The sequence below is a fragment of the Pseudomonas sp. GW822-FHT07A10 genome, from assembly GCF_058798795.1.
Genome location: NZ_JBXAKV010000011.1, coordinates 1 through 230,016 on the forward strand (window position 1 = coordinate 1; position 230,016 = coordinate 230,016).

Consider the following 230,016-nt stretch of genomic DNA (forward strand, 5'->3'; position numbering starts at 1 on the left):
GTGAGGCTCCAGCTTTGTGGGCCGGTGCCGGTCGGGTTGGTGCTGCCTTCCTGGCTCAAACGGAACAGGCCGTTCTGTCCGGAGGGCAGGCTGAAGCCGGGCAGACTCACCGGGTTAACCTGCTGTTGCGCCAGGTCCGGTGGTAGTTGTTGGTTCAGGGTGATGCGCGTGGAGAACTGGCTGCCCGAAGCACTGGTGCCCGTGCGGGGGCCACTGCCCACGTAGGTGTAGCCAGGGCGAACGACGCTGTTGTCGATGTTGTTCTGGGCGTTGATATTGACCGCACCGGCGGCCTGGATAATGGCGGCATAGCTCTGATCGCCGGTGGCCAACTGGGTGACCTGGCGGAACTCGGGCATCTCGACTTCGGTGGCGCCGATGAAGTGGGCCATTGCCGCTTCCAGGCCGGTGAGGTGGTTGGCGTCATAACCGCTGCTGGCAAACCAGTACTGATCGGTGAAGGCGCTGGCGGCATCAACCAAGCCGCCGGCGTCGTCGGTCCGTTCGCTGCGGTACACCCGCACCGTTTCGGTATCGTTGGTCTCTACGCCGGTGTTGGTCAGGTTGTTCAGCGTAGCGGTGAGGTTGCCGCTGGTGGCGATGGTGCTGCTCTGGTTAAACAGCTCGCCGCCGTTGATGTTCAGATTACCGCCAGCGGTGATGCTGGACGCCGCACTGGCGGCGGTCACTTCCAGTTTTTCACGCTGGGTGATTTCCCAGGTATGAGTTACCACGGGACCGCCGCAGTCATTGTTGTAATGCGGCCGGTTGCACGCACCCTCATCAATCCTGGCGGTGTAGATACCGCCATTACTGATGGTCAACAGCGCACGGATGTTTTGTATCGTGCTCGCCGCCAGGCTCATGCTGCCGTCGCTTTGAATCGACGCAGAACTGTTGACGATGCTGTCGGCCTGGGCGCCTTGTCCGTTACGGTCAATCGTGAGGTTGCCCAGGCTGTAGATGTTGGCGTAGCTGTTGTTCAGCGCATTGACCCGCAGGCCCATGTTGCCGCCGCTGAAGATCAGCCCGCGATCATTGACCAGCGAGCCGGTGGTGGCGGTCAGTTGTTGAGCGCTGGCCAGCGTCCCGAAGTTGTTGATCCCGCCGGCGTTCACGGTCAGGTTGGCAGCCGACGTCAAGCGCCCGGCATTGTTCAGTTGGCCACCCACCGACACGGTGGTGTCCCCTCCACCGGCAATGCTGGCGGCCGCGTTGAGGTTCAGTTGTGCGGCGCTCAGGCCGAGCGTTCCCCGGCTGCTGAGCCGACCGCTTCCCGAATAAGTACCGCCAAGGTCGATCTTCAAGTTGCCGTCACTGGCGATCAGGCCATCGTTGTTCCAGTTGCCGCCGCTGCCAGTCAGTTGGCTGACAGCCAAGAGCTGACCATTGGCAGTCTGGTTGAGGCTATTGATATTGACGGTCAGGCGATCGGCCTGGATTACGCTGTTGTTGGTCCATCCGTCAGCGGTCAGGGTCAGGCCACCGCGGGTGACGAAGCTGCCGCCGGCACCACCCAGTTGTCCGGTGGCAATGTCGAAGAGGCCAGTGCCGACGTGCAGCACGTTGCCGCCGACGTTCAGCAAACCACCGGCACCGAGGCTCAGGTCGTTGTTGGCGGATTCCACGGTGCCGTTGCGGTTGTCGAACACGCCACCGATGGTGAAGGCGGTTTTGCCAGTGCCGCCCAATGCACGCAGTTGTCCGGTCTGGTTATCGACGCTCGCCGCCGTGATGGCCAGGGTGCTTTCACTTTCGATGATGCCCAGGCGATTGTTCAATGCGCCGCGCAAGCTCAGGTCGATCTGCTGCCCGCCGATCTGCCCGTCGTTGTCACCGCTGTTGTCGAAGTTATTGCCGGTGACGCTGACCCGGCCCTTGGCGTAGAGGCCGCCATTGCGGTTGTCGAAGTTGCCGTTGGTGCCGGTGTCGACGATGGCGTCACCGGTTTGCGCGGTGATCCGCCCGCCATAGTTGTCGAGGCCGGCCAGTGCCTTGAGGTCCAGACTCTGGGCCTGAATGATCCCGCCCTGACGATTGTTGTTCAGGTCATAGCCGTTACGCAGTACGCCAGTGATATGGCTGCTGAAGGCGCCTTGCAGGCTGGAGAGCACACCGCCGCGGCTGTCGAGGCTGGCGGCGGTGATGTCGAGGTTGCCGCTCTTGGCGACGATGCGCCCGCTCTGGTTATCGATGGCGCCGCGAGTTTTCACCGTCAAGTCGCCCTGGCTTTGCAGGGTGCCCTTGGCGTTATCGAGGTTGACGGCGTTTAGCGTCAGGCCGGCGTTGCTGCTGAAGATCTGACCGTTGGCGCTGTTCTGTACGACGCCACTGGCCGTGAGCGTCAACCCATCATTGGCCGCGACAGTGCCGCCATTGCGGTTATCGAGGCCACCGGTCAACAGGCTCAGCAAACCCTGGCTTGCAAGCTGGCCGCCCTGGTTGTCGACCTGCTGCGCGCGCTGAATCACCAGCGGGCCGTTGCTCGCCAGTTTGCCGCTGGTATTGGTCAGGGTGCCGAGCAAATCGAGGGTGATCGCGCCCTTGCCCGCCAAGGTACCGGCGCTGTTGTTCAGATCGGTGCCGGTGAAGCTGATGTCCCGCTGGGCATTGATGGTTGCATTGGCGTTGCTGAGGGTTTGGGCCTGGATATCCAGAGCGGCGCCGCTGTCGATCAAACCGCCCTGGGCGTTATTCAGTGTTCCGGCAATGACGAAAGTTTGCGCACCGGCACTGGAAAGAATGCCGTTGTCGCTGTTGTCGAGGCTGGCCGCCGTGACCTTCAACGTGCCGTTACTGACCAGAGCGCCGGCGTTGCTGTTACGCACGGCACTGGTGAGGTCCACCAGCACGTCACCGTCGCGGCTCGACAAGGTGCCCTGATTGCGGTTGTCGAGGCTACCACCCAGAAGGCTCAGGCTTTGCCAGCCGGAAATCAGACCATTGAGGTTCGTGGTGACATCGGCGGTGAGGTCCAGTTGCTGACGACTGATGAGTTTGCCGTCGCTGTTGTCCAGGTTACGGCCCGTCAGCGTGTAGCTTTGGCTGCTGGAGAGTTCACCACCACGGTTGTTCAAGTCCCGCAGGTTGCGGATGCTCAGTTGACCGGTGGTGGTGATCAGGCCGTTGGCGTTGTTCAGGTCGCCCATGGCGCCGCTGAAGTCGATGGCAATGGCGCTGCCGAGCAACGAGCCGCCGTTCTGGTTGTTCAAGCTCGCCGCGTTGATGTTCAGGTTTTGGCTGGCGTTGATCAGTCCTTGGTCCTGATTGTCGAGCTGGCCGGTAACCCGAAGTTCGAGACCGGTGCGACTGGTCAGGGTGCCGCCGTTGTTGTTCAGGCTACCGGCCTGCACATCGACGTTGGCCGCCGCGATCAAGCCTTTGACGTTGGTCAGCGCCTGCTGCACGCGCAGGGTCACGGCCTGATTGCCGAGCAGTTTGCCGTCGCTGTTGTCGAGGCTGTCGGCCGCCAGCGTGAACGCCTGGGCACTGGATATTTCGCCGTTGCGGTTGTTCACCTGGGCGAGGTTTTTCAGCACCAGTGCCGGGGCATTGATCAAACCGTTCTGGTTATTCAGCTCACCGTGATTCAGGTCCAGGGTCAGCGACGTGTTACTGGTGAGCTGCCCGCCATCGTGTTGGTCGAGGCTGCTGACACTGACCGTCAGGGCCTTGTTGCTGGCGATCCGGCCTTTGCTGCTGTTATCGACCTGACCGGCGTTGAGGCTCAGGCTGTCGAGGCTGGTCAGTTTGCCGCCCTGGTTGTTCACCGCCCCCGTGGCGGTGATGCTCAAGGCCTGACCGGCGTTCACCAGCCCCGCCACGTTATCCAGCGTGGCCATGCGCAGCGTCGCGGTGGCCAGGCTCGAGAGCTCGCCAGTGCGGTTGTTCAGGTGACCGAGGGTGGCGTCGAGATGACCGGTACTGGTGATCAGACCGTTGCTGTTGAGGACCTGATTGGCCGTGAGGTTGAGATTGCCGCTGCTCAGCACCCGGCCGTTGTTCTGGTTGTCCAAAGTCCCGACGGTGATGTTGGCGGTTTGCCCGGCGCTCAACGTGCCGCCCTGATTGTTCAGGGTCTGGCTGGTGTTAACCGTCAGATTGCGGCTGGCCACCACGCTCTTGCCAGTGTTGGTGAAATTCTGCGCATTCAGGTTCACATCACCGCTGGCATTGCGGCTGGTATCGGCGTTGACCCCGGCTTCGATGATGCCGTTGTTGGTCAATACACCACCGGCCGTCAGCGCGATGCTGTCCCGGGCGGCGAGGGTTTGCTGGTTGGTCAGGTTGCCTTGGGTTTGCACGTTGACGGCGGTGCCGGCGTAGACCGGGCCACGCGCATCGAGACTGGCGGCTTTGACATTGACGGCGCCTGCGGCCGAGGTTTGCGCCAGGCTGAGATGGCCGTTGGCGTCGAGCTGGATATCACCACCGCTGGCGGCCAGGTTGCCATCGAGTTTCACCCCGACCCCGGCCTCGGTACCCACCAGTTTGATCGCCCCGGCGTACATGCCACCCAACGCCGAGGAGTCGATCGCCAGTTGTGGTTTGGCACTGCCGTCATCGGCGCGGGCGGTGGCGTTGAGGCTGTCGGCGTTGACGTCGTTGCGACCGGCGACGATGGTCAGGTTCTTCGCCTGAATCTCGGCGTTGATCTTCGCGCTGCGGGTGATGATTTCAAACTGGTCGACGTTGTTGGCGTTCAGCCCGGCGCCGTCGATGGAGACGCTGCCCTGATCGACCTGGAAGCGATCCAGACGACCACTACCGTCCAGCACCGGTTTGCCGGTGGTCAGGGTCACGCGCGGGGTGTTGATGAAGCCGCAGCCGTTGCAACTGATGCCGTAGGGGTTGGCCACGATGACCCGTGCCGACTGCCCCGCCACTTCGGTGTAACCGCGCAACTGGCTGGGGCTGCCGCCGACCACTTCGTTGAGGATGGTTTGCGCGGCGACCCCGTTGGTCAGGTTGGGGTTGCCGATGATGATCCCGCCCAGTTGCGTCGCGCCGGTCTGGTTGGCGACGTTGTTGAGGATGACGCCCTGGGTGCCGACGTTGTAATCGTGAAACTGGTTATGCGACAGCCCCGTGCCGTTGGGCGTGGCGATCTGGATAATCGGCACCCCGTTGCCCGCCTGCCCGAGGCTGGTGCCGGGCGTAGCCACCACGATCCCGTCGGCCTGGGCCCATATCGGCTGCCAGAACATGACGTTGGCCAACAGGAACGCCAACCTGCGCTTGGGCATGCCCCAGAAGTGCTCACGGTTTTTGACCGCAGCCGAGGGCTGGCCAGCGAGGAAGGCGTAGTGGCGAACGTCCATGTCAGTGTTCTCGAAGAGGCGTAATTAGAGAAAAAAATCCACGCGGAAGTAGATCGGCGCTTCGCGTTCGGTCAGCACGTCAGGGCGTTCCAGGGAATGGGCAAAAGTCACGCTGGCGGCCACATGCTGACCCCGGGCGAACAGCTCCACGGAGTCGCTGGACATGCGCCCGTGCTGATCGCCGTTGTAGCGGTCGCCACGGATCACGCCCTGGTCGTAACCCAGGCTGGTGCCGTATTCAGCGAACACCGGGCGCAGCCACTCCAGCGTCACCGGACGACTCCAGCGCAGGTCGTTGCGCCAGTAGCCGCCGCTGTCGCCGGACAACGACTGGTCCTTGTAACCGCGAATCGACGACTGCCCGCCAAGGCTGGTGCGCTGCGGGCTGAACAGCACGTCTTCACTGCGCTGGCCGGTCATCAGGCTGCTGAAACTGAAGGACTCGCCCCACAGCTTGAACGGCTGCAGATAGCTCGCGGTGGCGGTGTATTTGCGGTAACGCGCGTTCGGCTCGCCGGGGCCCGGATCACCGTTACCCTGGGCGTCGAACGCGCCGATGCCTTGTTGCATGCCCAGGTCGAGGTTGACGAAGGCACTGCCGACCCGCCGACCGTGGTTGATACCGAACTGCGCTTCGCTGATGCGGTTGCTGCTCAGCTTGAGCTTGCTGTCTTCGATGAAGTTGTTGGTGCGCAGGTACGAGAGACCGGTGCTGAGGGAGGTCTTGCTCAGGGCGTCGCGATGGATCACCCGCTCGGCGCGCAGCTGATGGTTTTCGCTGTCGCCAGTCTGCTTGAAATTGAAACCGTTGGCCTGGGCTTGCGAGCGGTACTCGCTCTGGCTGTAGGTGTAACTGAAGTTCCACCAGCCCCACGGCACGCTGTAATTGAGCATCGCGTTGTTGGAGGTGTGCTGGTGATCGCTCATCGCATCGTGACCACCACGCAGCATCAACTGATCGGCCAGGCCCAGCGGGCTGTCCCAATCGAACGTCGTGCCCCACTGCTGCTCGCCGGTGCTGCGCTGGCCGTCGTTACTGCGCGACAACCCGGCACGCCACGGCTTCTGCGGCGTGTTCTTGACCAGCACTTCACTGCCACCGACGTTCTTGCCCGGCGACAACTCCATCTGCGCCTGATTCGACGGCAAGCGGTTGAGCTGATCCACCATCTGCTCGATTTCCCGCAGATTGACCAGCTCCCCGCTCTTGCCGGGAAAAGCCATGGCCAGTTCACGGTCCGACAGCTGGCTGCCCTCCGCGCCCTTCAACCCTTCGAGCCGGCCCTCGACCACCAGCACCTTCAAATGCCCACCGGACAAATCCTGCTGCGGCAAGTAGGCACGGCTGGTGACCAGACCCTTCTCGATGTACAGATCGGTGATGACTTTCAGCAACTCGTTGAGCTGCGTAACGCCCAGGCACTGGCCGATGTAAGGCTTGAGCAGGCGATTTTTCTCGCCGTCCGAAAGACTGTCGGCGCCTTTGAGCTCGATGTCCTTGATGGGGAAACAACGGGCGTCGGCCGGGGCTGTCGGAGGCGCGGGTTTGGTTGCCTTGCCGGGTAATTCCTTGAGCTCCTCAAGACGCCGACGCTGCTCGTCGAGCAAGCGATCCTGACGTTCGCGGATCAGATCGGTTTCACCGGGGGTGGGGGCGGCGTGAGCAAGATTCAGCGGAGAAAGGCACAGCAAAGCCAGGCACAACCTCGCCACGAGGGCGGGTGGGTACATGTTCGATCCCTCGAATGGAGAGTAATGGCACAATGGTGGCGCGATATTAGATGGCCATTATTCTGGCGTCAATGAATGGATCCATTCGATGGAGGTTAAGGGACAACTTGTAATGGCTAAATCGGGCGCTTCCGACGAGAGCGCAGGACATTTCCTGATGTGGTGTAGAAAAATGCTCGCAACGCCAAGGCGCTGTAGTCCGCAGAGAAAAAGCCGAGTGCCAAACGGCAGGATCTTTTTTTAAGCAATAAAAAACCCGGACTCTGTCCGGGTTTCATTGATAGCGACCATGAACGGCTGCTATCGACTGCTACAGGTTTAATGTCTGCTTTAGGTATCAGAAGTTAGCCGGGGTGTTGGCGCTGATGATTTCTGCCTCATCCGCCCCAATATTGCGAAACCGATGCGGCAGCGTCGTCGGGAAGTAATACCCATCCCCGGCATTCAACACACTAATCTGCCCATCCACCGTCAACTCAACCGTGCCGCGAGTTACGAGCCCACACTCCTCCCCCTCAGCATGCACGATTGGCTCTTCCCCAGAGCTCGCCCCAGGCGCGTATTGCTCGCGCAACAGCCGCATCTGCCGACTCGGCACCGAAGCCCCGATCAACAACAACCGCAACCCATGACGCCCGAGATCCGGCTGTTCATTGGCGCGAAACACGTACTGATGCTCGCGCGGCGGTTGGTCGAAGGTGAAGAAGTCCGCCAAGGACATGGGGATGCCTTCGAGCAGTTTTTTAAGGGAGCTGACGGAGGGACTGACGCGATTCTGTTCGATCAGGGAGATGGTGGCATTGGTGACGCCGCTACGCCGGGCCAGCTCGCGCTGGGACAGTTTATAGCTTTCGCGTACTAATTTGAGTCGTGAGCCCGTGTCCATGACAGCCTTATGTGAGAACTACTTAAGGGGTAATGGGGGTGGGTGGCGGGCGACTGGTGGCCGCGGATTACGCCGTTTCCCGTCCCGGAACCGTGGAAGGCGGGTATTAAATCACGTTTGTCGGTGCAGCTCAGCAGGTTCGATAAACGGCTGGCAAAAAAGCTGTCGGCTTCTGATGTCAGTCAGTTCTGGTTTAGAAACTGTGGCGAGGGGGCTTGCCCCCGTCGGGTCGCGAAGCGGCCCAAAAACCTGCCCACGCGGCGTATCAGGTACACCGAATGGGCTGATTTTACGACTGCTTCGCAGCCGAACGGGGGCAAGCCCCCTCGCCACAGGATTGATGCGTAGGCTTGGCCGGCGGAGACCGCCGGCAGGTTCAACCTAGATGCCGAAGCGGTCTCGCAAGGCGTAATACGCCGCGCCCATGGCGGTGAGTGGGGCCTGGAAGGTGCGGCCGCCGAGCATCGGCATGTGTGGCAGGGAGGCGAAGGCGTCGAAGCGTTCGGCGTCGCCGCGGATCATTTCCGAGATCAGTTTGCCGGCCAGGTGCGAGCAAGTGACGCCGTGGCCACTGTAGCCTTGCATGTAATAGGCGTTTTTCTCGATGCGGCCGAATTGCGGCATGCGCGACATGGTCAGCAGGAAGTTGCCGGTCCAGCGGTAGTCGATTTTCACGTCCTTGAGTTGCGGGAAGGTCTCGAGGATCTTCGGGCGGATCAGTTGTTCGATGTCGTCCGGCTCGCGGGCGCCGTAGACCACGCCGCCGCCGTACAGCAGGCGGTTGTCGGCGGTGAGGCGGTAGTAGTCGAGCAGGTAATTGCAGTCTTCGACGCAGTAGTTATTGGTGATCAGGCTGCGGGCGACCTTCTCCGACAACGGCTCGGTGACGACGATTTGCGAACCGCAGGGCATGCTTTTGCGGGTCACGCGGTTGTCGAGGTCTTGCGGCAGGTAGGCGTTGCCGGCGATCAGCAGGTACTTGGCCCGCACCACGCCTTTGGCGGTGCGCACAGTAATCGGCTCGCCGTAGGAGATGTCTACGGCGGCGGATTGTTCGTAGATTTTGCCGCCCAGGCGAATGATCGCAGCGGCTTCGCCCAGGGCCAGGTTCAGCGGGTGGATGTGACCACCCTGCATGTCCAGCAGGCCGCCGACGTAGTTGTCGCAACCGACTTCGCGCTGGATGTCCGAGGCGTCGAGCATTTTCAGGTTGTTGTTGCCGTAGCGTTCCCAGTTACGCTTCTGCTCGGCCAGGCCATTGAGCTGCTTCTTGTTCAGCGCTGCGAAGATGCCACCGGGGCGGTAGTCGCATTTGATGTCGTATTCCTTGATGCGCGAACGGATGATGTCGGCGCCTTCGAAGATCATGCTGCCAAGGACTTCGGCGGTCTTGTCGCCGTAGCGCTCTTCGATTACATCGACGTCGCGGCTGTAGGAGTTGACCAACTGACCGCCGTTGCGACCGCTGGCGCCGAAGCCGACTTTGGCTGCTTCCAGTACCGTTACGCTATAGCCCGCTTCGCTGAGGAACAGCGCCGAGGACAGCCCGGTGTAGCCGGCGCCGATCACGCAGACATCGCATTCCACCAGTTCTTCAAGCACCGGGTAATCGCCGGTCTGGTTGCGGGTTGCGGCGTAATAGCTGTTTACATGATTTTGTGTAGAGCTGTGTTTCATACATTTCTCCGAGGGCCGCCGGCCTATGCCGGCGACCGCCGCTGTAAAAGTGTTAGAGCTTGATCCAGGTCGCTTTGAGTTCGGTGTACTTGTCGAACGCGTGCAGCGATTTGTCCCGACCGTTACCCGACTGCTTGAACCCGCCGAACGGCGCGGTCATGTCGCCGCCGTCGTACTGGTTGACCCAGACGCTGCCGGCGCGCAAGCCGCGAGCGAAGGTGTGGGCCTTGCTGAGATTGCTGGTCCACACACCAGCGGCGAGGCCGAAGATGCTGTCGTTGGCGATCTGCAGGGCTTCTTCAGCGGTGTCAAAGGTGATCAACGACAGCACCGGGCCGAAGATTTCTTCCCGGGCGATGGTCATGGCATTGGTCACGCCGTCGAAAATCGCTGGCTCCACGTACAGGCCACCGGTGCCTTCGAGGGCACGATTGCCGCCAGCAATCAGTTGCGCGCCCTGGTCTTTGCCGACCTGGATGTAGCGCAGCACATTGTCCAATTGGCGCTGGTCGACGACGGCGCCGACGGTGGTTTCAGGGTCGAGCGCATGCCCCGGTTTCCAGGCTTGCAGCGCCTCCACCAGCAACGGAATGAACTGCTCGCGGATCGAGCGCTCCACCAGCAGGCGCGAGCCGGCGGTGCAGACTTCGCCCTGGTTGAAGGCAATCGCACTGGCCGCTGCCCGAGCCGCTGCGCGCAAGTCCGGCGCATCGGCGAACACCACGTTCGGGCTCTTGCCGCCCGCCTCCAGCCACACCCGTTTCATGTTGCTTTGCCCGGCGTAGATCATCAGTTGCTTGGCAATCGCGGTGGAGCCAGTGAAGGCCAGCACGTCGACGTCCATGTGCAACGCCAGCGCCTTGCCGACGGTGTGACCGAAGCCCGGCAACACGTTGAACACGCCTTTGGGGATGCCGGCGTCGAGGGCCAGTTGCGCGATGCGGATCGCCGTCAGCGGTGATTTTTCCGAAGGCTTGAGGATGAACGAGTTGCCTGCCGCCAAGGCTGGGGCGAACTTCCAGCTGGCCATGATCAGCGGGAAGTTCCACGGCACGATCGCGGCGACCACGCCTGCCGGCTCACGAGTGACGAGGCCCAATTGGTCGTGCGGGGTGGCGGCGACTTCGTCATAGATCTTGTCGATGGCTTCGGCGTTCCAGCGGATCGCGTTGGCGGCCGCTGGAATGTCGATGCTCATGGAATCGCTGATCGGTTTACCCATGTCGAGGGTTTCCAGCAGCGCCAGTTCTTCCTGGTTGGCCAGAATCAAGTCCGCGAAGCGAATCAAGATGCGCTTGCGTTCTGCGGGCGCCAACCGCGCCCAGATGCCGGATTCAAATGCACGGCGCGCGACGGCGACTGCCGCATTGGCGTCGGCTTCGTCGGTGCTGGCGATGTTCGCCAGAAAGCGGCCGTCGACCGGGCTGATGCATTCGAAGGTGTCGCCACTGAGTGCCGGGCAGTATTGGCCGTCGATGAATGCGCGGCCTTCCAGTGTCAAGGACTGGAAGCGTTGCTCCCAGTCGCTGCGAGTGTTTGTCATGGTTGTGACTCGACGCAGAGGAATAGTTGATCGTTCTATTGGTGCCGGCGAATGTCGCGTGTCAGGTGATTTCGATGGTGGCTGTGCTGGTGCCTTCGCGGGCAAGCCTCGCTCCTACAAGGGACGCATCATCCCTGTAGGAGCGAGGCTTGCCCGCGAAGGGGGCCTCACATTCGACATCAATGGCATTGACCCACCGTTCAGGCCCATCAAACCGTGTGCAGGTACCAGTTGTACTCAAGGTCTGAAATGGAGTTCTCGAACTCGGCCAGCTCGCTTTCCTTGCACGCCACGAACACGTCGATGTACAGCGGGTCGATGTAGCGCGCCATGACTTCGCTGTCGTCCAGTTCGCGCAATGCATCGCGCAGGTTGTTCGGCAGGCTTTGCTCGTTCTGCTCGTAGCTATTGCCTTCCACCGGGGCGCCCGGCTCGATTTCGTTGGTCAGGCCGTGGTGAATACCGGCCAGTACCGAAGCCATCAGCAGGTACGGGTTGGCATCGGCGCCGGCGACACGATGCTCGATGCGTACGGCATCCGCCGAACCGGTGGGTACGCGCACCGCCACGGTACGGTTGTCGATGCCCCAGCTTGGCGAGTTCGGTACGTAGAACTGCGCGCCGAAACGACGGTAGGAGTTGACGTTCGGGCAGAGGAACGCCATCTGCGCCGGCAGGGTCTCGAGCACACCGCCGATCGCATGTCGCAGCGCGGCGTTCTGCTCGGGATCCTCGCTGGCGAAGATGTTGTTGCCTTGTTTGTCGAGAATCGAAATGTGCACGTGCAGACCGTTGCCCGCCTGACCCGGATATGGCTTGGCCATAAACGTGGTGTCCATCTCGTGGTCGTAGGCGATGTTCTTCACCAGACGCTTGAGCAGCACCGCGTAGTCGCAGGCCTTTATAGGGTCGGAGACGTGATGCAGGTTGACTTCGAATTGCGCCGGGGCGCTTTCCTTGACGATGGCGTCAGCCGGGATGCCCTGCTCTTTCGCACCTTCGAGGATGTCTTGCAGGCAGTCGACGTATTCATCCAGATCGTCGATCAGGTACACCTGCGTCGAGTGCGGACGCTTGCCCGACACCGGCGAGCGTGGCGACTGCGGACGACCGTTCACGTTGTCCTGGTCGATCAGGTAGAACTCCAGTTCGAACGCCGCGCAAATGGTCAGGCCCATGTCATCGAACTTGCTCACCACCTGACGCAGCACTTCGCGCGGGTCAGCAAAGAACGGCTGGCCTTCGAGCTCATGCATGGTCATCAGCAATTGCGCGGTCGGGCGCTTCTGCCAGGGTTCGATGCTGAGGGTATCGGGGATGGGATAGCAGATGCGATCCGAGTCGCCGATGTCCAGACCCAGGCCGGTGCTTTCCACCGTGGAACCGTTGATGTCCAGGGCAAACAGTGACGCCGGCAGGTTGATGCCTTTTTCGTAGACCTTGTGAAGACTGGTGCGCTCGATGCGCTTGCCGCGCACCACACCGTTCATATCCGCAATCAGAAGGTCGACGTACAAAACCTCAGGATGTTGCTTAAGGAATGCGTTTGCTTCGTTGAGTTGAACGGCACGCAGAGGGACCGACATGATGCACCTATTAGCTGTTAATTATTATGTTCACTTCACCTGCGAGAGCCAGTCAACCCGAACGGCAAAGTGAAGTCAATAGCGAACACATGGCCTTTCAGCCTTTATTTTCTGGCCTTTTTTGGGCACCAGAGTGCCATATCAGGCTTGAACACCGCGTAGACCCTCAGCATCGGACGTTCGGCGTTTAGAATTTTTTACATGAGAGTTGTTAATTAAAATCAACAAGGCTAAGCTCCGGAAAAGCTCGTTCAAGTGTGAAACTTCGAGGTGATAAAAATGGCATTCAAGCCATTGATCGGCGTTACTGCGTGCGTCAAACAGATTGGCCTGCACCCCTACCACGTCAGCGGCGACAAGTACTTGCGTGCTGTCAGCGTCGCGGCATTGGGGCTGCCAGTGGTCATTCCTTCCTTAGGCGACCTGACCGAAACCGATGCGCTGCTCGCGCAGCTCGACGGTCTGTTGCTGACCGGCTCGCCGTCGAATGTGGAGCCTTTCCACTATCAAGGCCCGGCCAGCGCTCCCGGTACGGATCACGATCCGCAACGGGACGCCACCACCCTGCCCTTATTGCGCGCAGCCATCGCCGCCGGTGTTCCGGTGCTCGGCATCTGCCGGGGCTTTCAGGAAATGAACGTGGCGTTCGGCGGCAGCCTGCATCAGAAGGTGCACGAACTGCCCGGCATGCTCGATCACCGGGAAGCGGACAGTCCCGATCTGGCCGTGCAGTACGCCGCGGCCCATGCGGTGACTGTGCAACCGGGCGGTGTGTTCGAAGCACTGGACCTGCCGCAGGTATTCCAGGTCAATTCGATTCACAGCCAGGGCATCGACCGACTCGCACCCGGCCTTCGCGCTGAGGCGATCGCGCCGGATGGTTTGATCGAGGCGATCTCCGTCGAGCACAGCAAAACCTTCGCCGTCGGCGTGCAGTGGCACCCGGAATGGCAGGTGCTTTCGAATCCCCCTTATTTGAGTATTTTCCAGGCGTTTGGCGAGGCGTGCCGACAACGGGCGGCGCTGCGTAATACGCGCTGACTTCAAACATTTCTAATCGATTGACTGCCCCCGTGAGTCTGGCGGGCGTGCCTTTGCGCGCCGGTGGCTCACGTAATAGATGAACCGCAATAACAACAAGTACGACCAGGCAGCCAGGACGGCGGTGCCGAATAAGCCCGAGCGGTAAGCGTTGAATTCAATGGCATCGCCAGGCCCGGGTTTGCAATCCACTCTTAAGTCAGGCCGTGTTGGCCCGACGACTGAAACCTGTTGGGAGTTTCATATGGCAAACGCCTCCAGCATCTACAGGAAGGCTCTTGATGGTCACCAGGCACCGAAAAAGGTGCTGGTGAAAGTCGACCGCGTCACCAAGAAATTCGACGAAACCACCGCCGTGGACGATGTGTCCCTGGAGATCCATCAAGGCGAAATCTTCGCCTTGCTCGGTGGTTCCGGCTCGGGCAAATCGACGCTGCTGCGCATGCTCGCCGGCTTCGAGCGCCCGACCGAAGGGCGGATTCTGCTCGACGGTGTCGACATCACTGACATGCCGCCCTACGAACGGCCGATCAACATGATGTTCCAGTCCTATGCGCTGTTCCCGCACATGACGGTGGCGCAGAACATCGCCTTCGGCCTCAAGCAGGACCGTTTGCCCGCCAGCGAAATCGATGCCCGTGTCGAAGAAATGCTGCGCCTGGTGCACATGACCCAATACGCCAAACGCAAACCGCATCAGTTGTCCGGCGGTCAGCGTCAGCGTGTGGCGTTGGCGCGTTCGTTGGCCAAGCGCCCGAAGCTGTTGCTGCTCGATGAACCGATGGGCGCACTGGATAAAAAGCTGCGTTCGCAGATGCAACTGGAGCTGGTGGAAATCATCGAACGCGTCGGCGTGACCTGCGTGATGGTGACCCACGACCAGGAAGAAGCCATGACCATGGCCGAGCGCATCGCGATCATGCACCTGGGCTGGATCGCCCAGATCGGCAGCCCGGTCGACATTTATGAAGCGCCGGTCAGCCGCATGGTCTGCGAGTTCATCGGCAACGTGAACGCCTTCGACGGCACCGTTGTGGAAGACCTGGAAGGTCACGCGATCATCCACAGCCCGGACCTTGCGCAGAAGATTTACGTCGGCCACGGCGTGAGTACCTCGGTGCAGGACAAGTCGATCACCTACGCCATCCGCCCGGAAAAAATGCTGGTCAGCACCCTCAAGCCCGAGACCCGCTACAACTGGTCCGAAGGCAAGGTGCATGACATCGCCTACCTCGGTGGCCACTCGGTGTTTTATGTGGAGTTGCCTGGCGGCAAGATCGTCCAGTCGTTCATGGCCAACGCCGAACGCCGTGGCGCACGCCCGACCTGGGACGATCAGGTCTACGTGTGGTGGGAAGACGACAGCGGCGTGGTACTGCGCTCATGAGAACCTTCAATCAGCAGTTCCTGCGCCTGGTGCCCAGTGGCCGCAAAATGGTCATCGGCATTCCATTCCTGTGGCTGTGCCTGTTTTTCCTGTTGCCGTTCTTCCTGGTAATGAAGATCAGCTTCTCGGAAGCAGCCCTGGCCATTCCGCCCTACTCCGAGATTTACACCTTCGCCGAACAGAAATTTCAGCTGCTGCTGAACCTCGGCAACTACTCGCTGCTGACCGAAGATGAGTTGTACATCTCGGCTTACTTTGGCTCGTTGAAGGTCGCATTCTTAAGCACGCTGATGTGCCTGGTGATCGGTTTCCCGATGGCTTATGCGATCACCAAGGCCAGCAAGGAAGCGCAAAACGTCTTGCTGCTGTTGATCATGATGCCGACCTGGACCGCGATCTTGATCCGCGTGTATGCGTGGATGGGCATCCTCAGCAACAACGGATTGCTCAATGCGTTTTTGATGTGGACCGGGCTCACGTCGCAGCCGATCGAGATCCTCAACACCAACACCGCCGTGTACATCGGGGTGGTTTACGCCTACCTGCCGTTCATGGTCCTGCCGCTGTACGCCAACCTGGTGAAGCACGATGGCAGCCTACTGGAAGCCGCATCGGACCTGGGCTCGAGCAACTTCAACAACTTCTGGAAAATCACGGTGCCGCTGGCCAAGAACGGGATCATCGCAGGCTGCATGCTGGTGTTCATTCCGGTGGTCGGTGAGTTCGTGATTCCGGAACTGTTGGGTGGCCCAGAAACCCTGATGATCGGCCGCGTGCTGTGGCAGGAGTTCTTCAACAACCGCGACTGGCCGGTGGCGTCCGCCCTGGCGGTGGTGATGCTGGCGATCCTGATTGTGCCGATTCTGCTGTTCAACCGTAGCCAGGCCAAAGAGATGGAGGGACGGGGATGAACCGTTTCGGATTTTCACGATTGATGCTGGTGCTCGGCCTGTCGTTTATCTACCTGCCGATGCTGATTCTGGTGATCTACTCCTTCAACGCCTCGAAGTTGGTGACGGTGTGGGGCGGCTGGTCGGTGAAGTGGTACGTCGGCCTGCTCGACAACACGCAACTGATGGGCTCAGTGGTGCGCTCGCTGGAAATCGCCTGCTATACGGCGATTGCCGCGGTGGCGCTCGGCACATTGGCGGCGTTTGTGCTGACCCGCGTGACGCGCTTCAAGGGCCGTACGCTGTTCGGTGGTTTGGTGACGGCGCCGCTGGTAATGCCGGAAGTGATCACCGGTCTGTCGCTGTTGCTGCTGTTCGTGGCCATGGCGCAGATGATCGGCTGGCCGCAGGAACGCGGCATCGTCACCATCTGGATCGCTCACACCACATTCTGTGCAGCCTATGTGGCGGTGGTGGTATCGGCGCGCTTGCGTGAGCTGGATTTGTCCATCGAAGAAGCCGCCATGGACCTCGGTGCACGGCCGCTCAAGGTATTCTTCCTGATCACCATTCCAATGATCGCGCCATCACTGGCGGCGGGCGGCATGATGTCGTTTGCCTTGTCGCTGGATGATTTGGTGTTGGCGAGCTTTGTGTCGGGGCCAGGCTCGACGACCCTGCCGATGGAAGTGTTCTCGGCGGTGCGTCTGGGCGTGAAGCCTGAGATCAATGCCGTGGCCAGTCTGATTCTGCTGGCGGTGTCGATCGTCACGTTCATGGTCTGGTATTTCAGCCGCAGGGCCGAAGCCACCCGCAAACGGGCGATTCAGGAAGCGATGGACCAGACTGCCAGCGAGTCCTGGCAACAACCGAAAAAGCAATTGGTAGAAGCGACGGCCTAGGCCGTCGCGTTTCACAGCGTTGCGTTTTTGAAAAACAAGAAATGGAGTTGTACCGATGAAAATGTTTGGCAGGACTCTGCTGACACTGTCCTTATTGGGCGCAATCACCGCTGGCGCCCAGGCCAATGACAAGGTTCTGCGCGTCTACAACTGGTCGGATTACATTGCCCCGGACACCGTCAAGAAGTTCGAAGACGAGACCGGCATCCGCGTGACCTACGATGTGTTCGACAGTAACGAAACCCTTGAGGCACGGCTGCTGGCGGGAAAATCGGGCTATGACATCGTGGTGCCGTCCAACAGTTTCCTGGCCAAGCAGATCAAGGCCGGGGTCTATCAGGAACTGGACAAATCGAAGCTGCCAAACTGGAAAAACCTCAACCCGGTGCTGCTGAAAAACGCCTCGGCCAGCGACCCGGATAACGGCCACGCCTTCCCGTACATGTGGGGTTCGATCGGCATCGGTTACAACCCGGTCAAGGTCAAGGAAGTGCTCGGCACTAATGCGCCGGTGAATTCCTGGGACTTGCTGTTCAAACCGGAAAACGCCGCCAAGCTCAAAGCCTGCGGCATCAGCTTTCTGGATTCGCCGACGGAAATGCTTCCGGCTGCCCTGCACTATCTGGGCTACCCGGTGAACTCCCGGGACAAGGCGCAAATCGCCGAAGCCGAAGCGCTGTTCATGAAGATCCGGCCATCGGTGGCCTACTTTCATTCGTCGAAATACATCTCCGACCTTGCCAACGGCAACATCTGCGTCGCCGTCGGTTACTCCGGCGATGTGCTGCAAGCCAAGGCCCGCGCCCAGGAAGCCGGCGACAAGGTCAAGATCGAGTACAGCATCCCGAAAGAAGGCGCCGGTAGCTTTTACGACATGGTCGCCATCCCACGGGACGCCGCCAACGTCGACAACGCCTACCTGTTCATGAACTTCCTGATGCGCCCGGACATCATTGCCGAAGTCACCAACAGCATCGGCTACAGCAATGCCAACGCGGCGGCCACGCCGTTGGTGGATGAAGCGATTCGCGACGACCCGGGGTCGTATCCGCCGCAAGCGGTGATGGCGACGTTGTATGCCATTCCTGACATGCCAATCGCCACCCAGCGGATCATGACCCGGGGCTGGACGCGGGTGAAGCTCGGTAAGTAACCCCCCACTGGCACTGATCATTCCCACGCTCCGCGTGGGAACGATCATCGCTTTCCCTTTTTCCGTTCACGCAGCGCCTTACCACCGCTGCACTCCTCTCTGATGAACGGCCTCACCTGGCTTCCTCGGTTAAGGTGAGTTTCGGGCGCCCTCGGGCGCCTTTTTTTGTGGGCTTATGAAGCGACCAGCGGCCACTCGGCCAGCGCTATGTACCGGCCTTTATGAGACTCGAACAGGCTGAAGCGATCGGCGCGCAGGTAAAACTCCGGCGGCGTCGCGGATTCGGGGACCGGCGCCCGGTAGTCGCGCATCAGGGTCAAATGCGGGCGGAATTCCCGATGGGTGTCTTCAAAACCGAACGGCAGCATGGCCTGCTCCAGCGCATACACCAGGCGCAGCAGCTCCGGTGCCGCCTGCGCGGGCGCCAGCAGCAACACCCCGGAGCGACGCCAGACGTCCAGCCGATCCAGCACCACCGTCAACGGCACGCCGGACGTGCGGATATTGGCGGCGGCCTTGCAGACACCCGCTATTTGCGCCATGCCCACCGTGCCGAGAAACAGCAGGGTCAGATGAAAGTTTTCCGCCGGCACCGGGCGCCCGATGTTGAGCCCCAGTGCGGCGCGCCATTGGGCAATGGCCCGGCGTTGTTCGGGGGCGCAGTTCAGGGCGAAGAACAGCCGTTTGAACGGCTCGCGGGTTTCATCGCTCATGTCTGGCACCTCAACGCTCGGGGACCCTTTGATTTTACAAAGGGATACCACGCCAGCAAGCCCATTTCTGGCACCTGTCGGCATGCGCGTTATAGTTGAAGCAACCGAATAGACGGGAGGACGCCATGCGTCAGGTCATCAGCAAAGAGCCATGGTGGGCCGTGCCACCGAAGCCCGGCCAGGATGAGTCCGAGCTGGAATGGGGCTGGCTGGTTCATTACAACGAAGGCGAGCCGCGCTTCGAGTTCATCAAGGAGCGGCCGTCGGACAGCGAGATTCGCAATCGCAAAAGCTGCAGGATCACCCCGACTCCGGAGTGATCCTGCCGCCTCTTCAGGCTTTGACGAGCATTTCGAAACCTCCAAAAATCGCCCGCTGGCCGTCGAACGGCATCGGATTGACGTCCGGTTGCATCCGCGGATCGCTCATCAGTTTCGCCATGCCGGCGTCACGGGCGGCCTTGTCCGGCCAGACGATCCAGGAAAACACCACGGTCTCGTCTTCCTTGAGTTTGACCGCCATGGGAAACGACGTCACTTTGCCATCAGGCACGTCGTCGCCCCAGCATTCAGCGAGGCTGAGCGCGCCGTTCTCCTTGAAAATCGCCGCGGCGGACTCCGCGTGTTTCTTGAACTTTTCGCGGTTGGCCTTGGGCACCGCTGCGACGAAGCCATCAACGTAAGCCATGATCATTCTCCTCGGGTTATGGGTTGATCTGCTGGGTAGTCGATCCAGCGTGGCTCCAATCGACAGTTCCCGCACCCAAGCCGACCGACGGTTCGACGGGCTGAGCGACAGGTTGTGCAACAGGCTGGGCCAGGGGCTGGGCCAAGCCGCCTTCGATTTGCCCGGCCATGTACAGCGTTCCGGCCATGACACCGGTGGTAGGGTTTTGCACCAGCTTCAGCCACGCCTTGTCGAATGAGTCGCCCAGGCTGCTGCGGATCAGCGCCTCGCTATCAGGTCGGTCGTTGGCTTGAATAACCGCACGCACCCCCGCCACTCCCAGGGAAATCAACGCCCCGGCCAGTTTCCCCGCCGCTGCCGCCACGGCACCGGCCGCGCCTCGTGGGGCCATTTCGGCTTCCATCCGCTTACTTGCGCGTTTGGCCACCGGCGTCATGCCGGCGTCCGTCGAGGCAATACCCTTCTCACCGCCTGCCGCGTGGATCTTGTCGATCAACGCCGCGTAGGCCGGCAACTTAGTCAGCGGTTCACTGTGCACCACCTGATACAGCGACGCGTCACGGGCGGGCGGCGGCCCCAGCGAAATCGCCGGAATTTTCTGGATACGCTCGTTGAGCTGCGCCATCGGTACGCCGTGACGCTGGGAGATGACCTGAAGTTGCTGGCCGAGAGCTTGCACGTAAAACGCCGTCGCCTGCCCGAGTATCTCGTCGGGATCGATCTCCACCGCTACCGGGTTCAGCACTTTCTGGTGATATTGTTCCAACAGATAGGCCGCCAGGCGTTTAGCCGAGGCATCCTGCTCGCCCCCGGCACTGATGGTGTACCAGCTGACCTTCATTGACAGCCATTCCTGGGTCCAGTAGCTACTGAACCACGGAATGAAGACTTCTTCAGTCTGTTCGTAAACCCGCGTGCGCCAATGTTCCATGGACCCGCGGGCGTATACCCTGGCCTGTTCGGTGGCCTGCTGCGAAGCCGCGACAATTTCCTGGTCCACCTGCTGCCAGGTGCTCTGGGAAACCACTACCGGCGCCACCGCTACCGGGGCACGCGCGGGTGTGACGCATCCCGCCAGTACCACCAACACAGCGGCGATCAGCGAACGCAGGTTCAAGATCGCGGTGTCCTACAGTCTGCGTCGAACGGAGTGTTTGACGCGCAAAAGCATGTTGATTTGAGTATAGGTCGGGGCCGGGGGCCGTCCGTCAGGAAGTGTGGTAGCGCCTTCAAAAATGCCTGCGCGAGCAGGCCCGCAAGTCCATCGAGGAACGCCACCATCATCCACGTCGATATTCACCATCGCCGCGAATGCCTTCCGCAAAAAAAACGCTGGGCGCAGGATCAACTTATCGCCACTTAAACCCCGCATCGGAGGGGCACACCATGTTGATCCATCTCCTGACCTGCCTTGCCCTGACGGCCATCACCCTGACCCTGTTTTCCCGCTTGGTGCTGGAAATCGGTCAAACCGAGGAGCCGACATCATGATTTATTCCGTCAGCCTTACCGTGAGTTTCCCGGTGTTCGGCAGCAACTACTATTCCCAGCAGGTGATCTCTCGCAAAGCGGTCGCGCTGGTGTTCGATAAGCAATTCGAAACCTTGCTGATACCGGCAGCCACCAACCACTTCAGTAACGAAGTGGTCGGGCTCAACGATCAGTTCCGTTTTTTGAATGATGTGCTGGTTGAGCATCTGCTGGAAACCGAGATGACTCAGCGTTCGTCACGCTCGGCGCAAGCGTTCACCTTTTGACACGCTGAGTGAAGCTGCTCAGCGTGGTCCGCCACCGGGCCCACCCCCAAAACCTCCATGATGGCCACCACCACCACCACCACCACCACCACCACCACCACCACCACCACCACCTGGTGGGAAGAACATCCAGCAGCCCGACAGGGACGACAACAAGGCGAAGACCACCGCCGCTTTTACAACTTTGTTCAACTTCATTACGTCACTCTCTGTTTAGGCGAGAAAAACAACCTTTCTCGCCCTTTCAGACAGTGTTTGCGGGGGTTTGAGCACCGTTCCAATGTAAAGAATGGGTAATGGTTGTATCGTAAATGACTCATATTCCACAGATTTTTCAGGGAGCGGACCAATCGGCTATTTCCAAGTTCCCCCATAGGGCACGGTCCCAAAGGCGGCAGTCACACTCGCCGCCTCTGCAAGCGCTCTGATACAAAGCCGTTTTATAGTCGCAGCCTGTCATTCAGGCCGGCGCACGGCCCTTACCTTCCCGCTGTTGCCACCGCCGCAGAAAAACCGGTCGTGGCCATCGAACTCCAGCCCCGACACGCCGACACCAGCCGGCATCTGGACACTCTCCAACACCTCGCCCGTAGCCGGATCGACTCGTCGCAGCTCGCTCTCGTCACCTTCCCAGGTGCCGTGCCACAGATCGCCCTCGACCCAGGTCACTCCGGTGACGAAGCGATTGGATTCCAGGGTGCGCAGCACCGCTCCGGTCTGGGGGTCGACCTGATGGATCTTGCGCTCGCGATACTCACCGACCCAGAGCGTGCCTTCGGCCCACGCCAGCCCTGAGTCACCACCGCCACCGGGCGCGGGGATGGTGGAGATCACACGGCCGGTCTGCGGGTCGATCTTCTGGATGCGATCCTCGGCGATCTGAAACAGGTGCTGGCCGTCGAAGGCTGTGCCGGCGTGGGCGGCGACATCGATCGATTTCAGGGTTTTGCCGCTGGCCGGGTCCAGGGCGTTGAGTTTGTCGCCGGAGGCAAACCAGACACGCTGACCGTCATGGGTGACGCCATGCACATGGTCTATGCCTGGAAAAGGCCCGTATTCGCGGATGATTTCAGCCGTTGAATGTTTCATGTCTTGCTCCTCGTTTACTGACTGCGTTCACTGGGGTAGTGAAGAGGATGCTAATCACCGGGCAGCAACGCCGTGAGTAACAATCCCGTCGCGAATCCAGGTACCGGCGGGAACATCCAGCGACGAGCCCGACCATGACCGAATGACTGCACCTTGCCGGTCGCCGCCAGCGTGTCGAGGGCTCGTTGCACGGTGCGCTGACTGGCGCCGAGCGCCAACGCCAGGGCCGAACTCGACCACGACTCACCGTCAGCGAGAAAAGCGAGCAGCGTCGCATGCTGCTCTTCGACAGGCCGCGCCAGCACCACGACGTCAGGCGCAACCCGTGGCACCAGCGCAAACCCTCGCGGGGTCGCAACCACGTCGGCGATCAGGTGCAGCGCCCCGCGCAGCCGCCCGAGTTCGACGCGCAACCGTGCGCGATGGGACTCATCCGCGTGCTTCATCCGAAAGGCTCGCGCAATCAGCGTTTCCCTTGGCACGTCGGCGGGCCACGCTTCGCCCAGCGCCCGAGCGAGCGCAAACAGCACCGGACGCCGGGCGAGCGAAACCGACGAGCCTGCGTCGCGCACGACGTACCGGCAGGCGTCCACCACCAGCGTGGGGGACGCCAATAACGTTTCAATCTCATCGAGTAGCAGCGGCCGTTCCTGCCCATCGATAATCAGCCGCGCCGCTGGCGTATCGAGGATATGCGAGGCGCTTTCGACCTCGGCGGTGAGCGCCGCAATGCCCGCGTGCTGCGCGGCATGCTCGGCCCGAACAAGTGCAGCACGCGCCGCTTTCGTTTGCAGACGACGCATCGCGATGCCCGCCAGAACCAGTTCGTAAGCGGCCCTCGACGCAGGCAGTAATGGCGTCGGGTCGAGTTCGGCGAGACGTTGCTCGGCCTCGTCGAGATGCCCGATCAGCAGCAAGCGGCGAATCTCGAGATAGCGCGCATGGGCGGCGTTGACCCAATCGCCGTGTGCCTGAAGCGTCGCCCGCGCGGCGTCGAGCGCCTTCACCGGCCAGTTCAGGTCACGCGAGGCGAGCGCGATCTCGGCTTCGGCGACGACACACCGCGCGCGGGCCAAGGCCTCCTTCGCACCGAACGCCCGCGCGGCACTTCGCACCAGCGCCTTCGCTCGCACAAGGTCACCCAGTTGCGCCATCGCGATGCCACGAAGGGCAAGTGCAGGTGCGTCGTTGCGCAGGGCGATGCGGTTCAGCGCGCCGAGCGGATCACCCGCCGCGAGCGCACGCGCTGCTGCGGTGATCAGCGAATCCATGTGAACTGCGCCACTTGTGCCCCCCACCGTCCGATGTCCGCTGATCAGTCTATCTCACGACTGCTCAGCCGCACGCCGATCTGCCAGGGGCACCCGTGACTCAGTAATCGACCCACACCCCACCCAGGTCCGCGGAATGGACGCAGCGCTCGACCCAACGCACGCCTTCGACACCGGCATTGATGTCTGGATAACGCAGCGTTGCCAGTTGTTCATGATCACCACGGTTGGCGGCGTCCATGGCCAAGGCGAAACGGTAATAGAGGTTGGCCCAGGCATCGAACAGCCCTTCCGGGTGCCCGGCACCGATCCGGTCATCAAGCAACGCATGGGGATGCAGATAGCCCATCCCGCGCTCCAGCACCTGGGCAGGTTTACCCTGGACTTCGAATGACAACTGGTTTGGCCGCTCATCCCACCATTCAAGGCTGGCCCTGGAGCCGATCACGCGAATCTTCTGGCCATGCATGGAGCCGGCGTTCACCGCGCTCGACCACACACTGCCCATGGCCCCGCCTTCGTATTCCATCAGTGTGTAGGCGTTGTCCTCGAGTGGTGCGCGGCTTTTGACAAAGCTCTGGCGGGTGCACAACAGCCGTTTGATCTTGAGCTCGGGCAGCATGACTTCCGACAGGTACAGCGGATGAGTGCCAACGTCTCCCAGCACATAACTGGGGCCGGCGAGGCGCGGATCGACCCGCCATTTGGTCGCCTCGCTCTGCGCCTCGACCGCCTCACAGTGGAAGCCATGGGCAAACTGCATGTGCACCATGCGCACCTCACCCAACTCACCCTGGGCGATCATTTCCCGCGCCTGCTCGATCAACTGGTGCCCGGCGTAGCCGTAGGTCACCCCCACCACCCGGTTTCGCGACAACGCGATTTCGCGCAGGGTTTGCGCCTCCTCAAGGGTGAAGCACAGCGGCTTTTCACAGACCACATGCAGCCCCGCTTCCAGAGCGGCCTTGGTGATTTCAAAGTGAGTGCCATTGGGCGTCGCCACGGAAATAGCCTGGATACCATCCGCCCGCCCGGCTTCGCCCTCAATCAGGCTGCGATAGTCGGCGTAGCAACGCTCGGGGTCGACCCCCAGTTGCACACCAAAGTCGCGACCGCGTTGCGGGTCCAAGTCGAAGGCACCGGCCACCAGTGCAAACGACTGGTCACGCAGGGCCGCCGAACGATGGATGTAGCCGATCTGACTGTCACGCCCGCCGCCCACCATCGCCCAGCGGATTGGTTGAGGAATTCGCTTGCTGCCATTGATCATCGAAATGTCCTTCGCATGAGAGAAATCAGAAACCCGCCCGGGACAGGTAGTCACGGCTGGCAGCCACGTCGCGCAGGCTGCCATGGGCGTTACGTGGATCACGCTCTTGCTCGACCGTGATGTAACCCTGGTAACCGATCTCGGTGATCAGCTCGCGCAAGGCGCCGTAGTCGATGACACCCTGGCCGATCGGGCACATCACGCCTCTTGCGCACGCGGCGAAGAAGGTGATGTGTTCGCCCAGCACTTGATCGAACACGGCCTGATCGATGTCTTTGAAATGCAGGTAATCCACGCGGTCCGCGTACTGGCGCAGGGTCTGCACCGGGTCCATGCCGGCGTAGTACAGATGGCCGGTGTCCAGGCACAGGCCGGCCACTTCGTAGGGGATGTCTTCGACCAGTCGGGCCAACTCGTCGGCGAACTCGATGTAGCCCCCGGCGTGCGGATGAATCACCGTGCGCACACCGAATTCCGTCCACGCCAACTCGGCGATGGCGCGGATGTGGGCCATCATGCCCCGCCAGGCATCGGGCGCCAGGCGCGGCGCGCGGTCAGAGTGGCCAGCGGCGTAGTCACGCTCCTCATGCCCCCAATCGATGACCACCAGACACGGCATGGCGAAACGTTGCCCCGGCTCCAGTGGGATCGCCGGCAACTGCTTGAGCAATGCGCAGATATTACGGGTTTGATGCAGCAGGCTGGGTAGATTGGCGGGGTCGACCAGATTGTCGAATACCGTGCCAGCCACCACATGCAGGCCGTGTTCGACCAGCACCGAGCCCACCGCGTCGGCGTCCAGTGGCAGGTAACCGTATGGCCCCAATTCGATGCCGCGATACCCCGCTTGCGCCGCTTCGCCAAGAACCTGTTGCCACGCCGGCAGATGAGGATTATTGACGTCGTCGACGCCCCAGCAACAAGGCGCGGTGGAGATGTGGAGGGTCATGTCAGGCTCCGGTGATTATTGTTATGAGTGGCGTTGTTTCGCTGGGAGAAATCCTAAGGCGGGCAGGTCCATGGCTGCTATAGTCGGTCGGCGATACCTGTCAAAACCCGTCAAAAGTTTCAGATAGGCTTTCATTTCATGTCAGAGCATTCTTCGTCAAAAGCCGTCAACCCGATCGGTCGTCGTTCAACCATGGAAGACGTGGCCCTGGCCGCCGGGGTGAGCCTGTCCACCGTGGACCGGGTGATGAACCTGCGGGCCAACGTGCGCGCCGATACCGCGCAACGCATTGCCGAGGCTGCCGCCCGACTGGGCTTCTACGGGCGTAATGTGATCGAGCAACGAGTGCTGCAGCAGCGCCCGACCGTGCGTTTGGGGTTTCTGCTGCAAAAGCGTGGCGTGGCGTTTTATCAGGGGCTGGCAAAGGCCTTGGCTGAGGCGGCGACGGCCAGCGTGCGGGCCCAGGTTCGGGTGCTGATCCACTACATCGACGACCTGGCCCCGGCCGCCACCGCAGAACGCATCCTCAAGTTGCAAGGCGAAGTCGATGCCTTGGGCGTGGTGGCCGCCGACCATCCGGCTGTTCGCGAGGCCATGGCGCAATTGCGAGCGGCCGGCATTCCCGTGGTCGCCCTGGTGTCCGAGCTGAGCGCCTCGGCCGGGGCCGGTTATGTCGGCGTCGACAACCGTGCCATGGGCCGCACCGCCGGCTGGTTCATCAAGCACCTGGCAGCGCAACTGGGGCCAGTGGCCGTGATGGTCGGCACCCAGCGCTTTCAGTGCCAGGAACTGTGTGAAATGAGTTTTCGCTCCTTCCTGTCGGAACAACCCCAGGACTGGGAATTGCTGGCTACGCGCCTGACCCTGGAGGACGAGGAATTCGCCTATGCCGGCACGCTCGACCTGCTCACCAGCCAGCCCGACCTGGTCGGCCTGTATGTGGCAGGTGGCGGTATCGAAGGGGTCATCAACGCCTTGCGCGAACTGAAAGCCCAGCACATCGCGCTACCCGTCGTGGTGTGCCACGACCTGACCCCCATCACCGGGACCGCCCTGCGTGACGGCATCGTTCAAGCCGTGCTGTCACATCCGATCGAGGCGCTGGCGCAAACGGCGGTCAGGGCCATGGTGGATGCCGCGATAGACCCAGCGTCGGACAGCGCAGCGAAGTGCATGCTTTCGTTGCAGATTGATGTGGCTGAAAGTGTTTAGCAGGTGATACACAACAGAACGAACGGCCCGACGATGAGGCTGTAAACTGGCCGCGCAAAAAAGGCGTCGCACCATTGAATGCCCCAGCCCCCCTCCACCCCCACAAACAAGAGATCCCCATGGCAAACCACGACATCACTTTCCTCCCCGACCCTGATGCGGAATCCATCTCTTCCGACGTTGCCGGTTTCGGCGGCCTGCTGGTCTCCACTCAGATCCCTACCCGCGCCGACGGCAGCCTGGAGCTGGGCGACATCACCCTGCAAAGCGAGTGCACTCTGCAGGCGCTCAAGGTCGCGCTGGAGAACGCCGGCAGTTCCATGGACCGGGTGCTGCATCTGACCATCTACCTCACCGACATGGCCGATCGCGCCGCGTTCAACGAGGTCTACCAGCGCTTCTTCGCCAAGCCCTGGCCGGTTCGCGCCGCCGTGGGCGTGGCCGCGTTGGCGGTCGAAGGCATGCGCGTGGAAGTCACCGCGATGGCGGCCAAGGGCTAAATCCGCGAACGTGCCCGGTGGGAGTGGCCCCCGCCGGGCACGTTGGCGAGTGGATATCTGCGCGAAGCCGATTATGCTTCAAGAAACCATGCAGCAATGCGAGGCCGTCAGCCCTGTTTCCATTATTCGCGTAATTGGTAATCCGACGACATCAGCCCTAGGGCCTGGGTGCGGCAAAAGTGATGAGGTACTCCGGCCTTCAACAAGAGCAAGACGGAGAAGACTCATGGCCACGATTGACACTACAGCCACGGGCAGCATGCCCAACCGAGGGATTACCAAGGAGGAACGCAAGGTCATTTTCGCCTCGTCCCTGGGCACGGTTTTCGAGTGGTACGACTTCTATCTTTACGGCTCCCTCGCGGCGATCATCGCCAAGCACTTCTTCGCGGGCGTCAATGAAACAACCTCCTTCATCTTTGCGCTGCTCGCGTTCGCTGCGGGTTTCGCCGTGCGGCCCTTCGGCGCCATCGTGTTCGGCCGACTGGGCGACATGATCGGGCGCAAGCACACGTTCCTCATTACCATTGTGATCATGGGTGTTTCCACCGCCGTCGTGGGTTTTCTGCCTGGCTACGCGACCATCGGCGTGGCGGCGCCGATCATCCTGATCACCCTGCGTCTGCTGCAAGGCCTGGCCCTAGGGGGTGAGTACGGCGGCGCGGCGACTTACGTGGCCGAGCATGCGCCCAAAGGCAAGCGCGGCTACTTCACTTCGTGGATCCAGACCACCGCGACCCTCGGCCTGTTTCTGTCGTTGCTGGTGATTCTCGCCTGCCGCACCCTGCTCGGCACCGAAGCCTTCGAGGCCTGGGGCTGGCGGATTCCCTTCCTGCTGTCGATCCTGCTGCTGATCGTCTCGGTCTACATTCGCTTGCAACTCGCCGAGTCGCCGGTATTCAAGAAGATGAAAGAAGAAGGCAAGTCTTCCAAGGCACCGCTGACCGAATCCTTCGCCCGCTGGGACAACCTCAAGATTGTGATCATGGCCTTGCTCGGCGGCACGGCCGGCCAGGCGGTGGTCTGGTACACCGGGCAGTTCTATGCGCTGTTCTTCCTGCTGCAAACACTGAAAATCGACCCGCAGACCGCCAACTATTTGATTGCCGGCTCGCTGCTGATCGGCACGCCGTTCTTCATCCTGTTCGGCAGCCTGTCCGACCGCATCGGCCGCAAGGGCATCGTCATGGCCGGGTGCATCCTCGCAGCCGTGACCTACTTCCCGATCTTCCATGCGTTGACCGAGTTCGGTAACCCCGACGTGTTTGCCGCGCAGGCGAAGAATCCGGTCACGGTGGTCGCCGATCCCGGCCAGTGCTCGTTCCAGTTCGACCCGGTGGGCAAGGCCAAATTCACCAGTTCCTGTGACCTCGCCAAGACTGTGCTGGCGAAGAAGGCCATCCCCTACAAAAACGAGAAAGCCGCGCCTGGCGCCGTCGCGCAGGTGCGTATCGGTGACAAGGTGATCCCGAGTTTCGAAGGCACCGGCATGCCCGCCGCTGACTTCAAGACTCGCAATGACGCCTTCGTCGCCACCCTCGGCACCGCGCTCAAGGACGCCGGTTACCCCGAGAAGGCCGACCCGGCCAAGACCAACTATCCGATGGTGTTGCTGCTCCTGACCATCCTGGTGATCTACGTGACCATGGTCTACGGCCCGATCGCCGCCTGGCTGGTGGAGCTCTTCCCGGCGCGCATCCGCTACACCTCGATGTCGCTGCCCTACCATATCGGCAATGGCTGGTTCGGCGGCTTCCTGCCCACTGTGGCATTCGCCATGGTCGCGGCCACGGGTGATATCTACTACGGGCTGTGGTACCCGATCGTGATCGCGGTGATGACGGCCATCCTTGGTACTTTCTTCCTGCCGGAAACCAAGGATCGGGAGATTCATCACACGTAAGAGCAGCGATAGATTTGCACCCTACGCAATAAAAACGCCCCGTCAGTCTGTTACTGACGGGGCGAATCACCACATACACCCACGGTGTTAAAAAAACTCCACGAAGCCGCCGAGCGCGCCCTCGACCACTACCTCAACCCGGCCGCCCAGATCATGGCCTCCACCCACGAACCCGAGCCCATGTACCTCGCCAACCCGAAGTACAACACCGAAGCCCTGCTGGCCAACGCCAGCGAAACGCTCGGCTCGGCCACCCTCATGCTCAACAATTTCGCAGCATTGCTGGAAACCTCACATCGCAAGACCCTGCTGGGCATTGCGCAAGTGGTCATGCTCGGTGAACTGGCGGTGAACCAGGCGCTGGATCACGTCGAACCGAAGGAATAACTAACGCAACCGGTGGCGAGGGGATTTGCTCCTCGCCACACCAGATTGGGGAAACGAACGTCCACAGCAGTGGAGCTAACCGCCACCAAGCAGACCAATGCTGCGATCTGTAGCAGCTGGCGAAGCCTGCGTTCGGCTGCGCAGCAGTCGTGAATCCGGCTGACGCGGTCTGCCTGACGTACCGCAACGTCTGGTTTGACGACTGCTTCGCAGCCGAACGCAGCCTCGCAAGCTCGACAGCTGCTACAGCCAAGCGCAGCTTTCGGCAGCTGCTACAAAGAACGCGTCGCGACTGAAATTGCCTAAGTGAACAGCATTGAATCATCAAGCCCCGCTCACCGAAACGTGCGCCTAGCAACAGTAGGCTAAGCTTTCAACAGCTTATTGCTCACGATGCTCGCGTCTGCAGGTTTTGGTTTTTTCTGGAGAGCGTCTGCAACAGCTATTTCAGACAGGTCCAGATCATTCACGCAGGACTGACGCGATGACCGAGCCCCTTCTCAGTTTCGAAGCACTTAAACGCGCCGCTGCCGCCGGCGAAATCGATACCGTGCTGGTGTGCATGGTCGATATGCAGGGGCGACTGGTCGGCAAGCGATTCCAGGTCGAGTTTTTCATCGACAGCGGCCACGAAGAAACCCACTGCTGCAATTACCTGCTGGCCGACGACATCGACATGGAACCGGTGCCGGGATACGCCGCTGCCAGTTGGAGCAAAGGCTATGGAGACTTTGTGCTCAAACCCGACATGTCTACGTTGCGGCGCGTGCCGTGGCTGGAATGCACGGCGCTGGTGCTCTGTGATGTGCTCGATCATCACCATAGAAAAGACCTGCCCCACAGCCCGCGAGCGATCCTGAAAAAACAGGTCGAGCGCCTGCGCGAGCGCGGCTATACCGGCATGTTCGCCTCTGAGCTGGAGTTCTATCTGTTCGATGAGAGCTATGAGGCGATCCACGAGCGCAACTACCACCAGCCGAAGACCGCCGGCCATTACATCGAGGACTACAACATCCTGCAGACCACCCGCGAGGAACCGGTGTTGCGGGCGATTCGCAAGCACCTGCAGGCATCCGGCATTCCCGTGGAAAACTCCAAGGGCGAATGGGGGCCGGGGCAGGAAGAAATCAACATCCGATATGCCGATGCCATGACCATGGCCGACCACCACGTCATCATCAAGCACGCCTGCAAAGAGATCGCGCAACTGCAAGGCAAGGCGATCACCTTCATGGCCAAGTGGCGCTATGACGCCGCCGGTTCCAGCAGCCACATCCACAATTCGCTGTGGGACAAGAACGGCAAAAAGTCACTGTTCTTCGACTCCAAGGCCGAGTTCGGCATGTCGAAGCTGATGCGCTCGTGGGTCGCCGGGCAGCTCAAATACGCCAATGACGTCACCTGCTTTCTTGCGCCCTACATCAATTCGTACAAGCGCTTTCAGGCCGGCACCTTCGCGCCAACGCGGGCGGTCTGGAGCCGGGACAATCGCACCGCCGGCTTTCGTTTGTGCGCCGAGGGCAGCAAATCCATCCGCATCGAATGTCGCATCGGCGGTGCCGACCTCAACCCCTATCTGGCCTTCGCCGCGTTGATCGCAGCAGGCCTGGCCGGGATCGACGAGAAACTCGAACTCGCGGCGCCGTTCGAGGGCGATGCCTACGTCGATGAGCATTTGCCTGAAGTGTCGAAAACCCTGCGCGAGGCCTGCGCCGCGCTCAAGGCGTCGAGCATGTTGCGCGAGGCGTTCGGTGATGAAGTGATCGACCACTACGTGCACACCGCCGACTGGGAACAGAAAGAGTACGACCGACGGATAACCGACTGGGAACTGCAGCGCGGCTTCGAGCGCTATTGAGCACGCCATGACTGAGACCGTTCAACTCATCTCCCCGGTCGACGGCCGGGTCTATGCCGAACGCCGCCGTGCCGATGCGGCGCAGATCGAGCAAGCCCTGATCGCCGCCGAAACCGCCCAGGCGCAATGGAAGCGCCGGCCACTGAGCGAACGCGCCGCCTTTTGCAGCGCTGCCGTGGACGCGATGCTGGCGATGAAGGACGAGATCGTGCCGGAGCTGGCCTGGCAAATGGGCCGCCCGATACGCTTCGGCGCTGGCGAACTGCGCGGTTTCGAAGAACGTGCCCGGCATATGATCGCCATTGCACCCGAAGCGTTGGCAGCGATTGAGCCCGCGCCTATTGCGGGTTTTCAGCGCTATATCAAACGCGAGCCGCTGGGTACGGTGCTGGTCGTCGCTCCGTGGAATTACCCCTATCTGACGGCGGTGAATACGATCATTCCGGCGCTGATGGCGGGCAACAGCGTGATCCTCAAACACGCCACGCAAACGCTGCTGGTCGGGGAGCGTTTCGCCGAAGCCTTTCGTCGCGCCCATCTGCCCGAAGGCCTGTTCCATAACCTGCTGCTCAGTCATGTCTATGCGGCGGCGATCATTACCTCCGGACGGGTGCAGCAGGTGAACTTCACCGGTTCTGTCAGCGGTGGCGAGGCCATGGAACACGCGGCCGTTGGAGGTTTCCTCGGCGTGGGCCTGGAGCTTGGCGGCAAAGACCCGGCCTACGTCCGGGCAGACGCCAACCTCGATCATGCGGTGGAAAACCTGGTAGACGGCAGCTTCTTCAATTCCGGGCAGAGCTGCTGCGCCGTCGAACGGATTTATGTCGATGAGAAAATCTACCCGGCCTTTGTCGAGCGCTTCGCTGCCCTGACCCGCCAATACGTGCTGGGCAACCCGCTGGACGAAGCCACCACCCTCGGGCCAATGGTCACACCGGGCGCCGCTGAGTTCGTTCGCAAGCAGATCGCCGATGCACTGGCACAAGGGGCCAGGGCGTTGATCGATCCAAAGGACTTTGCCGCCGACACGCCGGGCAGCGCCTACCTCGCGCCGCAGGTGTTGGTGGACGTCACCCATCAAATGGCGGTGATGCGCGAGGAAAGCTTCGGCCCGGTGGTGGGCATCATGCCGGTGGCCAGCGACGACGAAGCCATCGCCTTGATGAACGACAGCGAGTTCGGGCTCAGCGCCTCGATCTGGACGCAAGACCTGGCCGCCGCCGAACGCATCGGCAACGAAGTCGCCACCGGCACCGTGTTCATGAACCGCTGCGATTACCTGGACCCGGCCCTGGCCTGGACCGGGGTGAAGAACAGCGGGCGCGGCGTAACGCTGTCGCGCCTGGGCTATGAGCATCTGACCCGAGCCAAATCCTTCCATCTGCGCCACGAGATCTGAGCCATGAGCCTGACCGCGAACTGGAACTACCCCACGAGCATCCGCTTCGGTGTCGGCCGCATCGCCGAACTGGCGGAAGTCTGCCGCAGCCAAGGGATCCAGCGACCGTTGCTGGTCACCGACAGTGGCCTGGCGCGTGCGCCGATCACCACGGCGGCGCTGGAATCCTTGCGCGCCGCCGGCCTCGGTGTCGCGTTGTTCTGCGACCTCAAGCCCAATCCGGTTGAGGCCAATCTGGCGGGTGGGCTCGACGCCTGGCGCGACGGCAACCATGACGGCGTGGTGGCGTTCGGCGGTGGCAGCGGCCTGGACATGGGCAAGCTCATCGCGTTCATGAGCGGCCAGACCCGACCGGTGTGGGATTTTGAAGACATCGGCGACTACTGGACACGCGCCGACGAAAGCCGCATCGCCCCGGTCATCGCGGTGCCAACCACTGCGGGCACCGGTTCCGAGGTCGGCCGTGCGGCGGTGATCATCGACGAGCGCACGCACACCAAACGCATCATTTTCCACCCGAAGATGATGCCGCGGGTGGTCATCAGCGACCCCGCCCTTACCGTCGGCATGCCCGCCAAGGTCACCGCCGGCACCGGCATGGACGCGTTTTCCCATTGCCTGGAATCCTACTGCGCTCCCGGTTTTCATCCCATGGCCGAAGGCATCGCGGTGGAAGGCATGCGCCTGGTGGCCAATGCCCTGGTGCGGGCGGTGCACACCCCTTCCGACCTCGACGCGCGCGCACAAATGCTGGCGGCGGCGGCGATGGGCGCCACTGCGTTCCAGAAAGGCCTGGGAGGAATGCACGCGCTCTCGCATCCGGTGGGCGCCCTGTATGACACCCACCACGGCATGACCAATGCCACGTTCATGCCCTATGTGCTGAAGTTCAATCGCCCGGCCATTGAGGAGCGCATCACCCGTCTGGCGGCGTATCTGCGCCTGCCCTCCCCGGGCTTCGACAGCTTTATGGCCTTCGTCCTCAAGCTGCGCAAGGACATCGGCGTGCCGCATACGCTGGTGGAGCTGGGGGTGGATGATCAGCAGGCCGACCTGATCGCCGACATGGCGATTGTCGATCCCTGCGCCGGCGGTAATCCGCTGCCATTGACACGAAATGGCGCGGCAGAAATTTTCGAAGCGGCTTATCACGGCCGTCTTTAGAACGGCCACAACATGGATGGGTTTTATCCATTAGACGCAGGAGCAGTAAGACAGGGGGTTGAAGACAGTCCCATCCGGCAACGCACAACGCGGATGGATGTGTATCAAACCTGACAAGGCACACATTATGAGTCCTGTAAGCCAACCCGGCGCCACCGCGCCACAAGACGACGACATCAAGGTGTTGCACAGCATGGGCTATGCCCAGCAACTCTCGCGACGCATGGGTGTTTTCTCCAACTTCGCCATTTCCTTTTCGATCATCTGCATCCTCTCCGGTGGCATCAACTCGCTGGCACAGGGCACTTCGGGTGCAGGCGGTGCGGCCATCGGCATCGGCTGGCCACTGGGCTGCCTGATCTCCGGGGTTTTCGCCTTGGCCATGGCGCAGATTTCCTCGGCCTACCCCACCGCCGGTGGCCTCTATCACTGGGGCTCGATTCTCGGTAACCGCTTCACCGGCTGGTTGACGGCCTGGTTCAACCTGCTGGGGCTGATCACGGTGCTCGGCGCGATCAACGTCGGCACTTATTACTTCTTTTTCGGAGCCTTCGGACCGGCCCTGGGCATGCAAGACACAATCACCACACGGATCGTTTTCCTGGCGATCCTGACCGGCATCCAGGCCTTGTGTAACCACTTCGGCATCGGCCTGACCGCCAAGCTCACCGACTTCTCGGGCTATCTGATCTTCGCCACGGCCACCGCGCTGACCATCGTCTGCCTGATCGCCGCGCCCAGCTATGAATTCGTCCGCCTGGTGACCTTCAGCAACTACTCCGGCGCGGCGGGCGGCAACGTCTGGCCACAAGTGTCGAACGGCTGGGTGTTCATGCTCGGCCTGCTCCTGCCGATCTACACCATCACCGGCTATGACGCCTCCGCGCATACGTCTGAAGAGACCCACAAGGCTGCCGTGTCGGTGCCGATCGGCATGGTCACGTCGGTGGCCTGGTCGTTGATGTTCGGCTGGGTCATGCTCTGCTCGTTTGTACTGATGTTGCCGAACATGGATGAAGCGGCGAAGCAGGGTTGGAATGTGTTCTTCTGGGCGATGGACACCCAGGTGAACCCGGCGATCAAAATGGCGCTTTACGTGGCGATTTTCATCTCGCAGTTCCTCTGCGGGCTGGCGACCGTGACCTCGGTCTCGCGCATGATCTTCGCGTTCTCCCGTGACGGAGGCCTACCCTTCTCGAAGGCGCTGGCCACGGTTTCGCCAAGCCATCGCAGCCCGGTGGCAGCGATCTGGACCGGTTCCATCCTCGCGGTGCTGTTCGTGTGGGGATCGTCGCTGGTGTCGATCGGCGAAACGCCGGTGTACACGATTGTGGTTTCCTGCACGGTGATCTTCCTGTTCTTCTCGTTCATCATCCCCATCGTGCTGGGCCTGTTCACCTACGGAACCTCGAAGTGGCCGACCATGGGACCGTGGAACATGGGGCGAGCGTTTTACTCGTTGTTCGCCATCCTCTCGGTCCTCTCGATGGTGCTGATCTTCGCTATCGGTATCCAGCCGCCGAACGATTGGGCGCTGTACATCACCATCGGCTTTCTGATTCTGACGGCCATCATCTGGTTCAGCTTCGAAAAACGACGCTTCCAGGGCCCGCCCGTGGGCGACATGATCATCAAGCGGCAGGCAGAAATCGCGGCTGTCGAAGAGGAGTTGAATAAACAGGCTGGGTCGTAATGCGGTCTGTAGCAGCTGCCGAGCTTGCGAGGCTGCGTTCGGCTGCGCAGCAGTCGTGAATCCGACTGACGCGGTTTGCCTGATGCACCGCAAGGTCTGGTTTGACGACTGCGGCGCCGCCGAACGCGGCCTCGCAGGCTCGGCAGCTGCTACGGCACGCGCGCATCAAGGCCCCTCTGTGCTCCCGCCTCGATATGATGTCGCCGCCAGACTTGCCTGGAACAGAACATTGGCCTGGTTTCGGGAAAAACCTCGAACTCACCCCCTATCGCTGAATCCAATGGGTAAGCCAATGGAGGTAAGCGAAATGAACAACGATGACAGTGTTAAAAGCACCGAATCAGAAACCACCTCGAACACTCCGCCCACCGATACACCTGATAAACCGGTCGATGTGGACAGCGACCTCGACGGTGAAGATCAGGCCACTACGACTCAAACCCAAGAGCAGGAGGCTGAAAAGCTCCGTCGAAAAATAGCCGAGATAGAACGCAAGGTGGCGGATGGCAATTAGGTCAATACCCTTCACGCCGTCTTATCAGTTCAAAGCGTTCGGCGAATGACAGAGGGCCATAAGTTCTCCGATACTGTCGCGCAATGCAGTGCAACGAGAACCGATATGAAACCCCATTTTGAGAAAAATGATGTCTCTGAGCCCAAAATCCAGCGCAATGGAAACATCCACCGCGCCCCCCATCAACAGCCGGTGGTAACAGCATGATCGAGGTCACCGAAGTTTCCATCGCCGAGCTGCGTGCCGCGCTCGAATCCGGCCGGACCACGGCGGTTGAGCTTGTGCAGGCCTATCTCGCCCGGATCGACGCCTACGACGGCGCCGACACGCCCACCGCCCTCAACGCGGTGGTGGTGCGCAACCCCGATGCGCTCAAGGAAGCGCAGGCGTCCGATGCTCGTCGGGCCAAGGGCGAGACGCTGGGGCCGCTCGATGGCATCCCCTACACGGCCAAGGACAGTTATCTGGTGAAGGGGCTGACCGCCGCCTCTGGAAGTCCCGCCTTCGCCAACCTGATCGCTCATCGCGATGCGTTCACCATCGAACGGCTTCGCGCCGCCGGGGCGATCTGCCTGGGCAAGACCAATATGCCGCCGATGGCCAACGGCGGCATGCAGCGCGGGGTGTATGGCCGTGCGGAGAGTCCGTACAACGCCGACTACCTCACCGCCCCTTTTGCCTCGGGTTCATCGAACGGCGCAGGCACCGCAACCGCCGCCAGTTTCGCGGCCTTCGGTCTGGCGGAAGAAACCTGGTCGAGCGGACGTGGCCCTGCTTCGAACAACGGTTTGTGTGCTTATACGCCTTCGCGTGGGGTGATCTCGGTGCGCGGCAACTGGCCGTTGACGCCGACGATGGACGTGGTCGTGCCGTTTGCCCGGACGATGGCGGACCTGCTCGAGGTGCTCGATGTGGTGGTGGCCGATGATCCCGACACACGCGGTGATCTGTGGCGGATGCAACCTTGGGTGCCAATTCCAAGTGTCGCTTCGGTGCGCCCCGCTTCCTACGGATCGCTGGCCGCGAAAAGCGATGCGCTCAAAGGAAAGCGCTTCGGCGCGCCTCGCATGTACATCAACGCCGATCCCGACGCGGGCACCAGCGATGCGCCTGGCATCGGTGGGCCGACGGGCCAGCGCATCAACACCCGCCCTTCCGTGATCGGGCTCTGGGAGCAGGCGCGCAAGGCACTCGAAGCGGCCGGCGCTGAAGTGCTCGAGGTCGATTTCCCGCTGGTTTCCAATTGCGAGGGTGATCGTCCTGGCGCACCGACTGTGTTTAATCGGGGCCTGGTGTCCAAAGAGTTCCTACACCATGAGTTGTGGGATCTGACGGCTTGGGCGTTCGATGATTTTCTGCGAGCCAACGGCGATCCAAAACTCAATCGCCTGATCGACGTGAACGGGCCGCTGATTTTCCCCCACGACCCGGGGACGCTGCCCAACCGCGAAGGCGATCTTGCCGCGGGCATGGACGAGTATGTGCGGATGGCCGAACGCGGCATTACGCCGTGGGATCAGATCGACACGCTGCCGGATGGACTGCGTGCACTGGAGCTGACCCGTCGAATCGATCTGGAGGAATGGATGGATCGGCTGGGGCTCGACGCGGTGATTTTCCCTACGGTAGCCGACGTTGGGCCGGCGAATGCCGATGTCGATCCGAAGTCTGCGGACATCGCGTGGAGTAACGGGGTATGGGTTGCCAACGGCAATCTCGCCATCCGCCACCTGGGCGTTCCAACGGTCACGGTGCCGATGGGCGTCATGCCGGACATCGGCATGCCCGTCGGGCTGACATTTGCCGGTCGCGCCTATGACGACTCGACGCTGCTTCGCCTGGCTTCGGCGTTCGAGTCGACGGGGACGAAACGCTTGATACCGCCTCGCACCCCGCCCTTGTCGGGTAGCCAAAAATAGAAAGATCGCAGGCTCCTGCAGAGGTTGAGTACCCCCGTACCCATGCCCTGTAGGAGCCTGCGATCTTTGGGCCATTCATGCGAAAACCGGCAACAGTGTTTGTCCAGTCGGCCGCTATTTGAAAGAAGTTCAAACACCTAACATCGTCTCTACCCAGTGAGCAAATGGAGTAAGTATCCACTCGCTCACGAGGTAGCAACTCGCAAATCCGATATGACCTTTACGATCATCTCGGACGCAGAGTCAACCTAGGACGATACGGTGAATAAAATGAAAACTTTAAAAATTGCGGTTCTTCTGGCGCTTGCCGGTATAGGCGCACACGCCATTGCAGACGATGGCCATTCAACTAACGCGACCAGCAAAACACCTGTTGAGATCTACACGTACGAAACGAAGCTCGACATTAAGAAAGTCATTAACATCACAGAGATTCCGGACGAGTGCAAACCGGTCCCGGTGCAAATGACGTATGAAGACTCCCACGATCAACAGCATGTCATGCAGTATCAAGTCATGGGCACTGGATGTTCAAACGGTTGAGTGCTGTGCGGACGATGGAGGGTCGACACTCCATGCCTGCGGTGCAACTCACTCAAAAACTGATGTTTTTCCTGAGCCTACGATTTTTTCATCGGATGCCAACATGCCCGGGATGTGATGTTTAAGAAACTCCACCCAAGTCTTTGTCTTCGCATCCACGAATTTTCGTGATGGGTAGATTGCAAATAGATTCAACTCTTCAAGCCGATACTCCGGCAACACGCGCACTAACGTCCCGGCCCTGAGGCCATTGACCGCAGAAGCAATCGGCTGAATACCGATGCCCATCCCGTTTGTTATAGCGACGGTCATTCCATCAGCGGTGTTGATGTGAAAGGGAGACAAGGGGACGTTGATTGACTCCACGCCTTCAGGCCCCTCAAATGCCCAGTGTTCAACCGGCATTACCGTATTAACAATCCTCAAGCAATCATGTGCACCAAGAGAACCTGGAGAGTCCGGGATTCCGCGTTTCTTCAGATAAGCAGGCGAAGCGCAGAGGATGCTGTAAGTGATGCCAAGCCGCTGAGCGACAAACCCCGAATCGGGTAGATCCCGCGCTAAAACAATCGACATGTCATACCCCTCCTCGAGCAAGTCAGGTAGCCGATTGGTCAGCGTCAAATCAAACATGACCGAGGGATGAGTCTCTCTGTATTTGGCAATGGCATCGATCACGTAGTGATTACCGATGGCTGACATGGCATGAATTTTCAGCCTGCCCATGGGCCGGGTGTGAGCGGTACCGGCTTCCTCATCGGCTTCACGTACCTCGTCAAGAATCCTCTCGCATCGTTGCAAATAGCGTGCACCCGCTTCGGTCAACGCCAGGCGTCGGGTGGTGCGGTTAATCAGGCGGGTTTGAAGCCTGGTCTCCAGACTGGAAACGGCTTTGGAAACGTTGGTTGTCGTGGTGTCCAATAGCTCGGCTGCCGCCGTAAAACTGCCGCTCTGGGCAACAGCCATGAAAAACCGCATGGTTTGGAAAACGTCCATCGTTTTCACCTCAAGGGCGTGGATAACAGAGGGCGGCCTTACAGAAGACCGCCCTCCTCGTCATGTGTCACTTCTTCCGTGGAATAAATCCAGGCACACCGGTTTCCACGACCGAGTTGAATCGTATCCTGGTCGTAATATCTTCCTTGATCTCAAGCATCGCCCTATGCGGCAGGGTGGAAATATCCAGGTTTTCCTTGATATGACTTGGTGTAGCGGACGTGGTCAAAAAAGCAACGCCCCGCTGTACAGACCAGGCCAACGCCACTTGAGCCGGAGTCTTCTGCAAGCGCTTGGCGATCTCCATAATCACCGAATCTTCCAACACTTTCGGCTCCATGCCATGGCCCAGTGGCGCGAACGCCAGGAGGACGATTCCATGCTGTTTGCAGAACTCGAGCAGTTCCCATTCCGGCAGATAAGGATGGGATTCAACCTGCACCACGGCAGGTTTGATCCGGGCCACTGCCACAATCTCTTTTAACGTTTCCAGCGTGATATCAGACAAGCCGATCGACTTGCAGCGGCCTTCATCCACCAGGCGTTCAAGTGCTCTCCAGGTCTCGATCAGTGTCACGCCGGAGTCGTAGATGACGCGACCCTGTTCGTCTCTCGGGTCCTGATTCTCACCGGGTTGAAAGGCAAACGGCGTATGGATCAGGTAGCAGTCGATAGCGTCCACTTGGAGGCGGCGGCAGCTGGCCTCGAAAGCAGGTTTGACTCGCTCGGGACGATGGTTGGTGTTCCACAGTTTAGTGGTGATGAACACGTCCTCCCGGCGGATCTTGCCCGCCTCCAGCACCTCTTTTATCGCAGCGCCGACACGCTCCTCATTGCGATAGCGCTCTGCACAGTCGAAATGGCGAAAGCCCGCTTCAAGCGCGTCCTTGACCGCTTGTGTGGTGACGCTGAGATCACTGAACAGCGTGCCAAACCCAACGGCCGGCATTTCACCAGAGCCGTGGTTCAGCGCAAATCGGGTTTCGCGAAGTGCATCGTGAAAAGCTTCGTAAGACATCTCTTGACTCCAATGTTCGGGGCCGTAGCCGTTATTGATACGAAGGGTTCTGTGCTTCGCGACTGGCAATCCGTTGCTCAAACGCGCCGACGGAATTACCGCCGAGGGCTACATACAGTTGCACCGTGTCGAGATACTGCGCGGTCTTCACCCGGATTTGCCCCAGCAACGCTTGCTCGTAGGCTCGTTCCGCTTCCAGCACCTGGAGAATGCTGTTCTCGCCTTGCGCGTAGGCTTGCTGGTTCAACCGAAAACTGGTTTCTGCAGCGCGTAACGCGTCTTCCTGTGCCTGGTTTTGCTCGGCGTCATGGTTGATTGCCTGCAACGAGTCCGCGACCTGACCGAACGACTGAATGACCGTCTGCTGATAACCGGCGAGCGTCGCCTTGTAGCCGTCGACGGCAGCCTGACGTTCAGCCTTGAGCGTTCCGCCGTCGAAGATCGGCCCCGCCAACCCTGCAGCCAAACCCCAGAGCGCGGCACCGCCATTGCCGGAAGCCGCCTGTATCAGCGAGGCGGACAGCGTTACATGGGGATAGAGGTTCGCAGTCGCGACACCGACTGCCGCGCTGGCCATGTGCAGCTCGGCCTCTGCTTGCAGGACGTCCGGTCGGCCGTGGGCCATTTCCGAAGGCACACTCACCGGCACGTTGGCCGGCAATACGAACTCGGCAAAATCGAAGTCCGGCGCGATCCAGTCGCCGGGGCCTTTGCCCGTGAGAATCGACAGCGCATGGCGCGCGGCATCACGCTGCTGAGCGAGGGGCGGCAACAGTGTGCGGTCCTGGGCGAGCCGGGTCTCAGCCAGCGAAACGTCGATCTGCGTGGTGACGCCGCTGGCATGTGCCCTGCGCACCAAGTCGAGGTTCTTGGCGTCATTGGCGAGCAGCTTTTCGACGGCTGCCATCTGCGCATTGGCAGACGCCACCAACAATGCCTGGCTGGCGACATTCCCCGTCAGGGTCAGGTACGCCGCTTCGTATCGATGTTTCTGAAGATCGGTAAACGCTTGCTGCTGCTCGACCCGCCGCTTGTTACCGCCGAACGCATCAAGGTCAAAACCGACCCGCGGCCCGATCGCGTAGAAATTGGAGATCGAAGGCTCTTTTGCGTTGTGTACCCGCTGACGCCCCGCCTGGGCGCCAAAGTCGACCTGCGGATAAAGCGCACCCTCCGCCGCCGCGACGGACGACGCCGCTTGCCGGATCGTTGCATCCGCCGCCACGAGCTCAAGATTGCCCTCGATGGCGCGACGCGCAACCTGGTCGAGCTTCGGCGAATGGAAGGCCGTCCACCACTCACCGCTGACCTTTTGGCCAAGGTTGATGTGTTGCCCGCCAGGCTGGTTGCCGCCCTGGCCGAGACGCTGCTCGGCCTGTTGGTCGTAATGCTGCGACAGGCTCGGTGGCTGCATTTGATAGTCGGGGCCGACGGTGCAGGCTGTCAGGAACGCAAGAACCGACACCGCACCGAACGTGGTTTTGAACGTCTGTCTGTTGATGAAGCGCGCATTGGATTTCATTGGGCAAACTCCACGAAAACTAGTTGGTCGGAACGGGCTTGCGAAGAAAGACAACCAGTGGACTGACCACCAGCATCGCCACCATCAACAGCTTGAATTGGTCGATCACCGCGATAAAAGCCGCCTGGCCGGTGATCATTTCGTTGAGCCCCGCCAGTGCTTGCAGGGATATTGGCGCGGCATGCGCAGCGGCGCGATAAGGCGTCAGATGGCTGACCAGTGCCAGGTGCATCGCTTGCGTATTGTTGAAGAAGAAAATCTGCACGATCGCAACGCCGAGGGTGCTCCCGTAAACACGCGACAGATTGAAAAAACCGGTGCCTTCAGGGCGTAACTTGGGATCGAGCGTGCTGAACGCGATCTTGGTGAGCGACGGCATCAAGATGCCGATGCCAATCCCCTGGATCGCCCCGGCAATCGCCACCGGCGACCAGTCCATCAACGGCGAATAACCGAGCATCAGCCAGTTGGCGTAAATCACCACGGCCACGCCAATCGCCACGAACAACCGACGGTCGAAACGCTCGGGAACACGGCCCATCAGCAGGAAAGCCCCTACCAGCCCCACACCGCGCGGTATCGTCAGCGAACCTGTCGTATCAGGCGGATAGCCGAGGATCTCGTCCAGCATCGGCGACGTCAGTGCCATGGTCGACAACAGCACGAAACCCACGGCGAAAAAGATAATCGTCGACAGTACGAAGTTGCGGTCCTTGAACAGACGCTTGTTGAGGAAATGCACCTTCTTGCTCAACAGATGCACGGCGAACAGGTACAGCCCCAACGCGCAGCCCGCCGCCTCCAGCCAGATTTCGGTCGAGGCAAACCAGTCCAGGCGTTCGCCGCGGTCGAGCAACATTTGCAGGCTGATCAACGCCAGCGTGAAGCTGCCGAAGCCGAAGAAATCGAACGACGGACGTTGCTCGGCCTTCTTCTCGGCAAGCAAAAGCGCCATCACCAGGAAGATGAATGCCGACAACGGAAGGCTGATGTAGAAGATCGGGCGCCAGCCAAAATGCTCGCTGACCCAACCACCGATGCTCGGGCCGCTGACGATGCCCAAGAGCACGATTGCCGTCCACGTCGCGCCAAATTTCGCACGCTTCTCCAGAGGCAACGTCTCCATTGAAATCGCCATCGACAGCGGCGCCAGCACGCCACTCGCCAGGCCTTGAATAATTCGCGCACCGACGAACTCCAGCGGAGTCGTCGCAACCGTGGCGAGCAGCAAGCCAAGAACGAAGAAGGCTAACGCGGCCTGATAAACCCGCTTCAAGCCATAACGCCCGGCCAGCCACTGCGCAACCGGCATAGTGATGGCGCTCGCCGCGAGGTATGAGGTGAATACCCAGCCTGCCTGGTCGTCAGTCATCGACAGACTGCCTTGGATAAACCTGAGTACCGCATTCGGCAACGGCAGGTTCGCCGACTGCATATAGGTCGCGAGCAGCGCGGCGAACCTCAATGTTCCCGCACCTTGAGGTCTGGCAAGGTTGGCGTTCATCAGAAGTTACCTGCGGTCAACAGCGCCTTGAGCGGATGCCACCATGGCGTGTGATACCCGGTATCGACCTTGACCGTGGCGCTGGTGCCCGAAAAAAGCGGAAACGCAGGGTCGGCCTCGTCGAGTTCAAGGCGCACCGGTACCCGCTGGACAACCTTGACCCAGTTGCCGGTCGCATTTTCAGGCGGCAGCAAGGCGAAGTCCGATCCGGCACCGGGGCTCATGCTGGTCACGTGGGCTTTGAAAACGTGATCGGGATAGGTGTCGATGCTGATGGTTGCTTCCTGGCCTGGACGCATGTGGGTCACCTGCGTTTCGCGGAAGTTGGCCTCGACCCAAATCTGCCGATCGGAAAGCAGCGCAAAAGCCGGTGCACCGTTGCTGACATAGTTGCCAACCTGCAGATCGTCGACTTTGGCCACGATGCCATCGTCCGGCGCATATACCGTCGTATATGAGAGGTAGAGCTGCGCCTCATCCAGCTGCGCCCTCGCCTCACGAACCGTCGGGTGGTTATCGGCTTCGATGTCCGGATTACCGTTCAACGCGACAACCGTGCTGGCGATCTGTTGCTCGATCGACGCGATGCGTTGCCGGGCCACTTTAAGGTCGGTGTCGGCGCGCTCGTAAATCGCCCGCGAGACGAACTCGGTAGCGACCAGCGCTTTTTTGCGGGCAAACTCGCGCTGATCGAAATCGGCCGACTCTTTGGCCGATTGCAGTTCAGCCTGCTGCTGCCGGTAACCGGCCTTGAGCCCATCGATGCGCAGCCGCGCCACGCTCAGCTGCGCTTGCGCACGGTCAACCGCGATCTGAAACGGTTTCGGGTCGATCCGAAACAGCATCTGGCCTTTGTGAACCGGTTGGTTGTCCTCGACGGCGATTTCGACGACTTGTCCGGAAATACGCGCGTTGATCGACGCCTTCGCCACTCGGGCGTAGGCGTTATCGGTCGAAATGAACGCCTCGCCTGCTTGATAGCGGGCATAGCCCAGCGCTGCGAAGAGCACCGGCAAACCCACGATCAGCAATGGCCGCAATTTCTGCTTGAACGGTTTTTTGATGGGCGCGTCAGGCCTTGCGTGCTCGAAGGTCTGCGTAGCCGGGATGTCGAACTGTTTAGTCATGATCGAATACACCTTTAACCGGGAAATCGGGCCAGCACCTGCGAGAATCGCCTGCGGCCCTGATGGCAAAAATTGCTGTGAGAAAGCAAACCCGTGCACGGTCAGGGAGGATCGCTCCACCGCACCGGTTTCGTCGCCGCAACACCCAGTTCGAGCTCAGCTACAACAAACCTGACGTTCAGGAACTTCTGGTTCCTTAATTTTGTGCGATGGTGTAAGAATATAGAGCAGCTCATCCCCACACAAGGATTTTGTACGACATGGCACAAAAAAAGATTACAGAGGGCAAAGGCCGAGGCCGCCCCCGCGCATATGACCCGCAGACAGCGCTGCAACAAGCACTTGGGGTTTTCTGGAGCACTGGATATTCCGGCGCTTCCCTGGACAGCATCGCCATTGCGGCCGGCATGAATCGCCCAAGCCTCTATGCGGCATTCGGTGACAAGCACGCGCTCTACATCAAGGCGCTCGAGCAGTATTGGGAGTCTGCCTCCGCTGCCATGCAGGAGGCGCTTACGGACAAAGACCTGACCTTGGAGCAGGCACTGATGGGCTTCTATGAGGGACAGTTGTCAATCTACTTCTCGGGAGAGGGGCAACCGCGTGGCTGCTTTGCGATCGGCACGGCGACGACCGAAGCCGTCGAGGATTCTGCAATACGAGAGGTTCTTGCGGACCGGCTCAGCCGGCTCGATGCCGATCTGGAAACACGTCTGCGCGCGGCAGTCAGCGCCGGTGAGTTGAAAGACGATGTCGACCCAGCCGCCCTCGCCGTACTCGCGTCATCCCTGTTGCATAGCATTTCGATACGGGCGCGGGCGGGCAAATCCCGCGCGGAATTGACGGAGCTTGCCCGCAATGCGGTCAACGTGATTTGCGGTGTGTGAGGTGTAGGGTGAGTGAAGGACTCGAAGACATTCTCACCGAACGGCTTGCGGTGATTTTTTGCGGCATTAATCCGGGCGTGACTGCCGCCGCCCTGGGCCATCATTTTGCGGGTCGAGGCAATCGCTTCTGGCGCACACTCCATCTAGCCGGTTTTACGCCTACAGAGGTGCACCCGGAAAACGACCGGACGATCTTGCAATATCAATGTGGATTAACCGCAGTGGTTGAACGGCCTACAGCGCGAGCGGATCAGCTGTCCGTGCATGAGTTCACCGCTGCCGCCGCGGATTTTGAACAAAAGATCGCACGCTATGCGCCACGCTTTGTGGCGTTTCTCGGCAAAGCTGCGTACAGCGCGTTGTCCGGTCAACGGGAAATTGCGTGGGGGCTTCAGTCAAAGACTTTTGGTGATGCCTCGGTCTGGGTCCTGCCCAATCCCAGCGGGCGAAATCGCGCATTCACGCAAGCTCAATTGGTGGATGCGTATCGCCAACTCCATTTAGCGGCCCAGCAACCGGGCCAGGTCGGACAAAACACTGTTCGATAACCGTTGCGCCCCACTGCTGGCCCTCCTGCTCCTGTTCCAACTTGAAGCCAAAGTCTTCATACAGTTTGCGAGCCACATCCAGGCCTTTGAACGTCCACAACCGCGTCGCGCAAAAGCCCTGTTCGTCACAGAATTTCATGGCTTCAGCCAGCAAGCGTTTGCCTGCGCCCTTGCCTCGCGCCGAGTCATCCAGAATGAAACAGCGCAGAATCGCTTCGCCGCCCTCGCCTTCACCGTCGATCGCGATGGAACCGACAATTCGCTCGCCATCCAGAGCCACCCAGACTTCGTTGCGTGGATTGTGCAAACGCCCCATCAACTCCGCCATGTCCGATGCAACCAGGCTTTCGAACGGCTGGCCGAAATTCGAATGCCTTGCGTAGTAGTCAGCATGCATTTGCACCATGCGGCCGATGATTCCGGGCCGATAGCCCCGAGCGATATCCAGCTGCGCGGGGGGCTGCGGCGCTGTACCGAGTCGATGGGCTTGCAGGGCGCTGGCATAGTTGGCGATGCCCTCACTCACCGCCTGTTGTTGCTCATTCGTCAGATAAACCAAGGCAGCGTCCACCTGTTGCCTGGCGAACGAATCAATGGCTCGCAGGGTTTTCTTGCCCCGCACCGTGAGTCGCAGCTTCTTGGAGCGCGCATCCTCCTCGTGTGGAATTTCTTCGATCTCACCGGCCTCAATGAGCTTGCGCACCATCCGGCTCACGGTGGATTTTTCCAGGCCGAGAAGCTCCACAAGCTCCCCCGCCGTCAGCGAACCCCGATCCCCAATCTCCACGATCGTGTGAACAAACGAAGGCGAATAGTCCGTCGCCGCCAGCGTGGCTTGCATGAACCCCAACTCGCGCACCATGAGGCGCGACGCTGAACGGACTTGGTTGATCAGGTCTGACTGGGCATGGGTCACGGCAAGCACCTCGAACAAAATGTGCATTTAGTTGTATAGCACAACCAAATACTCGTCAAATCAAGGGTGCTCCGTCAAGGCAAGAAACCAGGCAACTGCCCTACCCGTTCGGCCAGATACTGCATCAATAAACGCGTGCGCAGCGGGCGGTAGCGGCGTTCGGGATAGATCAGAAAAGCGTCGTTCGGTGGGCCGCTCCAGTCGGGCAGCACCCGGACCAACTGCCCGCTTTCAAGCAGGTCGCTGACCAGCCAGGCCGGCGTGATACACAGCCCCGCGCCCTGCAGAAGACCGTCGCGAATGGCCAATGAACTGTTGGTTCGATAGCGCCCCTGAGTCGTGACACTGACCTGCTCACCATGGGGGCCGTTGAGCTCCAGACGGTCGCCCGCGGTCAACCACGCAAAACGCAGGAAGTTGTGTTCGCTCAGGTCTGCCGGGCTTTTCAATGGGGAATGGTTGCGCAGGTACTCCGGTGCAGCCACCAGATAGCGCGGTGAAGTCGCTATGCGTCGGGCGACGGCGTTCGGTGGCAGGCTGCCCCCCAGGCGCAGGGCCAGGTCGACGTTTTCCTCAGTGAGGTCGACGAAACGATCATTGAGGATCAGTTCAACTTCAATAGCCGGGTACTGCTCCATGAACGACAACAGCAACGCATTCAACCGCAACACACCGAGGCTGACCGGAACGTTGACGCGCAGAAAACCTTCGGGGCGTTCGGTCAGACCACGCACATCCGCAACGGCCTCGCCGTACTCTTCCAGCACGCCTTTGGCACGCTCGTAGAAACGCTTTCCCTGTTCGGTAGGCGTCAACCCGGTAGTGCCACGAATCAGCAGGCGGGCTCCCAATTGCTTTTCCAGGGCCGCGACCAGTTTGCTGACGGTGGGCTGAGTGCTGCCTAACTCACGCGCGGCAGATGACAGGCTTCCGAGCTCAATGGCGCGGACAAAACAGTGCATCGCTTTAAGACTGTCCATAGGCATTCGATTCTGGAATGGGCTGTATGCAGTTCCCCCTTCTACCACACGTATTTTGAATAGACCAATCTGGCCTTCTTGATCCATTACCCTCAAGGAGACACCTGAATGAAAGCCCTTCACTCAAGAATACCGTTGCCTCTCGCCTTGACCGCCCTGCTTGCCGCGAGCCCTGTCATGGCGGCGGAAAATTGGGTCACCACCTGGATGGCCAGCCCTCAACCCACCTGGGGCAACGAACTGCCACTGCCCACGCGAATTCCTGAAGCGCTGACCGACAGCACCCTTCACCAGAGAGTGCGCATCAGCAGCGGCGGAAGCCGGGTACGGGTGGTGGTTTCCAACGAATATGGCAAGCAACCGCTGGTCATCGGTGCCGCGCGTATCGCCTTCGTTGAGGGCGTCGATCAGATTCGCGCAGGCTCCGGGCACAGCCTGAAGTTCAACGATCAGGAACAGGTCACCCTCGCCGCGGGTGAAACGCGGATCAGTGATCCGATAGATCTGGCAGTGCCGGCACTCAGTGAGCTTGCGATCGCTCTTTATCTGCCGCAGCACACGCCGTTGACGACCTTCCACTGGGATGGCAAACAAACCGCATTTATCACCCCTGGCAAACATGTCGACGCTCAGCGACTGGAAGGCAGCGAGCAGGTGGAGGCGCGGCTGTTTCTCAGCGACATCCTGGTGGATGCACCGCTCGACACCCGTGCCCTTGTGGTGCTCGGCGACTCGATTACCGATGGCAATGGCTCGACCCTGGACAACAATCGACGCTGGCCGGACTTCCTCGCTCAACGCTTGGCCGCGCAGAGCCTCGCGGTGCTCAACGCCGGGATATCCGGGGCTCGCCTGCTCGAAGATGGCATGGGTGTCAGTGCACTGGCGCGTTTCAAGCGCGATGTGCTGGGCAAGCCCGGAGTAAAAACGGTGATTGTGATGCTCGGCATCAATGACATCAGTTGGCCGGGCTCCTCCTTCGCTCCGAACGAACACCTGCCAGCCAAGGAACAGTTGATCGCGGGCTATCGGCAACTGATCGATCAAGCGCGCCTGAACAACATTCGCATCATTGGAACAACCCTGATGCCGGTCGAAGGCGCCCTGGATGGAACGAGCGTGAAGAACTATCACAGCGCCGAGAAAGAACAACTGCGCCAGGTCATTAATGACTGGATACGGACCAGCCACGCATTCGATGCCGTGATCGACTTTGATTTCATGACCCGCGACCCTGAACACCCAAGTCGCTTACTGCCGACTATCGACTCCGGCGACCACTTGCATCCCGGCGATGCCGGCAACAAGGCGATGGCCGAGGATATCGACCTGAAAACGCTTATGCTGCGCCGGCGACCTCAACCCGGCGGATGATCCGCAAAATATAGTGCCCCTGATATGCCGCTGCCTCAATCAGAGGCCATCGCGAGGTCGCCCCCGGCAGTCACTCCAAACCTGACGCATCAATTCCTTAAGCATCAACGCCTCGGCCCAGCGATCAGTGATGTCGCGTCCGTCGGCCCCGGTGATGGCATAGGGTGGCGGGCCGAGTTCACAGGTGAAGGACAGGCTGGTGGGCGTGTCCGGTCGAGCCAGCCAGTCCTCGATCCCATAGCGCCACCAGCCCAGGAAACGTTCCAGCCAGGGTCGATGCTGGGCGAAACTCAAAGGCACCTGGACCTGTTCGCTGTTGGCGACACGGCCGTGAAACCCCCAACTATTGCGCAGGATGGTCTGGATCTGTTCGTCGTCCTCGGCCGTAGCCGGTTCTGGCAGTTCGCGGCCCACGACATAGTGGGACAAGTCGGCCAACAGTTTGAGATCGGGCATTTGCGCGAGAATGTCGAGGGTGAACAACAGGTCACTAGTGAGGCGATAACGGTGGGTTTCCAGCAGGATCGGAAAGTCCACCTGCTCGGCCAGTCGCTGCCACCCCTCGATCAACTGGATGGCTTGCGCCAGCGTGCGTGGCCGGACGTCAGCTTGCAGCGTGAGATGGTGGCAGCCGTAGCGGGACGCGACGTCGATCGCTGCCGCCAGATCATCCACGGTGCGGGGGAACACCTGACCCTCGATTTGCAGGCCCTGCGCCTTGGCGGCGGCATGCAAGCGTGCGGCATGGTTCGCCACCCAGAAATGGTCGGTGATTCCGTCGAAACCGGCGGCGGCGATTTTCTCCAGTTGCGCTTCCAGCGCAAGCTCGCATTGGCCACGGTGATCTTGCATGGCCCAAAGGGACTGGAAGACCAGGAATTCGCGCATGTCAGTTCCTCAGCAGTTGTTTAAGCGATACCTCGGCGTCGGCCAGAGCCTCTACCGAGAGGGGGTTATGCGAAGCGATCAGTCGTTCGCATAACTTGATGTCCTTGGCGACGCTATTGCCCTGGCCCCAGCCGCAAGCACCTTGCAAACGCTGCTCGGCATCGAGGTAGAACAGCAGGAAACCGCCGCCCGGGGTTGTCCGGCTTACCGTGGGTTCTGTGTTTGCAATCACGCCTACGGTCTGTAATCCCCAGTCGTATTGATCGGACCAGAAACCGGGAACGACCTCGAAAGGCAGCTCGCCGCCCAGCAGATTCAGGGCGGCGTGGCGGCCCTGGGTTTCGGCGTTGCGCCAGGTTTCCTGTCGCTGGAAAGCCCCTTGCGGGTGCAGCCGGAATTCACAGACATCCCCCGCCGCAAAGATGTCCGGCGCGCTGGTGCGCAGTTGCGCATCGACGCGAATGCCTTGGCCGACCTCAAGCCCGGCGGCCATGGCCAATTCGGTGTTGGGTTGCATGCCGATGCCCACCACCACCAGGTCACAGGGCAGCAACTGGCCGTCGACCAGTTGTACGGACTCAACGTGAATCGCGCCCTGCACCGCCTCGATGGCCACGTTCAACCGCACGTCCACGCCCTGGCTGCGATGCAGTTCCAACAGAACGCTGGACAACCGTTCCGGCAACACCCGCCCCGCCAGGCGCGGTCCCGCTTCGAGCAAGGTCACCGTGCAGCCCAAGGCTCGGGCGGTCGCCGCAACTTCGAGGCCGATGAAGCCGCCACCGATGATCACCAGCCGAGTGTTGGGCTGCAACGAAGCGCGCAGGGCCAACGCCTCGTCATGGGTGCGTAGATAAAGCACATTGCGCAGATGCTCGGGCACCGAAGCGAGTCTGCGCGAACGCCCTCCCGTCGCCAGCAACAATCGGGCGTAATGCAGCCAGCTGCCGTCGGCCAATTGCAGACGATGCTGTTGCGGGTCCAGGCCTTTTACCGGGTTGCCGGCCAGGTGTTCGATGTCCAGTTCAGCGAGCCGAGCGCTATCGCACAGGCTGTAACCCGCCAGATCGACCGTGCCTTGCAGCAACCCTTTGGACAGCGGCGGACGTTCATAGGGCGGGTGAAACTCGTCACCTATCAGGATCAGGCGACCGCTATAACCTTCGTCGCGCAGGGTCAGGGCCGCGCGACCACCGGCATGCCCGGCGCCGACGATGACCAGTGGAGCATTGGCAAGACTCATGGCACAGACTCCATGCAGTTAAACCGTGATGGCCAGCAGGACACGCCCCGCCTCGACCCGGACCTCATAGGTCTTGAGGTTGACGCACACCGGTGCGCCAAGGGCTTTGCCGGAGCGGTAGTCGAAACGTCCGTTGTGCTTGGGGCACTCGATGACATGCTCCATCACCAGGCCATCGGCCAGGTGAATGGACTCGTGGGTGCACAGGCCCGCGGTGGCGAAAAACTCGCTGTCGGCGGAGCGGTAGACGGCATAGGTGTGCGGGCCATGGTCGAAACGAATGACGTCTTCTTCGTTGATATCGCCCACGGCACATACATCGATCCATTGATCGGTCATGGCGTTTTCTCTAGTAGTGGTACAGACAGGAAGGTGTCAGGCCGGCGTTACTTCAGGCTCTGCCTGGACGGCGGCGGCCGATGCTGCGCGTTGTGGCAAAGGACGACAGACGAAATGGCTCGGGTCTTTGCGCTGCCTCCAGATAGTCGGGATGATTTCCTTGAAGGCCTCGGACAGGCTGCCGTAAGGCGGCGGGCAGTCGTGGCGGATCTCTTCGTGAAGCTGCGCCAGTGCATGAAAAGGCACCATCGGATACATGTGATGTTCCAGGTGATAGTTCATGTCGAGGTACAGGAAACGCAGCAGTCGGTTCATGTAAATCGTGCGGCAGTTGCTGCGGTGATCGAGTACGTCCTCCGCCAGGCCGACATGCTGCGAAAGGCCGAACAGGTAAGACAACCAACCGCCATAGAGAGTCGGAAGACCGATCAACATTAGCGGCAACCAGCTCTGCAGATACAGCGCAGTGCCCACGGCAAGCCCATAGATGACCAGCCAGACGCGTGCGTCTCGCGCCACTTTGGGCCATTCGGATTCGGGGATGAAGGTCTGCTCTTCTTCACCCATGCGCCCTACCGCATGCCGGCAAACCGACCCCATCGTCTTCAACGCGTAAGGCATTCTGAACAGGCTCAGCACCATCATGATCAGACTCGGTGGACGCGGCTCGACGATTTCCGGATCGCGACCGACGATGATGGTGTCGGTGTGATGCCGCGCATGGCTCCAGCGCCAGACCTGGGGTTCAAACATGAACATGAAGCTCGACAGCTGATAGACCGCATCATTCATCCAGCGGGTCTTGAACGCCGTACCGTGACCCGTTTCGTGCCAACGGGCATTGGACGCGGTGCCATAGAGCAGCCCATAGACGAAGAAGAACGGAACGCAGGCCCAGGAGCCCCAGAACCAGTAGCCACCGAAGCCGGTCACAGCCATCGCCGACAGCCAGATGGCGGTATCACGCAGGGCCGGGCCATCGCGACGCTGCATCAATTCTTTCATGCGTTTACGGGAGATAGGCGATTGGTACCACGTTGCCGATACCAAACCTTTTTGCGCCGCTCGGGCGGCTTCGGGACCGGTCAATCGATAATCCCTTGGCACGGGTTTATCGTTTTTTTCAAAGGCTGCGTTGTGTTCGGGCATTTTATTGTTCTCCGCAAGCTTGATGGTTTTAAGCACTTGCTTTCGATGCGGGATGGCATCGCTGGAGAAAATATAGGGAGCGCGCAAATCCCCCTCAAGCCCTTGAATACATTCCCTATCAAGCTATCATCCAGGCCCAGTACAGCTTGATAGTTTTCTATCAAAGCGCTTTCGGGGCCCTCATGAACAACAATAAACGCCCAACCATCGCCACCGTCGCCGAGCACGCTCGCTTGAGTGTCGCCACCGTGGACCGGGTGCTCAACGCCCGGGCTCCGGTCAGCCCAGCCACCGCCGAGCAGGTGTTCCAGGCCGCCGAAGCGGTCGGTTATTTCGCCGCCCGGCTGATCGGCCAGCGCATTCGCGAACGTCGTCCCAGCTATCGTTTCGGCATCCTGCTGCTCGGTACTGCCCAGGCGTTCTATGCCAACGTTGCCGCCGCCATCACCGAGGCGGCACAGCGTCAGACCGGCGCGAACCTGAGCTGCCAGTTCGAATACGTCTTCGATCGCACACCCGGCGCCATCATTGCCCAGATCGAACAACTGGCGGTGCAGTGCGATGGCCTGGCGGTGGTCAGCTTCGCTCACCCGCTGATCAATGCCGCCATCGCGCAGATCAGAGCCGCAGGCGTGCCGGTGATCGCCCTGCTGTCGGACATCCATGAGGCGGCAGAAGAACCTTACATCGGTCAGGATAATCATGAGGTCGGGCGCACCATGGGTTGGCTGCTGGCTCACACCTGCGGTGCACGCAAGGGCAGCGTCGGCGTATTGCTCGGCGGCCATCGTTTTCTTGGTCATCAGGCTCGGGTCGAGGGGCTGCGCAGTTACCTGGCGGAGCGCGCACCGGGGTTGCGGCTACTCGAAGCGGTGATCAACCTGGACAACTGCGATGTCACCGAAGAGGCGACGCTGGAACTCATCGCCCGCCATGCCGATTTGCGGGGGCTGTGCGTGGTCGGCGGTGGCGGCGACGGCATCATCCGGGCCCTGTCACAGCTGCCGAAACGGCCGTCGCTGTGTTGCATCCTGCAGGAGTCGACCGAGCTGTCGCGACAAGCCCTGGATCAAGGGTTGATCGACTTGGTCATCGACTCCCAGCCGCGATTGCTGGCGGCCGCGCTGGTCGACTTGCTGGTCGAGTTACAGACCACGCCGGACTTCGATCCGCTCCGGCATCGGGTGCATATCCCGTTGCAGATCATTACCTCAGAGAACGCTAGAAGCTGACAGTGAAACACTGAACCTGTGGCGAGGGAGCAAGCTCCCTCGCCACAGGGGTGCTGCCTGTCAGAGGTCGGTGCTCGCACGAAAAGCATCGGCACTCAGCCCGAACCGATTCATCTTGTTGTACAGCCCGCCACGAGAAACGTTCAGTTGCCGGGCGGCCAGGCGGATGTTGCCTCGGGCATCCTTGAGGGCGGCGATGATCGCGTTCATTTCATGGGTGCCAAGGTCCAGCGCAGCCCGGGGTTCGGGCACACTTCCCGGCACCGATGGCCGCAGCCTTTGCTTGATTTCAAGTGGCAGATCACCCGGCTGGATCATCTCGGTCATCGCCAGATTGGTTGCGCGCTCGATGGTGTTTTCAAGCTCCCTAACATTACCCGGCCAGCTGTAGGCCGAAAGAATATCCAGCGCCTCTGGCGAGATGCCCTGCACCGATTTGCGCAATGACCGCGCGCAACGACCGAGAAAATGTCGCGCCAGCAAGGGCACATCTTCCCGGCGCATCCGCAGCGGCGGAACCGTCAGATTCAGGACGTTGAGCCGGTAGTAAAGATCCTCACGGAAAGCGCCATCGGCCACCGCCTGGCTCAGGTTGCGGTGGGTGGCGGCGATGATGCGCACATCCACCTGCTGCGATTTTTTCGCCCCCACGCGCGTCACCTCGCCTTCCTGCAAGACCCGTAGCAGACTGACCTGAGCATCGAAAGACATGTCACCGATTTCGTCGAGGAAGATCGTTCCGCCATCGGCCAACTCAAACTTCCCGGCAGATCCGCCACGGGCCGATCCGGTGAAGGCACCCTCGACATGACCAAACAGTTCGCTTTGCACCAGATCGCGCGGAATGGCTCCGCAATTGACCGCCACGAAAGGACCGTCGCAACGCTCGCTGGCGTTATGGATCGCCTGGGCGAACAGCTCCTTGCCGGTACCGCTCTCACCCAGAATCAGCGTGGTCGATTCACTGCGACTGGCGATCCGTCCCAGGCGCAAGGCGTCTTGTATCGCTCGCGAATTACCTTGAATGGTCTCGAAGGTGTAGCTGGCTTGAGTGCCGATGACCCGGCGCGTAATTTCGCGGATGCGCCGGTTCTCACGCAACGAAACAATCCGCCCACCCTGCTCCAGCGGGCACACCGACACCAGACACGCCAAATGGCTGCGATCATGCAGTTCAAACGTGCAATCCAGATCTCGTAGCCCTTCCCCGCCATGCAGCAGAATCTTATCGGTCAGTTCGCTTTGCCCCAGACGACGGAACGGGCTGCCGAGCAGATCCTGGCCCACGCGGAATAATTGCCGGGCATAACGGTTGAGCGCCTTGATGCAGCCCTGCTCATCCAGTACCACCAGTCCCTCGTTGAGCACTTCAAGCACGGTTTGTTGTTCTTCCAGCAGGCTCTGCAGCGCCATCTGCCGCGAGACCGCTTCGGCCGCGGCCTGGACGGTGCCCAGCGTATGAAAATGAAACCAGCCCGGCTCAGCCGTCAGGGTCAGCATGGCGAGCGTCCTGCCCTGCGCATCCCTGATCGGCGCGGCGGCGCAGTGCATGCGCCGTCGACGCAAGCCGCTGGCAAAGTTTTCCTCGGCCAGCACATACACCAAGCGATCTTCGGCAAGCGCCAGCCCCGTGCAGTTGGTGCCCTGCACCGACTCCAGCAATCGGCTGCCCACCGGTGTGAGGTCCAGGCCACAGAAATACAGGGTCGTGCCTTGAGCATCGGTCAGGTTGATATGGCCCCTGGGGTTGTAGGCCAGCAATCCCCCCATGACCTGCGCCGCCGCTGCAATCAACGTGCGATTGGCCGCCAGCGTCGCGGCCAGAACGGCAGGAGCAACAAATCGATATTCGCCATCCTCAGGATCGAGGCCGGTGCCGACGCTGCGCCGCCAGGAATCCCAAATCACCTGCCTGACCCCGACAGGTCGATCGGTGCGCCCGTTCAGACACGCCAGCCAGGCCTGTTCCAGCGCGGCGATCGAGCCTTCGTTCAACGACGCGGGGCCGAGAGCGGTGATGTAATCGAGGTCTTGCGCGCTGAAGGCTGTTACCTGTGGGTTGACCATCATCGACATCCGCTTCCATGTTCATGTTTTTGACATGTCAGTGTAGACATGTCCTGAGAATGAACACTTCTTTCAAAAAATATTGATTAATACTTTGAATATCAATGACTTAAATACTGGCACAGCGCTTGCTCAAAGGCTTATGCCAGCCGAGGACATTCCTGCGGCCAAGTCATTGAACAACAATAAAAGGGAGTCAATTCATGAGTACGTCCAAGATCATCCGCCTGGGCCTCATCGGCGCCGGTCGCATGGGCAGTTTTCACGGCCAGACGGCCGCCCGGCACATCCCCGGCGCCTGCCTGGCCGCCATCGCCGACCCTACCCCCGGCCAGGCCGCTCGGTTGGCGGCAGAGTTGGGGGTGCAGAAGGTCTATACCGATCCACAGCAACTGCTCGATGACCCGGAAATTGACGGCGTCCTGATCGCCGCCCCCGCCCGCAGCCATGCCGAACTGGTGATCAGTGCGGCCCGGTCCGGCAAAGGTGTGTTTTGTGAAAAACCCATGGCCATTACCCTCGACGAGGCCGACCGCGCCATCGCCGCAGCCGCCGATGCCCGCGTGCCGCTGCAGGTTGGCTTCAATCGTCGTTTTGCCAAAAGCTTCCGCACCGCCCATCTGGACGTGGTCGCCGGCCGTATTGGTACGCCGCAACTGCTGCGCTCACTGACCCGCGATCCGGCGCTGAACAATCCGGCCGCTTCGCCGCAGTGGGTGATTTTTCTCGAAACCCTGATCCATGACTTCGATACCCTGCGCTACCTCAATCCCGGTGCCGAAGCGGTCGAAGTTTATGTCATGGCCGATGCGCTGATTGCACCGGACTACAAGAGCAAAGGGTTTCTGGACACCGCCGTGGTCACGATCCGTTTCGACAACGGCGCCATCGCCACGGCCGAGGCCAATTTCCAGGCCGTTTATGGCTACGATGTTCGAGGGGAAGTGTTCGGCAGTGCCGGCATGCTGAGCATGGGCAGCGTCAGTGACTCAGACCTGGTGCGCTACTTGGCCAATGGCATCCAGGCCGACACCCAACGCATGGACACCGACCTGTTGCGGGATGCCTATGTGGCCGAGCTCAATCACTTTGTCGACTGCCTGCGCACCGGTGAAAAACCACTGGCCAGCGGTGAAGATGCCCGAGCGGCACTGACCATTGCCCGCGCGTGTATCGAGTCCGTCCAACAGGGCAAAGCAGTGCGCGTGCAAGGAGCCCGTTCATGAGTTTCATCCCGTTCAAACTGGCGATCAGTGCCGAGATGGTGTTCCTCGACCTGCCGTTCACCGAACGCGTCAAACGCATTCACGCGTTGGGCTTCAGCGCCGAACTCTGGGACTGGACGAAGAAAGACATTCCGGCCCTGGTCGCCACCGGCGCTGACTTCACCTCCATGACCGGCTACATCTCGGGCAACCTGACCGACCCCGAAGGCATCCAGCACCTGCTCGACAGCGCACGGGAATCGCTGGCCGTCGCCGCACAACTGAATTGCCCGAGCCTCAACCTGCATGGCACTGGCTTGGGCGATAAAGGCTTGCCGGTCAAACCCGTGGCCCACACCACCGGACGCATGTGGTTGAGCGCCTGCAAGACCCTGGAAAAAATCGCTCGCCTGGGCGAAGACGCGGGCCGAGTGTTCTTGCTGGAAAACCTCAATACCGAAGTGGACCACCCCGGCACGCCCTTCGCTCGCGCCGACGATACCCTGGCGCTGATCGAGGCCGTGGGTAGCCCGCATTTGAAGATGAACCTGGACCTTTATCACGCCCAGATCGGCGAAGGAAACCTGATCGAACTGATCCAGCGCGCCGGCAACGCCATCGGCGAAATCCAGGTGGCCGATGTCCCCGGCCGCATGGAGCCCGGCACCGGTGAAATCCATTATCCGGCCATTGCCAAGGCCTTGTTCGGCATGGGATACACCGGGGTCGTCGGGCTCGAGGGCTGGGCCAGCGGCGACAGCGAAGCGGCACTTGAGCGTTTTCGGCAAGCCTTCACGCTTGATTGAAATGTCGCTCTCTTTGTAGCAGCTGCCGAGCCTGCGAGGCTGCGTTCGACGGCGAAGCCGTCGTGAATCCGGCTGACGCGGTGTGCCTGACGCACCGCGACTTCTGGTTTGACGACTGCTGCGCAGCCGAACGCAGCCTCGCTGGGGCTCGACAGCTGCTACAGCGTAACCAGCCCCTACGTTTTGGATCTCTCATAACAACAAAAGGAAAACCATCATGCGTCGCTGCACACTTCTATTTGCCACGCTGTTATTGCTCGTCAGCCAATGGGCCGCCGCCGACTATCGCATCGGCGTCAGCATTGCCAGGGTTGACGACAACTTCATGACCTATGTACGCAGCGGCCTGGAAAACGCTGCCAGGAAGGAGAACGTACAGATCCAGTTCGAGGATGCCCAGGGCGATGTGGTTCGCCAGCTCAATCAGGTTCAGGGTTTTCTTGGCCAGAAGGTGGATGCCGTCATTGTCCTGCCCGTGGACACCGCCGCCACCGCCAACATGACCCGCGCAGCCGTCGAGGCGAAGATTCCGCTGGTCTACGTCAACCGCCACCCGGACGAACGCGTGCTGCCCAAAGGCGTGGTCACGGTGGCGTCCAATGACATCGAGGCCGGGCAACTGCAAATGCGCTACCTGGCCGACAAGCTGGGGGGCAAAGGCAACATCGCGATCATCATGGGCGACCTCGCGCAGAACTCCACGCACGACCGCACCGAAGGGGTCAAACAGGTGCTCAAGGACTACCCCGGGATCAAGATCATCGAACAACAAAGTGCCGAGTGGCAGCGCAACAAAGGCATGGACCTGACCAGCAATTGGCTGCTGGCTGGCACTGGCTTCGATGCCATCGTCGCCAACAACGACGAGATGGCCATCGGCGCGGCCATGGCACTGCAGCAAGCCGGCAAAGCCAAGGGCGAGATTGCGATTGTCGGCATTGATGGCCTGCCCGACGGCCTGGCGGCGATCAAGCGCGGGATGCTGGTCGCCTCCGTCTTTCAAGACCCCAAGGCCCAGGCGATCAGCGCGGTACAAGCGGCCATCAAGATGATCAAGGGCGAGCCGGTCGAAGCGGATGTCTGGGTACCCTTTCAGCTGATCACGCCGGATCAGGTGGCGATGTTTGAGCAGCATTACAAATAGCGTCAAAAGCCGATCGATGGCTGCCCTGCGGGACGGGGCAGCAATCGGGCCGGAAGCCAGGTACGCAGACTCGCAAGAAAGTCCTTACTTAACGAGCCGCTTTTCCTTGGAAGGTCTGTACCCGAAGTACGAGCTATAGCACTTGCTGAAATGGCTTGGCGACACGAAGCCACAGGCCACCAACACGTCGACCTGGGACAGTTCGGTGTGCTGGAGCAGTCGCCGTGCTTCGGTGATCCGCAGTTCCATGTAATACCGCTGCGGCGTTGTACCGAGTTGCTCCTTGAACAAGCGTTCCAGTTGCCGCCGGGAACGACCGGCATAGGCCGCCAGTTGCTCCAGCTCCAGAGGCTCTTCGAGGTTGGCGTCCATCAGCTTGACCACCTCGCGCAAGGGCGCGCTCACACAGATATTTTCGGCCGGTTTGATGCGCCGATAGCGAGACTCCTCGAACGCCAGAATGTCCTCGATCCCCTCGACGAGGGCTTTATCGTGCAGGCCCTTGATCCAGTCCAGCGCCATATGAAATGCCCCCGAGGGGCTGGACGCGGTGAGGCGGTCGCGATCAATGACGTAGGGTTCACTGGTGACTTGCGTCGCCTTGGAGATTTCCGCGAGTGCGGGGCGATGTTCGGGGTGAATGGCGCAACGATACCCATCGAGCAAACCTGCGCTGCCCAGAAACCATGCGCCATTCCACAACCCGGCCAGACAGACACCCTGGTTCGCCGCCATTCGCAACAGGCTGATGAACTCATCATCAGCCTTGAGCTCTGTCCTGTAGCCGCCACAAATCACCAGCAGATCCAGGTCGTGAACGGCTGAAGCATCCAGACGTGCATCCGGCCGAATGACCAGGCCCAGATCGCTGATGACCTCGCCGTCGTTCAAGCCGAACGTCCGCGAAGAGAACAGCCTGGGTCGTAGAAGATTCGCGGTGACAATGGTGTCCAGTGCCTGGGTGAACGCGGGCAGCGAAAAATGCTCGAGCAACACAAAGCCTGCCCGGGTCATACGAGCAGGCTCATCAGGGTTTTCATTCAGATAGCGGAGATTTTTCCCCTTCATGCCTCCGCTGAATTGACGTCGTTCGATCAATGTTCGACCCACTCGGTTACTGCGTAGATAAAGCCTAATGCTAACTGTAGAAGCGCAAAAAGCCCTAGTACCATTATGCGACCGATCAAGCCAGTTGAAAGCCCTGACGAAGCGGGTCTTTGTCAGGCGCTGGACGTTAGGCAGCGTGGAGAGGCGTTCATCATAAAGCTGCTGGAACGCCGGCAGATCCCGGGTGATGGTTGAGTAGAGCAAAACATTCCGGAGTGGAAAGCGGCTAACAAGGACTTTGACATACTCGGGGTCAAAAGCAGTCACTATTGGCTCTGTTAAAGTACCTCTCTGAACACAACTCACGGACGGCTTCATGGAGCGATTCCATCCTCGTGGCATTGATGCAGACGGTTATATCCTCACCGTGCCCAACGTCGAGGTGCAGCCACAATTTCAGGATTTACTGGTGGACGTTTGCATGACGCTCGCTCGCTCGGAACCTCTGCTGGACGGGGTTTATCTTTATGGCAGCGTCGCTAGGGGCGATGCTGTCCCGGAGGTTTCTGACCTGGACCTAACCCTTGTTCTGCACAGCCCTCCTACGTCGCAGAGTCTCGAAATGCTGGAGTCGAAAAGGCGCATGCTGGAAAGTCGGCATACCGAAGTCATCAAGATCGATTTCGACATCGGTAGTCGCTCTGAAGTGTTGGCGGCTGACAATCGATTGAGCTGGGGGTATTGGCTCAAGCATCACTGTCGTTGCTTATGGGGGAATGATCTGACCAAACGCTTCGACCGGTTCAAGCCGTCGCGTGATATCGCCATTGCCGTGAATGGTGACTTTGAATCCGTACTGACCCGATATGCCGATCTTATTGATCAGGCGACCACACCGACGCAATCGCTACGCTTGCAACGCGAAGCTTCGCGCAAACTCATCCGGTCAACTCAAGTACTTCGCTCTGAACAGGACCTGATGTGGCCGCAAACACTGGAAGAGCATGTCGAGCTGTTTGTTCAGCATTACCCGTGTATGAGAATGCAGATATCTTTTTTCTTGTCCCAGGCCAGGAACCCGTACGCTAAGCCAAAAGAGTTTACGACTCAGCTCCATAATTTTTTGACCTGGATGACTTCAAAAACCGGTTAGGTCCGCTTTGGACTGTGGATTCAACAGGTAGAAGGAGTGTTGTATCGACCAGTTGAATCCAGCCCTTCGCACCACACAACAATCGACCAATTGCACCCCGCATCGTTATCTTGCGCCCTGCTGGTATTCACGGGGCGTACATCCAAACTCGCGACGGAACACCGTGTGTAGATATTGAGCGGATTTGAAACCGCAATTACGGGCAACGTCCGCAATCGCTGTGTCAGTATTTTCCAGGCCGCTGGTGGCGGCCGCCAGTTTGAAGCGCAGAATCTCGTCGTGCACGCTGCAGCCTCGCACAGTGCGAAAGTGCGACTCCAGCGATGAGCGCGACACGCCAACATAAGCCGCCACTTGCGCCGTCTTGATGCCCTGGCAGGCATACTGGCGGATAAACAGCAGCGCTTGCATGACGTAGGGGTTGCCCAAAGGTTGGTGCAAACTCGACACCTGCACGTTGATTGCATCAGGCGGGATCAGGATGTGCGTGCCCGTGGACGGCTTGCCGTGCAGCATCTGGTGCAGCAGTTGCGCGGCGGTGCGGCCCATGGTTTCGGTGCCCTGGATGACCGAGCTCAGGGGGACCCGGGTCAGGCAGCGTGTCAGGGGGTCGTTGTCGATGCCGATCAACGCCACCTGCTCCGGTACGGCGATTCCGGCGGTCAGGCAGGCTTGCAGCAACTGCCGGGCGCGGGCGTCACTGACGGCGATGATGCCAATGGGCTTGGGCAGGCTCTGGAGCCAGGCGATCAGTTGTTCGACGGCGCTGTCCCAGAGCGGTGCGCTGGTACCCATGCCGCGATAGACCTCGGCGTGCAAGCCGTCACGTTGCATCAGTCGTCGAAAGGATTTTTCCCGCTCCTGAGCCCAACGATTTGCCTGCGCTTCAGGCAGGCTGAAGCAGGCAAAACGCTGCAGCCCTGCCTCGATCAAGTGCGCGTAAGCCAGTGTGATCAGTGCGTTATTGTCGGTAGCGACGTACGGGATCCCTTTGGGATAGGCCCGTTCATCCTGATAAGAACCACCCACCGCCACCACGGGCAACTTGATATCGGCCAGCGCCTCGCCAATCAGCGGATCGTCGAAGTCGGCAATGATTCCATCACCTTGCCAGCGCTCGATCCCTTTCAACCGACAGAGAAAGTCCTCTTCCAGGAACAGGTCCCAGGACGCGCGGGTGCTGCTCAGGTAGTTGCCGATGCCGCTGATGATGCCGCGGTCATAGATCTTGCTCCCGTTGAACAACAGTGCGATGCGGTGAACAGGCGGTACGGTTTTCATTGTTTTCAGGCTTGTTCCGAGCCCCTTGTCACGGAGGCGGTTTGCACAGACTAGGCGTGCAGACGGCGAATCTCAATACGCAAAATCGCACCCGCTGTTGGTGATTTTCATAATCAGCAGGCATGGGGCCGTTGTTAGTATCGAGACACGCCCAAGAACAACAAGGACATTGCCAATGCCGTACTTCCCCGATGTCGACCGGATCCGCTACGAAGGCCCTGCCAGTGATTCTCCCCTCGCCTTCCGTCACTACGACGCCGACAAAATCATCCTCGGTAAACCCATGCGCGAACACCTGCGCATGGCCGCCTGTTATTGGCACACCTTCGTCTGGCCGGGTTCGGATGTGTTCGGTGCAGGTACTTTCAAGCGCCCGTGGCAACACGCCGGCGACCCGATGGAGCTGGCCATTGGCAAGGCGGCAGCCGCGTTCGAGTTCTTCTCCAAATTGGGTATCGACTATTACTGCTTCCACGACACGGATGTCGCCCCGGAAGGCAATTCACTGAAGGAGTACCGCAACCACTTCGCGCAAATGATTGATCATCTGGAGCGACACCAGGAAGAAACCGGGATCAAGCTGCTGTGGGGAACTGCCAACTGCTTCAGCAACCCGCGCTTTGCCGCAGGCGCCGCCAGCAACCCTGACCCCGAAGTGTTCGCCTGCGCTGCTGCCCAGGTATTCAGCGCCATGAACGCGACCCAACGCCTGAAAGGGTCCAACTACGTGTTGTGGGGCGGTCGCGAAGGCTACGAAACCCTGCTCAACACCGACTTGAAACGTGAACGCGAACAACTGGGCCGCTTTATGCGCATGGTGGTCGAGCACAAGCACAAGATCGGTTTCAAAGGCGACCTGCTGATCGAACCCAAGCCGCAGGAGCCGACCAAGCACCAATACGATTACGACAGCGCCACCGTGTTTGGCTTTCTCCAGCAGTTCGGCCTGGAAAAGGAAATCAAGGTCAACATCGAGGCCAACCACGCGACCCTGGCCGGTCATAGCTTTCATCACGAGGTTGCGACGGCCGTCTCGCTGGGGATTTTCGGCAGCATCGACGCCAACCGCGGTGATCCGCAAAACGGCTGGGACACCGATCAATTCCCCAACAGCGTCGAAGAAATGACCTTAGTCACCTATGAAATTCTCAAGGCCGGCGGGTTCAAGAATGGCGGGTTCAACTTCGACTCCAAGGTCCGCCGCCAGAGCCTCGATGAGATCGATCTGTTCCATGGTCACGTCGGCGCAATGGACGTCTTAGCCCTGTCCTTGGAGCAGGCAGCCGCCATGGTGCAGAACGACCAGCTTCAGCAGCTCAAGGATCAACGCTACGCCGGCTGGCAGCAGTCGTTCGGGCAGGCGGTGCTGGCGGGTGAGTTCAACCTCCAGTCGTTAGCCGAACACGCATTCGCCAACGAGCTGAATCCGCAGGCCGTCAGCGGCAGGCAGGAGATGCTCGAAAACCTCGTCAACCGGTTTATCTATCGCTGATCGCCAACGGGGTCTGCGGGCGCAACAACGCTGTGACATTCGCACGACAAATCTGTGTCCTCTGCGTCTGCAGATTCTCTACAGTTCTACCAGCCCGATACTCATCGTCAGGCCGTGTCTTTCAAACAAAAATAAAAGGACGCACCACCATGAAGAACGTAAAACGCGCGCTATTTGCCAGCGCCCTGGCTCTGCTGTCGCTGCCGGTGATGGCCGATGCTGCCCACCCGAAAATCGGTTTCTCCATTGATGATCTGCGGCTGGAACGCTGGTCACGTGACCGCGATTACTTCGTTGCGGCGGCGGAGAAAATGGACGCCAAGGTCTTCGTACAGTCGGCCGATGCCAACGAGCAAAAGCAGATTTCGCAAATCGAAAACCTCATTTCCCGTGGCGTCGATGTCATCGTCATCGTGCCGTTCAACGCCACGGTCCTGACCAATGCAGTGGCCGAAGCGAAGAAAGCCGGAATCAAGGTCGTGTCCTATGACCGCCTGATACTCAACGCGGATATCGACGCCTACATTTCCTTCGATAACGAAAAGGTCGGCGAGATGCAGGCCAGCGGCGTGCTGCACGCAGCGCCCAAGGGCAATTACTTTCTGCTCGGCGGTGCGCCCACCGACAACAACGCAAAAGTCCTGCGCGAAGGTCAGATGAAAGTGCTGCAACCGGCCATCGACAAAGGTGATATCAAGATCGTCGGCCAACAATGGGTGAAGGAATGGAACCCTACCGAAGCGCTGAGCATTGTTGAAAACGCCTTGACCCGCAACGCCAACAAAATCGACGGCATCGTCGCCTCCAACGACGCCACGGCAGGCGGCGCCATCCAGGCCCTGGCCGCTCAGCAACTGGCCGGCAAGGTGCCAATTTCGGGGCAGGACGCGGACCTCGCAGCGGTCAAGCGAGTGATCGCCGGCACTCAAACCATGACCGTGTACAAGCCGCTGAAACTCATCGCCTCCGAAGCCGCCAAGCTCTCGGTGCAACTGGCGCGTAACGAGAAACCCGCCTACAGCTCGCAGTACGACAACGGCAGCAAAAAAGTCGACACCATCCTGCTCACTCCGACGCCGTTGACCAAGGACAACATCGACCTGCTGGAACAGGACGGGTTCTACACCAAGGCGCAGATTGCCGGAAAGTGATCATCACCCCGTAATGCCCCCCTGCAGGAGCTCGCTCCTGCGGGACCAGCCTCGTACCTGCCGCTTATGAGTCTCTGCCATGTCCGACTATCTGCTGCAAATGAACGGTATCGTCAAAACCTTCGGCGGTGTCAAAGCGCTCAATGGCATCGATATCAAGGTCAAGCCGGGTGAGTGCGTCGGGCTGTGCGGCGAGAATGGCGCCGGCAAGTCCACGCTGATGAAGATCCTTTCCGCGGTGTACCCCCATGGCACCTGGGACGGTGAGATCCTCTGGGACGGTCAACCGCTCAAGGCGCAATCGATCAGCGAAACGGAAGCCGCCGGTATCGTCATCATTCACCAGGAACTGACGCTGGTTCCCGACCTGTCGGTGGCCGAGAACATTTTCATGGGCCATGAACTGACGCTGCCTGGTGGGCGGATGAATTACCCGGCGATGATCCACCGCGCCGAAGCCCTGATGCGTGAACTGAAAGTGCCGGACATGAACGTATCGCTGCCGGTTTCGCAGTACGGCGGCGGCTATCAGCAACTGGTGGAAATCGCCAAGGCGCTGAACAAGCGCGCGCGCCTGCTAATCCTCGACGAGCCTTCATCGGCCCTGACCCGTTCGGAAATCGAAGTGTTGCTGGACATCATCCGCGACCTCAAGGCCAAGGGTGTTGCCTGTGTCTACATCTCCCACAAGCTCGATGAAGTGGCCGCCGTGTGCGACACCATTTCGGTGATCCGGGACGGCAAACACATCGCCACGACCGCCATGGCGGACATGGATATTCCACAGATCATCACTCAGATGGTCGGACGGGAAATGAGCAACCTCTACCCCACCGAGCCACACGACATTGGCGAGGTGATTTTCGAAGCCCGCCACATCACCTGCTACGACGTCGACAACCCCGGGCGCAAACGGGTCGACGATATTTCGTTCAGCCTCAAACGCGGGGAAATCCTCGGCATCGCCGGGCTGGTCGGTGCAGGCCGCACCGAGCTGGTGACCGCGCTGTTCGGCGCCTACCCCGGTCGCCACGAAGGTGAAGTCTGGCTGAACGGCCAACTCATCGACACCCGCACGCCGCTCAAGTCAATCCGTGCCGGCCTGTGCCTGGTGCCCGAGGACCGCAAGCGCCAGGGCATCATTCCAGACTTGGGAGTCGGCCAGAACATCACCCTGGCCGTGCTGGACAGTTACTCGAGACTGACCCGCATCGATGCCGAAGCCGAACTGGGCTGCATCGATCGGGAAATTTCGCGCCTGCACCTCAAGACCGCGAGCCCGTTCCTGCCGATCACCAGTCTGTCCGGCGGCAATCAACAAAAAGCCGTATTGGCGAAGATGCTGCTGACCAAACCCCGGGTGCTGATTCTCGATGAGCCCACCCGGGGGGTGGATGTCGGCGCCAAGTACGAGATCTACAAGCTGATGGGGGCGCTGGCGGCCGAAGGCGTGTCGATCATCATGGTGTCTTCGGAGCTGGCCGAAGTGCTCGGCGTTTCCGACCGCGTACTGGTGATCGGCGAAGGCCGGTTGCAGGGCGACTTCATCAACCATGAACTCACTCAGGAACAGGTGCTCGCCGCCGCACTCAGCCAGCCTGACAGCCATAACAATAAAGATCGGAAATCCGCGTAAATGAATCAGGTCAAACAACTCTTCACCCGCTACAAGATGCTCGCGCTGGTGTTTGCCGTGGCGTTTATCTGGCTGTTCTTCAGCTGGCAGACCGAGGGCGGATTCCTGACACCGCGCAACCTCTCCAATCTGCTGCGCCAGATGTCCATTACCGGGATTCTCGCCTGCGGCATGGTGCTGGTCATCATCAGCGGCGAGATCGATTTGTCGGTCGGCTCATTGCTGGGCCTGCTCGGTGGCGTCGCGGCCATTCTCGACGTTATTTACCACATACCGCTGCTGGCGAACCTGAGCCTTGTCGTCCTGTGCGGACTGCTGATCGGCCTCGCCAACGGCTACATGGCCGCCTACCTGCGCATTCCGTCTTTCATCGTGGGGCTGGGGGGCATGCTGGCTTTCCGGGGCATTTTGCTGGGGATTACCGGCGGCACGACCATCGCCCCGGTGTCGCCGGAGCTCGTCTACATTGGCCAGGGTTATTTGCCACACACGATCGGCACGGGCCTGGGCGTTCTGCTGTTCGCACTGACGTTGTTCCTGACCTGGAAACAACGGCGCAATCGCGCCCTTCACGGCCTGGCGGCACATTCACTGGTGCGTGATGTAGCACGCGTGCTGTTGATCGGCGCGGTACTGGCCGGCTTCGTCCAGACCCTCAACAGCTATGACGGCATTCCCGTGCCGGTCCTGCTTCTGCTGATCCTGCTGGGCGGGTTCAGCTACGTGACCAGTCAGACCGTCTTCGGCCGACGCGTCTATTCCGTGGGCAGCAACATGGAAGCGACGCGCCTGTCCGGTATCAATGTGCAGGCCGTGAAGCTCTGGATTTTCGGGATCATGGGCGTGATGTGCGCCCTCGCCGGCGTGGTCAACACCGCGCGCCTGGCCGCCGGTTCGCCCTCGGCCGGTAGCATGGGCGAACTCGACGCCATCGCCGCCTGCTTCATCGGCGGCACCTCCATGCGCGGCGGCTCCGGCACTGTCTACGGCGCCCTCCTCGGCGCGCTGGTCATCACCAGCCTGGACAACGGCATGTCCATGCTCGACGTCGACAGTTATTGGCAGATGATCGTCAAGGGCAGCATTCTGGTGTTGGCCGTGTGGGTAGATGTGAGCACCCGGACCGGACGACGCTGATCCGCTGCGGATGATGCCATAGGCGTTTGGGCTATTTGTCCGACATCCATGGGATCTGACCGGCAGCATTGGGTCGGTGCTGCTCTTCGTGACAGGCAGAAATTGGCCAAAATCAGTCGATGGACAGACTAGTGGCAAACAGGGGGGGCGCTGCTACCCTCTTTACCATAGTCGCGCTTGCCGTCGCCCCAGTCGCGTTTCCCCTCGATAGGTCTCGCACTTACCGCGACAAGAGACGCGACATGGCATGTCACCTAATGAGAGAGTCTCAGGATAGCGCCATGAAAGTTCTATGCCCTGGCTGTGGTTATATCGCAGACAAACTTCCGCCAACCCATAAGTGCCCTAAATGCGACGAATTCTCCATCGACTGGCTGATTTATGACTGGGAAAGCTTTGCTTTAATCAATCGCCAACACATTAAATACAACCTTATAATCATTGGCATAGTTCTAATAAATTTACTTGCAGCGGTCACCTTGAAATCAACAGATGCATTTCAATGGCTGTTCAACTTGTTATTTATCCCAGCAATGATCAGCTTGCTTTATTGTCGAAGGCAGCTTGGAAGAAAGTCGGAGTATAAAGGACATAAAGGCGGGGCTATGCTCCCCTGGTTTATCGGTTTCGGGGGACTCTAAAGCGGCTAAAAAATCATATATGGGCTCTCCCCACAAGTGATGAGTAATGCATTTCCAATCCTGTCGTCAGGCGCCTTTTTCATTAGCCGTATCGGGCACTGTCCGATACTGAAAACCGGTAAGAAAATACTTGTCCTGCTGCGCCCAAAACCATCCTCAGACATAACCCCACCTCATATATGCCGCTCGGTTCTGCCCTGTAGCGTAGATCAGGAATATGCGATCGCCTGCACTGCTAAAATCCACGTACCTATCCCAACCCTGGAGAACCAAGATGATCAGCAAGAACACGATTTGTCTCTGGTACGACGGCACTGCGCTGGACGCTGCGACGTTCTACGCCGAGACGTTTCCGGACAGCGCGGTGGGTGCTGTCCTTCGTGCGCCTGGCGACTACCCGGCGGGTAAACAGGGCGATGTCTTGACGGTGGAGTTCACGGTGATGGGCATCCCTTGTCTCGGACTGAACGGTGGGCCGGGGGTCAAGCACAACGAGGCTTTCTCGTTCCAGGTGGCGACCGACGACCAGGCCGAAACCGACCGCTTGTGGAACGCGATTGTCGGCAACGGTGGTCAGGAAAATGTATGCGGCTGGTGCCAGGACAAGTGGGGGCTGTCGTGGCAGATCACGCCACGCGTCCTCAGCGCCGCGATAGCCAATCCTGATCGAGCGGCGGCCAAGCGCGCGTTCGACGCCATGATGGGGATGGGCAAGATCGACATCGCTGCGATCGAAGCGGCTCTGGAGCGTTAACCAGCGTTGGGCGTTTGGATATGTCGATTCTGGTTGCTCCAGACGCCTCTCCGCGCTCAGTGAACAGGCGGCGCCCCTTATTCCGGCAGTCCCGCTATGCGTAGACCGTCCACCAGCGTGGCGAGATTCTCCGGCCGGTGGATCGGTAGCCAATCAGAGATAGTGCTGAGGCACAACGTAGGATCGAGCTTGCGCAAATGGTCCATTGCACGCTGCGCTTCGGCCATCCGTCCGGCAAGCGCATGGCTCGCTGCAAGGATGGCGACAGCCAAAAGAAAATCGGGCAACTCCCGAAGTGCTTTCTCTGCCCATGACGACGCCGTATCGAAGCGCCCCACGAAGAGATTCGCGACCGCCATTCCGGCTTGCATTCTGTACAGCTCCGGGTCCAGGGGGCTGAACCGCATGGCGTGCGTAAAGTACTCGATGGCTGCATCGGTTTCGCCGTGCCAGAGCCTGAGGAACGCGCCGAGGAACCACGCGGCGGCGAGGTTCGGATTGAGCACGAGTGCCTTGTCCAGCAAAGCAATGCCACCCCGCAGGTCGCCGGCAAGATAGCCAAGCGTGTGGCCGCTTCTGGTGAGAGCGACCGCATCGCCCTTGTCCAACTCCACTGCCCGGCGAGCGAGTCGGATACCCTCCGCGACCTCCCGTGGATGATCGGTCATCCAGCGATTGGCTTTGCGCCAACTATGACACCAGGCCGCCATCGCATAGGCCGATGCGAAATCCGGGTCGAACTCTATGGCCCTATGGAAGAGCGGCAGCGCCTGGTCGATGGCCTCCCGGGTGCCATGATGAAGCTTGGCCATTGCGCGCAGATAGTAATCGTAGGCGTCGAGGCTTTCGGTGGGCGTGTGCCTCGCACGTTCGATCTCTGCCCGCTCAAGCTGTGGTGCGATTGCGCCGACCACGCTTTCGGTGATCTGGTCCTGCAGTTCGAAAATGTCCCCCAGCACACCTTCGAAACGGCCTGCCCAATGGTGAGCCCCGGTTGTCGCATCGATCAGCTGGGCCGTGATGCGCACGCGATTGTTGGCTTTGCGCCAACTGCCCTCCAGCACATAGCGAACGCCCAGTTCGCGACCGACTTGTTTCACGTCCACCGTGCGGGTCTTGTAGGTAAAACTCGAGTTGCGCGCGACGACAAACAGCCAGCGATACTGCGACAGCGCCGCGATGATGTCCCCTACCACGCCGTCGGCCAGGTAGTCCTGCTCTTCGTCCCCGCTCAAGTTCACGAACGGCAAGACCGCGATGGACGGTTTGGCCGGCAGCGCCGGCTCGGATGCAGAGGCTTGAACCGAGGGGGCGGATTCGGTGCCTGGAAGGCCAACGCAATCCAGCGACTTGACGTCGGCGACGAACCGGAATCCCTTGCGGGCCACCGTTCGAATCACACGCTGCTGCTGACCGTTGTCACCGACTGCCTTGCGCACCGCATTGATGTGGCTGGCCAGGGTCGACTCGGAGACGATTCGGCCGGTCCATATCGCATTGATCAGGTCGTCCCGGCTGACGACGTGCTCGCGGTTCTGCGCCAGGTAAACCAGCAGGTCGAAAACCTGGGGCGCAGTGGCAACGACCTGGGAGGCCCGAAGGAGTTCTCGCCGGTCCAGGTCAAGCACGCAGTCATCAAACACCAATAGCATTCAGGGCTCCTGTCCCGTACTCACGCGTCGGGCACATGCCCGTGGTTACCGGCCGACGATTGGCGGCCAGGCGACGTGATTTATAACACGGGTTCCTGGACAAATAGCCAAGCCAAATTCAATGGAAACCCAAGGCTTCGACAAAGTATCGCGCCCGGCTGGCGAGCATGCTCCCTACATCGATCACTGCAACGAATTTGATCGACACCCAACCGAGGAGCGGGACATGAAAATTGTCGTTATTGGCGGTAGCGGACTGATCGGGTCGAACATTGTCAGCAGGCTACGTCTCTATGGACACGAGACGGTGGCGGCCTCGCCACGTACGGGCGTGAACACCCTCACTGGCGAGGGGTTGGCCGAAGCGCTTGCCGGTGCCCAGGTCGTCGTCGATGTGGCGAACTCTCCCTCATTTGAAGACCGGGCCGTCATGGAATTCTTTCAAACGTCCGGTCGAAACCTGCTTGCAGCCGAAGCGGCCGCTGGGGTGGAGCACCATGTCGCGCTCTCTGTCGTAGGCCCCGATCGTCTTCCGCAAAGCGGTTACTTCCGGGCAAAAGTCGCCCAGGAAGAGTTGATCAAGGCGTCGAAGATCCCCTACACCATCCTGCGTTCGACGCAGTTCTTCGAGTTCATCGAAGGCATTGTCAATTCGGGTGCCGACGGCGACACGATTCGCCTCTCGCCTGCCCTTATCCAGCCCATCGCATCGGATGACGTCTCGGCGGTGCTGGCCGATCTTGCGGTCGGGGCACCGGTCAATGGCATGGTCGAGGTGGGCGGACCGGATCGTTTCCCTCTCGACGAACTGGCGCGCAAGTTTCTTGCCGCGCACCACGACAAACGGCAGGTCATCGCCGACGTACATGCGCGCTACTTCGGCGATGAGTTGAATGATCGATCCCTGGTCGCGGGCGACGACGCGCACATCGGTCCGACACGCTTCCTGAACTGGCTCAGCCGCACATCGGCTTAAGGACCGCGCCAGTCAGCCAGGCAGGACGCTATCGAATCTCCACCTACGTATTTCTCACACAGAGGATTCACCATGACCCAGCGCATCGATTACCAGAAGCAATCCCCCGAGCTGCTCAAGAAGTTCGTCGAGTTCAGCCTTGCCTTCAAGCAATGCGCCATCGAGGAGTCGCTGCGCGATCTCGTGGATATCAGGGCATCGCAACTCAACGGCTGCGCCTTCTGCGTGGACATGCACGTGAAGGAAGCCACGATCCATGGCGAGCGGCCGCTCAGGATCCACCATGTCGCCATCTGGCGTGAGTCAACGCTGTTCAGCCCACGCGAACGCGCGGCCTTGGCATGGACCGAAATCCTCACCCAGATTCCCGCCCATGGCGTGCCTGATGAGCTCTATGAGCGTGTTCGTATACAACTCTCCGAGAAAGAGCTATCGGACCTGACCTTCCTGATCATGTCGATCAATGCCTGGAATCGCATCAACGTGGGCTTCCAGGTCGTGCCCGGCTCGTACGACAAGGCATTCGGCGTAGACAAGTCCGGCCTGTCCTGACCGCGCACAGTGTGGGAGTGACCTGTGGCGAGGGGGCTTGCCCCCGTTGGGCTGCGAAGCAGACCCAAAATCTCTGACACACCAAAGATCTTGTGAGTGCTACGCACTCAAACGGGGCGATGCGGCGATCCGACAAGCCCCCTCGCCACAATGACTGACCGACATTAACCCCTGACAGATCGACAACGAGGAACACGCCATGTCCATTTTCAGAACGTTCGCCATAGGGCTTCTGTTGACCACCGGCACCGCCGGCGCACAGGAGGCATTGCCACCGGCGCAGGTAACACCGCTGATGACCAAAGCACTGGCGGACTATCCCGATAAGGAAGCGGTGATGATCACGGTGGAGTTTCCACCGGGTGGAGGCGATCCCGTGCATCGGCACAATGCACACGGATTCATCTATGTGCTGGAGGGTTCGATTGTGATGGGCGTGCGCGGCGGCGAATCCGTCACGCTGACACCGGGCCAGACCTTCTACGAAGGCCCGGACGACGTCCACACGGTCGGGCGCAACGCCAGCCTCACCAAACCCGCCAAGTTTCTGGTCGTCCTGTTGAAGGACAAGAGCAAGCCCATTTTTACTCCGGTGCACTGACAGCACCGCCCGCACACGCGGCCAGCTGCGTGCTCGGTGACGCCCTACTCGGCCGACATCATCCGTTCAACGATTTCGGCCTGGGGCGATCCCTTCCTCGACAGGACGCTGCAATGACCTCACAACGGCTGCTTTCACAATTACGGCAGTGCGCAATCGCAACCCTAGGCGCAGTTTCGCTGGCCGGCTGCATGGTCGGCCCCGATTTCGTGAAGCCTGAGAATGGTCTTCGCGAAGTGGTGCTAGCGCCCAGACAGGACCACCCAAGCGTCCCCCTGACTTCCGACGCCGCAGTGCCCTCCCAATGGTGGTTGTTGTTCAACGACGCCGTGCTCGCCGAGCTGCAATCACGTGCGCAGGCTGACAACCTTGATCTGCTCATAGCCTCCGAACGCATTGAACAAAGCCGGGCGCAACTGGGCATCGCCTCCTCGCAGTTGCTGCCCAGCGTGGCGGCCAATGCCAGCTACACGCGTGAGGGGCTCAGCGAACATGGCAAGTTCGCCGCCCTGGGAGCGCCTACTGCCCCCGATAATTTCTGGCAGCTTGGATTCGATGCCAGTTGGGAGCTCGACCTGTGGGGCCGTGCCCAGCGCACGCGCGAAGGTGCTGCAGCGACCCTGGAAGCCACGGTGTATGACCGCGAAGCGGCACGGGTAGCTTTGTCCGCCGAAGTGGCGCGCACCTATTTGCAGTTGCGCGGAACGCAGGCACAACTGGACATTGCGCAGCAAAATCTGAGGATTGCCGAACGCACCCTCGGCCTGGCCGAAAGCCGCGAGCGTAACGGCGTCGCGACGCGCTTCGAAACCTCGTCCGCTCGCGCGCAATTGGCGACGATCAAAGCCTTGGTTCCCGATCTGACCCAGCGCCGCAACGCCCTGATGAATGCACTGGCGTTGCTGTTGGGAGAGCAGCCGCGCGCACTCGATGCGCAACTGCGTCAAGCCATGCCCTTGCCTTCGCTGCCGACTCGTGTACCGGTCGGCGTCTCTTCTGAACTGGCTCACCGGCGACCCGACATCCTGCGCGCCGAAGCCCAGCTGCATGCCGCGACAGCCGCCATCGGTGTGGCCAAGGCCGATTTCTACCCACGTATCGGCTTGAAAGGAAAAGTCGGCGTGGAAGCTTTTGAAAGTGGCGATCTCGCGAGTTGGGACTCGCGCTTCTTTTCCGTCGGCCCGACGGTTTACCTTCCGATCTTCCAGGGGGGACGGTTGACGCAACGCCTGGCCCTGAACGAATCACGGCAAAAAACCGCCGCGCTGGCTTATCGGCAAACGGTATTGCGAGCCTGGCATGAAGTGGACAACGCCCTGGATGCCTGGGCGGCCCAACAACGCCGGCACGCTGAATTGCTGGATTCGTATGAACAGAACAAGCAGGCACTGCAGTCTGCCGAACGTGGCTATCAGCAAGGCGCTACGGACTATCTGAGCGTACTGACGGCGCAGCTCAATGTGCTTGCCAGCCAAACCAGTCTCAACGACAGCGCAACCAACGCCACGCTCACCGTGGTCAACCTCTACAAGTCGCTGGGTGGCGGTTGGGACCCGCAGGTTGGCATCGATCACTCGACGGCACCTCCATCGGTTGCCCTCGCGTCTCCGGTCGCTGCACCCTCGAAGGCCGGCCAATGAACGGCGTCGCGTTGTCGCCAGCGCACGTCCCTGCTACCGCAGCGCCCGGGGCCAAGCCCTCGATACGCCCAATGGCAGGTCTCGTCGGGATTTTCATCGCAGCCATGATGGCTGGGTTGAACACCCGCGTCGGCGCATTGGCGTTGGCCGATGTACGTGGTGCACTCGGTTTTGGCCTCGACGATGCCTCCTGGCTGACCACCGCGTACAGCGCCGGGGAACTGATTGCCATGCCCTTTGCGGCATGGTTCGCCATTACGCTTTCGCTGCGCCGCTTCGAGCTGTGGATGCTCGGCAGTTGTGCGCTGCTGGCGGTGATCCTGCCCTTCATCCACGATCTGAACCTGCTGCTGACCTTGCGCTTTGTGCAAGGCATTGCCTGCGGTACGACGATTCCGTTGCTGATGATGGCGGCGCTGAAATTCCTGCCAGCGCCCATCCGGCTGTATGGGCTGGCGCTGTATGCGATGACCGCGACCTTCGCGCCCAATCTCTCGATCTGGCTGGCCGGGTACTGGACGGATGGGCTGTTCGACTGGCACTGGGTGTACTGGCAGATCATTCCCCTGGCCCTCATCGCCGGATTGTTGGTCGGGTGGGGACTGCCGCGGGAGCCCATTCAGATCGCACGCTTTGGGCAAGCCAATTGGTCTGGCATGGCTTGCGGTGTGCCCGCGCTCGGTTTGATCACCGTTGCACTGGATCAAGGCGTGCGGCTGGACTGGTTTCATTCGCCCTTGATCACGTTATCGCTGGTGGCCGGGCTGGCCCTGCTGGCCGTCTACCTGCTGACTGAGTGGTATCACCCCTCGCCGTTCATAAAATTGCAGATCCTCGGCCGCCGCAACCTGGGACTGGGTTGCATTCTGTTCGTCTGCCTGCTGGTGGTGCTGATGTCCAGCTCACTCTTGCCGGCCAGTTATCTCGGCCCTTTGCAGAACTACCGCCCCCTGCAAATGGCATCGATCGGTCTGATCGTCGCCTTGCCGCAACTGGTCCTGGGGCCTGTCGTGGCGCTGCTGCTGTATCAGAAGCGAGTCGATGCGCGCATCGTGTTCACGTTGGGGTTGTTGTTGATCGCACTGGCATGCTTTTGCGGCGCGCAATTGACCTCCGACTGGAACCGCGAGCAGTTCGTCGTGGTGCAAACGCTGCAAGCCTTCGGCCAGCCAATGGCGGTGGTATCGATGCTGTTTCTGGTCACCAGTGTCGTGCAGCCCCCCGAAGGACCTTATGTGTCCGGCACCATCAACACCCTGCGCGCCTTCGGTTCACTGGCCGGTGCGGCAGTGGTCGGACAGCTGATGACCATGCGCGGTCGTTTCCATGGGGAAATGCTGCTGGACCATGCGGCCCTGGCAGATAACGCCCTGGCGCTTGAGCCGTCCCAATTGATGGACCTCATCGGCCAGCAGTCGCAGGTGCTGTCGATCGCCGACGCCTATCGCGTGCTGGGCATTCTGGCGCTGGTGTTGATTCCTCTGGTGCTGCGGCTGACCTACATCACCGCACCCGACGTGCGCGCGGCCTCACCCTCTACCTCTCCTTCATCTTCCTCACACGGATAACTCATCATGGCCTTGCCAAAGAAAGCCAGGATCATCAGTGCGGTGCTACTGCTTGCAGTGGCGATCGGCGGTGTTCTCTATCTCAATCGCCCCGAATCCAGAGCATCGACCCAGTCCACGGACGATGCCTACGTCCTCGCCGACTTCACCACGGTTGCACCGCAGGTGTCGGGAACGGTCGACTCAGTGATGGTCGAAGACAACCAGCTGGTTAAGAAAGGCGATCTGCTTGCGATCATTGACGACCGTGATTTCGTTGCGGCCCTGAACGCGGCGAAGGCCGAGGTCGCCAGTGCCCGGGCCGGCATCGCCAGCCTGCAAGCGCACCTGATTCAGCAGGAAACCGCCATCCGCCAGGCCCAAGCGGCCGTTGCCGCAGACGACGCTGCGCTCAAGCTGGCCAGCGTCAATCAGACCCGTTATCGCAACCTGGCCACCGACGGCTCGGGAACGGTGCAAGCGCGGCAACAGGCCGAAGCGCAATTGAGCATTCAACAGGCCCGTGGGGAAACGAGCCAGGCGGGTTTGCAGGCCGCTCGGCAGCAAGTGGATATCCTGAAAGCTGATCTGGAGAAAGCCAGGGCGGCTCTTGCCCACGCGCAAGCCGCACAAGCCACCGCAGAGCTGAAACTTTCCTATACCCGCATCACTGCGCCGATCGGCGGCACGATCGGGCAGAAATCGGTACGTATCGGTGCCTTCGTCAATGCCGGAAAACCCTTGCTGTCGATCGTTCCGCTCGATGCCGTCTATGTCACGGCCAACTTCCGGGAGACGCAACTGGCGCGCGTACAAAAGGGTCAAGCCGTGGATATCGAGGTGGATGCCTTGCCGGGCGAGACGCTGCAAGGAACGGTGGACAGCCTGGGACCGGCCAGCGGAGTCACCTACTCCGCCGTTGCGCCACACAACGCCACTGGCAACTTCACGAAAATCGTCCAGCGCTTGCCTGTACGCATTCGCATCGATCCCGATCAGCCCGCGGCGGCGAAGCTGCGAGTCGGCATGTCCGTGACGCCGAAAATCCGTATCCGGTGATATGACGCCGGCGTGTCTCGTTACAATGCTCCAAAAGCTACTCCCAAGAATGAGAATGACCTTGCAGAGCCTAACCCCGACACCCGCCCTCACCGCCCGCGAAGTCTGCCAACGCCTACGAGACGCCGCCCTGGAAGTCCTCCCGTTGCGGCGCCTCCACGAGCCGTGTGAACCCGGCCTGGTACAGGTCGATATCGAAGGCTGGCGTCTGACCCTCGACTTCGACGGCAACCACTTGCACCACTGCCAACACTGCCGGAGCCCGGACGGTCGCGAGGGAACACTCCAGGCCTGGCGTTACGGTACAGACCCGGTCAGCTTGCTGAGCACCTGGGAGTTGGCGCAGGTCGAGCGGCTATTGAGCTAACGCGATCAGCTCTGTTTCACGTACTGGATCACCTCTTCAAGCGTGTCTATGTCTGGAGCATTGCTCACTAACGCTTGCGGGCAGCACCATGGGTAATCCAGATGCGATAGCCACTCCATGATGCAGTGCAGATCAGTCGCTGGCAGGGTTTTCATGTGCTCAATGGTGATAGTGAGCCTCTGGACAAGTCCCGACTCGGGGCTGAACTGCCATTCATACAGACCGCAACCGACCCGGGCGTCGCCGGAGTGCTTGTCGGACATGCCAACCAGCCATTTGCACTGGAAGGTTTTGGCCTGCGGTTCAGGCGGGTGTCCCAGGCAGAAGGTATAGACGTTTTCGAAGGTCTGGCCGAACCGCCTGACCAGCACATCACCGATAGGCCCAAGGCCTTCGACGTGGGGTGGAAACGAGATGGATCCGGTGTGCACGACCATGTCCAGTATCGCGTCTGGCGCAAAGGCCTGGTCTAACAAATGTGGACGGTTGCCGTCCTTGGCTTTGATGTACTGTCGAATCGATAGTTGAGCAGTGTTCATTGTTTGTCCGTCGTATCCATACTGGGTTGAGAGCCGCCTCATTCGAGGCTCACATGACTATGACACATGAGCCCGTACGCCTTTACAAAGCACTATTCCATAAATCCGTCACCAGCATGCAACCGGGCGCATGGGTGATGCACAGCGGCGGACGTGAAGCTTGCACCACCGATTGCGGGGTCACGCCGCAGGCCCAGAACACCGGGATTTCGTCGGCCTCGATCGGTACGGCATCGCCGTAGTCCGGGCTGCTTAGCGAATGAATGCCGATCAGCGCCGGATCACCGATGTGTACGGGCGCCCCATGGACATTGGGCATGCGTGCGGTGATCTGAATCGCCTGGATCGCCGCGGCGGCTTTCATCGGGCGCATGCTCACCACCATTTTGCCAGACAGGCGAGCGGTGGAGCGTGTGTCGATGTTGGTCCGGAACATTGCGACATTGCGCCCCAGATCTATGTGCCTGAGGCGGATACCAGCCTCAAGCAGGGGTTGTTCAAAAGAGAACGAGCAGCCGAGGGCAAAGGCAACCATGTCGTCCTGCCACAAATGCTCGATATCCGACGGTTCTTCGCTCAACTCGCCATGGCGATAGACCCTGTATCGGGGCACGTCATGGCGGATATCAATGGCCGTCCCGAGATTACGAAAATGCGGATCACCCGGCTCGGTAACGTCGAGCACCGGACACGCCTGTCGATTGAGTGTGCAATACCGGAGAAATTCGTTAGCCCAATCATTGGGCAGAATCACGATATTGGCTTGCACCCGACCTTGGGCCAGACCGCTGGTGTGGTCCCGATATTGCCCGGCGGCGATGCTTTGGCGAAGGGCCAGAGGGGAACGCTGCTGCAATTGCTCAAAGGACAGGACTGACTGATTCATCACGGCATCTCTTCGGGTTCGATGACTCTTTTTAGAAAACCATGACGACGCCGTCCAACTAGGAATGTTGTTACCCCCGAACAACTAATAGTTATTCAAGGGGCTGTCGACTGTTGAGACCGGGCGTTGGAACCATTCGAAGCGGGCCGACATCTTCAGCGTATTGGCAAACCACTTGGCGGCTCATGTTTACGATGCTCTCGATCAATTCCAGGCCGACCCCGGCGCGCCACGAAGCCACGACATCCAATTGCGGCAAGCTTGTGCCCGGTTCCAGCTGAATCAGCTCGCCACTGGCCAAGGGCTTAGCCACTAATGCGGCCGGTAATGCGCCAATACCGAAGCCGTCTCGAATCAACCGGGTCATGGCCGAAACAGAGTTGACGCAACTGACTCGCGGCGTACTGATGCCATGGGCGTGCAGAAGGTTGAGTACATCCTGATGAGGTCGTGAGTTTTTAACGAAGGTGATGATGCGCTCACTGGCCAACTCGGCAAGGGAGGCAAAGGGTCGGGCATAGATCGAGTTGCTGGCGGCGATCCAGTGCATGGGATAGTGCGCCAGTTCGAGATTACGTACGCTTTCGTGGCGGATCAGGTCAGTCTGGAAAACGATGTCCAGATAGCCCTTTTGCAACTGGTCGCACAGGTTGCGCGCGGCGTCGGCGTTGATCTCGATTTCCACGGTGGGGAAAGTCTGCATCAAGGTCGACATGAACGGGCTGAGCCAGGTGTGGATCACCGTATCCATCACGCCGATACGCACCAGGCCCTGCTGCTGGCTGGTGTTGTCCAGCGAGTGCTTCAACGCTCGCTGAACCTCAAGCATCTGCTCGGCATAGTCGAGCACTTTCACACCTTCGGGTGTTAGCGACACCCCACGCGAATCACGCACGAACAAGCGCAGGCCCAACTCCTCTTCCAGCGAGGCAATCCGGCTGGAGATAGCGGCCTGAGTGCTGAACATTTTCTCCGCGGTCAGGCTGAAGCTTTGCAGTCGGGCAACCCAGACGAAGGTTTCGAGAAATTTGAGGTTCATGGCGACTCTCGTGGCTTTCGCAGCTTTTGTATGTGCGAGTGCGGACACTGCTCTCCCACAGGGAAACATGTTCGGCACCCGGCAATTGTTACTCCAGAAGCCGTCGCGCAGGTATCAAATTTTCTTATGTGCAACCTCGCTTTTTTCCCGTTTGACGCCATTCTGCCTCGGCGCGAAGAATCCACGCCATGACGCAGCCACTGCGTCTGCCTCCCCACGACACCGCCTTCACAAAAAAATAACGAGGCGTGTCCGTCATCTTCGCTTGCTGCCGCAGGAACCCCTATGGAAAAGACCATAATTGACAGCGTGCCTTCAGGCACGGGCCGCGCCGGCCCGTTCAGTTGGTACGGCCCTCTGTCAAAAAATGAAAAACGCACATTCTGGAGCTGCAAAATCGGCTATGCCCTGGACGGCATGGACACTCAGATGCTGAGTTTCGTTATTCCTACGCTGATCGCCACCTGGGGCATCTCCAAGGGGGATGCCGGAATGATCGGCACCTGTACGCTGCTGGCCTCGGCGGCAGGCGGGTGGGTTGCCGGGATTTTGTCCGACCGCATCGGCCGGGTACGAACCCTGCAACTGACGGTCCTGTGGTTCGCGTTCTTCACCTTTTTGTGTGGGCTGGCGCAGAACTACGAGCAATTGCTGGTGGCCCGGACGTTGATGGGCTTTGGCTTCGGTGGTGAATGGACGGCGGGCGCGGTGCTGATCGGCGAAGTGATTCGCTCACAGGATAGGGGCAAAGCGGTAGGCATGGTGCAGGCCGGGTGGGCTCTGGGTTGGGGGCTGACGGCGTTGCTCTATGCCGGGTTGTTCAGCTTTCTACCGCCGGAAGAAGCCTGGCGGGCACTGTTCATGATCGGGTTGGTGCCGGCGTTGTTTGTGCTGGTGATTCGCCGGCTGGTCAAGGAATCGGACACCTTTGAGCACACCCGGCGTGAGCGCAAGGCCAAACCCGAGCAGGATTCGCCGTGGGCGTTCTTCGAAATCTTCGCACCACGGATGCTCAGCACCACCTTGCGTGCGTCGTTGCTGACCACCGGCGCGCTGGGCGGCTACTACGCGATCACCACCTGGTTGCCGACCTACCTGAAAACCGAACGGGGCCTGAGCGTGCTCGGCACCGGGGGATATCTGGCGATGGTTATCGTCGGTTCGTACATTGGTTATGTGACCAGTGCACTGCTGACCGATGCCATCGGTCGCAAGAAGAACTTCATCCTGTTCGCTGTCGGCTCCATGGCGATAGTCCTGGCCTACACCCAGTTGCCCATCGATAACAGCTTGATGCTCTGGCTCGGGTTCCCGCTGGGCTTTTTCGCCTCGGGCATCTTCGCCGGCATGGGGGCTTTTCTCACTGAGTTGTTTCCGACTCGCATGCGTGGTTCGGGCCAGGGCTTCTGCTACAACGCCGGACGCTCCATCGCCGCGCTGTTCCCGTTGCTCATCGGTGCGCTGAGCGACAAGCTGCCAATTGGTACGGGTATCGGAATCTTCGCAGCAGGTGCTTATGGCGTGGTGATTCTGGCGGCGCTGAGTCTGCCGGAAACCCGCGGTCGACAACTCGAGTCCTGAGCCCCGACACGTCTGAGCAAGACTGCTCAGACGTCGCTGATCCACTTCTTATCGACAACATCGGTCGCGAGCGGCAACGCCCCCCGAGAGGGTTCGCTCGCGCCTGCAAAAGGAGCATGGCATGAACGATTTCATTTCCACCCAGCGCGTGTACGTCCCGGTTGGCACATTGCTCGGCTTGAGCCTGTTCTGTGCACCGGCTGCCCAGGCGGATTTCATTGCCGACAGTAAAGGCAGTCTCGAAGCGCGCAACTTCTATTTCAATCGCGATTTCCGCCAGGCAGGTTCGCGGGACAAGGCAGAGGAATGGGCGCAGGGTTTCCTGTTGCGGATGGAGTCCGGTTACACCGCCGGCACTCTGGGCTTTGGCCTGGATGCCTTGGGCATGGCCGGTTTCAAACTGGACTCCGGTGGGGGGACGGCGGGCACCAATCTGTTGCCGGCGGATTTGTCCGGTGGCTCCCAGAATAGCTACAGCAAATTGGGCATGACCGCCAAAGTGCGCTTGTCCAACAGCACCCTGAAGCTTGGGACTTTGCAAATCAAGGACCCGGTAGTGAACTCCAATGACACTCGTTTGTTGCCGTCAACCTTCAAGGGCGGCATGGTCAATGTGCAGGAAATCGACCGTTTGAAGCTCACAGCCGGTCAACTCACACAGATCAATGTCGTTGACTCCACCAATTATCAGAACATGACCGCCAACCGCATCGGCGGGCAAAGCGACAAGTTCCAGTTTGCCGGGGCTGACTATCAGTTCATGCCAAACCTGACTGCGCAGTACCGCTATGGCACGCTGGAGAATATCTACCAGCAGAACTACCTCGGGCTGGTGCACTTGCTGGACCTGGGCAAGGGCCAGTCGCTCAAGAGCGACGTGCGCTATGCGCGCAGTACCGAAGACGGCAGCTTCCGTGAGCTCGACAACAAGGCCTTTGGTGCACTGTTTACCTACAGCCTTGGTGGCCATGCTCTGGGCTTCGGCTACCAACGCATGAGCGGCAACGATCCGTTTCCGTATATTGGGCGCAGCGATCCATTCCTGGTCAACTTCGTGCAGATCGGCGACTTCGCCAACATCGACGAGCATTCCTGGCAAGCACGCTACGACTACAACTTTGCCGCACTCGGTGTGCCGGGGCTGAGCTTTATGACCCGCTACATCTCTGGCGACAATGTGCAACGCGCAGCGCCAGGTGAAGGCAAGGAATGGGAGCGCAACACCGATATCGCTTACGTGGTGCAGGACGGTACGCTGAAAGGGCTGGGCCTCAAATGGCGCAACGCGTCGGTGCGTTCGAACTTCGGTAATGATCTGGATGAGAACCGCTTGATCCTCAGCTACACCCTGGCGCTTTGGTAAATGCCAGTCAGTTAAGGCGCAGCTTCTTTTGCCGGCTAGCTTCAGGTCATGCCTATGAACCCTTGCTACCGCGGAATACACAAGGCCGAGATCAATCACAAGCCAATGCGGCTGAGACAACTCAAAAGCCTGCTCAAGGAGCACCAAAGCGGACGAGCGCAGCCTCGATAAATCGTCGGAGTTTGGCTGTTCTCTGACGATTGGCCGTGTAGAGCAAATGCATTTGTCGGCTCGGTGCTTCGTAATCAGCTAACAGTCGAACCAACTCACCGCTGCGCAACGCGGGCTCAAGAAAGTCTTCGGGACCAAGGACAATCCCGAACCCGTCCAGCGCTGCCGACAGCAGTGCTTTGCTCTCGTTGACCTGCAATCGACTGACGACTTGTACCCGTTCAACTGCGGAGCCTTTGCAGAATACCCATTCGCGGTCGGCCGGCCGGGACCAATAGGCATACCCCAGACACTCATGGTTCTTCAGATCATCCGGTATTTGTGGCACTCCGCGGTCGGTCAGGTAGCTCGGTGCCGCACAGGCTACCAACCGATAAGGCGCCAACGGCCTGGCGGTCAAACTGGACGCGGTCAACGGGCCAATTCTGAAAGTCACTTCATAACCCTCCTCCACCAGATCGACGAAGCGATCGGTCAAATGCAGATCGATTTCGACTTCCGGATGTTGACGCAAAAACTCCGTCACAAAAGGCATGAGGCTATAGGAACCGAACGTGACGGGAGCGCTGATTTTCAGTTTGCCGCGCGGGGTGTCGTTCATGATCTGCGCAAGGGAGTCGGCAGCCTGAGCTTCGCTCAAAATGTGCTTACAGCGTTCGTAGTAAGCACTGCCCAACTCAGTCAGGCTCTGGCGTCGGGTGGTACGGTTCAGTAGCCGCGCACCTAGCCGCTGCTCAAGCGCGGCAACATGCTTGGCCACCATCTGCGCCGACAGGCCCAATCGCTCGGCAGCACTGGCATAGGAGCCGGATTCCGCCGCCATCACAAACGCTCCCATGCTCGTTAGACGATCCATCATTCAACACTCCTGGTAACGAGACTAAGTAGCCGATGATTATTTATCTGCCATTGGTTGGCAATCATCATGGTTTCTTCTTTTTAGCAGCGGAGCAAGGACATGCGTATCGGCATTATTGGGGCAGGCTTCATCGGACGTGCAGTGGCGCAATTGGTCATCGCCGCGGGACACGAGGCGATGCTCAGCAACTCACGTGGGCCACAGACCATGAGCAGCGTGCGCAGTGGCATTCCTGGCAGTCAGGTCGGCACTATCGAGGACGCAGCACAATTTGGCGAAGTTGTACTCGTGGCAATTCCTCTTGAGCATTACCGAAGCGTGCCAGCCAGGTGGCTAGAGGGTAAAACCGTGCTGGATGCCAATAACTACTACCCGGAACGTGACGGTCACATTGCCGCTCTCGACCGATTCGAAACCACCACCAGCCGCTTGCTCGCCGAGCATCTGCCCCACTCCAGCGTGGTCAAGGTGTTCAATGCAATCCTCGCCCAGGACCTGGTGCAGGACGCGCGCCCGAAAGCAGCGCCCGACCGACGCGCACTGCCGATCGCGGCGGATGATCCGGCGGCGAAGGCGCTGGTGATCAAGTTACTGGACGAGATTGGATTCGACGCGGTAGATGCGGGCAGTCTTGATGAAAGCTGGCGATTCGAACGGGCTAAACCCGCCTACTGCATACCGCTGGATAAAGAGGGGCTGAAGGTTGCCTTGGCTGCGGCGCATCGGCAGGTCGAATTGCCCGAGGGATCGTGGCGCCGCTGAATAGCCCACAACCTGCTGGATCGAGAGAAGGCTTGGAGCTGACTGCGGACAGTGTCAGCTTTGGGTTGTGGATTCAACCGATCGACGCAACAGGCAGCATTCGGCCAGAAGCGGACGTTGAAGTGCCTACTGAAGCTCGGCAGCGAGTCAGACGTCTGCGCTTCGTTGCAAGCTCGTTGGGCCAAAAGTACCGATTATTTTCCAAACGGTAGATTGGTGCTCTTCAAATTTGCCCCCCAAATCTAACCCTGTCCCCTTTATGGTGGCCTTGAAACTAGCATTCAATCCGTAATCATCCGAATAGGAGAGTGAGAGGTTGAAGTTTTTTAGCCCATTGTTTACGCGAGCGGTAGCAACAGCTTGCCAAAGGGCTTCATGAGGATACCAAGTCAGATTCTCCGGAATTGACGGGGCGTCATGTCCTGTCAGTTTTGCATCAAAAAGAACTGCAGAGTTCTCTACGCCCTTTTTGCCGACACCTACAGAAGCAGAATCCTGAGTCGGAGTTGTAATGCCGAGGCCTGCTGAAAAGTCCTGGTCCCAGCCACTGACATGTTCAACCTTGATTTCATTAGCGCCGAGACTCGATAGAAGCGTTATTACCTCCGCAAATTTATGCTCGAACGCCTGACGATGAAACGAGCTCGCGGTGTAGTACACCAAAGGATTCGCAGGGTGCTGGGCGTAAACAACATTTTCTCGAGGATGACCTGGCGGGAACATGAGTTTCAATTTCTTGGTTTCGGAATAGCTGAGAGTGGTGAGATCAGCTCCTTTATCAAGCGCCTCCATAATTGTTTTTATGAGCTCTACAGCTTGTTTGCCGAGAGAGATAGCAAAAGGTTCCGTATACAAGGAAAACACGGATTTGGCGATTTTTGTTGCGAAACTCTCTTCAGAAGCTGCTGGTGCCATCTGGGCTTCGCGCATTGCTTCAGCGGTTTTATCCGGGACCACGACAATCAATCTGTGGCCAATTTCGTAGCTGTCATCCATGAGGATTCGATACTCTAGGTAGGTGGGTACCCCGCACGCGGCAGCGGTCGAACATCGACTCTGCACCTTTCGGGGACAACGAGAATTGTGATTCAGGCATTTTTCAAAATGCTTGCGGCCTCGCTCGCGTTGCCTGCTTGAATCATTTGAAAAAGTCCGCGCTCGATGTCTACTACGCGTGCGGTGGGCAAGTAGGCTTGAGCGATATGAGCGAGATGATCGCACCACCCCTCATAGGCAATCGAGTTCCCCATACTGGTGGGAATACTGGTCGCATCCTCTTTAAACGCGGCTAATATAGTATCGTTGTGGATTTGATGCATTTTCATAATCTGCCTGTCCAGTGTTGCGGATTTGACCGGATCCAAGTACATGCGGATCTTGCTCACAAACGAAACCTTAGAAAACTGAGGTAGCCCCAGGTGAGCGATTTCGTAAAGCGGTGGGCGTTGGTAATTCATGAACAACGCCGACGCCTGCTTAAGCTGCTGGCTTGTAACCGCAGATCGGAAGCGCTCTACACGAACAAGGGCAAGTCCTCCCATTTGCGCAAATCCCCAGTAAAGGACATTAGACAGGCCGTCTTTGACGTCGCCCAGAGAGGAGCTGAGTAGCTGTTGCCGGATACGGATTTCCAACTGAGTAATGGAAAGCCCAACGACGGGGGTTTGAGTTGAGAAGTCATAATGCGCTGTAGGGAATGAATAGGCATTTACTGCAACGCCCAATTTTTTCACTTGAAGGGTACTGAGAGGCATCAACTGCTCCTTTGGTGCTTGAGACATGCAAGTGCTGAAGCCTCTATCAGCAACCAAGCGACAAGGCCGATTGCCACCACTAGAGCAGCCCCCGCATCATAGCCACATTAGGATTATCATGCGACGGCACCCCACAGGCCGCTATATTGGGTCGGTTGCAGCCCTTCACCACAGGCAGAAATCGGCCAAAAGCGGTCTGTGGGGCACGCCTCGTAATTCCAGGGTCACTCACAATTTTGACTCGATACGACTGACTCACTCGGGCCGGTAGCGGTAACGACTTTCCGACGCAGAATCATCATTCCCGCAGGTACAAGGCGAGTTGCACTGCGGGTCGCGGATGGCCGCCGGCCACCCGCGAGCCAGTGCCATCAAGCCAGCAGCTTAAGCTCGTCTTTACCGTACTTGAGCGATTTCTCGTCTGGAATCATCAGGCCAGTGTGCTCGTTGCGCCCCTGCAGGATGAAGCGGGCGTTCGGGGTGCCCAACTGGGTAGCGGCCTGCTGGCTGTCGGCGCCGATCTCGCCCTTCTTCATGCGGTTGACGATCACCCCCACCGCCGTATCGTTGAAGTCGCGCAGCATCCAGGCATCGCCATCGCTGTCGCCAGCCACCAACACCGGGCCATAGCCCTTCTGTTTAACCAGCACGTTCTTGATGCCGACGGTCTTGCCCGGCCCGTAGTTGAAGTGCCAGTCCGGCTGATAGCGAGTGGTGTATTTGCCGCCTTCCATCGCCATGCGCAGGCCGATCACGTTCTCAGGCGGAACGTCGTATCCGTAATGAGGATTGCCCGCGAACACGCGTACCACATCGTCGATCGAGGCGGTGCTGACATAGACGTCGATGCCGTTGGCGCGCAGCGTGTGCATCAGGCCGCGGATTTCCTCATGGATGCGGATGCCATGAAAGTGCGTATCCGCCACCACCCCGGCCTTGCCCGGCAACGTGCGTGAGCTCTCGTACTTGACCTTGCGCAGTGCGTCGCCGATGGCGTAGTTGTTGGAAGCCTCGGCCATCGCCTGCAACTCAGCCGTGGTCATGTTCTTGTAGAAATACAGAATCCACTTATAGCCGATCTCCACCGGGTAACTGTCGCAGATCGCGTCGTACATAAAGTAGAGCTTGGCGAGAAAATCCTTGTACTGCTCGCTGGCCTGAATCTCTTCCAGGCTCTTGTCGCCGGCGAGCCCCTTGTAGTTGGCGTGCAACCAGCGGTAATCCGCTTCTACGTCGCTGGCGATGTCTTCCATCTTGACCGGCTTGCCGTCCACCGTGGTGTAGTCCTTCATGAACGCGCCGTTCGGCACGTCCTGACGCACCACCTCAGCGAACTCATCGGGCGTCAGCTTGTACTGCAGATGATTGATCTGGTAGACCAGCAGCGCTTCTTCACAGTCGTTCATGATGCAGGTGTTGTCCCAGTCGAACACCGCGTACGGGCGCTGGTCAGGGCGGTAGGACGCGCTCTTGACGCCGTGCTCATCGATCACCGCCTGCAGACGCTTTTGGTTGAGCGGCGACCAGCGCGCCGGGTCCAGCGCACTTGGTGTGGCCGGGGGCGTGGCGGCTTGCGTTATGCGGGATGACAACAACAGCGGACTGACAACGGAAACGGTGGCGAGGGTGTTCAGAAACTGGCGACGCTGCATGGCATAGCTCCTACTTCTAAATGAGAGGTTACAACCGAGGCGATGGCGAAAGCGTGTTTCGAAATGCGGACGAGGGGAAGAAACCGTCCGGCCACGAGGCTAGCTCCAAATACACAAAAAAACAATAATGCCTCAATATCACACAAACATGACGCGCAGGCTGCGCCAACCCAATGATCACAAGGCCGCGCCAAACTTGACAGCGACTGACGCCTCTCCACAATGCGTGCTCGGACAGCGACTCGAACAGCAGGGACACCCGGTATGTGGCAAGAAGAGCGTTACCAGCGGATCCGCGCACTACTATCGACTTTGCAGCGCGTCACCACCGACCGCATCGTCACGGAGCTGAACGTTTCACGCGAGACGGTGCGACGCGACCTGGTCGCTCTGGAAGAACAGGGGGAGTTGAAGCGGATACACGGCGGCGCCATCCGCGTTGAAGACGAAGCGCCCATCGCCGAGCGGGCGAACATCAACGTCAAATTCAAACGTGACCTCGCGCGCGCAGCGGTCAGTCTGCTGTCGCACGGACAGACTGTGTTTATCGACGCGGGCACCACCACCGTCATCCTCGCCGAAGAGCTGGCCAAGCTGGGAGGGCTGACCGTGATCACCAACTCGTTCAACGTGGCGTTGCAATTGCGTAATCCCGCTGTGCCAGGCGGCCAGTACAACGAGGTGATCGTACTGGGCGGTTCGCTCGGCGACCGTGCTCCCGCTACGGTTGGCGGCACCACGGTGGCGGAAATTGGCCGCTATCGGGCCGACCTCGCGCTGTTATCGCCCGTCGGCATCGACGCCCAGCGCGGTGCCAGCAACTACGACCACCGCGAAGCCGAAGTGGCGCGCGCCATGGCCGACAATGCCGAAGGCGTGGTCATCCTCGCCGACTACAGCAAGATCGGCGTGGAGAGCCGCGTCGCTTTCTGCCCGCCAGAACGCATCGACGTGCTTATCACTAACCACAAGGCCAGTACCGAAGCGGCGTTCGCCGCACTGAACGCCAAGCTCAAACGTATTGTCCTGGCGTAGCAGTGGCTCGGCGGTTGCAACAGGCATTGACGCAGCGTGATGCTCTACTCTAGTGCGGCGCAACCGGGTAGATCTTGCACGACGCGACTCTCGGCGCGGGCAAACTGACCGTAACTGCATTGGCTGCGATCGCTTGCAATGGGTCGTTTACTGCCCTTGGCGACAGGCAACAATCGGCCCAACAACAGCCAGTCAATGAAGCAGTGGCCTGCGACCGCGATCAATCACAATTCAATGCGGCTGAGACAACTCAAAAGCCTGCTCAAGGAGCACCAAAGCGGACGAGCGCAGCCTCGATAAATCGTCGGAGTTTGGCTGTTCTCTGACGATTGGCCGTGTAGAGCAAATGCATTTGTCGGCTTGGTGCTTCGTAAATCAGCTAACAGTCGAACCAACTCACCGCTGCGCAACGCGGGCTCAAGAAAGTCTTCGGGACCAAGGATAATCCCGAACCCGTCCAGCGCTGCCGACAGCAGTACTTTGCTCTCGTTGACCTGCAATCGACTGACGACTTGTACCCGTTCAACTGCGGAGCCTTTGCAGAATACCCATTCGCGGTCGGCCGGCCGGGACCAATAGGCATACCCCAGACACTCATGGTTCTTCAGATCATCCGGTATTTGCGGCACTCCGCGGTCGGTCAGGTAGCTCGGTGCCGCACAGGCTACCAACCGATAAGGTGCCAACGGCCTGGCGGTCAAACTGGACGCGGTCAGCGGGCCAATTCTGAAAGTCACTTCATAACCCTCCTCTACATTGCCGCTCTCGACCGATTCGAAACCACCACCAGCCGCTTGCTCGCCGAGCATCTGCCCCACTCCAGCGTGGTCAAGGTGTTCAATGCAATCCTCGCCCAGGACCTGGTGCAGGACGCGCGCCCGAAAGCAGCGCCCGACCGACGCGCACTGCCGATCGCGGCGGATGATCCGGCGGCGAAAGCGCTGGTGATCAAGTTACTGGACGAGATTGGATTCGACGCGGTAGATGCGGGCAGTCTTGATGAAAGCTGGCGATTCGAACGGGCTAAACCCGCCTACTGCATACCGCTGGATAAAGAGGGGCTGAAGGTTGCCTTGGCTGCGGCGCATCGGCAGGTCGAATTGCCCGAGGGATCGTGGCGCCGCTGAATAGCCCACAACCTGCTGGATCGAGAGAAGGCTTGGAGCTGACTGCGGACAGTGTCAGCTTTAGGTCGACTCCGACCTGTGACGGCCGGCAACAGTCGACCCAATAGGGTTGTCCACAACGCCCCATCAATTAGGCCGCAAGCGGTCGCCCTTAACGATGTGGGTGTACAGTCAAAGACACCAGTTTGAGCACAATGGGGCGAACGACGAGTATGCACAGGAATGCCACTGGCATGGCCAATTTATAGGCGTGCAGCGCATTACTTAGGTAATCATTCTCAATACCGGAATTTGCCGCAGTGATCACGAATGACATCAAGAGCGCCATGATGGTGGCCATATACAGTGCGAAAACATAAGGCGTAGCGCGAACCGAGAGCTTACGTTGGTTGAAAAATAGAGCTTTAGAGGATGTTTTTGGATTCATATCAGACCTTTTTGATCTTCGATTGGTAGGTGATGAACACCATAGCAAGATCAAAAATTAGCAACTAGACGGCTAGCAGTGGTTGCTTTATAAACAAAATCTTATGAATGACTCTTCTCGCTGGAATAAAGATGAACCTGTTAGGGGCGATTGCTAGCTTTATCAAGGTGGTTGAAGCGGGCTCCATCGTGGGCGCGGCCAAAACCCTGGGCGTCAGTGCGGCAGCCATTAGCCAGACCCTAAATCGCTTGGAAACCCACCTGGGTACGCGCCTTCTCCAGCGCACCACGCGTAGCATGGCGTTAACCGAAAGCGGCATGGTGTACTACGAAAAAGTGAAACGTATAGCGCGTGATCTCGAATCGGCGCAAAGCGCGATCACCAGCGCGCAGACTCAACTCCAAGGGCGACTGTGCATCGCTTCTACCTCCGCTTTCGGGCGGCATGTGTTGGCGCCACTAATCGCCGGCTTCGCTGCACGTTACCCACGCCTGATACTTGAACTCTCAACCACAGATCGCAAAATTAATCATATTCAAGAAGGCATTGATCTGAGCCTGCGGATAAAACCACAACTGGAAGAGGGGATCGTCGCTCGCAAGATCGTTTCAGTCCCTTTTATCATCTGCGCGTCACCCATCTATTTGGAACGAGCCGGCTGGCCACGCGATCCTGAAGACCTCCAGCACCATGCCTGTCTACCGTTTCGCTACCCGCTAGACGGACGCTTTCTACGTTGGGGTTTTATCCGGGATGGGCAACGTTACGACGCTACTCTCAATGCGACCGCAATCAGCGACGATGTTGACGCTCTAGCCCAAATGGCCGTCCGTGGCGCGGGAATAACCCGTTTGGCGGAGTTCGTGGCGGCGCCCTTTATCGAAAGTGGCCAACTCGTTCCTCTGTTTGAACATCGCCACGCTTCAACTTATGCCTACGCTGAACCGCTCGATATTTATGTATGTGTCCAGGAACGAGCCGCCATCACACCCAAGGTCAAAGCTTTTATGCATTATTTGACTGAACATCTGGAAATGCGCTGGCCGATGGAAAATACCTTTACGGCGTCCTGATACGGTGCTTTGCCGCCTTTATAAATTCAATGGCCAAACTTTGCATCGGATAACAGTTACGAACTGCTGCTTGCCGGTGACTGCGGCCGATTGCAGTCTGATTCAACGGGCAGCTTCGGGTCGTATGCCGCCCTTCTCAATAAACAGCAGTAGCCCAAAAGCAGTCAATTTCGCTCCATTTCGGCTACCCTCACAAAGCGCCACGCAGCAATCACCTTGTGCCAGGCGCCTCGACATTCTTTCGTAAATGCACCGGAGATGTTCCATGCTCAAGCGTACCCTGGCACTGGCCGTCGGCTTGTCCTTGTCTTTTTGCACCCTGCTGGCGCAAGCCGCCGAGACCCTGAAAGTCAGCGCGATTCCCGATGAAGCGCCGACCGAACTGCTGCGCAAGTTCAAGCCGCTTGGCGCCTATCTGGAACAACAATTGGGCATGAAGGTTGAGTTCGTGCCTGTCAGCGACTATCCGGCGGTGGTCGAGGCGCTGGCTACCGATCGCATCGACCTGGCCTGGCTGGGCGGCTTCACGTTCGTGCAGGCACGCCTGAAAACCGGCAATGCCATTCCGTTGGTGCAGCGTGAACAGGACGCCCAATTCACCAGCAAATTCATCACCGCCGACCCAGCCGTCAAGTCCCTCGCCGATCTCAAGGGCAAGACCTTTGCCTTCGGCTCGGTGTCCTCGACTTCCGGCAGTCTCATGCCGCGCTACTTCATGCTCAAGGAAGGCATCAAGCCGGAAACGTACTTTAGCCGCGTGGGCTACTCCGGTGCCCATGACGCCACCGTTGCCTGGGTCCAGGCTGGCAAGGTCGACGCCGGGGTGCTCAACGCCAGCGTGTGGGAAAAACTGGTCGCTGCCGGCAAGGTCGATACCACCAAAGTCAAAGTGTTTTCGACCACCCCAGCGTACTTCGACTACAACTGGACGGTGCGCGGAACCCTCGATCCGGCGCTGGCAGCCAAGATAAAGGCTGCGTTCCTGGCGCTCGATCCGGCGAACCCGAAAGACAAGGAGATTCTGGACCTGCAGGCCGCCAGCCGCTTTATCGAAACCAAGCCTGAGAACTACAAGGGCATCGAGGAAGCCGCACGCGCCGCCGAACTGCTCAAATGACGTTGCATCTGACCCAGGTCAGCCTTACCCACGCCAACGGTGTCCAGGCGCTGCGTGGCGTGGATCTGCACATCGGTGCACGCGAACAGGTCGCGATTATCGGCCCGTCCGGCGCGGGTAAGTCGAGTCTGCTCAACCTGCTGGCCACCGCCCTGCGGCCGGGCAACGGCGAGCTGCAGGTGCTCGGCGAGCGCGTCTGGCAGCTTTCTGCCCGTCAGCGTCAGCGGCTGCGCGCGCGCATCGGCCTTATCCATCAGGCGCCTCCCCTGCCCCCGCGCCAACGCGTGGTCACCGCGGTTCTGGCCGGCAAGCTGGGTCAGTGGGGTCTGGGCAAGAGCCTGCTGAACCTGCTGCATCCGCTGGATGTTCCGGGCGCACGCGCGGCATTGGCCAGGCTGGACCTGAGTGACAAGTTGTTCGCGCATTGCCAGCAACTGTCCGGTGGACAGCTACAGCGCGTGGGCATTGCCCGCGTGTTGTATCAAGCGCCCGAGGTGTTGCTGGCAGATGAGCCGGTATCGGCGATGGACCCGGTGTTGGCCCAGCACACGCTTTCGGTGCTGTGCCGCCATGCCCGGGAGCAGAACGTCACCCTGGTCGCCAGCCTGCACGCGGTGGACCTCGCCCTGGCGCACTTTTCGCGCATCATCGGCTTGCGTGATGGACAGATCCTGTTCGACCTTGCGGCCAGCGCCGTCGATCGCGAGCTGCTCGACAAGCTCTACGCCAATGAGCAGTTGCAATCCTCGCCGATTCCTCCGGCGCCCTTGAGTGTGCAGATCCCCCGATGCTGACGTCTGACACCCGCGATCCGGCCGCCCTGCCCCGTCTGCTGCTCACCCTGCTGGCTCTTGTCTTGCTGTGGCCCGGCATCCGCTTCAGCGAGTTGGACCTCCGTGTGCTGGTGGCGAGTGACAGTCAGAGCGAGATGGGCCGGTTTGTATCCGCCTTCTGGCCACCGGCCCATGGCGACGAGTTCATCCAGCTGTTGTTGCAAGCCACCCTGCAGACCCTGGCCATCGCCACGGCCGGCATGGCCCTGGCGTTGCTGTTGGCCGTTCCCGCCGGCCTGCTCGCCAGTCGTGCTCTGTCGCTGTCTGCTGCCTCCCGCGCTGGCCACCCGAGCTATTGGGGCCAACTGCTGCGTTGGCCCATACGCGGTTTACTGATCTTCCTGCGCAGCGTGCCGGAAATTGTCTGGGCCCTGCTGTTCGTGCGCGCCGTCGGCCTCGGCCCGACGGCCGGGGTACTGGCCATTGCCATCACTTACAGCGGCATGTTGGGCAAGGTCTACGCGGAAATTTTCGAGTCGGTCGACCAGCGCCCGGTACACGCGCTACTACAGTCCGGCAGTGGTCGGCTCGCAGCCTTTTGCTACGGAATCCTGCCCAATGTCGCTGCGGAACTGCTGTCGTACACGGTGTACCGCTGGGAATGCGCAATCCGCGCCTCGGTGGTGATGGGCTTCGTCGGTGCCGGCGGCCTGGGCCAGCAAATGGATTTGTCGTTGCGCATGTTCGCCGGCGGTGAAGTGGCCAGTCTGTTATTGACGTTCCTCGTCCTGGTGCTGCTCGCCGATCAACTCAGCCGCCTGCTGCGCTGGAGGCTGACATGAATCGCCTGTTCAACCTGGCACTGCTTCTGTGCATCGGCGCAGCGGTCATCGCCTCGTTCAACTACCTGGGCATCGACCTCGGCGAGCTCGGCGGCGCCGGCAACCTGAAGCAGATGGGCGCTTATGCCCAGCGTTTTCTCAGCCCGGACCTGAGCTCGAGCCATCTACAAGCCATCGGCCACGGCGCCCTGGAAACCCTGGCCATGTCGGCCCTTGGCACCCTGCTCGCGGCGGTGTTCGGCCTGTTACTGGCATTGCCCGCAGCCGGGCGCTACGGCTGGCCTTTGCAGAGCGCGTCACGCCTGGTGCTCAACGCCTTGCGCGCGGTGCCGGAACTGGTATGGGCCGCGCTGATGGTCCTGGCCGCCGGGCTCGGCCCCAACGCCGGCACCCTGGCCTTGGCCCTGCACACCACCGGCGTGCTCGGCCGGTTGTTCGCCGAAGCACTGGAAAACACCCCGCCAGAACCGGCCGACGCGATCCGTCTGCAGGGCGGCAATGCCGTATGGGCGTTCTGTTACGGCACCCTGCCCAACCTGTTGCCACAGCTACTGGCTTACATCCTGTACCGCTGGGAAAACAACATCCGCATGGCCAGTGTGCTCGGCTTCGTCGGCGCCGGTGGTTTGGGGCAAATGCTCTATGTCAGCCTCAGCCTGTTCCAGGAAGCTCAAGCCAGCACGGTTATTCTGGCGATGCTGTTATTGGTCTTGGCCGTCGATACATTGAGTAGCTGGAGCCGTCAGCGTTGGGTCAAGGCTTGAGCCAGGAAAGTCGGCACCCTTAACCCACACTTTGTTACCGCATACCCCAGCCGGGTGTAAAAACCTGCTTAGGTAACAGCCCCGCAGGTTGCCTCCCCCCAAGCGTTCACCTGCCTGCCAAGCCCATCCCAGAGCGCTGTACGCGTTTTCTCAAACGCCCAATCGGCGAATTGGCCGGGTGATTGCATATGCTTGTCTGTACAAGTACTTGCGTGTGCATAAGACATTTCGCAGCGCAGTACACGCGCTCTTGCGGCACAAGCGCTTTCGATGGTCCCTGGGAATAAAATAATGAAAAAAGCATTTCTCACTCTTTCTGCATTGGCTTTGTGTGTGGCTGCCGGTTCTGCGCTGGCCAAGGAGTACAAGGAGTTGCGATTTGGCGTCGACCCCTCTTATGCGCCGTTCGAATCCAAGGCCGCCGACGGCGGCCTGGTGGGCTTCGACATCGACCTGGGCAACGCGATCTGCGCGGAGCTGAAGGTCAAGTGCAAGTGGGTTGAAAGCGACTTCGACGGCATGATTCCCGGCCTCAAGGCCAACAAGTTCGATGGCGTGATCTCTTCCATGACCGTCACGCCGGCGCGTGAGAAAGTCATCGATTTCTCGAACGAGCTGTTCTCTGGCCCGACCGCGCTGGTATTCAAGAAAGGCGCGGCCATCGGCACCGATCCGGACTCCCTCAAGGGCAAGAAAATCGGCTACGAGCAAGGCTCCATCCAGGAAGCCTACGCCAAGGCCGTGCTGGACAAGGCCGGGGTAGAGACCCAGGCCTACGCCAACCAGGACCAGGTGTACGCTGACTTGATCTCCGGACGCCTCGATGCCTCGATCCAGGACATGCTGCAAGCCGAACTGGGCTTCCTGAAGTCGCCACCAGGCGCCGACTTCCAAGTCAGCGAGCCGGTCGAAAATCCCCTCCTTCCAGCCAAGACCGCCGTGGGTCTCACCAAAGGCAACGTCGAGCTTCAGGCCTTGCTGAACAAAGGTATCAAGGCACTGCACGACAATGGCACCTATGCGGCTGTCCAGCAGAAGCACTTTGGCGATCTGAATCTCTACAGCGACAAATAATGACCCTGCGCCCATTTCCGGATGGGCACTTTTTTGATTGAGGTAGGGCTGCTCAATGCTAGAAAACTTATTGCAGATTCTTGGGCTGTCAAACTTTAGCCTTCAGGGTTTCGGCCCGCTATTGCTGCAAGGCTCCTGGATGACGGTCAAATTATCCTTTCTGTGCTTGCTGGTGAGCGTTGGCCTGGGCCTGATCGGCGCCAGCGCCAAGCTTTCGAAATCGGCACTGCTGCGCGTCCCTGCGCAGGCCTACACCACGCTGATTCGCGGGGTGCCGGACCTGGTGCTGATGCTGTTGATCTTCTACAGCCTGCAAACCTGGCTGTCCTCGTTCACCGACTTCATGGAATGGGAATACATCGAGATCAACCCGTTCAGCGCCGGGGTCATTACCCTGGGCTTCATCTACGGGGCTTATTTCACCGAAACCTTCCGTGGCGCCATCCTCGCCGTACCGCGAGGTCAGATGGAAGCGGCTACCGCCTACGGCCTGACCCGCGCCCAGCGCTTTCGCCTGGTGGTGTTCCCGCAAATGATGCGTTTTGCCCTGCCGGGCATCGGTAATAACTGGATGGTGATCCTCAAGGCCACCGCGCTGGTGTCGATCATTGGCTTGGCCGATCTGGTCAAGGTGGCCCAGGACGCGGGCAAGAGCACCTATCAGCTGTTCTTCTTCCTGATTCTGGCCGCCTTGATCTATCTGGTGATCACCACCGTTTCGAACTACGTCTTGCGCCGGATGGAAATCTTCTACGCCGCAGGCACCCGGGAGGCCGTGCGATGATCGAGCTACTGCAGGAATACTGGAAACCTTTCCTGTTCCAGGACGGCAATCACATCACCGGGCTGGCCATGACCCTCTGGCTGCTCAGTGCCTCGATCCTCTTCGGCTTCGTGATGTCGATCCCGTTGTCGATTGCCCGGGTCTCGAGCAATGTCTGGGTGCGCTGGCCGGTGCAGTTCTACACCTACCTGTTTCGCGGTACGCCGCTGTATATCCAGCTGCTGATTTGCTACACCGGCATTTACAGCCTGGCCGCGGTGCGTGCTCAGCCAGTACTGGATGCGTTCTTTCGCGATGCGATGAACTGCACCATCCTCGCCTTCGCCCTGAACACCTGCGCCTACACCACGGAGATCTTCGCCGGGGCGATTCGCAGCATGAACCACGGTGAAGTCGAAGCGGCCAAAGCCTACGGGCTGACCGGCTGGAAGCTCTATGCCTACGTGATCATGCCGTCCGCCCTGCGTCGCTCGCTGCCTTACTACAGCAACGAAGTGATTCTGATGCTGCACTCGACCACCGTGGCCTTCACCGCGACCATCCCGGACATTCTGAAAGTCGCGCGGGACGCCAACTCGGCGACCTTCCTGACCTTCCAGTCGTTCGGCCTCGCCGCGTTGATCTACCTGGCAGTCACATTCTCCCTGGTCGGCCTGTTCCGCCTGGCTGAACGCCGTTGGTTGTCTTTCCTCGGCCCGGCTCACTAATTCAGGATGCTTGTTCATGTACAAATTGACCGTTGAAAACCTGCACAAAAGTTACGGCAACCATGAAGTCCTCAAGGGCGTTTCGCTGAATGCCAAGACCGGCGATGTGATCAGCCTGATCGGCGCCAGTGGTTCGGGCAAGAGCACCTTTCTACGTTGCATCAACTTCCTGGAAACGCCCAACGACGGCGCCATGAGCCTGGACAACCAGCCAATTCGAATGGTCCATGACCGCCACGGCATGCGCGTGGCCGACGCCAATGAGCTGCAACGCATCCGCACTCGCCTGGCGATGGTGTTCCAGCATTTCAACCTGTGGAGCCACATGACCGTGCTGGAAAACATCACCATGGCTCCACGCCGGGTGCTGGGTGTCAGCAAGAAGGACGCAGAGGATCGCGCCCGGCGCTACCTGGACAAGGTCGGTTTGCCGGCACGGGTTGCTGATCAATACCCGGCGTTTCTCTCGGGTGGTCAGCAGCAACGGGTCGCCATTGCCCGTGCCCTGAGCATGGAACCGGAGATCATGCTGTTCGACGAGCCGACGTCGGCCCTGGACCCGGAATTGGTGGGCGAAGTGCTCAAGGTGATCCAGGGGCTGGCCGAAGAAGGCCGCACCATGATCATGGTGACCCACGAAATGAGCTTTGCGCGCAAAGTGTCGAACCAGGTGCTGTTCCTGCACCAGGGGCGGGTCGAAGAGCAAGGTGCGCCCGAGGACGTATTGGGCAACCCCAAAAGCGAGCGCCTGCAGCAATTCCTCAGCGGCAACCTGAAGTAACCGGAGCGCCTTCGAGCGACCGCAGAGTTGCTCGAAGGCGCTGGCTCAACCGGATAGTCCATCCCTCCTGCCCTCTACTGAGCAGCTGAACTCATTCTTCCTGCAGCCCTGCCATACTGTTCAGCATGACCCGTGCAACTTTCCGCTTCTACGAGGAGCTCAACGATTTCCTGCCGGCCGAACGGCGGCGGCAGTCCTTCACTTGCGAGTGCGCGCGAGGGGCGACGGTCAAGCACATGATCGAGGCGCTCGGGATACCGCACACCGAGGTCGAGATGGTGCTGCTCAATGGCGAGTCGGTGGGCTTTGAGCGGGTGATCTTCGACGGTGACCGGTTGGCGGTGTATCCCAAGTTCGAAGCGCTGGACATCAGCCCGTTGCTCAAGGTTCGTACGCAACCTTTACGGGTGCTGCGCTTCGTGGCTGATGCGCACCTTGGCGGGCTGGCCAGCCTGCTGCGCATGAGCGGCTTCGACACCCTCTACGACAATGGCTTCGACGATGCCGAGATCGCCGAAATCGCCGCGCAGCAAGGACGCATCGTGCTAACCCGCGACCGCGAACTGCTCAAGCGGCGGATCATCAGCCACGGCTGTTACGTGCACGCCCTGAAACCGTCGCTGCAGCTGCGCGAATTGTACGAGCGCCTCGACCTGGCGCGTAGCGCGCGCCCCTTCAGCCTGTGCCTTCATTGCAACCTGCCGCTGCACGAGATCAGCCCGGAACTGGCCCGGCCGCAGGTGCCGCCACGCGTTGGCGTCCTCTATTCGCACTTCCTGCGCTGCGACGCCTGCCAACGGATTTACTGGGAGGGTTCGCACTGGCGCGGTATGTGTGCACTGTTGGCACCTCTGCTGGACCGATAGCCGAGCCCATCGGCTCGGCTGCGTGGTCAGGGACAACTGGCTTTTGCATCAGATAGATACGGCCAGAAGCAGTCCTTCGAATGACAGTCAGCGCTGAGAATGAACGGCTTTGCTCGAACGAAAGACCAGGTAACTTGCCACCACCAGCACCCATGCAGCAATACCGCCATACAGCATCACCCAGCCAAACCCATGCGCCAAAGCTGCGTTGGCGACATCGACCGGAATCGTGATCCCTTGGCCAGTCGGCACCAACACGGCAGAGTTGCCGGCCGAAATATTCTCCGCCAGCCATCTCAGTTGCCCATCATCGGGCGAGCCAGACAACTGGTTGCGCAGGGAAGACAGGATACCTTCCACCAAGATGAATCCCATCAGCGCGATATTAATTGCAAGGCTGATCATGCGAGCGCTGATATCGATGCCCGATGCCATGCCGGCACGTTCACTGGGCACCGATCCGGTGGTGGTATTGGTCACAGGCGTATTGGTCAGCCCCAGTCCGACTCCGGCGATCAGGCAGCCTGGAAGCATCGTCAGCCAGCTGGCGTGCGCGACACTACTGCCCCATTTCATCAGCAGGAACCCCAAACCTATGGTGAACAAACCTGCGGGAATCACCACGTCAGGTCGATAGCGCAGCGCCAGCCGTTCACCTAACGGGGGAACAACCAGCGTCGGCAGCGTATAGGCCAGCAGTGCCAGACCGGTGCCGACACTGGCGTAGCCCAGGCTATTTTGAAAGTACAGCGGCAGGTAAATCATGAACGGCCAGAAGCTGAAGTTCATACCTGCCGACCCTAGCAAGGCACCCGAGAAGCGACGGATGCGCAATACCGAGAAGTCGAACATGGGATCGACATAGCGTCGCTGCGCAACGACAAAGACGATGAAGCTGAGCATTGCCACAACCAGGCTGGTGATGGCCGAACCACTGGAAAAACCCTCCCCCGCGCCCTGAGTGATGAACCAGGAAAGGCCTAACACTGCCAGCGACAACGAAATAATGCCCAACACATCCAGCCTGCGACGCTGCGGATCACGTGACTCATCGACACCGGCGATCACCAGCACCAGCGCGAGCACGGCAATGGGCGCATGCACCAGAAACACCCATTCCCAACTCGACAACGCCACGATAACGGCGCCGATTATCGGGCCAAACCCCAAACCGATACCGAACACGATTCCCCAGGCACTGAACGCTTTCCCGCGCGCAGCTCCCGTCTGAAATCGGTGAGACAGCACGGCCACCTGACAGATCAGCATGGCACCACCGGACATACCTTGCAGGAATCGGTTTGCAACCAACACATTGGCGCTTTGCGCCCATCCACAGCCCAGTGAGGTCATGCCGAAAAGCACCAGGCTGATGACAAACACTCGCTTGCGTCCATACCGATCCGCCAGTGTGCCGGTGGCCATCAGCACCGTGGTGCAGGCGATGGTGTAGGCATTCATGATCCACTGCATATCTTTAAAATCGCTGTGCAGAACCGATTCAAGAGTGGGCAGGATTGCCGGCACGCTCGAGATTTCCAGGCCGAACATCAGCGACGCCAAACACACGGCGGCGATGGTGAAAATATCCTTCTGCGACGGAGAGAACTGCATCGTGATCTTCCAGATCAAGTTGATGGGCACTGGCAAGACCGCTCTGCACGCAGTCAGGGGTAGAGACGCGATAGCCTCGCCAGCGTCACCGGGCACAAGTCCAAGTGAGCGGCCGCATTCTGGAAGTAATTAAAAAATGACAGAAATGATTTAATTTCGTAAGTTTTATTAATATTCGTCATGAGTTGACTAAATGGACTTCGACCCAGCTCTGTTGCGTGCTTTTGTCGCGATCAAGGACACCGGTAGTTTCACTCGTGCCGCAGAGCGGCTGCACTTGAGCCAGTCAGCGATCAGTCATCAGATCCGGCGTTTGGAAGAACAGGCCGGAACCACGCTATTGGTACGCACCACCCGACGTTTGACGCTGACGGAAGATGGTGAAGATTTTCTGCGCCATGCCGAACAAATCCTCAAAGCACAAGATGCCCTCTCCCGACGTTTCGAAGCGTCGTCGGTATCCGGGGCCGTGCGCTTCGGTGTGCCAGAAAACTTTATCGGCGAGGGCCTGCCGCCGTTACTGTCTCGGTTCGCCAGACAATTTCCCGCCGTACGCCTGGATGTAACCGTCGGCACCTACCTCGATCTGCGCGCGCTGGTTGATGCCGACGGGCTCGATCTGGCCGTAGTCATGGCATTGCCGGGCAGCCAGGCCGGCGGTACCGTGCTGCGCGAAACCCGGTTTGTCTGGGCCGCGGCGCAGAGTTTCGACTTTACCGGCGATGCTCCTTTGCCACTGGCGTTTGCCCCAGCACCCTGCTTGCACCGCCAGGTGGCCGTAGATGCGTTGGAGAGCTCCACCGTGGATTGGCGGGTCGCCTTTACCTCTCCAAGTCAACAAGGACTGCGAGCGGCGGTATTGGCGGGGCTTGCCGTCACCGCCCTACCGCTGGGCGATCTAGAGCCTGGCATGGTGGTCATTGACGGCCAATATGGCCTGCCACCGCTGCTGGATGCTGATTTCAGACTGATATGGAGCGTCACGGGAAAGACCCCCGCGGCCAATGCATTTGGACAACTGCTGGTGGAGATGTCTGAGTCATCATCGATCTAGAACAAGCTGGCTGCCATTGGCACTCCAGAGTAAGTGCCCTGTTGATTGCGAAGGGTTGCTTTGAGTCCAGAATGTGTAAAAAGCCCCTGATCTCGAAAGCCCTGTGTAAAACTCTTATCTCGATGGACGTTGAGGTCACGAGCGACCTTGCTCCTGGAACATCTTATTGGCGTGACGAACACCGTCCACAGGACTCGCGAGGAAGCACATGATCGATGGTTCCGCCGTTTTGACAGTCTTTTTGGTCTACCTGGCCGGTGTCGTTATCCCAGGGCCAAATTTCGTTGCAGTGGTCCATAAAGCGGTGGCTGCTACACGGTCAGAAGCTCTGGCCTTGGTAGCGGGCATCATACTGGTCAATCTGTTCTGGTCCACCTGTGCAATTGCAGGTCTCGGGGTTGTATTTGCTGCGCTCCCTTGGGCTGCGCTTGTTGTAAAAGTTCTGGGCGCCGCCTACCTGATGTGGTTCGGATTCCGACTGCTGATCAACGCGGGGAAGAATGCGCTTGGCCCGCTAAATGATGCCGTCGCCGGTAGTTGCCGGCAGTCCTTCATTCAGGGGGTGGTTACCAACATCGGCAACCCCAAGTCCATGGCCTTCTATGCCGCTGTTTTTTCAGCAGCAGCCCCCGCCCACGTTTCACCAGGCACGTTTTTGTCGATGCTGGCAGTTGTAGTGGTGGTTTCAATGACCTGGTATGGAATGGTCGCAATCACTCTTTCGCAACCCAAGATTGCGTCCGCGTATCAAGGGAGGAAAAAAGCTATCGACCGACTGTGCGGCGGTTTGATTTTATCTTTGGGAGTCCGCCAGTTGGTTTAGCAATTCCACGATTGATTCGCCTGACAAAATCCCTTACCCCGCACTCAATTCCCACAACACATCCAGCACATGTTGCGTAGGCCGTTCGATGTCTCGACTACGGTGGGCAATACCCAGTTGCCGCCACAATAAGGGCTTTAATGGCCGCATGACGATCCTGGTATCGGGCAATGGCGTGGAGGCTTCATGCGGCAACAACGTCGCACCATAGCCAGCCGCCACCAGGCTTTTGATCGCATCGTTGTAGTTCAGTTGAATACGCGGCGCAGGCTGCGGCCCACCACTGGCGAACCACTCCGCAGTCAAACGCGAAAGACGTGTGGTGTTGTCATTCAGAATCAATGGCTGAGTGGACAGCCAGTCGGGGGTCACAACCTCCGGGGATTCCCAGCGAGCCGGCAGGAAGGCCATGACCGGGTCCCGTCGCCATGGCTCGATCCGCAAGCCCTTCACCGGGGACTGCGGCAGCGCGACCAAACCGATTTCCAACGAGCCCTCGGCAAGCTTCTTCAAAGTTTCCTGCGACGTGAGCACCGCGACCTGCACATCGATAGCGGGATGGCGCTGGCTCAACGTCTCCAAAGCGTGCGGCATCAACTGTGCGATGGCCCCTGTGGAGGCGCCTAGCCGCACACGCCCGGCCAATCCCTGCACCTGACGTTCCACGTCCTCAAGCGCCTGCTCCGCATCCGCCAACAGGCGGCGCGCACGTTCCACCAGTGTGTTCCCAATCGCCGAAGGCTGAACGCGCCCACGCGTGCGCGACAACAGCTTGCCGCCCACGCGCGACTCCAGGTCGGCGATATGCAAACTGACCGTGGGTGGCGCCAAGTGCAGCACACGGGCCGCCTCGGCAAACGAACCCAGGTCGGCAATCGCCACCAACGTGCGCAGACGGTCCAGGCTGATTTCGCGCATGAGTGACCCCTCGTTCAGAAAAACTGAATTTCATCGTTTATAAATTCAACTTTTCCTATCTTAGCGCTTCACTGAAGATTGGAACTCCTGATTTCCTATGTCCGAGAGCATTCCATGGCAAGTCCCCTTGTATTCATCGATGGCGACCAAGGCACCACCGGGCTGCAAATCCATCAACGCCTACGCGACCGCAGCGATCTGCGGCTTATCACTCTCAGCCCCGAATATCGCAAGGATCCGCAACGTCGCGCCGAAGCCATCAATAACTGCGACATCGCGATTCTGTGCTTGCCCGACCAAGCCGCGCGCGACGCTGTAGCGACCATCGAAAACCCCGCCGTGCGGGTGATCGATGCGAGTTCGGCGCACCGCACCCATCCAGACTGGACCTATGGTTTCGCGGAGATGAATCCGCAGCAGAGCCAACGCATCGCCGCCGCACGACGGGTCAGCAATCCGGGTTGCTATCCAACGGGGGCCATAGGGTTGCTGCGCCCTTTACTGGAGGCCGGATTACTGCCCAGGGATTACCCGATGAACATTCATGCCGTGTCGGGTTATTCCGGGAAAGGACGTGTCGGGGTGGAAGAGCATGAGGGAGAAGACGCAGCACAGGCGTCGGCGTTTCAGGTCTATGGGCTGGGGTTGGCACACAAACATATTCCAGAGATTCAACAACAAAGCGGTCTGACGGAGCGGCCGATGTTTGTGCCGGCCTATGGCGCTTTTCGGCAGGGGATCGTACTGACCATCCCCTTGCAAACCCGGTTGTTGGCGCCAGGTGTGAGTGCGGTGCAGTTGCATGCGTGTCTGATGCGGCACTACGCCGATGCGAGCCATGTACAGGTGATGTCGATGCTGGAGGCTAAAGGGCTGACGTCCCTTGATCCTCAGGCACTTAACGGGACTGATGATGTGCGACTGTCAGTGTTTGAGAATGATGAGACGGGGCAGGTTTTGTTGGCTGCGGTGTTTGACAATCTTGGGAAGGGAGCAGCTGGAGCAGCAGTGCAGAATCTGGATTTGATGCTTGCAGGAACGTGACTCCGATTACCCGCGCGAATTAGCGTGATGCCCTCATCCCGAGCCAGAATTAGAGGTCAGGCCAGGTTCGCGCCTGAAGCCGTGAGCCCATTTAACGGTAATATCCAGACTAAAACACCGACTTCAACTTGTAGAGAAAACATCTTGTTTGGGCATAAAGAATCGAGCAAACAGCTCGGATTGTGACTTGATATTTAATTTGGCATAAATATTGCGACGATGAACCTTTATCGTTTCCACCGAGAGGGAAAGTTTTCCGGCTATCTCTTTATTAGAGAAGCCACTGAGCAACAATCTGAGCACATCGCTTTCGCGCGCTGTTATTTGCGTGCCAAGCTGGGTAATCGTTTCTGGCCATAGAGGTGGCTCAGCGAGATTTTTCTCTACATCATTTTCAAAACACATGCGCTGATGCATTAATGCAGTCACCCACGGCTTGATAATATCAAGCATTGTTATTTGCTCTTGATCAAAACGGACTTTGCTACCAATGGAAATGCATAACGTTCTATCGGCATCGAGCTGAACATTGTACTGAGCTTCATCCACAGAGATATATTGCGCAAAATATTGATGATAATACTCAGTTTCAAGAAAGTATTCCGGCGCAATATCCAGCAAATGAAAGAAACCACTCTGGGGGTTTTCTCGATTAGCTATATAAAATGGATCCAGCAGGTAAAGCCCCTTCACATAGCGATGAATGAACGCGTCTACCTCTTCGACATCTGCGACCTCAGGAAGACTAACAACTTGCACTTGTTGATTGCTAAAGATCAATACAACCCAATTATCGATTTGCACGTATTCGTTTAATATACGAACAAGCGAACTCCAGAATTCTGGACGGTTCAACTGCATGATCAGTTTCCCAATCGATCGGTGCCAAGCCAGGCTATGAAGGTCGAACGGCATTTTCTACCCCTTTTGGGTTAGGGATTCGTAGGTCAGAGGTAAGTATTCGTAGGTATTTACTATTTGGTAACGCCCGGTATATTCGCTACCAGGACTTACGATGGCCATGAGGGCACATCGTCTTGACAAGGATGTTGCATGAGAAAATCACGTTTGCGAACCATTTTTTCGGCCTCGCTTCTCTGTGCTGGGATGAGCACATCAGTGGGAGCTGTAGAGCCTGGGGTGCATCTGTACAACTGGTTCGGGCTTCTCGCACCGGAGACCCCAAAGGAGTTTGAGCAGGCAACCGGCACCAGAGTGCATATGGATGCTTTCGACAGCGCCGAAATCATGCAGAGCAAGGTAATGGCTGGGCGCACGGGGTATGACGTGGTTGTGGCCACCTCCAATGTGTTGCCAAGCCTGATCCAGGCGGGAGTACTTCAGCCGCTGGATCGTAATCAACTGAGTAATTTGTCCCATATCGATCCTGATATTTTGTCCCAGGTCGCGGTCAATGATCCTGGTAATCGCTACGCCGTGCCCTATCTATGGGGCACTACCGGCATTGGCTATGACGTTGACAAAGTCAAAGCGGCATTGGGTGATAATGCTCCGGTGAATAGCTGGGATTTGATCTTCAAAGAAGAAAATATCAGCAAGCTCCAGTCGTGTGGTGTGGCAATGCTTGACTCTCCAAGTGAGATCATTTCGATTGCTTTGCATTACCTTGGGCTCCCCAGCAACAGCAGGAACCCGGATGATTACCAGAAAGCTCAAGCCCTACTGTTAAAAATCCGTCCCTACGTCCTCTATTTCGACTCATCCCGAATTGACGCTGACCTGGCTGACGGCAATATTTGTGCAGTCGTGGGATGGGCTAATGGTGCCCTTGCCGCGCAGGCCATAAACGAGAAGACCAACACTGGACGCAAGATTACCTACAGCCTTCCTCGCGAAGGAGCGCTGGTCTGGTCGGAAAATCTGGTTCTTCTAAAAGACGCGCCCCACCCAAAGGAAGGTATGGCGTTTATTAATTATATGTTGCGACCAGAAGTTATTGCCAAGACCTCAAACCACACTCTCTACCCTAACGCTAATAAAGATGCCGCTGAGTTTGTCGAGCAGAAGTTGCGAGACAACCCCTGGATTTATCCAGACAAAAAGACTATTGCCACACTTATCCCACTTGAGCCATTGCCATTGAAGCTGGAGCGAATCCGCACACGGATTTGGACCAAAGTGAAGAGTGGTGTGTGATCTGACTTGATTTGTCACCTGTTGCTCTATGCATGTCTTTGTTTTATACGCGGACATGCTATGAGCAGCAGGCTGAGGCTATTTATGTCCGGACAGTAAGACGCAAACGCTGATATACGGGGGCGCCAAATTAGTGGGTTAGTGCCTGTTATAGGCTCTTGCCCTGAGCTGGACTTACCCGGCTTCCTGACATTGACATCTGCGACAGCGCCGATTCAACTCCTTATGCAAGAAGAGAACAGTGGATGTTCAGCCCAGCCAATCAGACGCCTTTCAGTTTGACCATCGACGGTTTTGCGCACGATTTTCAAGTACTCGCATTTACCGGAGATGAGGCGATCAGCAGGCCTTATCTCTTCAACGTGGAGCTTGTTAGCGAGCGGTCTGACCTGGATCTCGAAAGCCTCTTCGACGTAGAGGCTTTTCTGACCTTCGACACGAAAGGCAGCGGCATCCATGGACGGATCTATCACATCGCCCAAAGCGGTAATGCTCAGCGTTTGACGCGCTACAATCTGGCCCTCGTACCGCACCTGTCCTACTTGCGCCACCGCATCAACCAGAGGATCTATCAACAGTTCTCGGTGCCGAAAATCGTCGCCTTGATACTGGAAGAACACGGGATTGTGGGTGAAGCTTATCGGTTTAATCTGGGGTCGACCTACCCCGAGCGTGACTACTGTACCCAGTACGATGAAACGGATTTGCACTTTATTCAGCGCTTGTGCGAAGAAGAAGGTATCCACTTCCACTTCCAACACAGCGCTCAAGGCCACGTGCTGGTCTTTGGCGATGATCAGGCAGCTTTTCCCAGGATTGGGCAACCCACTGCTTATGGACAAGAGAGCGATAGAGTGGCCAACGAGCCACTGATCAAGCGCTTCAACCTACGCCTGGGGAGAAACGAGCAACAGCCAGGCATGGAAAACGATATCAAGCTGAAGCCTTTCACAAGCCATGAGCACGGCAAGCAGATAAGTCTGCGTGCTATGGAGCGCCGCCACGCGGCTTATCGTCAAGCTGAAGGGCAAGGTGACCAGACCCGGTTAGTCAGTGGCCATGTTCTGGAGATCTCTGGCCACCCGCGCCAGGAATGGAACGACCTATGGTTACTGACTCAGGTCATCCACGAAGGCAAGCAACCACAGGTATTGAGCGAGAACGTCGCCAGAAGCAACACTGACAACGAGGATGACTTTCATCAGGGTTACCGCAACCGCTTTATCGTTCTTCCGTGGGACGTGTCCTATCGTCCGCCTTTGGCTCACAAGAAACCTCAGGCACCAAGCAACCACACCGCTGTGGTCATCGCTCTGGAAGACGAGGAGATCCAGAGCGATAGGCGCCTCGGAAGGGTCAAGGTCAAGTTCCCCTGGGACCGCGAAGGTAGATTTGACGACAAGAGTTGTTGTTGGCTGAGGGGGACTTCCAATTGGAGTTGTGGAATTACGCCCCCCCGAACGGGCATGGAAGTCATGGTTACATTTCTCGAAAACGACCCCGACCAACCGCTGATCAGCGGTTGCCTGTGCTGCCGCTAACCGCAAGCCCTATAAGAGCAGCAACCGTCAGGTTGAAATTTGCCCCTGCAATTACTTAGTCAAGGGCTCAAGCCAGCAGGTCGGTGATCCACCGGGCCTGCCGGGCGACGTCCTGCACCTTCTCCTCGGGCACGGCCTGCCGCGCCTTGGCGAAGTTGCTCAGGGTCCGCTGCTTCTCGCGCAACAGGCGCTGCCACTTGATCAGGAATGCCGAGCTGCGTGCCTGCATCTGCAGCGGACCGAAATACAGCTCCTCGGCGGTGTACATCACCGGCCCGGTGCGCTCGGCGACGATGATTTCGTAGTCGAAGCGGTTTTCCCGTAGCACTTCCTCGCAGAGGATGCAGTAACCATTTTCCATCAGCCATTGGCGCAGTGGCTGCTCGCCGCCGTTGGGTTGAAGGATCAGGCGCTCCTGCCCGCTCAGACGTGCCTTGCCGCTGTCGAGAATGTCGCGGATCGTCTCGCCGCCCATGCCGCAGATGCTGATCACCGTGATCCCGTCTCCCGGCTCGATTGCCGTCAGGCCATCGGCCAGGCGCACGGTGATCCACTGGTCCAGGTCGTTCTCGCGCACGGTGCGTTCGGCCGAACGAAACGGCGTCAATGCCACCTCGCCGGCCACCGCCGCCACGATGGCGCCACGACGCATCAATGCCACAGGCAGGTAGCCGTGATCCGAGCCGATATCGGCCAGGCGCGCACCTGCTGGCACATGTGCCGCCACGCGTTCCAGGCGCATGGACAATGTCTGTTGGTTCAACTGCTGCCCCTTTTCACCACGAACGTCCGGCACCTTTGACCGGATCGGCCCGCGATTCTGGCGAGCAACGCTGTGCATTTCAAATTTATGTGACCAGGGTCATGGCTCGACCCGCACCTACCGCTTGAGTATCGGCCCAAAGCAAACCCTGGTAATGGACCGCTTTGGGCCGACCTGAGACCTACAGCTGAGCTGTCCAAACGGCCAGTTCATAGCCATCCGGATCAATGAAGTGGAATCTGCTTCCACCAGGGAACGAGAATATTTCGCGGGTGATAACAGCGCCCAAGGCTTTGAGCCGTTGCTGCGCCTCATCGAGATCATCCGAGTACAAAATGATCAAAGGGCCACCAGGTCGAACCGGCTCTCCCGTAGTGAAGCCACCGGTAAGGCGGCCATCACTGAATTCCGTATAGGTTGGGCCGTAGTCGACGAATGTCCAGCCGAACGCACTGCCGTAGAAAGCTTTGCTGCGAGCAATGTCGTCGACATTAAATTCAATATTGTCGATCTGCCGGTCTTTACCACGCACACTCATGGATGCCTCCTTGGCTGATTTCAAAGGGACAATGATAACGCATTGGCTATTGCGGCTGCCGGCAAGGAGCAGCCCCCCCTTCGGCCAAATGCAGACTTTAACGCTGGCACGCGGTTATGATCCGGATAATCAGATTCCCTTGGACCCACGCTTATGCCCACCTCGCAAGTCCGCCCCTCACCCGCGCCGCTGCTCAAACCAGGAGAGACGGTGGTCTTGTTCGACGGTGTCTGCAAGCTGTGCAATGGCTGGGCGAGGTTTTTGATTCGCCATGACCGCCAGCGGCGCGTGCGGTTGGCGGCGGTTCAGTCACCCGAGGGGCAGGCTCTGCTCGCGTGGGCAGGTTTGCCCGTGGATCAATTCGACACCATGGCGGTGATCCGCGACCGACACTACTGGGAGCGTTCGGATGCATTTTTCGAAGTCATCGCCCAGTTGCCCGCACTCTGGCGCCCAGTGAACTTGTTGCGCATCTTCCCTCGCATGCTTCGAGATTGGGCATACGACCGCATTGCGCTTAATCGTTATCGGCTCTTCGGGAAATACGACACGTGCCTGCTGCCGGATCCTGATCATGAACAGCGCTTTTTGAAAGCGCCCCTATGAACGCCCTCACCCGCATTAACTGGACCGCCTCGCGTTCACGTTTGGCAGAGGCCTTGAACACCAAAGTCTTGAGCCAACCGATCCTGTTACCCCAATAGCCCAACCAGTTGTACCGGCGTCATCTTCGTCACCATCATCAGCACAATCACAAACATCCCGACAAAACCGACCACCCCCATCCACCACCATTTTTTGTACACGGATCGGTATTCATCATCGAGTCCGCTGCCAGCCTCAACTGCGCACGACGCCATCAGGTACAGCCGCTTCTGCAACACCAGCACCGGCAGCCAAAGCGAACCCACGCAGAAGAAGATAATCAACGAAGTCAGTACCCACTCCGTGGTCATGGGTAGTCCGGAGAGCCTCATCAGCAGGTAGCCCGTGATGATCTGAACAAAGCCTGCCGGCGTGGTAATCCAGGTGTCGAAGCGCACGACCATTCGGGCCACATGCGCGATCACTTGAGGGTTGGCCGTGCGGCTGGCAGCGATCAGGTAGAGGTAGGAGCCCATGCCGAATCCGAACAGGAAAATCGCGGCAATGATGTGGAGGTACTTCAGGCACAGATAGAGCATGTCAGCGCGGCTCCTCAGAGAACTGCACAGACAGGCTCAAATTGTCAGGGTCGTTGATCGCTGCCATGTATTCATCGACGGTAATTTCACCCACGCAAGCCCTGGCACCGGGTTGCGGCACATAGCCCTGGGCCATTTTTGCGGCCAAGGCTACGGATGCGCAGCTTGGAATTTGCGGTCCCTTGTCATTCATGGCCGTCAGTTGCACGGTCATAGCCAGCGGTTCCCCATCAACTCCCCTGCCCTGAACGTCGATGTACATCGCGCTTTTGCCATCGCCGAAGCGTTCGAACCGGGTCCCCAGCCGATGCAGTCTGGCGGCCCAAAGGGCGTGGTCGCGAACCAGCCCGATCTTCAACGCCTGAGCCAGCAGATAGTTGGCAACACCACCCAGCTTCAAGCCCGCGCCGGCCTTGAAGCTCAGGGTTAGCGCGCCATAGCGGCTGGCGAAAATATCCATGTCCGGCACATCGACATTGGCCAGCACGCGAGTGCCCAGATGCGGCATCTTGCGCAGCGTCAGATCCTGCCAACCCGACACTTCATGCACCTTGCCATTCTTGAGTTGCCTGATCGGTTTACCTGCGTAGGCGAGTACGCCTTCGACGGTCGACAATCCCGGCATCTTCGCCGAAGAGGAAATGCCATGCTCGATCGAATCGATACGACTGAAGCGATAGCGCTGCTGATCGATGATGGCTGACGAAAGCGTCGGTACCGAACTGCAGCCACTGAGGATCGCCACTGCGGCCTGTTTCGCCTGGGCATCGAGTACGCCAATGCCGTTGACGAAAGTTCGACAGTCAGACAGGTCGCAGTAGTTCACGCCAGCCTCGATGCAACTCTCGGCGACCGCATAGGATTGCCCCTGAAACGGGCCGCCAGTATGGATGACCAACTGGATGTCCATCGAGCGCAAAACGGATTTGAACTCAGTGCCCATGGCATTGCCGCACCAACTTTCGGCGACAGTGCCCGATTGGCTTTTCAACTCATCGACTTTGCTCTGCAACTTGTGTGGATCGCGACCCGAAATCACCAGTTCCACATCTGGCATCACCGCCAAATGCCTGCAAACGATGCTACCGAAGTTTCCGTAGCCACCGACCACCATCACCCTGAACACCATTCAACTCTTCCCTAACTGACAGGCTGCTTTCAGCCAATAATGACTGCTTTATGCCTGTAATGTCAGGCGGGCTTCGCTACCCTTCATTGAGTCCCTCCCCGCACCGACCGTCGAACCTCAGCCTGTATGGCATAAGCCGGCGCCTCCACAGCATTGAAATCTTGTGTATAGCGCTGGGCAAATCCTTCTACCCCCCATTCCCGAAACTGCTGCACGTGCTTCAGTTCGTGAGCCCAGAGCGCGATGTCCTGTTCTGCGGTTTGAGTGTCCCGGAAGAGGATGATGTCGATCAGCGTCACGGCACCGACGTCGGGGTTTTGCAGCATGGAAGTGGCGGCGCTGAATTGGCCGTTGTCGCTCACTTTGTAGTGCGCAGCATCGAGGACGCTGGGGTCGTACCAGCGCAGCAGTTGCTCCCGGATGTGCGGTGGAATGGGTTGGATCTCGGCGCTGGCTGCTTCAGCGCGGGCTTGGGTCAGCCACAGCGCCAGGGCAGGTGCCGCGACCTGGTAGACGCCATCAGGCATCTGCCCCAGATCTGGCAGGCAGATGCAGCCGTTCAGGCACACTTGTTTCTCGCCAGGTGGGCAGGCGTTAGTCTGGGCTTGTACTACAAGAGTCAGGCCAAGAACAGACAGCGCCACCAGGCATGTGATGATGGGCGGCATTGGGCCCTCCAGAGACGGAAGCAGGGCGGACAATCGACGACCCGCATAACTTTAGCGCATCCCTGTCGGGTCTCTTTTCGATGATTGCCTGGGGGGGGTAATTGCTGCCCTCACAACGACAGCAACAGTCGATCAGAAGTGATCGGACTGGATATACGGTGTCTCATGGTGGAAGAGATCACATTGGCCAACCCAAAACGTACCTTGAGCAAACGCGGCTAGGCACGTTTACACCGCTATAGTCGATTCTATTGCCGACCGTACTTCCAGGAGCCTTTTCCCAGTGTCTGACATGCCGAGCAACTTCGCCTACACAAAACGCTTCAACGCCGTACTCGCCTACATCGATGCCAATCTTGAAGGTGACCTGTCGGTGAAGACGTTGAGTCATGTGGCGAACTTTTCGGTGTTTCACTTCCATCGACAATTCAGCGCGTTCGCAGGTGTGCCGGTCTCACGTTATGTGCAACTGATGCGGCTACGACGCGCGGCACATCGCCTGGCCGCCCTCGCTGATCACTCGGTACTGGACGCCGCACTCGGTGCCGGCTTTGAAAGCCCCGAGGCATTTTGCAGGGCGTTCAGGCGGGCGTTCGGTATGACGCCGAGTGCGTTCAGGAAGGAACCGAACTGGCAGGTCTGGAATGCGGTATTCGCAATCCCTCATTTTTCCAGGACTATCATCATGCAAGTACGAATCGTGGAGTTCCCTGAAGTCCGGGTCGCAGCGCTTGAGCACTGCGGACCACCCGGGCTCGTCAATGAGAGCGTGCGCAAGTTCATCGAGTGGCGCATGCAGAGCGGACAGTCGCCGGTGGCATCGAGTCGCACCTTTGGCATTCCCTATGGCAACCCCGACACGACACCTGCACAAGCATTCCGCTTCGCCATCTGCGGCGAGATTCACGAGGCTGTGGCGCCGAATGAGTTCGGTGTGCGCGAGATCGTCATTCCTGGTGGTCGCTGCGTCGTGGTGCGACACGTGGGGTCACCGGATCACATCGGCGAAACGATCTATCCGATTTACCGCGATTGGCTTCCTGCCAGTGGCGAGGAACTCCGTGACCACCCGCTGTTCTTCAATTACCTGAGCGTCTATCCCGAGACGCCGCAGGATCAATGGCAGACTGACGTGTATGTTCCGCTGCAATAGCGGAGCAAGCAGCTATCGACCCTGACGGACGTTGACGGGTGTCAACCGATACCGACAAGCTCGTGTGCGTGTACTTCCCTCGAGCGACAGCAACAGACGGCGTTAGCTGAGTGGGAAATTTCAGCAACATCCACCAATGGCCATCCATCGGAAAAGCCGACTTGCAGCCAGGGCTGGCGGGCAGTGTTGCTGGCAACGCGCCACGCCTGGCCTGGGCGCAGAAGGTTCCCCCCCCCCCGCACAGCCCCTTCACCGACCACCGGCATTGCAGAAAGGTCGGTCATGAGCCATATGAAAGCGTAGCGCCCGCAAGTTCGATGACGCAACGCCAACCGCTAGCAGAGAGGCTTGCCATGCCACGTCTGGATGAACAGAAGGTCTACGACGAATTGGTCGGCCTCTGTTATGAGTGCGTGCTGGACGACTCCGCCTGGCGGCCACTACTCAAACTACTGGTCGCGGCCAGCGGGAGACAGCAGGGCTTGTTGCTGTTCGTGGATAACCGCAAGAACGGCACTCACGCCTCCACCACCCTCAACCTGTGCGACCCTGCCGGGATCGACGTCTACAACCGCCACTACTGCAATCTGGATCCGGGCGTTGACATCGTCCGCTCCCGCGGCGTGGGTCACTGGTACAACGACCTCATAGATTTCGGTCCCGAACGCATTCGACACGACCCTTATTATCAGGAGTTCTACATTCCCTTCGGGCTGCATAACCTCTCCTGCGTCAAGCTAGAGGAACAGGCCGATTCAGGCATCTACCTGACCGTGCTCAACGAGGTTGGCGCCCCCTTGCCAACCGCCCAACAACATGCCCTGCTGCAGCGGCTTAGCCCGCACCTGCTTAAGGCCGCCAAACTGTCCAACAAGGTCAACCGCATGGAACTAGAGCTAGCCACGCGCGACCTGCTGCTGGACCACCACCCCAACCCGCTCTGGCTGCTGGACGGCGACGGTCATGTACTCTATTGCAACCAGGCGGCGGCGCGACACATGGGCCAGAGCGCTTTCCCACTCTATGAAAACTTCGCCCGCCTGCACAGCAGGAGTCAGGACACCCACCTGCTAGCGCTGATCCGCCGCGCCGCCGGCAAGGACGGTAAGCGCCGTGCTGGCTGGCTGTGCCTCAACCCCACCCAGCAGCAGGAGCTGCTGGTCACGCCGGTCCCGGCCGAAGTGGCCTTCAACCGGCTCTTCCAAAAACCGATGGTGCTGCTGGCACTGCTGGAAAACCAGCCACAATCTCAACTGCTGGCCGAGCTCTTCCAACTCACCCCGGCCGAACAGCGCCTGGCCGAACTAATGGTTCAGGGACTCACCCCAGAAAACTGTGCGGCTCGTTTGAGTGTGTCCATCAACACCGTGCGCACGCAACTGCGCGCTCTGTTTCGCAAGACCGACACCGAGCGACAGGCCGAGCTGGTCAGCCTCTTCGCTCGTTTGCAGCAGTGTTAAACAGGCTCACCAAGCCGCCATCATCCCAAGATGACTTGTGCTCCCGAGGGAGGTATAAGCGACCTGCTGGGCCAGAGTGGCTTCTCGCTATGAGAACTTCGCCCGCCTGCATATCACGAACCAGAACACCAGTCTGCAGGCGCTGATCCGCCGCGCCAGCTGGCTGCAATGTAACGCCCTCCCAGCAGCAGGAACTGCTAGTTACCCCCGCTGCCGACGGAATCCGCTTTCAGCCAACACCTCCAGAGGCCGCTGGTGCTGCTGGTGCTCTAGAGAACCGGCCTCAGAAGAGCTTGCTGGCCGAACTTTTCCAGCTCAGCCCGGCCGAACACCGACTGGCCGAACTACTGGACCCTGGAAGGCTGCACCGCGCTCCTGAACGTCTCCATCAACACCAAGCGGCCCTAGCTACGCACACTGTTTCGCAAAACTGGCATCACCCGCCAGACGCAACTGATCAACCTCTTCACCCGGCTGATTGGGGGTTGGGGACCTGTTTGTCCTGCAACCCTCGGCACCTTAGACGTACATCTGCACATCGCTCGCCGTCAGGGTCGCTACCCCGGTCAGGGTCACCACCGCGATGGCATCGCCGTTGACTGCGCCGTCAGCGTCGTAATAGAGCGAGTGGTCATCCTGGTTGAACACCAAGTGCGCTCCTGCCACCTCGTTTTCAGCGCCACTGACGTTGGCCAGTGTCTCGGCGACGGTCTGGCCCTGTAAGTTGAATAGCCCGCTGTTGAGCAACAGCACGTCGCTGCCCTGAGTGAAGTCGGTGACCAGATCGGCGCGATCGCCAGGGAGCTGGGCGAACTGGAAGGTGGCGGTGCCGGTGCCGCCGCTGAACCAGTCGGTTTCGACGGTACTGCGGATCAGGTTGACCGAGGCGCCGCCGGTCCATTCGAGGTGATCGATGACGGGGTTGCCGTTGGCGTCGTAGCCTTGGCTGCAGATGCCGGAGTTGCTGCCGTCTTGGCCGTTGGACGTCCAGCTCACCATATAACCACCGTCGCTGAGCCCGCTGATCGTGGGTTGATATTGATTGTTGGCCGTGGTGCTGTTGACCCGCGCCTCGTCACCCACCGCTGCACCGTTGGAATCATAGCGCTGCGCGTAGATGCCCCAGCCGCTGCCGCCCCCCGGGGTAAAGGTCCAGCTTCCGTCGCAATGGTCGGTGAGCGTGCCATCGTTCGGATTGACGTTGACGCCCTTCACGCTCGGCGTGTTGCCGATGTCGCTGGTATTGGCCAACAGTTGCGCAGCGCTGAAGCTATAGGCGGAGTCTTCACTGCCATCGGCCAAGGTCACCGGGCCGCTCACCAGCGGCGCGGTGGTATCGAGAGTAATTGTACTGCCGGTGCCGCTGACGGTGTTGCCGGCCGTGTCGCTGGCCGTTACCGACGCATTGATCGAGCCATCGCTCAGGCTGGACAGGTCGGCGCTGCCGTTGACGCCAGCGACACTTTGGCTGCCATCGCTGAAACTGACGGTGGCGCTGGCGTCCGCGTCGAGGCCAGTAACCGTGTAGGCGACCGTCGTCTTCTCGGCATTGCTGATAAGGGAATCGGCCAGCGACACCGTCAGGTCGCCGCCCGTGTCGGCGGTGGTGTCCAGTGTGAGTGCGCCGATACTGGTGAAGGCGAGGTCATCCACCGCGAAGGTTGCGCCCCCATCGTGGATCTCCAGCTGCGTGATTGGGTCGCCGGAGGAGGTCACAGTCAGCAGCATATTAACTGCCCCAGACAGCAAAACCGTTTGTCCGATCAGCGCGCCAGAGGCGCTGTAAGCAAAAAGACCGGTATTCGCTTCACCCGAAACATAAGCCGACACCGATTGGATATTGCCGGTAATGGCCAAATTGAAGGTGAAACTCATCAGGCCAACTTCAGAATAAGAGAGGTTCGTTGGTGAGTGATAAGGCCATACGGTATTAGCAGCACCAACAATTGTGGCGCCATAGACAGTGACGCCGAGACCCAGGTACTGGTTGATTAGCGGGCCATCTGGAACATCATCGAACGTCAGTATTTGTGTCTGGCTGCCGATGCTGTTGCTGGCGCTGTTGCCCGCGACATCGGTGGCGACGATCGATATGCTGATCGGGCCATCGTTCAGACTGGACAGGTCGGCGCTGCCGTTGACGCCGACCACGTGGTGATTGGTCGCGTCGCTGAAGGTGATGGTGGCGCTGGCGTCCGCGTCGAGGCCAGTCACGCTGTAGGCGACCGCGGACTTCTCGGCGTTGTTGATCAGGCGGTCGGTGAGCACAACCCTCAGGTCGTTACCGACGTCGGCGCTGGTATCGAGGGTGTAGCTGTGGCCGGTGCCAGCTTGGCTGGTGCCGGTGGCATTGATGGTATGGACCAGCAAGTCTGTACCGCTGCTGATCAAGGTGACATCGCTGGCGATCCAGCTATGGGTTACGCTATCGGCCGCCGCATTGACCCAAGTAGTGCCACCATCGGCGGAAACCTGGATGGTCTCGCCGGTGTTCAGGGTGCCGGTGTAAGTGCCGCTCAGGGTCTGGGATTCGATGTTGGTGATGAAGTCGCCAGCGATTCCGCTGTCATCGCTCAGCGCGATGACCGTGGCTACTGCTGCGGGAGCATCTTCAACCGGCGCAAGGCGGAGGTTGGCCGAAGTGGCAACCGTCGCACCAGCGCTGTCGGCAATCACTAGTGCAAAATTCACCAGACCATTACGATCGAGCGCCGGAATAAAAAACCAGCTGCCACCAGGGTTGGCCATGATCGAGCCATCGACCGGGTCGACGCTGACACTCTGCACGCTCAGGTTGTCGTCGATATCGACGTCGCTGGCGTTGGCCAGCAACTGGGCAGCAGTGAAAGTGTAGGCGCTGTCTTCCATGCCGTCCGGCAAACTGACCGGCCCCGATACGGTCGGCGCATCATTGACCGATGTCACATCAATGCTCAGGGTATTGGCGCTGACTGCGAAGGCCACGCCGTCGCTGACCTTGAAGCCGATGCTGACGTAGCCGCTCCCATTACCATTGAGGGCCGGGACGAATTGCAGTTTGCCGGCGTCGAGGTCGGCCTTGCTGATGACCTGGTCCTGAACCACCGCGCCCCAGGCACTGCCGTTGTTGTACTGCAGGCTGCCGAACAATGGCAAGCTGGTGATTTTCACCGCAGCCAACGGGGTGTTTTCCGGGTCGCTGTAGGTGCCGAAGTCGGTGCTGTCCAGGATGACTGACGTGTCTTCCAAGGTAGTCTGACTGTCGTTGGTGGAGGTCGGCGCGACGTTCGGGCTGGTAGCTGCGGCCTTGAGGGCGGCGGTGTTCCAGACCACGTTGTTGCCGAAACGAAGCTGGTCGATCTCGTAATCGGCGCCCAGATAAAAGTTTTTCAGGGTCAGGGTCTGGGAGGTGGCCAGCACCACCATCTGCAGGTCGTTGCCGGTGTGCACAAAGCTCACGTTGTTACTGTTGAGTCCGACCAGTTGCACGGTATCGACGTCGGCGTTGGCACCGCCACTGTTATCGATCACGTCGTTGCCATAGTTGGTGCCATAGAGGTAGGTGTCGTTGCCGCGGCGGCCGACGAGAAAGTCATCACCGGTACCACCATCGAGGAGGTTATTGCCGGTGTTGCCGGTCAGTCGATTGGCCAGGGCGTTGCCGGTGCCATTGAGATTACTGCTGCCGGTGAGTTCGAGATTTTCCAGGTTGGCGCCCAGGCTGTAGTTCAGCGAAGCGCGGACAGTATCGTTACCGCCACCTGCCAGTTCGGACACGCTGTCGCCACTCTTATCGACGATGTAGGTATCGTCACCGCTGCCGCCCGCCATGCTGTCGGTGCCAGCACCGCCGTCAAGCAGGTTATTACCGGCGTTGCCGATCAGAGTGTTGGCCAGCGAGTTGCCGACGCCATTGATGTTGGCGCTGCCGGTCAGGGTCAGACGCTCGACGTTGCTGCCCAAGGTGTAGTTGATACTGGCCTGGACCAGATCATCGCCAGCGTTGCTGGCCTCCACCACCACATCACCGGCAGCATCAACCATATAAGTGTCATTCCCCACGCCGCCTTCCATGCGGTCGTTGCCGCTGCCGCCGTCGAGCGTGTCATTACCGCCGTTGCCGTACAGCGTATCGTCACCACCCAAGCCGAATAGATTGTCATCGGTGGGATTACCGTTGATGATGTCGGCGCCATCAGTGGGGGTGTTGGGTGGGTAGTAGAGGTTCGCCAGGATAGCGCTGGCGTTCCAACGGCTGCCGTCAACGAACTGGATTCGGTCGATCGCGTGATCCGCATCGAGAAAGTTCTGGCTCACGGTGAGGGTCTCGCCACTGGCCAGAACGGTGAGCACCAGGTCGTTGCCGCTGCGGGTCAGGCGGATCTGGTTGGCATTGAGGTTGGTCAGCAGGAGGGTGTCGACGTCGTTGTTGACGCCACCGGAATTGTCGATCACATCGAAGCCATAGCCCTGGCCGAACCGATAGGTATCGCTGCCGCGTCCACCCACAAGCAGGTCATTGCCGGTGCCGCCGTCCAGCGTATCGTCACCACCGTTGCCGTAGAGTGTGTCGTTACCGCCCAGTCCATTGAGGTTGTCATTGGTGGTGCTACCCGTCAGGATATTGGCATTATCATTGCCATTTACAGTGGCCATGAGCACACTCCTCTAGAGTTAATGGCATTTTGACGGTGTAAGTCTAATTCTCGGTAAATACCCATCCATCATTCATTTGAATGACTCAGTAAGCCTTTCGTCTGATGTCCCAACGAACCCGCAAATACCGCGCACAACCGCCCTATCGCGCTGCGAATCAGTTGTGAACGCAGTGGAACGCAACGCAGAGATGAGGCAAGGTGCAGCCGGTACTCAGGAAAGAACGCAAGGTGTGCCTGGTCATACAAAAGATCACCGTGATCGTCGCCCTCTCCCGCAACGCCGACGAGGCAGCGCCAGTTAAGCTAGGACCTCGTCAGTCTACTTTCGGCCAGAAGCGGCAATCGGGTGCGTCAGCAGCCAGATCCCTGGTCTCCCAACTCTAATAGCTGCTGCGCATTGGAAACGCTAACATCCCGCCCTCGCATGGATGCTGTCTGGTGGCGTATAAAGCGCGCTTGGAGTGTCCGTATTAGCAAGCCTGCGGATACAAGGAAGAAGCACCATGGCGCTAACCAGCAAGATTTCCCTCTACGACAGTGCATGGCCTGGGCTTTTTCTTAGCGCCAAAGAGCAGGTCGCGAAGGCGTTCGGCACTGAGCTTGTTGCCATCCATCATGTCGGAAGCACCGCCGTTCCCGAGCTCGCAGCCAAGCCAGAGATCGACCTCCTGGTCGAGGTTGCGGAGCATCGAAACGAATCCTCCCGAGACGCTGTCATGCGTGGTCTAGGGTACGCACGAGGAAGCGATCTGTCGGCAGGACACCATTTTTATCGTCGCGATGTTGATGGTGTGCGAACACACAAGGCCCACGTTTGTATCACCGACCACGGTCAAATCGACAGAATGCTCCGCTTTCGTGATTTGCTCAGGAGCGACCCTGTGCTTCGCCAGCGGTATCAAGACTTGAAGCTTGAACTGGAAGCAAGCAACACCGACGGCATAGGTGAATACCTGGCACGGAAGGCACCCTTTATCAGCGAGGTTATGGGGTTGGTCTCGACATCCGCTCGCAGAGATGTAGCCGGATGCGCCATGCCTGCAACAAAAGCCTGCCCTGTCGTTTTGCGCACGATTCAAGGAATCGTATACAGCCTCGCGTTCAAACATCCTGTCGCTGGTTATCAGTTTGTGAAGGGCACTATCGAATCAGGTGAGTCTCTTCCCAATGCGGCTGTACGCGAACTCAGCGAGGAGTCAGGAATTTGCAACGCCCGGGCAGTGAGGGATCTCGGCCTTTGGAATGCTGAGTTCGAGGAACAGATTTGGTCTCTTCAGTTATGTGAGGTTTCAGACCCATTGCCCGACGAGTGGAGTTTTGAAACAGATGACGATGGCGGCCGCATCTTTGAGTTTTTTTGGCATCCGTTGAAGCTTGATTTTCCTGAACCCTGTCACAGGCTGTTCCAGTCAGCGTTGGTCCAGATCAGAAATAGAGTTGAAGCTCTGACCACGTAGAGCCTGGACCAATCGGCTGGTCAACATGGTAATGCCGAGTGTTTTCCCTCACCTCTCCTCGGCAAATGCCTCCTTGATAAATGCCTCCAGCTCTTTCTCTTCAAGCAACTCAATAGAAAAATGCCCGAAACGTTTCGGTAACCAGAGTATGCGTGTCCCACTTGGCGACTGGAGGTTATCGCGAGACAGCGGTTTGCCGTTCTCATTTTCCGGCTGGACGCCTGCGTCGATCAATTCGTTGTAGGCTGCCTCGATGTCCGGTGTGGAATAGCAGTGCCGGTAGATGGTGCCTTCGCCGTTGGCGTCCATCAGAGCCTTGAGATTTCCGGTAAACGGTTGCACCAGCATAAGGCGCTCCGTGCCGAACATGACGATCGCATAGCGCACATGCAAACCGTCGCGCTGCCAATCAAGTGTCTTTGAAATTTTGGCACTGAAGACACGGGCGTAATACCTGCACGCTTCCTCAAGGTCTTTGACGAGAACATCCACATGGCTGAACTTTAATTTCAATGGCCCCACCTTTTTCAGATATGCGACTTGATACCGAGATTTCTCCTTATGTATCACAGTGTGTCTGATTAGCCTCTCGATACATGGCTTTTCACTTGGCCTGCGATTCGACACAGACCAGATACGTCGCCGCGTTCAAATGCAAACAAGGTTTCGAGGGGCTCAGTCAGAACCCCTGGCCAACGGCTTGCAACGGAGACATCACATGAAGATGGCACTGCATAACAAAACCGGCAAAACCGGCAAAACCCGCCACCGCCTGGTCGGCTCGTCGATCCTCGCGTTTACCCTGTTCGGCGTTCTCGGTGCGGCCCACGCACAAACGACCGCCGCGGCGCAGCCAACCTCGGTCAATGCTGGTGCCACTCATGCAACACCCTCCCCATTCGGCCCGCTCAAGCATGTCAACGCCGGCCTGCTGGACGTGGCATACGCCGAAACAGGCCCGGCTAATGGGCCGGTGGTGATTCTTCTGCACGGCTGGCCGTACGACATTCACAGCTATGACGAGGTCGCCCCGTTGCTTGCTGCAAAGGGCTATCGAGTGCTGATGCCGTATGCGCGTGGCTATGGCGATACGCATTTTCTGTCCGATAAAACCGTTCGTAATGGCCAACCGGCTGCGCTGGCCAGTGACGTCATCGACTTCATGGATGCGCTGAAGATCAAACAAGCCGTGCTCGGTGGTTACGATTGGGGCGCACGCTCGGCCGACATCGTCTCGGCGCTGTGGCCAGAACGGGTCAAGGCGCTGGTCTCGGTCAGCGGGTATCTGATCGGCAATCAGGCGGCCGGCAAGAACCCGCTGCCACCCAAGGCTGAATTGCAGTGGTGGTATCAGTTTTACTTCGCCACCGATCGCGGTCGCGCCGGGTACGAGAAAAACACCCACGACTTCGCCAAGTTGATATGGCAACTGGCTTCGCCGAAATGGGCGTTCGACGACGCCACTTTCGACCGCAGCGCCAAGGCGCTGGACAACCCCGACCATGTCGACATCACCGTGTTCAACTACCGCTGGCGCCTGGGCCTGGTCCAGGGCGAGAGCCGATACGAAGCGCTGGAGCAGAAACTGGCCACGGCGCCTTCCATCAGCGTGCCGACCATCACCCTTGAAGGCGATGCCAACGGCGCGCCGCACCCCGCCCCCGAGGATTACGCCAAGCGCTTCACCGGCAAATACGAGTTCCGGCTGATCAGCGGCGGCATCGGCCACAACCTGCCGCAGGAAGATCCGCAGGCGTTCGCCAAGGCTGTGATTGATGCGGATCACCTTTGAGGTGATCTGACATCCATGCACTTGCCCCGCTGAACACCCTCACAACAACGGCTCGTTTATTTAACGAGCCGTTTTAACCAAGGCAGGCGCAACACCGTCTAATCTGAATAGAACACGACCACAAACACGCCTCCAGCCTCTTGATACAGGGGAACCGGGATGATCGGCAAAACAGCACGCCAATGTTCGTCATGGATCCTCCCTTCCCTGCTCGTCATCAACCTGGCCCTGACCGCGGGCTGTGCGGGCAAAACTTCCACGGCCCGCTACTCGGCCTCAAGTGCAGACTCAAGCGCAGGCTCAAGTTGCTATGCAAAAGCGCTACCCACCGCCGGCGAAGGTGGCCTGGCCTGGGGCTCCACCCTGGACATGGCTCGCCAAAAGTCCATGGATAATTGCATACGCTATGCCGGCCAATCCGGTGGCACGCCGACGACCTGTCATGTGGTGATGGCGGAGTGCAAAAACTGATAGCAAGGTGTATCGGTGACGCAGCAGATCCAGCCGTTGCTCAAGAAGATCGAAGCGAAACAGCCGTTGGGCTACCGCATCGACGTGGGCGGCGCGGTGGAGGAAAGCGACAAGGCCAACAAGGCGCTGCTGGCGGTGGCCCCGCTGATGATGATCAGCATCCTGCTACTGCTTATGCTGCAACTGCAGAACTTCTCTCGCATGTGGATGGTGGTGCTGACCGCGCCGCCGGGCTTGATCGGTGATGTGATGGGTAGCATTGCGATCTTGATCGACCGCTCTGCTACCCATCGAACGCCTCTGTTCAGTATGCAAAACTGAACACTCATCCTCTTCTCAATAGTGTCAGGCGGCACCAGGGACATTTGTTCCCATGCCCGCCGGCAGGAACGGTCGAATTTCATCGATTTCCGCAGCGCTGAGGCGCAACTCCAGGGCTGCAATCAGCCCGTCTACTTGTGCGCGATGGCGGGCTCCGACAATGGCGCCCGTCACGACCGGTTTGCGAAGAACCCAGGCGATGGCGACCGCAGCAGCGCTCACCCCGTGCCTTTCTCCAATGCGTGCCATGACGTCAACCAATGCCAGGTTCGCACTCAAACGGGGTTCCTGGAAATCAGCACTTCGGGCCTTGCGCCAATCGTCATCGGGCAGTTGCGAGATGCGTTCGCGCGTCATGCTGCCGGACAGTAGCCCTGATTGAAGCGTGGAATAGGCAAGCACACCCATCCCGGCCTGCTCACAGAATGGCAGAACGTCCTGCTCGATGTCCCGCATCAAGGCTGAGTATGGCGGTTGGAGCGAAACGATCTCTGTCACCGCCTGCGCCCGCTTGAGTTGAGCGACATCGAAATTCGATACACCGATCGCGCGGATCTTTCCTTGATCGCGCGCGGCGGCCAAAGCCGAAAGCGCCATTTCAATGCCTTCACTGCTGGCGTCGGCAGGAAAAGCAGGCCAGTGGATCTGATAAAGATCGATGGTCTCGACTTGAAGCCGGCGCAAGCTTGCGTCGATCTCGGCGAGCAAGGATTGAGGGGCCAGTGAATGCGAAATCTTCTTCGTGACCGGGTCCCAGACCAGACTGCCTTTGGTGAACACCAAAGGACGCCGTGAGGCCGGCACCCGCCGCAGCAATTGCCCCACCAGTTGCTCCGCATGGCCCAAGCCATAAACCGCAGCGGTATCAATCCAGTTAACGCCGCGTTCGACAGCATATTCAAGTGCGCCCAGGCTGTCCTTGTCATCCTGCGCTCCCCAACTGTACTCCCAGCCGGTGCCGGCGATTGCCCAGGTTCCCAGGCCAATCGGCGAAATCAGAAAATCCGATGATCCAAGACGATTGTTTTGCATAGCGACCTCTCCACGAATGATGGAGGAAGTATCCGGCAGAGGTCTCATGACGATAAGATAGGTAATCGTATTTGAACTACTGAACAACACTCATGAGTTATCACCCCGATCTCTCTGAACTCGACGCCTTTGCCGCCGTCGCTCGCCATCGCAGCTTTCGCAAGGCCGCCGACGAACGTGGCGTTTCGGCTTCCGCGTTGAGTCACGCAATGCGAGCGTTGGAAGCACGTTTGGGCATCAGGCTGCTGAACCGAACCACTCGTAGCGTGACCCCGACCGAGGCCGGCCAGCAGTTATTGGCGACGCTGGTCCCGAGCCTGAGCCAGGTTAACGATGCATTGGCGCAATTGACCTCGATGCAGGAAGTGCCCGCTGGCAAACTTCGCCTCAACGTGGCGCGTCCCGCGGCTCGCATCGTGTTTGCGAAAGTGCTGGCGCCCTTCGTGGCCAAGTATCCACGTATTCAGTTGGACCTGATCACCGATGATGGATTGACCGATATCGTGAACGAGGGATTTGACGCTGGAGTCCGCTTTGGTGAAAGCCTGGCCGGTGACATGATCGCAGTCCCTGTCGGCGCACCTCAATCGTTCGTGACCGTAGCCGCGGATGCTTATCTGGCCGCGAAGGGAACCGCGCACGTCCCCCGCGACTTGCTCGACCATGCGTGCATTGCCAGGCGTTTTCCCAGTGGCAAACTTTACGCCTGGGAGTATCAAGCCGACGGTCAACCGATACGATTGTCCGTCACCGGCCCGCTGATTCTGGAAGACGATGGGCTGATGATCCAGGCAGCGAAAGACGGCGCTGGTATTGCCTATGTCTACGAGGAGCTGGTGCGCGACGATCTCCGGAACGGGCATCTCAGAGAAATACTCCAGGAGTGGAAAGCACCGCCCAGCCGGTTCTTTCTTTACTACTCAAGCCGGCGGCATGTGCCACCCGCCTTGAAAGCGCTCATCGAATTTATCAGCGCTCGCGAGGCTGCGTAGCCGTCGTAAAATCAAAACTTGAATCCACGATTTTTTCAACAAACGGAGTCACCTACATGGAAGTCATCAATCAGTTGCAGCCCGCAGAGTGTGCAGGCATGGAAGATATCCGACGCGAAATCGACGCCCTTGATCAGGCCGTTATCAAGCTGCTGGGCAAGCGTTTTCACTACGTGCTGGCCGCCTCGAAGTTCAAGACCTCGGTGACTTCGGTGCGCGCTCCGGAGCGTTTCAAGGCCATGTTGGCAACACGACGCGAATGGGCCGAAGCCGAGGGCCTGAGCCCGGATGCCATCGAGAAGATGTACAGCGACCTGGTGAACCACTTCATTGCCGAAGAGATGAAACACTGGGCGGCTCATCAATCCGAAGCCTGACGCTAGTGTCCTGACTGTCCGCCCTACCGGCCAGGAGCGGACAGTTGTTCCACTGCACAATCATTCAAGTAGTTTCACCCGCAAGGAAAGCGACCTTATGAAGCCCGTCAGAATTCGTACCCTGCAAAGTACTGATGCCGAGGCGTTGCTGGCGTTCGAGTTGGACAATCGCGAATGGTTCGAGCGCCACATTGACGCGCGCGGCTCTGCTTTTTATTCGGTGCAGGGCGTCACCGACCACATTGACGCTTATTTAGCTGATTTTGCCGCCGGAACCTGGCACCCATTCGTCATCGAAGATGACGCCGGAAACATCGTGGGTCGGGCGAACCTCAAAGGCATCGACATGACCGAGCGGTCGGCAGAAGTCGGCTACCGGATTGCCCAAAACGCTTGCGGACAGGGACTGGCGACGCTGGCGGTGAAGCATCTGATCCAGCAGGCGCAGGTGCACTGGAACCTTAAACAACTGGTTGCCACCGTATACGCGGGAAATATCGGCTCGGCAAAAGTACTCGAACGGTGTGGCTTCTTGATCGAACATGCGTCTCGAAAAGGGGCAGAGCACGAATGTCGGTTTGGTCTTTCGATTTAGCTGAGTGAGTCTCCATCGGCTCCGGATCTTCTCATGCTGATTGTCTGCGCCAAGTGCCGGGTGACGTGCCGAACTGGCGTTTGAATGCGCGACTGAACGCAGCTTCGGACTCGTAGCCAACGGCAAAGCCAATTTGCGCCACATTGCCGCGACCTTCGCGTAGGTGTTGAGCCGCCACGTGCATACGCCAGAGCGTCAGGTATTGCATCGGTGGCTGTCCGACCAATGCCGTGAATCGCTCCGCGAATACCGAGCGCGACATGCCCACTTCAAGCGCCAGCGCTTCTGCAGTCCAGCCCTCGGTTGGACGAGCATGGAGTAGCGCCAGTGCGCGCCCGATATGCGGGTCTCGCAAACCCGCCAGCCACCCGCGCCGCTCAGTGGGTAGGCTGGCGACGTACTGGCTGACGGCTTCGACGAATAGCAATTCGGATAGCTTGGCGATGACCGTTGTCGAGCCGACCCGTCCCGCCGCGATTTCACTCACAGCAAAACGGAATGAGCTTTCGATCCAGGTGCCCGAAGCCGTCGCGCGCAGGTCGAGTTTCAATAAGGATGGCAGCGACGAAAGCAACGGGCTGAAGGGTGTTTCAGAGCCGAGGAAGCCACACAACAACTGCGTGACCTCGCCGCCCCCGCCGTACCTGATTCGTGAAATGCCGCCGACGTCTGGTGGCTGAATGACTTCCCTCGCCGGCATGGGCGCAATGCTCAGGTCACTGCCAAAGGAATGGGCATCATTGCGAGGAAGCAGAACGAGTTCGCCTACCCCCACGTCGAGGGTGGCACCACCGTCTATTCGTATTTGCATGTGCCCCGCGGCGACAAAATGCGACGCAATGATATGTCGAGGGGCCGCCAGGAACGGTTTGCAATCATCCGCCGAGATTCTGCCGTTGATGCACCAGGGCGCAGTGAGTTCCGCCTCGAGGAAGACCCCTCCAGACAGCCTGATCACACGCAAGACATCAGAAAGCGCATCCAACACTTGCCCGTCCTCTTTTCCGGACTCCGGAGCAGGTATTCAGGCGCATCGGTCATTCACCACCTGAACCGCGATGCCTAGATTAGCACCAACGCGGACTCAGAGATCGATGGTCATTGGCTCCGACGTCAACCGTAATTGCCCCATTCCAACTCGACCAAGGCAGCAGGAGATCTAGATGAACACCATCGCTACCCTAACCGGCTCAGAGTCAGGCAACGCCACCCGTTATGCTCAAATGGTCAGATCATCGAAAAAAACCGAATGGCAGATCGATCGCGATTTGCTACAGGACCGGAGTTTCGACTTCTCGCGCAAATTCCTGCCCGATGGACTATCGCAAATCGACCGACTGACCTTTCTCGCCGAGGCCGAGGCGCGCCTGCTCAGTCAGATTCAGGGCCGGACCTATGCGTATATCTTTGGCCTGGTCGAGCGGTTTATCAGTGCCAAAATGCTCGATCAAGGCCGAGCCCATGTATTTGACGATCAGCTTGCACTCGAAGCGCTGGTGCGCTTTTCCAACGACGAGATCAAGCACCAGGAATTATTCCGGCGCATGGAGACGATGATTGGTTCGCGATTGCCAGCGGGATATCGTCAAGTTGCCGATCCAAACGATGTAGCGCGTGCGGTACTTGCAGCCAGTACTTGGTCGGTGCTGGCGTTGACCTGTCATATCGAGCTGTTCGTTCAGGCGCACTACGCACAGAGCATCGCACCGCGCGAGGAGTTGTGCCCCCTATTCAAGGATGTCTTCAAATTTCACTGGAAGGATGAAAGCCGGCACGTCGTACTCGATGAACTGGAGTGGAAGGCGGAGCATGCGAAACTGTCGCCAGCCGAGTGTGACCAGGCAGTGAACGATCTGATTGCGCTGGTGGCGGCCGTCGATGCAATCCTGCAGGCACAATCGGCATCCGATGCCGACTACTTTATTCAAAGTGTCTCGCGATCGTTCAGTGTCGATGAGACAGCGCAGATCCATGCCTGCGTGCTGAGCGCCTATCGCTGGCAGTACATTATCTCGGGCGTGCAGCATCCACACTTTGGCCGGCTGCTGACGCGCATGACAACGCCAGCACAGATGTCCAGGGTTCAGACCGCACTGGCCCCCATCATGAGCAATTGATCGACAGCGCGCGACCGACCGTTTGTCGGCCGCGCGGCTGTGAACGCGACGGGTAGAAACGGCCAAGCGCGGCCTTTCAGGTAATGTGGGAAGTGGCCTGAAAAAGCTGTGGGCTCTGAAGGCAACAAACGGTGGCCGCAACGGTCCAACGCGCGGTTGAACACCAGGTGCGAGCTACCAGAAGCATCACCTGCCGACTGCCACTACCTCTGGGAGAACCAATTGTCAGCTGTCTTTTTGCGTCAAATGTTCCGGTTATCGGTACTGCTCTTTTCCGTTGGCACTTCGTTCTCTGTTTACGCCTGCCCAAAAGGGCAGTACGAAGTCTGCGTGGTCACTTGTTTTTGTGCCCCGGGCTCCAAAGAGGAGACCGGGTCGATTTTTGAGAACATGAGCCAAATAGCTTCCACTGGATTACAGAGTTGGATCGTGCAATCGCGCGACACCGCGGCAACTGGCGATATTCGGACAATCCCGCTGAATATCCGGGCCCAACTCGAACCCTACTATGACATTCAAGTGCTTGATTCGGCCCGCTACAAGGTAGGCGATGATGAGGAGCTGAACGCCGCAAACACCATGTTGCAGAATCCCGATGTCACTGCGGTCACCCTGATAGACATCATCGTCTTTCGCAGTGCCGATGATGCTCTTAACAATGTCGCGCTGTGGGCGCATGAATTGAAGCACGTGCAGCAGTACCAGCAATGGGGAGTTCGGGAGTTTTCCACTCGCTATACCCGTGATTACACAGCCGTCGAGGCGCCTGCTTACGAGATTCAAGCCAAGGTAGCCAGAGCGCTGAGAGCCAGCGTGGCCCAGTCAGAACCTCCTCGACTTCCTTGAGTTCAAGGGGTTGGACGTTTGCTCCATTAATGGATCAGTCAAATCCAAAAACCCATATTTATCCCAAAAACGATAAAGGGGATGATGCGCCTCCAGCCATTTATGTGAGAGCCATCATGAAGCGTGACACCAGCCTGACGTGGCGCCACGTCGATCCACAGAACCTTGACCTCAAAGGGATGCGGGTTGCCGTCGTGGGTGGCACCGGTGGCATCGGGCAGGCATTGAGTCGCTTGCTGGCCTCTCGCGGCGCTCGCGTCCTGGTCGTTGGGCAAACTTTTCGTGATGCTGGCACCCAGGGCATCGAATTTCTCCAGGCGGACCTGAGCCTGATGAGTGAGGCGCTGCGGGTCGCCAAGCTGCTGCCGGCGGAATCCCTGGACCTGCTCGTTTTCACCACCGGTATCTTCGCCGCCTCCCAACGTCAGGAAACAGCGGAGGGCATTGAGCGCGATCTGGCAGTCAGCTATCTGAACCGCATGGTCATCCTGCGCAACGTCGGGCCGAAGTTGGGTACAGACAGGCCCAAGGCTAAGAACAAACCAAGGGTGATTGTCGTGGGCTATCCCGGCACGGGCCAGATAGGGACGTTCGACGACCTCAATGCTGAAAGGTCCTACAAGGCCATGTCCGCGCACATGAACACGGTGGCCGGCAACGAAATGCTTGTTCTGGATGCGGTGCAGCGCTACCCGCACCTGGACGCTTTTGGCCTGAATCCCGGTCTGATCAAAACCAGTATCCGCGATAACTTTTTCGGCAAGGGCTCGCTGAAATCGCGCATGGCGGAGGGCCTGATCGGGCTGCTGACACCCACCGCCGAAACTTATGCGAAGAGAATCGTCCCGTTACTGGTTGCCCCAGAGATCGAAGCTCACAGCGGCGCGATGTTCAACAGCAAGGGCCAAGCGATCCTGCCGTCTACGGGCATGACTGAAGCGCATATCAGTCAGTTCATGGTCGCGTCCGAAACACTGCTTGCCCGGACGGGTATTTCAGTCGCGGCCTCTTGATCGTGGAGGCAATCGCTCTCCATCACAGCCTCCGAGAGTCTCGACTCCGGACCAAAAGCAGGCAGTGGACGGAGCGATAGCCAATGAGTAGCTATGCTTGGTCTGTTGCGCAAACTGATTGTGCAGCCGGGAATTGCAGACACCCGTGTCGATCGCCGCCCCACTGGTACTCCATAGGCAGCCGCGAAATATGACGTCCTTGGTCTCATCGATCATCGAGTTACTCACGGCGCACCCGCATATCGCGTATCTGGCCGTGTTTCTCCTGGCACTTTCCGAGTCAATTCCGATCATCGGTGTCGTCGTTCCCGGCACCGCCGTGATCCTTGCGCTCAGCACTCTGGTGCCGAGTGGCGTGTTATTGCTCTGGCCGTTACTGATCGCCGCCACGTCAGGCGCCATTGCGGGGGATGGTCTTTCGTTCTGGCTCGGGCACCGATACCGCCGCGAGATTCTTGGCCTCTGGCCACTGAACCGGCATCCTGAGCTGATTCAGCGCAGCGAAGCCTTTTTCAACCGTCATCGCGATAAAAGTATCTTTTTCGCGCGCTTCACACCGGGCGTCCGCGCCTTCGTTCCGCTCCTCGCCGGCACGCTGGGAATGGCGGTCAGTCGGTTTTATGCCGTCAATGTCGTGTCGGCGCTCGCCTGGGCTCCGTCGCATATCCTGCCCGGCGTGCTCGTCGGCGCGACGTTCAGCATTCTCGGTGCAGCTGCAAAGCCGCTCGCGATCCTGCTGGTCATTTTAGTCGCGGTGGGCTGGGTGGTCCTGCATATCGTGCGCTGGGCGCTGCATCGCGGCATCCCCTACTTCATCGTCGCAGTGCAGCGGTTGCGGGGCTGGACCGGCGCCCACGACACCTGGCTGAGCCGCAGTCTCACTCACTTTCTCGATCCTTCACGGCCCGAAGCACGGGCTCTCGCACTGTCGACGGTCCTGCTCGTCGGTGCCGCGTGGCTTTTCTTCGGTGTCCTTGAGGACATCATCAACGGCGACCCGTTGCTGCTTGCAGATAGCGCGATATACCGCGTGCTCCAGGATCTTCGCACTGCACCGGGCGATGCGGTGATGATCGCCATCACAGAACTCGGCGACACCAAGGTCGTGCTGGCGGTCACGATTGTTGTCTTGCTGTGGCTCATGTGGAAACGCGCTTGGCGTACGGCTGCCTATTGGCTGATTGCGATTGCTGGCGCTTCGGGGCTCACCATAGTCATCAAGGTAGCGCTGTATCGAGCTCTCCCTGCGGAACCTCTCTATTCCGGGTGGAGTGCCTTTTCCTTCCCCAGCGGCCACAGCACGATCAATGTCGTGCTATACGGTTTTCTCGCCTTCCTTATCGCGCGTGATACCCGCCCGGCACGGCGCCTCGTGGTCGCTCCTGGCGCAGCCACCCTGATATTTCTGATTGCATTCTCGCACCTCTACCTCGGGGCACATTGGCTTTCCGACGTGCTCGGGGGGCTGACATTCGGATCCGCTTGGCTGGCGCTACTCAGCCTCTTCTACCTGCGGCGGCAGGCCGAGCACATTGGGTCAGCGGGGCTGCTCGCCCTCGGATGTGTGACACTTCTGCTCGCCGGCGGCTTCAATATTTACCGTAACCATACGACGGACAGCAGTCGTTATGCCGTCAAGGTGGGAACGTTGACCTTAGCTGCCACCGATTGGTGGGCGTCGGATTGGCAGCAACTGCCGGTGCGGCGTATCGACCTCACTGGCGAGACGAATGAACCACTGACGTTTCAGTGGGCCGGTGGTCTGCCGGAGTTGCAAGATGTCCTGCAGCGCAACGGATGGCGCACCTCAGCGGCATGGACACTGTTGAATACCCTGAACTGGTTTACCGTCCAGACTGACCCTGCCGATCTTCCGGTCATCCCCCTTTTCGCCAGTGGTCGCCTTCCCAGTCTGACTCTCGTTCGACCGTATAACGATGATGGGCCTGCCGGTTCGCGTCTGGTGCTTCGATTGTGGATCGTCGATATCGAGCTCACAAACGGGCGAACTATGCCGCTGTGGATTGGCTCGATTGTCGAGGAGCGTTTCTATCATCCCCTGGCCCTCATCACGTTAACGTCAACACAGCCCGATGCGAATACACCGCGCAGAATGCTAGCGGCCGTTCTTGAGGGCGGGCGGCTCGTATCCCGGACCGAAGGAATGGCAGATGCGGATTGGGATGGGCAGGTTCTGTTAGCTCGCACGGTGAAAAACAAAAATGAATGACCGTTCAGGGTCGTTTGCCGCCCTACTTCTGAAGGAGCGCTTCACCATGGCCTGAATCAGGAATAAAGTAGCAAGACCTACATAAATCGTAGAAAACGCTACATGAAAAATTGGCTAGCTTTGATATTAGGTCTGCCAACTGCCAATGCCACCGAACGCATGCGTGCCTGGCGCGCACTAAAAGCCTCTGGAGCGGTGGTCTTACGCGATGGCGCCTACCTTTTACCGGATACCGCTGCCTGTCGAGAAGCGCTAACGTCTGTCGAGCGCGACATCCTGGCCATCAATGGCACCGCCTACGTCCTGCCTGTCGTTGATCCTGACGGTGAACGCTTTATTGAGCTGTTCGACCGTAGCGATGATTACAGCAAGCTAGGCGCCGAGATCGAAGCATGCCGGGCACAGCTCAATGCCGAGAATGCGCTGGTCACCACCAAGCAAATTCGCAAACTGCGTAAAGCCTACGATCAGCTGACCAGCATCGATTACTTTTCAGGCAAGCCGAAGCAGCAGATCGACTTGGCGTTGCAGGAGCTTGAGACAGCGGTCAGCAGAGTGCTGTCTGCGGATGAGCCGCATAGCCGCGACCAGCCAATCACGGCGCTGAGCCTTGGCGATTATCAATGCCGTGTCTGGGCAACGCGTAAACGCCCATGGGTCGACCGCCTGGCTTGCGCCTGGTTGATTCGGCGCTTCATTGATCCGCAGGCTCAGATCCTTTGGCTGAACACTCCACAGGAGTGCCCAGCCGATGCATTGGGTTTCGACTTCGATGACGCAACTTTCAGTCATGTCGGCAATCGCGTGACCTTTGAAACCCTGCAAGCCAGCTTTGAACTTCAAGAGCCGGGCCTGAGCCGCATCGCTGCACTGGTGCATTACCTCGATATCGGTGGCATTCAGCCGGTGGAGGCTGCCGGCATCGAACGGGTGCTGGCAGGGCTACGCGAAACCATTACCCATGACGACCACTTGTTGGCTGCTGCCAGCGCCATCTTTGACGGCCTGCTCGCCGAGTTCGTGAAAGAGGAACATCCCAATGATTAAGGCTTCCCCATCAGCTGTTGAAGAGGATCTGTCGAGGCCTGAACCGATCAGTTTGCGTGAGGCGTTCTGGTTCTGGCTGAAGTTGGGATTCATTAGCTTTGGCGGGCCCGCAGGACAGATCTCGATCATGCACCAGGAGTTGGTAGAGCGGCGGCGTTGGATTTCCGAGCGGCGGTTTCTGCACGCCCTCAACTATTGCATGCTGTTGCCAGGGCCGGAGGCTCAGCAGCTAGCAACCTATATCGGTTGGTTGATGCATCGAACCTGGGGTGGGGTGATCGCCGGGGGGCTGTTTGTGTTGCCCTCACTGTTCATCCTGATCGCGCTGTCCTGGATGTATATCGCCTTCGGCGAAGTCCCGGTGGTGGCCGGGCTTTTCTATGGCATCAAGCCCGCCGTGACGGCCATCGTCGTGCAGGCGGCCCATCGAATCGGCTCACGCGCGCTGAAGAACAACTGGCTGTGGGCTATGGCGGCGGCGTCATTTACCGCGATCTTCGCGTTCAATGTGCCGTTCCCGCTGATCGTGCTGGGAGCCGCGTTAATCGGTTATGCAGGAGGCCGCCTGGCGCCCGAGAAATTCAGGACCGGGGGCCATAGCGCCGCCAAAAAGTCCTTCGGCCCAGCATTGATCGATGACGACACCCCGTCCCCTGAGCATGCCCGGTTCAGCTGGTTGAAACTAGCGCTGCTGGCACTCATCAGCGCAGCGTTGTGGGCGTTGCCGATGGGGGTCTTGACCGTGCTCTTTGGCTGGGAAGGCACCTTGACTCAGATGGGCTGGTTCTTTACCAAGGCCGCATTGCTGACCTTTGGCGGCGCCTATGCGGTGCTTCCCTACGTCTACCAAGGCGCGGTCGGTCATTATGGCTGGCTGACACCGACACAAATGATCGACGGATTGGCGCTGGGGGAAACCACACCGGGGCCGCTGATCATGGTGGTGGCTTTCGTCGGCTTTGTCGGCGCCTATGTCTCGCAGGTGTTCGGCGCCGATCAGGTGTTTCTGGCCGGAGCCGTCGCGGCCACGCTGGTGACCTGGTTCACCTTCCTGCCTTCGTTCCTGTTCATCCTCGCAGGTGGCCCGCTGGTGGAGTCGACTCACAATGAACTCAAGTTCACCGCACCGCTTACCGGGATTACTGCCGCTGTGGTTGGGGTGATTCTCAATCTGGCGTGTTTCTTCGGCTATCACGTTCTTTGGCCCAAAGGGTTCAGCGGCAACCTGGACTGGCCTTCCGCGCTGATCGCGATTGCGGCGGCGATTGCCTTGTTCCGCTTCAAGCGCGGCGTGATTCAGGTACTGATGGCCTGCGCACTCGTTGGTTTGACTGTGCACTTACTGCGCTAGAGCGCGCAATGATCAACTATTTTCTGGCGGGCACCGGGCCTGCCAGATCACCCAGCCTACTGAGTTAGGCAGGAGGTGTTCCATGAGGTGGATTACCCGTGAACGACCCAAGATCGACCGCATTGCCTGTCCTTGGCTGATCACTCATTTTATCGATCCCCAGGCCGAGTTCTTGTACGTGCCCAGCAGAGAGGTTCTGCAGATTGCCGCTGAGAAAGGTGCAACGCCTTATGACATTCCGGGCGTTGAGCTTTCCCACGTAGGTGAGCTGTGCAGCTTTGATGCGTTCCTGAAGAAGTACCAGCTCAGTGATCCTGCCTTGCAGCAGTTGGCCAAAATCGTGCGCGGCGCAGATACCTCCCGCCTGGATCTGACACCGCAATCGGCTGGGCTCTATGCGATTTCGCTGGGACTATCGCAATGTTATGCCGATGACCACGAAATGCTGGCACATGGTTTGATCCTGTATGACGCCCTGTATGCCTGGTGCAAGGAATGTCAGGGCGAGTCACATAATTGGCCTCCTCAGATGTGAGAGGCGTCCACACGGAGGTCCAGCCCGGAACTGGGCTCATGATCAGTGAAACACGGCACATTCTGATCTGCGCATTGCTGAGACTTGGGCGAGGCGGTTGAACCCGCCTTGTCCGAGCAGGAGAAGACCTCATGAACACACGAGACAATCGACGTTTCACTCTGCCAGTCTTCGCGATCCTGCTGACTGTGCTAGCCATTTTGGGCTTCGCAAGTCTTCGCTACTGTCTGGCCGCCGACGAGTTGCCGACTAACGACCTGCCACTGAAGCACGTCGCCGACATTCCATTGCCCGGTGGCGCCACTCGGCTCGACTACGAGAGCTACGATCCAGAGCGCAACCTGATGTTCATCGCTCATCTTGGTGACGGTGAAGTTATCGCCTTTGACATGCGCGAGTCCCGCGTTGTCGGGCGCATTGCGAACCTCTCGTCGGTACACGGTGTGCTCGTAATTCCTGAGTTGTCACGTGTCTACGCTTCAGCGACAGGTACGAACGAAATCGTTGCAATAGACGAAGCGACCCTGGCAATTATCAGTCGCATACCAGGCGGCATCTATCCGGACGGCATGGCTTATGTGCCTCACCTCCACAAGCTTTACGTATCGAACGAAAGCGGCGAAACCGAAACGGTGATCGACGTGGACACGAACACTCGTGTTGCGACGATTCCACTGGGAGGTGAAGTCGGCAATACACAATATGACCCCATATCACGACACGTCTTCGTCAATATCCAGACTCGTCGGCAACTTATCGAAATCGATCCCGCGACCGACCACATCGTGGCGCGCATTGATCTGCCGGGGGCACGTGGCAATCATGGTTTGTTGATCAATCCGCATGACCGGCTTGCCTTTATCGCGTGCGAAGGTAATGACAAGCTCCTCGTACTGGACATGCACACCATGCGGGTTATCCAGGCGTTCGATACCGGGGGAGCCCCCGATGTGCTTGCGTTCGATCCAGTGCTGAACACACTTTATGTCGCAGGAGAGGCCGGCATTGTGTCGATGTTCCACGTGAAGGGGGCAGTGGTCACGAAAATCGGCAATGGCAGCGTGGGCCCGCGTGCGCATGTCGTTGCCGTAGATGCCGCGACACACCGCTCGTATTTTCCGCTCAAGGATATCGACGGGCACCCGGTACTACGGATTATGGAACCCCGTTAGCGGATTGAATCGACTCTAGTTCCGACCGTGCTAGATGTCGGGCCTGAACTTACTCCTGCCTGACAATATCGACCGAGATCTCCACCGCAGCAATCGTGCCCCGGTTCTCAAGCCAGTGCGTGGTGTTCCTGTCCTCGGGCCAACCCACGCCCGGCCCATAGTCCGTGGCGACGCCATTTCGATGGTCGGTGATGGTTCCTTGCAGTATGTAGACGGTACCGGGTCTGTCTTTATGGTTGTGAACCGGCCCGAAGACGCCTCCAGGCTCGATGGTCACCATGCGCATTCTAAGCTGGCGCCCTGCCATGCCTTCGATCTCGGGGCCAAGGTCAACCGTTGCCAGTAACTTCACCGCAACGCCTTGTGTTTCAGGTGCTACCTGTTCGTCGCTCATCGTGCTCTCCTCTCTGTGCATATAGGGCTTGAATAGAAGTAAAGCCCCTAAGAACCGACAGAGAGGTAAATCCGCCCAACGATGGTCGCCAATGCGGCCAATTGTGGCCGATGGTCGTTGCATTTCGCTTGTCACCGGCGTTTGGCTAAGCTGAATAAATCGGGGGGTGAACTGAAACCTGAGTGATGGCGGCCATCAGCGGATCTTGATTGGCATCAAGACCGCACTCCCGAAGGAGACGACTATGTATGCGGTGATAAGAACCTACCTGGGCGCTGGAGCAGAACAGCTTTTCAAGCTTCTGGAGGAGCGCAATGCCGACGTCGAAGCCACCCTGCGGACAGTGCCCGGCCTCGTAAGCTACACACTGCTCAATACGGGTGATGGCGGCACGGCGGTAACTGTTTGCACAGACAAGACCGGCACTGATGCAAGCTTGAAAGTGGCGCGCGACTGGATTCAGAAAAATGCTTCGCATATTCAAGTGAAACCACCGATCGTGACGGAAGGTCCGGTGATTGTGCAGATAAAATAGATTCAACCGGTCGATGCAACACACTAGACACTGTGTAAACAGGAGGCGTGTTGCATCGACGGAATACATCGCGCTCAAAGCTACAACAACCCCATGGGCAAACCCGATCATAGCGCTCTATGATTGAACCCCATGACGACCTCTCTTCCGATCCGCCAACCCTGCCCTCCCGGTGCTTGCATCTGCGAGCGTGAGCAGCTGTTGGAAACCCCCGGCACGGACCTGCGCATCCTGAGCCTGACCCAGTCGGAAGAGAAACGCCTGATCGAACGCCTGGAAAACCTCCAGAGCCTGAGCGACCTGGAGCGTCTGCAACGGCGAATGTATGAGCAGTTGGGTCTGCGCGTGGAGATCGCTCCGGGCTTCAATGAAGTGCGCACCATGCGCGGTATCAATATCACCTTGGGCGAACTGCCGGGCCTGTGCCGCAAAACCCGTCAGTCGATCCCGGCGGCCATTCGCCGAGGACTGGAGAAGCACCCGGAAGTTGCCTACGAGCTGCTCAATGCCAACGACTTGTTGCGTGATGCCTGATGGCTTGCACCGTTATCCCGATACGTTCATTAGAATGCCCTGAAACAGGATCAGCGGTCGTACACGCGACACGGTCCGCTGCTATGCCTTCTCATGGGAGAACAGGTTTCAGGCCAGCCAGGACGTAGCTGGAAACTCAGGCGTGACCGTGGCCCCGGCGCCAGCCAGGAACGCGAAGATAAAAGGTGCCAGTCCGTAGCAGGAGGTGGCAGATGTTATTCATGGTCCGTTGGTCCATCAGTCCGCAGCAACGTAACAGCGCGATCGAACGTTTTCTCAAGACCGGTGGTGCCCCACCCGCAGGCGTCAGCATGCTGGGACGCTGGCATGCTGTCGGCGGCTCCAGTGGAGTGGGCATTGCCGAGGCCAGTGATCCAGTGGCGATTCAGAAGTGGGTACTGGAATGGAGCGACCTCATGAACATGGAAGTCCACGCCGCATTGACCGATGAACAGGTGGCGCCGCTGCTCGCTGCCGCAGTGGGCAAGCAATAGTTGTTGTGGTGAGGGGGCTTGCCCCCGCTGGGCTGCGAAGCGGCCCCAAAATCTCTGATGTACCAAAGATTTTGTGAGTGCTACGCACTCAAGCGGGGCGATGCGTCGTTCCGACAAGCCCCCTCGCCACATCCCTTCCGATTCACTATTTTTTCATCCCGATCCGTCGCCGCATCTCGGCGGTAATCGTCTGCCGGGTTTTCTTCAGGTCGGCCCAGGGTTCATCGCCCACCTCGGCCAAACGTTCATGCACAGTGTGCAGGTTCCATTGATTACCCCCCTTGAGCTCAGACACTTCTTCGCGAAAGATCGGTACCGACACTGGCAACCCTTCGCGGCTGCGCACGGCATAAGCGCAGATCGTGGTGGCGCCGAGGCCGTTGCGCAGGTAATCGATAAAGATGCGCCCAACCCGGTTTTTCGGCCCCGACACCGCGGAAAATCGTTCCGGCAGCAGCTTGGCCATGTGACTGACAATCGCATGGCTGAAGTCCTTGACCTCGTCCCAACCGTGTTTGCGGGTCAGCGGTACGACCAGGTGAATCCCCTTGCCGCCGCTGGTCTTGAGAAACGCCTTGAGCCCCAGCTCATCCAGCACCGTGAGGATCAGCCGGGTCGCTTCGACCATGCTCTTCCAGGGCAACGCCGGATCCGGGTCGAGGTCGAGGACGAAGCGGTCGGGTTTGTCCAGATCGACCGACGTGGCGTTCCAGGTGTGCAGCTCCACGGTACTCATCTGCACTGCGCCAATCAGGGCCTGGGCATTGTTGATAACCATCATCGGTTGGCCGGTCAGTGCCTTGTCCAGAGTGACAATGCCGGGTATGGCCAGATTCTCGGCGTTCTTCTGAAAGAACAGTTCGCCGGTGATGCCGTCCGGTGCGCGCACCAGCGCCACCGGCCGGTCCTTGAGTTGCGGCAGAATCCACTCGGCGACGCTGGCGTAATACTCCGCCAATTGCATCTTGGTGGTGCCGCTACTGGCATCGATCACCCGATCCGGATGCGTGATGCGCACCTTGCCCTGCTCCAGGCCGACTTGTGACGGTGCCGCTTGGGAGGTTTTAGTTTTAGTGGTTGAGGTTTTCACGGTTGTCGGACGCTCCTCGGTGATGTCGGCGGCAGGCTTATCCTCGCGCAGCCCATGGAACACGGCCTGGCGCACCGAGCCGTCCTTCGTCATCTCGGCGAAGGCCACTTCCGCCAGCAAAACGGGTTTGAGCCAATGCACACCCTTGACTTCAACACCGGTGGGCGGGTTCACCACCGAGGGCTTTTTCGTCTGCAGCGGTTTCAGTTGTTCGTAAAGACGCTTGAGGCTCGCCTCGCTGAATCCGGTGCCGACCTTGCCCGCATAGCGCAATTCCCCGCTGTCACGGTCGTGCAGCCCCAGCAGCAACGCGCCAAAGGCACTGCGCGAGCCTTTGGGATCGGTGAAGCCGACCACGATGAATTCCTGCCGATGCTTGCACTTTAGTTTGATCCAGTCACTGCTGCGCCGGGACACGTAAGGCGAGCCCAGGCGTTTGCCAATCAACCCTTCCATGTGCATTTTACAGGCGCTGTCGAGTAACGCCTCCGGGGACTCGTTGAACGTGTCGGAGAACCGCAACAGAGGGTTTTCATCGGGCTTGAGCACAGTCGCCAGCGCCGCCCTGCGCGCTTCGACAGGAACTTCGCGCAGGTCCACGCCATTGAGGTAAGGCAAATCGAACAGGTAGTAAACGATGCTGGCGCTACGACCGGCATCGAAGGCGTTTTGCAGCGCCTGAAAATCCGGAACACCCTGCTCGTCCGCCACCACCATTTCGCCGTCGAGCCAGGCCGATTCCAGGCCCAACGCCGCCAGCGCTGCAGCCTGCTCTGGCAATTTGTGGGTCCAGTCGTGACCGTTGCGGGTGAAGAGCTTGACTTCATCGTGGTCGATGCGCGCCATGACCCGGTAACCGTCGAACTTGATCTCATAGCTCCATTCGCCGTCCGGCGCGGATTCCACCAGTGTCGCCAATTCGGGTTTGAGCAGCTCCGGCAGTTTGGCTTTGCGAGCGCCTGTCAGCTGTGATGAGCGCTCTCTGCGCGCCTTCGCCGCTGGCTTTTTAACGGGACTGGGTTTCGACTTGGCGACAATGGTGCGATCGCTGAGTACGCTGTCGGGCTCGGCGGCGACCACGTCGTAATCGCTTTCGGGCCTGGCCGCGCCGTCCTGATGTTTGATCAAAAACCATTGCTCCTGCTTGCCCGGCATGTGCGTGCGCACGAGGTTCCACAGGCCGCCGAGCTTCTCCCCTTGCAACTCGAATTTCAGCCGGCCCTTGGCGTACGCCTTGGCAGGGTCGTCCTGGGGAATCCACACCCCACGGTCCCAAACGATCACCTCGCCGGCGCCGTAATGCCCTTCGGGAATGGTGCCCTCGAACGTGGCGTAATCGAGCGGATGGTCTTCGACGTGGATTGCCAGGCGCTTGACCTTGGGGTCCAGCGACGGGCCTTTCGGCACGGCCCAACTTTTCAGCGCGCCATCGAGCTCAAGGCGAAAGTCATAGTGCAGGTGCGAGGCGTCATGTTTCTGAATGCAGAATTGCAGCGCATGATCCTTCACCGCTTTTTTGCCCGAACGCTTGCCGGCGAACGGTTCCGGAGTCGCCACAAAGTCACGCATGCGGTTGTAATCGTCCAGGGTCTTGTTCATGGCTTACCGGGTGCTCGCTGGCGGACGCTGAATCGGCACGTCTCTACATCAGCAGAGCGACAGGTCCGGAAAAAAATTCCATCGCCACTGGAATTGCCCGGACAGACGGCTGGGTCTATCGGGATGATCGCTCATAGCCTTGATGCGCAACTTCTTGCGCAGTTACTCGTCCCAAAAACACCTCAACAACGCTGAACGTCAGGTGGATCAAGCCCTCCAGCCGAGTGCGCAACTTCTTGCGCACCACTGCGCAAGAAGTTGCGCACTTTTTCAGGTGATCGCTGCCGAACAACCTCTCCACGTTTAAAAAATAGCCTCAACCACCTGATTTATATGAATAAAAACATTTATGGCACGCTCCTTGAAAACAGTCAGGCACCCACCGGGCGATACCGCCTCCCGGGCACCCTAACTTTTAGCAAGGAGCACATCCATGGCTACACCAGCGTACATGTCCGTTACTGGCGAGAAACAAGGCCTGATCACTGCCGGCGCATTCACCGCCGACTCCGTTGGCAACACCTACCAGGAAGGTCACGAAGACCAGGTCATGGTTCAGGCATTCAGCCACGACGTGATCATCCCGCGTGACCCACAGTCCGGCCAACCGACCGGTCAGCGTGTACACAAGCCAGTCGTGATCACCAAGGTCTACGACAAGTCTTCGCCACTGCTGCAAGCGGCGCTGACTTCCGGCGAGCGCATGAGCGAAATCGTTATCCAGTGGTACCGCACTTCGGCTCAAGGTACCCAAGAGCACTACTACACCACCAAACTGGAAGACGCGATCATCGTCGCCATCAACAACAAAATGCACAACTGCCAGGATCCGTCGAACTCGCACTTCACGCACCTGGAAGAAGTGCAATTCACCTACCGCAAAATCACCTGGACCCACGAAGTATCCGGTACTTCGGGTTCCGATGACTGGCGTGTTCCAGTCGCTTAATCGCGGCTGACCGTTCCAAACATCGGCCAGCTCTGCTGGTCGATGTCATTTGCACCTTCCAGGAATTTTCGCGTCCGTTGATCCGGCTTTCGGGTGTCAACGCGCGCCGCAGCACTGCACGAGGAACAAGGGATGTTCGCGCCGGCCAATCAGACTCACTTTGCCCTGACTGTCGAAGGTCTGGGAAACGACCTTCAGGTCCTTGCCCTGCAAGGTCGGGAAGCCATCAGCCAGCCTTTTGTGTTTGAGGTGGAGCTGGTCAGTGAGCAGCCGTCCCTGGACCTCGAAACGCTATTGCACAAACCGGCCTTTTTGCAGCTCTCGCCTGACGGCAGCGGCATTCATGGCCAGATCTACCGCGCCGCCCAAGGCGATTCGGGCAAACGCCTGACCCGCTACGCCGTGACCCTGCGCCCGCAGCTGTCCTACCTGGCGCACCGCATCAACCAACGCATCTTCCAGAACCTCACCGTGCCGAAAATCATCGGTATGGTCCTCGAAGAGCACGGCATCCAGAGCAATGCCTACGAATTCAAAGTCGGGGCGATTTATCCCGAGCGCATTTACTGCGTTCAGTACGATGAATCGGACCTGCAGTTCATCCAGCGCCTGTGCGAGGAAGAAGGAATCCATTACCACTTCCAGCACAGCGCCACGGCCCACAAGCTGGTGTTCGGCGATGACCAGACGGTGTTCCCGAAACTCGCGCCCGTGGCCTACCAGCAAGACTCCGGCATGGTCGCCAACGACCCGGTAATCAAGCGCTTCGACCTGCGCCTGGAAACCCGCACCAGCCGTACCACCCGCCGCGACTACGACTTCGAAAAACCACGGCTGAAGCTGGAAAGCGAGAACCGTGGCGACGCCCTGCCCGACCTCGAAGACTACGACTACCCCGGCCGCTTCATCGACCGCGAACGCGGCAAGCAACTGGCCAAACGCGCCCTCGAGCGTCATCGCAGCGACTTCCAGCTGGCCGAAGGCCGAAGCGATCAGCCGTTGCTGGTCAGCGGCCACTTCCTGGCCCTGACCCAACACCCCAAGGCCAAGTGGAACGACCTGTGGCTGCTGACTGAAATCCTCCACGAAGGCAAACAGCCGCAAGTGCTGGAAGAGTCGGTGACCAGCAGCACCACCAATCTCAAAGACGATTTCCACCAGGGCTACCGCAACCGCTTCCAGGCCACCCCCTGGGACGTGCCGAACCGTCCGCCGCTGAACCACCCTAAGCCACGGATCCTCGGCAGCCAGAGCGCCGTGGTCACCGGGCCAAAAGGTGAAGAGATCCACTGCGACCAATACGGCCGCGTCAAAGTGCAATTCCACTGGGACCGCGAAGGCCAGGCCGACGACAAGACCAGCTGCTGGCTGCGCGTCTCCTCCGCCTGGGCCGGCGCCCATTACGGCGGCATCGCCATTCCACGGATCGGCATGGAAGTGCTGGTCAGCTTCCTCGAAGGCGACCCCGACCAACCGCTGATCAGCGGCTGCCTGTACCACAAGGAAAACGTCGTCCCGTACGCCCTGCCGGCGAACAAGACCCGCAGCACCTTCAAAACCCTGAGTTCTCCGGGCGGCGGCGGATTCAACGAGCTGCGCATCGAAGACAAAAAAGGCCAGGAACAGATCTTCCTGCACGCCCAGCGCGACTGGGATGAGAACGTCGAACACGACCAGAAAATCCGCGTCGGCAACGAACGCTACGACACCGTCGAGCAAAACAGCTACAGCGAATTCAAGGCCGAAGAACACCACACTGTCTACGCCGACCGCAAAGTCGAAGCCCGCGCCAACGACCACCTCACCGTGGGCGTCAACCAGCACATCAAGGTCGGCACCGGCCAATTCATCGAAGCCGGCCAGGAGATCCACCTGAGCAGCGGCATGAAAGTCGTGCTCGAAGCCGGCACCGAACTCACCCTCAAGGCCGGCGGCAGCTTCATCAAGATCGATGCCAGCGGCGTAACCCTCAGCGGCCCGGCAATCAACATGAACTCCGGCGGCAGCCCGGGCAGCGGCACCGGGGCAGCACCGTTGATGCCTGGGGCGTTGAAACAGGCTGATGCGGATAAGGCTGGTGCGGTGTTGACCCCGGCGCAGATTAATACGCTGAAGCGCAATGCGCCGTTCTGTGAAGACTGCGAAAAATGTAAGGCAGGTGCTTGTGCGATCTGATCCGATGACTCCACAAGCGTGGCTGGCTGAACGGCCGTTGCGGACGGGTGAGCGGTTGCACTTGATTGTTAGTGCGGCCAGTGATGCCGAAGCGCTCAAGTCGCTTTACCAAAACGAACCCACAACCCAGGCGACCCCGATTTGGGGCGGTACACCTTACGCGGGCTGGCAGCCGGTGATGCCCTACCTCATTGAGTTGAAACCCAACTCAAGTTTTCTACCGTGGATTGCCGAAACCGACGCCCTCGATTGGGGGTGGCTGGCCGTTTCCAGCAGCGAACCGAACGTGGTGTTCGAACACCTGCGTAGCCTCACTCTGGTTCGGATGCCGGATGGGACTGAAGTGTTTTTCCGGTTCTGGGACGGGCGGCATATCTACCCGATTCTGGCAGGACTCGGCGACGCCGCCGGTGAAGTGCTGCCGGTGTTTGATCGGTACCTGATCAATGGAAAGAGCCTGGAGGTGGGGCCGCGCGCGGTGCCGCCGGCAAAAGACTGGCCGTGGTGGGAAGTGCCGCAGAAGCTGCTGGATGGTTTGACCAAGCAAAATCCGTCGACCGTCATCGGCAACATGATGCAGTGGTTGAAGGAGGATCACGCCGATCTGTACTTCTCGTTCCCTGAATCCAACCTTCGAGAAAAAGTGGCGCGCTTCGTAAAGCGCACCCCTCTCACGGAAGAGAACTACACAGGGCTGCTGAAAGCCCACTTGGAAAATGAGGTGGCCGTATGAGCATTTTGATGGGTTCGATCGTTGGGAACCTGACAGCGAAACAACCAGATGCTCAGGCCATCGTCAGTGATTTCAAGACATGCCGCATCGGTTTAAACTGCAGCGAAATCAGCAACCTGACGATCAAAAACATACCTACAAAAGAAAAACCCAATATAACAATCACTCAGAGCGAAAACATTTTCACGCTCCATGCTTCGAACAGCAGCTCGATAATTGAATTCACAACGAAATCCCCGCTACTTTGTGGCCCCTCAGTTTATATGAACGACAAAAAGCCCGTACTCACTTAAAAAATCTAACTCATTTTTCTGCCCTTTGAGTCGTCTGACAAAAGCATCGGACATTTCCCGCCCCCCCCATCGCCATCCATGAACTTGTAAACCCCCTCCTCCCCAGATAACCTCCCTCAGTCACTGCAACCTCAGCGACCGGTTTTGACAGACCGAACACAAGGCATGCAAATGCCGCTTTGCGGCTCCTTTGATTCAGGAGCTTCACGGTGAAAAAGTTTCCACCCGATTCCCTCGATCCCATTCAACTCAGCCAAGCAACCCAACGCGCCGTCAGCGCCCGCCTCCGCAACCCCAAAAACCCCGACCCCATCAGCCACGTCTTCACCCTTCTCCCCAACATCCGCACCGAAACCCTGCTAAGCCACGCCTGCGAAACCCTCGCCTCGCTCAACGTACTGACCACCGACCTTGCCCGTGAACTCGAAGGCTCGCACCGCAGCCTGGCGCTATCGATTCAGCAATTGGCTGTACTGGGTGAGTTGTTGGTAAACCGGGCGCTGGACAACCTCGACCCGACCGGTGGGACGTCCGACGCTCAGGAGGTTCAACCATGACTCGATACATGCCGATTACCGGCATCGACTGCACGATCCCTTCCCTGCTAATCGACACCGCAGCGCCTGTCGACGTGTTGCACGACACGGCGGCGCATCGCATTCGTTGCGTCACTCAACTGTTGGAAACGCTGTCTATGGGCGAAGCGCCTGGGGGTGACGCTGCACTGTTGCAAGAGTTTGCGCGGGTGTTGGCAATCCCATTGCGGGACGGCTGCGATTTGCTGGATGTGGTCGGCCGACGGTTACGGGCGCAGCTTTAATTCAGCCAATAAAAATGGGCGACGCCAGGGTCGCCCATTTTTATATCCGACGTTTAATATCATTCCTCAAATTGATCCACACAGCATTTCGCAAGAGGTTGCTAAAACATCGTCTGCAAATTTATTGATACAGGAGCAAAAGCCTTCAAACGTCCACTATATTGGACTCTACCGCAAAATCGTGACCACCAGGAAACCCAAAAAGCTGGCGCTTCGGTCAAGTAATTTCCACACTGAGAAATATTGGTTTTCAGCCGGTCTTCAATTTATGCTTGAGCTCACAGTATGGAGGCTGTGATGAATGTTCAAACTCAGACGGAAAACATGGGCGTTACTTTTGGTCTACATCGTAGGTGTCAGTGGTTATATCTACTACCTTTACGTCGAGACCCAAGGCATCCTCACTGACAACATTAATAACAAGCTGCTGCATGCCGCGTTGGGCGCTTCGGCCATCCTCGGCGACCGCTACCATGACAATCTGATCGACAAACAGTCGAAAACGGAAGCGCAAGACTGGGATGCCATTCAGCGGCTCTCCCGGTTTAACGAGTCCATGGGCACCGCGTTTGTCTACAGCGTGGTCAAACGCGCTGGGGAAGCCTATCTAGTCAGTTCCAGCGCATCGAAAAAAGAAATTCAAGAGCAGAATTTCGTACGTTTTTTCGATCCTTATCCCGATGCCAGTCAGGCTTTGCTCGACAGTTTTGAGCGCACCGAGCCCACCTGGATCGATTACTCGGATCACTGGGGAGACTTTCGCGCTGTCTTCGTCCCGATGAAGTCCCAGGACGGAACAGTTTATGTGGTGGGGGCGGAGATGACGTTGGCGGATTACTACCACCAACTCAATCAGGACTCCCTGCACCATATCCTCCTTGCCATTCTGGTATTTCTCGCCTTCAGTCTTTTACGCATGCGTGCGCATCTTCAGCAATTGCAAATAAACGAACAGGTATTGAATCAGGCAAAAAATACCGCCGAGGACGCTGATCGTTCAAAAACCAGATTCTTGGCCACCATGAGTCATGAAATCCGCACCCCCATGTACGGGGTTATCGGCGCGACCGAGTTGTTGGCTGGGTCTGCCCTCACTCCCGAGCAAATCAATCTGGTCAAAACGATTCATACCAGTGGACGAACCCTGTTGTCTCTTATCGACAATATTCTTGACTTGGCAAAAATCGAAGCGGGCAAACTTGAATTGAAGCCTCGTGTATTCGACGTGAGAGTGCTGGTTTCATCCAGTATTGAAATGATCCGGCAAAACATTCAGGACAAACCAATAGTCCTTGAGGCCCAGGTCTCACCGGACGTACCGCCGTGGGTCAAAGCCGATAGTGATTGCCTTCGCCAGATATTGATCAACTTGTTGGGCAATGCGGTCAAGTTTACCGAAGCCGGACAAGTATCACTCGTGGTCACGACTCGTGGTTACGGCCCTCGAGCGCGCCTCGACTTCTCCATACGCGATACCGGCATAGGTATCCCCTTGGCTCGGCAAAGCAGCCTGTTCAAGCCCTTTACCCAGTTTAAAGGGCCGACCAGTCAACGCTTTACCGGGAGCGGGCTCGGTCTTTCCATTTGCAAGAATCTGGTCGAGGCACAACAGGGGACGTTGTCCTTTACCAGTCAGCCTGGCGTTGGATCGACGTTCTTTTTCTCACTCCCCATGGAGCTTTTTTCAGTTTCGGAGATACCCATCGAGAGCAATCAGGCAGCGGTTGGTTTCGACGCTTCTTTTGCCCAGGATTATCCACTGGATATCCTGCTGGTGGAGAATCATCCAATTAACCAGAAAGTTGCTCTGGCGATGTTACAGGCATTGGGTTATACGCCTGACCTCGCGTCAAATGGCCTGGAGGCGGTCAATCAGTGTATGACATCGACTCCGGATATCATTTTCATGGATATCAATATGCCTGTTATGGATGGATTAGCGGCTATGCGTAAAATCCGCCAACGACCGCAGGGCGATACTTGCTATATCGTTGCTTTCACCGCAAACGCTTTTTCGAGCGAGATTGAACGTTTCAGGGCCGCCGGAGCCAATGATATTTTAACCAAACCGACAAACTTTCAGTCCTTGACCCGAGTGCTTCAACGAGCAGCCAATTACCGACAGCAGCTCCAGGCCAGCACGCGGGGAGTGAATACCATTTCAAGTTGACGCCAGAATCTGGCTGTTGATGGCGTACACCGTATCCTGACCCGGATTGGCTCCATCATCCAATAAAAATGGGCGACCCCAAGGTCGCCCATTCTTATATCCGAAACTTTTAAACAGCACCTCCCAAAGAAGGTGTTCGCCCAGTGTAATGGCCTGGCAATCCATGCACCGGTAAAGAGCCCTGACACCGGGCGAACGGGAAGGATTTTAATAGAATTTGGCAGATATGTCCTCGTGTACAAACATGAAATTTATGCACGTAATATTTCGTAAGGCCCCGCTTACACAACGTCTACAAACTTCCTAAACGCACCGGTTCGACCATTAAAATTGATTGTTCTTATACAGCTATCCGCACAAGAACAATCAATACGTACAAGTAATGATCAGCTTGGGTGCTGGCAGGCCACTTTCAGCACATCGCTACAGGTCAGCACAACGCTCTACCCTACGTTCAGATCTTTCAATTTCACCGAATAACGTGGCGTCGAGAGCTCCAACTCAATACCCGGTCATCTCCAGATACCCCTGCCCCCCATGACTGCCGCTCAGCCGCACCGGCCCTTCCCAGTAAGGAATGCGCAAGTCCATCCAGGCCTTGGGGTTGAGGGCGTCGATAGTAATTTCGAGGTGCTTGCCCGGGATGTTGATCGACCAGCGCACAGGCATCGAACGCCCGGCGACCTTGGCGGTATCTTGCGGTGTGAGGCGAATGTCGTCGGCGTGCAGCAACTGCGTCTGCCCCTGAGCGTCGATCCAGGTGCCGGTGAGGTATGGCGCGCCGTCCTTTTGCCGCATGCGGTAGAGCATCACTTGCTCACCGCTGTCCAGGTGCAGGGAGAACCAGTCCCAACCGGTCTGGTTGGCGGTCAGCGGTTGGCTGCTCCACTCTCGGTCGAGCCAGGCCGGGCCGTTGACCGTGTAGGTTTTGCCGTCGATTTCGAGGGTGCCGCTGGCCTGGAAAAAAGGCTGGCTGTAGTAGTACGAAGCCTGGCCTTGTTCGGATTTCTGGCTGAAGCCTTTGTCTCCTTGAAGCACCAGTGGCCGGGTTGAGGTCAGTCGCAGCTGGTAGCTGAACGTTTTGTCGCGGGCGCTGAGTTGCAGGTCTGCCAGCGGGTTTTCGTCGGTGGCCTGACTGCTGAAACGCCAGTCATCGATCCATGCATTGAACGGCTTAAGGATCACTCCGGCCTGGCCGACACCGCCTCGGGCATAGCGTTCGGCAGCATGGTGTGCGGTGGCGGATGTCACGGCCGCGTGGCCCAGCCAGATAGTCTGATTGGCCCAGCCAAGTTGCTCGGGCGTCGCTTTCAAGGCGCTGCGAAACAGCGTCCATTGCGCGCCGAACTCGCGCCCCTGATCGTCCTTGAGGTTGGCGGTGACGTACCACCATTCAATGCGAAAGCCATCGTGGGCGCCGTGGTCCGCCGGGAAACTGAATTCTCGCCCGGGCACCACCGGGGTAAATGCGGTGGCCTGATGGCCGAGGCCGGCGAAGCCTTTTTCCGGCGCAGGCGTGTTGTCGCAGCCGCTCAGCAACGCCAGTAACAACACGCCGACTTTAATCTTCATGAGCAAACGTCCTCAGCAGATCCGCCGGTTGCGTGCGATACAGCGAGTACAACGGCCACGCCGACGCGAGCAACGTGGCGAGCAAGGCCAGGCCCATCAACTGCAACAGTTGCAGTGGAAACACCCGTAGCGGCAAGCGCCAGCCGAAGGCCTGCACGTTGATCACCGCGTCCAGGCACCACGCCAATGCGATGCCCAACGGCAATGCCAGCACCAATGTCAGCACCGCGAGCAACCAGGTCTGCCCGAGGTTGAGCAGCATCAACTGTCGCCGCGTCACGCCCAGCGCCCACAAGGGCGCGAGTTGTCCGAGGCGACTCTGGCTCTGGGTCAGCAGGCTGATGAACAGCGCCACGCCCGCGACGCAAAGCGTCAGGCTGTTGAGTGCGGCGGTGGCGGCGAAGGTGCGCTCGAACACTTGCGTGGACCAGCCCTTGAGCCGGGCCTGGTCGACGATGCGGCTGTCGTCCAGGGCGAAGCGCGCTTGCAGCGCGGCCAGGAACGCGGGAATCGACGCGGGCTCGATGCGCAGGTTGAAACGGCTGGGTGTCAGCTGCGGCCAGCCGCGCAGCAGGTGATTGATGTTGACCAGCAGATGGCCCTTGGGATTGCCGTAGTCGGCGTAGATCCCAACGATCCGTGGCGACCATGGACCGTTGGGCGTGGCAATGGTCAAGTGATCACCCAGGCGTACCTTCAACCGCCGGGCCAGTTGTTCGCTGAGCATCAGTGCGTCATCCTTGGCCAGTCGTTCCCAAGGGTCGTCGCCCAAGGCTTCCAGCAACGGCCAGTGCTGGCGATAGGTCGGGTGATCGATCACGCCGAAGACTTCCGCCGGCCAGCCCTGTAACTGAATCGACACTTGCCAGTTGGGTAGCACCGCGCTGACTTGGGGTTGTTGTTTGAGCCATGTGTAAAGCTCTCGGGCCTGGGCCGGATTTTGCGGATTGACATACAACTCGGCGGTCAGGCGTTGTTCGAGCCAGTTGTTGAAGGTCTGGCGGAAACCGGCGGTCATGCTGCCGGCGCCGATGTTCGCCGCCAGCGCCAATAACAGCGCCATCAAGGCCAGGCTCAGGGCCGGCAACTGCTGACGGCAGTCGGCGACGAACCATTGGCCGAGCACCGAGCGACTGCGCCGCAGCACCCGGTTGAGCACGCTGTTCAACACCACCGGCAAGGCCAGTGCGGCGCCGATCAACAACGCGGCCATCAGCACGAAACCACTGCTCAGGCTGTCGCCGAACATCAACGCCAACACCGCGATCAACGCAGCCATCGCCGCGACCCAGCCCTGGCGCCGCAACCAGCGCGCGTGGGCCTGATGCCAGGCTTGCGGATCGGCCAGCGCCAGCAGCGGCAAACGCGCTGCGCGCAGCAAACTGTTGGCGCCTGCCAGCAACGCGCCGAGCAAGCTCAGACCGATGCCGCTGAACCACCACAGCGGGCTGAGGCTCAACTGTCCCGGCACTTCGGCGCCGTACAAGCCGCGCAAACTGGCGGCGACGTCCGGCAACAGCACGCCAGCCAGCAGGTAGCCGCTGAGCACACCGGCGACACCACCGATCAACGCCAGACCACCCAGCTCGACGGCGAGGCCGGCAATCAACATTCGCGCACTGACGCCACAGGCGCGCAGGGTTCTGAGCAAACCTCGACGTTGCTCCAGCGCCAGGCCGATCGCCGCGTGCACGATGAACAGGCCAACCACGAACGACAGAAAGCCCAAGGCATCGAGGTTCAGATGGAAGCTCTCGGTCAGGCGCGCAAGATTGTTTTCTTCGCCGCTGCTGATGAGCTGGAGTTGGCCCTTGAACTGATCAGGCAGGGTCGCGGTGAAATCCTTGGGCAGCAACAGACGTGACAGTTGATCGGGCAATTGCAGAATCTGCTGGGCGAAGCCGATGTCCACCAGCAACACACCGGGGGCCATGTCGGGTTGGGCACGCAGTGGCGGCAAGGCGATGCCGCTCTCGGCCGTCGGTGTTTCACCTTCGTGCAAGCCCAACGCCTGCAAGGTCTGCGGCGAGATCCAGGTGCTGCCCGGCGCCGTAAAGAACTCGACGACCTGCTCGATCGGCAACGCCTGCCCGGCCACTGCGGAACCGGCCGGCAACGACACCGGTTCGATACCCATCAGCTGCAAGCGCTGGTCTTCATGGCCCTTGAGCGTCACCCGGCCTCGCAACACGGGCGATACCGGCCAACCCGCGCGACGCAGGTCGATAAACAATTGCTGAGGGAACACCCCACCGCCGGGCGCACTGAGGCTGGCTTGAGGTTCGCCACCGATCAACTGACTGGCCCGCGCGTAGCTTTCCCGTGCCTGACTGTTCAGCGCTTGCACGCCGGTCAGCAGGCTGGTGGCGAGCCAGAGCCCGGTCAGCACACTGAAAAATTGCACCGGATGTTGCCGCCAATGGCTGAGCAGCGCCCGCAATGTCTCGCGAAAAACCCGCACTTCAGCGCTCGTCCGCGCCAGCCAGACGGCCATTATGCAGCACCACTTTTTCCGCCAGCCGCGCGGCGACTCTGGGGCTGTGGGTGACCATCAACAACGTCGTCGGGCTGTCGTCGAGCAACTCCAGCAGCAACTTCAACACCTCATCGCTGGTGGCTTCATCGAGGCTGCCGGTGGGTTCGTCGGCCAGCAGCAGTTTCGGTTGCGAGGCCAGCGCCCTGCCAAGCGCAACTCGTTGCTGTTGCCCGCCAGACAGTTGTTCCGGATAGCGCTGCAACAGATCCACCAACCCAAGACGCTGCACCAGATGCGCTTGCCAGCGCGGATCGTGGCGCCCGGCCAGACGCGCCTGAAATGCCAGATTGTCCTCGACCCGCAAACTGCCGATCAGGTTGAACTGCTGAAACACCAGGCCGATTTCGGTGCGCCGCCAGTGGGCCAATTGGCCTTCGTTCATCTGTTCCAGCCGATGCTCGCCGCTGCGAATGCTGCCGCGATCGACCTTGTCCAGGCCGGCGATCAGGTGCAGCAAGGTGCTTTTGCCACTGCCCGACTCGCCCATCAACGCCAGGCTGCTGCCGGGTTTCAACGTGAGGTCGACGCCTTGTAATACCGGCAAAGGGCCTTGGGGGGTGGCGTAGCTTTTGAAGACGCCCTGGACCGAAAGCATGAGAGGAGGCTCGTTGAAGGCAGTGGGCCTAGGATAGCGGACGGCAGCAGGACCGCGTTATCGTTTATCGCGAGCCTGCTCGCGATAAGGCCAGGTCATCTCATCAAAATCTCACTCCCCCACCGCCACACTCGGCACCACTGGCCCCGGCGTCACAATGCTCTTCAGATCGATGTACTTCCACGCAGGCACAGCGCCGAGCCGCGCATTGAAGCGATAGTTGAAAGTGAAATCATCCGCCGTCGACACGCTCAACGGTTTGCCATACACCGCCTCGACCCCCGCCAGGTCATAGCCCATCAACTGCAACAACGTCGGGAAGATGTTGTAGTGACTGGAGCGGTCCTTGTTGGCCGGCAACTGCGCCTGCCAGTCCATCGTCTTCAAATCGCTGCCCGAGATCACCACCAACGGCACCAACCCTTCTTCCTCCACCGGGTCACTGCCACAGTGAGTGTTGAGCCCCGGGTTACCGCGTTCATGCAGATCCTGCCCATGGTCCGAGGTGTAGATCAGCAACGCATTGCGTAAATCCGCCTGGGTGAAAACCCGTGAGAAGAACTCGCCGACATTCCACAGCACCGTGTTTTTGTAGGCATTGCGGTACAGCACCCAATCATCCGGCTGACCGTTGAAGCCATCGCGTTTACCGGAGTCCGCCACCTCGACAAACTGCCCCCGAGGCAAGGTCGGGCGGTAGGCCATAAACGCGTCTGGGTATTTGTCGTGCACGGGAAAATGCGCGCCGACCTTGTTGATCACCACCAGCTCCGGTATGCCGTCGTTGAGCAGGTCGATCAGCTTGGCCGCCGCAGCCATGTCGCGCTCACGCACGCTGGTCTGGTCGAATTGCACGAACTCGTCGATGTCCTGCTTCTCGGCATTGCTCATCAGGTTCTGCAAGTTGCCGCCCGTGCGCTGGGCATCGATGTAAACCGTGCGCAGCCCGGCCTTTTTCGCGTACTGCCAGATCGACGGCAGCGTGGTGTTGATCCGCATGTAATCGCCACGGGTGCCGCCATAGCGCAACGTGACGTTGGTGTCGGCGCTGCAATTGGCGATGGACGCGGCGTAGCCGTAATTGAAGATGTCCACGCCCGGGTGCGCTTCCTTGAGGTTGCTGTGCACACCGAATGGCGTGTTGATGTCCAGGTAATTACCGGAAATGCTCTCGTCGATGATCAGTACGATGTCGTAACCCACCGGCCGATCGATGCGCGCCAGGCTCACCGGCTCGCGCGGGCCGACGGTGTTGTGCAGCGCTTCGTAGGTAAACAGATTCAGATAGGCCAACGGTGTGTACATGATCGGCAAGCCACGGGCGCCCTCGCCGGCCCGCACGAACAACACGACACTGAGCAGCAGCACGCCGAGCACCGGTGCCGCCACCAACAGCGGTCCCGGCAATGGTAGCCGTCGACGCGGCTTGAGCCCGATACCCAACAGCAGCAACAAGCCACTGACCGTCGCACTGATGATCGCATCGCGGTACTGGTAAGCCGCTTCCTGAATGAACCCACCGGAATACACCAGCGACACAAAACTGCTGTAGGTCAGGTAACTGGCGGTCACGTGCGTATACACGTCAAAGAAAATCGCCGAGCCAAACAGCGCCAACGCAAACAAATGACGGACCAGTGTCTGACGAATATAGGCGGTCATGAACAGCGCGATCGTCAGCACCACGAACATCCCGCCATACAGCAACATCGGCAAACCGATGCCCAATGCCTCGAGACGATCGAGGTAATAGTCGTAGCTTTTGAGTAAATACAGAACCAGCAACAGTTCCTTGAAGTATCGGATCATGGTGGATGCAGTACCTCCATGGCTGCCATTGGCAAATGGAAACCAATGATTATCAGCCATTTTCTGACACTAGCACCGAGCCATGAAAGCGCAAGAAATGCCGGTTTTTTGCCAAAAGCGTCAAAAAAACATTAACTCAAATCTGACGCTTCAAAACGCCTGTAACCCTTGTAATACAAGCCTTTCGACCGTTTATCGTTTTCTTGAAACCCCTCAAAACCACGACAAATCCAGCAACGGCAAGCACTTGATACCAAATAGCCCATGAAATCAGGGTTTCCAGCCCGCGCTACCCGTCATTTTGCTGACACGCTTTCCCAAGGCTGGGCTATACCCCTTTTGACAGTCTCATTTCAGTTACATCCACCGTCTTACGAGGCACGCCAATATGGACGTGAACGTATTGGGTACGTGTTGCGTCGGCCTCATCCAAGCTGCGGCATTGGCAGCTCCAGAGGCGCCACGATCATGAAGATACTCGTCACTGGAGCCGCCGGCTTCATTGGTGCCCATTGTGTGTTGCGGCTGTTGAGCGACGGGCATCAGGTGTGCGGGCTGGACAACTTCAATGACTACTACGACCCGCAACTCAAACATGACCGCGTGGATTGGGTACGCGAGCAGGTCGGCGATTTCCCCCTCGCGAAAGTCGACCTGGCCGATGCCGAGGCCCTCGACGCACTGTTTGAGTGTGAACAACCGCAAGTGGTGATTCACCTCGCGGCCCAGGCCGGGGTGCGTTACTCCCTGGAAAATCCTCGGGCCTACCTCGACAGCAATCTGAGCGGGTTCCTCAACATTCTCGAAAGCTGCCGTCACCACCCGGTCAGGCACTTGATCTATGCCTCGTCCAGTTCGGTGTACGGCGCCAACCAGCACACGCCTTATTCGGTCAAGGACAACGTCGACCATCCGTTGTCGCTGTACGCCGCGACCAAAAAAGCCAACGAGTCGATGGCCCACAGCTACAGCCATCTGTTCGGCATTCCCTGCACCGGTTTGCGTTTTTTCACTGTGTACGGGCCCTGGGGCCGGCCCGACATGTCGCCGATCCAGTTCGCCCGGGCGATTGCCGAAGGGCAGCCGCTGAAGCTGTTCAACTACGGCCAGCACCAGCGGGACTTCACCTACATCGACGACATCATCGAGAGCATCGCCCGCCTGGTCGAACGCGCGCCCCAGCCGGCACCGGACTGGAACCGCGAGCAACCGGACCCGGCCAGCAGCATGGCGCCATGGCGCATTTACAACATTGGCGGACAGCAGCCGGTAGCGCTCAAGGACTACCTGGCACTGCTGGAAAAGCACCTGGGGCAAAAGGCCCTCGTCGAGTTACTGCCCCTGCAACCGGGCGACGTGCTCAACACCTGCGCCGATACCAGCGATCTGGCACTGGCCACCGGTTTCCAGCCACGGATAGAGCTGGATGAAGGACTCGGACGATTCATCGCCTGGTTCCGTGACTACTACCCACTGCGTAGCGCCCACTCGCCATTCATGGCCGGGCTTTAGCGGAGGACTCTATGACTGGACATGAAAAAGGCATGTTGCTCGATCACATGCAGCATGATAACCGCCTGGATCCCGAGCACCGGATGCGCCTCGACAAGGCGATCCACGTGCAGGGTCACGGCTGGGTGACCGGCCGCAACGGCGGTCGGCCCTGGACCCTGTCGCGCACCAATCGGGTGCTCGCCTGCCTCGGTGCACTGGTGATTTTACTGTTGATTTCCCCGGTACTGCTGGGGCTGGCACTGGCGATCAAGTTCAGCAGCCCGGGGCCGGTGATGTTCGTGCAGAAGCGCACCGGTTATCGCGGCCGCATGTTCGGCATGTACAAGTTCCGCACCATGGTGGCCAACGCCGAGGAGCTCAAGGAGTCCCTGCGGCATCTGAACAAGCACGGCGCCGACGCCATCGACTTCAAGATCGACAACGACCCGCGGATTACCCCCATCGGCAGCTTCCTGCGGCGCAGCAGCCTCGATGAATTACCCAACCTGATCAATGTGGTGAGCGGCGACATGCGCCTGGTAGGTCCACGACCCACCTCGTTCAATGCCCGTCGTTACAAGGACAGCCACCTTGCACGCCTGAGCATCTACCCCGGCATGACCGGTCTGTGGCAGATCTCCGGGCGCAGCAATATCGACTTCGACCAGCGCGTTGAGTTGGACCTCACGTACATCGCCGAGCAGAGCCTGTTGCTTGATCTGAAGATTCTGTTGAAAACCCCCTTCATCGTGTTCAACGGCCACGGAGCGAGTTAAATGGACGGTTCATCGAATAACAGCCTGACCATCGCCAGCCCGAGCGAGTCCAACCTGACCTCGACCGTGCTCGACCTGGATCTGCGGATCCTTTTTCTGACCGCTGCCAACGCAGGCACGGGCACCACCACCAGTGCCCTGGCGCTGGCCAGCCAACTGGCGTCAATGAGCAACGGCCAAGTGCTGCTGGTGGACGCCAGTCAGTCGACGGGCAATCTCACGCAACAGCTGGGGCTGAGCAAAGAGCGCGGCTTTCGCGACCTGCTGTTCAACGATTCCCCGCCGCTGCTGCAGGACTGCCTGGTGACCGTCTCCAGCCTGCCCTTCCACATCCTGCCGAACGGGCGGCACATCCGCGGTACCGAGCACCTGACCAGCGAACAGCTGATCCCGTTGCTCGAACAGTTGGTCGATCGGTATCGCTTCGTGGTGATCGACGGCGATGCGGTGTATGAGGCCGTCGACACCCTGGTCATCAGCACTTTGGTGGACGGCGTGATCATGGTGGTGCGTGCGGAAGACACCCGCTGGGAAGTGGCCCAGGCCGCGGCCCAACGCCTGACCCAGGCCGGCGCGAAACTGGTGGGCAGCGTCTTCAACCGGCGCAAGTACTACATGCCCAAATGGCTCTACAAAAACCTGTAAGCACCCACCTGAAGGATGAAGTCATGAATGCCAAAGTGCTTGTCCTGCTGTTGCTACCGCTTGCAGGTTGCTCCAGCACCAGTGAAACCCAAAACATGCCGGTGCAGATCCTCACGGCCGAGCCGGCCAACGCCCAGGCCACCGATATGCCCAAGGTCGAACAGACCTTGCGGCCCAAGGACGTGCTGGACGTGATCTTCCACGTCAGCACCAGTGGCTCGGAGGCTTACCGCATTCAGCCCGGCGACCAGGTCGCGCTGAACTTCACTGCGGCCAGCCAGCTCAACGGCACGCAACTGGTGCTGCCCGATGGCACCATCGAACTGCCGGGGGCCAACACCTCGGTGAAAATCGGTGGGATGACCTCGGTCCAGGCCCGGGAGGAAATCCAGCGCGCCTATAACCGCAAAGCCCTGTTCCAGCCCAATCGCAACCAGTTGACCGTGCTGGTCACCAGCCCGCTGAGCAACGAGCAAAACCTCAAGAGCGCCCTGAACCACCCCGCTACCGGCATGAGCCGGGAGATCACCGTGGGCAACGACGGCTATGCAAGTTTTCCGGAAATCGGCTCCGTGCCGCTGCAAGGCATGACCGTGAACCAACTGGAAACGTTCCTCAATCAACGTTATGCGCAATTGCCGGGACGGATGACCGTCGACGTCATGCTCAAATCCACGTCGGGCAATGAAATCTATGTGCTGGGTGAAGTCGCGCAGCCGGGCTCCTATCCGATTCGCCGCCCGGTTTCAGTGCTCGAAGCGTTGACCCTGGCCCGTGGCACCAACGTCAAGGCGCGCCTCGATTCAGTGGTGATCATGCGCCGCAACGGCAACCAGGTGCAGGCTGTGCACTACGACGTGGAGAAAGCCTTGTCCGGTGACGCGTCGCAGATTGCTTACCTGCAACCGGACGACATGCTCTACGTGCCCAAGACCAAACTGGCCAGTGCCGGTGAGCTCGCGCGGCAACTGGCCGATGTGGTGTTGTTTCAGGGGGTGGGCTTCACCTTCGGCTACCGCGTCGACAACAAAGGCAGCAACAACTAACTCTCAGGTGACCGACTATGAACCCAAAGGAAAACTACCTGCATGAGTTCTTCAGGATCTTCTTCGCCAACAAGCGGCTGGTGAAGCGAATCTTCCTGATCTTTGCAGTGATCGCCCTGCTCCTGCCACTGGTGCTGAAACAGAGCTTCGATATCACCGCGCAGGTGCTCGTGCAGTCCAAAAAACTCTCTCAGGGAGACGCCACCACATCCCTGACCCAAGGCGACGCCTCTTTCATTCCGCCATCGCTGGCGGATATGGAAACCGAGAGCAATATCCTGCGCTCTCCGGCCCTGATCCGTCAGACCATCAGTGACCTGCAGGCCAAAGGCGAATACACGCCCAACCCCGGGGCCTTCAACAAATTGGTGACCGTACCGATCCAGCGTTTCGTGACCAACCCCTTGCGTGAATACGTGATCAACCCGGTGCGCGGCGCGCTCGGGCTTGCAATCGATCCGGTGCGGGACACCACCCTGGATACCTTCACCCAGGAGGCCATCGATAACCTGAAGATCGACACCCTGCCCGGCTCCAACGTGATCTCCATTATCTACAGCTCAAGCGATCCGGCCCAAGGCACCCGGTTTGTCGCAACGATGTTGCAAAACTACCTGGCCAGCCGTCAGGAACTGCAATCGATCGATCTGCCACAGAGCTTCTACGAAACCAAGAAGAAGCAGTATCAGGTGCGGCTCGATGGCCTGGAAGGTACTCGACTGGCGTTGCTCGAAAAGATCGGTGCGTCCGATCCGAAGGAAGAAATCACCTTCCGCCTCAACGCCATCAACACCGAGGAAGAGAACCTGAACCAGTATCAGGATCGCTTGCTGCAAAGCCAGCGCTGGCTCGACTACCTGAAAACCGCGCTGGCGGCGGCCAACAATACCTCTCGGCTCAACGACTACACCTTCCCCTTCACCTTCACCACCACGGTGGACAACATTGCCTTCGAAGACCGGGAGATCCGGCAGATCGGTGAGGCACTGACGACTCAAGTCAGTCGCTACATGAACGACCTGGCGGTGTTCCAGCCGGGCAGCGAACCGATGCTGCTGGCCCGCGAGCAAATTACCCGCACCCGCCAGCAGTTCCTGAAAATCGTCAGCAACCGGATTCAGGAGCGCACCAGCGACCTGGCCATTGTCACCTCGGTGATCAACCAGAAAACCGCGCGCATCGCCGAGTTCAAGAACCGCATCCACCAGTTGCAAGTGGCGCAGAGCAAGTTGCAGCAGATGGATACCGAGATCAATGCCTTGCACGCGGCGTTCTCCACCTATGCCCAGCGCTTTGCCGAAAGCAGCACCGCCCGCGCGCTGGACAGCGATTTGTCCAACGCCCGGGTGCTCAGCCCGCCGTTCGAACCGACCGAGGTGGCGTTTCCCAAACCGCTGCTGATCATTCCATTCGGGATGCTGACCGGACTGCTGCTGGCGATTGCCTTCGTCTACGTGCGTGAGTTCTTCGATCACAGCTTCAAACATCCAGCGCAAATCACCCATGAACTGGGCTTGCCGGTGCTGTTGGTGATCAACGATCAGGACGTCCTGCCGAACAACCCGCACAAGAACTGGACCGTGCCTAGCTTCATGTATTGGGTGCGCCATTGAACGGGCCGCTCAACGCCAGCGCGCTGCCGATCATGCATTTGATCAGCAGCGGCGGCTTTTATGGCGCTGAGCGGATGTTGCTGGACCATTGCCTGGCGACGCCGGGGCACCACCAGGTGCTGTTTCTGGATGCGCCGCCGGCGCTGATCGACCGGTTCCGCGAGGCCGGGATCGACTGCCGCGCTTTCGCGGGACTGGGGCAATTGCTGGGTCATTTACGTTATCGGCGGGCTGAACATCCGCTGATCAATACGCACAATTTCAAGGGTCTGGTGTTTGGCTGGGTCGGCGCGACATTGTTTGACTTGCCGTTGGTGATTACCCAGCACGGTTTCACCCCGCGCAGTCGCAAGCAACGCTTCTACGGCTGGCTGAGCCTGCAACTGTGCCGCACCGCGTCGGTGAATCGGGTGGTCTGCGTGGCCGAAAGCATCGCGGCGCTGCACCGCAAGGCCAGTGTTCGGAAGGAGAAGCTGCAAGTGATTCCCAATGGTCTGCCAACCGCCAACGGCTTGCTGCCCCACAACGCCAGACACCCGCGCTGGCTGGCGGGCTTCGTCGGTCGGCTGACCCATGAAAAAGGCCCGGACCTGTTTCTCGATGCACTGATTGCGCTGTGTCAGCAACATCCGCAACTGGACGCGGTGATGCTCGGCGATGGCCCGGAACGGGAAACCCTGCTGGCGCGAATTGCCGCCGCCGGCTTGCACAACCGCATCACCCTGCCGGGTTACCAGACCGACATGAACCGCTGGTGGCCGCAACTCGATGCGCTGGTGATCAGCTCGCGCACCGAGGGCACGCCGATGATTTTGCTCGAAGCAATGCAGGCCGGAGTGCCAGTGGTGGCATTCAGCGTCGGCGGAATTCCCGATGTGCTGGAGGATCGGCACAACGGTCTGCTGGCGCCCCCCACCGACAGCGTCGCCCTCGCCCGGCAGCTCGACACGCTGCTGAGTGAGCCGGTACTGGCTCGCGAACTGATCGACAACGCAAAACGTACGCAACAGGACCGTTACGACCTGAAGGCCTTGGCCGAACGCTGGTCGCAGCTTTATATCCGTACTGCACGGGAGGCACGCGCGTGATCTTTCCGCTCTCGATCGTCAGTCTGCTCGCCCTGGTCTGCCTCGGTTTGCTGGCCAGTCCTTACCCCTATCTGGCGCCCGGCGCGGTGCTCGGCATGGTCGCTGTCGGTGTGCTCTACCGAAAACCCGCCTGGGGGTTATTGGGCATCGCGGCGCTGGTGCCATTCGAAGGTTTCTTCAAGGGCAACGCGCTGTCAGGCACCAAATTCATCGGTGCGTCACTGGCACTGGTCCTGATGTTGCAACTGGCCATTCACCAGATTCCGTCCGAGCGCCTGCGCAGCAACATCTGGCGCTTCCTGGTCGGCTTCGTGGTGTTGTACCTGTTGAGCATGATCAATACCGACAACATGGACATGTCCCAGAGTCATCTGCGGGACATGAGCGTCGGCCTGGTGCTGTTTGTAATCACCTTGCTGATTGGCCGTGAGTTGAACCTCGATCTGTTCGCCCGGCTGGTAACCCTTAGCGTCAGCGCGACCAGCGCGCTGGCCATGTTCTCCACCAAGTATCAGGACCAGGGCCGCGCCGCCGGGCTGCTGGAAGACGCGAACTCGTTTGCCCTGTTGATCGCCTTCGCCGTGCCGCTGGCCCTGCTACTGGTGATCCGCGGTCCGAACCTGTTGCACCGATTGTTCTGGGGCGGCTGCTGCATTTTACTGCTGGGCGGCATGACCAAAACCGATTCCCGTTCCGGGCTGGTGGTGCTGTTCCTGAGCTTGATGATCGGCGCCTGGCACTACCGCGCGCAGTTGCCACGCATCCGGCCGCGCCACTTGGGTTTTGCCATACTCGGCCTTGCGCTCGTGATCCCGGTGGGGATTTATTCGATGCCGGCCGGTTACCTCAAGCGCATCCAATCCTTGAGCGTCTTGAAAGAAGGCGCCAAAAGCCAGGACGAATCCCTCGGCCGCCGCACGTCATACCTTGTGGTCGGCAGCCAGATCATTCGTGAGCACCCGTTACTCGGTTCCGGCCCCGGCACCTTCCCGCTGCACTACGCCACCTCCGGTTACGCCAAGGTGTTTTCCGCCAACCGCAAACCCGGCGACTTGTACCGTCGCGCTCACAACACCTACATGGAAATCTTCAGTGAACTGGGGATTCCCGCCGGGCTGTTGTTCGTCGGCATGCTGGGCCTTGGGATGTACAACCTGGTCCGCGCCCGTCAAGCCTGGATGCTGCGACGAGATTGGGAACAGGCCGACCTGATCACCCACCTGGGCATCAGTTATCTGTCGTTGACACTGTTTTTGATGTTCCTCAGCGCACCGAATCACAAGTACCTGTGGATCATGCTCGCCCTGACCTGGGTGTTGCGCCTCAAGGCTGAGGAACGTCCGCCGACGGAGGCCAGGGCATGAACCGCATCAGCATTGCCATCCCGATGTACAACGAGGCCAGACACATCGGCCGCACCTTGCTTGCCGCGAAAAAAGCCGCGCAGGCTGCCGGGATGGAATGCGAGCTGATTGTGGTCGATAACGGCTCCAACGATCAGGGCCCGCACATCGCTCGCCAGCTCGGGGCGCAGGTGCTGGTGCTGCCCGGGCTGCTGATCGGCGCCCTGCGCAATCGCGGGGCGGCGATGGCGACAGGCGAATGGCTGGGCTTCATCGATGCCGATATCGAGATGCCCGAGGACTGGCTCACGCTGTTGTTGAGCATCCAACACGCGGTTCAGGTCGACGTCCTGGGACTGGACCTGCACACCCCGGCCGAAGCCCCGTGGTATGCCAATGCCTGGCAACGCCGCACGTTGCGCCCGAACGATGAAACGGTGAAAGCAGTGCGATGGCTGCCCAGTTCCAACCTGTTGATGCGTCGTCCATGGTTCGACAAGGTCGGCGGCTTCAACGAAAACCTGCGCACCGGCGAAGACAAAGATTTCACCATGCGCCTTTCCCACTCTGGCGCACGCCTGCTGGCCGTCAACCAGAGCGTTGCCCTGCATTGGGGTTACGAGAGCAGTTGGCGCGAATGGATGGGCAAGGAGTTCTGGCGTCAGGGCAGTCACCTGCAATTACTGCGCAGCCACGGCTTGAATCTGCGTTTACTGCGATTCCCTATGCTATCGATCATCGCCTGGGTGTTGGATTTCATGGCGCTATCCGCCCTGCTCAACGGTTCCCCCCTACTGGCGCTATTCATGCTGTTCGTCACCAGCCTGCCAGCGCTCGCCCAAAGTCTGCGCCAGAGCCTGTTACACCGCGACCTGCGCCTGATGCTGCAACTCTGGGGCCTGCATTGGGTGCGTCTGCACCTGGCGGGTGCCGCGTTCATCCTGAGCCTTTGTCGCTGGAATGCCAGGAGACCCGCCCGTGGCTGAATTCATTTTCTGGTGGTGCCTGTTATTGCCGGTGTACGCCTGGTTCGGCTACCCGCTGCTGCTGACGCTGCTCGCGCCGTTATTTCCCGCACGGCGTCATGGGCCGGCACAGCCGATGAACGTGAGCATCGTCATCGCCGCGCACAACGAGGCCCAGTACATCGAAGAAAAGTTGCGCATCCTGCTCGCCCAGGATTATCAGGCGCGCTCGCTACAGATCATTCTGGCCAGCGACGGCTCCACCGACGACACCGTGGCCTGCGCCCGCAAGGTCATCGACCCGCGCATCAGCGTGCTCGACCTGCCCCGTCAGGGCAAGGCAGCCACCTTGAATGCCGCCGTTGCCCTGAGCACGGGCGAGATTCTGGTGTTCACCGATGCCGACAACCAATGGTCGACCGACACCCTCGGGCAATTGCTCGCGCCTCTGGCCGATCCACAGGTCGGGGCCTGCGCCGGGCACATGTTGATCCCGGTGGCGGGCCAGGGCCTGAGCCTGGGCGATAGCCTTTATCGGCACTACGAAGGTTGGCTGCGTATGGTGGAAAATCGTACCGGCTGCATGGTCTCCGCCGACGGCGCCCTGCTCGCCCTGCGTCGCGAGTTGTTCCAGAACGTGCCGTCGGAGGTCAACGATGATTTCTTTATCAGTACCTGCGCGCCGGTGGCGCACAAACGCATTGTCTATGTGCCCACAGCCCGGGTGATCGATCAGGGCGTCGATGAGATCGACAAACAATGGCGCCGTCGTCTGCGCGTCACCGTCGGCGGCCTGCAGAGCCTGGCCCAGCGCCGGGAACTGTTGAATCCCTGGCGCCATGGCTTGTATGCGATTGCGCTGATCAGCCACAAACTGATTCGACGCTTGGCACCGATCCTGTTGCTGCCGTTGTTGCTGAGTAACTTCTGGCTGTGGAATGTCCATGGCTTCTATCGCCTGAGCCTGATCGCGCAGCTGCTCGGTTATGCGGTGGCCATCGCCGGCCTGCTGGATGTGCAACACCGTTTGCCCAAACCCTTTCGCCTCGCCGGCTTCTTTCTGGTGACCCTTGCCGGAATGAGTATCGGTCTGTGGCAGTTCCTGCGTGGACAGCGGTACGCGCAGTGGAACCCCGAGCAAAATCGTTGACAGGACCGCGCCATGGCGATCAGACAATTATTAAAACGCACCAGTGGCTGGCTCTATCTCAACTCGCCGGTAGGCCGTCACCAACTGCACGGTGCCGGGGTGATCCTGATGCTGCACCGGGTGCTGCCCAATGACCGCGCCGCCGACTTGCCCCATCGCAATGAACTGTGCGTCGGGCCGAAAGGCTTTGCTCACCTGCTGCTCTGGTTGAAAAAACACTTCGATTGCGTACCGCTGATGGAAATTCTGCAACCCGGCACCGCCATGTCGGAGCGACCCAAAGTCGCACTGACCTTCGACGATGGCTGGCGCGACAACGCGCTGAATGCCTTCCCGTTGCTGAAAAGGTATCAGGTGCCGGCGAGCATTTTTCTCTCCACCGACTTCATCGGCAGCCGGCAACGCTTCTGGTGGGAAAGCCTGGGGGAAACCCTGTGGCACAGCCACGGTGAAAAAGCCCGGACACACTTGATTGAATGCCTGCAACAGATCGGGCGACCGTTACCGGTAATGCTCGATGACCTGGATGTGCAGCGCCGTAGCCTGGCGCTTTTGCATTTTTTGCAAAACCTGAAAAGCCTGCCACCGAGTGAACTGAGCCGGCTCACCGACCAATGCCCTGAAGAATCGTTGCCCCAAGCCTTGGACTGGCATCAAGTGCGCGCGCTGGAAGCCAGCGGGTTGATCCGCTTCGGCCCTCACGGCGCCAGCCACACGATCTTCACCGACCTTGACGATCAACACCTGGATGAAGAACTGAGCCGCAGCCGCAATGCACTGTTGAATGGCTGCAACCGGCCGCTGCCAGTCTACTGCTACCCCAATGGCAACCATGATGCGCGGGTGCGCGAACACGTGGCCGACCACGACTTCCCGTTTGCCCTGGGCACCGCCAGCGGGATTTACCGTGGTATCGGCGATCCACTGGCCTTGCCGCGAATCGGCATCAGCCAGCGCACGGCGCGCGATCCGGAACTGCTGTCGTGGCGTATCTACCGCGGAGCCCGGCCATGAGTCGCAGCCACTACCTCAAACACCTGGCCCTGAGCATGGGCACCAAACTGGCGATGATCGGCCTGCGCCTGCTGCGTAACGTGTTGCTGGCGCGGATTCTGGGACCCAGCGAGCGCGGCCTGTTTGCGCTGCTCAGCACCCTGCCCGATTTGATCAGCGCCGCCACCAGCGGCGGGCTGAATTCGGCGGTGGGTTATCAGGCGGCCAAGCAACGGCCCATGGGTTTGCTGCTGAGTCAGGTGCTGGTATTCGGTTGCCTGCTGGCAGGTTTGCTGACGTTGCTGGTGGTGGCGCTGACCCGCGAGTTCGGCAGCGAACTCGACATCACCACGCAATTAGGATTGCTCGCCTGGCTGTTGCTGCTGGCGGTGCCGCTGACCGTGCTCAAGAGCGGCCTGCTGACCTTGCACAACGCGTCGGGCGGTGTGGTGGCGTTCAATGCCTTGCGGCTGGTCGAATCGCTGGCGCCACTGCTGCTGTTTATCGCCTTGTTCTGGATGTGGAAAGACGCCGCGCTGGAAGCGGCGCTGATCAGTTGGCTAGCCGGCATCAGCCTGGTGGTGCTGGCCGGCTGGGTCTGGCTCAACCGTGCGCAACCCTTGACGTTGCAATGGGACCGCGCCAGCCAGAAAGAACTGTTGCGCTACAGCGCCCGTAGCCATCCCGATTTGTTGTTCCAGCAAGTCATTCTGCGCTCCGATTACCTGTTCATCGGTGCCTTGCTCGGCAGTACGGCATTGGGTCATTACGCCATGGCCAGCGCTGCCGCCGAGTTGCTGCTGATCGTCCCGGAAGCGGTGACCACACCCCTGATGAAACGCCTGCTGCAACAGGACGAAGGCATGGAACGCCTGACGCCGTTGGCCTTGCGCCTGACCGCCACGGTGATGCTCGGTGCCTGCCTGACCATGGCCGTGATCGGAGAATGGCTGATCGTCACCCTGTTCGGCATCGCTTATCAACCGGCCTACCCAGCCTTGCTGGCGCTGCTGCCGGGGCTGCTCGGTCTTTGCTATGCGAGCATCCTGCGCCTGGACTTGCTGGGCAAAAATCGCCCCGGCACGGTTTCGCTGCTGGTGGGCCTCGGCGCGCTGCTGAACCTGGCCCTTAACCTGTTGCTGATCCCGATGTATGGCATCGTCGGCGCCGCGGCGGCATCGTCCATCGCCTACCTGGCGGTGACCGTCGCGCTGTTGGTGATGTACTGCCGGTTGAGCGGCGTACCCTTCTGGCAAACCCTGATCATCCTGCCCAGTGATGTGGCACCGATGCTTCAGATACTGCAACGGAAATCAGCATGAAACCCCTGGTGCTGCTGTTGAGCCTGGGCCTTGGTTTGAGCGCTCAGGCAGCGCCCATGCGCTGGACCGACATTCGCGACGGCAGCCTGTATCTGCAAGCGGATCGCCCCGACACGTTGACCATCCAGTGGGTCCCTGCGTGGCAGGCCGATGCCAACGAAGAACACCTGTACCTGCTCGACGGCAACGGCAACCTGAAGGGTGATCGCCTGATCGCCGCCAGTGAATCACGCGGCAAGCAGAGCTGGCCGCTGGCGCCAGGTGCCGCCAGTTATCGACTGGAAATTCCGGGCTACAGTTTCCGCCGCTACACCGTCGAACACGACGAACGCACCGTGGCGCTGTTCGCCCCGGCCAAGGTGCATTTCAGCGCCGAAACCCGTGGCGGCGATGAGCTGTATTTCAAAGTCGCACCGGGGGAACACGCCGTGCTGGCCGGCAAGTTTCACGGTGGCGTCAGCGCTCTGCTGGCCCAGCGTGTGGGCGATAACAAACAAGTGACGCTGGCGCTGAAACCCTATCGCGCCTATTGGCAATTCGATCAGCTCGAACTGCCCGTCACCCAGGACGAACAAGTCTGGCGCCTGCGCCTGCAAGGCAGCGGCAAGGTCGCGTTCTGGCTCGATGGCACGGCGAACCTGTTCGCCCAGAACCCGCAGCAACTCAAGCCGCTGCGCGAGGACGCTGGCCAGACCCGGCTGACCCTGCATAAAGAGACGCTCGGCCCGACCCCGAACCTGGGCATTTATTTGCCCTACGTGCTGCCGCCTCAATCCAGTTTCGCGGCGCTCGATGCCCTCAAGCCTCAGGCTGGCTCCTACTACAGTTTCGTCGACGTCACGGCGGAAAATCCACACCACGAAGACGCGTTCCGCCAGCTCTATCAGAACCGCTTCGGCATCACGCAGGACATCACGCTGTTGGCCGGCAGCCAGCGTCAGGCCGATCTGCGCGCCGACACCACGAGCAACGCCGGCCTCGACGCCTGGCTCACCGCTACCCGCGCCCTCGGTGGCGGCGGCACTCACTACATCGCGTTCGCCGACGAGCCCAATCTCAACTACTCGAGCTACGCCAACTACCAGGCGATCTTCAACAGCATGGCTCGGCAAGTGCGCAGCGATCCGGCCAACGCCAAGGCTGGCATTCGCATTGCCATGCCCGCCAGTTCGCGTTTCGTCAACGGCCCGTTCACCGACGATGCTGCCGACAAGCGCGGTATCGACTGGGCACGGCGCCTGCTGGCCGAGTCCGGCGAGCAGATCGACGCCCTCGCCTGGCATGAATGGATGGTTCGCGACCTGCTGGCGACCCGGGTCTACCGCGACAGCGTGCGCCGCGCCGCCGAGCTGGTGGGCCTCGATGCCAAGGGCCGGCCACGCAAGGCCTTACTGCTGGACCAGACCAACCTGTCCAGCGGCTCAAGTCTGAGCCCCTACGATCAGGAAACCCATTTCGCTTCGCTGTGGTGGGCCTCGGTGGTCATCAACTCGGCGCAGGACGGCTTGCTGGACATGCTCAACTGGTTCCAGGCCGCCGACGAACCGAACTACCCCAAAGGCATGGTGCGGGTGCTGGGTGGCGATCGTTTCGAGCTCAAACCGGTGGGCCTGGCCCAACAATTCATCCGGCAGCACTGGCTGAAAAACGTCATGCGCCTGGACAACGACGCCTTCGAAGTCGACGTGCTGGCGATGGCCACCGAACACCAACGCAGCCTGCTGGGCGTCAATAAGGGCGCGCGCCTGCAGCGTGTCGATCTGGCCGGGGCGACCTGCCCGCTGACCAAGGGAGCGCTGGTGTATTTTGGTGCCGACAGCCGCAGTCGCGAAGGCAAATTCAACTGTCAGGACGGTCGCGTCAGCTTCGACCTGCCAGGGCAAACCCTGTTCGCCCTGAGCTGGAGCGCCTCATGAACGTCCATGAGTTATGCGGCGGTCTGAACCTATGATGGCTCGATTCGAATGGCGCACGTCGTTGTGCGCTCCGGACTTTCCAACAGCCGCCTATGAGGGGTTGCGCTGGCGCGTGACGGACCATACACCGTTCAACACCCTCGCCTGGCTGCGCGCATCGGAACAGGCACTGGTTGCCGGGGAGCGCTTGCACGTTCTGCTCGGCTGGCACGGCGATGAATTGGCCTTGTGCCTGCCGTTGGTGGTGTCCGTGGAGCACTTTGGCGGGCTACCGTTTCGAGTCCTGCATCACCTCGGTTACCCCCTCACCGATCGCCTGGCCCTGCTCAGTTGCCTCGATGCCGAGAGCATGCGCAAGGCGCTGGTGATCATCCGCCGTCGCGTGCCCCATGCGATGCTGCAACTCAATGAATTGTGCGAACCCATCGGCGAAGAAAGTGCGCTGACCACCTGGATGGCCCACAGCTCGACCGGCGAGCGCCGCCTCAGTTGTCGGGTGCCGGTGCACCTGATCAGCGAAGCCGACCATCAGGAAGTGTCCGGCGACCCCCGCTACAAACTGCGCCGTGCACGTAAACGCATCGCGGCTTGCGGTGCCGAGATCCGACGGATAACCCCCGACGCCGCCACCATCAGGCCACTGTTGCGGACCCTCGGCAAAGTCGAAGCGCTGAGCTGGAAAGGCCTTCAAGGCGTGGGGATTTTCACCAATGACCGCTACCGGCAATGGATCGAGCAGGCTTTCACCGCCCTTGCCGAACTGGGACTGGTGCGGGTGGTGGTGCTGGAACTGGACGGGCGTTGCATCAGCTACCGCATCGGCTTGCTGGAACAGGGTCGGTTGTACGACTACAACCTGGCGTTCCTGCCGCAACACGCAGACCTGGGCAGCGGTCGTGTGCTGCTTGAAGAGTGGATCCGCTGGGGGCTGGACGACAACTGGCACTGGGTCGACGCCTCGCGGATCAGCCTGGAAAACTCCAGCCATCAACTCCTGGAGCGCATGACCGGGCAACTGGAGCACTGGCGCTGGAGTTTCTACTCCTGGCGCCCCAGCGGACTCGCCCTCGGGCTGGCCCTGCGACTCTGGCACCACATCAAACCCGGGTTAAAAAAGTGGAAGGCCAGGCGTGCAGCAACGCTGGTTGCTCCTACGCTTACACCTATACAGGCACCCATTATCGCCAAAGACGCTGCACCCACCGAACAAGAAAGAGAGGGCAGCCATGCCTCGCCAAGTCATAGTCAACGCTGACGATTTCGGCCTCAGCCCGAGCGAAAACGCGGTGATCCTGGGTGCCTTCCACGCTGGAGTCATCAGCTCCGCAACCGCCATGGCCAACATGCCGGCCTTCGAAGCGGCCTGCGTCCTGGCCCGACAGCCAATGCTCAAGGGGCGGATCGGGCTGCACTTCAACCTCACGTATGGCCGACCGTTGAGCCCGTCGATTCTGGCGCGTTCGACGTTCTGCGACAGCCAGGGTGAGTTCGACCTCAGCCTGCCACGTCACTGTCTCTGGCTCAACCGCCTGGATCGCGACGCGGTGCTGGAAGAGCTCGAAGCCCAATGGCAACGTTGCCTGGACAACGGCCTGCACCCCAGCCACCTCGATTCCCATCAGCACGTGCACAACATCTGGCCCATCGGTGAAATCGTCGCGCGGTTTGCCGCCCGCCAAGGGGTGCCCGTGCGACTGGCGCGCGACCTGGGCAGTAATTTGAGCGTGCCCAAGCGAATGTTCAAGACGTTGCTCAACCATCGCTTGAACAGCCTGTCCGGAGCGACCGCCCAGAACGTATGCACCCCGGTCGACCTGCGCACTGTGGCGATGCCAATCGACGGCTTGCTGGAAATCGTCGTCCATCCGATCCATATCGGCGCCGATTTTGGCGATGCCTATCTGGACCCGGGCGAGTCGCTGAGCCATGTGCTGGAGCAGCGTCTTGCGGGTGTTCCGAGAGTGTCCTATGCCGTGGTGCCGAGGGCATCCAAAGAGGAGCCGCAATACCCGACCGAACTGCACCCGTTGAAATCCTGATTTTTCGCCATCGAAAACGTTACCCACCACACCCAGGCTTCAGCCTCGGAGGACTTCATGAGCGCCATCGACAAGATTCGCGAACGCATCAAACAAAAAGGCCTGCTCCACACGCTCCAGTCACTCTGGAAGCGCTACGTGTATTTCCATAGGGAGCTGCTGTGGCTGGGGCGCGACCTGGTGACCCCGGTGGCGCCGCAAAATCTGCGGCCCTATTCGGGCCTGCGCCTGGTGATCATCACCCCGGAAAACGCCATCGCGTTCACCAAGTATTACGGCAACCGCGTCAAGGCCATGGCCGAAATCGCCGCCGAGGGTCACACCGGGCACATGTACGTGAACGAGGAAGGTGATGCCATCGGATTCATCTGGGGCAGTGCCAGGGACTACTTCGACCGGCACTATTACGGCTGCTGGTTCCGGATCAACCCCGGTGAGTTTTTCGAGTTCGGCGGTGAAATGATTCCTGCCTACTTCGGCACCAGCCTGTCGATGGACGCCCAGTTCAAACTCTGGGATGCGATGCGGGCCAAAGGCTGCAACAAGATCGTCGACGTCTGCGACACCCGCAACATTCAGGCGATGAAAATGCACATCCGCATGGACTACCAGGAGCAAGGGCGCATCACCCACGTCTACGACCTGTTCGGCCGCTGGCGCTTCTTCCGCGAAACCTACTACACCGGCTCGCGGCTGACGGCACTGCGCAAACCGGAACAACGGCCGGTGACGGCGGCGCAGGCGTGATTGGCGGGCAGGCGGGCAGGCGGGAGCGATGGTTGTTGCTTGACTGCGGACCGTGTCGACGCCATCGCAGGCAAGTCCGCGATGGCGTCAGTCAGTGCAACTCATTCCTCAGGTCTGACACTCAGCGCTTCACCGCCACCAACGTGTAACACAACGGCAACTGCGCCTTTTGCTGCTGATACTGATCGTAGAGTTCTTCGCGGTTGGAATGCGGGTACTCCTTGAAGTGGCTGATCTGCAACCCCGCCTCGACGGCACCGGTGAAGATCGCGCCCAGGGTGTGGACGAACCAGTAGGACGCCGAGGCCTGCTGTTCGACTTTGCCTTCGTAGACGATCGGTTGGTCCTGGACGAAAGGCTCACTGCGAAAATACGAGCTGTCCGGGCGATAGGGATCGGCTGACTCGGGGTCGAACATTTCCAGGAACGGGTGGGTTTCGTAAATCACCAGGCTGCCGCCGGGCTTGAGGGTTTGCGCGACATGGCGCAAGAACTCGCCGATGTCCGGCATCCAGTTCAATACGCCGATGGTGATCAGCGCCACGTCGAAGCGTTGGTGCAGTTCAGTCGGCAGGTGATGGATATCAGCTTCGATGAATTCGGGCTGATGAGGCGAACGGGATGCCAGCTCCCGGGCCTGATCGAGAAAGGCCCCGGACTGGTCGACGCCCACCACGCTGCGGGCACCCAGCGCAAACAGCGAAAGACTTTCCCGGCCATTGTTGCAGCCCAGTTGCACCACATCCTTGCCGTCGACACCGACCTGTTGGAGCAACCCGGTGAGGGTGTCATCCAGGCAGGAAAAATCGCCATGGCTCACCGCTCTCAAACGGGCCCGCCATTCGGGGGTGTCTTTGTGGTGTTGGGCGGAGTCATTCCATGCATCGCGATTGCTGGCGATGGCTTTTTCCTTTGTCGGCATTTCCATTGCACGCTCCAGATTCCGGGCCTTTGATTGACCGGCACGAGTCTAGATCAGCGTCAGGAAAAACCACATCAGGGGTTTGTTGCGATCTTGTAATCAACGATGGCGTGCACCCTCCTATTGGTTCAACCGCTCACGCAAGAACTCGATCAACGCCTGCACCGGTCGCGAGGCCTGACGGTGCTGCGGGTAGACCGCCGATAAGGTCAGCGGCTCGGGGCGGAAATCATCCAGCACCGGCACCAGCCGACCGTCCTCCAGGGCCGAATCGACGATGAAGGTCGGCAAGTACGTGATGCCCATGCCGGCGATGGCCGCGTCCTTGAGCAGTTCACCGTTGTTGACCCGCATCCGCCCGGTGACATTGACGGTCAGCGGTTTGCCCCGCCCTTCGAACCGCCATTGCACCTGGCGGCCATGGCCGTACGGCAGGCAATCGTGGCTGTGCAACTCCTCGGGTTCAACCGGCGTGCCACGTTCGGCCAGATACGCCGGGCTGGCGCAGTACACCCGCTCGATGACGGCGATGCGCCGGGCGATCAGTGTCGAGTCTTCCAGCACGCCGATGCGCAAAGCCAAATCGTATCCCTCACCGAGCAAGTCCACCGGACGATCACTCAGGTCGACCTCGACGGTGACGTCGCGATAACGCTGCAAAAATACTGGCAGCAAACAGCCCAAATGCGCCACGGCAAACGACAACGGTGCACTCAGGCGAATGGTCCCGCGAGGCTCGATGGTCTGGCCGGCGATGCCCTGCTCCACTTGCTCGACTTCACTGAGCAGGCGCAGGGCCGATTCGTAATAACTCTGCCCCAGCGGGGTGACGTCCAGCCGTCGGGTGGAGCGATTGAGCAGGCGCACACCGAGGCGCTCTTCGAGTTGCATCAGCCGACGGCTGACGAACTGCTTGGACAGGCCCAACTGATCGGCCGCCGCCGTGAAGCTGCCGGAGTCCATGACCTGGCAAAAAATACGCATGTCTTCGAACGGATTCATTGTCACTCTCTGGTTGACAGTTAATCGCTTTATAGCCGCTTTTTCACTTTCCGGCATCTCATTAATCTGTGCTCACGGTGTTGCTGAGGCCTGAACCCCAGCGCCACAGCAGCCCGATCCCAAGGCATAAAAACTCAAACGATTTAAAAAGGATTTGCACATGAACATCAAGAAAACCCTCGCCACTTCCGTTCTCGCCCTGTCCATCGGCAACGCATTCGCCGCCGGCAGCCCCGGTGTAGAACACAACACCCAGGCCTTCCTCGATGCCCTCGCCGCCGGCGGTGGCAAACCGCTGGAACAACTGAGCCCAAAAGACGCCCGCGCGGTGCTGACCGGTGCCCAGGCTTCGGTGAAGGTTGATCTGTCGGGTGTTGAAGTCAGCGACAAGGCGATCAAGGTCGACGGCCAGACCATCAACCTGAAAGTGGTGCGTCCGGCCAAGGTCAAGGGCGAGTTGCCGGTGTTCATGTTCTTCCACGGTGGCGGCTGGGTATTGGGCGACTTCCCGACTCACCAGCGCCTGATCCGTGACTTGGTGGTGGGCTCCGGCGCAGTCGCGGTATACGTCGACTACACGCCGTCGCCCGAAGCGCAATACCCGACCGCCATCAACCAGGCCTACACCGCGACCAAATGGGTGGCCGAGCATGGCAAAGAGATCGGTGTCGATGGCAAGCGACTGGCGGTGGCCGGCAACAGCGTCGGCGGCAACATGGCGGCGGTCGTGGCGCTGATGGCCAAGGAACAGAAAACCCCTGCCCTGCGCTTCCAGTTGTTGATGTGGCCGGTGACCAACGCGCAGTTCGACGACGGCTCGTACCAGCAATTCGCCGAGGGGCACTTCCTCACCAAAGGGATGATGCAGTGGTTCTGGGACAACTACACCACCAACCCGGCCGAGCGTGCGCAGATTCATGCCTCGCCGCTGAATGCCAGCGCCGAACAACTCAAGGGCCTGCCTGCCGCACTGGTGCAGACCGCCGAATTCGACGTGCTGCGTGACGAAGGCGAAGGCTACGCCCGCCACCTCGATGCGGCCGGTGTGCCGGTGACCTCGGTGCGCTACAACGGGATGATTCATGACTTTGGCCTGCTCAATCCGCTGAATCAGATTCCGGAAGTCAAAGCGGCGGTACGTCAGGCCGCGGCTGAGCTCAAGACGCATCTGAACTAAGCCCAACCTCTCGCCACACCTCAGGGTGTGGCGAGTTTTTTTGTGCCCGCTGGAGTGCAATCCATGAGCCTTTTCTCTGCCCACCTGTTGCCTTGGAGCGCCCTGCTGCTGGTGCTCGACGCCCTGCTCTGGCACCTCGTCCCGTTCAAGCATCGCGCGCCAAAGGTCGGTGTGCGGCTGGCGCTGTTTCTGGCGTTCAGCGCGCTGATTATCAACGCTGGCGTCAGTCCGTTGCAGACACCGTTGATTGCCGATGACCAGGTGGCGCAACTTGGTGCAACGGCGCTGGGGATTATCTGGTGGTTGTACACCGCACGAGTGCTCACCGAGGTGTTCGGTCTGGTGCTGATGCGTCGCATAGGTCACAGCGGCCGTTTGCTGCAGGACGTAATCGGTGCGCTGGTGTTTCTGGCCTCTATCGTCGCGGCCGCCGGTTATGTGCTGGATCTGCCGGTCAAGGGTCTGCTGGCGACTTCCGGCGTGTTCGCCATCGTGGTCGGTCTGGCGCTGCAAAGTACGTTGGCCGACGTGTTCTCCGGCATTGTGCTCAACACCACCAAACCCTATCAGGTGGACGACTTTGTGGTGATCGATGGCGTCGAAGGCAAAGTGCTGGACATCAACTGGCGTGCCACGCACCTGTTGAGCAACGCGGGCACGATGGCCGTGGTGCCGAACTCGGTGGCGGCCAAGGCCAAGATCGTCAACCTCAGCCGCCCGAACAACCTGCACGGGGTGTCGATCAGCATCAAGGTGCCGAACCACATCCGCCCACGCCGGGTGCTCGACGCCCTCGACCGCACGCTGCAAGGCAGCAGCAGTCTGTTGCTGTCGCCCGCACCAAAAGCGGTGCTCGTCGATGCTGGCGAAGAGATGTCCGAATACGTAGCCAGCGGGTTCATCGCCGAGCTGGGCAAAAAGAGCGACGTGCGCAATCAACTGTTCGACCTCGCCCATCGCCATCTGGAAGCGGCCGGCATCTCGCGACACCCCGACGGCGTGATCGAACCCTCGACCCGCGCCCGCGCACTGCTCGATGAAGTGAAGATTTTCCGCTCGCTGAGCCATGAGGAACGCGACCGCCTCGCCGAATCGATGGTCGCGCAACAATACGCCGCCGGCGAGGTGGTGCTGGATCTGGCTGAAGTGCCGGACAGCCTGTTCGTGATCGCCACCGGCGTCGTCAGCGCCAGCGTGCCGGACGGCAATGGTTTCACCGAGGCCGGTCGCATGGGGCCAAGCGAAGTCATGGGCGAACAGAGCATCCTGGCCGATACGCCGTCACAGGCGACGTTCACCGCGCTGACATCTTCGATCATCTACCGTCTCGACAAGAACCTGACCCGCCAGTGCATGGAACAGCGCAGCGAAGTGGGCCGGGCGTTGAACAAGTTGCAGGCGGTGCGCCAGCAAAACAGTCGGCAGGCGTTGATGGCCAAACCGGTGCCGATCAGGAAAGGTGGGTTTCTGGGATGGTTGCAGAAGCGCTGATGCAGAGGACATTCAAGCAGTACAAAAAAATGCCCGCACATCGCGGGCATTTTTCTTCAACGCCTTACTTGGCGGTGAACTTGGTGTAGCTGTTGATCAGGTTGCGGTAGTTCGGCAGACGCTGGGACAACAGGTTGGCCAGGCCTTCCATGTCGTTGCGCCAGTCGCCTTGCAGCTCGCAGGCCACGGCGAACCAGTTCAGCAGGTGTGCACCCGCCGCCGACATGCGTGCCCACGCCGCTTGTTGCACGGTGGTGTTGAAGGTGCCGGAAGAGTCGGTGACCACGAACACTTCAAAACCTTCGGCAATGGCCGACAGGGTTGGGAACGCCACGCAGACGTCAGTCACCACGCCGGCGATGATCAGTTGCTTGCGACCGGTGGCCTTGATGGCTTTGACGAAGTCTTCGTTGTCCCAGGCGTTGATCTGGCCTGGACGCTGAATGAACGGCGCGTCCGGGAATTGCTCGCGCAGTTCAGGCACGATCGGGCCGTTCGGGCCTGCGTCGAAACTGGTGGTGAGGATGGTCGGCAGGTTGAAGAACTTGGCGATGTCGCCCAGGGCCAGCACGTTGTTCTTGAATTCGTTGGGCGAGAAATCCTGCACCAGAGAGATCAGGCCGGTCTGGTGATCGACCAGCAGCATAACGGCGTCATCTTTGTTCAGACGTTTGTAAGGAACGTTGCTCATGTGAAACTCCTCGGAGGGTGATGAGTGAAGCGTCGACCACACATGGCCGACGCTTTTGTTGCAAGACTCAGAACGCGAAGCAGGAACAGCCGAAGGCGCCCCAGAAACCGGCGAAGTCACTCACCGGCACGTTCGACATACGGGCCTTCTCATGGCTGTGGGTATGCACGGCGCACGGGCCGCTGCACTGGTGCACCTGCGCCTGCATCGGCGCGTTCGGCCGCCAGTGTCCCGGAACCTTCGCCACCGGCGACCAGTCCGGCAGCACCGGCAGGCTGACAGGCCCGAGTTTTTCGAAGTCGCCGGCGGCGTACACCACCTTGCCGCCGACCACGGTCAATACCGACTCGATCCACTTGATCGCTTCTTCCTCGACGCTGAAGAAGTCCGCGCTCAGCGCCGCCAGGTCCGCCAGTTGTCCGACCTTGATCTGGCCCTTCTTGCCTTGCTCCGACGAGAACCAGGCGCTGCCATGGGTGAACAGTTCCAGTGCAGTGGTGCGCGGCAAACCTTCCTCGTACAGCGCCAGGCCACCGACGGTACGGCCGCTGACCATCCAGTACAGCGAGGTCCATGGATTGTAGCTGGACACTCGCGTGGCATCGGTGCCGGCGCCGACCGGTACACCCTCGGCCAGCATGCGCTTGATCGGTGGCGTAGATTCGGCGGCCTGCTTGCCGTAGCGGTCGACAAAATATTCACCCTGGAACGCCATGCGGTCCTGGATCGCAATACCACCGCCCAGCGCCCTTACCCGCTCGATGTTCTGTGGGGTGATGGTTTCAGCGTGGTCGAAGAACCATGGCAGGCCGTTGAACGGAATGTCGCGGTTGACCTTCTCGAACACGTCGAGCATGCGGCTGATCGATTCGTTGTAAGTCGCGTGTAGACGGAACGGCCAGCGCTGTTCCACCAGGTGGCGGACCACCGGCTCCAGCTCCTGTTCCATGGTCTGCGGCAGGTCCGGACGCGGTTCGAGGAAGTCCTCGAAGTCCGCCGCCGAGAACACCAGCATCTCGCCGGCGCCGTTGTGCCGCAGGTAGTCGTCGCCCTGATGCAACTTGACGCTGCCGGTCCAGTTCTGGAAATCGGTCAGCTCTTCTTTTGGCTTCTGGGTGAACAGGTTGTAGGCGATGCGGATGGTCAGTTGCTCGTCCTTGGCCAACTGCTCGATCACTTGATAATCGTCCGGGTAATTCTGGAAACCACCACCGGCGTCGATCGCGCTGGTCAGGCCGAGGCGGTTGAGCTCACGCATGAACTGGCGGGTCGAGTTGACCTGATATTCCAGCGGCAGCTTCGGCCCCTTGGCCAGGGTCGAGTACAGAATCATCGCGTTCGGCCTTGCGACCAACATGCCGGTCGGATTGCCGTTGGCATCACGCACGATTTCGCCACCCGGCGGGTTCGGCGTGTCGCGGGTGTAACCGGCAACCCGCAATGCAGCGCGGTTGAGCAAGGCGCGGTCGTACAAATGCAGCACGAACACCGGGGTGTCTGGCGCCGCCTGGTTGAGCTCTTCCAGGGTCGGCATGCGCTTCTCGGCAAACTGGAATTCGTTCCAGCCACCGACTACCCGTACCCATTGCGGCGTCGGTGTGCGGTCAGCTTGCTCCTTGAGCATGCGCAACGCATCAGCCAGGGACGGCACGCCTTCCCAGCGCAGTTCGAGGTTGTAGTTCAAACCACCACGGATCAGGTGCAGGTGCGAATCGTTGAGGCCAGGGATAACACAGCGGCCCTTGAGGTCGATCACCTGGGTGCCCGAGCCGCGCAGGGCCATGGCCTCTGCATCGTTACCGACAGCAACAAAGCGTCCGTCCTTGATCGCCACGGCACTGGCCAGCGGTTTTTCCCGGTCTACGGTATGAAATTGGCCATTGAATAGAATCAGATCGGCGTTCATCGCAGTTCCTTCGTCATCAGTGAAATGAAGCAAAAAGCGCCGACTCAGCGTGGCGAATTTGCGTTGGATTCGAGGTGCTCCCGTGGCTGACTGGCCGTCAGCCACGGCGCAAACAAGCGAGTCGCGGCCGGCATGCACACGTACACCACCGACACCACGATGGTCAGGGTGATCAGGAACGTGGCGACCAGGTAGTTGGAGAGAAAAGCGTTGAGTTTGAGCAGCGGCCCCCAGAGCAGCGGCACCAGCAAGGTGTGCGGCAGAATTACCAGCAACGACACCACGGCCTGCTTCCAGCGCGGTGGCGGCGAGGCGGCATCGGCCAGCGGCGCGAACCAGAATTCGTTGACCGGGTTGACCTCGGTCTGGTCGCCGTCGGCCAGCATCGGCGCGGCTTCATCGATCAACGATTGACGTTGCGGCGAATCGAGCCAGTGCTGCATGGCCTCGGTGGAGCAAAAGCGCAGCACGCAGGTAAACATGTCCAGGCCAGCGTTCTTGCCGCGGATCACGTCCACGCCCAGATGCCCCTCCGTGCGCCCCGCTACGCTGACGATGTTGCGCAGCCAGGCTTCATAGGCTGCTTCGAAACCGGCCTTGACCCGGTGCTTGACGATCAGCGTCACGATCTCATCGGACCCCGGCGCTTTTTGAGTTTGGGCTTCAGACATAACGGAGCACTCCGGGCAAACGGACATTGAGCGCCAGCCGTCCAGGCCCGGCGATAAACACAGAGGTGAAGATGATCAACAACAGCCAGCCGAACTGCCCTTCGGCCACACTCCACTGCGGGTGCACGACCAGCAGCGCCACCAGCAGCACAAACAGAATAGGCAAGCACGCCAATCGCGCCAGGACACCGGCGACGATCAATAGCGGGCACAGGACTTCGGCGAAAATCGCCAGGATCAGCGTGAGGTGGGCACCGAGGTGGAATGGGTCTTCGATCAGTTGCAACTGCGCGTTGAAGTCCAGCAGCTTGGGCAAGCCGTGAACCCACAGCAGAAACAGACCACCGCTGACCCGCAAAAACAGCAGCCCGACATCCCGCGCCTGTTCATCCCGTTGCGAAGCGTTCATGACTCACCCCTGTTCAATCATTGGATTGAATAGTGCCGCCAAGGGGTAGGGAAAAATTGAATGTACGTGCTCTCTTTGCACGGCGGGAACACCATACACAGACAACGCAACCCCTGTGGCGAGGGGGCTTGCTCCCGCTGGGCTGCGAAGCGGCCCAAAAACCTGCAGTCACCGTCTGTCTGGCAAACCGCATACACAGGTTTTACGACTGCTGCGCAGCCGAGCGGGAGCAAGCTCCCTCGCCACAGGGATCAGCGTTTGACCTCAGGTCATAGGGCCGGGTCGGCCTTCAGCTCCAGGCTATCCAGCGCCCGATTCACCGCCAGCTCGCCGAACATGATGAGCTGCGCGACGCCCAGTATCGTATTGCGCTGCGGCCCCTCCAGAAACCCGGCGCAGTCACTGGCGATCACCTTGGCCGAGGCAAAGGACTCACGGCGCAAGGATCTGTAGCTTTCAGGAAGTAACGATCAACACCTTTAAACACTGCACGTCGAATACCAAAACCCTCCAGCCCCGCCTCTGGTCAACGAGTGTCTATGACAGTGTATTCCCGCACTTCGAAATCCGTCCTGGCCGCCGAACCAGGCACCTGATCCGTACACACCGAGAACACGATAGACAATATGCTCCCAGGCCTGAGCGCCAGCAAATAGACGGCCGGTATGATCGTGCTGTAGCCACCAGACGTAACCCATGCTCGATGAACCGCGTTGCGCGAGTCCGTCCAAATGGGCAAATTGTGCTCGACGCCGCTGGCATTGCGGCCTGTCAACATCAACGACAATCGTTGTCCGATCGCAATATGTAGCCAGATGCCAAGCGCCAGCGTCCCTCCAGCAATGACATCCTTCAGATCAAGCTCGGTTGTACCCTTCGCTTCGGCAATCACCGGGGAAATGAGCGATTCCTTCGGGATAGGCAGAACATTTAACGGCCAGGGCAACGATGTGACGGGAGCCGATGAACCACGCCTGTAGGTGAACGAGATACCCGCCGCCTTGCCGATGCTGAAAGGCACCAATGAAGTGCGCAACGATATTTCCATGGGCATGGTGCCCACCGGGACAGGGCTTGTGGTAAGCGAACCCGCTGCCGGTGTGCCTGGCTCGGCAGTCCAGTTCACGCTGACCAGGTCGGTAGACTCACTGGCGTAATTCAAGACAGCGGTCAAATGTGTCGTTGCGTTAATCGGGTTCAAATTGGCGTCATCTAGCGCTTCCTTGATCGTCACTTCCCGGCTTACCACCGCGCTTGTCAGGACGATGTAGTTTCGATGGGCAAACAGCTGGGCAAGGGACTCATCCAGGCTCCCTTGCAGCCCCACCATCAACTTCAGGGTCAGTACGCTGCGGTCCTTGAGCCCGTGCAGGGCAATGGCGGAGTGGCTTCGCTCGTAAAAACCGAAACGGATGAATTCGTCAGTGATGATATTGCTCGGCGCACTCCAGTACCTCATACGGAAATTGCTGCCGTCGGCGTTCTTGCCCTCAAGCCACAACCAAAGGAATTGACCCCGAGCGCTCAAGGGCCACGCGTTGATACGCAGGGTAACGTCGGTCAGGCCATTGATGTCCAGTATCGGACCTTCCCCGGACTGTTCTGCCTGGGTGATGAAGGGGCGAGGTAAATCGCGTTGCGCCAGAGGCAGCACGTACACGACCTGTGGCTCTGAAGTCACGGGTGCAGCGGTGCCGCGAATGATGGTGTAAGTCACCGTCACCGTTTGGCCCAGATTGAAGATCACCAACGAATTAGGGAGTCGACTCACCAGCGGCCGAGTGCTACCGGCGTTGATGAAAGCCGTGGCGAGAGAGCCGTTTGGTCCGGAGCCCGGAGCACCTGTCCAGGTCACACTCACCTGATCGGCGTCCTGCAACGCCGGATCGGTCACCTCGATCGTGAGGGTATTCCTCACGTCCACCGGATTGAGGAGGGACTGGTTGGCGCTTTCCTGGATGACAGGAGACGGTGGGCCGCTGGCGCTTACTGTGGTTGTAGCGATGTTCATTGTGCTTTCCCTGTGCATGATCGATCCGGCCCCCGAAAGAGCATTGAATGAATCACACACCGACGTACGGGCACGCGCTACTGTCAGAACTTATAGGTGAGTGGCTGTTTCAGACGAACGGTGCAGCGCGGTTTCGCCTTACACAGCAGGAATATCCAGCGAGGCCGACATGAACTGGCTGATCCTCGATCGCAGCCATTTCTCGGCAGGATCGTTGTCATGCACCCCGCTCCAGGCCATCGACAGTTGCGCGGCGTCGATGGGGAACGGCGGATCTTCGGCGCGCAACCCACAACCCTCAACCAACGCACACGCGGCGTAATCCGGCACGGTGGCGATCATCTCCGTGCCAGCGAGCAACGCGCGCAAACCACTGAATTGCGGCACGCCCAGCACCACGCGGCGGGTGCGGCCGACCTTGGCCAGGTCGAGGTCGATGTTGCCGCTCAGGTCGCCGGAGAACGACACCATCGCATGCGGACGGGCGCAGTATTCGTCGAGAGTCAGCGGCCCCGGGCGGTCATCGCCGCGCAGGACTTTGCAGGGGATGTCCCGCAGCTTCTTGCGCTTGGCATTGGCCGGCAGATCGGTGGTGTAGCTCACCCCCACCGAGATTTCCCCCGACGCCAGCAACGCCGGCATCAGCAGATAGTTGGCGCGGCGCACCACGACCACGATCCCCGGCGCCTCTTCCTGCAACTGGCGCAGCAACGGTGGAAACAGCCCGAACTCGGCATCGTCCGACAGCCCGATGCGAAACACATCGCAGCTGCTGGCCGGCTCGAACTCTTTGGCGCGGCTGACCGCCCCCGAGATGGTGTCCATCGCCGGTTGCAGCTCCTTGAGAATCGCCAGCGCCCGCGCCGTCGGTTCCATGCCGCGACCGTTGCGCAGCAACAACGGATCGTCGAACAAATCACGCAACCGGCCCAGCGCGGCGCTCACTGCTGGTTGGCCCATGAACAGCTTTTCGGCGACGCGGGTCAGGTTTTTTTCGAACATCAGCGCTTCGAAAATCACCAGCAGGTTCATGTCGACGCGGCGCAGATCATTACGGTTCATGGGCACGGTTCCCTTTTGTGTTCAGCCAGGCGCAAGTGTGTCGGACTTTACTCGATCATCGGCACTTTCGCCGCTCGTTTGTATGGCCCGTACTCGATCGGCACCCACTGGAAATGCTTGTCCACTGCGGTGATATGGCCGACACCCGGAAACGGCAAATGCGCTGCCGTGACCCAGATCTTGCTCGCCGCCGCATCGCTGAACACCTTGGCACGGCTCTTGATCGCCTGCTGATTGTCGACGTCGAAACGGATCGATACCTCGGGATGCTCGAACTGCACCGCCAGGTTATGCACCAGATCGCCCATGAACAGAATGCTCTGGCCCTGGGAGTTGAACCGATACGTGGTACTGCCCGGTGTGTGTCCGGCCTCCAGCTCGGCATCGACAACACCCGGCACTGGCGACTGCCCGGCAGTAAAGGTCTTGAAGCGGCCCGCAGCGACATATGGCGCGGTGGAGTCCTGGGCGATCTTGAAGAATTCCCTGGCACCGGCCGGTGCCTTGGCCATGGCCTGGGGGTCAAGCCAGTAATCGGCTTCTGCCTTGGCCGCGTAGACCGTGGCGTTCGCGAACACGGGCTTTTGCTGCCCATCCACCAACCCGCACACATGGTCCAGATGCAGGTGGGTGAGCAGGATGGTATCGACCTGTTCCGGCTGATAACCGGCGGCTTTCATGTTCGCCGACAACTGGCCCGCCGTGGCGCCGATGCACTGCCCTGCCCCGGTATCCACCAGAATCAATTGTTTGCCGGTGTTCACCAGAAACGCGTTGAACGCGGTTTGCACCCCCGGCGTTTCAATCGAACGACGAGCCAGCAACGCGCGGATCTGGTCTTGGGTCAGCCCCTCGAGCAGTTTGGGCGACAGGTCGTTGTAGCCATCGAACAACGCCGTCACCTCGTAGTCGCCCACCGCGAGCCGGTAATAACCGGGCACCTGAGTGTTCACCTGAGCCGGTGCCTGGGCCAGGCTGATGCCAGACATCAGCGCCAATGCCAGGCCAAGTCCGCCAAGTGTGCAAACGCGGGATTGCTTCATGAGATCACCCTTGATCGAGCCAGAAAAAGCGGCCCAGTCCAGGCCGCTACACGTCGCCCATCTTGCATGACCGTGCATCGGCGCGAATTGCAGTGATGTGCTCAGTTGGCGCATTTTCACCCTTAAGCCTGACTGCGGAATTAACAACGTTTAACTCGCAAGCCAAAGTCCTCGCGGCCAAGAATGAAGCCTTCTGCGCAGACTTGTTTTTCAGACAAGGGAACGTGCTGACCCACCGTGCAGTGCATCCGCGCGCGCCCATCGACACGGACATTGGCCATGGCTCTCATTCAGCAAAACGCGATCAAGGCGTGTGCCATTGAAACGCAAAAGAAAACCACGGGGGGCCTTAGCCCCTGGCGCGAAACTCTGGTCAAGCAACTGATCCTCGACCACCTCGACGACACCCTGGAAGTGACCGAACTGGCACGGGTCTGTGCCCTGTCGCGCAGTCATTTTTCCCGTGCGTTCAAATGCAGCACCGGTGTTTCGCCGCAGGACTGGATCCGACAGCAACGCATTGCCCGAGCCAAACAATTGATCCAGGACACCGACCTGACCCTGACGCAAATCAGCCTGGAATGTGGCTTCTGCGACCAGGCGCATTTCTCCCATATCTTCACCCGCAGCGAAGGCATCACACCGTTTGCCTGGCGCTGCCGTGCCATGCGTACTCTTCCCTCTCACAACAGCAAAAGATCGCAGCCTTCGCCAGCGCCTACAGGTGCTCACATGTCCCTGTAGGCGCCGGGGCCTTTGATTTTGATCAGCCCTTGATGAACGCCAGCAGATCTTCGTTGAGTTGATCCTTGTGGGTATCGGTCAGGCCGTGTGGAGCTCCCGGATAGACTTTCAATGTGGAGCCCTTGACCAGTTTTGCCGAGGCGATGCCCGAGGCTTCAATCGGCACCACCTGATCGTCGTCGCCATGCACCACGAGGGTCGGCACGTCGAACTTCTTCAGGTCTTCGGTGAAGTCGGTTTCAGAGAACGCCTTGATGCAGTCGTACGCATTCTTGTGGCCGGAAGCCATGCCCTGCAGCCAGAACCAGTCGATCATGCCTTGCGAAGGTTTGGCACCCGGCCGGTTGAAACCGAAGAACGGACCGCTGGCCAGATCCTTGTACAACTGCGAACGGTCGACCAAAGACGCCTGACGAATACCGTCGAACACTTCCATTGGCAGGCCACCCGGGTTGGTGTCGGTCTTGAGCATCTGCGGCGGCACCGATGAAATCAGCCCGGCCTTGGCCACGCGTCCAGTACCGTAGCGACCGATGTAGCGCGCCACTTCGCCACCGCCAGTGGAGAAACCGAACAACACAGCGTTTTGCAGATCCAGATGCTCGATCAACTGCGCCAGGTCATCGGCGTAAGTATCCATTTCGTTGCCGAACCATGGCTGGCTCGAACGACCGTGACCACGGCGGTCATGGGCGATGACCCGGTAGCCTTTGGAGGCCAGGAAGATCATCTGCGACTCCCAACTGTCGGCGTTCAACGGCCAACCGTGGCTGAAGACGATCGGCTGACCGGTTCCCCAGTCCTTGTAGTAAATCTCGGTGCCGTCTCGGGTAGTAAAGGTGCTCATTACGACTCTCCTGATGCATGGGTTTACGACGATTAACAAGAGGTTTGAGCCAGGCGTTCGGCCAGGCGCGCCACCCGCTCGCCCAAATGTGCGGCGGTGCGGCGGTCTTCCAGGGGCGGAGCAAATTCGGGGGATTGTTCGACGTTCGATTGGGCCATCGCCCCCAGCGAACTGCCGAGTCGGTTCAACTGCCCGTCGAACAGGCCAAGGCTGCTGCGCGCCGGCAGCAGGTCGAGGCCGACCCAGATCATCGAGTGCTGGGCGGCGAACACCGCCATCTGCAGCAAGGTATTGAGCTTGTCGCCACACAGGCATCCGGAGTTGGTAAACCCGGCAGCGAGCTTGTCGCGCCAGGGCTGGGCCAGGTAGAACGAGGCGGTGGCCTCCATGAAACCCTTGAAGGCTGCCGAGGCGTTGCCCATGTAGGTGGGGGCGCCGAAGATGATTGCATCGGCACGGTGCAAGCGCTCCCAGTGGTCGTCCACTTCCTCCACCGGAATCAGCCGACAGGTGCTGCCCAAGTGTCGTTCCACCCCCAGGCCCACGGCTTCGGCCATGACCCGGGTGTGCCCGTAACCACTGTGATAGACCACCACCACGTTGCTCATTCCGGCTCCTCCAGAAGTGTTCGTCCTTTTTGCGGCACGCTTTTTGTTGCACTTTCTGTTGCAAAAAGGCCGATACCTTCGGCTACTTGAAGAAATGGATTTTTGAGCGTAGACCGGATCGGTACGAGTTAAACGTTGTTAATTTTCTGCCGTACACCCATGGCCCCGGCGTGCCGTTCACCAGCGCTGAGTCCAATAAATACGGGGCCGCCGGGCACTGACGGCAAGGCCGCAGCCGTTGTACCTGCTGTCGAGATGTATGACGCCACGTTGCGCTACCGAAAAAACCTCAGGAATATGCCTGGATACCGCGTGATAGAAGGATGCAAGCAGGAGTGACCCGTTGACCCTTACCCCCGAACAGGCCATCCGTTTCGGCCCCTACCGGATCTACCCCGGACAACGCCTGGTGATGGAGGCCGACCAGCCCCTGCGCCTGGGCAGGCAAGCCATGGACATTCTGTTGGTCCTGCTGGAGCACGCAGGCCAGGTGGTGAGCAAACAACAACTGATCGCGCGGGTCTGGCCCAAAAGCGTGGTGGAAGACATCAATCTGCGCGTGCACATGGCAGCACTGCGCAAAGCCCTCGGTGACGGTCAGGCCGGTCAGCGTTACATCATCACCGTCGCCCAACGCGGCTACAGTTTTGTCGCGCCATTTTCCCTGGAATCCATCGAACAACGCCCCCAAAACGACGCTAATGAACCAGGCGGCCATAACCTGCCGGTGCGCCGGACTCGCATGATCGGCCGTCAGGCCCTGGTCGACAGACTGCTGGCGCAACTCTCACAGCAACGTTTCATCACCCTCGTGGGCCCCGGCGGGATCGGCAAGACGACCGTGGCGCTGCGCGTCGCCGAGCAACTGATCGGTCGCTATCGAGACGGCATTCGCCTGGTGGACCTGGCACCGATCAACTGCCCTTTGATGATCGGCGCGCACTTGGCGACAGCGCTGGGCTTGTCGTTGCATGACGCCGACCCCATGAACGGGCTCGCCACATGCTTGCGCGAACGACAGATGCTGCTGGTCATCGACAACTGCGAACACCTGATCGATGCCATTGCGTTGCTCAGCGAAAGCATCCTGCGCGCGGCGCCCCAAGTGCACATTCTGGCCACCAGTCGCGAAAGCCTGCGGGCCGAAGGCGAATACGTACAGCGCCTGGAATCGCTGGACTGCCCACCGCCCATCGCCGTGCTCGACCGAGCTCAGGCCCTGACGTTTTCGGCGCTGCAATTGTTTGTCGAGCGGGCGATGGCCAGCCACGACAGCTTCGAACTGAGCGAAGCCGACCTACCGCTGGCGATTGAAATCTGCCGACGTCTGGACGGCATCCCGTTGGCGATCGAACTGGCAGCGGCGCAGGTTGGCAACCTGGGTTTGAGCGGCTTGCTGTCGCAACTGCAAGACAGCTTTCGCCTGCTCGCCCAAGGCTGCCCGACCACCATGGGCCGCCATCAGACCCTGCGCGCGACTCTGGACTGGAGCTTCGAACTGCTCAATGCCTGCGAGCAAACGTGCCTGCGCCGACTGGGGATATTCCGGGGCGCTTTTACCCTGGAATCGGCGGCTGCCGTGATTGTCGGCCAGTACATCGAGCCCGACGTGGTACTTGCCTCGATTACCCAATTGGTGGCCAAGTCATTGCTGAACGTGGAAGTCGGCGACGAAGAAGTGTTCTACCGTCTGCTCGACACCACGCGTGGCTATGCGCTGGAAAAGCTCGACCAGGCCCAAGAGCTGGCGGACACCCGAGAGCGCCACGCCGAATGCTGCCTGGCCTTGATGCAGCAGGCGCAGAGTGATTGGGAACACACCCAGAGCGAGCGCTGGACCGAGCGTTACGCCCGCAGCCTGGACGACATTCGTGCAGTCCTGGATTGGGGCTTGAACGCTCAAGGGCCGCAGGCCTTGGCCATCCGTCTCGCCGCGACCTCGGCACCGCTCTGGCAAGAGCTGTCGCTGCTCAAGGAATACGGCGCGTACGTGCGCAAAGCCCTGGCGTTGCTCGAAACGACGCATCAGCCCTGCCCGCGCTTGACCATGAACCTCAAGCTTGCCCTCGGCAGTTCCTGCTACCACACCCAGGGCAGTAGCGCCGAAGCCGTCGAAGCCTTCGTCAGCGCCAAACACCTGGCCGAACACTGCAATGATGTGGCCGGTCAGCTCAAAGCGATTTCCGGGCACCTGGCGGTTGATCTCAGCTGCGGCCACTACCAACTGGCTCTGGAGCAGAGCCGACAATTCGAGCGGTTGAGGCCGCACGACGACGCGGTGACGGCCCTCAGCACCCAACGTTTGCGGGTCCTGGCCCTGCATTTTGCCGGGGATCAGGCACTGGCGCGGGAGAATGCCGAACAGGTCATTCAACGTCTGGCCCAGAGCGGCCAGCTCAACCGCTTCACCCATGGCTTTGGCGTGCAATACGACCAGAGCGTGGCGGCCCTGACGATTCTGGCGCGCATTCTCTGGCTGCAAGGGCTCCCGGAAAAAGCCTGGCATACCGCAAGACAGGCGCTCGACATCGCGATGCAAATCAATCATGGCACGTCCATCTGCTACACCCTGGCGCTGTCCGGTTGCCTGATCGCCCACTACAACGGCAACACGCCGGTCGCCCGCGAGCTCCTGGCCTTGCTGCTTGAGCAGTCGAAGAAACACTCGGTGTTGCTGTTCTACACCTGGGCCAAACACTACGCGCAGGTAATCGACGGAACTGATGCGCCCTCATCCCCGCGACCGGACACCGGGTTGGTCAAGGAAATCATGGTCACTCTGGGCAGCCGTTTCATCGATGATGCGTTGCTGGAGCGGGCCGAAAACGGCGCGGCGGGCTGGAGCACGGCAGAGATTCTGCGGGCCCGGGCCGACGCGTTACTGGCAGAGGATTGCCCGAGCAGTGCTGACGCGGCCGAGGCGGTGCTGCTCAAGGCTTTAGCCGTGGCAAAAACTCAGGGAGCGCTGGCCTGGGAGCTGCGCAGTGCGACTTCGCTGGCCCAGCTGTGGCAGCGTCAGGGCCACTTCCGGCAAGCCCATGAGCTGCTGGCGCCGATTTACCAGCGCTTCACCGAAGGCTTCGCCACACCGGACCTGATAAAAGTCCGGCGGTTACTCGACGAGTTGCAGCACCACCTGTCCGACTGATGTCCAGTGGGCCCGGCTGATGTAGCGCTCATAACGCAGTTCGAAGGCACGCAAGTAACCGCTGTTTTCGAGTTTCTCCAGGGCGTAGGTGCGAGTGGTATTGAGGAAACGGTAGCGCGTTACGCCGTTGCCCTGCTCGACCGACAGCAGCGATTTATTCGCCAGACTCTCCACCACGTTGACCAGGCTTGCGGGCAGCAACATCGCGCCACTGACCACGCCAATCGCCGCGTCCAGGGTGAACGCCATCTTGAACACCGCCAGCCGCTGCAACACGATCTGTTCCAACGGGCTTAGCCGTTCATAGCTCCAATCCAGTGCGGCTTTGAGATTCTGATGCCGTGGCACGGCGGTGCGTCGACCTTGGCTCAACAGCTGAAAACAGTTGCCCAGTTGCGCTTGCAACCCTACCAGCGCCAATGCATCGATCTGCGCCGCCGCCAGCTCAATGGCCAGGGGCAAGCCATCCAGCCGACGACAGATTTCACGCACAGCATTGAGATCCTGTTGGCGCAGGGCAAACCCTAGCTGACGGGCTCGGGCGCGGCTGACTAACAGCTGCACCGCTGAATACCCCATGGCCTCGTCCACGCTATAAATCGCCGAGACTGGCGGCACCGTCAGGGCGGGTAACCGCAGCAGCGTTTCCCCCGCTGCTCGCAGCGGTTCGCGACTGGTGGCGAGGATCGACAATCGAGGCGCCGAGGCCAACAGATCGTCCACCACTGTCCTGCAACGTTCGAGCAGGTGTTCGCAGTTGTCGAGCACCACCAAGGCATGCCGTTGCGCCAACGCGTTTGCGCCAACGTCTAGTTCCAGGGTGCGCGACAGATGATCGACAAGCTGCGATGGGTCATCGATGGCCGACAGGTCAACCATCCAGACACCATCCCGATAGTGCTGCAACAGCAGCTCGGCCACGCGCAACGCCACGGTGGTCTTGCCGATGCCCGCAGGGCCGATCAGGGTCATGAAGCGTCGAACCGGCAACTGCCGGACCACGCTGCCGACGATCGAGTCACGACCGGTCACCGGTGTGAGCCGCGCAGGCAAGTTGTGTTGAGGCTTGTGCACGGTTTCGACCAGCACCGGCGTGCCCGCCCGATCGTGCTGCACCGGGGCGATGAAGCTATAACCGCGCTGGGGAATATTAACGATATAGGGCTGCCCGTTCGGCCCATCGCCGAGCGCTCGACGCAGGGCGGCGATGTGTACGCGCAAGTTGATTTCCTCGACCACCGAGGTCGGCCATACGTGGGCAATCAGCGCCTCTTTGCTGACCACCGCACCAGCGTGCTCAACCAGCACCTGCAAAATTTCCAGGGCTCGCCCGCCCATGCGCAGCGGCCGATCACCGTCCAGAATCAGCCGCTGATGCAGGTGGAATGCGTAGGGCCCGAACCGCAGCACCGTGTCACTGTTTATCTCTCTGAGGTTGTTCATGCACGTTCATGCGCTGAAAACCTGGCTCGGCTCAAGGAACTGCAAGCTCCATCGAACCCGCCCATCCAGGCTCCCGCACCTCCAAAAAAAGAGTTCACGGGTATCTTGGCAGGCATGGGTGACGGTACAACGGCCATGGGAGGAGCATCACGGCCATCGCGGTGCGCACGACGGACAACAGCGCGTTAACTGAACTGCTCGCGATACTGGGTGGGGGTCAGGCCGAGCTTTTCACTGAATAGAAATCGCATGTGCCGCACGCTGCCGAAGCCACTTTTATAGGCCACAGTCTTGAGCGGCAGCTCGCTGGTTTCCAACAGATTCCTGGCGTGATCGATGCGCGCGCTTTGCAGAAACTCCATCGGCGTCATGTTCACTTCCCGGGTGAAAACCCTGGCGAAGTGCCGCGCACTCATGTTCACCAGACTGGCCATACGCTCGATACCGAACGCTTCGTCGAGGTGTTCGAGCACATGGTTCTGCACCCGGGTGACCGGCGTTTCCTGGGGGCCCACCGCGGCCATCAACGGACTGAACTGCGCCTGCCCGCCCTGGCGTTTCATCACTACCAGCAGCACTTTGGCGACGTCCTGGGCGACTTTCTTGCCGTGGTCCTGGGCAACCACCGCCAGCGCCAGGTCGATACCGGCGGTGACACCACCGGAAGTGATGAGGTTGCGGTCCTGCACGAAAATCTGATCGGTCTCGACGACAGCCTTGGGGAAGCCTTTGATCAGTCGTTCGGTGTAATGCCAGTGAGTGGTCACGCGAAAGCCGTCCAGCAATCCGGCATGCCCGAGCACGAACGCGCCGGTGCAGATCGACCCGTATCGGTCAGCACGGCTGATGGCTCCCCGAAGCCAGTCGAGCAGCGGCGGATACTTTTCGTTGTAGGCCCCCGGCCCGCCTGGCACCAGCAACAGGTCATAGTGCTCGTTAGCCTGATCGATGTGCAGATCCGCCAGTACGCTCACGCCGTTGGAGGCCCGCAATGCGCCCTGCACGGTGCCGATGGTCAACAGCTCGTATCGGTCCGCCGGTTGCAGATAACGATTGGCGATGGAAAACACTTCCATGGGGCCGGCCATGTCGAGCAGGAGAAAGTCTGGGAACAACACCATTGCCACGGTTTTCATGGGTTCAAGGTCACTAATAGAGAACTGTTCAATACCATTGCGCCGCCCACAGGTCTGGCGCCCCACATTATGGCCACATGTAACAACAAGCATACATGAACCCGTTCACACAACTGTCAACCTGTGCGAGACAGTATTTCAATTTCCATCTACTTACTGCACTTTCAGGTAAACATTAACCTTCTCCTCACTCGGACGAATTCACGTCCTGACAGGAGATTTCATCATGCTGACCCTTCGCAAAGCTTCGGATCGCGGCGCGGCCAATCACGGTTGGTTGAAGTCGTTCCATACCTTTTCCTTTGCCAACTACCGCAACCCGCGGGAACAGGGTTTTTCCGACCTGTTGGTGATCAACGACGACCGCGTAGCCGCCGGCAAAGGCTTTGGCCAGCACCCTCACCGCGACATGGAGATTTTCTCCTACGTGCTCGAAGGCGCGCTGGAACACAAGGACACTTTAGGCACGGGTTCGGTGATCCGCCCTGGCGATGTGCAACTGATGAGCGCCGGCAGTGGCGTGGCGCACAGTGAATACAACCACTCATCGACACGCCCGGTGCACTTCCTGCAAATCTGGATCGTGCCTGACGTCAGCGGCGCCAAACCGCGTTATCAGCAAGAGCATTTCAGCACGCAGAAAAAACGCGGCCGCTTGCAGTTGATCATCTCCCCGGATGGGGCCAAGGGTTCATTGAAAGTCCGGCAGGATGCGCGGGTGTATGCCGGCCTGATCGACGGCAAGGAAAGCGCCACGCTGGAACTGGCTGCCGATCGCTACGCCTATGTGCATGTGGCGCGGGGCAGTGTCGAGCTGAACGGTATGCAGCTGCAGGAAGGCGACGGCGTACGGGTTCGCAAAGAAAAGGTGCTGACCTTGAGCAATGGCGTGGACGCTGAGGTGCTGGTGTTTGATCTGCGGCCGCAGGAATTGCCGGAAATGCCGTGATCCCATTGTTCAACGCCCGCAAAAAAACGGCCTGATCAAGGCCGTTTTTTGGCCGCGACAAAAATCCTGTAGGAGCGAGGCCACAGGAATATCTAAATCGCCGCCCGCAATTCCCGTGGCGACAGGCCGTAATGTGAGCGAAAGCGCACGGCAAAACGTGAGGCCGAGGCGTAACCGCTGGCACCGGCAATTTCACCGATGGGCCGGGAAGTGGTTTGCAACCATTGCAACGCGGTCGCCAGTCGAACGCTTTCCAGAATATTCCTGAAGCTGCTCCCCTCATTGGCCAGTTGGCGACGCAAAGTCGACTCACCGAGATTCAGGTGTTGAGCGACGCTCGCAACCGTCCAGTCGCTCTCAGGGCTGCCCATCACCAACTGCTGCACACGCTCGCACAGTGGATCATTGCGATCCATCAGCAGCGGTCCGGCCTGGCCGTTGAGGCCCAGGCTGAGCAGAACCGCTTCCCCATAGTGGGTGCGTAATGCATCCGGCGCGTTCGCATTGATGGCGGCCAATAACTGCTCCCATGCCTGCGTCGTGTGCCTGTCCAGAGGAACACACAGATCTGTCTTCGGGGCACGGTGACCATTCATGATCTGCCGGCCATATCGGCTGCTGAAGTTGCGCAGTGTCGAACCGGGAAAGGTCACGACATCAGCGATGTAGTGACCGTGAAGACCGGGGAAGTTCGAGATACCAAGCTCACGCCCGGCCGGCAACAGAATCAGATGTTGCGGCCCTGCGCGCATCTCCCGGTCATCCCATTGCAACAGCTTTTCCCCCTGTCGCACTCGACACAAGGCAGTCGCGAATATCGGCACCCGTTGCAAGGTATGAGGCTGCCGCGCCCGTATGACACACGCATCGATAATGTTTTCCCGGTGCTGGATGCCGTCACAAGGGCGCATCGTTCTTAACGTCCGTAAGTTGAAGTGATGGTCGCTTTGGCCAAGGCGTTGGCATTGAGCATATAGCCCACCAAGGCTCCGCTGGCCTGGCTGTCGAGTGGCAGCTCATCGACTTTCAACGCCCATACGGTGAATTGATAGCGATGGGGCTTATCTCCCACAGGAGGGCACGCTCCGCCAAATCCCGGTTGGCCATAATCGGTTCGTCCTTGTACGGCACCGGCAGGCAGGTTCGAACCGACCCCGCTTGGCAGACTTTTGGTTGAAGCCGGTAAGTTGACCACCGTCCAATGCCACCAGCCGCTGCCGGTCGGCGCATCAGGGTCATAGACCGTGATTGCGTAACTTTTAGTCTCCGCCGGGGCGTTGGACCAGGACAGTTGCGGAGACGTATTTCCCCCTTCACAACCGAAACCCTGGAATACCTCGCGACTGGTCAGCGGGCGATTTTCAGCAATATCCTGGCTTGTCAGCGAGAAGTCGGCTGCGTGCCCAGTGAGGACGACCCCCATGGACAATGCGGATAGGATAATTCGGATGTTCATCGTGACCTCATCGGTGTCTTGGCGTGAAGCACGAGTCTAGAGAGAGCAAAGGCTGATTACTGTGCCGAAACGCTCGACCATTGTGCCTGAACGCTCTCTCGATCCAGGCACACCCCGCCGACTCAGACCGGTCCGAAAATGTCCTTCATCGCCGCATACTGCAGCAGCATGATGGTCTTGGCATCGCAGATCTCCCCGCGATAAAACGCCTCAAGGGCGTCGTCGAATTTCCACTCCAGCACTTCCAGTTCTTCGGTTTCGTCTTCCAGCCCACCGCCCTCGCTGACTTTCGAAGAGGCGTCGTACTCGGCAATAAAGAAATGCAGTTTCTCCGTGACCGAACCGGGGCTCATGTAGGACTCGAACACCTTCTGCACATGGTGGACGCGATAGCCGGTTTCTTCCTCAGCTTCAGCGCGAATGCGCTCTTCAGGCGCAGCGCCTTCCAGCAGCCCCGCCGCCACTTCAATCAACAAACCATCATGGCCGTTGACGAACACCGGCAACCGGAACTGGCGAGTCAGCACGACGGTTTTCTTCTCGCGGTTGAACAGCAGAATCGCCGCGCCGTTGCCACGGTCGTAGACCTCGCGGCTCTGGCGCTGCCAGTCGCCGTTGTTGCGCAAGTAATCAAACGTGATTTTCTTCAGCAGATACCAGTCGTGGGACAGCACCTGGGACTCGATGATGTTGACCCGCTCGGCTGTGTTCGACATGACAATCCATCCTTATGTTCGTCAGAAAGCGTCCATGTTAGGCGAAAACAGAAAAAACCGGCGACTGTCGTAATGCTGTGCACTCAAGAGAACCTTGAGCCGGAGAAACCTGTGGCGAGGGAGCTTGCTCCCGCTGGGCTGCGTAGCGGCCCCAAAAATCTGACAACCATTGCGATTTTTGTGAGCGCTACGCACTCAAGCGGGAGCAAGGTATCCGTCCGGTCAACACACCTTCCTGACCTTCAGCCAATCTGCTCGAACCGCCGCCTGGTCACGAACAGCCCCGCGCCCACCGGCACGGCAAGGACCGACATCAATCCCAAGTCAAAGCCCAGCAACTGGGTCTGGCTCACTGCAACGCAGCCGATTGCGCCTGCCACCACCAGCGTCACCCCTAGCCACTTGCGCAGCGGGTACGGCTTAAGAAACCGATCAAGTAGAAAGGCCAGCGCCACGACGATGACCGTCTGGGTAATTTCGGACATGTGCAGCCCCACTCAGGTCTTGATGATCAGGGATTCGGAAGAGCGCTGTGGGCCAATCCCACCATTGACCTGCGCCTGGATGCTGACGATTACGTCGCCAGCATGGTAGGTGGGCAGAGCGTCATTGACGTACGAGCGCACACCCGCAGTTACAACAGTACCTGCGGTGACACTGCCTGCAGGTCCGGCTAAACCGCCCACAGTACCGGCAGCGCCACCGAAGGCGGAGGCGGCCAGGTTGGCGACCTTGGTGCGTTGGGCATTGAGGGCATCGCCCTGTTGCCGGGTCAGCGGCTTGGAGATGCCGATCATCATCACGCACGGCAGGCTCTTGGCCTGCATCTTGTCGTACACCTCGACAACCTTGCTGTTGACCTCATAGTGGGCGCTTTTCGCCTCGCCAAAATGCAGCTCGCGCAGGCGTCCGCGCTCGCTGTCGGTGAGGGTGATCTGCGAGACGTTGAAGACGATCCCGTGAGTGCCCATGTATTGGAAAGTCCCTTCGAACTTCATCGCGCGCATCCTTTCGAGGCAAAGATGGCGATTCTCTACAAGGAGCGCATTGGGTTCAAATCATTTCACCTTGCCGGCAAGGTGTGTTGGCTCCCTCGCCACAAGTTCTTACTGACTCAAGACTCTCTTGAGTGAACCGCATTGCGGAGCTTTCATCCTCAGGAAAGTTGCGCCTTGTATTCTTTCTGATACTCCCCGGCGAGGGTTTCTTTCTGTTGGTCGTCGAGTAACTTGCCGGCCATCTGAAAGAACTTCTGCTCCTCCTCTTTGAGGTGGTGATGGACCTTCTCCGAGAGTTTTTTCGCCGTTGCCAACCAGGACGGACTGGACATTTGGGTGGCATCCAGCGTTTCCATCATCTCGTCCATTTCGTGGTGTTCGGAGATAGCGTGGCGGCCAAGATCCACGCCGTTGTCGAACTCCATCAGCGGGATGTAGAAATGGCGTTCTTCAGCGGTTGCGTGGGCCTGAAGCTCGGATTTGAGCCGTTTGTAAGCCTCGACCCGTTCCGGGGTGTCGCCACTGGTTTGAATCACTGCATCGGCATAGCGGCGCTGACGGTCGTGGCTTTCGCGCAAGGCTTCAAAAATGTTCACGGGCTGCCCTCAATGACTGCTTTCAACAACGATGCTGTTCACGCTAGACATTCCCGGAGCCCCGGGGGTTCCTTGGGCTTCGGGGGGGATAGAACAATCGCCGCAACCGGGATAGGCTCCGTGTTCACTGCCATAAGGATGTGTTGCCTATGACTCTGCGAATCGAATTGTCGAAAAATGCCACTGCGGAGGAGCGCGAAGCAATCCTCACACCACTGCGCGCCTACAACGCCGCAAAGGCCGGGGCCACGGTGTCGGAGCAGATTGCTTTGCTGGTACGCAATGACAGCGACGAGATTCTCGGCGGGCTTTATGGCCGGGTGTTTTACCAATGGTTTTTCATTGAGTTGTTGTCGGTGCCGGAGCTGGCCCGGGGACAAGGGATGGGCTCGAAACTGATGCAGATGGCCGAAGACCTGGCGCGGGAAAAGAAATGCGTGGGGATCTGGCTGGACACCTTCGACTTCCAGGCGCCGGAGTTTTACAAGAAGCACGGCTACAGCGAGTTGGGGCACATTGCCGATTATCCGCCGGGCCACAAGCGCTTCTTTTTTCAGAAGCGTTTGATGGATTTGTAAGCTTCGGTTTTTGTGTTGCCTTCAAAAGATCGCAGCCTCGTTTCACTCTGTCGAGTGAAACGAGGCTGCGATCTTTTCTGGATCTTCGATCTTGCTTACAAACAGGTCGCCAACGCCGCCAATCGGCGCTTGGCGACAAAATCGTCGTGCTGCGCGTAGTAGCTCAATGCTGTACCCGAGGCGTCGGTGGTCACGTCCACGAAAGACTCGGCCGAACGGGTGTAGACCGTCGATCCGCCCTTCTTGCCCGGCTGCAAATACGCACCGGCATCGACGCCGAACACCGCCTCGTCCTGCCAGGCAAACTGCACGCACTGGGCGACGACTTTTTCCGGTTTGTCCGAGGTCAGGGTTTTGTACGGGGTTTTGGTGCGGGCGTCGTTCATCGCCGATCCGGCGCAGCCCGCCAGCAAGGTTGCGGCCAGCGCCACCATCAGAATTCGCATTGCGTTCGCTCATAAGGAAAAAGCGGACTGTACCACCGCGGCGCGGCGTATCGTTCTGCTTTACTTCATTTATACCGCGACACCGCGCAACGATTCGCGCACCCTGTCGCGCCGATAGCCTCGCATCACCCATTTTTCAGGAAAGCCATGACACCCAACGCCGAGTTCTACAAACCCTCCACCGACTACGCCGACAAACTGATCAGCCAGATCGGCCAGACGCCGGCCTGGATCGCCAAGCGAATTGGCGTCACCGACAAGCGGATTCGTTACATTCTCGACGGCGAAAGAACCGTCAAAGGCGAAACCACGCCGATCCAGATGACCTACACCGAGCAGTTTGCCCTTGAGTGTCTGGCTGCGGCTGCCAAAGCGAGCAAAAAGCAGTCTTCGTAATCCCCTCAAGGAGTGACCATGGCGGCAACCGAACAGCAACACGAACAGGCGCTGAGGAAGTTTCTCGATGAACGCCCTGAGCTGCGTCTTGAGCTCGACAATCTCAATCCCCTGCTCGCCCAGGCCAAAGGCGAGACGATGGCGCAGTACCGCGACGAACGCTTGCATGAAGCGTTCGAAGCCGAGGCCGAGCGCCTGGGTTTGTTTGCCTGGGAGCTGACACTGCAACTGACCACCGCCACGCCCGAGGAATATCAGGCCCAACGCATGGAAGTGCACAAGGAAGTTGCAGAGATGGCCGGCATGAACTGGCTTGAGTATTGCGAGTTGTATGGGCTAACCAAATAATCCTCGCGATGGCAGCGACTCGGTCTGCGAGTAAACGCCCTTCGCCGCCCTGCCGATAAAGCTTTATCATGGCCGCAGTTTTGCTGATCGAGTCCGTCATGAAATTCGCCATTGCGCTGTTTTCCGCCGCCCATGCGCCCTCCTCGCGCCGTGCCTTGTTGTTCGCCCAGGCCGCGCTGGCCGGCGGGCATGAGATTGTCCGGCTGTTTTTCTATCAGGATGGCGTCTACAACGCGTCCGGCAGTGTGGTCACGCCTCAGGATGAGCAGGACTTGCCCAAGCAATGGCGCACCTTTGTCACCGAACATCAACTCGATGGCGTGATCTGCATCGCCGCCGCCCTGCGTCGTGGCGTGCTGAACGAGGAAGAAGCCCAGCGCTATCAGCGTGAAGCGGTCGCCGTGGGTGCGCCGTGGGAATTGTCCGGCCTTGGCCAGTTGCATGACGCGGTGCAGGACGCCGACCGCCTGATCTGTTTCGGAGGCGCGTGAGATGGCTAAATCCTTGCTGATTATCAGCCGTCAGGCGCCGTGGTCCGGGCCGAATGCGCGGGAAGCGCTGGACATTGTATTGGCCGGCGGCGCCTTCGATCTGCCGATCGGGCTGCTGTTTCTTGATGACGGCGTGTTCCAGCTCGCTGCGAAACAGGACGCCAAGGCGTTGCAGCAGAAAGACCTGAGCGCCAACCTGCAAGCCTTGCCGATGTTTGGCGTCGAAGACCTGTTCGTGTGCGCTGACAGCGTAGCGGCCCGAGGCCTGGACCCCAAAGGTCTGTCGCTTGAAGAAGCCCGGGTACTGAGCGCCCAGGACATCACCGCCCTTATTGACCGTTACGACCAGGTGATCACCCTCTGATGTCGACTTTGCATGTGTTGTCTCATTCCCCTTTCGGCGACGAGCGCCTGAGCAGTTGCCTGCGCGTGATCGGCCCCAACGATGCGCTGCTGCTGAGTGGCGACGCGGCCTATGCCTTGCAGCCAGGCACCGCGCCATTCAGCTCTTTGCATGCTCGCAACCTGAAACTGTTCGTACTGGCCGAAGACGCACAGGCCCGTGCTCTGCAGGTTCCGGACTGGGCCAGTGCCATTGACTACCCGGCCTTCGTCGAACTGTCGATTCACTATGACAAGGTCAACAGTTGGCTATGAAATCCCTGACCGTTGGCGCCCGCGCCATTGAACTGGACAAGGACGGTTTCCTGGTGGAACTGAACGACTGGTCTACCGAGGTGGCCACCGCCCTCGCCGCCGCCGAAGACATCGAGTTGAGCCCGGAACATTGGGAAATCCTCGAACTGCTGCGCAGTTTCTACGACGAATTCCAGTTGTCCCCGGCCACCCGCCCGCTGATCAAGTACACCGCATTGAAGCTCGGCCCCGACAAGGGCAACAGCCTGCACCTGAACCGACTGTTCAAAGGCACCCCTGCCAAACTCGCCGCGAAACTGGCGGGCCTGCCCAAACCGACGAATTGCTTATGACCGACTATCCAGCGCTGACCCTCGAAACGCCCGCCGAGCACCCGTTCGCCCAATTCGTGCGGATCCTTGGCAAAGGCAAACGCGGCGCCCGCGATCTGACCCGGGCCGAAGCCCGCGAAGCCATGGGCATGGTGCTCGACGACAAGGTCGAGGACACCCAGCTCGGCGCGTTCCTGATGCTGTTGCGACACAAGGAAGAGAGCGCCGAGGAAATGGCCGGGTTCACCGAAGCCTTGCGTGAACGCCTGAGTCCCCCGGCGCTGACGGTCGATCTGGACTGGCCGACGTACGCAGGCAAGAAGCGGCATTTGCCGTGGTATCTGCTGGCGGCCAAGTGCCTGGCGCAGAACGGCGTGCGCATCTTCATGCACGGCGGCGGCGCACACACGGCGGGGCGGCTGTACAGCGAGCAACTGCTCGAGACGCTGAACATACCGTTGTGCCGCAACTGGCAGCAGGTCGGTGCGGCACTCGATCAGGGCGGTCTGGCGTTCATGCCATTGGTGGACTGGGCCCCGCAACTTCAGCGAATGATCGACTTGCGCAACACCCTGGGCCTGCGCTCGCCGATCCATTCCCTGGCGCGGATTCTCAACCCGCTGGGCGCCCGTTGCGGCCTGCAAAGCATTTTCCACCCCGGCTACCAAGCGGTGCATCGCGATGCCAGCGGTCTGCTCGGGGACACGGCAATCGTCGTCAAGGGCGATGGCGGCGAAATTGAGATCAACCCGGACGCCGACAGTCACCTGTATGGCACCACCGGCGGCGAAAGTTGGGATGAAGAATGGCCGCAGCTGTCGAGCCAGCGCCACGTCAAACCGGCGAGCCTGGATCCGGAGCACTTGAAAGCCGTATGGCGTGGCGACGTGGTCGACAGCTACCCGCAAATGGCGCTGATCTCGACCATGGCCCTGGCCTTGCGCGGCCTCGGCCAGCCTCGCGAACAAGCCTTCGAAACCGCCCAGCAATATTGGGACACCCGGGACCGATCGATTTAATCGATCATAACAGTCCAACCTTTGCGCTTTTTGTTCGAACCTATGCGCATAGACTCCTCTCCAACGTTTATAGGTTGAGGAGTCAGGCACATGGGTTTGTTAGTCGAAGGTCGCTGGCAGGATCAGTGGTACCAAAGCAGCAAGGATGGCGCGTTCCAGCGTGAACAGGCGCAGCGTCGCAACTGGCTGACCGCCGATGGCAAGCCAGGCCCGAGTGGCGTCGGTGGTTTTGCCGCCGAGGCCGGTCGCTATCACCTCTATGTGTCCCTCGCCTGCCCTTGGGCCCATCGCACGCTGATCCTGCGTAAACTCAAAGGCCTTGAAAGCCTGATCGACGTGTCGGTGGTCAGCTGGTTGATGCTGGAAAACGGCTGGACCTTCGATAAAGGGCTCGGGTCGACTGGCGACAAGCTCGATCATTTCAATTTCATGCACCAGCGCTACACCGCCGATACCGCCGACTACACCGGCCGCGTCACCGTGCCGGTGCTGTGGGATAAACAGACCAACCGCATCGTCAGCAATGAATCGGCGGAGATCATCCGCATGTTCAACAGCGCATTCGATGACTTGACCGGCAATGACCTGGATTTCTACCCCGCTCCGCTGCGCAACGAAATCGACGCCCTGAACGAGCGGATATATCCAGCAGTGAACAACGGCGTCTATCGCGCCGGGTTTGCCACCTCGCAGCAGGCTTACGAAGAAGCGTTCGATGAGTTGTTTGCTGAGCTGGATCGGTTGGAGCAACTGCTGGGAGCGAATCGTTACCTGACGGGTGAATACCTGACCGAAGCGGATATTCGCCTGTTCACCACGCTGATTCGTTTTGATGCGGTGTATCACGGCCACTTCAAATGCAATCTGCGGCGGATTGCCGATTATCCGAACCTGTCGAACTGGTTACGGGAGATTTATCAGTGGCCCGGGATTGCCGAGACGGTGGATTTCACCCACATCAAGAACCACTACTATGGCAGCCACAAAACCATCAATCCGACCGGGATTGTGCCTAAAGGGCCGGCGCAGGATTTCACCGGGGCGCATGATCGGGGGCGGTTGAGTGGGAAAGAGGTTTGGCGCAAGGCCTGAGGTTGATCGTTCCCACTCTGCGTGGGAATGTATCCCGTGACGCTCTGCGTCACATCCGAAACGGAACGCGGAGCGTCCCTGGCGGCGTTCCCACGCGGAGCGTGGGAACGATCACACAGACAACACAGAAATCAGACCTGCGCTTGAGCCCCTTCGAACCACGCCAGTTTCTCGCGCAGTTGCACCACTTCCCCGACGATCACCAGTGTCGGCGCATGCACTTCATGCTCCGCCACTAGCCGTGGCAGGTCGGCCAGAGTGCCGGTAAATACCCGCTGATTGACCGTGGTGCCCTGCTGGATCAACGCCGCCGGGGTATCGGCCGCGCGACCGTGCTTGATCAACTGCTCGCAGATGATCGGCAAGCCCACCAGCCCCATGTAAAACACCAGGGTTTGCGCCGGCGCGACCAGGTCGGCCCACGGCAAATCGGTGGAACCGTCCTTGAGGTGCCCGGTGACAAACCGCACTGACTGCGCGTAATCGCGGTGAGTCAGCGGAATCCCGGCATACGCCGCGCAACCGCTGGCAGCGGTAATGCCCGGCACGACCTGGAACGGGATGCCATGGGCCGCCAGTTCTTCGATCTCTTCGCCGCCACGCCCGAAAATGAACGGATCGCCACCCTTCAAGCGCACCACGCGCTTGCCGGCCTTGGCCAGATCCACCAGATGCTGGTTGATCTGTTCCTGAGGCACGGCGTGATCGGCGCGGCGCTTGCCGACGTAGACCCGCTCGGCATCGCGACGGCACAAATCCAGAATCGCCGGCGCCACCAGACGGTCATACAACACCACGTCGGCTTGCTGCATCAGGCGCAAGGCGCGGAAGGTCAACAGGTCGGGATCACCCGGCCCGGCGCCCACCAGATAAACCTCGCCAGTGGCTACAGGGGCTTCGCCATTGATTTTGGCCAGCATCAAGCGCTCGGCCTCGGCGCCCTGCCCGGCCAGTTGCCGGTCGGCAATCGGTCCCTGGAACACATCCTCCCAGAACGCCCGACGCTGCTGCACGTCCGGAAACAGGCCTTTGACCTGGTTGCGGAAACGCGCCGCCAGACCGGCCAGTTGTCCGTAAGTGGAAGGAATCCAGGTTTCCAGCTTGGCGCGAATCAACCGCGCCAGCACCGGTGCATCACCGCCACTGGACACGGCAATGATCAGCGGCGAACGGTCGACAATCGCCGGGAAGATCACGCTGCACAAGGCCGGCGCGTCCACCACGTTGACCGGCACACAACGCCGATGGGCATCGGCGGAGACTTGCGCGTTCAGCGGTTCGTCGTCGGTGGCGGCGATGATCAGCCCGCAACCGTCCAGATCCGCCTCGACGTAGCCACGCACCAGGCACTCGCCACCGCTGCCGGCTACCAGCTCACGCAACTGCGGTTCGATTTCAGGTGCGACCACCCGCAGCAGCGCACCGGCTTCGGCCAGCAGGCGGGATTTGCGCAAGGCAATCTCCCCCCCGCCGACGACCAACACACGACTGCCGCGAAGGTTATGGAACAGCGGCAGATAGTCCATTTAGCCGATGACCTCAAGGCCACCCATGTAAGGCTTGAGCACTTCAGGCACACGGATCGAACCGTCGGCCTGCTGATAGTTCTCGAGTACCGCCACCAGGGTACGACCGACCGCCAGGCCGGAACCGTTCAGGGTGTGCACCAGTTCAGGCTTGCCGGTTTCCGGGTTGCGGAAACGCGCTTGCATACGGCGCGCCTGGAAGTCGCCACAGTTGGAGCACGACGAAATCTCGCGGTACTTGTCCTGGCTCGGAATCCACACTTCCAGGTCGTAGGTCTTGACCGCGCTGAAGCCCATGTCGCCGGTGCACAGCGCCAGGGTGCGGTATGGCAGCTCCAGCAGTTGCAGGACTTTCTCGGCGTTGGCGGTCAGGTTTTCCAGCGCTTGCATCGAGGTCGACGGCTCAACGATCTGGACCATCTCGACTTTGTCGAACTGGTGCTGACGGATCATCCCGCGGGTGTCGCGACCCGACGCGCCAGCCTCGCTGCGGAAGCACGGCGTGTGTGCCACGAACTTGATCGGCAGCAGTTTCGAATCGACGATTTCGCCGGCCACGATGTTGGTCAGCGACACTTCAGCGGTCGGGATCAGGTACAGATCGGCTTCGCCGTCGCGGCTGATCTTGAACAGGTCTTCTTCGAATTTCGGCAACTGACCGGTGCCCTGCAGGGCTGGCGCTTGTACCAGATAAGGCGTGTAAGCCTCTTCGTAACCGTGTTCGTTGATGTGCAGGTTGATCATGAACTGCGCCAGGGCACGGTGCAGGCGAGCAATCGGGCCGCGCAGCAGGGCGAAACGGGCGCCGGACAGCTTGGCGGCGGTTTCGAAGTCCAGCCAGCCGAACTTCTCGCCCAGGGCCACGTGGTCCTGAACCGGGAAGTCGAAAGCCTTCGGCGTGCCCCAACGGCGCACTTCAACGTTGCCTTCTTCGTCATCGCCAACCGGCACCGATTCGTGCGGCAGGTTCGGAATGCCCAGCAGGATCGAATCCAGCTCGGTCTGGATCGCGTCCAGCTCGACTTTACCGGCGCTCAACTCGCCCGCCATACGCTCGACATCCGCCATCAGCGGCGCGATGTCTTCGCCGCGCTGCTTGGCCTGGCCGATGGATTTGGAGCGCGCGTTACGTTCAGCCTGCAGAGCTTCGGTGCGGGTCTGGACGGTCTTGCGCTGTTCTTCCAGCGCTTCGATGCGCGCAACATCCAGGGCAAAGCCACGGGATGCCAGGCGGTCCGCTACGTCCTGAAGGTTGCTACGTAACAGTTTGGAATCGAGCATGTCGGTTTCTCGTTATCAAAGTTTGGTCAAGGACAGGCCAGCCCAGGTGGCGAGCAGCCCGCCGAATACGCTGATGGCCGCATAGCCCAAGGCCAGCGGCACTTGCCCGGTTTCCAGCAGGCGCACCGTATCCAGTGAAAAGGATGAAAAAGTCGTCAGCCCCCCGAGGAAGCCAACGATCAACCCGGCGCGTACCGCAAACGATACCTCCGGGCGAATCAAAAACAGGCCGTATAGAACGCCGATCAGCAAACAGCCCACGATATTAACGGCCAGCGTCGCGGTATAGAAGTGCCGCGGCCAATTCGCGTTGATCCAGTTACCGGTGGCGAAGCGCAACAGCGTACCGGCGACACCGCCGACAGAAACCGCAACGATCAAGGGAATCACTATTTTCTCCGCTGTCGGGGGCTTAGACGGTCAAGCTGCGCGAGGTGGTTGAGCTTTTCGCCGATCTTCAGCTCCAGGCCGCGAGGCACGGGTTGATAGAACCGTTGTGGCTCCAACTCATCCGGGAAGTAATCTTCGCCAGCGGCGTAGGCATCCGGTTCATCGTGGGCGTAACGATATTCATCGCCATAACCCAATTGCTTCATCAACTTGGTCGGCGCATTGCGCAGGTGCAGCGGCACTTCCAGCGAACCGTGTTCGGTAGCGCTGCGCATCGCGGCCTTGAAGCCCATGTACACCGCGTTGCTTTTTGGCGCGCAAGCCAGATAGGTAATGGCTTGGGCCACCGCCAGTTCGCCTTCGGGGCTACCGAGGCGCTCCTGCACTTCCCACGCCGCCAGGCATAGGCTCAGGGCGCGGGGGTCGGCATTGCCGATGTCTTCGCTGGCCATGCGCACCACGCGTCGGGCCAGGTACAGCGGGTCGCAGCCGCCGTCGATCATTCGCGCGAACCAGTACAGCGCGCCATCGGGGTTGGAACCGCGTACCGATTTATGCAGCGCGGATATCTGGTCGTAGAAGGCTTCGCCGCCCTTGTCGAAACGTCGACGGGTGTCGCCGAGCAGGCTTTGCAGCAGGTCGACGCCGATTTCGCTGTGGTCTTCGGCCAGGTCCGAGGCATTTTCCAACAGGTTGAGCAGACGCCGGCCATCGCCATCGGCGGCGGACAGCAGCATCTGGAAGCCCTCGTCGCTGAGGGTCAGTTGCCGCTTGCCCAGCCCGCGCTCTTCGGTCAGCGCGCGATGCACCAGCTTGCGCAGGGCGGCTTCGTCGAGGCTTTTGAGCACATAGACACGCGCCCGGGACAGCAGCGCGTTGTTGAGTTCGAACGAGGGGTTTTCCGTGGTCGCGCCGATGAAAATCAGCGTGCCGTCTTCAACGTACGGCAGGAACGCATCCTGCTGGGACTTGTTGAAGCGATGCACTTCGTCGACGAACAGGATGGTGCGCTTACCGTACTGCCCGGCCTGCTGCTTGGCGACTTCCACCGCTTGGCGGATTTCCTTTACGCCGGCCAGTACCGCCGAAACCGTTTCGAAGTGCGCATCCGAGACTTCCGCCAGCAGCCGCGCCAGGGTGGTTTTACCCACGCCCGGTGGCCCCCAGAAAATCATCGAGTGCAGGGCTCCCTGCTCCAGGGCTTCGCGCAAAGGCTTGCCCCGAGCGAGCACGTGTTCCTGACCGACGTACTCGTCCAGATTGGCCGCACGCAAACGAGCGGCCAGAGGCTGAGCAATCGGGGCGCTGCGAAACAGGTCCATCACGTACTTTTAAAACCTCGAGTCAATTCTCAAGTTTGGCGAACACCACACAAGCCCGCTTCTACAGGTTTACTCCTGGATCACATCGGCACCCTTGGGAATGTCGAACTTGAATTTGGAGGCCGGGATTGGCTCGTTGGCCTTCACACCGGTGAACAGGATGTTGGTGCGCTGGCCGACGCTGTCGATCATCTGCATATCATTGACCAGACCATTGCGGAACGATAGGCGCAGGCTGTCGAACAGGGTGTCCTTGGTTTTCGGCTTCAGGGTGAAGTCGATCACGCCGCCGGCTTCCTTGGCGCTGATGTCGAAGCTCTGGCTGATCTTGGACACGTCACCGGACAGCAGCAACGCCGGGGTCTGGGTCAGACGCTGATCAAGAGTCTTGATGGTGGCCTGTTCCAGATCCGGGTCCCACAGGGTCACTTTCTTACCGTCCGATACCATGGTTTGCTCGGCCGGCGCGTTGGTGTGCCAGTAGAACAGGCCCGGGCGCTGCAAGGACATTTCACCCGCAGTTTCTTGTAACTGGGTGCCGCTGCCGTCGAGGGTCAGCTGAGAGAAGTGCGCGGTCAGGGTCTGGGATTTTTCCAGCAGTTGAGTCAGACGCGCCACGTCCTTGTCGTCGGCGTGGGCCGAGAGCGTGGTCAAAGCCAGTACCGGCAGCAGCAACATGCGGATAAGACGCATGGGAGTCCTCATAAACATTCGTGGGAGTGCGGGCGGCGCCTCAAGACGCCGCCCCTTTCAATACCGGATCAGTCGCGCACCGGGCCAGGGGCCAGGACTTCACGCGAACCGTTGGTGTTCATGGACGTTACGACCCCGGCCATTTCCATGGCTTCGATCATGCGCGCCGCGCGGTTGTAGCCGATTTTCAGCTTGCGCTGAACCGCGGAGATGGATGCGCGACGGCTTTCCAGGACGAACTGCACCGCTTCGTCGTAGAGCGCGTCGGTTTCGGCATCATCTTCACCGCCACCGCCGCCGTTTTCAAAGCCGCTACCAGCCTCTTCGACACCGGCGAGAATGTCATCGTTGTATTCCGGCGCGCCGCGCAACTTCCAGGCTTCAACCACCCGGTGCACCTCGTCATCGGACACGAATGCGCCGTGAACACGAATCGGCAGGCTGGTGCCCGGCGGCATGTACAACATATCACCGTGGCCCAGCAGTTGTTCGGCGCCGCCCTGGTCGATGATGGTCCGCGAATCGATCTTGCTCGATACCTGGAACGCCATACGGGTCGGGATGTTCGCCTTGATCAGACCGGTGATCACATCCACCGACGGACGCTGGGTCGCGAGGATCAAGTGGATGCCCGCCGCACGCGCCTTCTGCGCGATACGCGCGATCAGCTCTTCAACCTTCTTGCCGACGATCATCATCATGTCGGCGAATTCGTCGACCACCACGACGATGGTCGGCAGCTTCTGCAGCAGCGGTGCCTCGTCGTGGATGCTTTCGCGCTTGTACAGCGGATCGCTCAACGGCTCGCCAGCGTCCTGGGCTTCCTTGACCTTGGCGTTGAAGCCCGACAGGTTACGCACGCCCATCTTCGCCATCAGTTTGTAGCGCCGCTCCATTTCGGCGACGCTCCAGCGCAAGGCGTTGGCGGCATCCTTCATGTCGGTGACCACCGGGCACAGCAGGTGCGGGATGCCTTCGTAGATCGACAGCTCAAGCATTTTCGGGTCGATCATGATCAGCTTGGCGTCTTCAGGGCCCGACTTGAACAGAATCGACAGGATCATCGCGTTCACACCCACCGACTTACCGGAACCGGTCGTACCGGCCACCAGCAAGTGGGGCATTTTCGCCAGGTCAGTGATGACCGGTTTGCCGCCGATGTCGTGACCCAGGGCCAAGGTGACCGGAGACTTGAAGTTATCGTACTCGGGGGTCGACAAGACCTCGGAGAACCGCACGATCTGCCGGTCTTCGTTAGGGATCTCGATACCGACCGTGGTCTTGCCCGGAATCACTTCCACCACGCGCACGCTGGTCACGGCCAGGGAACGGGCCAGGTCTTTCGCCAGGTTGGCAATGCGGCTGACTTTCACCCCGGCGGCAGGCTGGATTTCGTAACGGGTGATGACCGGGCCCGGGTGAATCGAGTCTACCGAGACTTCGACGCCGAATTCCTTGAGCTTGATTTCCAGCAAGTGGCCGACGGCCGCCAGGGATTCAGGCGAATAATTGAGTTGTTTCTTTTCCGCCGGGTCGAGAATTGAAATCGGCGGCAAGGTGCCTTCCACGGCGCTGTCGACGAACAACGGCGCTTGTTTCTCTTTTTCCACGCGCTTGCTCGGAGCGGCCGGCTTCGGCGGTGCGGGAGCAATCACCGGCGGCACCTGCTTTTCACGCTCGGACATGTGCTTGCTCAGGGCCTGCTCGCGCTCGATCAGGCGTTCCTTGACCTTGGCCTGCTCACGTTTGTCGGTGACCGTCGGCGCAACCACGTCGTGCACGCGATCGTCGACTTCACGCAGCTGGGCGACCAATTGCTTGCGTTCGGTACGGGCTGCCCACCAGCGATTGGCCGCGCCCTGAAACAATTCGAACAAATCGAGGGTGATCTTGCCGGTGACGTCCATCACCTTGAACCATGACAGGTCGGTGAATACCGTCAGGCCGAACAGGAACAGCGCAATGAACAGCAGCGTGCTGCCCTGAATATTCAGGGCATTCTTCGCCAGATCGCCGAGGCTTTCACCCAAAGCGCCGCCCGCGCCGGCCGGCAGACCGGTCGCCGCATGGAAATGGATATGAGCCAGCGCCGCGCCCGACAGCACCAGAAACACCAGGCCGATCAGGCGCCAGGAAAACAGCCAGCCGCTCCACTGCCATGGCTCGTGGCGCTGACGGAAGATCTGATAGGCCTTGATCGCCAGCAATAGCGGGAAAATGTAGGCGAAGTAACCCAGGACCATGAACAGGATGTCGGCGCTGTAAGAGCCGGCAGGCCCGCCGAAGTTCTGTACGTCGTCGATCTTGCTGTTATGGCTCCAGCCCGGATCGTCCTTGCCATAGGTCAACAAGGCCATCATCAGGAACAGGCACAAGGCGCCGATGGCGATCAATGCACCTTCCTTGAGCCGGTAGTGCAATTGCTGGCGCCAGAGCGGAACGACTGTTTTAGGTGCTGCGGTGGATTTCTTCAAAACGCTTCTTTTCCTGCGCCCTTGGCGCGTCCATCTGTTGAATGACTATAAAAACTGCCCAATCCAGGCAGGTAAAAAAGTTAACAGTCCCAACCGAGACTACTTTTAACACTGTGCCCCGGTTTTTCGAAATACGGTACGCAGCGCTTTTTTGATACAAACACTGTTACAAGCGGGCATTGTACGGGTTTGTTCGCCCAATGCCATGCTTGAGACCCTTGGCTCCAGCATAGCCAACAGCACAATACGCGCCGTCCAATTTGAGCATGCATTCTCTTTTGTGACAAAGGCTTATGAGGTGTTTTTATGAGTGAAGCGAAGCATTCCCGCCTGATCATTCTGGGTTCCGGCCCTGCCGGTTACAGCGCAGCCGTTTATGCCGCTCGCGCCAACCTCAAACCCGTTGTCATTACCGGCATACAGGCCGGTGGCCAGCTGACCACCACCGTCGAAGTCGACAACTGGCCCGGCGACGTCGAAGGCCTGACTGGCCCGGTGCTGATGGAACGCATGCAGAAACACGCCGAACGCTTCGACACCGAGATCGTTTACGACCACATCCATACCGCCAAGTTGCAACAGCGCCCGTTCGAGCTCATCGGCGACAGCGGCACCTACACCTGCGATGCGCTGATTATCGCCACCGGCGCTTCGGCCCAATACCTGGGGCTGCCATCGGAAGAAGCCTTTGCCGGCAAAGGGGTTTCGGCCTGCGCCACCTGCGATGGTTTCTTCTATCGCAACCAGGTGGTCGCAGTGGTCGGCGGCGGCAACACCGCTGTGGAAGAAGCCCTGTACCTGTCGAACATCGCCAAGGAGGTTCATCTGATTCACCGTCGCGACAAACTGCGTTCGGAGAAGATCCTGCAGGACAAGCTCTTCGAAAAAGCCGCCAACGGCAATATCCGCCTGCACTGGAACCAGAACCTGGACGAAATACTCGGTGACGCCAGCGGCGTGACCGGCGCCCGCCTGCGTCACAGCCATACCGGCGAAACCGCTGAACTGTCGCTGGCCGGCGTGTTCATCGCCATCGGCCACAAACCCAACACCGACCTGTTCCAGGGCCAGCTGCAGATGCGCAACGGCTACCTGCTGGTCAAGGGCGGCAGCGAAGGCGACGCCACCGCCACCGCCATCCAGGGTGTATTCGCCGCCGGCGACGTGGCCGACCACGTTTACCGCCAGGCAGTGACCTCTGCCGGAGCCGGTTGCATGGCTGCGCTGGATGCCGAGAAGTATCTCGATGACATTCCCGGCGTTTGACGGTTAACCTTCTATCTGGCGGGTTTATCGGCCCGCCACCGCCCTCCCCTTCTGCAAGCCCGGATGCCATGCTGACTTGGTTACAACGCAATACCCTGACTTTTCCGCCGCTGGAAAAAGCCATGCGCGACCCCAACGGACTGCTGGCCGCGGGCGGCGATCTGTCCGCCGACCGTCTGATTCAGGCGTATCGCCATGGCTGCTTTCCGTGGTTCTCGGAAGGCCAACCGATTCTCTGGTGGTCGCCGGATCCGCGCACGGTGCTGTTTCCCGACGAACTGCATGTCTCCCGCAGCCTGAATAAACTGCTGCGCCAACAACGCTATCAAGTGACCTTCGATCGGGATTTTGCCGCAGTCATCAGCGCCTGCGCCGCGCCGCGCGAGTACGCCGATGGCACCTGGATCACCCAAGCGATGCAGGACGCCTACGTCGAACTGCACAGGCGCGGCTACGCCCATTCGGTGGAGGTCTGGGACGATGGCGTGCTGGTCGGCGGGCTCTACGGCCTGGCCATGGGACAGCTGTTTTTCGGTGAGTCGATGTTCAGCCGCGCCGACAACGCCTCCAAATATGGCTTTGCCATGCTGGTGCGACATCTGAAAGACTCAGGTTTTGTGCTGATCGATTGCCAGATGCCCACCGATCATCTGCACAGCCTGGGCGCCCGAGCGATTCCCCGCACCGAGTTTGCCGGCTACCTTGCCCGGCACCTGGATCAACCCAGTAGTGCCACCTGGGTTTGCTGAGCGACATTGGCCCGTGTGGCTTACACTTAATGCGGGGAGACGAATTGAGAGCGTCCCCTTATCAAAAGTTTATCCCGAGGGTTGATCATGACCGAGTTGGCGCGTTTGAAGTTCTATGCCACTCAGCCCCACTCTTGCAGTTATCTGCCCGAGGAGCAGGCCACTACGCTGTTCCTCGATCCCAGTCAGCCCATGGATGTGCATGTCTACGCAGATCTGTCGGAAATGGGCTTTCGTCGCAGTGGCGATCATCTCTACCGGCCCCATTGCCAGAATTGCAATGCGTGCGTACCGGCGCGCATTCCTGTGGCGCAATTTACCCCCAACCGTCAGCAGAAACGCATTCTCAAACGCAATGCCGACTTGCAGGTACGCCCGGCCCGACCAAAGTTCAGCGAGGAGTATTTCGACCTCTATCAGCGCTACATCGAACAGCGCCACGCCGACGGCGATATGTATCCGCCGAGTCGCGACCAGTTCTCGACCTTCCTGGTGCGTGACCTGCCGTTCTCCCGCTTCTACGAATTTCGTCTCGAAGGCCGACTGGTGGCGGTGGCCGTCACCGACTTGCTGCCCAATGGCCTGTCAGCGGTGTACACCTTCTACGAGCCCGGCGAGGAGCGTCGCAGCCTGGGGCGTTACGCGATTCTCTGGCAGATTGCCGAAGCCCGGCGCCTGGGGCTGGAAGCGGTCTATCTCGGCTACTGGATCAAAAACTGCAAAAAAATGAGCTACAAGACCCAATATCGCCCTATCGAACTGCTGATTAATCAACGTTGGGTCATCCTGAGCTAGAACCCCTTGGCTTAAACCCCACTTTTCGGGCACAATGCACGCCGCTTTTGCCTGGCGCAGTTGCACCGGGCCATTCATTGGACACCGAGGGCTTTACTGCATGTCGAAAGAAGACAGCTTCGAAATGGAAGGCACTGTCGTCGACACCCTGCCCAACACCATGTTTCGTGTGGAGTTGGAAAATGGGCACGTCGTAACCGCGCATATCTCCGGCAAGATGCGCAAGAACTACATTCGTATTCTTACCGGCGACAAAGTGCGCGTCGAGCTGACGCCCTATGACTTGAGCAAAGGGCGCATCACCTACCGCGCTCGCTAATCAAGTCAATACAAAACGCCCGGCTATGCCGGGCGTTTTTGTTTGTGCGCAATGCCGAACGCGGAGCGTGCGTTGAGGCATTCCCACGCGGAGCGTGGGAACGATCACATCTGGCAGACAGCAAAAAGGCGCCTTTCGGCGCCTTTTGCTTTGTTGCAGTTAACGTCAGGCCATTTCAGCCGTGGTCTCGAACTCGAAAGTCAGCTCGCCGTCCTTGATGTCGATGTGCACCACACCGCCATGGTCGGCCAGTTCGCCAAAGAGAATCTCCTCCGCCAGCGGACGCTTGATCTTGTCCTGAATCAAGCGCGCCATTGGTCGAGCGCCCATTGCCGTGTCGTAGCCACCCGCCGCCAGCCAGCTGCGTGCAGCGTCAGTCACTTCCAGCTGCACACGCTTGTCTTCCAGTTGCGCCTGAAGTTCGGTAAGGAACTTGTCCACCACACTTTTGATGACCTCATGACTGAGGCGACCAAACTGGATAATGGTGTCCAGACGGTTGCGGAATTCCGGCGTGAAACTCTTCTTGATCACTTCCATCGCATCGGACGAGTGGTCCTGATAGGTGAAACCGATCGAAGCACGCGCTGCAGTCTCGGCACCGGCGTTGGTCGTCATGATGACGATCACGTTACGAAAATCTGCCTTGCGCCCGTTGTTATCAGTCAGCGTACCGTGATCCATGACCTGCAACAGCAGGTTGAAGACTTCCGGATGCGCCTTCTCGATTTCATCGAGCAACAATACGCAGTGAGGCTGCTTGGTGATGGCTTCGGTCAGCAGACCGCCCTGGTCGAACCCGACATAGCCTGGAGGCGCACCGATCAGACGCGATACGGTATGGCGCTCCATGTACTCGGACATGTCGAAGCGAACCAGCTCGACCCCCAACGCCTTGGCCAGCTGCCGCGCAGCTTCGGTTTTACCGACGCCGGTCGGGCCTGCGAACAGGAACGAACCGACGGGCTTGTCAGGCGACTTGAGGCCGGCACGGGACAGTTTGATCGCGGTCGACAGTGAGTCGATCGCCGCATCCTGGCCGAATACCGTGAGTTTCAGGTCACGCTCAAGGTTCCGCAGCAGCTCTTTGTCGGAGCTGGTGACGTGTTTTGGCGGAATTCGCGCGATTTTCGCAACGATGTCCTCGACCTGAGGCACTTCGATGCGTTTCACGCGCTTCTCGACTGGCTGCAGACGCTGATAGGCACCCGCCTCGTCGATGACGTCGATGGCCTTGTCCGGCATGTGCCGGTCATTGATGTAACGCGACGCCAGTTCGGCAGCGGCGCGCAGGGCTTCATCACTGTATTCAATGTTGTGATGGAGCTCGAAACGCCCTTTCAGGCCACGCAGGATACCGATGGTGTCTTCCACCGAAGGCTCCGACACATCGACCTTCTGGAAGCGCCGGGCCAAGGCACGGTCCTTCTCGAAGATCCCGCGGAACTCCTGGAACGTGGTCGAACCGATGCAGCGAATATCGCCCGAAGACAACAATGGCTTGAGCAGGTTCGAGGCATCCATGACGCCACCGGACGCAGCGCCCGCACCGATGATGGTGTGGATCTCGTCGATGAACAGGATCGCCTGCGGACGTTTTTTCAGTTCATTGAGCAACGCCTTGAAGCGCTTCTCGAAATCACCGCGGTATTTGGTTCCAGCCAGCAAGGCCCCCAGATCGAGGGAATACACCACGCTGTTGGCCAGCAGGTCCGGCACCTGGTTGTCGACAATGCGTTTGGCCAGGCCTTCGGCAATCGCGGTTTTACCCACGCCCGCCTCACCCACCAGCAGCGGATTGTTTTTGCGACGACGCGCCAGGATCTGCGCGACTCGCTCGACTTCGAGCTCACGGCCTACCAATGGATCGATACGACCCTGGCGCGCGAGTTCATTGAGGTTGCTGGCATAAGCATCCAGAGGATTGCCTGAAGAAGAAGACTCACCGCCCTCGTCGTCCTGCATATCTTGTTCACCTTCAGAGTGATCGCCATGCCCCGGCACTTTGGAAATGCCATGGGCGATGTAGTTGACGACATCGATGCGCGCAACGCTCTGCTGTTTCAGCAGAAACACTGCCTGACTCTCTTGCTCACTGAAGATCGCGACCAGCACGTTGGCGCCAGTCACTTCGCGTTTGCCCGAGCTCTGTACGTGAAAGACAGCACGTTGCAGTACACGCTGGAAGCCCAGGGTTGGCTGGGTTTCGCGATCCTCGTCATGCAAGGGGATCAATGGCGTGGTGGAGTCGATGAACTCCTGCAGGTCATGCTTGAGTTTGTCGAGGTTTGCGCCGCAGGCACGCAAAACGGTAGCGGCAGCCTCATTATCCAATAGGGCCAGCAGCAGGTGTTCGACGGTCATGAATTCATGACGCTTCGAACGAGCCTCCTTGAAGGCTAGATTGAGGGTGACTTCGAGCTCGCGGTTTAACATAGCTTCACCTCATACCCAAGTGGTCGGCGATTAACCGTCCTTCTCGATTTCACAGAGTAGCGGATGCTGGCTTTCCCTGGCGTACTGGTTGACCTGCATGGCCTTGGTCTCGGCGATGTCGCGGGTAAACACTCCACATACTGCCCGTCCTTCTGTATGAACGGCCAGCATGACCTTGGTCGCCAGCTCGCGATTCAGGTTAAAAAACACCTCGAGCACTTCGACGACGAAATCCATCGGTGTGTAGTCATCGTTGAACAAAACCACCTTGTACATAGGCGGCGCCTGTAAAGCAGGCTTAGCCTCCTGAACAGCAATGCCTGCGGAATCGTCGTCGTGTAAATCAGGGCGATCCTGATTGAATGTTAGTCGAATCTGGCTGATTGCATGCATGGAAAGAAAGGTTCGTCAGTTGTGCAAATACAGTGGTGGGGGCGGCCATCAGCGATTTCAACTCCGACTGCCCGGTCACCTTGACTATCGGGAAAACGGTGTTACAACCAATAGAGCCCACAGTGGGTAAAAAAGGTCCGCGGAGTCAATCTATTTACAAGATTAGACTGCGGATTAACTGGATGATACTCCAGTGATGGAGTCTGTTGCAGAGGGATATGGGTATGGCTGTCGGTAAGGTGAAATGGTTCAACAATGCCAAGGGGTTCGGTTTCATTAATACCGACGCCAGGGAAGGTCGTGACGAGGACGGAAAAGAAATCGATTTCTTTGCCCACTACTCAGCCATTGATATGGATGGATACAAGACCCTCAAGGCCGGGCAAGCCGTATACTTTGATATTGTTCAAGGCCCCAAGGGGCTGCATGCCGTCAAAATTATGGACAAAGTGGCCATTGACGCAGCAGCCGCAGCAGCCGCTACCAGCAGCCACGCCAAAGCCGTGAGCTGATTCATACCACCCAAGGCATCCAGTCATAAAAAAACCGCCCGACTCGATCACTCGAGCCGGGCGGTTTCATTGCAGCCGTTCTTCGCTTACATGTGCGAGATCAGCGCATCACCGAAGCCCGAAGACGACACCAGTTTGGCACCGTCCATCAGACGTTCGAAGTCGTAGGTCACGGTCTTGGCACCAATGGCGCCATTGGTGCCCTTGATGATCAGATCGGCCGCCTCGGTCCAGCCCATGTGACGCAGCATCATCTCTGCGGACAGGATGAGCGAGCCCGGGTTGACCTGGTCCTTGCCGGCGTACTTCGGCGCGGTGCCGTGGGTGGCTTCGAACATGGCCACGGTGTCGGACAGGTTCGCACCCGGCGCAATACCGATACCGCCCACTTCTGCCGCCAGGGCGTCGGAGAGGTAGTCACCGTTGAGGTTTAGGGTGGCGATCACATCGTACTCGGCCGGACGCAGCAGGATCTGCTGGAGCATGGCGTCGGCGATGGCGTCCTTGACGATGACATTCTTGCCGGTTTTCGGGTTTTTGAACTGCATCCACGGACCGCCATCGAGCAGGGTCGCGCCGAATTCTTCGGCAGCCACTTCGTAGGCCCATTCCTTGAAGGCACCTTCGGTGAACTTCATGATGTTGCCTTTGTGCACGATAGTCAGCGAGTCGCGGTCATTGTCGACCACATACTGCAGGGCCTTGCGCGCCAGACGCTTGGTGCCTTCCAGGGAAACCGGCTTGACGCCGATACCGCAATTCTGGTCGAAACGGATCTTGGTGACGCCCATTTCTTCTTTAAGGAACTTGATGACCTTGGTCGCTTCCGGCGAACCGGCCTTCCATTCGATACCGGCATAAATGTCTTCCGAGTTTTCGCGGAAGATGGTCATGTCGACGTCGCCTGGCTTCTTGACCGGACTCGGCACGCCTTCGAACCAGCGCACTGGACGCAGACACACATACAGGTCGAGTTGCTGGCGCAGCGCCACGTTCAGGGAACGGATGCCACCGCCGACCGGCGTGGTCAGAGGGCCCTTGATGGAAACCACGTAATCCTTGACCGCGTCCAGGGTTTCCTGAGGCAGCCAGGTGTCCTGATCGTAAACCTGAGTCGCTTTCTCCCCGGCGTAGACTTCCATCCAGGAAATTTTGCGCTCGCCGCCGTAAGCCTTCTTAACAGCAGCATCGACAACCTTGATCATGACCGGGCTGATATCAACGCCAATACCATCGCCTTCAATGAAGGGAATGATCGGGTTGTTAGGAACATTGAGAGAATGGTCCGCGTTGACGGTAATTTTTTCGCCGACGGCTGGAACCTGAATCTTCTTGTATCCCATGCTGAACTCCATTGTTTGGATTGAACATCTGGCTTCGTCCGAGCGTACCCCAGTTGAATCGGCGCGCAAACCCTATGTTCCGTCCATCTGCCGCGAAGCTGCACAGTTCGTGACGTACAAGCCTGAAAGTAAAGGGAAAAGCGCCAAACTCAAGCACGCCATACAAGGCTACTCCCCACGCCTGCCTGCGACCTTTAGACCAATGGACGAGAATCGTTGCATATGAACCATCGGCAGATTGCCAGCTACCTATGTATAATGCCGCCGCTGACCACAGAGTCACGACGGCCGACCTCTCTGCCACTGGAAATGTAGCCGAGACTCTGGGCCCGAAAAAGCAGGATTGTTACCGCAGTCCACCCGCTTGACGCTCGACCGATGCACCCAACATCACCGCAAAGAAACCTCGACATTCGGCTCATGGATGACTTTGAACGAACGCGCTTACCCGGCGCCCCTCGAGTTTCTATGCACGCTTTAGCAAAGAAGAGAGAGTTAATCCGAATATGCCCACCCGCTCGAAGATCATCTATACCTTCACCGACGAAGCCCCAGCCCTCGCCACCTATTCACTGTTGCCTATCGTAGAGGCCTTCACCGCCTCCGCTGATATCGCCGTTGAAACCCGCGATATCTCTCTTGCAGGGCGCATTCTGGCCAGCTTCCCCGAGCAATTGGGTGATAAAGCGGTAGCCGACCACCTCGCCGAACTGGGCGACCTGGCCGTTACACCTGAAGCCAACATCATCAAGCTGCCGAACATCAGCGCTTCGGTTCCACAACTGCAGGCCGCGATCAAAGAGCTGCAAGCCCAGGGCTATGCACTGCCGGACTACCCGGAAACCGTGACCAGCGACGCCGACAAAGAAGCCAAGGCCCGCTACGACAAGATCAAGGGCAGCGCCGTAAACCCGGTTCTGCGCGAAGGCAACTCCGATCGTCGCGCACCGCTGTCGGTCAAGAACTACGCACGCAAGCACCCGCACAAAATGGGCGCCTGGGCCAAGGACTCCAAGTCCCACGTAGCTCACATGAGCACCGGCGATTTCTACGGCAGCGAAAAAGCTGCCCTGATCGACGCCGCTGACGCCGTCAAAATCGAACTGATCGCTCAAGACGGCACCACCACCGTCCTGAAGGAAAAAACCACCGTACAAGCCGGTGAGATCCTCGATTGCGCAGTCATGAGCAAAAACGCGCTGCGCAGCTTCATCGCCGCCGAGATCGAAGACGCCAAGGCAAAAGGCGTGCTGCTGTCGGTTCACCTCAAAGCCACCATGATGAAGGTCTCCGACCCGATCATGTTCGGCCAGATCGTTGCCGAGTTCTATAAAGACGCACTGGCCAAGCACGCTGACGTGCTGGCGCAGATCGGCTTCAACCTGAACAACGGCATCGGCGACCTGTACGCTCGCATCAAGGCCTTGCCTGCCGAGCAACAAGCGCAGATAGAAGCGGACATCCAGGCGGTCTACGCCGTTCGTCCGTCGTTGGCCATGGTCAACTCCGACAAAGGCATCACCAACCTGCACGTGCCGAGCGACGTCATCGTCGACGCCTCGATGCCAGCGATGATCCGTGACTCCGGCAAGATGTGGGGCACCGACGGCCAGCTGCACGACACCAAGGCGGTGATCCCGGATCGCTGCTACGCCACCATCTACCAGGCGGTGATCGAAGACTGCAAGGCAAACGGCGCCTTCGATCCGACCACCATGGGCAGCGTGCCAAACGTTGGCCTGATGGCGAAAAAAGCCGAAGAGTACGGCTCGCACGACAAGACGTTCCAGATCAAGGCCAACGGCGTTGTTCGTGTCACCGACAGCAAAGGCTCCCTGCTGCTGGAACAGTCGGTTGAAGCCGGCGACATCTTCCGCATGTGCCAGACCAAAGACGCGCCGATCCAGGACTGGGTCAAACTGGCCGTCAACCGCGCTCGCGCAAGCAGCACTCCAGCGATTTTCTGGCTGGACCCAATGCGCGCCCACGACGGCGTAGTGATCGAGAAAGTTCAGGCTTACCTGAAGGACCACGACACTTCCGGGCTGGACATCCGCGTCATGTCGCCAGTCGACGCGATGAAGTTCACCCTGGAGCGCACTCGCTCCGGCCTCGACACCATTTCGGTGACCGGCAACGTATTGCGCGACTACCTGACTGACCTGTTCCCGATCATGGAACTGGGCACCAGCGCCAAGATGCTGTCGATCGTTCCGCTGATGAACGGCGGTGGCCTGTTCGAAACCGGCGCTGGCGGTTCGGCACCGAAGCACGTTCAACAGCTGCTGGAAGAAAACTTCCTGCGCTGGGATTCCCTGGGCGAGTTCCTGGCCCTGGCCGCCTCCCTCGAGCATCTGGGTGTGACGTACAACAACCCTAAAGCGCTGGTGCTGGCCAAGACCCTGGATCAGGCCACTGGCCAGTTCCTGGACAACAACAAGTCGCCATCGCGCAAAGTCGGCAACATCGACAACCGCGGCAGCCACTTCTACCTGGCGCTGTACTGGGCTCAGGCCCTGGCCGCCCAGACCGAAGACGCTGCACTGCAAGCGCAGTTTGGCGAACTGGCCAAAACCCTGACCGCGAACGAAGCAACTATCGTTGCCGAGCTCAACGCCGTTCAGGGCAAGCCAGTGGACATCGGCGGTTACTACCACGCCAATGCCGAGCTGATCAGCAAGGCCATGCGCCCGAGCGCAACCTTCAACGCCGCGATCGCTGCGTTGGTTTAAGGTTGTAAGGGAACATCACAAACCCCGGCCATGCGCCGGGGTTTGTGTTTTCAGCGTTGACAGCATTCAAATGTGAACACTGCCCCCACAGGGAAAGCGCTTCAAATTCAACATTAAGGACATTTCATGGATTGGCTACCCCACATCACCGTCGCCACCATCGTCGAAGACAACGGTCGCTTCCTGATGGTCGAAGAATCCAAACACGGACGAACGGTGCTCAATCAGCCCGCCGGTCATCTGGACCCGGACGAAACCCTGATCGAGGCCGCCGTACGCGAAACCCTCGAAGAAACCGGCTGGGACGTCGAGCCAACCGGCGTAATAGGCATTTATCTCTACACCGCCCCGAGCAACGGAGTGACCTATCAACGCGTCTGCTTCACCGCCAAAGCGCTGAAACACCATCCCGACTATCAATTGGACGACGGTATTGTCGGCGCGAAATGGCTGACGCGTGACGAACTGCTGCAACAGCGCGCAAACTGGCGTAGTGAGCTGATCATCCGCTGTATCGATGATTATCTGGACGGTAAACACTTCAGCCTCGAGCTGATCCGCCCTTCTCTTTAGCCTTGCAGGCTTGAGCCTGCTAGAATCGCGTCCTTTTTCAAGACACTCATTAAATCCCTATGCGTGATCCAGCCCCTTCTGCCACACAAAAGAAGCGCGTCATTGTCGGTATGTCCGGCGGCGTGGACTCTTCCGTTTCCGCTCTCCTGCTGATCGAGCAGGGTTATGAGGTGGAAGGCCTGTTCATGAAGAACTGGGAAGAAGACGATGGAACGGAATACTGCACCGCCATGGATGACCTGGCGGACGCTCAGGCCGTGTGTGACAAGATCGGCATCAAGCTGCACACCGCCAACTTCGCCGCCGAGTACTGGGACAACGTGTTCGAGCACTTCCTGGCCGAATACAAGGCCGGCCGCACGCCGAACCCGGACATCCTGTGCAACCGCGAAATCAAGTTCAAGGCGTTCCTCGACTACGCCATGATGCTCGGTGCCGACCTGATCGCCACCGGCCACTACGTGCGTCGCCGCGACATCGATGGTCGCACCGAATTGCTCAAGGGCCTGGATCCGAACAAGGACCAGAGCTACTTCCTGCACGCCGTCGGCGGCGAACAGATCGCCAAGACCCTGTTCCCGGTCGGCGAGCTGGAAAAACCCGAAGTCCGCGCGATTGCCGAGAAACACGACCTGGCCACCGCGAAGAAAAAGGACTCAACCGGAATCTGCTTTATCGGCGAACGTCGCTTCAGCGATTTCCTCAAGCAATACCTGCCGGCCCAACCCGGCGAGATCAAGACCACCGACGGTGAAGTCATCGGCCGTCACCATGGCCTGATGTATCACACCATCGGCCAGCGGCAGGGTCTGGGCATCGGCGGCTTGAAAGACGCCGGCGAAGAACCGTGGTACGTGCTGATCAAGGACCTGGAACACAACGAGCTGATCGTCGGCCAGGGCAACGACCACCCATGGCTGTTCTCCCGCGCCCTGCTCGCCTCGGACATCTATTGGGTCAACCCGATCGATTTGACCGAGCCGCGCAGGCTGACCGCCAAGGTGCGTTATCGCCAGAGCGACCAGCCTTGCACCCTGGAAAAGACCACCACCGGCTACCGCGCCACCTTTGATGACCCGCAACGCGCGGTCACTCCGGGCCAATCCGTGGTGTTCTACGACGGTGAAATCTGCCTCGGTGGCGGCGTGATCGAAGTAGCCGAGCCCTGGACCAGCAAGGGCCAGCGTTCATGAGCCCGACTCAGGAGCAACTGACGGCCCTGGGCGGCGTGTTTCTCGCCGCCGTGCTGGTCGACAAGATCGCCAAGACCGGCCAGACCAACGAAGCCGGCCTGACTTGCATGCTCGGCAGCCTGTTGATTCGCGACCCCAAGGACACTCTGGAAGTGTACGGCGGCGATGACATCAATTTGCGCGAAGGCTATCGCGCATTGATCGGCGCCCTGGAGCGCGACCCCAGCACCCTTCAGCGCGAACCGCTGCGCTACGCCCTGGCGATGCTGGGGCTGGAGCGCCAATTGGCCAAGCGCAATGACATGCTGGACGTGATCGGCAAGCGCCTGCCGCAGATTCAGTCCCAGGTCGAACACTTCGGCCCGGCCCACGAAAACGTGATCGCCGCTTGCGGCGCGCTGTACCAGGACACCCTGAGCACTCTGCGCCAACGAATTCAGGTGCATGGCGACATGCGCAACCTGCAGCAACCGAGCAACGCCTCGAAAATCCGCGCGCTGTTGCTGGCCGGGATTCGTTCGGCACGCCTGTGGCGGCAGTTGGGCGGTCATCGCTGGCAGTTGGTGATCAGCCGACGCAAGTTGCTTAAAGAGCTTTACCCGCTGATGCGCAGCAGCTGAACCGCGCCCGCAATACCGTTTTGTAGTCAGTAACGCGTAATACGCCGGTCAGTTGGCAACGGACCGGCGGATTTTTTTCATGTATGATACGCGCCCCATTTCGTTGCCCGACTGTCCGAGAACACCCCATGCAGCTCTCTTCGCTCACTGCGGTTTCCCCTGTTGACGGCCGCTACGCCGGCAAAACCCAGGCCCTGCGCCCAATTTTCAGCGAATACGGCCTGATCCGTGCTCGCGTTCTGGTTGAAGTGCGTTGGCTCCAGCGCCTGGCCGCTCACCCTGCCATCAGCGAAGTGCCGGCGTTCTCCGCCGAAGCCAACGCGGTGTTGAACACCCTGGCGGAAAACTTCTCTCTGGAGCACGCTGAGCGTGTCAAAGAGATCGAGCGCACCACCAACCACGACGTCAAAGCCATTGAATACCTGCTTAAAGAGCAGGCGGCCAAGCTGCCGGAACTGGCCAAGGTCAGCGAGTTCATCCACTTCGCCTGCACCAGCGAGGACATCAACAACCTGTCCCACGCCCTGATGCTGCGTGAAGGCCGTGATGACGTGATGCTGCCGCTGATGCGCCAGACCGCCAACGCCATCCGCGAACTGGCCATCCGTTTCGCAGACGTGCCGATGCTGTCGCGCACCCACGGTCAACCGGCATCGCCGACCACCCTGGGCAAAGAGCTGGCGAACGTGGTTTACCGCCTGGAGCGTCAAATCGCTCAAGTCGCCGCCGTTCCGCTGCTGGGCAAGATCAACGGCGCTGTCGGCAACTACAACGCTCACCTGTCGGCCTACCCTGAGATCGACTGGGAAGCCAACGCCCGCGCCTTCATCGAAGACGAGCTGGGCCTGGGCTTCAACCCGTACACCACGCAGATCGAACCGCACGACTACATCGCCGAGCTGTTCGACGCGATCGCGCGCTTCAACACCATCCTGATCGACTTCGACCGCGACATCTGGGGCTACATCTCCCTGGGTTATTTCAAACAGCGCACCATCGCTGGCGAAATCGGTTCGTCGACCATGCCGCACAAGGTCAACCCGATCGACTTCGAAAACTCCGAAGGCAACCTGGGCATCGCCAACGCACTGTTCCAGCACCTGGCGAGCAAACTGCCAATCTCCCGCTGGCAGCGCGACCTGACCGACTCCACCGTACTGCGCAACCTCGGTGTCGGCTTCGCCCACAGCGTGATCGCGTACGAAGCCAGCCTCAAAGGCATCAGCAAACTGGAGCTCAACGAGCAAAAGATTGCCGCCGACCTGGACGCTTGCTGGGAAGTATTGGCCGAACCGATCCAGACCGTGATGCGTCGTTACAACATCGAAAACCCGTACGAGAAGCTCAAAGAGCTGACGCGCGGCAAGGGCATCAGCCCTGAAGCACTGCAAACTTTCATCGACGGCCTGGACATGCCAGCTGCCGCCAAGGCTGAGCTGAAACTGCTCACCCCGGCCAACTACATCGGCAACGCTGTGGCACAAGCCAAACGCATCTGATCGACCGCTCTACCCGTTTGAGACGCCCGGCGCCGCCGGGCGTTTTTATTCCCGTCTGAAAAGTGCATTTTTTCAATAGGTTACACATGAATCCTGACATTCCTCTTCAACTTCTGGGCGGCATCACGGCGCGGGAATTCCTGCGCGACTACTGGCAGAAAAAACCCCTGCTGATCCGTCAGGCGATTCCTGATTTCGAAAGCCCGATCGACGCCGACGAACTGGCCGGCCTGGCGCTGGAAGAAGAAGTCGAATCGCGCCTGGTGATCGAGCACGGCGAGCGCCCTTGGGAATTGCGCCGCGGCCCGTTCGCCGAAGACGAATTCAGCAAACTGCCGGAACGCGAATGGACCCTGCTGGTGCAAGCCGTCGACCAATTCGTGCCGGAAGTTGCCGAACTGCTGGAAAACTTCCGCTTCCTGCCGAGCTGGCGCGTCGACGACGTGATGATCAGTTTTGCCGCTCCGGGTGGCAGCGTGGGTCCGCACTTCGATAACTACGACGTGTTCCTGCTGCAAGGCCACGGCAAGCGCAACTGGAAAATCGGCCAGATGTGCGACTCCGAGAGCCCGCTGCTGCAACACGCCGACCTGCGCATCCTCGCCGATTTCGAAGCCACCGATGAGTGGGTGCTGGAACCGGGCGACATGCTCTACCTGCCACCGCGCCTGGCTCATTCTGGCGTGGCTGTCGATGATTGCATGACCTACTCGGTCGGCTTCCGCGCCCCGAGCGCCGCTGAAGTGCTGACCCACTTCACCGACTTCCTCAGCCAGTTCCTGACGGACGAAGAGCGCTACACCGACGCCGACGCCCTGCCGGCGGTCGATCCTCATCAAATCCAGCACGATGCCCTCGATCGCCTCAAAAGCCTGCTGGCCGAACACATGAGCGACGAGCGCCTGCTGCTGACCTGGTTCGGCCAGTTCATGACCGAGCCGCGCTACCCGGAACTGGTGGTCGGCCCGGAAGAAGTCGAAGAGCAAGACTTCCTCAGCGCGCTCGAAGAAGGTGCCGTGCTGATCCGCAACCCGAGTGCGCGCCTGGCCTGGTCGGAAGTCGACGACGACCTGCTGCTGTTCGCCAGCGGCCAGAGCCGTTACCTGCCGGGCAAGCTGCGCGAGCTGCTGAAAATGATCTGCGCCGCCGACGCCCTGCATGTCGATAACCTCGGCCCATGGCTGAGCGACGAAGACGGCCGTGGCCTGCTGTGTGAACTGGTCAAGCAGGGCAGCCTGGGGTTTGCCGATGAATAAGATTCACGTACGTGTCGCAGACTGGCAAAAGGACAACGCTGAGATCCGGCGCATTCGTGAAGCGGTATTCGTCGCCGAGCAATCCGTTCCACCTGAATTGGAATGGGATGCCGATGACGCCACGGCGGTGCATTTCCTGGCCTTCGAAGGCGACTTTCCGATCGGCACCGCCCGCCTGTTGCCCGATGGCCACATCGGCCGGGTGTCGGTGCTCAAAGACTGGCGCGGCATGAAGGTTGGCGATGCGCTGATGCAAGCGGTGATCGGTGAAGCCGAGAAGCGCGGACTGAAGCAGCAGATGCTGAGCGCGCAAGTGCAGGCCACGGCGTTCTATGAGCGCCTGGGTTTCAGCATGGTCAGTGAGGAATTCCTGGAAGCCGGGATTCCGCATGTAGACATGGTGCGTCACTCGACTTGATTCCCTGTGGCGAGGGGGCTTGCCCCCTCACCACAAATACATATCAAGAACACCACAAAACGCCCCGCCATTCTCGGATGCCGGGGCGTTTTGCTGTCTGTGATTCAACTCGCACCACGCCGGGCCGACAAACTGGCAATATCAAACCTTTGATTTGCGGAGAAACGGACATGTCCCTACGCACCCTGCTCACCACGCTGCTGCTGACCTGCAGTTTTTCGGTCATGGCCGCCACCGAGATCGTGCCCCTGAATTACCGCACCAGCGCCGACCTGCTGCCAGTAGCGCAGGATTTCATCGGCAAGGACGGCAAGGTCAGCGCCTACGGCAACCAGCTGATCGTCAACGCCGAGCCCGACAAGATCGATGAACTCAAGACCTTCCTCGCGCAACTCGACACCGCCCCCAAACGCTTACTGATCACCGTCGACACCAACGAAAACAACTTTCAGGGCGATCAGGGCTACTCGGTCAACGGTGCCGCACCGAATCAAACCCGCATCATCAATCGCAGCACCGACAGCCGTGAAGGCGGTATCCAGCAGATTCAGGCCAGCGAAGGCGCACCGGCGCTAATCCAGGTCGGCCAAAGCGTGCCGCTCACCAGCACTCAGACTGACGGCTATGGCGACCTGCGCAGCCAGACCGAATACCGCAATGTCACCCAGGGTTTCTACGTCACCGCCAGCGTCACCGGCAACATCGTTCATCTAGCCATCAGTACCAACCGTGACCGGATGAGCCAGGAACGTCCCGATGTAGTGAACGTGCAAAGTACCGACACAACTGTCAGCGGTCGACTGGGCGAATGGATCACCCTGGCCGGCGTGAATCGTCAGACTCAGGCCGACAAACAGGGTCTGACCCGCAGCTACTCGACCCAGGGCCGGGATGACATGACTTTGCGGGTGAAAGTCGACACCTTGGACTAAAGCACCAAAAACTGACTGATTAGTCGTATTAGACCAAAGATGTAGTGCTTGAAAAAAAGCACTACAAAACGTTTGACGAGCCAAAAAAGCAAAGGCATGATGGCCTCGCTCCCGCTAATCAGAGGCCCTGGCAAGGGCTTTCGAGTCGCTGTTCGCACCCTACCCCGCGAGCCGATTCGTGTCTGTACCGCCCACAAGGTGTGTTTGACGAGGTTGCCGACTGGAACGAAGTTGTCCCGAGGGACGGAAGCGTAATTAGGTAACCCGGCTCCACACTGAAGTTCGCACCAAGGCCCACGACGCCCGAATGCGCTCGCCAGTTCGCCCTTACCTGCTCACTTCCCCCTCGAGCCCATCGTTCATCCCGTCGCCATCCCCGCCGAACCCGACTTGACCGCCTAAGCTTCTGGTCAGCGAGCAGCCATGTACGCCCCCAACTGAATGAGCGTATTTGGCACGCAGGAATTGTTCACCCAGAACCATTTTCGATTAAAGACGCGACGAGGTTTATCTCCATGGCACTGACACGCGAACAGCAAATTGCAGCCCTCGAAAAAGACTGGGCTGAAAACCCACGCTGGAAAGGCGTGAAGCGCAATTACTCCGCTGCTGACGTCGTCCGTCTGCGTGGCTCGGTTCAACCTGAGCACACCTTTGCAAAAATGGGCGCCGAGAAGCTCTGGAACCTGGTGACCCAGGGCGCCAAGCCGTCCTTCCGTCCTGAGAAAGATTTCGTTAACTGCATGGGCGCCCTGACCGGTGGCCAGGCCGTACAGCAAGTCAAGGCCGGCATCCAGGCGATCTACCTGTCGGGCTGGCAAGTGGCTGCGGACAACAACTCCGCCGAATCGATGTACCCGGACCAGTCGCTGTACCCGGTGGATTCGGTTCCAACCGTGGTCAAGCGCATCA

The 230,016-nt window shown here is 59.5% G+C and carries 213 protein-coding genes and 4 pseudogenes (1 of these 217 only partly in view); 131 read left to right on the forward strand and 86 right to left on the reverse strand.

Annotated elements, in window-relative coordinates:
• From AC1RL4_RS18770 to AC1RL4_RS18795, 6 genes are all read right to left on the reverse strand, one after another.
• Positions 1-5,321, reverse strand: a 5,321-nt coding sequence (locus AC1RL4_RS18770) for a two-partner secretion domain-containing protein (protein WP_493119902.1), incomplete at its 3' end; no start/stop codon positions are given.
• 24 nt (positions 5,322-5,345) lie between these two features.
• Positions 5,346-7,052 (reverse strand): ShlB/FhaC/HecB family hemolysin secretion/activation protein, encoded by a 1,707-nt coding sequence (locus tag AC1RL4_RS18775; protein ID WP_019580266.1) that lies wholly within the window; start codon positions 7,050-7,052, stop codon positions 5,346-5,348.
• A gap of 337 nt (positions 7,053-7,389) precedes the next feature.
• Entirely contained in the window at positions 7,390-7,938 is a 549-nt protein-coding gene (locus AC1RL4_RS18780; RefSeq protein ID WP_008011722.1) for a cupin domain-containing protein, read from the reverse strand.
• A 381-nt stretch (positions 7,939-8,319) separates the two neighbouring features.
• Entirely contained in the window at positions 8,320-9,615 is a 1,296-nt protein-coding gene (locus tag AC1RL4_RS18785; RefSeq protein ID WP_230175638.1) for an NAD(P)/FAD-dependent oxidoreductase, read from the reverse strand.
• Between the two features lie 52 nt (positions 9,616-9,667).
• On the reverse strand, positions 9,668-11,158 hold the full coding sequence (locus tag AC1RL4_RS18790; protein ID WP_230175637.1) for an aldehyde dehydrogenase: 1,491 nt from the start codon (positions 11,156-11,158) through the stop codon (positions 9,668-9,670).
• Between the two features lie 209 nt (positions 11,159-11,367).
• Positions 11,368-12,744 carry a glutamine synthetase family protein gene (locus tag AC1RL4_RS18795; protein WP_018930106.1) on the reverse strand — a complete coding sequence of 459 codons (1,377 nt, stop codon included), beginning with the start codon at positions 12,742-12,744 and terminating at the stop codon, positions 11,368-11,370.
• A 279-nt stretch (positions 12,745-13,023) separates the two neighbouring features.
• On the opposite strand from AC1RL4_RS18795, the gene AC1RL4_RS18800 reads away from it, so the two are divergent.
• The 5 genes from AC1RL4_RS18800 to AC1RL4_RS18820 all read left to right on the forward strand — a co-directional run bounded on the left by AC1RL4_RS18800 (position 13,024) and on the right by AC1RL4_RS18820 (position 18,117).
• Positions 13,024-13,785, forward strand: coding sequence for a gamma-glutamyl-gamma-aminobutyrate hydrolase family protein (locus AC1RL4_RS18800; protein ID WP_086944873.1), 762 nt, complete (start codon positions 13,024-13,026; stop codon positions 13,783-13,785).
• Between the two features lie 244 nt (positions 13,786-14,029).
• Complete coding sequence (gene potA / locus AC1RL4_RS18805; protein WP_018930104.1) at positions 14,030-15,172, forward strand: polyamine ABC transporter ATP-binding protein; 1,143 nt, start codon at positions 14,030-14,032, stop codon at positions 15,170-15,172.
• Positions 15,173-15,201: 29 nt separating this feature from the next.
• The gene (locus AC1RL4_RS18810) at positions 15,202-16,083 is read left to right on the forward strand and encodes an ABC transporter permease subunit (protein ID WP_167331203.1); all 882 of its coding nucleotides are present in this window, start codon (positions 15,202-15,204) and stop codon (positions 16,081-16,083) included.
• On the forward strand, positions 16,080-16,964 hold the full coding sequence (locus tag AC1RL4_RS18815) for an ABC transporter permease subunit (RefSeq protein ID WP_230175636.1): 885 nt from the start codon (positions 16,080-16,082) through the stop codon (positions 16,962-16,964). The genes AC1RL4_RS18810 and AC1RL4_RS18815 overlap by 4 nt, the downstream gene beginning before the upstream one ends.
• A 55-nt stretch (positions 16,965-17,019) precedes the next feature.
• Positions 17,020-18,117 carry a polyamine ABC transporter substrate-binding protein gene (locus tag AC1RL4_RS18820; RefSeq protein WP_230175635.1) on the forward strand — a complete coding sequence of 366 codons (1,098 nt, stop codon included), beginning with the start codon at positions 17,020-17,022 and terminating at the stop codon, positions 18,115-18,117.
• 173 nt (positions 18,118-18,290) lie between these two features.
• Here AC1RL4_RS18820 and thpR read toward each other — a convergent pair whose 3' ends face one another.
• Positions 18,291-18,830 carry an RNA 2',3'-cyclic phosphodiesterase gene (gene thpR / locus AC1RL4_RS18825; RefSeq protein ID WP_019580261.1) on the reverse strand — a complete coding sequence of 180 codons (540 nt, stop codon included), beginning with the start codon at positions 18,828-18,830 and terminating at the stop codon, positions 18,291-18,293.
• 125 nt (positions 18,831-18,955) lie between these two features.
• Here thpR and AC1RL4_RS18830 point away from each other — a divergent pair, with 125 nt between their 5' ends.
• Positions 18,956-19,150 carry a hypothetical protein gene (locus tag AC1RL4_RS18830; protein ID WP_018930099.1) on the forward strand — a complete coding sequence of 65 codons (195 nt, stop codon included), beginning with the start codon at positions 18,956-18,958 and terminating at the stop codon, positions 19,148-19,150.
• A gap of 13 nt (positions 19,151-19,163) precedes the next feature.
• Here the strand turns inward: AC1RL4_RS18830 and AC1RL4_RS18835 are convergent, their stop codons facing one another.
• Complete coding sequence (locus AC1RL4_RS18835; protein ID WP_230175634.1) at positions 19,164-19,517, reverse strand: DUF1428 domain-containing protein; 354 nt, start codon at positions 19,515-19,517, stop codon at positions 19,164-19,166.
• Between the two features lie 16 nt (positions 19,518-19,533).
• Entirely contained in the window at positions 19,534-20,634 is a 1,101-nt protein-coding gene (locus AC1RL4_RS18840) for a hypothetical protein (protein WP_230175633.1), read from the reverse strand.
• 370 nt (positions 20,635-21,004) lie between these two features.
• On the opposite strand from AC1RL4_RS18840, the gene AC1RL4_RS18845 reads away from it, so the two are divergent.
• A complete protein-coding gene (locus AC1RL4_RS18845) occupies positions 21,005-21,274 on the forward strand; it encodes a hypothetical protein (RefSeq protein WP_019580258.1) in 270 nt (89 codons plus the stop codon).
• Positions 21,275-21,292: 18 nt separating this feature from the next.
• Here AC1RL4_RS18845 and AC1RL4_RS18850 read toward each other — a convergent pair whose 3' ends face one another.
• The 5 genes from AC1RL4_RS18850 to AC1RL4_RS18870 all read right to left on the reverse strand — a co-directional run bounded on the left by AC1RL4_RS18850 (position 21,293) and on the right by AC1RL4_RS18870 (position 25,853).
• A complete protein-coding gene (locus tag AC1RL4_RS18850) occupies positions 21,293-21,472 on the reverse strand; it encodes a hypothetical protein (RefSeq protein WP_490134005.1) in 180 nt (59 codons plus the stop codon).
• 258 nt (positions 21,473-21,730) lie between these two features.
• Positions 21,731-22,363, reverse strand: a complete 633-nt coding sequence (locus AC1RL4_RS18855) for a Vgb family protein (RefSeq protein WP_019580257.1) — start codon at positions 22,361-22,363, stop codon at positions 21,731-21,733.
• A 50-nt stretch (positions 22,364-22,413) separates the two neighbouring features.
• Complete coding sequence (locus AC1RL4_RS18860) at positions 22,414-23,634, reverse strand: helix-turn-helix domain-containing protein (protein ID WP_230174961.1); 1,221 nt, start codon at positions 23,632-23,634, stop codon at positions 22,414-22,416.
• Positions 23,635-23,734: 100 nt separating this feature from the next.
• Positions 23,735-24,904 carry a Gfo/Idh/MocA family protein gene (locus AC1RL4_RS18865; protein ID WP_096479998.1) on the reverse strand — a complete coding sequence of 390 codons (1,170 nt, stop codon included), beginning with the start codon at positions 24,902-24,904 and terminating at the stop codon, positions 23,735-23,737.
• Between the two features lie 25 nt (positions 24,905-24,929).
• Positions 24,930-25,853: a TIM barrel protein gene (locus AC1RL4_RS18870; protein WP_204124013.1), complete on the reverse strand. Its 924-nt coding sequence runs from the start codon at positions 25,851-25,853 to the stop codon at positions 24,930-24,932.
• 138 nt (positions 25,854-25,991) lie between these two features.
• Between AC1RL4_RS18870 and AC1RL4_RS18875 the strand changes: the two genes are divergently transcribed.
• The 11 genes from AC1RL4_RS18875 to AC1RL4_RS18925 all read left to right on the forward strand — a co-directional run bounded on the left by AC1RL4_RS18875 (position 25,992) and on the right by AC1RL4_RS18925 (position 38,945).
• Positions 25,992-27,065 carry a LacI family DNA-binding transcriptional regulator gene (locus tag AC1RL4_RS18875; RefSeq protein WP_230174964.1) on the forward strand — a complete coding sequence of 358 codons (1,074 nt, stop codon included), beginning with the start codon at positions 25,992-25,994 and terminating at the stop codon, positions 27,063-27,065.
• A 119-nt stretch (positions 27,066-27,184) separates the two neighbouring features.
• The gene (locus tag AC1RL4_RS18880; RefSeq protein ID WP_019580252.1) at positions 27,185-27,565 is read left to right on the forward strand and encodes a RidA family protein; all 381 of its coding nucleotides are present in this window, start codon (positions 27,185-27,187) and stop codon (positions 27,563-27,565) included.
• 226 nt (positions 27,566-27,791) lie between these two features.
• A complete protein-coding gene (locus tag AC1RL4_RS18885; RefSeq protein WP_019580251.1) occupies positions 27,792-29,468 on the forward strand; it encodes an MFS transporter in 1,677 nt (558 codons plus the stop codon).
• Positions 29,469-29,552: 84 nt separating this feature from the next.
• Complete coding sequence (locus tag AC1RL4_RS18890; RefSeq protein WP_050438339.1) at positions 29,553-29,855, forward strand: DUF6124 family protein; 303 nt, start codon at positions 29,553-29,555, stop codon at positions 29,853-29,855.
• Positions 29,856-30,339: 484 nt separating this feature from the next.
• A complete protein-coding gene (locus AC1RL4_RS18895; RefSeq protein ID WP_230174966.1) occupies positions 30,340-31,713 on the forward strand; it encodes a glutamine synthetase family protein in 1,374 nt (457 codons plus the stop codon).
• Between the two features lie 7 nt (positions 31,714-31,720).
• Positions 31,721-33,112, forward strand: a complete 1,392-nt coding sequence (locus AC1RL4_RS18900; RefSeq protein ID WP_230174968.1) for an aldehyde dehydrogenase family protein — start codon at positions 31,721-31,723, stop codon at positions 33,110-33,112.
• Between the two features lie 3 nt (positions 33,113-33,115).
• A complete protein-coding gene (locus tag AC1RL4_RS18905) occupies positions 33,116-34,276 on the forward strand; it encodes an iron-containing alcohol dehydrogenase (RefSeq protein WP_230174970.1) in 1,161 nt (386 codons plus the stop codon).
• Positions 34,277-34,403: 127 nt separating this feature from the next.
• The gene (locus tag AC1RL4_RS18910) at positions 34,404-35,969 is read left to right on the forward strand and encodes an amino acid permease (protein ID WP_019580246.1); all 1,566 of its coding nucleotides are present in this window, start codon (positions 34,404-34,406) and stop codon (positions 35,967-35,969) included.
• A gap of 307 nt (positions 35,970-36,276) precedes the next feature.
• The gene (locus tag AC1RL4_RS18915) at positions 36,277-36,483 is read left to right on the forward strand and encodes a hypothetical protein (protein ID WP_019580245.1); all 207 of its coding nucleotides are present in this window, start codon (positions 36,277-36,279) and stop codon (positions 36,481-36,483) included.
• A 203-nt stretch (positions 36,484-36,686) separates the two neighbouring features.
• Positions 36,687-38,402, forward strand: a complete 1,716-nt coding sequence (locus tag AC1RL4_RS18920) for an amidase (protein WP_230174972.1) — start codon at positions 36,687-36,689, stop codon at positions 38,400-38,402.
• 270 nt (positions 38,403-38,672) lie between these two features.
• Positions 38,673-38,945, forward strand: coding sequence for a DUF2790 domain-containing protein (locus tag AC1RL4_RS18925; protein ID WP_028941388.1), 273 nt, complete (start codon positions 38,673-38,675; stop codon positions 38,943-38,945).
• Positions 38,946-38,993: 48 nt separating this feature from the next.
• Here the strand turns inward: AC1RL4_RS18925 and AC1RL4_RS18930 are convergent, their stop codons facing one another.
• From AC1RL4_RS18930 to AC1RL4_RS18950, 5 genes are all read right to left on the reverse strand, one after another.
• The gene (locus AC1RL4_RS18930) at positions 38,994-39,941 is read right to left on the reverse strand and encodes a LysR family transcriptional regulator (protein WP_019580242.1); all 948 of its coding nucleotides are present in this window, start codon (positions 39,939-39,941) and stop codon (positions 38,994-38,996) included.
• 67 nt (positions 39,942-40,008) lie between these two features.
• The gene (locus AC1RL4_RS18935; protein ID WP_230174981.1) at positions 40,009-40,959 is read right to left on the reverse strand and encodes an aldo/keto reductase; all 951 of its coding nucleotides are present in this window, start codon (positions 40,957-40,959) and stop codon (positions 40,009-40,011) included.
• A 31-nt stretch (positions 40,960-40,990) separates the two neighbouring features.
• A complete protein-coding gene (locus AC1RL4_RS18940) occupies positions 40,991-42,481 on the reverse strand; it encodes an efflux transporter outer membrane subunit (protein ID WP_230174983.1) in 1,491 nt (496 codons plus the stop codon).
• Between the two features lie 19 nt (positions 42,482-42,500).
• The gene (locus AC1RL4_RS18945; protein ID WP_230174985.1) at positions 42,501-43,985 is read right to left on the reverse strand and encodes a DHA2 family efflux MFS transporter permease subunit; all 1,485 of its coding nucleotides are present in this window, start codon (positions 43,983-43,985) and stop codon (positions 42,501-42,503) included.
• Positions 43,985-45,112, reverse strand: a complete 1,128-nt coding sequence (locus AC1RL4_RS18950; protein WP_019580238.1) for an HlyD family secretion protein — start codon at positions 45,110-45,112, stop codon at positions 43,985-43,987. The genes AC1RL4_RS18945 and AC1RL4_RS18950 overlap by 1 nt, the downstream gene beginning before the upstream one ends.
• Positions 45,113-45,372: 260 nt before the next feature.
• Here AC1RL4_RS18950 and AC1RL4_RS18955 point away from each other — a divergent pair, with 260 nt between their 5' ends.
• Together AC1RL4_RS18955 and mug are read left to right on the forward strand one after the other, a co-directional pair.
• Complete coding sequence (locus AC1RL4_RS18955) at positions 45,373-45,999, forward strand: TetR/AcrR family transcriptional regulator (RefSeq protein WP_230174987.1); 627 nt, start codon at positions 45,373-45,375, stop codon at positions 45,997-45,999.
• A gap of 8 nt (positions 46,000-46,007) precedes the next feature.
• A complete protein-coding gene (gene mug, locus AC1RL4_RS18960) occupies positions 46,008-46,547 on the forward strand; it encodes a G/U mismatch-specific DNA glycosylase (RefSeq protein WP_096479986.1) in 540 nt (179 codons plus the stop codon).
• On the opposite strand, the gene AC1RL4_RS18965 is transcribed toward mug, so the two are convergent.
• Positions 46,459-47,490 carry a bifunctional helix-turn-helix transcriptional regulator/GNAT family N-acetyltransferase gene (locus tag AC1RL4_RS18965; protein WP_019580236.1) on the reverse strand — a complete coding sequence of 344 codons (1,032 nt, stop codon included), beginning with the start codon at positions 47,488-47,490 and terminating at the stop codon, positions 46,459-46,461. The genes mug and AC1RL4_RS18965 overlap by 89 nt on opposite strands.
• 47 nt (positions 47,491-47,537) lie before the next feature.
• Positions 47,538-48,443: a LysR family transcriptional regulator gene (locus tag AC1RL4_RS18970; RefSeq protein WP_204124022.1), complete on the reverse strand. Its 906-nt coding sequence runs from the start codon at positions 48,441-48,443 to the stop codon at positions 47,538-47,540.
• 108 nt (positions 48,444-48,551) lie between these two features.
• Between AC1RL4_RS18970 and AC1RL4_RS18975 the strand changes: the two genes are divergently transcribed.
• Positions 48,552-49,817, forward strand: a complete 1,266-nt coding sequence (locus tag AC1RL4_RS18975; protein ID WP_230175014.1) for an SGNH/GDSL hydrolase family protein — start codon at positions 48,552-48,554, stop codon at positions 49,815-49,817.
• 39 nt (positions 49,818-49,856) lie between these two features.
• Here the strand turns inward: AC1RL4_RS18975 and AC1RL4_RS18980 are convergent, their stop codons facing one another.
• From AC1RL4_RS18980 to AC1RL4_RS18995, 4 genes are read right to left on the reverse strand one after another with little or no spacing between them, the layout of a single operon-like run.
• On the reverse strand, positions 49,857-50,705 hold the full coding sequence (locus AC1RL4_RS18980; RefSeq protein WP_230175015.1) for a sugar phosphate isomerase/epimerase family protein: 849 nt from the start codon (positions 50,703-50,705) through the stop codon (positions 49,857-49,859).
• Position 50,706: 1 nt separating this feature from the next.
• The gene (locus AC1RL4_RS18985; protein ID WP_230175017.1) at positions 50,707-51,948 is read right to left on the reverse strand and encodes an NAD(P)/FAD-dependent oxidoreductase; all 1,242 of its coding nucleotides are present in this window, start codon (positions 51,946-51,948) and stop codon (positions 50,707-50,709) included.
• Between the two features lie 18 nt (positions 51,949-51,966).
• The gene (locus AC1RL4_RS18990; RefSeq protein WP_019648621.1) at positions 51,967-52,287 is read right to left on the reverse strand and encodes a MocE family 2Fe-2S type ferredoxin; all 321 of its coding nucleotides are present in this window, start codon (positions 52,285-52,287) and stop codon (positions 51,967-51,969) included.
• Between the two features lie 36 nt (positions 52,288-52,323).
• Positions 52,324-53,436, reverse strand: coding sequence for a fatty acid desaturase family protein (locus tag AC1RL4_RS18995; protein ID WP_230175019.1), 1,113 nt, complete (start codon positions 53,434-53,436; stop codon positions 52,324-52,326).
• A 182-nt stretch (positions 53,437-53,618) separates the two neighbouring features.
• On the opposite strand from AC1RL4_RS18995, the gene AC1RL4_RS19000 reads away from it, so the two are divergent.
• Positions 53,619-54,668 (forward strand): substrate-binding domain-containing protein, encoded by a 1,050-nt coding sequence (locus tag AC1RL4_RS19000; protein WP_230175020.1) that lies wholly within the window; start codon positions 53,619-53,621, stop codon positions 54,666-54,668.
• A 60-nt stretch (positions 54,669-54,728) separates the two neighbouring features.
• Here AC1RL4_RS19000 and AC1RL4_RS19005 read toward each other — a convergent pair whose 3' ends face one another.
• The gene (locus tag AC1RL4_RS19005) at positions 54,729-56,744 is read right to left on the reverse strand and encodes a sigma-54 interaction domain-containing protein (RefSeq protein WP_230175022.1); all 2,016 of its coding nucleotides are present in this window, start codon (positions 56,742-56,744) and stop codon (positions 54,729-54,731) included.
• Positions 56,745-56,938: 194 nt separating this feature from the next.
• Here AC1RL4_RS19005 and AC1RL4_RS19010 point away from each other — a divergent pair, with 194 nt between their 5' ends.
• From AC1RL4_RS19010 to AC1RL4_RS19020, 3 genes are all read left to right on the forward strand, one after another.
• A complete protein-coding gene (locus AC1RL4_RS19010; protein ID WP_204124026.1) occupies positions 56,939-57,961 on the forward strand; it encodes a Gfo/Idh/MocA family oxidoreductase in 1,023 nt (340 codons plus the stop codon).
• A complete protein-coding gene (locus AC1RL4_RS19015) occupies positions 57,958-58,746 on the forward strand; it encodes a TIM barrel protein (RefSeq protein WP_019580226.1) in 789 nt (262 codons plus the stop codon). The genes AC1RL4_RS19010 and AC1RL4_RS19015 overlap by 4 nt, the downstream gene beginning before the upstream one ends.
• 217 nt (positions 58,747-58,963) lie before the next feature.
• On the forward strand, positions 58,964-59,890 hold the full coding sequence (locus AC1RL4_RS19020; RefSeq protein WP_019580225.1) for a sugar ABC transporter substrate-binding protein: 927 nt from the start codon (positions 58,964-58,966) through the stop codon (positions 59,888-59,890).
• 84 nt (positions 59,891-59,974) lie between these two features.
• Here the strand turns inward: AC1RL4_RS19020 and AC1RL4_RS19025 are convergent, their stop codons facing one another.
• Complete coding sequence (locus AC1RL4_RS19025) at positions 59,975-60,958, reverse strand: GlxA family transcriptional regulator (RefSeq protein WP_230175093.1); 984 nt, start codon at positions 60,956-60,958, stop codon at positions 59,975-59,977.
• A gap of 355 nt (positions 60,959-61,313) precedes the next feature.
• Here AC1RL4_RS19025 and AC1RL4_RS19030 point away from each other — a divergent pair, with 355 nt between their 5' ends.
• Positions 61,314-62,090: a nucleotidyltransferase domain-containing protein gene (locus AC1RL4_RS19030; RefSeq protein WP_028941372.1), complete on the forward strand. Its 777-nt coding sequence runs from the start codon at positions 61,314-61,316 to the stop codon at positions 62,088-62,090.
• 105 nt (positions 62,091-62,195) lie between these two features.
• Here AC1RL4_RS19030 and AC1RL4_RS19035 read toward each other — a convergent pair whose 3' ends face one another.
• Positions 62,196-63,371 carry a XylR family transcriptional regulator gene (locus tag AC1RL4_RS19035; protein ID WP_028941371.1) on the reverse strand — a complete coding sequence of 392 codons (1,176 nt, stop codon included), beginning with the start codon at positions 63,369-63,371 and terminating at the stop codon, positions 62,196-62,198.
• Positions 63,372-63,546: 175 nt separating this feature from the next.
• On the opposite strand from AC1RL4_RS19035, the gene xylA reads away from it, so the two are divergent.
• From xylA to AC1RL4_RS19065, 6 genes are all read left to right on the forward strand, one after another.
• Positions 63,547-64,863 carry a xylose isomerase gene (gene xylA / locus AC1RL4_RS19040; protein WP_493119921.1) on the forward strand — a complete coding sequence of 439 codons (1,317 nt, stop codon included), beginning with the start codon at positions 63,547-63,549 and terminating at the stop codon, positions 64,861-64,863.
• Positions 64,864-65,012: 149 nt separating this feature from the next.
• Positions 65,013-66,014, forward strand: coding sequence for a D-xylose ABC transporter substrate-binding protein (xylF, locus tag AC1RL4_RS19045; protein ID WP_019648608.1), 1,002 nt, complete (start codon positions 65,013-65,015; stop codon positions 66,012-66,014).
• Positions 66,015-66,093: 79 nt separating this feature from the next.
• Positions 66,094-67,650, forward strand: a complete 1,557-nt coding sequence (gene xylG / locus AC1RL4_RS19050; RefSeq protein WP_230175026.1) for a D-xylose ABC transporter ATP-binding protein — start codon at positions 66,094-66,096, stop codon at positions 67,648-67,650.
• Complete coding sequence (locus AC1RL4_RS19055; protein ID WP_018930052.1) at positions 67,651-68,787, forward strand: sugar ABC transporter permease; 1,137 nt, start codon at positions 67,651-67,653, stop codon at positions 68,785-68,787.
• Positions 68,788-69,068: 281 nt separating this feature from the next.
• Positions 69,069-69,428: a hypothetical protein gene (locus AC1RL4_RS19060; protein ID WP_230175030.1), complete on the forward strand. Its 360-nt coding sequence runs from the start codon at positions 69,069-69,071 to the stop codon at positions 69,426-69,428.
• A 274-nt stretch (positions 69,429-69,702) separates the two neighbouring features.
• Positions 69,703-70,182: a VOC family protein gene (locus AC1RL4_RS19065; protein WP_230175032.1), complete on the forward strand. Its 480-nt coding sequence runs from the start codon at positions 69,703-69,705 to the stop codon at positions 70,180-70,182.
• 77 nt (positions 70,183-70,259) lie between these two features.
• Here AC1RL4_RS19065 and AC1RL4_RS19070 read toward each other — a convergent pair whose 3' ends face one another.
• Positions 70,260-71,834: a winged helix-turn-helix domain-containing tetratricopeptide repeat protein gene (locus AC1RL4_RS19070; RefSeq protein WP_230175033.1), complete on the reverse strand. Its 1,575-nt coding sequence runs from the start codon at positions 71,832-71,834 to the stop codon at positions 70,260-70,262.
• A gap of 226 nt (positions 71,835-72,060) precedes the next feature.
• On the opposite strand from AC1RL4_RS19070, the gene AC1RL4_RS19075 reads away from it, so the two are divergent.
• The 7 genes from AC1RL4_RS19075 (at position 72,061) to AC1RL4_RS19105 (ending at position 78,576) form a co-directional block, all read left to right on the forward strand.
• Positions 72,061-72,810: an SDR family oxidoreductase gene (locus AC1RL4_RS19075; protein WP_204124032.1), complete on the forward strand. Its 750-nt coding sequence runs from the start codon at positions 72,061-72,063 to the stop codon at positions 72,808-72,810.
• Between the two features lie 72 nt (positions 72,811-72,882).
• Positions 72,883-73,362 (forward strand): carboxymuconolactone decarboxylase family protein, encoded by a 480-nt coding sequence (locus tag AC1RL4_RS19080; RefSeq protein ID WP_493119925.1) that lies wholly within the window; start codon positions 72,883-72,885, stop codon positions 73,360-73,362.
• Positions 73,363-73,561: 199 nt separating this feature from the next.
• Entirely contained in the window at positions 73,562-73,963 is a 402-nt protein-coding gene (locus AC1RL4_RS19085; protein WP_018930042.1) for a cupin domain-containing protein, read from the forward strand.
• 113 nt (positions 73,964-74,076) lie between these two features.
• Positions 74,077-75,603 (forward strand): efflux transporter outer membrane subunit, encoded by a 1,527-nt coding sequence (locus AC1RL4_RS19090; protein WP_230175035.1) that lies wholly within the window; start codon positions 74,077-74,079, stop codon positions 75,601-75,603.
• 71 nt (positions 75,604-75,674) lie between these two features.
• On the forward strand, positions 75,675-77,171 hold the full coding sequence (locus AC1RL4_RS19095; RefSeq protein ID WP_230175037.1) for an MFS transporter: 1,497 nt from the start codon (positions 75,675-75,677) through the stop codon (positions 77,169-77,171).
• 6 nt (positions 77,172-77,177) lie between these two features.
• Positions 77,178-78,209: an HlyD family secretion protein gene (locus AC1RL4_RS19100; protein ID WP_230175039.1), complete on the forward strand. Its 1,032-nt coding sequence runs from the start codon at positions 77,178-77,180 to the stop codon at positions 78,207-78,209.
• 55 nt (positions 78,210-78,264) lie between these two features.
• Positions 78,265-78,576, forward strand: a complete 312-nt coding sequence (locus AC1RL4_RS19105; protein ID WP_230175041.1) for a DUF7693 family protein — start codon at positions 78,265-78,267, stop codon at positions 78,574-78,576.
• Between the two features lie 5 nt (positions 78,577-78,581).
• Here AC1RL4_RS19105 and AC1RL4_RS19110 read toward each other — a convergent pair whose 3' ends face one another.
• From AC1RL4_RS19110 to AC1RL4_RS19120, 3 genes are all read right to left on the reverse strand, one after another.
• Positions 78,582-79,115, reverse strand: coding sequence for a hypothetical protein (locus AC1RL4_RS19110; protein ID WP_019580208.1), 534 nt, complete (start codon positions 79,113-79,115; stop codon positions 78,582-78,584).
• Between the two features lie 82 nt (positions 79,116-79,197).
• Positions 79,198-80,001, reverse strand: coding sequence for a putative hydro-lyase (locus tag AC1RL4_RS19115; RefSeq protein ID WP_026286717.1), 804 nt, complete (start codon positions 79,999-80,001; stop codon positions 79,198-79,200).
• A gap of 91 nt (positions 80,002-80,092) precedes the next feature.
• Positions 80,093-81,040 carry a LysR family transcriptional regulator gene (locus tag AC1RL4_RS19120; RefSeq protein WP_018930034.1) on the reverse strand — a complete coding sequence of 316 codons (948 nt, stop codon included), beginning with the start codon at positions 81,038-81,040 and terminating at the stop codon, positions 80,093-80,095.
• 285 nt (positions 81,041-81,325) lie between these two features.
• Between AC1RL4_RS19120 and AC1RL4_RS19125 the strand changes: the two genes are divergently transcribed.
• Together AC1RL4_RS19125 and AC1RL4_RS19130 are read left to right on the forward strand one after the other, a co-directional pair.
• Positions 81,326-82,621 carry an MFS transporter gene (locus AC1RL4_RS19125; protein WP_230175042.1) on the forward strand — a complete coding sequence of 432 codons (1,296 nt, stop codon included), beginning with the start codon at positions 81,326-81,328 and terminating at the stop codon, positions 82,619-82,621.
• Positions 82,622-82,742: 121 nt separating this feature from the next.
• A complete protein-coding gene (locus AC1RL4_RS19130) occupies positions 82,743-83,984 on the forward strand; it encodes an OprD family porin (RefSeq protein WP_230175044.1) in 1,242 nt (413 codons plus the stop codon).
• A 133-nt stretch (positions 83,985-84,117) separates the two neighbouring features.
• Here AC1RL4_RS19130 and AC1RL4_RS19135 read toward each other — a convergent pair whose 3' ends face one another.
• Complete coding sequence (locus tag AC1RL4_RS19135) at positions 84,118-85,014, reverse strand: LysR family transcriptional regulator (protein ID WP_172901176.1); 897 nt, start codon at positions 85,012-85,014, stop codon at positions 84,118-84,120.
• 99 nt (positions 85,015-85,113) lie between these two features.
• On the opposite strand from AC1RL4_RS19135, the gene AC1RL4_RS19140 reads away from it, so the two are divergent.
• Complete coding sequence (locus AC1RL4_RS19140; RefSeq protein WP_019580204.1) at positions 85,114-85,776, forward strand: NADPH-dependent F420 reductase; 663 nt, start codon at positions 85,114-85,116, stop codon at positions 85,774-85,776.
• 147 nt (positions 85,777-85,923) lie between these two features.
• Here AC1RL4_RS19140 and AC1RL4_RS19145 read toward each other — a convergent pair whose 3' ends face one another.
• From AC1RL4_RS19145 to AC1RL4_RS19155, 3 genes are all read right to left on the reverse strand, one after another.
• Positions 85,924-86,772, reverse strand: a complete 849-nt coding sequence (locus AC1RL4_RS19145; RefSeq protein ID WP_230175046.1) for a hypothetical protein — start codon at positions 86,770-86,772, stop codon at positions 85,924-85,926.
• Positions 86,773-86,864: 92 nt separating this feature from the next.
• On the reverse strand, positions 86,865-87,530 hold the full coding sequence (locus tag AC1RL4_RS19150; protein WP_230175048.1) for a hypothetical protein: 666 nt from the start codon (positions 87,528-87,530) through the stop codon (positions 86,865-86,867).
• 371 nt (positions 87,531-87,901) lie between these two features.
• Positions 87,902-89,182, reverse strand: a complete 1,281-nt coding sequence (locus tag AC1RL4_RS19155) for a haloacid dehalogenase-like hydrolase (RefSeq protein ID WP_018925648.1) — start codon at positions 89,180-89,182, stop codon at positions 87,902-87,904.
• Between the two features lie 222 nt (positions 89,183-89,404).
• On the opposite strand from AC1RL4_RS19155, the gene AC1RL4_RS19160 reads away from it, so the two are divergent.
• Positions 89,405-90,217 (forward strand): DeoR/GlpR family DNA-binding transcription regulator, encoded by an 813-nt coding sequence (locus tag AC1RL4_RS19160; RefSeq protein ID WP_230175050.1) that lies wholly within the window; start codon positions 89,405-89,407, stop codon positions 90,215-90,217.
• 262 nt (positions 90,218-90,479) lie between these two features.
• On the opposite strand, the pseudogene AC1RL4_RS19165 reads toward AC1RL4_RS19160, so the two are convergent.
• Positions 90,480-90,972: pseudogene (locus AC1RL4_RS19165) on the reverse strand (LysR substrate-binding domain-containing protein); the annotation flags it as partial.
• Between AC1RL4_RS19165 and AC1RL4_RS19170 the strand changes: the two are divergent.
• A pseudogene (locus AC1RL4_RS19170) lies at positions 90,970-91,344 on the forward strand (NADPH-dependent F420 reductase); the annotation flags it as partial. The pseudogenes AC1RL4_RS19165 and AC1RL4_RS19170 sit on opposite strands and share 3 nt — an antisense overlap.
• A 151-nt stretch (positions 91,345-91,495) precedes the next feature.
• Here the strand turns inward: AC1RL4_RS19170 and AC1RL4_RS19175 are convergent.
• Positions 91,496-91,771 (reverse strand): DUF2798 domain-containing protein, encoded by a 276-nt coding sequence (locus AC1RL4_RS19175; RefSeq protein ID WP_018925645.1) that lies wholly within the window; start codon positions 91,769-91,771, stop codon positions 91,496-91,498.
• A 131-nt stretch (positions 91,772-91,902) separates the two neighbouring features.
• Here AC1RL4_RS19175 and AC1RL4_RS19180 point away from each other — a divergent pair, with 131 nt between their 5' ends.
• The 10 genes from AC1RL4_RS19180 (at position 91,903) to AC1RL4_RS19225 (ending at position 100,552) form a co-directional block, all read left to right on the forward strand.
• On the forward strand, positions 91,903-92,844 hold the full coding sequence (locus tag AC1RL4_RS19180) for a LysR family transcriptional regulator (RefSeq protein WP_019580196.1): 942 nt from the start codon (positions 91,903-91,905) through the stop codon (positions 92,842-92,844).
• A 265-nt stretch (positions 92,845-93,109) separates the two neighbouring features.
• On the forward strand, positions 93,110-93,961 hold the full coding sequence (locus AC1RL4_RS19185; RefSeq protein ID WP_019580195.1) for a putative selenate ABC transporter substrate-binding protein: 852 nt from the start codon (positions 93,110-93,112) through the stop codon (positions 93,959-93,961).
• Complete coding sequence (locus tag AC1RL4_RS19190) at positions 93,958-94,755, forward strand: phosphonate ABC transporter ATP-binding protein (RefSeq protein WP_028941348.1); 798 nt, start codon at positions 93,958-93,960, stop codon at positions 94,753-94,755. Before AC1RL4_RS19185 ends, AC1RL4_RS19190 begins: the two co-directional genes overlap by 4 nt.
• Positions 94,749-95,576 carry a phosphonate ABC transporter, permease protein PhnE gene (gene phnE / locus AC1RL4_RS19195; protein WP_230175058.1) on the forward strand — a complete coding sequence of 276 codons (828 nt, stop codon included), beginning with the start codon at positions 94,749-94,751 and terminating at the stop codon, positions 95,574-95,576. The genes AC1RL4_RS19190 and phnE (AC1RL4_RS19195) overlap by 7 nt, the downstream gene beginning before the upstream one ends.
• Entirely contained in the window at positions 95,573-96,340 is a 768-nt protein-coding gene (gene phnE, locus AC1RL4_RS19200; protein WP_230175060.1) for a phosphonate ABC transporter, permease protein PhnE, read from the forward strand. Before phnE (AC1RL4_RS19195) ends, phnE (AC1RL4_RS19200) begins: the two co-directional genes overlap by 4 nt.
• A gap of 291 nt (positions 96,341-96,631) precedes the next feature.
• Positions 96,632-97,414 carry a transporter substrate-binding domain-containing protein gene (locus tag AC1RL4_RS19205; protein ID WP_096479959.1) on the forward strand — a complete coding sequence of 261 codons (783 nt, stop codon included), beginning with the start codon at positions 96,632-96,634 and terminating at the stop codon, positions 97,412-97,414.
• Positions 97,415-97,469: 55 nt separating this feature from the next.
• Positions 97,470-98,198: an ABC transporter permease gene (locus tag AC1RL4_RS19210; RefSeq protein ID WP_019580190.1), complete on the forward strand. Its 729-nt coding sequence runs from the start codon at positions 97,470-97,472 to the stop codon at positions 98,196-98,198.
• Positions 98,195-98,905 carry an ABC transporter permease gene (locus tag AC1RL4_RS19215; RefSeq protein ID WP_019580189.1) on the forward strand — a complete coding sequence of 237 codons (711 nt, stop codon included), beginning with the start codon at positions 98,195-98,197 and terminating at the stop codon, positions 98,903-98,905. The genes AC1RL4_RS19210 and AC1RL4_RS19215 overlap by 4 nt, the downstream gene beginning before the upstream one ends.
• A gap of 16 nt (positions 98,906-98,921) precedes the next feature.
• Positions 98,922-99,686, forward strand: a complete 765-nt coding sequence (locus tag AC1RL4_RS19220; RefSeq protein ID WP_019580188.1) for an ABC transporter ATP-binding protein — start codon at positions 98,922-98,924, stop codon at positions 99,684-99,686.
• A gap of 125 nt (positions 99,687-99,811) precedes the next feature.
• Positions 99,812-100,552 (forward strand): Mut7-C RNAse domain-containing protein, encoded by a 741-nt coding sequence (locus AC1RL4_RS19225; protein WP_018925635.1) that lies wholly within the window; start codon positions 99,812-99,814, stop codon positions 100,550-100,552.
• Between the two features lie 87 nt (positions 100,553-100,639).
• On the opposite strand, the gene AC1RL4_RS19230 is transcribed toward AC1RL4_RS19225, so the two are convergent.
• Positions 100,640-102,166, reverse strand: a complete 1,527-nt coding sequence (locus tag AC1RL4_RS19230) for an MFS transporter (RefSeq protein WP_028941344.1) — start codon at positions 102,164-102,166, stop codon at positions 100,640-100,642.
• 193 nt (positions 102,167-102,359) lie between these two features.
• Between AC1RL4_RS19230 and AC1RL4_RS19235 the strand changes: the two genes are divergently transcribed.
• Complete coding sequence (locus AC1RL4_RS19235; RefSeq protein ID WP_019580185.1) at positions 102,360-103,220, forward strand: LysR family transcriptional regulator; 861 nt, start codon at positions 102,360-102,362, stop codon at positions 103,218-103,220.
• Positions 103,221-103,428: 208 nt separating this feature from the next.
• The gene (locus tag AC1RL4_RS19240) at positions 103,429-104,043 is read left to right on the forward strand and encodes a LysE family translocator (protein ID WP_230175061.1); all 615 of its coding nucleotides are present in this window, start codon (positions 103,429-103,431) and stop codon (positions 104,041-104,043) included.
• Between the two features lie 33 nt (positions 104,044-104,076).
• Here AC1RL4_RS19240 and AC1RL4_RS19245 read toward each other — a convergent pair whose 3' ends face one another.
• Positions 104,077-104,961 carry a LysR family transcriptional regulator gene (locus AC1RL4_RS19245; RefSeq protein WP_096479956.1) on the reverse strand — a complete coding sequence of 295 codons (885 nt, stop codon included), beginning with the start codon at positions 104,959-104,961 and terminating at the stop codon, positions 104,077-104,079.
• A 114-nt stretch (positions 104,962-105,075) separates the two neighbouring features.
• Between AC1RL4_RS19245 and argC the strand changes: the two genes are divergently transcribed.
• On the forward strand, positions 105,076-106,005 hold the full coding sequence (gene argC, locus AC1RL4_RS19250) for an N-acetyl-gamma-glutamyl-phosphate reductase (RefSeq protein ID WP_204124040.1): 930 nt from the start codon (positions 105,076-105,078) through the stop codon (positions 106,003-106,005).
• 123 nt (positions 106,006-106,128) lie between these two features.
• Here the strand turns inward: argC and AC1RL4_RS19255 are convergent, their stop codons facing one another.
• Positions 106,129-106,920 carry a response regulator transcription factor gene (locus AC1RL4_RS19255; RefSeq protein WP_019580181.1) on the reverse strand — a complete coding sequence of 264 codons (792 nt, stop codon included), beginning with the start codon at positions 106,918-106,920 and terminating at the stop codon, positions 106,129-106,131.
• Positions 106,921-107,058: 138 nt separating this feature from the next.
• Between AC1RL4_RS19255 and AC1RL4_RS19260 the strand changes: the two genes are divergently transcribed.
• Positions 107,059-108,162: a polyamine ABC transporter substrate-binding protein gene (locus AC1RL4_RS19260; RefSeq protein ID WP_018925631.1), complete on the forward strand. Its 1,104-nt coding sequence runs from the start codon at positions 107,059-107,061 to the stop codon at positions 108,160-108,162.
• A gap of 245 nt (positions 108,163-108,407) precedes the next feature.
• Entirely contained in the window at positions 108,408-109,703 is a 1,296-nt protein-coding gene (gene tssI, locus AC1RL4_RS19265; RefSeq protein ID WP_230175063.1) for a type VI secretion system tip protein TssI/VgrG, read from the forward strand.
• Positions 109,704-109,770: 67 nt separating this feature from the next.
• On the opposite strand, the gene AC1RL4_RS19270 is transcribed toward tssI, so the two are convergent.
• Both AC1RL4_RS19270 and AC1RL4_RS19275 read right to left on the reverse strand, forming a co-directional pair.
• Positions 109,771-110,466 carry a tRNA (adenine(22)-N(1))-methyltransferase gene (locus AC1RL4_RS19270; RefSeq protein ID WP_290371297.1) on the reverse strand — a complete coding sequence of 232 codons (696 nt, stop codon included), beginning with the start codon at positions 110,464-110,466 and terminating at the stop codon, positions 109,771-109,773.
• A 181-nt stretch (positions 110,467-110,647) separates the two neighbouring features.
• Positions 110,648-111,004 carry a VOC family protein gene (locus tag AC1RL4_RS19275; protein WP_204124043.1) on the reverse strand — a complete coding sequence of 119 codons (357 nt, stop codon included), beginning with the start codon at positions 111,002-111,004 and terminating at the stop codon, positions 110,648-110,650.
• A gap of 153 nt (positions 111,005-111,157) precedes the next feature.
• Between AC1RL4_RS19275 and AC1RL4_RS19280 the strand changes: the two genes are divergently transcribed.
• On the forward strand, positions 111,158-111,610 hold the full coding sequence (locus AC1RL4_RS19280) for a thiol-disulfide oxidoreductase DCC family protein (protein WP_026331787.1): 453 nt from the start codon (positions 111,158-111,160) through the stop codon (positions 111,608-111,610).
• A gap of 86 nt (positions 111,611-111,696) precedes the next feature.
• Here AC1RL4_RS19280 and AC1RL4_RS19285 read toward each other — a convergent pair whose 3' ends face one another.
• The 3 genes from AC1RL4_RS19285 to AC1RL4_RS19295 form a co-directional block, all read right to left on the reverse strand.
• Positions 111,697-112,188: a DUF2269 family protein gene (locus tag AC1RL4_RS19285; protein WP_018925626.1), complete on the reverse strand. Its 492-nt coding sequence runs from the start codon at positions 112,186-112,188 to the stop codon at positions 111,697-111,699.
• Between the two features lies 1 nt (position 112,189).
• Positions 112,190-113,317, reverse strand: coding sequence for a saccharopine dehydrogenase family protein (locus tag AC1RL4_RS19290; RefSeq protein WP_096479951.1), 1,128 nt, complete (start codon positions 113,315-113,317; stop codon positions 112,190-112,192).
• A gap of 83 nt (positions 113,318-113,400) precedes the next feature.
• On the reverse strand, positions 113,401-113,985 hold the full coding sequence (locus AC1RL4_RS19295; RefSeq protein WP_019580175.1) for an eCIS core domain-containing protein: 585 nt from the start codon (positions 113,983-113,985) through the stop codon (positions 113,401-113,403).
• A gap of 283 nt (positions 113,986-114,268) precedes the next feature.
• Here AC1RL4_RS19295 and AC1RL4_RS19300 point away from each other — a divergent pair, with 283 nt between their 5' ends.
• Positions 114,269-115,138, forward strand: coding sequence for an AraC family transcriptional regulator (locus AC1RL4_RS19300; protein WP_028941337.1), 870 nt, complete (start codon positions 114,269-114,271; stop codon positions 115,136-115,138).
• A 353-nt stretch (positions 115,139-115,491) separates the two neighbouring features.
• Complete coding sequence (locus AC1RL4_RS19305) at positions 115,492-116,598, forward strand: helix-turn-helix transcriptional regulator (RefSeq protein WP_230175067.1); 1,107 nt, start codon at positions 115,492-115,494, stop codon at positions 116,596-116,598.
• 519 nt (positions 116,599-117,117) lie between these two features.
• Here AC1RL4_RS19305 and AC1RL4_RS19310 read toward each other — a convergent pair.
• Positions 117,118-121,233 (reverse strand): beta strand repeat-containing protein, encoded by a 4,116-nt coding sequence (locus AC1RL4_RS19310; protein WP_230175068.1) that lies wholly within the window; start codon positions 121,231-121,233, stop codon positions 117,118-117,120.
• Between the two features lie 505 nt (positions 121,234-121,738).
• Between AC1RL4_RS19310 and AC1RL4_RS19315 the strand changes: the two are divergent.
• Positions 121,739-122,224 (forward strand): annotated as a pseudogene (locus AC1RL4_RS19315) (GrpB family protein); the annotation flags it as partial.
• Positions 122,225-122,269: 45 nt separating this feature from the next.
• On the forward strand, positions 122,270-122,692 hold the full coding sequence (locus tag AC1RL4_RS19320; RefSeq protein WP_230175094.1) for an NUDIX hydrolase: 423 nt from the start codon (positions 122,270-122,272) through the stop codon (positions 122,690-122,692).
• A 48-nt stretch (positions 122,693-122,740) separates the two neighbouring features.
• On the opposite strand, the gene AC1RL4_RS19325 is transcribed toward AC1RL4_RS19320, so the two are convergent.
• Entirely contained in the window at positions 122,741-123,205 is a 465-nt protein-coding gene (locus tag AC1RL4_RS19325; RefSeq protein ID WP_230175070.1) for a VOC family protein, read from the reverse strand.
• 205 nt (positions 123,206-123,410) lie between these two features.
• On the opposite strand from AC1RL4_RS19325, the gene AC1RL4_RS19330 reads away from it, so the two are divergent.
• The 3 genes from AC1RL4_RS19330 (at position 123,411) to AC1RL4_RS19340 (ending at position 125,276) form a co-directional block, all read left to right on the forward strand.
• Complete coding sequence (locus tag AC1RL4_RS19330; RefSeq protein ID WP_230175072.1) at positions 123,411-124,484, forward strand: alpha/beta fold hydrolase; 1,074 nt, start codon at positions 123,411-123,413, stop codon at positions 124,482-124,484.
• A gap of 159 nt (positions 124,485-124,643) precedes the next feature.
• Positions 124,644-124,955, forward strand: coding sequence for a hypothetical protein (locus AC1RL4_RS19335; RefSeq protein ID WP_096479949.1), 312 nt, complete (start codon positions 124,644-124,646; stop codon positions 124,953-124,955).
• A 15-nt stretch (positions 124,956-124,970) separates the two neighbouring features.
• Positions 124,971-125,276 carry a hypothetical protein gene (locus AC1RL4_RS19340; protein ID WP_230175074.1) on the forward strand — a complete coding sequence of 102 codons (306 nt, stop codon included), beginning with the start codon at positions 124,971-124,973 and terminating at the stop codon, positions 125,274-125,276.
• A gap of 24 nt (positions 125,277-125,300) precedes the next feature.
• Here AC1RL4_RS19340 and AC1RL4_RS19345 read toward each other — a convergent pair whose 3' ends face one another.
• On the reverse strand, positions 125,301-126,308 hold the full coding sequence (locus AC1RL4_RS19345; protein WP_096479947.1) for an aldo/keto reductase: 1,008 nt from the start codon (positions 126,306-126,308) through the stop codon (positions 125,301-125,303).
• 92 nt (positions 126,309-126,400) lie between these two features.
• On the opposite strand from AC1RL4_RS19345, the gene AC1RL4_RS19350 reads away from it, so the two are divergent.
• From AC1RL4_RS19350 to AC1RL4_RS19360, 3 genes are all read left to right on the forward strand, one after another.
• Positions 126,401-127,300, forward strand: a complete 900-nt coding sequence (locus AC1RL4_RS19350; RefSeq protein WP_230175076.1) for a LysR family transcriptional regulator — start codon at positions 126,401-126,403, stop codon at positions 127,298-127,300.
• Positions 127,301-127,356: 56 nt separating this feature from the next.
• Positions 127,357-127,677 carry an isochorismate lyase gene (locus AC1RL4_RS19355; RefSeq protein WP_019580154.1) on the forward strand — a complete coding sequence of 107 codons (321 nt, stop codon included), beginning with the start codon at positions 127,357-127,359 and terminating at the stop codon, positions 127,675-127,677.
• 97 nt (positions 127,678-127,774) lie between these two features.
• A complete protein-coding gene (locus tag AC1RL4_RS19360; protein ID WP_230175078.1) occupies positions 127,775-128,272 on the forward strand; it encodes a GNAT family N-acetyltransferase in 498 nt (165 codons plus the stop codon).
• 31 nt (positions 128,273-128,303) lie between these two features.
• Here the strand turns inward: AC1RL4_RS19360 and AC1RL4_RS19365 are convergent, their stop codons facing one another.
• Complete coding sequence (locus tag AC1RL4_RS19365) at positions 128,304-129,260, reverse strand: AraC family transcriptional regulator (protein WP_230175080.1); 957 nt, start codon at positions 129,258-129,260, stop codon at positions 128,304-128,306.
• Positions 129,261-129,435: 175 nt separating this feature from the next.
• Between AC1RL4_RS19365 and AC1RL4_RS19370 the strand changes: the two genes are divergently transcribed.
• The 8 genes from AC1RL4_RS19370 to AC1RL4_RS19405 all read left to right on the forward strand — a co-directional run bounded on the left by AC1RL4_RS19370 (position 129,436) and on the right by AC1RL4_RS19405 (position 138,583).
• Positions 129,436-130,389: a diiron oxygenase gene (locus AC1RL4_RS19370; RefSeq protein ID WP_230175082.1), complete on the forward strand. Its 954-nt coding sequence runs from the start codon at positions 129,436-129,438 to the stop codon at positions 130,387-130,389.
• A 246-nt stretch (positions 130,390-130,635) separates the two neighbouring features.
• Entirely contained in the window at positions 130,636-131,235 is a 600-nt protein-coding gene (locus AC1RL4_RS19375) for an eCIS core domain-containing protein (protein WP_230175095.1), read from the forward strand.
• A gap of 29 nt (positions 131,236-131,264) precedes the next feature.
• The gene (locus AC1RL4_RS19380; RefSeq protein ID WP_230175084.1) at positions 131,265-132,248 is read left to right on the forward strand and encodes an SDR family NAD(P)-dependent oxidoreductase; all 984 of its coding nucleotides are present in this window, start codon (positions 131,265-131,267) and stop codon (positions 132,246-132,248) included.
• A 190-nt stretch (positions 132,249-132,438) separates the two neighbouring features.
• Entirely contained in the window at positions 132,439-134,478 is a 2,040-nt protein-coding gene (locus tag AC1RL4_RS19385) for a bifunctional DedA family/phosphatase PAP2 family protein (protein ID WP_028941320.1), read from the forward strand.
• A 102-nt stretch (positions 134,479-134,580) separates the two neighbouring features.
• Complete coding sequence (locus AC1RL4_RS19390) at positions 134,581-135,525, forward strand: chromate resistance protein ChrB domain-containing protein (RefSeq protein ID WP_230175086.1); 945 nt, start codon at positions 134,581-134,583, stop codon at positions 135,523-135,525.
• Positions 135,518-136,876, forward strand: coding sequence for a chromate efflux transporter (chrA, locus tag AC1RL4_RS19395; RefSeq protein WP_230175088.1), 1,359 nt, complete (start codon positions 135,518-135,520; stop codon positions 136,874-136,876). The genes AC1RL4_RS19390 and chrA overlap by 8 nt, the downstream gene beginning before the upstream one ends.
• A gap of 82 nt (positions 136,877-136,958) precedes the next feature.
• Positions 136,959-137,411 (forward strand): chromate resistance protein ChrB domain-containing protein, encoded by a 453-nt coding sequence (locus tag AC1RL4_RS19400; protein WP_019580147.1) that lies wholly within the window; start codon positions 136,959-136,961, stop codon positions 137,409-137,411.
• Positions 137,412-137,542: 131 nt separating this feature from the next.
• Positions 137,543-138,583 carry a YncE family protein gene (locus AC1RL4_RS19405; RefSeq protein WP_204124056.1) on the forward strand — a complete coding sequence of 347 codons (1,041 nt, stop codon included), beginning with the start codon at positions 137,543-137,545 and terminating at the stop codon, positions 138,581-138,583.
• 49 nt (positions 138,584-138,632) lie between these two features.
• Here the strand turns inward: AC1RL4_RS19405 and AC1RL4_RS19410 are convergent, their stop codons facing one another.
• A complete protein-coding gene (locus AC1RL4_RS19410; RefSeq protein ID WP_019580145.1) occupies positions 138,633-138,977 on the reverse strand; it encodes a cupin domain-containing protein in 345 nt (114 codons plus the stop codon).
• 244 nt (positions 138,978-139,221) lie between these two features.
• On the opposite strand from AC1RL4_RS19410, the gene AC1RL4_RS19415 reads away from it, so the two are divergent.
• From AC1RL4_RS19415 to AC1RL4_RS19425, 3 genes are all read left to right on the forward strand, one after another.
• Positions 139,222-139,512: a hypothetical protein gene (locus AC1RL4_RS19415; protein ID WP_019580144.1), complete on the forward strand. Its 291-nt coding sequence runs from the start codon at positions 139,222-139,224 to the stop codon at positions 139,510-139,512.
• 132 nt (positions 139,513-139,644) lie between these two features.
• Positions 139,645-140,046: a hypothetical protein gene (locus AC1RL4_RS19420; protein WP_007937009.1), complete on the forward strand. Its 402-nt coding sequence runs from the start codon at positions 139,645-139,647 to the stop codon at positions 140,044-140,046.
• 212 nt (positions 140,047-140,258) lie between these two features.
• Positions 140,259-140,540 carry a DUF3303 domain-containing protein gene (locus tag AC1RL4_RS19425; protein WP_007937010.1) on the forward strand — a complete coding sequence of 94 codons (282 nt, stop codon included), beginning with the start codon at positions 140,259-140,261 and terminating at the stop codon, positions 140,538-140,540.
• 145 nt (positions 140,541-140,685) lie between these two features.
• On the opposite strand, the gene ligD is transcribed toward AC1RL4_RS19425, so the two are convergent.
• Positions 140,686-143,229, reverse strand: coding sequence for a DNA ligase D (ligD, locus tag AC1RL4_RS19430; RefSeq protein ID WP_230175090.1), 2,544 nt, complete (start codon positions 143,227-143,229; stop codon positions 140,686-140,688).
• Positions 143,230-143,662: 433 nt separating this feature from the next.
• Between ligD and AC1RL4_RS19435 the strand changes: the two genes are divergently transcribed.
• From AC1RL4_RS19435 to AC1RL4_RS19465, 7 genes are all read left to right on the forward strand, one after another.
• Positions 143,663-144,178 (forward strand): Hcp family type VI secretion system effector, encoded by a 516-nt coding sequence (locus tag AC1RL4_RS19435; protein WP_007900657.1) that lies wholly within the window; start codon positions 143,663-143,665, stop codon positions 144,176-144,178.
• Positions 144,179-144,310: 132 nt separating this feature from the next.
• Complete coding sequence (locus AC1RL4_RS19440) at positions 144,311-146,353, forward strand: type VI secretion system Vgr family protein (protein WP_230175091.1); 2,043 nt, start codon at positions 144,311-144,313, stop codon at positions 146,351-146,353.
• Positions 146,354-146,357: 4 nt separating this feature from the next.
• Positions 146,358-147,086 carry a DUF4123 domain-containing protein gene (locus tag AC1RL4_RS19445; protein WP_429571088.1) on the forward strand — a complete coding sequence of 243 codons (729 nt, stop codon included), beginning with the start codon at positions 146,358-146,360 and terminating at the stop codon, positions 147,084-147,086.
• On the forward strand, positions 147,083-147,379 hold the full coding sequence (locus AC1RL4_RS19450; protein WP_231508986.1) for a hypothetical protein: 297 nt from the start codon (positions 147,083-147,085) through the stop codon (positions 147,377-147,379). The genes AC1RL4_RS19445 and AC1RL4_RS19450 overlap by 4 nt, the downstream gene beginning before the upstream one ends.
• Before the next feature lie 209 nt (positions 147,380-147,588).
• Positions 147,589-147,936: a DUF6124 family protein gene (locus AC1RL4_RS19455; RefSeq protein WP_028941314.1), complete on the forward strand. Its 348-nt coding sequence runs from the start codon at positions 147,589-147,591 to the stop codon at positions 147,934-147,936.
• Positions 147,933-148,199: a hypothetical protein gene (locus tag AC1RL4_RS19460; RefSeq protein WP_019580140.1), complete on the forward strand. Its 267-nt coding sequence runs from the start codon at positions 147,933-147,935 to the stop codon at positions 148,197-148,199. The genes AC1RL4_RS19455 and AC1RL4_RS19460 overlap by 4 nt, the downstream gene beginning before the upstream one ends.
• Positions 148,200-148,500: 301 nt before the next feature.
• On the forward strand, positions 148,501-150,369 hold the full coding sequence (locus AC1RL4_RS19465; protein ID WP_230175497.1) for an ATP-binding protein: 1,869 nt from the start codon (positions 148,501-148,503) through the stop codon (positions 150,367-150,369).
• 501 nt (positions 150,370-150,870) lie between these two features.
• Here AC1RL4_RS19465 and AC1RL4_RS19470 read toward each other — a convergent pair.
• The 4 genes from AC1RL4_RS19470 to AC1RL4_RS19485 form a co-directional block, all read right to left on the reverse strand.
• Positions 150,871-151,941 (reverse strand): lipocalin-like domain-containing protein, encoded by a 1,071-nt coding sequence (locus AC1RL4_RS19470; protein ID WP_028941312.1) that lies wholly within the window; start codon positions 151,939-151,941, stop codon positions 150,871-150,873.
• The gene (locus AC1RL4_RS19475; protein ID WP_230175511.1) at positions 151,931-154,402 is read right to left on the reverse strand and encodes an ABC transporter permease; all 2,472 of its coding nucleotides are present in this window, start codon (positions 154,400-154,402) and stop codon (positions 151,931-151,933) included. The genes AC1RL4_RS19470 and AC1RL4_RS19475 overlap by 11 nt, the downstream gene beginning before the upstream one ends.
• Position 154,403: 1 nt before the next feature.
• Positions 154,404-155,072, reverse strand: coding sequence for an ABC transporter ATP-binding protein (locus AC1RL4_RS19480; RefSeq protein ID WP_018925581.1), 669 nt, complete (start codon positions 155,070-155,072; stop codon positions 154,404-154,406).
• Positions 155,073-155,183: 111 nt separating this feature from the next.
• Entirely contained in the window at positions 155,184-156,881 is a 1,698-nt protein-coding gene (locus AC1RL4_RS19485) for a sulfatase-like hydrolase/transferase (RefSeq protein WP_230175498.1), read from the reverse strand.
• A 468-nt stretch (positions 156,882-157,349) separates the two neighbouring features.
• On the opposite strand from AC1RL4_RS19485, the gene AC1RL4_RS19490 reads away from it, so the two are divergent.
• The 15 genes from AC1RL4_RS19490 to AC1RL4_RS19560 are packed head-to-tail and all read left to right on the forward strand — an operon-like array spanning position 157,350 to position 174,018.
• Positions 157,350-158,393 carry an NAD-dependent epimerase gene (locus AC1RL4_RS19490; RefSeq protein WP_028941308.1) on the forward strand — a complete coding sequence of 348 codons (1,044 nt, stop codon included), beginning with the start codon at positions 157,350-157,352 and terminating at the stop codon, positions 158,391-158,393.
• 11 nt (positions 158,394-158,404) lie between these two features.
• Positions 158,405-159,151, forward strand: a complete 747-nt coding sequence (locus AC1RL4_RS19495; protein ID WP_026331782.1) for a sugar transferase — start codon at positions 158,405-158,407, stop codon at positions 159,149-159,151.
• Positions 159,152-159,796, forward strand: a complete 645-nt coding sequence (locus AC1RL4_RS19500; RefSeq protein ID WP_019580133.1) for a CpsD/CapB family tyrosine-protein kinase — start codon at positions 159,152-159,154, stop codon at positions 159,794-159,796.
• A 23-nt stretch (positions 159,797-159,819) separates the two neighbouring features.
• Complete coding sequence (locus tag AC1RL4_RS19505) at positions 159,820-160,842, forward strand: polysaccharide biosynthesis/export family protein (protein WP_019580132.1); 1,023 nt, start codon at positions 159,820-159,822, stop codon at positions 160,840-160,842.
• Between the two features lie 17 nt (positions 160,843-160,859).
• Entirely contained in the window at positions 160,860-162,455 is a 1,596-nt protein-coding gene (locus tag AC1RL4_RS19510) for a GumC family protein (RefSeq protein ID WP_028941306.1), read from the forward strand.
• A 32-nt stretch (positions 162,456-162,487) separates the two neighbouring features.
• A complete protein-coding gene (locus AC1RL4_RS19515) occupies positions 162,488-163,543 on the forward strand; it encodes a glycosyltransferase family 4 protein (RefSeq protein ID WP_050565216.1) in 1,056 nt (351 codons plus the stop codon).
• Positions 163,540-164,907 (forward strand): O-antigen ligase family protein, encoded by a 1,368-nt coding sequence (locus AC1RL4_RS19520; protein WP_230175499.1) that lies wholly within the window; start codon positions 163,540-163,542, stop codon positions 164,905-164,907. Before AC1RL4_RS19515 ends, AC1RL4_RS19520 begins: the two co-directional genes overlap by 4 nt.
• On the forward strand, positions 164,904-165,872 hold the full coding sequence (locus AC1RL4_RS19525) for a glycosyltransferase family 2 protein (RefSeq protein WP_019580128.1): 969 nt from the start codon (positions 164,904-164,906) through the stop codon (positions 165,870-165,872). Before AC1RL4_RS19520 ends, AC1RL4_RS19525 begins: the two co-directional genes overlap by 4 nt.
• A complete protein-coding gene (locus AC1RL4_RS19530) occupies positions 165,865-167,001 on the forward strand; it encodes a glycosyltransferase (protein WP_028941302.1) in 1,137 nt (378 codons plus the stop codon). The genes AC1RL4_RS19525 and AC1RL4_RS19530 overlap by 8 nt, the downstream gene beginning before the upstream one ends.
• 12 nt (positions 167,002-167,013) lie before the next feature.
• Entirely contained in the window at positions 167,014-168,015 is a 1,002-nt protein-coding gene (locus tag AC1RL4_RS19535) for a polysaccharide deacetylase family protein (protein ID WP_019580126.1), read from the forward strand.
• Positions 168,012-169,316 (forward strand): oligosaccharide flippase family protein, encoded by a 1,305-nt coding sequence (locus AC1RL4_RS19540; RefSeq protein ID WP_019580125.1) that lies wholly within the window; start codon positions 168,012-168,014, stop codon positions 169,314-169,316. Before AC1RL4_RS19535 ends, AC1RL4_RS19540 begins: the two co-directional genes overlap by 4 nt.
• On the forward strand, positions 169,313-171,232 hold the full coding sequence (locus AC1RL4_RS19545; protein WP_230175500.1) for a hypothetical protein: 1,920 nt from the start codon (positions 169,313-169,315) through the stop codon (positions 171,230-171,232). Before AC1RL4_RS19540 ends, AC1RL4_RS19545 begins: the two co-directional genes overlap by 4 nt.
• Before the next feature lie 31 nt (positions 171,233-171,263).
• Complete coding sequence (locus tag AC1RL4_RS19550) at positions 171,264-172,487, forward strand: GNAT family N-acetyltransferase (RefSeq protein ID WP_230175501.1); 1,224 nt, start codon at positions 171,264-171,266, stop codon at positions 172,485-172,487.
• Positions 172,459-173,271: a ChbG/HpnK family deacetylase gene (locus tag AC1RL4_RS19555; protein ID WP_230175502.1), complete on the forward strand. Its 813-nt coding sequence runs from the start codon at positions 172,459-172,461 to the stop codon at positions 173,269-173,271. Before AC1RL4_RS19550 ends, AC1RL4_RS19555 begins: the two co-directional genes overlap by 29 nt.
• Positions 173,272-173,328: 57 nt before the next feature.
• A complete protein-coding gene (locus AC1RL4_RS19560) occupies positions 173,329-174,018 on the forward strand; it encodes a hypothetical protein (protein ID WP_019580121.1) in 690 nt (229 codons plus the stop codon).
• Between the two features lie 121 nt (positions 174,019-174,139).
• Here AC1RL4_RS19560 and AC1RL4_RS19565 read toward each other — a convergent pair whose 3' ends face one another.
• Both AC1RL4_RS19565 and AC1RL4_RS19570 read right to left on the reverse strand, forming a co-directional pair.
• Entirely contained in the window at positions 174,140-174,946 is an 807-nt protein-coding gene (locus AC1RL4_RS19565) for a class I SAM-dependent methyltransferase (RefSeq protein WP_230175503.1), read from the reverse strand.
• Positions 174,947-175,060: 114 nt separating this feature from the next.
• Positions 175,061-175,942, reverse strand: coding sequence for a LysR family transcriptional regulator (locus tag AC1RL4_RS19570; protein WP_204124069.1), 882 nt, complete (start codon positions 175,940-175,942; stop codon positions 175,061-175,063).
• A 160-nt stretch (positions 175,943-176,102) separates the two neighbouring features.
• Here AC1RL4_RS19570 and AC1RL4_RS19575 point away from each other — a divergent pair, with 160 nt between their 5' ends.
• Both AC1RL4_RS19575 and AC1RL4_RS19580 read left to right on the forward strand, forming a co-directional pair.
• Positions 176,103-177,119: an alpha/beta hydrolase gene (locus AC1RL4_RS19575; RefSeq protein WP_230175504.1), complete on the forward strand. Its 1,017-nt coding sequence runs from the start codon at positions 176,103-176,105 to the stop codon at positions 177,117-177,119.
• 63 nt (positions 177,120-177,182) lie between these two features.
• On the forward strand, positions 177,183-178,610 hold the full coding sequence (locus tag AC1RL4_RS19580; protein WP_230175505.1) for a mechanosensitive ion channel family protein: 1,428 nt from the start codon (positions 177,183-177,185) through the stop codon (positions 178,608-178,610).
• A gap of 64 nt (positions 178,611-178,674) precedes the next feature.
• On the opposite strand, the gene ycaC is transcribed toward AC1RL4_RS19580, so the two are convergent.
• The 8 genes and pseudogenes from ycaC to AC1RL4_RS19620 form a co-directional block, all read right to left on the reverse strand.
• Positions 178,675-179,301, reverse strand: a complete 627-nt coding sequence (gene ycaC, locus AC1RL4_RS19585; RefSeq protein ID WP_018925558.1) for an isochorismate family cysteine hydrolase YcaC — start codon at positions 179,299-179,301, stop codon at positions 178,675-178,677.
• Positions 179,302-179,368: 67 nt separating this feature from the next.
• Positions 179,369-181,207, reverse strand: coding sequence for an amidohydrolase (locus AC1RL4_RS19590; RefSeq protein ID WP_019580116.1), 1,839 nt, complete (start codon positions 181,205-181,207; stop codon positions 179,369-179,371).
• A gap of 44 nt (positions 181,208-181,251) precedes the next feature.
• Positions 181,252-181,878: an antibiotic biosynthesis monooxygenase gene (locus AC1RL4_RS19595; protein ID WP_018925556.1), complete on the reverse strand. Its 627-nt coding sequence runs from the start codon at positions 181,876-181,878 to the stop codon at positions 181,252-181,254.
• Positions 181,871-182,287 carry a DoxX family protein gene (locus AC1RL4_RS19600; protein ID WP_019580114.1) on the reverse strand — a complete coding sequence of 139 codons (417 nt, stop codon included), beginning with the start codon at positions 182,285-182,287 and terminating at the stop codon, positions 181,871-181,873. The genes AC1RL4_RS19595 and AC1RL4_RS19600 overlap by 8 nt, the downstream gene beginning before the upstream one ends.
• Positions 182,288-182,556: 269 nt before the next feature.
• A pseudogene (locus AC1RL4_RS19605) lies at positions 182,557-182,721 on the reverse strand (DUF6124 family protein); the annotation flags it as partial.
• Positions 182,722-182,813: 92 nt separating this feature from the next.
• Entirely contained in the window at positions 182,814-184,298 is a 1,485-nt protein-coding gene (locus AC1RL4_RS19610; RefSeq protein ID WP_493119956.1) for a hypothetical protein, read from the reverse strand.
• Between the two features lie 138 nt (positions 184,299-184,436).
• Entirely contained in the window at positions 184,437-185,360 is a 924-nt protein-coding gene (locus AC1RL4_RS19615; protein WP_028941290.1) for a LysR family transcriptional regulator, read from the reverse strand.
• A gap of 47 nt (positions 185,361-185,407) precedes the next feature.
• A complete protein-coding gene (locus AC1RL4_RS19620; protein ID WP_019580111.1) occupies positions 185,408-186,403 on the reverse strand; it encodes an MBL fold metallo-hydrolase in 996 nt (331 codons plus the stop codon).
• Between the two features lie 279 nt (positions 186,404-186,682).
• Here AC1RL4_RS19620 and AC1RL4_RS19625 point away from each other — a divergent pair, with 279 nt between their 5' ends.
• Complete coding sequence (locus tag AC1RL4_RS19625) at positions 186,683-187,147, forward strand: helix-turn-helix domain-containing protein (protein WP_018925550.1); 465 nt, start codon at positions 186,683-186,685, stop codon at positions 187,145-187,147.
• Positions 187,148-187,169: 22 nt separating this feature from the next.
• Here the strand turns inward: AC1RL4_RS19625 and AC1RL4_RS19630 are convergent, their stop codons facing one another.
• Both AC1RL4_RS19630 and AC1RL4_RS19635 read right to left on the reverse strand, forming a co-directional pair.
• Positions 187,170-187,994 carry an alpha/beta fold hydrolase gene (locus tag AC1RL4_RS19630; RefSeq protein ID WP_230175506.1) on the reverse strand — a complete coding sequence of 275 codons (825 nt, stop codon included), beginning with the start codon at positions 187,992-187,994 and terminating at the stop codon, positions 187,170-187,172.
• Between the two features lie 32 nt (positions 187,995-188,026).
• Positions 188,027-188,602, reverse strand: a complete 576-nt coding sequence (locus AC1RL4_RS19635; RefSeq protein WP_493119959.1) for a flavodoxin family protein — start codon at positions 188,600-188,602, stop codon at positions 188,027-188,029.
• A gap of 343 nt (positions 188,603-188,945) precedes the next feature.
• Between AC1RL4_RS19635 and AC1RL4_RS19640 the strand changes: the two genes are divergently transcribed.
• Positions 188,946-191,750 (forward strand): ATP-binding protein, encoded by a 2,805-nt coding sequence (locus tag AC1RL4_RS19640; RefSeq protein ID WP_230175507.1) that lies wholly within the window; start codon positions 188,946-188,948, stop codon positions 191,748-191,750.
• On the opposite strand, the gene AC1RL4_RS19645 is transcribed toward AC1RL4_RS19640, so the two are convergent.
• Positions 191,715-193,193 carry an ATP-binding protein gene (locus AC1RL4_RS19645; RefSeq protein ID WP_230175508.1) on the reverse strand — a complete coding sequence of 493 codons (1,479 nt, stop codon included), beginning with the start codon at positions 193,191-193,193 and terminating at the stop codon, positions 191,715-191,717. The genes AC1RL4_RS19640 and AC1RL4_RS19645 overlap by 36 nt on opposite strands.
• A 185-nt stretch (positions 193,194-193,378) precedes the next feature.
• Positions 193,379-194,329: a GlxA family transcriptional regulator gene (locus AC1RL4_RS19650; protein WP_018925545.1), complete on the reverse strand. Its 951-nt coding sequence runs from the start codon at positions 194,327-194,329 to the stop codon at positions 193,379-193,381.
• A gap of 226 nt (positions 194,330-194,555) precedes the next feature.
• On the opposite strand from AC1RL4_RS19650, the gene AC1RL4_RS19655 reads away from it, so the two are divergent.
• Positions 194,556-195,278 (forward strand): pirin family protein, encoded by a 723-nt coding sequence (locus AC1RL4_RS19655; RefSeq protein ID WP_019580105.1) that lies wholly within the window; start codon positions 194,556-194,558, stop codon positions 195,276-195,278.
• A 92-nt stretch (positions 195,279-195,370) separates the two neighbouring features.
• Here AC1RL4_RS19655 and AC1RL4_RS19660 read toward each other — a convergent pair whose 3' ends face one another.
• The 6 genes from AC1RL4_RS19660 to AC1RL4_RS19685 all read right to left on the reverse strand — a co-directional run bounded on the left by AC1RL4_RS19660 (position 195,371) and on the right by AC1RL4_RS19685 (position 199,044).
• A complete protein-coding gene (locus AC1RL4_RS19660) occupies positions 195,371-196,189 on the reverse strand; it encodes a helix-turn-helix transcriptional regulator (protein WP_026331780.1) in 819 nt (272 codons plus the stop codon).
• 5 nt (positions 196,190-196,194) lie between these two features.
• A complete protein-coding gene (locus AC1RL4_RS19665) occupies positions 196,195-196,734 on the reverse strand; it encodes a kinase inhibitor (RefSeq protein ID WP_096479920.1) in 540 nt (179 codons plus the stop codon).
• Between the two features lie 122 nt (positions 196,735-196,856).
• Positions 196,857-197,450, reverse strand: coding sequence for an NUDIX domain-containing protein (locus AC1RL4_RS19670; RefSeq protein ID WP_019648488.1), 594 nt, complete (start codon positions 197,448-197,450; stop codon positions 196,857-196,859).
• A 242-nt stretch (positions 197,451-197,692) separates the two neighbouring features.
• Entirely contained in the window at positions 197,693-197,935 is a 243-nt protein-coding gene (locus tag AC1RL4_RS19675; RefSeq protein WP_019580101.1) for a hypothetical protein, read from the reverse strand.
• Positions 197,936-197,947: 12 nt separating this feature from the next.
• Positions 197,948-198,448, reverse strand: a complete 501-nt coding sequence (locus AC1RL4_RS19680) for a hypothetical protein (RefSeq protein ID WP_028941283.1) — start codon at positions 198,446-198,448, stop codon at positions 197,948-197,950.
• Positions 198,449-198,606: 158 nt separating this feature from the next.
• Positions 198,607-199,044, reverse strand: coding sequence for a hemerythrin domain-containing protein (locus tag AC1RL4_RS19685; RefSeq protein ID WP_019580098.1), 438 nt, complete (start codon positions 199,042-199,044; stop codon positions 198,607-198,609).
• Positions 199,045-199,193: 149 nt separating this feature from the next.
• On the opposite strand from AC1RL4_RS19685, the gene AC1RL4_RS19690 reads away from it, so the two are divergent.
• Positions 199,194-199,622, forward strand: coding sequence for a GNAT family N-acetyltransferase (locus AC1RL4_RS19690; protein WP_019580097.1), 429 nt, complete (start codon positions 199,194-199,196; stop codon positions 199,620-199,622).
• 95 nt (positions 199,623-199,717) lie between these two features.
• Here the strand turns inward: AC1RL4_RS19690 and AC1RL4_RS19695 are convergent, their stop codons facing one another.
• Positions 199,718-200,068 (reverse strand): hypothetical protein, encoded by a 351-nt coding sequence (locus AC1RL4_RS19695; RefSeq protein WP_007904889.1) that lies wholly within the window; start codon positions 200,066-200,068, stop codon positions 199,718-199,720.
• A 147-nt stretch (positions 200,069-200,215) separates the two neighbouring features.
• Here AC1RL4_RS19695 and AC1RL4_RS19700 point away from each other — a divergent pair, with 147 nt between their 5' ends.
• From AC1RL4_RS19700 to AC1RL4_RS19735, 8 genes are all read left to right on the forward strand, one after another.
• Complete coding sequence (locus AC1RL4_RS19700) at positions 200,216-200,464, forward strand: hypothetical protein (RefSeq protein ID WP_007941139.1); 249 nt, start codon at positions 200,216-200,218, stop codon at positions 200,462-200,464.
• Positions 200,465-200,482: 18 nt separating this feature from the next.
• On the forward strand, positions 200,483-200,812 hold the full coding sequence (locus tag AC1RL4_RS19705) for a DUF6388 family protein (protein WP_019648485.1): 330 nt from the start codon (positions 200,483-200,485) through the stop codon (positions 200,810-200,812).
• 98 nt (positions 200,813-200,910) lie between these two features.
• Complete coding sequence (tusD, locus tag AC1RL4_RS19710) at positions 200,911-201,303, forward strand: sulfurtransferase complex subunit TusD (RefSeq protein WP_230175509.1); 393 nt, start codon at positions 200,911-200,913, stop codon at positions 201,301-201,303.
• Position 201,304: 1 nt separating this feature from the next.
• Complete coding sequence (tusC, locus tag AC1RL4_RS19715) at positions 201,305-201,667, forward strand: sulfurtransferase complex subunit TusC (protein ID WP_028941281.1); 363 nt, start codon at positions 201,305-201,307, stop codon at positions 201,665-201,667.
• Positions 201,667-201,960 (forward strand): sulfurtransferase complex subunit TusB, encoded by a 294-nt coding sequence (gene tusB / locus AC1RL4_RS19720; protein WP_019648483.1) that lies wholly within the window; start codon positions 201,667-201,669, stop codon positions 201,958-201,960. Before tusC ends, tusB begins: the two co-directional genes overlap by 1 nt.
• Entirely contained in the window at positions 201,957-202,292 is a 336-nt protein-coding gene (locus AC1RL4_RS19725; RefSeq protein ID WP_028941280.1) for a TusE/DsrC/DsvC family sulfur relay protein, read from the forward strand. The genes tusB and AC1RL4_RS19725 overlap by 4 nt, the downstream gene beginning before the upstream one ends.
• Entirely contained in the window at positions 202,289-203,290 is a 1,002-nt protein-coding gene (locus AC1RL4_RS19730; RefSeq protein WP_019580094.1) for a glycosyl transferase family protein, read from the forward strand. Before AC1RL4_RS19725 ends, AC1RL4_RS19730 begins: the two co-directional genes overlap by 4 nt.
• 90 nt (positions 203,291-203,380) lie before the next feature.
• Positions 203,381-204,382, forward strand: a complete 1,002-nt coding sequence (locus tag AC1RL4_RS19735) for a glutathione S-transferase family protein (RefSeq protein ID WP_019580093.1) — start codon at positions 203,381-203,383, stop codon at positions 204,380-204,382.
• A 131-nt stretch (positions 204,383-204,513) separates the two neighbouring features.
• Here the strand turns inward: AC1RL4_RS19735 and cysG are convergent, their stop codons facing one another.
• The 6 genes from cysG to AC1RL4_RS19765 form a co-directional block, all read right to left on the reverse strand.
• Complete coding sequence (gene cysG, locus AC1RL4_RS19740; RefSeq protein WP_019580092.1) at positions 204,514-205,908, reverse strand: siroheme synthase CysG; 1,395 nt, start codon at positions 205,906-205,908, stop codon at positions 204,514-204,516.
• Complete coding sequence (gene serS, locus AC1RL4_RS19745; RefSeq protein WP_018925530.1) at positions 205,909-207,189, reverse strand: serine--tRNA ligase; 1,281 nt, start codon at positions 207,187-207,189, stop codon at positions 205,909-205,911.
• 15 nt (positions 207,190-207,204) lie between these two features.
• Positions 207,205-207,579, reverse strand: coding sequence for a fluoride efflux transporter CrcB (gene crcB / locus AC1RL4_RS19750; RefSeq protein WP_007941127.1), 375 nt, complete (start codon positions 207,577-207,579; stop codon positions 207,205-207,207).
• The gene (locus AC1RL4_RS19755) at positions 207,579-208,901 is read right to left on the reverse strand and encodes a replication-associated recombination protein A (RefSeq protein ID WP_007941126.1); all 1,323 of its coding nucleotides are present in this window, start codon (positions 208,899-208,901) and stop codon (positions 207,579-207,581) included. Before AC1RL4_RS19755 ends, crcB begins: the two co-directional genes overlap by 1 nt.
• A gap of 69 nt (positions 208,902-208,970) precedes the next feature.
• Entirely contained in the window at positions 208,971-209,594 is a 624-nt protein-coding gene (lolA, locus tag AC1RL4_RS19760) for an outer membrane lipoprotein periplasmic chaperone LolA (RefSeq protein ID WP_019580090.1), read from the reverse strand.
• 68 nt (positions 209,595-209,662) lie between these two features.
• Positions 209,663-212,068 carry a DNA translocase FtsK gene (locus AC1RL4_RS19765; protein ID WP_019580089.1) on the reverse strand — a complete coding sequence of 802 codons (2,406 nt, stop codon included), beginning with the start codon at positions 212,066-212,068 and terminating at the stop codon, positions 209,663-209,665.
• 306 nt (positions 212,069-212,374) lie between these two features.
• Between AC1RL4_RS19765 and trxB the strand changes: the two genes are divergently transcribed.
• The 4 genes from trxB to infA all read left to right on the forward strand — a co-directional run bounded on the left by trxB (position 212,375) and on the right by infA (position 215,197).
• Positions 212,375-213,334, forward strand: a complete 960-nt coding sequence (gene trxB / locus AC1RL4_RS19770) for a thioredoxin-disulfide reductase (RefSeq protein WP_018925527.1) — start codon at positions 212,375-212,377, stop codon at positions 213,332-213,334.
• A gap of 68 nt (positions 213,335-213,402) precedes the next feature.
• Positions 213,403-214,083: a leucyl/phenylalanyl-tRNA--protein transferase gene (gene aat, locus AC1RL4_RS19775; protein WP_028941277.1), complete on the forward strand. Its 681-nt coding sequence runs from the start codon at positions 213,403-213,405 to the stop codon at positions 214,081-214,083.
• Between the two features lie 87 nt (positions 214,084-214,170).
• On the forward strand, positions 214,171-214,878 hold the full coding sequence (locus AC1RL4_RS19780) for an arginyltransferase (protein ID WP_019580087.1): 708 nt from the start codon (positions 214,171-214,173) through the stop codon (positions 214,876-214,878).
• A 100-nt stretch (positions 214,879-214,978) separates the two neighbouring features.
• Positions 214,979-215,197 (forward strand): translation initiation factor IF-1, encoded by a 219-nt coding sequence (gene infA / locus AC1RL4_RS19785; protein ID WP_002553999.1) that lies wholly within the window; start codon positions 214,979-214,981, stop codon positions 215,195-215,197.
• 165 nt (positions 215,198-215,362) lie between these two features.
• Here infA and clpA read toward each other — a convergent pair whose 3' ends face one another.
• Both clpA and clpS read right to left on the reverse strand, forming a co-directional pair.
• Entirely contained in the window at positions 215,363-217,633 is a 2,271-nt protein-coding gene (gene clpA, locus AC1RL4_RS19790; protein ID WP_019580086.1) for an ATP-dependent Clp protease ATP-binding subunit ClpA, read from the reverse strand.
• 30 nt (positions 217,634-217,663) lie between these two features.
• Positions 217,664-218,026, reverse strand: coding sequence for an ATP-dependent Clp protease adapter ClpS (gene clpS / locus AC1RL4_RS19795; RefSeq protein ID WP_015094394.1), 363 nt, complete (start codon positions 218,024-218,026; stop codon positions 217,664-217,666).
• A 224-nt stretch (positions 218,027-218,250) separates the two neighbouring features.
• On the opposite strand from clpS, the gene AC1RL4_RS19800 reads away from it, so the two are divergent.
• Positions 218,251-218,538, forward strand: a complete 288-nt coding sequence (locus tag AC1RL4_RS19800) for a cold shock domain-containing protein (protein WP_026331778.1) — start codon at positions 218,251-218,253, stop codon at positions 218,536-218,538.
• An 86-nt stretch (positions 218,539-218,624) separates the two neighbouring features.
• Here AC1RL4_RS19800 and icd read toward each other — a convergent pair whose 3' ends face one another.
• Positions 218,625-219,881, reverse strand: a complete 1,257-nt coding sequence (gene icd / locus AC1RL4_RS19805) for an NADP-dependent isocitrate dehydrogenase (RefSeq protein ID WP_019580084.1) — start codon at positions 219,879-219,881, stop codon at positions 218,625-218,627.
• Positions 219,882-220,387: 506 nt separating this feature from the next.
• Between icd and AC1RL4_RS19810 the strand changes: the two genes are divergently transcribed.
• From AC1RL4_RS19810 to aceA, 9 genes are all read left to right on the forward strand, one after another.
• On the forward strand, positions 220,388-222,613 hold the full coding sequence (locus AC1RL4_RS19810) for an NADP-dependent isocitrate dehydrogenase (RefSeq protein ID WP_028941275.1): 2,226 nt from the start codon (positions 220,388-220,390) through the stop codon (positions 222,611-222,613).
• A gap of 126 nt (positions 222,614-222,739) precedes the next feature.
• The gene (locus tag AC1RL4_RS19815) at positions 222,740-223,186 is read left to right on the forward strand and encodes an NUDIX hydrolase (RefSeq protein ID WP_018925520.1); all 447 of its coding nucleotides are present in this window, start codon (positions 222,740-222,742) and stop codon (positions 223,184-223,186) included.
• Between the two features lie 59 nt (positions 223,187-223,245).
• On the forward strand, positions 223,246-224,379 hold the full coding sequence (mnmA, locus tag AC1RL4_RS19820; RefSeq protein ID WP_230175510.1) for a tRNA 2-thiouridine(34) synthase MnmA: 1,134 nt from the start codon (positions 223,246-223,248) through the stop codon (positions 224,377-224,379).
• Positions 224,376-224,999 carry a high frequency lysogenization protein HflD gene (hflD, locus tag AC1RL4_RS19825; protein WP_007940860.1) on the forward strand — a complete coding sequence of 208 codons (624 nt, stop codon included), beginning with the start codon at positions 224,376-224,378 and terminating at the stop codon, positions 224,997-224,999. The genes mnmA and hflD overlap by 4 nt, the downstream gene beginning before the upstream one ends.
• 128 nt (positions 225,000-225,127) lie before the next feature.
• Complete coding sequence (purB, locus tag AC1RL4_RS19830; RefSeq protein WP_007940861.1) at positions 225,128-226,498, forward strand: adenylosuccinate lyase; 1,371 nt, start codon at positions 225,128-225,130, stop codon at positions 226,496-226,498.
• 86 nt (positions 226,499-226,584) lie between these two features.
• Entirely contained in the window at positions 226,585-227,754 is a 1,170-nt protein-coding gene (locus AC1RL4_RS19835; protein ID WP_019580081.1) for a ribosomal protein uL16 3-hydroxylase, read from the forward strand.
• The gene (locus AC1RL4_RS19840; protein WP_019580080.1) at positions 227,747-228,172 is read left to right on the forward strand and encodes a GNAT family N-acetyltransferase; all 426 of its coding nucleotides are present in this window, start codon (positions 227,747-227,749) and stop codon (positions 228,170-228,172) included. The genes AC1RL4_RS19835 and AC1RL4_RS19840 overlap by 8 nt, the downstream gene beginning before the upstream one ends.
• A gap of 170 nt (positions 228,173-228,342) precedes the next feature.
• Positions 228,343-229,104 (forward strand): secretin N-terminal domain-containing protein, encoded by a 762-nt coding sequence (locus AC1RL4_RS19845; protein WP_028941271.1) that lies wholly within the window; start codon positions 228,343-228,345, stop codon positions 229,102-229,104.
• A gap of 515 nt (positions 229,105-229,619) precedes the next feature.
• Positions 229,620-230,016, forward strand: partial view of an isocitrate lyase gene (gene aceA / locus AC1RL4_RS19850; RefSeq protein WP_018925513.1) — the 5' end (the start) only. Its footprint extends 929 nt past the window's final position; the window shows 397 of its 1,326 coding nt (coding positions 1-397); its start codon is at positions 229,620-229,622; the stop codon falls past the right edge of the window.

Coding starts and splice junctions, on each gene's coding strand:
- AC1RL4_RS19840 (WP_019580080.1), top strand. CDS start 227,747: ATGAATAAGATTCACGTACGTGTCGCAGACTGGCAAAAGGACAACGCT.
- AC1RL4_RS18915 (WP_019580245.1), top strand. CDS start 36,277: ATGAACAACGATGACAGTGTTAAAAGCACCGAATCAGAAACCACCTCG.
- AC1RL4_RS19225 (WP_018925635.1), top strand. CDS start 99,812: ATGACCCGTGCAACTTTCCGCTTCTACGAGGAGCTCAACGATTTCCTG.
- AC1RL4_RS19110 (WP_019580208.1), bottom strand. CDS start 79,115: ATGAACACTGCTCAACTATCGATTCGACAGTACATCAAAGCCAAGGAC.
- icd (WP_019580084.1), bottom strand. CDS start 219,881: ATGGGATACAAGAAGATTCAGGTTCCAGCCGTCGGCGAAAAAATTACC.
- xylA (WP_493119921.1), top strand. CDS start 63,547: ATGCCGTACTTCCCCGATGTCGACCGGATCCGCTACGAAGGCCCTGCC.
- AC1RL4_RS19730 (WP_019580094.1), top strand. CDS start 202,289: ATGACCGACTATCCAGCGCTGACCCTCGAAACGCCCGCCGAGCACCCG.
- AC1RL4_RS19835 (WP_019580081.1), top strand. CDS start 226,585: ATGAATCCTGACATTCCTCTTCAACTTCTGGGCGGCATCACGGCGCGG.
- AC1RL4_RS18990 (WP_019648621.1), bottom strand. CDS start 52,287: ATGACCGATCAATGGATCGATGTATGTGCCGTGGGCGATATCAACGAA.
- AC1RL4_RS19565 (WP_230175503.1), bottom strand. CDS start 174,946: ATGGAAATGCCGACAAAGGAAAAAGCCATCGCCAGCAATCGCGATGCA.
- AC1RL4_RS19570 (WP_204124069.1), bottom strand. CDS start 175,942: ATGAATCCGTTCGAAGACATGCGTATTTTTTGCCAGGTCATGGACTCC.
- AC1RL4_RS19335 (WP_096479949.1), top strand. CDS start 124,644: ATGATCGGCAAAACAGCACGCCAATGTTCGTCATGGATCCTCCCTTCC.
- AC1RL4_RS19515 (WP_050565216.1), top strand. CDS start 162,488: ATGCATTTGATCAGCAGCGGCGGCTTTTATGGCGCTGAGCGGATGTTG.
- AC1RL4_RS18900 (WP_230174968.1), top strand. CDS start 31,721: ATGACTGAGACCGTTCAACTCATCTCCCCGGTCGACGGCCGGGTCTAT.
- AC1RL4_RS18850 (WP_490134005.1), bottom strand. CDS start 21,472: ATGAAGTTGAACAAAGTTGTAAAAGCGGCGGTGGTCTTCGCCTTGTTG.
- AC1RL4_RS19260 (WP_018925631.1), top strand. CDS start 107,059: ATGAGAAAATCACGTTTGCGAACCATTTTTTCGGCCTCGCTTCTCTGT.
- AC1RL4_RS19390 (WP_230175086.1), top strand. CDS start 134,581: ATGAAAAATTGGCTAGCTTTGATATTAGGTCTGCCAACTGCCAATGCC.
- AC1RL4_RS18845 (WP_019580258.1), top strand. CDS start 21,005: ATGATTTATTCCGTCAGCCTTACCGTGAGTTTCCCGGTGTTCGGCAGC.
- clpS (WP_015094394.1), bottom strand. CDS start 218,026: ATGCATGCAATCAGCCAGATTCGACTAACATTCAATCAGGATCGCCCT.
- argC (WP_204124040.1), top strand. CDS start 105,076: ATGGCAAGTCCCCTTGTATTCATCGATGGCGACCAAGGCACCACCGGG.
- AC1RL4_RS19610 (WP_493119956.1), bottom strand. CDS start 184,298: ATGAACATCGCTACAACCACAGTAAGCGCCAGCGGCCCACCGTCTCCT.
- AC1RL4_RS19310 (WP_230175068.1), bottom strand. CDS start 121,233: ATGGCCACTGTAAATGGCAATGATAATGCCAATATCCTGACGGGTAGC.
- xylG (WP_230175026.1), top strand. CDS start 66,094: ATGTCCGACTATCTGCTGCAAATGAACGGTATCGTCAAAACCTTCGGC.
- AC1RL4_RS18870 (WP_204124013.1), bottom strand. CDS start 25,853: ATGACCCTCCACATCTCCACCGCGCCTTGTTGCTGGGGCGTCGACGAC.
- AC1RL4_RS19580 (WP_230175505.1), top strand. CDS start 177,183: ATGAGCCTTTTCTCTGCCCACCTGTTGCCTTGGAGCGCCCTGCTGCTG.
- aat (WP_028941277.1), top strand. CDS start 213,403: ATGCTGACTTGGTTACAACGCAATACCCTGACTTTTCCGCCGCTGGAA.
- AC1RL4_RS19070 (WP_230175033.1), bottom strand. CDS start 71,834: ATGCTATTGGTGTTTGATGACTGCGTGCTTGACCTGGACCGGCGAGAA.
- infA (WP_002553999.1), top strand. CDS start 214,979: ATGTCGAAAGAAGACAGCTTCGAAATGGAAGGCACTGTCGTCGACACC.
- AC1RL4_RS18925 (WP_028941388.1), top strand. CDS start 38,673: ATGAAAACTTTAAAAATTGCGGTTCTTCTGGCGCTTGCCGGTATAGGC.
- AC1RL4_RS19060 (WP_230175030.1), top strand. CDS start 69,069: ATGAAAGTTCTATGCCCTGGCTGTGGTTATATCGCAGACAAACTTCCG.
- AC1RL4_RS19675 (WP_019580101.1), bottom strand. CDS start 197,935: ATGTCCGAAATTACCCAGACGGTCATCGTCGTGGCGCTGGCCTTTCTA.
- AC1RL4_RS19220 (WP_019580188.1), top strand. CDS start 98,922: ATGTACAAATTGACCGTTGAAAACCTGCACAAAAGTTACGGCAACCAT.
- purB (WP_007940861.1), top strand. CDS start 225,128: ATGCAGCTCTCTTCGCTCACTGCGGTTTCCCCTGTTGACGGCCGCTAC.
- AC1RL4_RS19415 (WP_019580144.1), top strand. CDS start 139,222: ATGTATGCGGTGATAAGAACCTACCTGGGCGCTGGAGCAGAACAGCTT.
- AC1RL4_RS19665 (WP_096479920.1), bottom strand. CDS start 196,734: ATGAACATCCGAATTATCCTATCCGCATTGTCCATGGGGGTCGTCCTC.
- AC1RL4_RS19305 (WP_230175067.1), top strand. CDS start 115,492: ATGCCACGTCTGGATGAACAGAAGGTCTACGACGAATTGGTCGGCCTC.
- AC1RL4_RS19150 (WP_230175048.1), bottom strand. CDS start 87,530: ATGCCTCTCAGTACCCTTCAAGTGAAAAAATTGGGCGTTGCAGTAAAT.
- AC1RL4_RS19445 (WP_429571088.1), top strand. CDS start 146,358: ATGACTCCACAAGCGTGGCTGGCTGAACGGCCGTTGCGGACGGGTGAG.
- AC1RL4_RS19845 (WP_028941271.1), top strand. CDS start 228,343: ATGTCCCTACGCACCCTGCTCACCACGCTGCTGCTGACCTGCAGTTTT.
- tusB (WP_019648483.1), top strand. CDS start 201,667: ATGTCGACTTTGCATGTGTTGTCTCATTCCCCTTTCGGCGACGAGCGC.
- AC1RL4_RS19230 (WP_028941344.1), bottom strand. CDS start 102,166: ATGCAGTTCTCTCCGTCGCAGAAGGATATTTTCACCATCGCCGCCGTG.
- AC1RL4_RS19735 (WP_019580093.1), top strand. CDS start 203,381: ATGGGTTTGTTAGTCGAAGGTCGCTGGCAGGATCAGTGGTACCAAAGC.
- clpA (WP_019580086.1), bottom strand. CDS start 217,633: ATGTTAAACCGCGAGCTCGAAGTCACCCTCAATCTAGCCTTCAAGGAG.
- AC1RL4_RS19410 (WP_019580145.1), bottom strand. CDS start 138,977: ATGAGCGACGAACAGGTAGCACCTGAAACACAAGGCGTTGCGGTGAAG.
- AC1RL4_RS18995 (WP_230175019.1), bottom strand. CDS start 53,436: ATGCCCGAACACAACGCAGCCTTTGAAAAAAACGATAAACCCGTGCCA.
- trxB (WP_018925527.1), top strand. CDS start 212,375: ATGAGTGAAGCGAAGCATTCCCGCCTGATCATTCTGGGTTCCGGCCCT.
- AC1RL4_RS19350 (WP_230175076.1), top strand. CDS start 126,401: ATGAGTTATCACCCCGATCTCTCTGAACTCGACGCCTTTGCCGCCGTC.
- AC1RL4_RS19645 (WP_230175508.1), bottom strand. CDS start 193,193: ATGAACAACCTCAGAGAGATAAACAGTGACACGGTGCTGCGGTTCGGG.
- AC1RL4_RS18905 (WP_230174970.1), top strand. CDS start 33,116: ATGAGCCTGACCGCGAACTGGAACTACCCCACGAGCATCCGCTTCGGT.
- AC1RL4_RS19375 (WP_230175095.1), top strand. CDS start 130,636: ATGTTCCGGTTATCGGTACTGCTCTTTTCCGTTGGCACTTCGTTCTCT.
- AC1RL4_RS19055 (WP_018930052.1), top strand. CDS start 67,651: ATGAATCAGGTCAAACAACTCTTCACCCGCTACAAGATGCTCGCGCTG.
- AC1RL4_RS19075 (WP_204124032.1), top strand. CDS start 72,061: ATGAAAATTGTCGTTATTGGCGGTAGCGGACTGATCGGGTCGAACATT.
- AC1RL4_RS19095 (WP_230175037.1), top strand. CDS start 75,675: ATGGCAGGTCTCGTCGGGATTTTCATCGCAGCCATGATGGCTGGGTTG.
- AC1RL4_RS19460 (WP_019580140.1), top strand. CDS start 147,933: ATGACTCGATACATGCCGATTACCGGCATCGACTGCACGATCCCTTCC.
- AC1RL4_RS19510 (WP_028941306.1), top strand. CDS start 160,860: ATGAACCCAAAGGAAAACTACCTGCATGAGTTCTTCAGGATCTTCTTC.
- AC1RL4_RS18795 (WP_018930106.1), bottom strand. CDS start 12,744: ATGTCGGTCCCTCTGCGTGCCGTTCAACTCAACGAAGCAAACGCATTC.
- AC1RL4_RS19080 (WP_493119925.1), top strand. CDS start 72,883: ATGACCCAGCGCATCGATTACCAGAAGCAATCCCCCGAGCTGCTCAAG.
- phnE (WP_230175060.1), top strand. CDS start 95,573: ATGAATCGCCTGTTCAACCTGGCACTGCTTCTGTGCATCGGCGCAGCG.
- AC1RL4_RS19330 (WP_230175072.1), top strand. CDS start 123,411: ATGAAGATGGCACTGCATAACAAAACCGGCAAAACCGGCAAAACCCGC.
- AC1RL4_RS19255 (WP_019580181.1), bottom strand. CDS start 106,920: ATGCCGTTCGACCTTCATAGCCTGGCTTGGCACCGATCGATTGGGAAA.
- AC1RL4_RS19145 (WP_230175046.1), bottom strand. CDS start 86,772: ATGGATGACAGCTACGAAATTGGCCACAGATTGATTGTCGTGGTCCCG.
- AC1RL4_RS19100 (WP_230175039.1), top strand. CDS start 77,178: ATGGCCTTGCCAAAGAAAGCCAGGATCATCAGTGCGGTGCTACTGCTT.
- AC1RL4_RS19065 (WP_230175032.1), top strand. CDS start 69,703: ATGATCAGCAAGAACACGATTTGTCTCTGGTACGACGGCACTGCGCTG.
- AC1RL4_RS19135 (WP_172901176.1), bottom strand. CDS start 85,014: ATGATGGATCGTCTAACGAGCATGGGAGCGTTTGTGATGGCGGCGGAA.
- AC1RL4_RS19295 (WP_019580175.1), bottom strand. CDS start 113,985: ATGCCGCCCATCATCACATGCCTGGTGGCGCTGTCTGTTCTTGGCCTG.
- AC1RL4_RS18895 (WP_230174966.1), top strand. CDS start 30,340: ATGACCGAGCCCCTTCTCAGTTTCGAAGCACTTAAACGCGCCGCTGCC.
- AC1RL4_RS19800 (WP_026331778.1), top strand. CDS start 218,251: ATGGCTGTCGGTAAGGTGAAATGGTTCAACAATGCCAAGGGGTTCGGT.
- tusD (WP_230175509.1), top strand. CDS start 200,911: ATGAAATTCGCCATTGCGCTGTTTTCCGCCGCCCATGCGCCCTCCTCG.
- AC1RL4_RS18835 (WP_230175634.1), bottom strand. CDS start 19,517: ATGGCTTACGTTGATGGCTTCGTCGCAGCGGTGCCCAAGGCCAACCGC.
- AC1RL4_RS19245 (WP_096479956.1), bottom strand. CDS start 104,961: ATGCGCGAAATCAGCCTGGACCGTCTGCGCACGTTGGTGGCGATTGCC.
- AC1RL4_RS18920 (WP_230174972.1), top strand. CDS start 36,687: ATGATCGAGGTCACCGAAGTTTCCATCGCCGAGCTGCGTGCCGCGCTC.
- AC1RL4_RS19815 (WP_018925520.1), top strand. CDS start 222,740: ATGGATTGGCTACCCCACATCACCGTCGCCACCATCGTCGAAGACAAC.
- AC1RL4_RS19355 (WP_019580154.1), top strand. CDS start 127,357: ATGGAAGTCATCAATCAGTTGCAGCCCGCAGAGTGTGCAGGCATGGAA.
- AC1RL4_RS19130 (WP_230175044.1), top strand. CDS start 82,743: ATGAACGATTTCATTTCCACCCAGCGCGTGTACGTCCCGGTTGGCACA.
- AC1RL4_RS19550 (WP_230175501.1), top strand. CDS start 171,264: ATGATGGCTCGATTCGAATGGCGCACGTCGTTGTGCGCTCCGGACTTT.
- AC1RL4_RS19125 (WP_230175042.1), top strand. CDS start 81,326: ATGGAAAAGACCATAATTGACAGCGTGCCTTCAGGCACGGGCCGCGCC.
- AC1RL4_RS18970 (WP_204124022.1), bottom strand. CDS start 48,443: ATGGACAGTCTTAAAGCGATGCACTGTTTTGTCCGCGCCATTGAGCTC.
- AC1RL4_RS18945 (WP_230174985.1), bottom strand. CDS start 43,985: ATGAACGCCAACCTTGCCAGACCTCAAGGTGCGGGAACATTGAGGTTC.
- AC1RL4_RS19180 (WP_019580196.1), top strand. CDS start 91,903: ATGAACCTGTTAGGGGCGATTGCTAGCTTTATCAAGGTGGTTGAAGCG.
- ligD (WP_230175090.1), bottom strand. CDS start 143,229: ATGAACAAGACCCTGGACGATTACAACCGCATGCGTGACTTTGTGGCG.
- potA (WP_018930104.1), top strand. CDS start 14,030: ATGGCAAACGCCTCCAGCATCTACAGGAAGGCTCTTGATGGTCACCAG.
- AC1RL4_RS19470 (WP_028941312.1), bottom strand. CDS start 151,941: ATGAAGATTAAAGTCGGCGTGTTGTTACTGGCGTTGCTGAGCGGCTGC.
- AC1RL4_RS19190 (WP_028941348.1), top strand. CDS start 93,958: ATGACGTTGCATCTGACCCAGGTCAGCCTTACCCACGCCAACGGTGTC.
- AC1RL4_RS19635 (WP_493119959.1), bottom strand. CDS start 188,602: ATGAGCAACGTGGTGGTGGTCTATCACAGTGGTTACGGGCACACCCGG.
- AC1RL4_RS18865 (WP_096479998.1), bottom strand. CDS start 24,904: ATGATCAATGGCAGCAAGCGAATTCCTCAACCAATCCGCTGGGCGATG.
- AC1RL4_RS18930 (WP_019580242.1), bottom strand. CDS start 39,941: ATGGACGTTTTCCAAACCATGCGGTTTTTCATGGCTGTTGCCCAGAGC.
- AC1RL4_RS19670 (WP_019648488.1), bottom strand. CDS start 197,450: ATGTCGAACACAGCCGAGCGGGTCAACATCATCGAGTCCCAGGTGCTG.
- serS (WP_018925530.1), bottom strand. CDS start 207,189: ATGCTCGATTCCAAACTGTTACGTAGCAACCTTCAGGACGTAGCGGAC.
- AC1RL4_RS19285 (WP_018925626.1), bottom strand. CDS start 112,188: ATGCTCTATCTGTGCCTGAAGTACCTCCACATCATTGCCGCGATTTTC.
- chrA (WP_230175088.1), top strand. CDS start 135,518: ATGATTAAGGCTTCCCCATCAGCTGTTGAAGAGGATCTGTCGAGGCCT.
- AC1RL4_RS19085 (WP_018930042.1), top strand. CDS start 73,562: ATGTCCATTTTCAGAACGTTCGCCATAGGGCTTCTGTTGACCACCGGC.
- AC1RL4_RS19535 (WP_019580126.1), top strand. CDS start 167,014: ATGGCGATCAGACAATTATTAAAACGCACCAGTGGCTGGCTCTATCTC.
- AC1RL4_RS19465 (WP_230175497.1), top strand. CDS start 148,501: ATGTTCAAACTCAGACGGAAAACATGGGCGTTACTTTTGGTCTACATC.
- AC1RL4_RS19210 (WP_019580190.1), top strand. CDS start 97,470: ATGCTAGAAAACTTATTGCAGATTCTTGGGCTGTCAAACTTTAGCCTT.
- AC1RL4_RS19030 (WP_028941372.1), top strand. CDS start 61,314: ATGGAGCGATTCCATCCTCGTGGCATTGATGCAGACGGTTATATCCTC.
- AC1RL4_RS19345 (WP_096479947.1), bottom strand. CDS start 126,308: ATGCAAAACAATCGTCTTGGATCATCGGATTTTCTGATTTCGCCGATT.
- AC1RL4_RS18955 (WP_230174987.1), top strand. CDS start 45,373: ATGGCACAAAAAAAGATTACAGAGGGCAAAGGCCGAGGCCGCCCCCGC.
- AC1RL4_RS19755 (WP_007941126.1), bottom strand. CDS start 208,901: ATGGACCTGTTTCGCAGCGCCCCGATTGCTCAGCCTCTGGCCGCTCGT.
- AC1RL4_RS19480 (WP_018925581.1), bottom strand. CDS start 155,072: ATGCTTTCGGTCCAGGGCGTCTTCAAAAGCTACGCCACCCCCCAAGGC.
- AC1RL4_RS19655 (WP_019580105.1), top strand. CDS start 194,556: ATGCTGACCCTTCGCAAAGCTTCGGATCGCGGCGCGGCCAATCACGGT.
- AC1RL4_RS19400 (WP_019580147.1), top strand. CDS start 136,959: ATGAGGTGGATTACCCGTGAACGACCCAAGATCGACCGCATTGCCTGT.
- AC1RL4_RS19005 (WP_230175022.1), bottom strand. CDS start 56,744: ATGTCGATGATGGTCAACCCACAGGTAACAGCCTTCAGCGCGCAAGAC.
- AC1RL4_RS19155 (WP_018925648.1), bottom strand. CDS start 89,182: ATGCAGCGTCGCCAGTTTCTGAACACCCTCGCCACCGTTTCCGTTGTC.
- AC1RL4_RS19290 (WP_096479951.1), bottom strand. CDS start 113,317: ATGGTGTTCAGGGTGATGGTGGTCGGTGGCTACGGAAACTTCGGTAGC.
- AC1RL4_RS18820 (WP_230175635.1), top strand. CDS start 17,020: ATGAAAATGTTTGGCAGGACTCTGCTGACACTGTCCTTATTGGGCGCA.
- AC1RL4_RS19615 (WP_028941290.1), bottom strand. CDS start 185,360: ATGAACCGTAATGATCTGCGCCGCGTCGACATGAACCTGCTGGTGATT.
- AC1RL4_RS19435 (WP_007900657.1), top strand. CDS start 143,663: ATGGCTACACCAGCGTACATGTCCGTTACTGGCGAGAAACAAGGCCTG.
- AC1RL4_RS19505 (WP_019580132.1), top strand. CDS start 159,820: ATGAATGCCAAAGTGCTTGTCCTGCTGTTGCTACCGCTTGCAGGTTGC.
- AC1RL4_RS19185 (WP_019580195.1), top strand. CDS start 93,110: ATGCTCAAGCGTACCCTGGCACTGGCCGTCGGCTTGTCCTTGTCTTTT.
- AC1RL4_RS19540 (WP_019580125.1), top strand. CDS start 168,012: ATGAGTCGCAGCCACTACCTCAAACACCTGGCCCTGAGCATGGGCACC.
- AC1RL4_RS19525 (WP_019580128.1), top strand. CDS start 164,904: ATGAACCGCATCAGCATTGCCATCCCGATGTACAACGAGGCCAGACAC.
- AC1RL4_RS19545 (WP_230175500.1), top strand. CDS start 169,313: ATGAAACCCCTGGTGCTGCTGTTGAGCCTGGGCCTTGGTTTGAGCGCT.
- thpR (WP_019580261.1), bottom strand. CDS start 18,830: ATGAGCGATGAAACCCGCGAGCCGTTCAAACGGCTGTTCTTCGCCCTG.
- AC1RL4_RS19240 (WP_230175061.1), top strand. CDS start 103,429: ATGATCGATGGTTCCGCCGTTTTGACAGTCTTTTTGGTCTACCTGGCC.
- AC1RL4_RS19660 (WP_026331780.1), bottom strand. CDS start 196,189: ATGCGCCCTTGTGACGGCATCCAGCACCGGGAAAACATTATCGATGCG.
- AC1RL4_RS19140 (WP_019580204.1), top strand. CDS start 85,114: ATGCGTATCGGCATTATTGGGGCAGGCTTCATCGGACGTGCAGTGGCG.
- AC1RL4_RS18780 (WP_008011722.1), bottom strand. CDS start 7,938: ATGGACACGGGCTCACGACTCAAATTAGTACGCGAAAGCTATAAACTG.
- AC1RL4_RS19360 (WP_230175078.1), top strand. CDS start 127,775: ATGAAGCCCGTCAGAATTCGTACCCTGCAAAGTACTGATGCCGAGGCG.
- AC1RL4_RS19595 (WP_018925556.1), bottom strand. CDS start 181,878: ATGTCTGAAGCCCAAACTCAAAAAGCGCCGGGGTCCGATGAGATCGTG.
- AC1RL4_RS18790 (WP_230175637.1), bottom strand. CDS start 11,158: ATGACAAACACTCGCAGCGACTGGGAGCAACGCTTCCAGTCCTTGACA.
- AC1RL4_RS19160 (WP_230175050.1), top strand. CDS start 89,405: ATGCGTGCTCGGACAGCGACTCGAACAGCAGGGACACCCGGTATGTGG.
- AC1RL4_RS19320 (WP_230175094.1), top strand. CDS start 122,270: ATGCCTGCAACAAAAGCCTGCCCTGTCGTTTTGCGCACGATTCAAGGA.
- AC1RL4_RS19205 (WP_096479959.1), top strand. CDS start 96,632: ATGAAAAAAGCATTTCTCACTCTTTCTGCATTGGCTTTGTGTGTGGCT.
- AC1RL4_RS19000 (WP_230175020.1), top strand. CDS start 53,619: ATGAACAACAATAAACGCCCAACCATCGCCACCGTCGCCGAGCACGCT.
- AC1RL4_RS19590 (WP_019580116.1), bottom strand. CDS start 181,207: ATGAACGCCGATCTGATTCTATTCAATGGCCAATTTCATACCGTAGAC.
- ycaC (WP_018925558.1), bottom strand. CDS start 179,301: ATGAGCAACGTTCCTTACAAACGTCTGAACAAAGATGACGCCGTTATG.
- AC1RL4_RS18980 (WP_230175015.1), bottom strand. CDS start 50,705: ATGCGCGAATTCCTGGTCTTCCAGTCCCTTTGGGCCATGCAAGATCAC.
- AC1RL4_RS19780 (WP_019580087.1), top strand. CDS start 214,171: ATGACCGAGTTGGCGCGTTTGAAGTTCTATGCCACTCAGCCCCACTCT.
- AC1RL4_RS19010 (WP_204124026.1), top strand. CDS start 56,939: ATGAGTACGTCCAAGATCATCCGCCTGGGCCTCATCGGCGCCGGTCGC.
- hflD (WP_007940860.1), top strand. CDS start 224,376: ATGAGCCCGACTCAGGAGCAACTGACGGCCCTGGGCGGCGTGTTTCTC.
- AC1RL4_RS19625 (WP_018925550.1), top strand. CDS start 186,683: ATGGCTCTCATTCAGCAAAACGCGATCAAGGCGTGTGCCATTGAAACG.
- AC1RL4_RS19725 (WP_028941280.1), top strand. CDS start 201,957: ATGAAATCCCTGACCGTTGGCGCCCGCGCCATTGAACTGGACAAGGAC.
- lolA (WP_019580090.1), bottom strand. CDS start 209,594: ATGCGTCTTATCCGCATGTTGCTGCTGCCGGTACTGGCTTTGACCACG.
- AC1RL4_RS19015 (WP_019580226.1), top strand. CDS start 57,958: ATGAGTTTCATCCCGTTCAAACTGGCGATCAGTGCCGAGATGGTGTTC.
- tusC (WP_028941281.1), top strand. CDS start 201,305: ATGGCTAAATCCTTGCTGATTATCAGCCGTCAGGCGCCGTGGTCCGGG.
- AC1RL4_RS19175 (WP_018925645.1), bottom strand. CDS start 91,771: ATGAATCCAAAAACATCCTCTAAAGCTCTATTTTTCAACCAACGTAAG.
- AC1RL4_RS18965 (WP_019580236.1), bottom strand. CDS start 47,490: ATGCACATTTTGTTCGAGGTGCTTGCCGTGACCCATGCCCAGTCAGAC.
- AC1RL4_RS19035 (WP_028941371.1), bottom strand. CDS start 63,371: ATGAAAACCGTACCGCCTGTTCACCGCATCGCACTGTTGTTCAACGGG.
- AC1RL4_RS19485 (WP_230175498.1), bottom strand. CDS start 156,881: ATGATCCGATACTTCAAGGAACTGTTGCTGGTTCTGTATTTACTCAAA.
- AC1RL4_RS18885 (WP_019580251.1), top strand. CDS start 27,792: ATGGCCACGATTGACACTACAGCCACGGGCAGCATGCCCAACCGAGGG.
- AC1RL4_RS19555 (WP_230175502.1), top strand. CDS start 172,459: ATGCCTCGCCAAGTCATAGTCAACGCTGACGATTTCGGCCTCAGCCCG.
- AC1RL4_RS18985 (WP_230175017.1), bottom strand. CDS start 51,948: ATGAGTCTTGCCAATGCTCCACTGGTCATCGTCGGCGCCGGGCATGCC.
- AC1RL4_RS19810 (WP_028941275.1), top strand. CDS start 220,388: ATGCCCACCCGCTCGAAGATCATCTATACCTTCACCGACGAAGCCCCA.
- tssI (WP_230175063.1), top strand. CDS start 108,408: ATGTTCAGCCCAGCCAATCAGACGCCTTTCAGTTTGACCATCGACGGT.
- AC1RL4_RS19420 (WP_007937009.1), top strand. CDS start 139,645: ATGACGACCTCTCTTCCGATCCGCCAACCCTGCCCTCCCGGTGCTTGC.
- AC1RL4_RS19275 (WP_204124043.1), bottom strand. CDS start 111,004: ATGAGTGTGCGTGGTAAAGACCGGCAGATCGACAATATTGAATTTAAT.
- AC1RL4_RS18910 (WP_019580246.1), top strand. CDS start 34,404: ATGAGTCCTGTAAGCCAACCCGGCGCCACCGCGCCACAAGACGACGAC.
- AC1RL4_RS19495 (WP_026331782.1), top strand. CDS start 158,405: ATGACTGGACATGAAAAAGGCATGTTGCTCGATCACATGCAGCATGAT.
- AC1RL4_RS19090 (WP_230175035.1), top strand. CDS start 74,077: ATGACCTCACAACGGCTGCTTTCACAATTACGGCAGTGCGCAATCGCA.
- AC1RL4_RS19020 (WP_019580225.1), top strand. CDS start 58,964: ATGCGTCGCTGCACACTTCTATTTGCCACGCTGTTATTGCTCGTCAGC.
- AC1RL4_RS19560 (WP_019580121.1), top strand. CDS start 173,329: ATGAGCGCCATCGACAAGATTCGCGAACGCATCAAACAAAAAGGCCTG.
- AC1RL4_RS19600 (WP_019580114.1), bottom strand. CDS start 182,287: ATGAACGCTTCGCAACGGGATGAACAGGCGCGGGATGTCGGGCTGCTG.
- AC1RL4_RS18860 (WP_230174961.1), bottom strand. CDS start 23,634: ATGGATTCGCTGATCACCGCAGCAGCGCGTGCGCTCGCGGCGGGTGAT.
- AC1RL4_RS19500 (WP_019580133.1), top strand. CDS start 159,152: ATGGACGGTTCATCGAATAACAGCCTGACCATCGCCAGCCCGAGCGAG.
- AC1RL4_RS19700 (WP_007941139.1), top strand. CDS start 200,216: ATGACACCCAACGCCGAGTTCTACAAACCCTCCACCGACTACGCCGAC.
- AC1RL4_RS19025 (WP_230175093.1), bottom strand. CDS start 60,958: ATGAAGGGGAAAAATCTCCGCTATCTGAATGAAAACCCTGATGAGCCT.
- AC1RL4_RS19215 (WP_019580189.1), top strand. CDS start 98,195: ATGATCGAGCTACTGCAGGAATACTGGAAACCTTTCCTGTTCCAGGAC.
- AC1RL4_RS19575 (WP_230175504.1), top strand. CDS start 176,103: ATGAACATCAAGAAAACCCTCGCCACTTCCGTTCTCGCCCTGTCCATC.
- AC1RL4_RS18815 (WP_230175636.1), top strand. CDS start 16,080: ATGAACCGTTTCGGATTTTCACGATTGATGCTGGTGCTCGGCCTGTCG.
- AC1RL4_RS18830 (WP_018930099.1), top strand. CDS start 18,956: ATGCGTCAGGTCATCAGCAAAGAGCCATGGTGGGCCGTGCCACCGAAG.
- AC1RL4_RS18975 (WP_230175014.1), top strand. CDS start 48,552: ATGAAAGCCCTTCACTCAAGAATACCGTTGCCTCTCGCCTTGACCGCC.
- AC1RL4_RS19490 (WP_028941308.1), top strand. CDS start 157,350: ATGAAGATACTCGTCACTGGAGCCGCCGGCTTCATTGGTGCCCATTGT.
- mnmA (WP_230175510.1), top strand. CDS start 223,246: ATGCGTGATCCAGCCCCTTCTGCCACACAAAAGAAGCGCGTCATTGTC.
- AC1RL4_RS19370 (WP_230175082.1), top strand. CDS start 129,436: ATGAACACCATCGCTACCCTAACCGGCTCAGAGTCAGGCAACGCCACC.
- AC1RL4_RS18800 (WP_086944873.1), top strand. CDS start 13,024: ATGGCATTCAAGCCATTGATCGGCGTTACTGCGTGCGTCAAACAGATT.
- cysG (WP_019580092.1), bottom strand. CDS start 205,908: ATGGACTATCTGCCGCTGTTCCATAACCTTCGCGGCAGTCGTGTGTTG.
- AC1RL4_RS19280 (WP_026331787.1), top strand. CDS start 111,158: ATGCCCACCTCGCAAGTCCGCCCCTCACCCGCGCCGCTGCTCAAACCA.
- xylF (WP_019648608.1), top strand. CDS start 65,013: ATGAAGAACGTAAAACGCGCGCTATTTGCCAGCGCCCTGGCTCTGCTG.
- AC1RL4_RS19405 (WP_204124056.1), top strand. CDS start 137,543: ATGAACACACGAGACAATCGACGTTTCACTCTGCCAGTCTTCGCGATC.
- AC1RL4_RS19690 (WP_019580097.1), top strand. CDS start 199,194: ATGACTCTGCGAATCGAATTGTCGAAAAATGCCACTGCGGAGGAGCGC.
- AC1RL4_RS18940 (WP_230174983.1), bottom strand. CDS start 42,481: ATGAAATCCAATGCGCGCTTCATCAACAGACAGACGTTCAAAACCACG.
- AC1RL4_RS18775 (WP_019580266.1), bottom strand. CDS start 7,052: ATGTACCCACCCGCCCTCGTGGCGAGGTTGTGCCTGGCTTTGCTGTGC.
- AC1RL4_RS19705 (WP_019648485.1), top strand. CDS start 200,483: ATGGCGGCAACCGAACAGCAACACGAACAGGCGCTGAGGAAGTTTCTC.
- AC1RL4_RS19450 (WP_231508986.1), top strand. CDS start 147,083: ATGAGCATTTTGATGGGTTCGATCGTTGGGAACCTGACAGCGAAACAA.
- AC1RL4_RS19630 (WP_230175506.1), bottom strand. CDS start 187,994: ATGAGCACCTTTACTACCCGAGACGGCACCGAGATTTACTACAAGGAC.
- AC1RL4_RS19380 (WP_230175084.1), top strand. CDS start 131,265: ATGGATCAGTCAAATCCAAAAACCCATATTTATCCCAAAAACGATAAA.
- AC1RL4_RS19425 (WP_007937010.1), top strand. CDS start 140,259: ATGTTATTCATGGTCCGTTGGTCCATCAGTCCGCAGCAACGTAACAGC.
- AC1RL4_RS19120 (WP_018930034.1), bottom strand. CDS start 81,040: ATGAACCTCAAATTTCTCGAAACCTTCGTCTGGGTTGCCCGACTGCAA.
- AC1RL4_RS18875 (WP_230174964.1), top strand. CDS start 25,992: ATGTCAGAGCATTCTTCGTCAAAAGCCGTCAACCCGATCGGTCGTCGT.
- AC1RL4_RS19650 (WP_018925545.1), bottom strand. CDS start 194,329: ATGAAAACCGTGGCAATGGTGTTGTTCCCAGACTTTCTCCTGCTCGAC.
- AC1RL4_RS18880 (WP_019580252.1), top strand. CDS start 27,185: ATGGCAAACCACGACATCACTTTCCTCCCCGACCCTGATGCGGAATCC.
- AC1RL4_RS19235 (WP_019580185.1), top strand. CDS start 102,360: ATGGACTTCGACCCAGCTCTGTTGCGTGCTTTTGTCGCGATCAAGGAC.
- AC1RL4_RS18950 (WP_019580238.1), bottom strand. CDS start 45,112: ATGACTAAACAGTTCGACATCCCGGCTACGCAGACCTTCGAGCACGCA.
- AC1RL4_RS19620 (WP_019580111.1), bottom strand. CDS start 186,403: ATGAAGCAATCCCGCGTTTGCACACTTGGCGGACTTGGCCTGGCATTG.
- AC1RL4_RS18855 (WP_019580257.1), bottom strand. CDS start 22,363: ATGAAACATTCAACGGCTGAAATCATCCGCGAATACGGGCCTTTTCCA.
- AC1RL4_RS18935 (WP_230174981.1), bottom strand. CDS start 40,959: ATGTCTTACGAAGCTTTTCACGATGCACTTCGCGAAACCCGATTTGCG.
- AC1RL4_RS19680 (WP_028941283.1), bottom strand. CDS start 198,448: ATGAAGTTCGAAGGGACTTTCCAATACATGGGCACTCACGGGATCGTC.
- AC1RL4_RS19105 (WP_230175041.1), top strand. CDS start 78,265: ATGACCTTGCAGAGCCTAACCCCGACACCCGCCCTCACCGCCCGCGAA.
- AC1RL4_RS19695 (WP_007904889.1), bottom strand. CDS start 200,068: ATGCGAATTCTGATGGTGGCGCTGGCCGCAACCTTGCTGGCGGGCTGC.
- AC1RL4_RS18785 (WP_230175638.1), bottom strand. CDS start 9,615: ATGAAACACAGCTCTACACAAAATCATGTAAACAGCTATTACGCCGCA.
- AC1RL4_RS19115 (WP_026286717.1), bottom strand. CDS start 80,001: ATGAATCAGTCAGTCCTGTCCTTTGAGCAATTGCAGCAGCGTTCCCCT.
- AC1RL4_RS19440 (WP_230175091.1), top strand. CDS start 144,311: ATGTTCGCGCCGGCCAATCAGACTCACTTTGCCCTGACTGTCGAAGGT.
- AC1RL4_RS19385 (WP_028941320.1), top strand. CDS start 132,439: ATGACGTCCTTGGTCTCATCGATCATCGAGTTACTCACGGCGCACCCG.
- phnE (WP_230175058.1), top strand. CDS start 94,749: ATGCTGACGTCTGACACCCGCGATCCGGCCGCCCTGCCCCGTCTGCTG.